Here is a 212,701-nt window from a genome sequence, read left to right on the forward strand (position 1 = left end):
CGGCGGGGGCTGCGGTGGCACCGGAGGCGGCGCCGACGACGCCGATCATGGCGGTGCTGATCGCGACGAGCAGGGAGCGGATGCGCATGGGCTGGACTCCTTGAGGGTGGGGTGCTGCCCGGGGTCGCCGGGCGGGGGCAACCGGCGGCGTGTGATCCTTACCGCCATATCATCGAACTCTGTCGATGTAGACTAGGGGGAGCGGCGCACGTTTTCAAGATTTCCTTTTGGACTCCGCGACATAACGATTCGGCCATAGCGTGAGTCGTATATGCCCTGGTGGGAGTGGTGCCAGGGGTCGCGGAGTGGCCCACGCCACGTGTGTCGTGGAGTTGTCTCGACTGCGGCCCGGCCCGAGCCCGGCCGGTGCGGGCACACCGTCATCTGCCAGGTAGGCTGGCTGCGCTCGCCCCATGTGGGCCGGCACCCAACTGCGTACACAGTCAGGAGTGCCCAGTGCCTCGCGTCGTCGTCGACGTCATGCTCAAGCCCGAGATCCTCGATCCGCAGGGCCAGGCCGTCGCAAACGCGCTGCCGCGGCTCGGCGTCAGCGACGTCGCCTCGGTCCGGATCGGCAGGCGGATCGAGATCGAGTTCACCGGCGAACCGGACCTGGACCGGGCCCGGGAGATCGCCGACAAGCTGCTCGCCAACCCGGTCATCGAGGACTTCACCGTCCGCGTGGTCGAGGCCGACGAGACCGCGGGCGCCCGGTCGTGACCGCGCGGGTCGGAGTTGTCACCTTCCCCGGCTCGCTCGACGACGGGGACGCCGCCCGCGCCGTACGGATCGCCGGCGCCGAGCCGGTCCGCCTCTGGCACGGCGACCCGGCCCTCCACGGGGTCGACGCCGTCGTCCTTCCCGGCGGCTTCTCCTACGGCGACTACCTGCGCTGCGGGGCCATCGCCCGGTTCGCCCCGGTGATGGAGTCGATCGTCGACGCCGCTCGGGGTGGCATGCCGGTGCTCGGCATCTGCAACGGCTTCCAGATCCTCTGCGAGGCGCACCTGCTGCCCGGCGCGCTCACCCGCAACCAGCACCTGCACTTCCGCAACCGGGACCAGGTCCTGCGGATCGAGACGGTGGGCACCGCCTGGACGAACACGTTCCAGCCGGGCCAGGAGGTGCTGATTCCGGTCAAGAACGGCGAGGGCTGCTACGTCGCCGACCCCGCGACGCTGGACCGGCTCGAGGCCGAGGGTCGGGTGGTGGCCCGCTACATCGGCGGCAACCCGAACGGGTCGCAGCGTGACATCGCCGCGATCACCAACGAGGCCGGGAACGTGGTCGGCATCATGCCCCACCCCGAGCACGCCGTGGAGGAGCTCACCGGCCCCTCGCTGGACGGCCTCGGCTTCTTCACCTCGGTCCTCAAGCACCTGGTAGGGGCGCCTGCGTGAGCGCGTGGAGCGAGCCGGGTCTGCGGGCCCCGCAGTCGCGAACGAAGCGCGCAGCAGCGACCAGCAACAGGATCATCGGTCGGCTCAACCGCCCCGCGGGCGGCCACGAGCGCAGCGAGGAGAGGTCATGACCACCCATCCGGATCCGGTACGGGAGACACCGGAGGCCTTCCCGGCCGCTTCGCCGCAGTCGGCGGAGCCGGGCGCGGCCGCCGTCGTCGCGCCGGCCGCTCCGGCCCAGCCGGCCCCCGGCACGTGGACCGAGGGCGTGGACACCGTGCCGCGCGCCGCGGGCACCCCGGGCGAACTCCAGCCGTACACCGAACTCGGCTTGAAGGACGACGAGTACGAGCGGATCCGGCAGATCCTCAGCCGCCGGCCCACCCAGGCCGAGTTGGCCATGTACTCGATCATGTGGAGCGAGCACTGCTCCTACAAGTCCAGCAAGGTGCACCTGCGCCAGTTCGGCGAGAAGGCTCCGCCGAGTGACCGGCTGCTCGCCGGCATCGGTGAGAACGCGGGCGTGGTGCAGGTCTCCGACGAGTTGGCCGTCACCTTCAAGGTCGAGTCGCACAACCACCCGAGCTTCGTCGAGCCCTACCAGGGCGCGGCCACCGGCGTCGGCGGCATCGTCCGGGACATCCTCGCGATGGGAGCCCGTCCGGTCGCGGTGATGGACCCGCTGCGCTTCGGCGCGGCCGACCACCCCGACACCGCCCGGGTGCTGCCCGGCGTGGTCGCCGGTGTCGGCGGCTACGGCAACTGCCTCGGCCTGCCCAACATCGGCGGGGAGGTCGTCTTCGACCCCACCTACCAGGGCAACCCCCTGGTCAACGCGCTCTGCCTCGGCGTGCTGCCGGTCGACCGGCTGCAGAAGAAGGAGGCCGCCGGCGCCGGCAACGTGGTGGTCCTGATGGGCGCCAAGACCGGCCGGGACGGCATCGGCGGTGTGTCGGTGCTGGCCAGCGCCACGTTCGACGAGGGCAGCGAGGAACGTCGTCCGTCCGTCCAGGTCGGCGACCCGTTCATGGAGAAGCTGCTCATCGAGGCCTGCCTGGAGCTGTACGACGCCGAACTGGTGGTCGGTATCCAGGACCTGGGCGGCGCGGGCCTGACCTGCGCGCTCACCGAGACCGCCGCGGCGGCCGGCACCGGCATGCGGGTCTGGCTCGAGCGGGTCCCGCTGCGCGAGCCCTCGATGGAGCCGCACGAGATCCTGGCCAGCGAGTCGCAGGAGCGGATGCTGCTGGTCGTCGAGCCGGAGAAGCTCGACGCGGTGCTCAAGATCGCCGAAAAGTGGGGTGTCTGGGCCACCGCCATCGGTGAGGTCACCGCGCCGTCCCCGGACGGTCAGCCGGGCCGGCTCGTCATCACCTGGCGTGACCAGCTGGTGGTGGACGTGCCGCCGGGCTCGCTCGTCGACGACGGTCCGGTCTACGCCCGCCCGATGCGGGAGCCGGCCGATCTGATCCTGCTCCAGGCCGATCGGGCCGAGACCCTGCCGCGTCCGGCCGACCCCGAGGCGCTGCGGGAGACCGTCCTGCGCATGATCGCCTCGCCGAACCTGGCCGACAAGACCTGGGTCACCGAGCAGTACGACCGGTACGTGCTGGGCAACACGGTGCTGGCCCAGCCGGAGGACTCCGGCGTGATCCGCATCGACGAGCGGACCGGGCTCGGTGTGGCGCTCTCCGTGGACGGCAACGGCCGCTACGCCCGCCTCGACCCGTACCACGGCACCAAGCTCGCGCTGGCCGAGGCGTACCGGAACGTGGCCGTGACCGGCGCGACGCCGATCGCGGTCACCAACTGCCTGAACTTCGGGTCCCCCGAGGACCCGGCGGTGATGTGGCAGTTCGCCGAAGCCGTGCGCGGCCTCGCGGACGGCTGCGCCGAGCTGGGCATCCCGGTCACCGGCGGCAACGTCAGCTTCTACAACCAGACCGGTGCCGCGGCGATCCACCCGACCCCGGTGGTCGGCGTGCTCGGCGTGCTGGAGAACGTCACCGAGCGGGTGCCGATGGGCTTCGTGCCGCGCCCCGACGGTGATCACGACCAGCTCTTCCTGCTCGGTGAGACGCACGTCGAGCTCTCCGGCTCGGAGTGGGCCTGGGTGACCCACGAGCACCTCGGTGGCATCCCGCCGCAGGTCGACCTCGCCCGGGAGAAGGCGCTGGCCGACCTCGTGGCGGCGGCTGCCCGGGTCGGCCACCTGAGCTCGGCGCACGACCTCTCCGACGGCGGGCTCGCGCAGAGCTTGGTCGAGTCCTGCCTGCGTCGCGGAGTCGGTGCCCGGATCGCGGTCCCGGACCAGTTCGCCGGCGGCTCGATGCCGTTCGTCTACCTGTTCAGCGAGTCCGCCGGGCGGGTGCTGGTCTCGGTGCCGCGCGGTCACGAGAAGGCGTTCACCGCGCTCTGCGCGGAGCACGGGGTGCCGGCCGAGCGGATCGGCGTCACCGATCCGACCGGCGGCGCGCTGGAGGTGCACGGCCAGTTCCGGATCGGCCTGGACGAGTTGCGGACCGCCCACACCGGTACCTTGCCGCGGCTCTTCGGCGGTGCCGCGCTGGTCGAGGTTCCGGCTCCGGCGACTGGCGTGGCCGGTGCCGTCGAGGCGGTGCCGCTGCCGGTCACCGACCCGGCCGCCGAGGTGGCGCCGGTGGACCCGGAGAGCGTCGTGTCCGAGCCGATCGCGTCGGCCGGTCCGGTCGCGCCGGTGGCCGAGGTGCCCGTCGGCTCGGCCGAGTCGAGCACGGCGGCCTCGACCGATGACGTCGAGGCATCCGGATCCGACTCCGGTGACACCGAGCAGCCGACGGCGTCCGACGAGCGCTGAGGCGTTGGCCGCGGCCGTCTTCGCCCAACCCGGATCGGGCGCCCGGTTCGACTGGGGCCTGACCGGGGCGGCGGAGCTCGGCCGCGTCTGCGGTGCTCTGGTGGTGGTGGACGTCCTCTCGTTCACCACCGCCGTCGAGGTGGCGGTCAGCCGGGGCATGCGGGTACACCCGTTCCCCTGGGGTGAGCAGGCCGCCGAGTACGCGAGCCGGATCGGCGCCACCGTCGCGGTGGGCCGCCGGCAGACCAACCCGGCGCAGCCGTGGTCGCTCTCACCGGCGGCGTTGAGCACGGCGCCGGTCGTCGCCGACCTGGTGCTGCCGTCGCCGAACGGTTCGGCGATCAGCGCCGCGGCGAGCGCCACCGGCGTACCAGTGGTGGCGGCCTGCCTGCGTAACGCCCGCGCCGTCGGGCGTTGGCTGCGCCGCCAGGGGTACGGCTCGTCAGCCGCGCCGGTCGGCGTGATCGCCGCAGGTGAGCGCTGGCCGGACGGCTCGCTACGCCCCGGTGTGGAGGACCAGCTCGGCGCGGCGAGCGTGCTGGACGCCCTCTCCGGCGTACCGGGTGGGCTCTCCGTCGAGGCGGCCATGGCGCTCGCGGCGCTGGCCAGCACTCCGGACGTACCGGCCGCGGTGCGCGGCTGCGTCTCCGGACGGGAACTCACCGAGGGTGGCTTCGCCGGGGACGTGGAGATCGCGGTGCAGATCGACGTCTCCGACGTGGTGCCGGTGCTCTACCAGGGCGTCTTCTCCGCCGGCTGACCGATCCCCGCCGGTCGTCATCGGCTCGGGCACCACCGTTCGCCGGCTCATCGGGCAGCTGCCAACCGGCACCCACCCCTCGCGGCATTCGGCCCGCTGTGGCGTCCGACCCCACTGCGCCTTCCGTCCGCCGCCATCGGTGTCTCACCGTGACCTGCGTGATGATCCCCGCCGCCACCGGACATGCGAAACGGGCCGCCCGGAGATCCGGGCGGCCCGTTCGACCTGCCTGCTTAGCGGGCCTCGGCGGTCGGTGCAGCCGCAAGCCCTTCGGCTCAGTCGTCCAGCCAGTCCAGTCGGCGACCGCCTCGGTCCCCGTCACGGCCCCGGCCACCCTGCTGGTCGCCGTAATGGCCGCCCTGGTCGTAGCCGCGGTCGTCGTAGCCGCCGCGTTGGGTCGGGGGCTCCTGGCCGTATCCGCCCTGCTGGGTCGGGGGCTCCTGGCCGTACCCGCCCTGCCGGGTCGGCGGCTCCTGGCCGTACCCGCCCTGCTGCGTCGGGGAGTCCTGGCCGTATCCGCCCTGCCGGGTCGGGGAGTCCTGGCCGTACCCGCCCTGCTGGCCGTACCCTCCCTGGCCGTAACCGCCCTGGTCGTAGCCGCGGTCGTCGTAGCCGCCGCGCTGGGTCGGGGGCTCCTGGCCGTAGCCGCTCGGCTGGTTGTATCCGCCGCCCTGGTCGTACCCGCCCGGCTGCTCGTAGCCGCCGCGCTGGTCGTACCCGCCGGTCGGCTCCGCGCCCCGACCGTACGGCCCGGGGTCCGGCTGGCCGTAGCCCTGCGCCTGGCCCTGCTCGTACAGCCCGGTGGCGTACGGGTCGGCGGGTGCCGGGTACTGCGTGCTGTCGCCGGTGTAGCGACCGGTCGGCTCGTCGAAGCGCTGCTCGCCGTAACCGGCGCCGCCCGAGGCGGGGGTGTAGCCCGCACCGCCGGCCGGAGCGCCGTAGTCACGGCTGCCGTAGCCCCCGCCGGATGAGGGGGCGTTGCCGTAGCCACCGTCGCCGGCACCGTAACCCGCGTCGCCGGCACCGGCGCCGTAGCCGCCGGCCGAGCCCGGAGTGCCGCCGTAGCCGGCGTCAGCGCCGTAGCCACCGCCCGAGGCGGGGGAGTTGGCGTAGCCGGGCGTTCCGTAGCCGGCCGGCTCGTCACCGTAGCCGTAGCCGGCACCTGCGGCATTGCCGCCGTACGGCTGCGCGGGCGGTGCGCCGTACGGGTCCGGTGGCACGTCGTCGACGACGGGGCGGTGCATCATCGTCGGCGCCTCGCTCAACGCGGTGCCGCCCGCGACCATCGTCGGGTCCGGGCCGCCGCCGACCCGGTTGACCACCCGGGTCTGGTCGTCGGCGCCACGGAACGCGCCCCGGGCCGCCGGCACCGCACCACCGCCGCCAGCGGCGGCCGGAACGTCGTCGTCAACGTCGTCCGGGTTGTCCTTGCGCTTCATCCAGAGCAGCACGATTGTGCCGACACCGGCGGCGACGAGCAGGCCGCCGAGCAGAATGACCAGCCACTGCCCCATGCCGCCGCCCGAGTCCTCGTTCGAGGCGTTGGCCACCGCACCCTCGGTCGCCTCCGGCGTCTCGTCGGTCGCCTCGTCGCTGGCTTCCTCGGTCGGCTCCTCGGTGGGCTCCGCCGACTCGCTGGCGGACGGGGTGGCGCTCGGCGTCACCTCGACCTTGACCGCCAGGTTGATCCGCTGGCCGGTGATCTCCTGGTTGGGACCGGCGTTGAAGCTGTTGACCTTCTGGACACCGTCGAAGCTGGCGCCGACGTCGACCCGGCCCGGAGTGATCGGCTTGGAACTGGTGCCGGTGAAGCGCCAGTTGCCGTTGCTGTCCGAGGTGGTCTCGTACCGGTGGCCGCCGGTGTCCTGGAGTGCGACGTATGCACCCTTCACCGGCTTGCCGTTCGCCTGGATCACGACCTTGCCGGAGACCGACCGTACCGTCTTCACCTCCGGCGGCGCCGCCGCCTTGACGGTCACGCTGAGGGGCTCGGAATCCGTCCCGCGGCCCTCGACGCGGATCGTCGCGCGCGTCCCGTTCGCCGCGGGGGCGTTGGCAGCCGCCGTCAACGTCAAGGTCACCGTCTTCGCCGTCGGTGCGCCAGGCGGGAAGTCGATCTTGCCGCATCCCCCGCAGTTGACGCCGTCGGGAAGACCGGTGACGTCGATGTTGGCCGAGTCTTCGTTGAAGTCCGGAACGACCTGGACCTGCACGGAGCCCGGGCTACCGCCAGCGTTGATGGTGACGGCATCGGTGGCCGAGTCGATGCTCGCCGCTGAGGCTGGTGTGGCGGGGAGGGCGAGTAGGGCGCCGGTAACCAGCGCTACGACCACACCGGCCCGCTGCTTCCAGGCACGTCGGTGTGTTGACACGTCCACCGCCTTCCGGACTGACTTCCCGCACCGGCGGGTGCCGGGCCGGGGGATCATCACGGTTCGAATACGCCGTCGGCAACTATGCCTTGTCCGACTGTCCCGGCGCGACCCAGGGCCAGCGTCAGCGTCCGCCGGCTGAGGTCGTATCGTCCCGTCGTGTCCTCTCCGCACATTAAGTCCGCCGCGGTAGCGGCGGCGTTGTCGGCGCTCGACGAGGGGCGTGCCGCCGAACGGCCGGTCCTCCGGGAGGCGGTCCGGACCCTGCTGGCCGCCCTTGCGGAGCGCGCCCCCGGCCGATCGGTGGAGGTGCGCGTCCCACCATACGGTGCGATCCAGTGCGTGCCCGGTCCCCGACACACCCGCGGCACCCCGCCGAACGTGGTGGAGATGGATCCGGAGACCTGGCTCGCGGTCGCCACCGGTCGGCTCGACTGGGCGCAGGCCGTCACGGAGGGTCGCGTACGGGTGAGCGGTATCCGGGCTGATCTCGCACCCCATCTGCCGCTCTAGCTGCCCGGACGCTCAGCGTCGGTGACGCTGAGCGTGGCCATCGTGACTTTCTGTATTGACGGTGATTCGCGTACACTGTCAGGCGAAACCAGTGGTCCCGGCCGAGGAGTGCGGATCCCACCCCGTGATCCCGCCAGGCCCGACAGACCCCAGCAAGAGGGAGCGGCAGGTGCCCCGAGGCGACGGCCGGCTGAGCCACGACCTTGATCCCCAGCGACCCGGCCCCCAGGACGCGTGCGGCGTCTTCGGCGTCTGGGCCCCGGGGGAAGAGGTTGCCAACCTGACCTATTTCGGCCTCTACGCGCTCCAGCATCGCGGCCAGGAGGCCGCCGGCATCGCGGTGAGCGACGGATCGGGCGTGGTGGTCTACAAGGACCTCGGCCTGGTCGCGCAGGTGTTCGACGAGCCGACCCTGGCCAGTCTGCGCGGGCACGTGGCCATCGGACACGCCCGCTACTCGACCACCGGCGGCTCGACCTGGGAGAACGCCCAGCCGACCCTCCGCTCGACCAGCGCCGGCACCACCATCGCCTTGGCGCACAACGGCAACCTGGTCAACACCGCGGATCTGCAGCGGGAGGTCACCGACCGAGGGATCGCCAACGACGGTTCGACCAACGACACCTCCCTGGTGACCATGCTGCTGGCCAGCCGACCGGATCTCTCCGTCGAGGCGGCCGCGCTGGAGGTGCTGCCGCAGCTGCGCGGCGCGTTCAGCTTCGTCTTCATGGACGAGTCGACGCTCTACGCCGCCCGCGACCCGCACGGCGTACGCCCGCTGGTCCTCGGCCGGCTCGAGCGTGGCTGGGTGGTGGCCAGCGAGACCGCGGCCCTCGACATCGTCGGCGCGAGCGTGGTCCGCGAGGTCGAGCCCGGCGAGCTGATCGCGATCGACGAGGACGGCCTGCGCTCGACCCGGTTCGCGGTGCCCGAGCCGAAGGGCTGCCTCTTCGAGTACGTCTACATCGCCCGCCCGGACGCGACCATCGCCGGCCGTAACGTGCACTCCGCCCGGGTGCAGATCGGCCGCCAACTGGCCAAGGAGCACCCGGTCGACGCCGATCTGGTCATTCCCGTCCCGGAGTCCGGCACCCCGGCCGCGATCGGCTACGCGGAGGAGTCCGGAATCACCTACGGCCAGGGCCTGATGAAGAACCCGTACGTGGGTCGGACGTTCATCCAGCCGTCGCAGACCCTGCGCCAGCTCGGCATCCGGCTCAAGCTGAACCCGCTGCGCGAGAACGTGCGGGGCAAGCGGATCGTGGTCGTCGACGACTCGATCGTGCGCGGGAACACGCAGCGGGCCATCGTGCGGATGCTGCGCGAGGCGGGCGCGCTCGAGGTGCACGTGCGCATCTCGTCGCCGCCGGTGCGGTGGCCGTGCTTCTACGGCATCGACTTCGCCACCCGCGCCGAGTTGCTGGCCAACGGGCTGGACAACGACGGCATCCGGCGCTCGATCGGTGCCGACACGCTCGGGTACGTCTCGCTGTCCGGTCTGGTCGCGGCGACCGAGCAGCCGAAGACCCGGCTCTGCCGGGCGTGCTTCGATGGGGAGTACCCCATCGAGCTGCCGGCGGGCAACCTGATCGGCAAGCACGTGCTCGAAGGGGTGGGCCGGCGGGTCGCCGCCAGCGCCCCGGATGCCCCGGAGCACACCACCTCTGCGCTCGTCGCCACTCCGGGCGGCGCTTCCGTCAACCGCCCGTAGCACCACGGGGCGTCGCTACCGCAACGGCGACGCCAGAAACACAAAGGGGAGAACCGTGACGCACGTGTCCGAGCGCAGCGGCGCAGGTACCAGCCCGACGGGAGCCGGCGGCGACCGCCAGCCCTGGACGGCGGGTGCCGGCCGGCAGGCGCGCAAACGCTCGGCCTCGTACGCCGACGCGGGCGTGTCGATCGAGGCGGGCGACCGCGCCGTCGAGCTGCTCAAGTCCAAGGTGCGGCAGACCCGGCGGCCCGAGGTGCTGGGCGACCTGGGCGGCTTCGCCGGCCTCTTCCGGCTGGACACGGCGAAGTACAAGAACCCGATCCTCGCCTCGTCGACGGACGGTGTGGGCACCAAGCTGGTGATCGCCCAGCAGATGGACATCCACGACACGGTCGGCATCGACCTGGTCGCGATGGTGGTCGACGACCTGGTCGCCTGCGGGGCGGAGCCGCTGTTCCTGCTCGACTACATCGCCACCGGCGAGGTGGTGCCGGACAAGGTCGCCGAGATCGGCGCCGGCATCGCGGACGGCTGCCGGTACGCGGGCTGCGCGCTGCTCGGCGGCGAGACGGCCGAGCATCCGGGCGTACTGCGCCCCGACGAGTACGACATCTCCGCCACGGGTGTCGGTGTCGTCGAGGAGAGCGAGATCCTCAGCCCGGAGCGGGTCGAGGTGGGCGACGTCGTGATCGCCATGCGCTCCTCGGGCCTGCACTCCAACGGCTACTCGCTGGTCCGGCACGTGCTGCTCGGCGCGGGGCGGATGCGCCTCGACGTCGTGATCGACGACTTCGGCCGCCAGCGCACCCTCGGTGAGGAGCTGCTCACCCCCACCAAGATCTACGCGCAGGACTGCCTCAAGCTGATCGCCGAGGCCGAGGTGCGGGCGCTCGCCCACGTCACCGGCGGCGGAATCCCGGGCAACCTGGTCCGGATCCTGCCGGAGAACGTCGACGCGGTGGTGAACCGCTCCACGTGGCGCCCGCAGCCGGTCTTCGACCTGGTCCAGTCGAAGGGCCGGATCGAGGACTCGGAGATGGAGGCGACGTTCAACATGGGCGTCGGCATGTTCGCGATCGTCTCCGCCGAGGACGCCGACCGCGCCCTGGCCACGCTCACCGGCCGTGGCGTCGAGGCGTGGCAGGCCGGCGAGATCATCGAGGGTTCCGGGAACGTTCAGATGATCGGCCAGCACACCCGCGGTTGATCACGCTCCGCTGATCATACGAGCACCTGATCAGGGGTTCACCCGAGTAGCCATCGCCGCCTAGCCTTGAGGGCACCCTCACGCCAGGCAAGGGAGGGCGATGGCTGCTCGGGGACAGTCGTTCTTCGGGATGCGCGGCGTGGCCGCCGTCCCGTCGTATGTCGTGATGCAGCCGACCACTCTGTGCAACCTTGACTGTGCGTATTGCTACCTGCCGTTACGGGCCGCCGACCGGCGGATGCCGGTGCCGGTGGCGGAGGCGGTGGCCGCCTCGGTCAACTCGTGGTCGACGACCGGCCGGTTCTCGGTGGTGTGGCACGGCGGTGAGCCGCTCGCGGCCGGCCGGGAGCACCTGGCGGCGCTGATGGCCCCGTTCGGGCCCGAGGTCGAGCACCACGTACAGACCAACGCGACGCTCATCGACGACGCCTGGTGCGACTTCTTCGTGGAGCACCAGATGCGGGTGAGCGTGAGCGTGGACGGCCCCCGGTACCGCAACGGCGACCGGGTCACCCGGGGCGGCCGCCCGGCGTACGACCGGATCGTGCGCGGGATCACGGCGCTACGCCGGCGCGGGCTGCCGTTCTCGGCGCTCGCGGTCGTCTCCCGGCCGGTGCCCGGGCTCGCCGCGGAACTGTACGACTACTTCCTCGACCTCGGCTGTGACGTGCTCGGCGTCAACATCGAGGAGACCGAGGGGGTCAACACCCGGGACAACGCCCACGACGTGACCGAGGTGACCGCCTTCTGGGCCGAGTTGGTGGCCGCGTGGCGCCGTGAGCCGCGCATCCACCTGCGCGAGATCGAGTGGTCGCTGCGGTACGCGGCGGCGGTCCTGGACGGTGTGGCGGACGACGTGTTGCCCCGTCAGCTGGATCCGATCCCCACGATCGGGTTCGACGGCTCGGTCACCGTGCTCTCGCCGGAGCTGGCCGGTTTCACCGACCCGAGGTACGGCGACTTCAGCAGCGGCAACGTGCTGGAGACCCCGCTGGCCGAGATCCTGGCCGGCGTGGAGCGGACGCCCTGGGTGGGCGAGTTCCTCGACGGTGTCGAGGCGTGCCGTTCGAGCTGCCCCTACTTCGGCTTCTGTGGTGGCGGCCATGCCGCCAACCGCTACTTCGAGCTGGGGCGGTTCGACGGTACGGAGACCGAGCACTGCCGCAACAGCAAGATCCGCCTACTGGAGGGAGTGTTGGAGCATGCCCGAGACCACCAGTCACCGGCAGCCTGAGCGCGCGGCGGTCGTCGTCCCAGCGGGAGTGGCCGAGCGGGTGCATGATGCCGCCCCGGGGCTCGTCGCTCTGCTCCGCGAGGCCGAGGCCGCGCGGCTCCTCCGGTCGGAGGTGGCGGGCGCGAGTGATGGAGGCGCGGTCTGCGCCTGGAACCACTTCGAGAACATCCCGACCTTCTACAACTGGAACAACCGACCGCGCTGAGGGTGCGGTACCGGGATCAGGGGCCTGTCCGGCGCGCACTGCTCGGCAGGCCCCTGACCGTCGGGGCACACCGCCGCCTCCAGCGGGCACATGCGTGAGCACGCGGAGCTCACCGCGTGCTCAGATGTGACCGGGGGTCAGCGGGTCGGACGGACCCAGGTGTCGGGGTCGTCGTCCGCGTGGTCCTCGTCATCGTCGTCGACATACTCTTTGTAGTCGTCGTCGAAGTTGTGCTCAGACTTCCCACTACCCGCCAGTTCGCGCTGCAAGGCGGTTAGGTCGGTGTTCGGGGAGTGGTACTTCAACTCCCGGGCCACCTTCGTCTGCTTGGCCTTAGCACGGCCGCGCCCCATGGCTCGACCCCCTCGCACAGAATGCGGGGCAGCCCGAAGGCGGGCCCCGATGACGTCAGGCATCTCTCGTGGCTCTTACGGTACATGGGGATGCCACCGTTCGGCACCTCGGGTTACCGTCTACCGGCCCTGCGCGTCGCGGTGGTCCGGCCGTCACCCAGTGTACCCGGTAAGGGGCGGAAACGTGAGCACCCGTGACGCCGGTCAAAATGGTACGAAGTGACTCCAGATTCAGACTAGCCGCCCGTTGTGCGCCGCGGGTGATCCCGGGGACGGACGGATCGCCTCCGTTCCGCCCCCGGGGCGGGGATCAGGGCAGGTGGATCGTGCGCAGGCGGCCGACCTCGGCCATCCGCCGCTCGGCCAGCCGGTCCGCGGCCACCGCCGGCGGTACTCCCTCGGCGTCGGCGAGCTCGAGGATCTCCCGGGTCGTGTCGTAGATCCGGGTGGCCCGGAGCTTGGCCCGCTCGAAGTTGAAGCCCTCGATCTCGTCGGCGACCTGGATCACACCGCCGGCGTTGACCACGTAGTCCGGCGCGTAGAGGATGCCCCGGTCGGCCAGCAGCTTCTCGATCCCGGAGTGGGCGAGCTGGTTGTTCGCCGCGCCGGCGACCACCTTCGCCCGCAGCGCCGGCACGGTCTCGTCGTTCAGCGCGCCACCGAGAGCGCACGGGGCGTACACGTCGATGTCGGAGGAGACCAGCAGGGCCGCGTCGTCCACCAGGGTGACCTGCGGGTGGTTCGTCCGAGCCCATTCGAGCGCGCGCGGGTTGACGTCGCTGGCCACCACCTCGGCGCCGTCGTCGAGCAGGTGCCCGACCAGGTACTTGCCGACCTTGCCCAGGCCGGTCACGCCGACCCGCCTGCCGCGCAGCGTCGGCTCACCCCAGACGTGCTCGGCGGCCGCCCGCATGCCCTGGAAGACGCCCCAGGCCGTGAGGATGGACGAGTCACCGGCACCGCCGTGTTCGACGCTGCGACCCGTCACGTAGCGCGTCTCCCGGGCGATGACGTCCATGTCCGGTACGTAGGTGCCGACGTCGCAGGCGGTGTAGTAGCGGCCGCCCAGCGACTCGACGAAGCGGCCGTACGCCCGCAGCAGCGCCTCGGACTTGATCTTCTCCGGGTCGCCCCAGATGACCGCCTTGCCGCCGCCGAGGTCCAGTCCGGCCAGCGCGTTCTTGTAGGCCATTCCCCTGGACAGGTCCAGCACGTCGGCGAGAGCGGCCTCCTCGCTGTCGTACGGGTAGAAGCGGGTGCCGCCGAGCGCGGGCCCCAGCGCGGTGGAGTAGATCCCGATGATCGCCTTGAGGCCGGTCTGCTTGTCCTGGCAGAAGACGACCTGTTCGTGGCCGGTCGATCCGGGGTCGTCGGTGCTGGTGAATACGCCCATGACTGGCTCCTGGTGTCGGTGCGTCCTTGTGGGACACGGACCTGTTGGACGCCGGCGGGGATATTGCCGGTGCGTCTGAGCCTAATATCGGCCGTCGCAGGCCCGTCGTCCACGGCGTGCTCACGGGCGCTGGCGGCGCTGGAGGCGGTGTTCGTGGGAGGATCGCGCCGTGCCGTCGCTCTTCGCTTCCTATCTGCGTGTGTACGAGCCGCTCAGCGCCTTCGACCGGGACCGCCAGTCGTACTGGCGGCGATACGTGTCCGAGGGGCGGGCGGTTGCCCCGGTCGAGGGGCCGGGCCGGCAGCGGACGGCGGTGATCGAGGCGCTCGGAGCCGGCTGGACGCGCCTGCCGGACCTGCCCGAGGAGGCGTACGTCCTGGAGACGGACGACACCCTGCTGGTCTGCCCGTGGAACCTGCGGATCCGGGTGGCCGAGGCGGCTCTCAGCGCCCGGGACGGCGTTCCTCCGGTGCTCGCCGACGCCTTCGTGCCCCCGGTCCTCGCCGGGCAGGCCAAGGCGGTGGTCGACGACTGGCGCAGCGGCGCCCGGGTGCTGGAACACGGGGTGCCCCGGCTGCACGAGCAGATCGCCACCTGGGGAGTGCCGCTGCGGTGGTTCGTCCTGTTCGACCCGGAGGAGCGGGAGCTGGTCACCGACCCGGGTCGGCGGGTGTTGCGCTACCGGACGGAGATCTCCAATGCTCGGCGGCGGTCGTCGCGGGCGCTGGCGGTGCTGCGCAAGTCCGTCGGCGAGGCGCCGATCACCGAGGCCGTCGAGGAGGCTGCCCGCTGGCTGGAGGAGTTCCACCCGCGGTCGACGGTGGAGCTCGACTACGGCGGCCTGGTCGACCTGCTGCCGGACGAGACGCTCTCCGCCGACGACTCGCCCGAGCTGGTCGCGGCGGGTCTGGCGGGGCTTTCCCGGGGCGAGGCCGAGGAGGCTTCGGCCGCGTACGACAAGCTGGTGGCGCGCTGGCGGGCGGTGCAGTTGTTGGAACGATGCAACTAGGGCATTTCGCCTACGGAGCGCTCCCAAGGCGAGTAGTGCTCGTAGTTGATGCTTCACGAACCGTGATCATGAGTCCGAATAAGGTACTTTCTGCCGCATAAAAGTTGTATAAATCGGGCATGGTTCATCCGTCCGTCTAGGGACGTTCGGCCGTTCGGCCCATGTCGGACATCGGGGACTAGCCGGACCATGGGAGACGCGTCGGCCGGCGGGACCCCGGCCGATGTCTATACATGTGGAGGAGTGACCGATGGCATCGCGAACGCACGAACCAGAGCCGCTACTCACACCGGCCGAGGTGGCGTCGATGTTCCGTGTCGACCCGAAGACGGTGACCCGGTGGGCCAAGGCGGGGAAGCTTTCCGCCATCCGCACCCTCGGCGGGCACCGCCGGTACCGCGAGTCGGAGGTCAGAGCCCTGCTGCAGGGGCAGATTCCCCAGCAGCGCCAGGGGGACTGAGCCCGCACCACGTTCGATGAACCAGGGCGGTGGACTTCGGTCCACCGCCCTGGTTCATGTTCGGCCCTCGTTCAGGGTGATCCGGATGCCGACCGTTCCGCCCGCGCCTCGGCGCAACCGGCTGCCCAGCAGCGTGAGCCGGCCCAGCAGCCGGTACTTGTGCTTCAGCAGGCCCCGGATCCGAAGGCTGCCCGCCTGGTCGTAGAGGGTCGCGTGAGCCGGCACGGACGCGCCTTGTGGTCGACCCCGCACGTCGCAGGGCGCCACGGTCACCGTGCCGTTGTTGCGGATCCGCTTCACCTTGCCGGAGTCGGCGGCGGTCCAGACCGCCAGCCCGTCACCGTCGCGGACCGACCAGACCGGAGTCGGCACCGCCCGACCGTCCCTGCGGAACGTCGTGAGCAGGATGTACTTCTCCGCCGACAGGCGGTCCAGGGTCTCCACGCCGCCAGGATAAGGCCCTGCGACTGACTGACCGACCGGATAGCGCGAACCGCGTGGAGCCGTGTCTCGTACCGCTCGAATGGTCGCTGAGCTGCGGCGGAGCGCCCGAGGGCCGCCCGATGTGGACGAGCGGCCCATCGGGGCCAGCCGTGCGGCTCAGGCCTGAACGGTCGGCGGCAGCGGCTCGGGCGGAAGACCGCCGTCGCCGTCGACCACCTCGTCCGGGGTGCCGTCCTCATCGAGGTCCACCATCGTGATGTCCACCGCGCCGTCGTGGTCGGTGTCGAACTGGAACAGGTCGGCCTTTCCGTCACCGTCGGTGTCCGCCACCCACACGTCGGTCCGTCCGTCGTTGTTGGTGTCCGCGCGCAGCAGGTCGACCCGCTCGTCCCCCCGGGTCTCCACCGTTGCGGTGGTCTCCCCGCCCGCGACGTTCTCGGTTGCCTCACTCATCCGCTGGTCCTTCCGTGACGTTGACGGCTGTCTCGTACCCGATCCGTCGCGCCCCCACTCGGGGCGTCGCCGTCGGGGCTCTTAGGGTCGCACCATGAGGCAGTGGAGCGGACCGTCGGCCGCGGGTGAACCCCGCACCGCCGTCGGGCGCAGCGGGGAGGCGTGGTGAGCGATCGGTTCGTCGTGATCGGAGCCGGCACGATGGGGCTCGGAATCGCGTACGTGGCGGCAGGTGCCGGACACACCGTCGAGCTGGTGGAGGTCGACCCCGATCGGGGTACGGGGGCGGTCGCGCGGCTCGGCGAGCTGTGGGAGCGGGCGGTCGAGCGGGGCAAGCTCACCGCCGAGCAGGCGGAGGCCAACCAGGGGCGGGTGACCCTCCGTGCCGCCCTCGCCGAGGTGGCCGAGGGGCCCGACGTGGTGGTGGAGGCGGTGCCGGAGCGGCTCGACCTCAAACGGGCGGTGCTGCGTGATGCCGAGGCGTTGCGGCCGGCGCTGCTGGGCAGCAACACGTCCAGCATCTCCATCGGCGAGCTCGCCGCCGATCTGGCCCGGCCGGAGAACTTCCTCGGGCTGCACTTCTTCAACCCCGTCTGGGCCATGGCGCTGCTCGAGGTCGTGGTCGGCCCGGGCACCGCCGAGGAGACCACCGCGGCGGCCGTCGCGCTCGCCGGGCGGCTGGGCAAGGATCCCGTTGTCGTACGCGACATGCCGGGCTTCGCCACCTCGCGGCTCGGCGTCACGCTCGGCCTCGAGGCGATCCGGATGGTCGCCGACGAGGTGGCCAGCCCCGCCGACATCGACAAGGCCATGGTGCTCGGCTACCGGCACCCGATCGGGCCGCTGGAGCTGACCGACCTCGTCGGGCTCGACGTCCGGCTGGACATCGCCCGCACCCTCCAGGCCGCGTACGGGGACCGGTTCGCGCCGCCGCCGCTGCTGGAGGAGATGGTCGCCGCCGGCCGGCTGGGCAAGAAGTCCGGCCAGGGCTTCTACACCTGGGAAGGCGGCGTCAAGCGGTGAGCGCGAGGAGTGGGCTGCGCGTCGAGGAGCACCCGGACCGGCTCGTGGTGACCCTGGACCGGCCGGAGAAGCGCAACGCGATCGATGCCGACCTGATCGCCGAGCTGCATGCGGTCTGCGCCGACCTGGAGGCCCGTCCCCGGCTGCTGCTGCTCACCGGTGGTACGGAGGGCATCTTCGCCGGCGGCGCCGACATCGGGCAGCTGCGTGATCGGGGCCGGCTGGACGCCCTCGCCGCGATCAACTCGGCCGCCTTCGCCCGGATCCGGGCGCTGCCCATGCCGACCGTCGCCGCCGTGGACGGGCCTGCGCTGGGCGGCGGCGCCGAGCTGGCGTACGCCTGCGACCTGCGGGTCTGCACGGAGCGTGCGGTCTTCGGCCAGCCGGAGGTGCGGCTGGGCATCCTGGCCGGCGCCGGCGCGACCCACCGGCTTCCCGCGCTGATCGGCGAGGCCCGGGCCAAGGAACTGCTCTTCACCGGTCGGCGGGTCGACGCCGCGGAGGCGCTGCGGATCGGGCTGGTGAACCGGGTGGTGGCCGAGCCGGACGACCTGCTGCCGACCGCGCACGACCTGATCGACGAGATGGCCAAGGGGTCGGCGCTGGCCCTGCGGCTGACGAAGCTCGCGGTGGACGCCCCGGCGGCCGCCCACCCGCAGCTCGACCTGGTCAGTCAGGCGGTGCTCTTCGAGGACGAGGAGAAACACCGCCGCATGACGGAGTTCCTCGAGCGGCGGCGCGCCCGCTGACGCGGGTGCTGTCCGGCGGTGAGGTTCGCCGCACCGCCGGCCGGCGGTCCAGCCGGCAGCCCGTTGCGCCGGTCACCTGGCCCGGCTCGTCGGCGGGCAGGATCGAAAGAGCGGCCGCACCGGTCTCCCGGTGCGGCCGCTCTTTCGTCGGTCCTGCGGTCTGCTCAGCTCCCCATCTCCACGCCGGCATCGGCCAGCGCCCGGATCACCTGGGCCGACTCGCCGAAGCCGATCACCAGCACGGCGTCGGCGCCGAAGTCCTTGACCTCCTTGGCCCCGGTGGTGAAGTCCACCGGCGGGGCGGACTCGCCCTCCTGCGGCTCGTAGGTCAGCAGCTTGATGCGGTCGCCGGCGATGCCGGCCTTCTCCAGCTCCGCCTTCACCACGGACTGGAGGCCCTCGCCGTACGAGTCCTTACGGGCGACGATCGCGATCCGCTGGGAGCCGTCCCGAAGGATCACGTCGGCCAGGGCGCGGCCCTGGAGGCTGTCCGGCGGAGCGGTGCGGAAGAAGAGGCCCTTGTCCTCGGCCGTGGTAAGGCCGTCGTCCGTGCTGGACGGGGAGAAGAGAACCTTGCCGGCCTGGACCGTCTCGGGCAGCACCGCCAGGGAGATACCCGAGCTGGCGGCACCGATGATGACGTCCGCGCCACCTTCGATCAGCTCCGCCACGGTCGCCTTCGCCTTCGTGGCGCTGGCGCCGTCGTCGCCCTCGAGCCAGGTCACCTTCTTGCCGAGCACACCACCCGCGGCGTTGATCTCCTTGATCGCCAGAGTCGCGCCGGCGGCCATCGGCGGATATGCCAGGGCCAGGTCACCGGTCTTGGGGAACAGCCCGGCGATGACCAGCGGAGCCCCGGGTACCGGGTTCTTGCCCTGCTTGCTCGCCTTCGGCGGGGCCTTGGTGCTCGCGGCCGACTCGTCCCCGGCCCCCACGAACTCGGTCTTGCCGTCGTTGAGCCGCTCACCGTCGAAGTGCAGGGTGGCGTAGCTCGTCGTGGCCGGTTCCCCGGCGTCGGTGAAGCCCGAACGGGTCACCGAGACACCGCGGTACTCGATGTCCCGCCCCGCCTGGGCCAGGCTCAGGCAGGCGGCCACGTTCTCGCACCGCTCGCCGCCATTGGTGACGCCGACGATCTGCTGGGCGATCTTGGTGGAGTCCGTGCTGCCCGCCAGCTGCGCGGCGAGCGCGCTGATCACGATCGCGTCGTACGTCTCCGCGGAGTAGAGGTAGTCGCCCAACTTCGGATCGACGGACTGTAGCCGACTCTTGAACTCTTCGGGCAAGGGCGTCGCCGGCGTGGTGCCCTTCATTCCGTTGACGAGGTCGGCGCGGTCCTTCAACTCCGCCGGGAAGGAGTTGAGCATGTTTCCGTCGGTCCCGTAGAGACGCGCCTGTTGGGCCGTCGTCTCCTCGGGCTTGTCACTCCCGCATGCGCTGGTGGCGAGCAGGATCGTGGCGCAGGCGGCCAGTGCGGCCGTCCGGGAGCCGCGCGATACGAGCATGGTCGTCCTTCCATCGGCGAAGGTCCGCTGCGCACATTAGCGTGCCGACGTCGGACGCGGGACCGTGGAGCCTGGTCATTCCGCAGGTCGCCCCCATTGGTCACGGAGAGTAGCAATCGATGAGGGTGCCTGGATCTCCTTGACCCGCCCGCCTACTGTGCCCTGCGTGACGGACCTGCCACAGCAGACGCTCGACGACGCGACCGCCGTGCTCCGCTCGGCGCTGGCCGGGGACGGTGATGCCGTGGTGGGCGCGTTCGACGACGTGGTCGACCGGTCCGGCCTGGCCGGGGCGTACGGGGTGGCCTGGTGCCTCGCGGCCACCATGGTGGGCGACCCCGGGCCGGCCGGTTCCTGCGCACTGGACTTCCCGGGCATCGACGAGGCCGGCTACGACACCCGCTGGGTGGCCCGCTTCGTCAGCGCGTACGCCAACCGCGACGCCGACACCGGTCAGGCGCTCTTCGGCGCGGCGGCCGCCGACGGCCTGCTGCCCGACTGCCTGCTGACCCTCGCCGGCTCGACGGTCGCCACACTGCGCAGCCGCGACCGGTGAGAAGGCGGCTCAGCAGCGGCGTGTGATAGCTCTGATGGCATGTCCGAGGCCATGCTGAGCAAGGTGCGCAAGTTGCTGGCCCAGGCCGAGGACCCGGCCTGCACCCCCGCCGAGTCGGCAGCGTTCATGTCGAAGGCGACCGAGTTGATCGCCCGCTACGGCGTGGACCGGGCCCTGCTCGCGGCCCGGGACCCGGCTAGCGACCCGGTCGGCGACCGCGTGGTCGAGGTGGCCGCGCCGTATGCCCGCGACAAGGCCGGCCTGCTCGCTGCGGTCGCCGATCCACTCCGCTGCCGCTGCGTACGCCGCCGGCACGGCAGCGGCTTCGAGATGCACCTGTTCGGCTTCGCCAGCGACCTGGAACGGGCCGAACTGCTCTACACCTCGCTGTTGGTGCAGGCCGCGCACGGGTTGGCCGGGACGCCCGTACCGCCCGGCGAACAACCCGGCACCTTCCGCCGTTCATGGCTGGCCGGGTTCGCCCAGGTGATCGGGGCACGGTTGCGGGCCGCCGAGACGGCGGCGGCGACCGGGTCGGGTGAGCCCGGCGTGGCGCTCGTCCTGGCCGACCGCTCCGACCGCGTGCAGCGGCGGCTCGCCGAGGTGTATCCACGGCTCCGTACCGCGCCGGCGCGGAGGCTGGCCGGCACCGGGTTCGCCTCGGGCGCCGACGCGGGGCGGCGGGCCGACCTGAGCAGCCCCGAGGTAGGTACGGGCCCGGGCCTCGATCGCCGCCTCGGCCGCTGATCGGCCGTACCGCCGGAACCGCACTCGGGTTCGCGGGCCGCGCGGAGGGGCGATCAGCCGAGGGGCGGGCGGTGGCCGTCGACCGTCGCGACGTAGCGGGAGAGCAGCTCGTGCCAGCCGGCGGTGAGCGCCTGCCGGTAGCCCTCGGCGGCCTCGCCGTGCCGGTCGAAGTGGCGGTGCTCCAGCTCCACCCGGGTCTGCCCCGGTGCCTCGGCGAGAAACAGCACCTCGACCTCGCTTGCCCGGGCCGGGTCCGGAACGGGTGAGCGGTCCGGCCCGATCTGCCAGGTGAAGACGAGTCGACGGGGTGGGTCCCAGATGAGCACCCGCCCCCAGTCGGCTCGGAAGCCGTACGGGCCGATCTCGTAGAGCATCCCGCCTGCTCGAGGTTCCATGCCCAGCTCGGACAGCGCCTCGGGACCGGACCAGGTGTATTCCCTGACCCACCAGTCGGTGAGCGCGCCGGCGAAGACCGCGAAGGCCCGTTCGGTCGGGGCGGAGATGACCAGGTCGCACCTCACTGAGAACTGGTCGACGTCCTGCCGGATGTCGGCCTGGTCCGCCATCTCCTGTCCCATAGGCCCGGACCATACCGGCTGATGCCCGCCTGTGCAGCCGGCCGTTGTCGCCCGGTTCCGGACAGGCGCGCCGGTTGCCGTACCAGGGATGGCAAGGGGGGAAGCGGGTAAGCGCGCCCGGTCGGGGCCGGGCGGACCGGGCCAGCCGAGCCGGGAGCGGGGCGGGATGAGCAGCGGGAGCGAGCGCGGGCAGGTGGGACAGGACCCGAAGCGGCCTGACCAGGATCAGCAGAGCCGCGCCGCTGGCGGGCAGCCGGAGAGCGGACCGGAGCGGCACGTACGGGAGAGGCGCTGGCCCGCTGAGGTCGAGCGAGGGCCGGGGCGGCACGGGGAGCCGGACGTCCTGCTGGACGTGCCGGAGTTGCGGGTCGGTGAGCTGCGCCTGGCCGTGGACGGCCTGGACGCCGACCTCTCCCTCCGGGCGCGGCTGGCGAACCTCCTCGTGCTGGACGCCGGTGTCCGGGTACGCCTGGACGCGGTTGAGCTCGACATCAACGACGTGCGAGCCGAAGTCCTGCTCAAGGTGCGGCTGGAGCGGCTCGTGCAGATCCTCGACCGGGCGCTCGACACTCTCGACCAGAACCCGCAGCTCATCGAGTCGATCAAGAACAGCGCGTACGCCGCGCTCGATGATGCCGGGCGGGCCGCGCAACAGGTGACCGGGCGCGCGGAACACCTCGACCGGGTGGTGGACCGGCTGGGACGGGACATCGGCTCGATCAGCGCCCGCGCCGAGTGGACCGGGGAGGGCACGGTCGCCAAGGAGGTGTCCGAGCCGTCGCAGGCCGAGCGCCCCGGAAAGCCACGTGGGCAGCAGCCGGGTGAGGGCGGTCGGCAGCCGCAGGGCCGACCGGCCGGCGGGGAGGCGCGCGGGCAGCAACCTGGCGGTGGCGAGCCGGGCGGGGAGCCAGGAGCAGGTAAGGCGGCCCGTGGGCCGGAGGGCGGCCGGGGTGGACCGGGCGAGGGTCAGGCGGATGGTGCCGGGCGGCCGGTACCGGGTCCGGGGGATCTCGCCGAGCAGGCCGGTGAGGCGCTGCGTCAGGTGGGCCGGAGCGTCTGGGACGCGATACGGGCCGGCATGGCCCAGCACGGACCCGAATCGAAGAGCTGAGGCCGCCAAGACCCATGCCGCCGAGGCCGCGTGTCTCGGCTTCCTTGAGGTCGGGGTGTCCGCCGGGCAGGAAGGCCCGACTTCAAGGAAGCCGAGTTGATCGAGGTGAACTGGGGATTCCAGCCCGCCGCAGCACCTGACCGCCACCCTTGGCAACCAACCAGTGGGCGGGGATGGCCGGACCATTTGCGGCCTCCGATCTAGTCACTTGGTCCGGCGGGGGTGCCGACAATGAGGAAGTGACAGCGCAGAGGTGCCGGAAGAGGAAACCGGTCGTGGCTCTTCGTCGTGCGCCGAAGAGGAAACGAGCCGGGAAGAGCGGTCCTGCTCCATGGCCACTGATGGCGGGGCTGCTTGTGGTGGTAGCGGCCGGATTCGAGGCGGTACGGCGCCTCAGACGCGCCAGGCGCACCAGACCCGGCGGGACCGGGGAGATGGGCGACGTCTTCCAGCCCAGCCCTGCCGTGGACGCTGCCCGGACCATCGGCTCTGACGAAACCACCCAGCGCTGGCCCCACGGAATGTGAAGCAGAGGCCGCCCGCGGCGGCGCGGCGCGGCTGAGGTTGCGTCATCGTGCGGGCCGAGGCGAGCACCTGGCGGTCCGTGGAACGTGCGTCCTGTGGCGGTGATCACGGGCCGGGAGCGGCAATCACGGGCAAGGGCGACTGCTACGGCAGAGGCGCCAAAAGCAAGATCCCCACCGCGTTTCCGCTGGTGGGGATCTCTGTAGCCCGGCGAAAGGCTATGTGGCCAGGGGCGGGGTCGAACCGCCGACCTTCCGATTTTCAGTCGGACGCTCGTACCAACTGAGCTACCTGGCCGGGTTGCTCGGACCATGCTACCCGGAGGGCGGTTCGACCGCCGGAAGGGCACCCCGATCCGATACACAGAACGCCGCGCAAATTTCGCGCGGCGTTAGCGCTGCGGTCCTGACGGGACTTGAACCCGCGACCTCCGCCTTGACAGGGCGGCGAGCACTCCAACTGCTCCACAGGACCTAGCTTTGTTGCACCGGCTTGCGCCGGCAGTGCCCCCAACGGGATTCGAACCCGTGCTACCGCCTTGAAAGGGCGGCGTCCTAGGCCGCTAGACGATGAGGGCGGCCCCGCCATCATTGCACATTCGCAAGGTCAAGCGGACTTGCTCCCATCCGGCCCCGCCGGAGGCTTGGAAAGCATACGTGATGCCGGGGCGCTCGACCAAACCGGTATGGGTCGATCTCTGGTGACCCGAGAAACCGCAGGTCAGACGGCCTTAGCTGAGCCGAGTCACGCCGTAGTGCCGCTTCAGCTCCCCGATCAGGCCGCTGCAGGCGGCGGTTGTGGCGGCCCGATCTCCGCCCCCGTCGTGCAGCAGGACGATGGAGCCGGGGCGGACGGCGGCCAGCACGCGCTTGCTGATCGTCTTCGCCGGCGGTTTCCGCCAGTCCTGTGGGTCGACGCTCCAGTGCAGCGGGCTCATGCCCAACTGCTTGGCCACCGCGACGACTTCGGGTGTCCAGACCCCGCCGGGCTGTCGGTAAAAGCTGATCTTGGCTTTCGGGACGGCCGCCCGGATCGCCTTGTTCGTACGCTCCAGGTCGGCCCGGATCTCGGCCACCGTCCGCCGGCCGAGGTCGAGGTCGTGTCGCCAGCTGTGGTTGCAGAGCTGGTGCCCCTCCCGGACGATCCGGCGGACCAGCTCCGGGTGGCGCCTCACCTCACTCCCCACCAGGCAGAAGGTGGCGGTCACCTTGGCTGACCGCAGCTGGTCGAGGATCTTCGGCGTCCACGCCGGGCTGGGGCCGTCGTCGAAGGTCAGCGCGACCGGACGTACGCCGGTGGTGCGGCGCAGGCCGGCCGGCATCTTCGTGGGCCGGGGCCGCAGCGGGGGTCTGGTGGGGCTGGTCCGGGTCGGCTTCGGCGACACGGTCGGCTTCGGGCTCGGGGACGGTGGCGTGGTCGCGGTGCTCGGGGTGGGGCCGTCGGCGGCTGTCCGGCGGTCCGTGTCGGCGCAGCCGCCGAGGACCAGGACCAGGCCCAGGGCGCACGCGAGCACGGCTCGGGCGTTCATCTGTTCGCTCCCGCAAGGGGTCGGGGTATGCGGACCACCCGACGCTAGTGGACATCCCCCGCAGGCGACACCGGCGGTCAGCGCCCGGGTGACTGCTGCAACGCGTCCTGCACCGCCCCGACCAGGGCGACCGCCTCGGCGAGCTGGCTGGGGCGTAGCACCCCGGGGGGCAGGGTCGCGGCCGCCCAGCCCGGGCCGGCGGCGAGCACCAGCAGCGGCCGGCGGGGCGCGGCGAGCAGCGCCCCGAGCTGGCCCGGGTCGGCGGTGGCCGGGGTGTGCGACCAGAGGACCACCGCGGCCGGACCCGTCCGGTCGACCGCCTCCAACAGGGCCGGTATCGGTACCCGGGCCCCGAGCATCCGATAGCCCACCCCGGCTTCGGCGAGCGCGGCGGCGAGAGCCTCCAGCGGCAGCGAATGCTGCTCCTCGTCGGCGCAGGAGAGCAGGACCCGCTGGGGCCCGCCCGGCGGGGTGGTGCGGGCGACGGCGGCGAACGCCTCGGAGATGCAGCGGGACAGCACGTGCTCCACGTCGACCAGGGCGGAGGTGGCGGCGTGCCGGTCGCCGATCCCGGTGAGTACCGGCCGGAGCAGCCGGTCCCAGGTGGCGACCACGCCGTGTTCGGTGAGGGCGCGGGCGATCGTGTCCCCGATGGCGACGGAGTCCAGCCGCATGGCTGCGCGGGCGAGCCCCCGGGCGGCCGGTCCGGCGCGACCCACCGGGATGGTCTGGCCGCCACCGTCGCGAGCGGCGCCCGGGCGGGCTCGGGACGCCTCCCCGGCGCGTACCGACTCGGGCGCCTGCCGTGCCCAGCGGGCCGCCTCGGCGGGACTGACCCCGTCGGCGGTGAGCCGCCGCATGACCTCGAGCCGGGCCAGATCGGTGGCGGTGTAACGGCGGTGCTGGCCGGGCGTGTGCTGGCTGGGCCCTAGCCCGTACCGCTGATGCCAGGTGCGCAGCGTGGTCACCGCGACGCCGAGCCTGCGGGCCACCGCCCCCGCGCTCAGCGCCTCAACGGCCACCCGACCGCTCCGGCACCTCATCGCTCGGTGCGCCCGATCCGAACGTGGCGGCGTCCAGCCCGGCCGCAACGCCTGCGGCGCCGGCGGACGGGGTCACGGGAGAGCCCGGCACGGTGGGCCGCAGCAGCCGGTTCACGACGCCGCCGAGCCAGGGGGCGTACGACCGAGGGTCGGCGGCGAGATCGACCTCCAGCGCGGCCGGCTCCACCCAGCGCAACTCGGCGACCTCCGCGGGGTCGGGCGCGAGCGGCGCGCCGGGACGGAACTCGCCCCGGAGGACGTGGTCGTACTCGAACTCGACCCGGCCGGTAATCGGATCCTCGGCCTGGTAGAGGTGGACCCCGACCTCGGTCAGCTCGACCGGGCCGGCCCCCAGTTCCTCGTGGAGCCGCCGGTTCGCGGCGTCGGTGAGCGACTCGCCGGGCAACGGGTGGCCGCAGCACGAGTTGGCCCAGCGCAGCGGGAAGCGGGTCTTGACGGCGGCGCGGCGCTGGAGCAGCACCAGGCCGTCCGGTGCCACGAGCACGACGGAGAAGGCCCGGTGCAGGCGGCCCGGCGGCTGGTGGGCGGCCGCGACGGTCATCTCGCCGTGGGCCTGCCCGGCTTCGTCGACCAGTTCGACGAGGTGCGCCTCACGTTCGCTCATGCCGGCACCTCCCTGCGGTCGGCGCCGTCCTGAGGCTCGGACGCGCTGTGCCTGACGATTCGCTCACTGCGTTCGCTCATTGGATGCCTCCAGTGACACGGCCGGCGGCGAGCTTGCCGGAGATCAGCACCATCGGCACCCCGACGCCGGGCTGGGTGCCCGAGCCGACGAAGACCACGTTGGGGAGCGTCCGGTGGAGGTTGCCGGGGCGGAACGGTCCGGTCTGGAGGAAGCTGTGCGCTGCGGCGAAGGGGGTTCCGGCAGCCATTCCCTGGTCGGCCCACTCGGCGGGGGTCACCGTACGCAGCACCTCGATGCCCGAGCCGAACCCGACGTAGCCGCGCTCCTCCAGCGTGCCGATGAGCTGGTCGGCGTAGCGGCCGGCCAGGCCTCCCCGCCAGTCGAGCGGGGCCCGCTCCAGGTTGGGTACCGGGGCGAGGACGTAGTAGGTGTGCCGGCCCGGGGGCGCCACCGAAGGGTCGGTGCGGCTCGGATTGGTGACCAGCAGGGACGGGTCGGACATCAGCTCACCCCGGCGGATGACCTCATCGAAGGTGCCCCTCCAGGATCGTCCGAAGTGAATGTTGTGGTGGGCGATCCTTCCATATCCCTGGCTCGATCCGACGTGCAACACGACGCAGGACGGCGAGTAGCTGAGCCGGCGCCGGGGGCCGGGCGGCAGGAGGTCGCGGTAGGCGACCGGTAGGTCCGGATTGAGCACGACCACGTCGGCCGGGATCAGCTCGCCGTCGGCGGTCAGCACCCCGGTGGCCCGGCCGTGCGCCGTCTCCACCCGGGTCACCGTGGTGTCGTAGCGGATCTGCACGCCGTGCTTCTCGGCCGCGCCGGCCATCGCGCGGGAGACGCTGTGCATGCCGCCGCGGGGAAACCACACCCCGGCCACCGAGTCCAGGTACGCGATGACCGCGTAGATGGCCAGGGCGTCGTGCGGGGCGAGGCCGGCGTACATGGCCTGGAAGGAGAAGATGCGCTGGGTGCGCGGGTCGCGGAAGAACTGACCGATCTTGGTGTGCAGCCGGCGGAAGGCGCCGCCGGCCAGCAGCCGCAGCAGGTTGCCGGTGAGCAGGTCGGCCGGGCTGTCCAGATTGCGCTCGATGAAGTCGGCCCGTTCGAGTTGCCAGAGGCGCCGGGCGTAGTCCACGAAGCGCAGGTAGCCGTCGGCCTCGCGGGGGCCGCAGACGCGGGAGATCTCGGCGGCCATCCGGGTGGTGTCGGTGATGACGTCGAGGGTCGAGCCGTCCGGGTAGTACGCCCGGTAGGCCGGGTCGAGCGGGGTCAGGTCCAGCCAGTCGCCGAGTTCCTCGCCGACCGCGCCGAGCGCCTCGGCGATCAGCTCCGGCATGGTGAAGACCGTGGGACCGGTGTCGAACTCGTAGCCGTCGACACCGAGCCGGCCCGCCCGGCCGCCGGGCACCGGTTCGCGTTCGAGCACGGTCACCTGCCGGCCGCTCCCAGCCAGGTGCAGCGCGCACGCCAGGCCACCGAGACCGGCGCCGACCACCACCACCCGATCCGTACGTCCGTCCACCGTCCGCATGCCACCACCTCTTCGCGCGAGACCGCCCATCATGCCTGCCGATCGGTGGTGGCGACGGGATCTGCGGGTACATCACGGTGCATCCCCGCTCCGGGGGTGGTGTCCGTCCTGTCCGCATCCTTGGCCATGCGGCCGAGCGTACCCTAGAGTAACGAGTTGCGTCGATTAGTGCGTCGATTACTGGAGGAGGGCCGGTGGACACGGAACTCGCAGCCGCCTACGACCGATGTCGTGAGCTGCACAGACGCCACGGCCGCACCTACTATCTCGCCACCCGCCTGCTCCCCGCGTGGAAACGCCGACACGTTCACGCGCTCTACGGCTTCACCCGGTACGCCGACGAGATCGTCGACCGGACCGACGGACTCTCCGCGGCCGAGCGGGCCAGCCGGCTCGACGACTGGGCGGGCCGCTTCCTCGCCGGCCTGCACGGCGAACAGGTCGACGACCCGCTGCTCCCCGCCGTACTGCACACCATCGCCGTGTTCGACCTCGACCGGAACGACTTCGCCGCGTTCCTCAAGAGCATGGCGATGGATCTGACCGTCAGCTCGTACCCGAGCTATCAGCACCTGCTCGACTACATGGAGGGTTCGGCCGCGGCCATCGGCACGATGATGCTGCCGATCCTCGGCAGCTCCGACCCGGTCGCGGCCCGCGAGCCGGCCCGGCAGCTCGGTTTCGCCTTCCAGCTCACCAACTTCATCCGGGACGTGGGCGAGGACCTGGCTCGGGGGCGGACCTACCTGCCCGACGAGGACCTGGACCGGTTCGGGGTGACCCGGCACGAGCTGGCCGAGGCGTCCGCGCGGGGGCGGGTCACCCCGGCGATCCGGGCGCTCGTCGCCTTCGAGGTGACCCGGGCGCAGGCGCACTACGCCGCGGCGGCACCCGGGATCACTCTGCTCGCGCCGGCCTCGCAGGCCTGCATGCGCACCGCGTACGCCCTCTACGGCGGGATTCTCGACGAGGTCGCCGCGCAGGACTACGACGTCTTCGCCCGGCGGGCGGTGGTACCCGGGCGGCGACGCCTCAGCGTGGCCGCCCGTTCCCTGCTCGCGCCGACCGGCACGCCGGTGGTCGTCCCCGGGCCGCCCACTCGCCCCGCCCTCGACCGCGTTGATCATGAAGTTATTGCGGCGCCACGCCGAACCGATCGGCAATAACTTCATGATCAACCGGGGGTAGCGGTCACCCCGGCGGTTGCGGCCGATCCGGCTGGGGGATGCTGGGTCCGTGGTGGAGTCGGAGCAGGTGGACGTGATCGTGGTGGGCCTCGGCGTCGGCGGCGAGGAGGTGGCCGGGCGACTCGCCGAGGCCGGCCTGAGCGTCGTCGGCATCGAGCGGGACCTGGTCGGCGGCGAGTGCCCGTACTGGGGCTGCATCCCGAGCAAGATGATGATCCGGGCGGCGAACGCCCTCGCCGAGGCCCGTCGGATCGACGGGCTGGCCGGCAGCGCCGAGGTGCGACCGGACTGGGCGCCCGTGGCGAAGCGGATCCGCGAGGAGGCGACCGACACCTGGAACGACCGGGCCGCGGTCGAGCGGTTCGTCGGCCGGGGCGGTCGGTTCGTGCGGGGCAGCGGTCGGTTGGACGGTCCGGGCCGGGTACGGGTCGGCGACCAGGTCTTCGAGTCCCGGTACGGCGTCGTGCTCGGCACCGGCACCCGCCCATCGGTGCCGCCCGTCGAGGGACTGGCCGGAACGCCGTACTGGACGAACCACCAGGCCATCGAGGTGGAGGAGCTGCCCGAATCGCTGCTGGTGCTCGGCGGCGGGGCGATCGGGCTGGAGCTGTCACAGGTCTTCGCCCGGTTCGGCGTACGGGTCACCATCGTCGAAGCGTTGGATCGGGTGCTCGCCGTCGAGGAGCCGGAGTCGTCGGAGGTGGCCGCGTCCGCGCTGCGCGCGGACGGAGTCGAGATCCACACCGGCGTACGGGCCGAGCGGGTCGACCACGACGGTGAGCGGTTCACCCTCCGCGCTCAGGGCGGGGCCGAGTTCACCGCGGAACGGCTGCTGGTGGTCACCGGCCGCCGGGCACACCTGGACGAGCTGGGGCTGGACAGCGTGGGGGTGGACGCCGACCAGCGCTACCTGCCGGTCGACGACCGGATGCGGGTCACCGACGGAATCTGGGCGGTCGGCGACCTGACGGGCGAGGGCGCGTTCACGCACATCGCGATGTACCAGGCGGCGATCGTGATCGCGGACGTGCTCGACCGTGCCCGGCACAGCCGGCCCGGCGCCGACCCCAGTGGCACGGCGAGCGTGGTCGGCGGTGCGATGGGTTCGGCCAGCGCGCTCGGCGCCAGTGGGTCGAGCGGAACGGCCGGCACCGTTCCCCGAGCCGACTACCGGGCGTTGCCCCGGGTCACGTTCACCGATCCGGAGGTCGGCGCGGTCGGCCTCACCGAGGAGCAGGCCCGCTCCCGGGGCATCAACGTCCAGGTCGGTTTCAGCAAGCTCAGCGACTCGACCCGGGGCTGGATCCATCGGGTCGGCGACGAGGGCTTCATCAAGCTGATCGCGGACGCCGACCAGGGCGTACTGATCGGGGCGACCTCGGCCGGTCCGGCCGGTGGCGAGGTGCTCTCCGGGCTGGTCGTCGCCGTGCACGCGGCGGTGCCGCTCAGCCAGCTGCGGCACATGATCTATGCGTACCCGACGTTCCATCGGGCGATCGAGGCCGCGCTGCACGAGCTGCGCTGATCTGACGCGAGACGGCACCGTGCTGTTCATTTCTTGCAATGGTCTGGCATAGGATTACGCCGTGACGAAACGGTTGACCGAGGTGGCCCGGAAGGCTGGCGTCAGCGAGGCCACCGTGAGTCGGGTGCTCAACGGGCGTGGTGGCGTCTCCGAGACGACGCGTACGGCGGTGCTCACCGCGCTCGACGTGCTCGGCTACGAGCGGCCGACCAAGCTGCGCGGTGAGCGCGCCCGGCTGGTGGGGCTGGTCCTTCCCGAGCTGCAGAACCCGATCTTTCCAGCGCTCGCCGAGGTGGTCACCGGGTCGCTGGCGCAGCGCGGATTCACCCCCGCGCTCTGCGCCCGCACCATCGGCGGCGTCTCGGAGGCGGACTACGTCGAGATGCTCCTGGACCACCAGGTCTCCGGCGTGATCTTCGCGGGTGGCTCGTACGCCCTGGCCGACGCGCCACACGACCATTACCGCCGGTTGACCGACCGGGGGCTCCCCGTGGTTCTCGTGAACGCCGGTGTGGACGAACTGGGCTTCCCCCGGGTTTCCACCGACGACGCGGTCGCCGTGGAGCAGGCGTACGGGCATCTGCGCTCGCTCGGGCACGAGCGGATCGGCATGGTGCTCGGGCCGGAGGGGCACGTCCCGTCCCGGCGCAAGCTCGCCGCGGTCGCGCGGATCGCCGGCTGGGCCGACCCGACCGAGTGGGTCGAACGGTCCAGCTTCTCCATGGAGGGCGCCCGGGTGGCCGCGAGCAAGCTGGTCGACCGCGGGGTGACCGGGGTGATCTGTGCCAGCGACGTGCTGGCCCTCGGCGCGATCCGGGCGGTGCGTCGGCTGGGCCGTTCGGTGCCCGGCGACGTGTCGGTGGTGGGCTTCGACGATTCGGCGTTCATGACCTGCACCGACCCGCCGCTCACCACCGTCCGGCAGCCGATCGAGACGATGGGGCAGGCCGCGGTGGACCTGCTGGTCACCCAGATCGAGGGCGCCGGCGTGCTGCACGACGAGCTGCTGTTCGAGCCTGAACTGGTGGTGCGCGGCTCCACCGCTCCGGCCCCCGGCCGCTGAACGGAGCCCTCGCCCCGAGCCCCCGCCCCGGCTGCTGAACGACGTCAAGGCCGCCGGCCGCTGATCGCGGTCGGCGGCCTCTTCGTGCCTACCCAAAGGCGGCAAAGCCCCGGACTTCGACCAGCTTTCAAGACACTGTCATGATCTCTCGTAATCAAGTCGCGTCCTTTCATCGTGGAATCCATACCTTGCCGCTGTGAGTCCACCTCGTTACAGTGACTTCACTCACACCTGACCTCGGCGCACCTACCCGGGGGCGGGTCGCATCGCGCATGCAGATCAATGGCAGGGCATCGCCGCGGTGGCGATCACCGCAGCTCAGCGAAGGTCATGGAGACACCCGTTCCCGAAGGGATGGACAGATGTCCGTACCGCAGTACCGGAAGGCTGCGGCGTTAGCGCTCGTGGCCGGCCTGGGAATCAGCCTCACGGCTTGCTCCACGAAGAGTGACGACACGTCGAACGACGCAGGCGGCAAGGTCACCATCACCGTCGACTGCCAGCCGGTCGGCGCTCAGAAGGAGCTGTTGCAGAACTGGAACGACGACGTCGCCGAGTTCCAGCGGCAGAACCCCGACATCATCATCAAGAGCGTGAGCGTCGGCGAGCAGTGCAACAACCCGCCGGACTTCACCGCCCGGCTGTCCGGCGGCACCGTCACCGACGTGTTCTACGGATACATGACCGACCTCCAGCAGGTGCTCGACTCCGGTCAGGCGATGGACATCACCGAGTTCGCCAACAAGGACACGATCTCCACCTGGGACAGTGTCGACCCGGCGCTCAAGGAGGTCTTCACCGACGGCGGCAAGCTCTACGCCGTCCCGGTGAAGAACTACTCGATGGGTCTGGTCTACAACAAGGTCCTGTTCCAGCGGGCGGGGCTCGACGTGAACAACCCGCCGAAGACGTGGCCCGAGGTCCGCGAGGCGGCCAAGAAGATCGCCGCGCTCGGTGACGGCATCGCCGGCTACGCGGAGTACAGCGCCGGCAACACGGGCGGTTGGCACTTCACCTCCCTGCTCTACTCGCAGGGCGGCCAGGTGCTCACCGAGGACGGCAAGAAGGCCGACTTCAACAACCCGATGGGCAAGCAGGTCCTGCAGAACCTGAAGGACATGCGGTACGGCGACAACAGCATGGGCAGCCGCCAGCTGCTCCAGTGGGGTGACCTGCTGACCAACGCCGCCGCGGGCAAGGTCGGCATGTTCATCGGCGCGCCCGACACCACCCAGGCGATCGTCAGCCAGTTCCAGGGCAAGTTCCAGGACTGGGCGATGGGCCCGCTGCCCGGCCAGGACGGCCCCGCGAAGGGGACGCTCGGCGGTGGCGAGGGCTACTTCTTCAAGAAGGGCCTCACCCCGGAGCAGGTCAAGGCCGGGCTGAAGTGGATCGCGTACCAGAAGCTGACGCCGGGCAAGGGTCAGTTCGACTACGTCCGGGCCAAGCCGCAGAACTATCCGGTGGGGCTGCCGCAGCCGCTGCTCTTCGCCAACGGCAGCGAGGCGCAGAAGCAGGAGTTCGAGCTGCGCAAGGCGAACGCGAACGTCGACACGGCGAACTTCGCGCTCTTCGAGGCGAACCCGATTCCGATCAAGGGTGAGCCGCGCAACGCGCAGGCGATCTACGCGGTGCTCGACGCGGCGATGTCCGGGGTGCTCACGAACCCGAACGCCAACCTCGACGCGCTGCTGAAGACGGCCGAGCAGAAGGTCGATCAGCTCCTCGCCGCGGAGGGCTGATCCGGGTGGGGGCCGGCGCGCCGGCCCCCACGCCACCTTGCCGTACGTCCGGTCACCGACTCACCAGGAGTTGCCTTGGCGATCACCACCGTCCCGGGTACCACCAGACCGGGTCGCCCCTCATCGCCGTACGCGGAACGGCCACGGCGTACGAGCCTGGGCCGCAAGGTACGCGACAACCTCACCGGGCACGCGTTCCTGATCGGTGCGGTCCTCTGCTTCGCCCTCTTCTCCTGGTATCCGATGATCCGCGGCGTCGTGATGAGCTTCCAGCGCACTCGGCGCGGTGTCACCACCTGGGTGGGCTGGGACAACTACACCCGCATCATCGACGACCCCAGCTTCTGGACCGCCTGGAAGAACACCTTCTACTTCACCGTCCTCGCGCTGGTCCTCGGGTACGCGGTGCCGTTCTTCGTGGCGATCCTGCTCAACGAGCTGCGCCACGCCAAGGGGTACCTGCGGGTCCTGGTCTACCTGCCGGTGATGCTGCCGCCGGCCTCGGCGCTCTTCCTCTTCAAGTTCTACGCGTACGACCCCAGCGAGGCGGGACTCTTCAACGCGATTCTCAAGGCCCTGCACCTGCCCACCTCCCAGTGGATGCAGTCCCCGGGGATGACGATGCCGGCGATGGTGATCGCCTCGACCTGGATGAACATGGGCGGCGCCGTACTCATCTATCTGGCGGCGTTGCAGAACATCCCCGGCGAGCTCTACGAGGCGGCCGAACTCGACGGCGCCGGGATCTGGCGCCGGATCTGGAACGTGACCATCCCGCAGACCCGGCTGATCCTCGCCCTCATGGCGATGATGCAGATCGTCGCCACGATGCAACTCTTCATCGAACCGCTGATCCTCGCCAACGGCGCGGGGGCGGAGGACTCGGCGACCTCGGTCGCGTACCTCATCTACCAGCACGGGTTCTTCCAGAACGATCTCAACGGCGCCGCGGCGCTCGGCGTGATCATGCTCGTGGTGCTCGCCGGTTTCTCCGCGGTCTACCTGCGGCTGACGGCGAAACAGGACTAGGACGGACGAGAAATGGCACACGACTCCGGCACCCGGACCCTCATCTCGCACGCCCAGCTTCGGCGCGGGCGCGGCAAGGCGATCTACTGGACGCTGGTCGCCGTCGTGGTCGTGGGCTTCACGCTCGTCTTCCTCGGGCCGCTCTACTGGATGGTCACCGGGGCGCTCAAGTCCGGCCAGGAGATCGCACAGACCCCGCCGTCGCTCTTCCCCCAGGACCCGCAGTGGCAGAACTACGCCGACGCGTGGAACAACCTGGCTCTCGCCAAGCTGCTCTTCAACACGTTCTACTACGCGGCCGGCGCGGTGCTGTTCCAGCTCGTCCTCGACACCGCCGCCGCGTACGCGATGTCGAAGCTCCGCCCGATCTTCGGCAACGCGATCCTCGCCATGATGCTGGCGACGCTGATGATCCCGGCGATGGTCCTCATCGTCCCGCAGTACGTGACGGTGATCGACCTGCCGATCCTGCACATCAACCTGCTCGACTCGCCGTTCGCGATCTGGCTGCCCCTGGTCGCGAACGCGTTCAACATCTTCCTCCTCAAACGGTTCTTCGACTCGATCCCGGAGGACCTGATGGCGGCCGCCCTCATCGACGGGGCGACGGCGCTGCGCACGCTCTGGTCGGTCGTCCTGCCGATGTCGCGTCCCATCCTCGGGGTGGTGTCGATCTTCGCCGTGACCGCGGTGTGGAAGGACTTCCTCTGGCCGAAGCTGGTGATGCCGTCGCCCGAGACGCGCACGGTCAGCGTCGGCATCTACGCCTTCGCGGGTGGTACGCCGATGAACGTGGTGATCGCCGCATCGGTCATCGCCGCGATCCCGACCGTGATCATCTTTTTGATCTTCCAGCGCAACATTATGTCCGGTCTGACCACGGGGAGCCTCAAGGGTTAGCTCTCGATCCCCGGGGTGCTGCGCGTCCTCGGGTGCGGCCGACGAGGCCGGACGCACCGGCGCGACCCCTCCCGCGGCGAACAACGATCGTTCGCCCGGTACAGAACTAGGTCCGGCGAACCCGCCGACGTAACGCAGAAAGCAGGTGCTCGTGTCCACAGCAGACGGTAGTCCGTGGTGGCGTGGAGCGGTGATCTACCAGGTTTACCCGCGTAGCTTCGCCGACGGCAACGGCGACGGGATCGGCGACATCGCCGGGATCAGGTCCCGGCTCAACTACCTGTCCACGCTCGGCGTCGACGCGATCTGGTTCAGCCCCTGGTATCCCTCGCCGATGGCCGACGCCGGCTACGACGTGGCCGACTACCGCGACATCGACCCGGTGTTCGGCACGCTGGCGGAGGCGGAGGCGCTGATCGCGGAGGCACATGCGCTCGGTATCAGGACGATCGTCGACGTCGTGCCGAACCACTGCTCCGACGCACACCCCTGGTTCCAGGCGGCACTCGCCGGCGGACCGGACGCGCCCGAGCGGGATCTGTTCTGGTTCCGTCCCGGCCGGGGCCCGAACGGCGATCAGCGGCCCACCGACTGGGTCGGCGAGTTCGGCGGCGAGACGTGGACCCGCACCACCGATCCGGACGGCACCCCCGGCGACTGGTACCTGCACCTGTTCACCGCCGAACAGCCCGACTTCAACTGGGACCACCCGAGGGTGCGCGCGGAGTTCGAGGACATCCTGCGGTTCTGGTTCGACCGGGGAGTGGACGGTATCCGGATCGACTCGGCCGGGTTGCTGGTCAAGGACGGCTCGCTGCCGGAGACGCTGCCCGGGCGGCCGCACCCGTTCCGCGACCTCGACGGCGTGCACGAGATCTACCGCGCCTGGCGGCGGGTCGCCGACTCCTACCCCGGCGACCGGGCGCTGATCGGCGAGGTGTGGATGCCGGACCGGCAGCGGTTCGCCAACTACCTGCGCCCGGACGAGCTGCACGCGGCGTTCAACTTCGACTTCCTCGGCTGCGCCTGGGACGCCGCCGCGTTGCGCGAGAGCATCGACGGGACGCTGAGCGCCCACGCGCCGGTCGGCGCGCCGGCCACCTGGGTCCTCTCCAATCACGACGTGACCCGGCACGTCACCCGCTACGGCCGGGCCGACACCACGTTCAGCTTCGCCGCGAAGCGCGAAGGGATCCCCACCGACCTGGAGCTGGGCACCCGGCGGGCCCGGGCCGCAGCGCTGCTGTCGCTGTCGCTGCCCGGTGCGGCCTACGTCTACCAGGGCGAGGAGCTGGGCCTCTGGGAGGTCGAGGACATTCCGCGTGAGCTGCGGCAGGACCCGATGCACTTCCGCTCGGGTGGTGTCGACCCGGGCCGTGACGGGTGCCGCGTCCCGCTGCCCTGGTCCGGCGAGACGCCGCCGTTCGACTTCAGCCCGGACGAGGCGACGGGGACGCCGTGGCTTCCCCAACCGGCCGACTGGAAGGACCGGACGGCGCAGGCGCAGGCCGGCGACGAGCGATCGATGCTGGAGTTGTACCGGCGGGCGATCGCCATCCGCCGGGCCGACCCCGCGCTCGGCGACGGCGCGATGACCTGGCTGCCCGCTCCGGAGGGGGTGCTCGCCTACCACCGCTCACCCGGCTTCACCTGCCTGGTCAACATCTCCGCCGGGGCGGTGCCCCTGCCGCCGCACACCGAGCGGCTGCTCGCCAGCGGCCCGCTCGACGACGACCTGCTGCCGCCGGACACCGCCGTCTGGCTGCGCACCGCCGAACCGATTCCCGCCGGTTCCGACCCGGCCTGATCCCGCCGTGCCGGCGGCTCCGTCCCGCCGCCGGCACCGCACCCGCACCACCCGGCGGTGCCCTCCCACCGCCGGCTTTCCGCCAGCCCGCCGGCCCGGCCGGCCGAGACCGACCCGGAGGTAGCTGCCGCACACCGCAACGCATCGGGGGGACCGCAACGCACGGGGGGGACCGCAACGCACGGGGGGACTGCAACGCACGGGGGGATCTGGACCACCGACGAGAGGGAGAGCCCAGCTCATGCCCGATCACGCCACCACCACCCACCCCGAAGAGCCCGCGCCCGACCGGCTACACCTTCGAGCCGGCGCCCGCCACACCCCGCACCACCGCACACGCCTCTCCACGTCCCCCGGGAAGAAGGTGTCCGCAACCATGTCCAGATTCCGTACCCGAGTGATCGCGGTACTGGCCGTGATCGGCCTGGCCGTCACCGCGGCCCCGGCACCACCCGCCGCCGCTGCGGGCGGCCCGAACCTCGCCGCCGGCAGGAGCACCTCCGCGAGCAGCACCAACGCCCCGTACGTCGCCGCGAACCTGATCGACGGCAACCAGGGCAGCTACTGGGAGAGCAGCGGTGCCCTCCCGCAGTGGGCCCAGGTGGACCTCGGCTCCAGCCGGTCGATCGACCAGGTGATCCTCAAGCTGCCCGGCAGCTGGGAGGCGCGTACCCAGACGCTCTCCGTGCAGGGCAGCGCGGACGGCAGCGGCTTCAGCACCATCGTCTCCGCCGCCGGGCGGTCGTTCAGCCCGGCCGGCGGCAACACCGTGACCATCAACTTCCCGGCCACCAGCACCCGGTTCGTCCGCGTCCACGTCACCGCGAACACCGGTTGGCCGGCCGCCCAGCTCGCCGAGCTGGAGGTGTACGGCGCGGCGACCTCGTCGACCAACCTGGCGCTCGGCAAGGCGATGGCGGAGAGCAGCCACGCCGACGTCTACGGCGCGGCCAATGCCAACGACGGCAACGCCGGCACCTACTGGGAGAGCGCCAACAACGCCTTCCCGCAGTGGATCCAGGTGGACCTGGCCGCCACGGTGAACGTCAACCGGCTGGTGCTCAAACTGCCCGGCGGCTGGGGCGCGCGCAGCCAGACGTTGACCGTGCTGGGCAGCACCAACGGGTCGAGCTTCAGCACCCTGGTCGCCTCGGCGTCGTACGCCTTCAACCCCGGCTCCGGCAACTCCGTCACCGTCGACGTGCCCAACGCCGCCACCCGCTACGTCCGCCTGCTGGTCACGGCGAACACCGGTTGGCCCGCCGGGCAGCTCTCCGAGCTGGAGGTCTACGGCCCGGCGACCGGCGACACCCAGCCGCCCTCGGCGCCCGGCAACCTCGCCTTCACCGAACCGGCCGCCGACCAGGTCCGGCTCACCTGGACCGCGTCGAGCGACAACGTGGGCGTGACCGGCTACGACATCTACGCCAACGGGGTGCTGCGCACCAGCGTCGTCGGTTCGACGCTCACGTACACCGACACCCAGCCGGCCTCCGCCACGGTGACCTACCAGGTACGGGCCCGGGACGCCGCCGGCAACGTGTCGGCGAACAGCAACTCGGTGACCCGCACCGGCAACACCGGTGACACCATGGCGCCGACCGCGCCGGGCAACCTGGCCTACACCCAGCCGGCGAGTGGGCAGATCCGGCTGACCTGGACCGCGGCGACCGACAACGTCGGGGTGACCGGCTACGACGTGTACGCCAACGGCACGTTGCGCGGCAGCGTCAACGGTTCCACGCTGACGTATACCGACAGCCAGCCCGCGTCGGCGACCGTCTCCTACTTCGTCCGGGCCCGGGACGCGGCGGGGAACGTGTCGGCGAACAGCAACATCGTCACCCGCCCCGGCAGCACGCCGGGCGGCAGCAACCTCGCCGTCGGCAAGCCGATCACCGCCTCCTCGGTGGTGCACATCTTCAACGCCGTCAACGCCAACGACGACGACGTCACCACCTACTGGGAGGGCGCGCCCGGGGCGTACCCGAGCACGCTGACCGTGGCGCTCGGCGCGAACGCGACGGTCAACTCGCTGGTGGTGAAGCTCAACCCCGATCCGGTCTGGGGACCGCGCACCCAGACGTTCCAGGTGCTCGGCCGGGAGCAGTCGGCCTCCGGGTTCACCACGCTGGTCGGGTCGGCCACCTACTCGTTCAACCCGGCGAGCGGCAACACGGTGACCATCCCGGTCTCGGCGACCGCCGCCGACGTCCGGCTCCAGTTCACCGCGAACTCCGGCTCGTCCAACGGGCAGGTCGCCGAGCTTCAGGTGATCGGCGTACCGGCCCCGAACCCGGACCTCACGGTCACCGGTCTCACCGCGTCACCCGCCGCGCCGGTCGAGACCGACTCGATCACCCTCTCCGCCACGGTCCGCAACGCCGGCACCGCGGGCTCCGCGGCCACGGCCGTCGGCCTCTACCTGGGTACGACGAAGGTCGGCACGGCGAATGTCGGCGCGCTGGCCGCCGGCGCGTCGACCACCGTCTCGGCGAACATCGGCCCGCGCAACGCCGGCAGCTACGAACTCGTGGCGAAGGTCGACGAGGCCAACACGGTGATCGAGCAGAACGAGGCGAACAACAGCTACACCAGCCCCAACGCGCTCACCGTCAGCCCGGTGGCCAGCTCCGACCTGGTGGCCTCGGCGGTGACCTGGTCACCTGGCACACCGAGCGCCGGAGCCACGGTCGACTTCGCGGTGACCATCCGCAACCAGGGCACTGTCGCCTCGGCGGCGGGCGCGCACGGCATCACGCTAACCGTGGTCAACGACTCGGGCACCGTGGTCCGCACGCTGACCGGCTCGTACAGCGGCACCATCGCGGCCGGCGCGACCGCCGGGCCGGTGAGCCTCGGCGGCTGGACGGCGGCCAACGGCCGGTACACCGTCCGGGTGGTGCTCGCCGACGACGCCAACGAGCTGCCGGTGAAGCGGCAGAACAACACCAGCGAGCGGCCGCTCTTCGTCGGGCGCGGGGCGAACCTGCCGTACGACATGTACGAGGCCGAGGAGGGCACGGTCGGTGGCGGGGCGCAGGTGCTCGCGCCGAACCGGACCATCGGTGACCTGGCCGGCGAGGCGTCCGGCCGGCGAGCGGTCACCCTCAACAACAACGGCGCGTACGTCGAGTGGACCACCAAGGCCCCGGCCAACGCGCTGGTGACCCGGTTCTCGATCCCGGACGCGCCGGGCGGCGGTGGCATCGACTCGACGTTGAACATCTACGTCGACGGGGTGCTGCACAAGCCGATCAGCCTCACCTCGAAGCACATCTGGCTGTACGGCGCCGAGGCCGGCCCGAGCGACTCGCCGAGCGCGGGGCCGCCCCGGCACCTCTACGACGAGGCGAACGTCCTGCTGAACTCCACGATCCCGGCCGGCAGCCGGATCCGGCTGCAGAAGGACCCGGCCAACAACACCACGTACGCCATCGACTTCATCAACCTGGAGCAGGTGTCGCCGCGGGCCAACCCGGACCCGGCCCGGTACAAGGTGCCGAACGGGTTCAGCCACTCCGACGTGCAGAACGCCCTGGACGCGGTGCGGATGGACACCTCCGGCACGCTGACCGGTGTCTACCTGCCGGCCGGCACGTACGAGACCTCGCAGAAGTTCCAGGTCTACGGCAAGCCGGTCAAGGTCGTCGGCGCCGGCATGTGGTTCACCCGCTTCCAGACCCCGACGTCGCAGCAGAACACCGACGCCGGTTTCCGGGTGGAACCCTCGGCCAGCGGGTCGTCCTTCGAGCACCTCGCCTTCTTCGGCAACTACACCAACCGGATCGACGGGCCGGGGAAGGTCTGGGGTGAGCTGAAGGACGTCGACGACATGACCCTGGACAACGTCTGGGTCGAGCACACCGTCTGCGCGTACTGGGGGGTCAGCGTCAGCGGCCTCACCATCACGAACAGCCGGTTCCGCAACACCTTCGCCGACGCGGTCAACATGACCAACGGCAGCACCGACAACCGGGTCGCCAACTCGGAGGGCCGGTCCAACGGTGACGACGCGTTCGCGCTCTTCTCCGCCACCGACCAGGGCGCGTCGACCGGCAACCACGGCAACGTGTTCGAGAACCTGACCGCCACGCTGACCTGGCGGGCGGCGGGCATCGCGGTGTACGGCGGCTACGACAACGTGTTCCGCAACCTCTACATCGCCGACCAGTTGACGTACTCCGGCATCACGATCAGTTCGCTGGACTTCGGCTACCCGTTCATCGGGTTCGGAGCCAGCCCACCCACCCGGTTCGAGAACATCTCCCTGATCCGGTCCGGCGGCCACTTCTGGGGCGCGCAGACCTTCCCGGCGATCTGGATCTTCTCGGCGTCGAAGGAGTTCCGCGGTATCCGGGTCACGGACGTGGACATCGTGGACCCGACGTACTCCGGGATCATGTTCCAGACCAAGTACACCGGCAGCCAGCCGGAGAACCCGGTCACCGACACGGTCTTCACCAACGTCTCGATCTCCGGGGCGCGGCGCAGCGGAGACGCCTTCGACGCCAAGTCGGGCTTCGCCATCTGGGCGAACGAGATGCCCGAGCCGGGTCAGGGCCCGGCGGTCGGTTCGGCGACCTTCACCAACCTGCGGCTGACCGACAACGACGTCGACATCAGGAACACCACCTCGACGTTCACCATCATCCGCAACTGACCGTCCACAGCTGGACGCCGCCGGGGGAGGCCATTCTCCCGGCGGCGTCCGCCGTTCCGGTCAGCCGGCCGGAACGCCGTGCCGGCCGGCGCCGGCGGCGAACCGGGCCGCGCCCGCCACCGCGTCCGCGGCCAGCGACTCCATCCCGTACGCCAGCTCGCTCGCCATCGCCGCGGGATCGGGCAGCCCGGCGCCGGCGAGCACCGCCGCCCGGTCGTTGCGCAGGCAGGGCTGCGGGTGCCGCGCCAGCTCGGCGGCCAACCGCTCGGCCTCCGCCCGCGCCGTGCCCGGCGCGACCAGGCGGTTGACCAGACCCATGCCGTACGCCTCCTGCGCCGGCACGGCCCTGCCGGTGAGGATCAGGTCCATCGCGCGGCTCTCGCCGATGAGCCGGGGCAGCCGGACGGTGCCCCCGTCGATCAGTGGGACACCCCAACGTCGGCAGAACACGCCGAGCACCGCGTCGGCCTCGGCGACCCGTAGATCGCACCAGAGCGCCAGCTCCAGACCCCCGGCGACGGCGTACCCGGAGATCGCCGCGATCACCGGCTTGCCCAGGGCCAGCCGGGTGGGGCCCATCGGGCCGTCCCCGTCCGGCTCCACTCGGTTGCCGCTCGGCGTGCCGATCGCCTTCAGGTCGGCGCCGGCGCAGAACGTGCCGCCGGCACCCCAGAGCACCGCGACCGAGGCGTCCGGGTCGGCGTCGAAGGCGCGGAACGCGTCGGCCAGCGCCCGCGCGGTCGGCCCGTCCACGGCGTTGCGCGCCGCCGGCCGGTCCAGGATCACAGTGGTCACCGGTCCGTGACGTTCGACCCGTACACCCATCGACACAGCATGCCCGCGGCGGTGCCGGTACACCAGGGGCTACCATGCCCGCGAACGTGATCATGAGGGGTGCCGTGAACACCGACCTGTACGACGTCATCCACCGCCGCCGGGACGTGCGGGCCCAGTTCACCGGGGCTCCGGTGCCCGACGACACGCTGCACCGGATCCTCGCCGCAGCGCACGCCGCGCCGAGCGTCGGCTACTCGCAACCCTGGGACTTCATCGTCGTCCGCGACCCGGAGACCCGGCACCGCTTCCACGAGCACGTCAGTGCCGAGCGGGACACCTTCGCCGGCACCCTCACCGGGGAGGCCGCCGAGCGGTTCGCCCGGATCAAGATCGACGGGGTACGGGAGTCCACCCTCTCGATCGTGGTCACGTACGACCCGGCCCGGGGCGGCCCGGCCGTGCTCGGCCGGCACGCGATCGCCGACACCGGGCTCTACTCGGCCTGCCTGGCCATCCAGAACCTCTGGCTGGCCGCCACCGCCGAAGGGCTCGGCGTCGGGTGGGTCTCGTTCTACCGGGAGCCCTGGCTCGCCGAGCTGCTCGGCATCCCGGCCGGCATCCGGCCTATCGCCTGGCTCTGCGTCGGGCCCGTGACCCACCTGGAATCGGTGCCCGACCTGGCCCGGCACGGCTGGCGGCAGAAACGTCCGCTGGCCGACGCGATCCACGCGGAGCGCTGGAGGCCGGTGACCGACTGAACGGGCCCGTCGGTCTCACCTGCGGAACCCGTCACGGCGGGATCGTACGGTGGTCACGCTTGGCTACGAATCCGTCCCCGGCGACCGGTTTGCGACGGCGAAGACCGGGAAGTCGCTACCCGTGCGAGCACTCCTGACGAAAATCGAGCAGAACACGCGGCTGGACCGGGTGGGTGATCCGCTGCAGCGCGCGGTCCAGGCGGTCCTGCGACCGCAGCGGATTCGGGACCTGCTGCACGGTGTCCCGCTGGGCCACCCGCTGCACCCGGCGATGGTGCAGGTGCCGGTCGGATCCTGGATCAGCGCGGCGATCCTCGACCTGATGCCCGGGCAGCGCCGGGCCGCCACGACCTTGACCGCGGTCGGCACGGTGAGCGCCCTCCCGGCGATCGTCGCCGGACTCAACGACTGGGCGGCACTGGCACCCGACCAGCGCCGGGTCGGCCTGGTGCACGCCGCCGCCAACAGCGTGGCGCTGGCCTGCTACGCCGGCTCGCTGGCGGCGCGCTTCTCCGGTCAGCACCGGCTCGGCCGCGCGCTCGGCATGGCGGGCCTCGGTGCCGTCAGCCTCGGCGCCTACATCGGTGGGCACCTGGCGTACAAGCAGGGCGCGCAGGTCAGCCAGAGCATCTCCGAGCTGCACCTGATCAGCCAGGGCTGGCATCCGCTGGGTGACATGGCGAGCCTTCCGCAGCGGCAGCTGATCACCCGCGAGATCGACGACGTGTCGGTGATCCTCTACCGGCACGGCGACGACGTGACGGTGATGCTGGAGCGCTGCCCGCACCAGAGCGGCCCGCTGGGCCAGGGCGAGGTGCAGCAGGTGGACGGGCACGACTGCGTGGTCTGCCCGTGGCACGGCAGCACGTTCCGGCTCAACGGCGGCGAGGTGGTGCACGGTCCGTCCGGCAACGACGGGCAGGTGCTGCCCACCCGCATCCGTAACGGCATGATCGAGGCGCGGCTGCCCTGAGCGGCGCGCCGGTGCGGGCGTACGACGCCTCCTGCTGGCGGGCGCCGCCGGGACCGGTTCAGTCGCGACGGTGTCGCCCGACCGGCAGCTCCCCGGCGGCTCGGGCGGGTGCGCCGGCCTGACCGCTGGGCAACGCGCGCACCACGCTGGTCGCCGTCGGACCCGTCCGTCCGTGCGTCGCCGCACTCGTCGCGCCCGTTCGTGTGCCGGCCGTGGCCGGGCGGCGGCGCAGCCCGAGGACGGCACCTATCTGCGCGCCGACGATGCTGGCCACGGCGAGTACGGCGGAGACCGCCAACGGGCGGTTCAGCCGGTCCGGTTCACCGGCGCGGGCCGCGCCCACCGTCATCGCGGGCGCCTCGGCGTCGGGGCGCGCGGAGTCGCCGTGCGAGTTCCCGGCATCCGGGGTGCTCGGCGCCGGCCGGGTCTCGTGTGCCCCGGCGACCCGCCCGGTGGCCGGCGTGGGACGTGGCGAGGGGCGGCCCACGAGACGACCGGTGGCATGCGGTCGCACGCCCCGATCGGTCGCCTGTTCCGGCAGCTTGAGCAGTTGTCCCGGGCGGATCCGGTCGGGGTCGGCGAGCCGGTTGATCCGGGCCAGCTCGCGGTAGTCGACGAACTCGTCGAGGTAGCGCTCGGCGACCGCGCCGAGGTAGTCGCCCCTCGCGACCCGGTACACCGCCGGGCCGCTCGCCCGCTCGTCCCGCGTGTTCGCCGTCGCCGACGCGGTGGGCGCGATCGTTCCTGGATTGGCGGAGAACGCGACCGGCGCCGCACCCGAGGGTGCCGCGTGCACACCGGCTGCGGCCGGTCCGGCGTACGCCTGGGAGGCGACCGTGGCGGCGTTGGCCGCCGGGGCGGCGGCGAGGATCAGCGCGACCGAGCCGACCAGTGCGGCCGCCGCGCGCTGCTGCCGGCTCATGCCCGGCAGCCGGGGCGCCGGTCGGCGCAACGCCTGCGCGCCCAGTTCGACGAGCACCGAGAGGGCGAACGTGGCCCAGCCGAACCAGCCGACGACGGCCAGCGCCCGCAGGAAGAGTTGCCCGTCATCGCGACTGGTCAGCGTGGCGCCGACCTCGGCGAGAGCCGGTACGTGGTCGGGGAGCGGGTTGCCGGCGAGGGCGAGCAGCGCCATCGGGGCGCCCACCAGCACCGCACAGAGCACGATCAGTGCGCCGAACCCGGTGAGGATCCGTCCGGTCCGGCGTAGGGCGGAGCGACCCATGGCTGCCTTCCTTCTACGGTCCGGTGAGGGCACGCGCGGTCGCCTCACCGGTGACGGTGACGGTGTCGTCGAGGCCGAACAGGCCGAGCATCGACCTGCGGTACGTGACGGTGACGCGTACGCGGATCAAGGTCTCGCCGTCCACGACCGGGAAACCGACCGTGTGTCCAGCGCTGCCGGCGGCGGCGAGGTAGTCGGCCACCGCGGCACGGGCCTGCCGTTTGTCGATCTGCTTCGGCCCGCCGGCGATCGCGGTGGCCCGGTCGACGGCCTGCCCGCCGGCGCGGGCCGCCTCGGCGGCCAGGTTGTCGGCGCGTTGCAGGGTACGCAGCTGACCGGCCCCGTCGTAGGAGAGCCCGATGATGGCGAGCACCCCCACCATCGCCACCGCGAGGTAGATGCTCACCCGCCCCGCGTCGCGGCCCGGCCCGGCGGTCATCTGCGACTCCGGTAGCGGTCCAGCGGTGAGGTGAAGCTCGCCGAGACCGCGTTGCCGCTGGGCATACCGGGCAGCACGGAGAGGTGCAGGTCCGCGTAGGACAGGGTGCAGCTCACCTCGACGGTGACCGTGGCCTCGCGGCCGGCCCGGCTGTGGAAGGCCGCGCCGAAGCTGGTGGGACGGCCGGCGACCGAGCCGCTGAACTTGAAGGTCGGGCCGTCGACACAGTTCATGTCCTCCCACCTCAGCTGCTGCCGGGCCGCATTCCGAGCCTCGTCGCGGGCGGTGCCGGCGTCCCGGGAGATGGAGGCGGCCCGGGCCGCGTCGTGGGCGGCGGCCTCGATAGCCTCGGCCGCCACCGCGCTGCGACCGGTCACCCCGGCGAGCACGATCAGCGCGATGAACGCCGGGGCGAGCACCGCCACCTCGATGGAGACCGAACCGCGTCCGTTGTCTCGGGTCACGGCGTGGTCCACCGTTCCTTCGTCCCGTGCGCGGTTTGCACCACCGCAAAACTCACCAGCGGGATCACCGAGAGGGACCGGCCGCGCACGGTGCAGGTCACCTCGGCAGCACCGGTCTGGCAGGACGGACCGGGCCGATCCCAGCCGACCAGCCAGTCACCCGAGGCGCGGAGGAAGCGGGTGGCCCGCCGGGCACCGGCGTCCGCGGGAGCCTGGTGCACCCGCTGCGCGTTCACCGCGCTCTGCGCGGCGTTCAGCGCGGTCGACCGGGCCACGAACCAGACGGCGATCTGCACCGAGGCGAAGAGCAGCACCAGGATCACGGGCATCACCACCGCCAACTCGACCGGGCTGGCGCCGCGGTCCGCGCCGCGGGCGGTCGTCCGTTGCAGCGCCGCGCCGGCCACCCGGTGGACGGCGCGGCGCGCGGAGCGGCCGGTCACGGCCCTACGGGGGCACCGGACGGTGGGTGCCGTCCGGTGTCCCCGGCGCTGAGCGGCTCGGTGCATCGCCGGTTACGGCTTGGTCGGGTTGCTGTGGGCCGGGATGCCGTTCATCCAGTCCTCCGCCTTGGCGAGGGCCAGACCGGTGACGATCGTCGCCACGAACACCAGGCCGAAGATGATGACGGCGGTCGGCACGGGACTGTCCCCGCGTTCGCCGTCGCGGCGCAACTCGGCCAGGCGTGTAGTCAACGCGACGTGCACGTAGGTGAAGAGGGACATGGCGTGCTCCTTCTCGGATCGGGGGTTCACATGCGGGCGATGAACGGGTAGACGACGAAGCCGAGCAGGACGAAGACGAGCAGCGCGCCGGGGATGTCGAGGCGACTGGTCACACCTTCGGCCCGGGCGAGGTTGTCGGTACGGATCTGGTCGCGCAGTGAGTCGGCCCGGCTGCGCAGGGTCTCGTGCACCTGCGCCCCCTCGCTGCCGGACGAGCGCATGATCGCGCCGACGTCGCCGAGTTCGGGGATGCCGATCCGGTCGGCGAGGTCCCGCAGCTCGTCCCACGGTGAGTGCATCTGCATCTGGGCGATCCGCAGCGCCTCCGCGATCCGGTCGAAGACCCAGCCGTCGCAGACCGCCGCAGCCCGCTCCAGCGACTGCACCGGTCCGTGCGCGGCGGAGAGCTGCAACGCCACGAGGTCCAGGTAGGTGCAGACCGCCTGCCGGAACTCCTCCCGGGCCTTGGCGGCCCGGGCCAGGACGGACCGGTGCGCCAGCAGTGCCGCGCCCAGGGCGAGCCCGAGACTGCCCAGCACCGGCACCGCCAGTGGCAGGGAGATGCCGAGTACGAAGCAGGCCACTCCCAGCAGGGTCGGCGCGGCCAGCCCGACCAGTGCGGACAGCAGTAGCGACAGCGCGTACTGCTCGGGGGTCTGGTCGATCAGCGCGAGTTGCCGGTGCGGTGGGCGCACCCACCGCGAGAACCCGCTGAGCCACTCCAGGCGTCGTCCGGCCGGGGCGGTGAGCGGTGTCGTGCCCGCCGGTTGGTGCAGCCGGCGGAGCGCGGGCCCGAGCGCCGGGGAGGCCGGCACCAGCTCGCGTACGACCAGGAACAGGCCGAGCCCGACGGCCGCCCCGCCGCCCACGGCGATCCCGAGTTGCCAGTTCAGGTAGGTGATCACCGGTCCGGCCTCCCGTTCCCGCCCGCGGTTGCCAGGGGTCCGCTCCGCGCGCTCACGCGATCGCCTCCTCCGGATCGGGGGCGGGCAGGAAACGCGCCGGCCGCCGCGGCTGACTCATCGACCGCACCCAGGCCAGCAGGCCGATGAAGGTGGCACCGAGAGCTGTCATCACCAGCTGGCCGATCGGCGTGGCGTACGGGCGGATGTACTCGTCGTTGAGCAACCCGTAGCCGAGCGTTGCGAGGGTCATCCCGGTCAGGAAGCGCACCGCGAACCGGGGCTGGGTGCGTTTCGCCTCGATCTCCCGCCGGGTGGCCACCTCGGCGGCCGCCGCGGCGGCTATCGAGCCGAGCACGTCGCCGAGGCGGTCGCCCCGGTCGGTCACGTGCAGGATCAGCGCGGCCACCACCTGGTCGCAGACCGGGTCGCCGATCTCGTCGGCGAACGCGAGCAGGGCGGAGCGGGCCAGCCAGCCGGCCTGGAGCCGGGCGGCGAGCAGCCGTACCTCCTCCTCGATCTCCTCCGGCGCGGTGCCGACGGTATGGATGATCGACTGTTGCAGCCCCTGCCCGGTGGCGGAGACGTCCTTGAGCCGGCGGGTCCACTCGCCGACCGCCTCGACCCGGGCGATGGCGCGTTGCTCGGCCCGGCCCACGTTGAACAGCCAGGGAGTGCCGGGCACCGCGACCGCGACCAGCAGACCGACCACGGGCAGGCCGGTGAGCAGGAACGCCGCCGCTCCGGCCACCAGCGCGCCGACCAGCAGGGCCTGGTGGTTGCGCTGCTCGCCGGGTGTGCCGCCCGACCCGTACCAGAGGCGGCGCAGGCCGGGCCCGGCGCCGGGGGCAGGTCCGGGCGGTCGCCGGGTGCCGACGAGCGCGACCACGGCCAGGACCAGCCCGGCCACGCAGGCGACGCCGGAGACCATCGCGATCAGTTCGACGTCGTCGCGCACGCCGTCACCGCCGGGCCAGTCGGGTCTGCCGTGGCCGCCGCCAGGCGCCGGTGCCGGCCTCGATCCAGCGGGTCAGCAACCGCGCGTCGTAGCCGACCCGGAGCAGTTGGTCGCGTACGCGTTCCGGCAGGTGCCGGGGGATCGCCCGGCCGTCCGGCCCGGGGCCGAACACCGTGGTCGTGGTGATCCGGCCGGCGTCGCCGGCACCGATCACCTCCTCGACGTGCGAGACGAACCGGTGTTTGCGGCCACCGATCGCGGTCTCGTCCTCGACTGTCACGTAGACGATCAGGTCGAGCGCGTTGCCGGCCATCCGGCGTGCTTGGTCGACGGTCATCTCCCGGCCGTGCGCCAGGGCCAGCTCCACGATCCGTTCGCCGACACCGGCCGGGGTACGGGCGTGGATGGTGCACATCGAGCCCCGGCTGGTCGTCATGGCCTGGAGCATCGGCACGATCTCCCGGGACCGGACCTCGCCGACGATGATCCGCAGTACGCCCATCCGGAGTGAGACCGGGATCAGGTCGGCGATGGTGACCTCGCCGGCCGGACGACCGTCCAGTCCCCGCTCGCCGTGCCCCTCGCGGGCCTCGAAGCTCATCACCGCCCGGTGCCGCGGTTGGCGGCGGGCCGGCAGCAGTTCCCGGCTCTCCTCCAGCAGCACGTACGGCTCGTCCGGCGGGATTTCGTTCATGAGGGCCCGGATCACGGTCGTCTTCCCGGCGCCGGCGAGCCCGGCGACCATGATGTTCAACCCGGCGCGCATGGACGCGCGGAGGAAGTCGCGTAGCAGCGGATCGATCATCTCGTCCAGGTCGGGCCGGGAGCCGGCGATGTCGTCCAGGCTCACGTCCAGCGTGTTGTGCTTGCGGATAACCGCGTACGGGCGGTGGCTGACCAGGAACACCGCGGCGAGCCGGCTGCCGTCGGGAAGTTGCAGGTCGAGGGTGGGCTTCGACGTGGAGAGCGAGCGTTCCGTGGCCCCGGCCCGCCGGGCCGCCGCCTGGAGGATCTCCACGAGCTCGGCGTCGCTGTCGGCGATCGGCTCAGCCCAGTCGGACCCGCCGCCGTGCCGGGTGATGCGCACCTGGTCACAGCCGAGGATGTGCACCTCCTCGATGGTCTCGTCGACCAGCAGCGTCTGCAGCCGGCCCAGGCCGACCAACTCCGCGGTCACCTGGTCGAGCAGGTTCCGTTCCTCGTCGGCGGGCATCGGCGTACCGGCCCGGCGGACCGAGTCGGCGTACTCCGAGACGACCGCCACGGCGAGCCGGGCCCGCTCGGTGTCCTCCTCGTCGGGGGTGAACTCCCGGCCGCGCTGCCACAGGGTGAGTCGTTCGCTGAGCTGCCGGCGCAGTTCCCGGACCACCTGGAAGTCGAGCCGTGGCCGGGACGGGGAGGTGGTGGCCGCCCCGGGGAGCGGCGGTGCATGGTGCCGGCCGTTGGCCGGGGCGAGCGGCGGCGTGACCGAGGTGGCGCTCGGCGGCGCGACCGGGCCGGCGGCCGGCGGCTGCTGCCGCGGGTCGGCCGAGACGGGCTCAAAGCGCATGTGGGACTCCCTGCGGGACGGGCCAGGCCAGCCGGGCTCGACGCCGGTCCAGCAGCGCGCCGACCGGCACCTCCAATGCGGCGGCCGCGCGCATCAGCGGCCGTCCGGCCCGCACGTTTCCGCCGAACGCGAGCACCCGGGCGGTACGCGGGTCGTACGGCAGTCGGGCGATCACCGGCAGGCGCAGCACCCGACTGATCTCGGTGCGCCCGTGCCCGTCACCGACCAGCAGCAGCCGCAGGTTGCCCGGCGGTACCCGGTGCTCGGCGAAGTCCCGCTCGATCGCCTTGACCATGGCCTGCGCGCCGGAGAGGTCGGGCAGTTCGGCGCGGGTCACCACGAGCACCACCGAGGCGGCGCGCAGCAGCGGCCAGGGCGGGTTGGTCACGTGCAGCCGGCCGCAGTCGACCAGCACGTCGTACGGGGGTGTGCCCCGTTCCAGGTCGGTGAGGAAGTCGGCGAACCGCTGCCACAGCGGGGTGACGCTGCCGGACTGGGCCGGGTCGACCACCCCGGGCAGCAGCAGCCGTTCCCGCCGGGGCGCGTCCAGGTCGACCAGTTGTGACCAGAACGCGGTCTCCAGGTTCCCGTCGCGCAACTCGCCGACGGCGAGTTCACCGATGCCGCGGGGCCCGTCGAGCGCGCCGCCGAGGAAGCCGGCGAGGATCGAACCGCCGGCCGGATCACACTCCGCGAGCACGAGCCGCCGGTGCCAGGTGAGTGCGGCGGCCAACGCCGAGGTGGTGACGCCCGGCGAGCCCTTGGCGGAGACCAGCGCGATGATCGCCATGCTCAGGCCGCCCCGGTGAGCACGACCGCGATCCGGTCCTGCGCGTTCAACGCCACCACCGCCGGTACGTCCCGAACGGCCAGCGCCAGGTAGACGACGATGTCGTCGTTCGTGTCGGAGGTGCCCGTGTCGATGACGGTGGCCGGGAAGCGGGTCCCGCCGGCCGCTGCGGAACCGCTGGCGCTGTCGTCCGGGGTGCTGACCAGCAGCAGCTTGTCACCGGGGTGCAGTTGCCGGGCGGGCACCTCGGCCGGGCCCAGGCCGAGCGCGAGCTGCTGCTGGTCGGGGCCGAGCAGCGGGGCGTCGGTCAGCTGCCCCATCGTCAGCAGGCTGCCCGGGGCCAGCGACATCGCGGCCCGTTTGCCGAGCACCTCGTCGATCCGGTCGGCCGGCACGGGGCTGAGCCCCTGACCGCCGGCCACCTGCACCGGCCTGAGGTCGTCGGCGCTGAGCTGCCGGCCCACCTCCACGGGGCGGGCCACCGCCAGGTAGCTACCGGTGGCGCGTACCGAGGTGACCGCGAACGCGGCGCCCAACCCGCCGAGGGCGATCAGCAGTACGGCCAGGCCCAGCAGCCCCGGGCGTATTCGCCGCTGCCGGACCACCCTGGGCGGGGTGACCGGCGCCTCCGCCGGGCTCGTTCCGTCGCGCGTCGCCAGGCTCACCGGGTCACCGCCGTTCCGATCGGCTCGTCTCTCGCGCTCATCGCGTCACCACCTGGAGTTCGTTGATCTGGATCGGGACCGTCCCCGTCCTCCGCTGCACGGGGATCACCCCCGTCTCGCCGCCGCCCTCCCAGGTCACCGTCCAGTACGTGGTGGCGCTGACCTCGTAGGTGTCGGCCTTCGGGTAGCCGCTGTGGTAGCCGCAGGTCGGCGAGCGTTTGCCGGCGTGCGGGCCGGTGACCTTGTACTCGGTGCCGGGGCCGGTGCAGGTGACCTGCTCGCCGTTGTCCATGTCCCAGACGATCCGGTCGAAGACCGCCGTGATCTCGACGGTCAGTCCCCGTTCGGTCTCGTCGTCGGAGATCACCGGACCGAACGTCTGCGCGGCGTTCTCCCCCCACATCCAGACCGGCAGGCCGACCAGTCCGGGGCCGGTGGCGCGGCGCGGTGCGACAGCGATCCGGGGCGGGCGGATGCTGATCCGGGCCAGCGCACGCCGAGCCAGCTCCTCGGGGTCGGGCGGGGCGCCGTAGCCGGGCGGGGGGCCGTCGAGCAGTTCCTCGTGCTGGTCGCCACGGTCACCGCCGTTGCAGGTGACCAGGTACCACTGCTTGCCCTCGGGCGTGTCCGGCGGCTGGGGATCCTCCAGCTTGTAGTAGCAGCCGTCGGCGTTGTTGAACCAGCCGAGCAGGTCGTCGTAGCACTTCACGGTGCGGCCGTTCCACTGGCACTTGCCGCCGCCCCCGCCGCCGGAGTCCCCGCCCCCGCCGCCGCTGTCCCCGCCACCGCCGGGGGTGCCCGGGTCGTCGTCCCAGACGCTGCAGTCGTGTTGCTCCGGCGGGCATGATCCGCCCGGGTCGGCCCGCTTGGCCGCGGTCGCCGGTCCCATGCCGGCCGCGACCAGCGCGACCGCCAGACCGAGACCGGCGACCCGGGCCATCCGGCGTCGGGCGTCGGCGCGGCGGGCTGCCCCGGTCCGTGGGGGCCGGACCGGGGCAACCGTTCCTCCCCAGGTCAACACGGCTGATCCTGATGGGCGGCGCCGGCGCTGATCAACCATCGGCCGTCGGGGTACCGGGTCGCGGTGGCGGTGGCGAGGTACCGTTTCCCGCCGCTGCCGGGGACGACCCGCCGGTCCTTCGTGTAGACCAGCCGGTATCCGGTCGCGTCGAGGCAGTCCTGGATCTCCACGGTGGCCGGTACGGCGCTCAGGCTGACCGCGGTCACGGTGGGGTCGGACTTCAACGTTCCGGTACGCATCGCGCCGTGCTCCTTTGCGTCACGAATTGCCATTCGGACCCGGGTCAACAGCGGATCCGCGAGGAATCTGGACAGTTCCGGCGCGTACGGATCGCTGTGCCGACTCGCCGTACGGGACGCGGTGAGATAGCCGGAATACGCGTCGAGCGCGGCTTTTCTCGCGGCCTGTTCATCGGCGTCCCGGTCCGCGTCGGCTTCGGCGGCCGCGGGTGCCGGCGGCCGGACTACCGCCTCCTCGCCCGCGCCGCACGCCATGATCGACGCCGTCGCCGTGACCGTCATCAGGCAGATTGCCGCTCGGCTGAGCTGCCTTCCTCGCACCGCCGTGCCTCCTCGGTGGTGACCCGGCGGTCACCTCCTGGTCGCCGCCGGGCATGCGGAAGCGCTCCCGAATGGTCGCATCCGGGGTTGTGGATTGCGCTACCGCATTTACCTTCACGGATCTCTTGTAAAAGCGAAGCTCGATGCCGTCCCATCGTCTCGGTGGGGCTTGCGTCGCACCCAAGGGGCGAGCATAGGCTGACGTTCGCCGATGCAACAGAGGAAATTCATTTGAATACGCTGAGTAATGACAGGTGGTGGTGGCGGGTGGCGACCACCCAGCTCGGCCCGGCCGGGTGCCGGCGGGTCGGCCCGCGCTGCGGCGGGCGGCGTGGCTCGACGCCGGGTGGGGTCCGCGCTGGCCGGACGGCGGAGGCGACTCGACCCGCTCGCGGCATCTCGCCCGATCCGTCCCCTCGTCGTCGATCGGTGTCGCCGCGCCGGCTCCGGTTGGTCGCCGCCGCTGCGCTCGCCGTCGCGCGGTGCAGGCACCCGGTCACTTTCCGCGCCATCCGCTACACCCGAGCGATCGTTAAGTTACGTTCCGTGTTCGCCTTCGGCGACTCGGGTGATCAAGCCTGGCGGTGGTCATGGAGCTGAGCGGTAGCTCGCCGCGATCAGATCAGGAGCGCGCGTCGACGTCGGGCGTTGGCCCGCCCAGCGGTGGTGGACGACCCGGCGCCCGACGGGCCGCGCTCGGTTGTCTCACGCTCACCCCGCTGCTGCGGCTGGCGGTGCTGCGGCACGCCGTACCGGCCCGATCCGCTCTCCGCGCCGGATGTCCCACCTGCGGCGAGCCCGTCGACCTGCGGCGCCCGTGGCCGGTGCTCGGCCCGGCGGCGCGCTGCGGGCGCTGCCGGGCCCGAGTGGGGCCGCCGCCAGTCGCTGTCGAGCTGGCCGCGATCGGGGCGGTGGCGGTGCTGGTGCTCCTCGGTCCGCCCACGACCGAGCTGCTCGCCGTCGCCTGGTGGCTCGGCTGGGTTCTGCCGCTGTGCTTCATCGACGTCGCCGTGCACCGTCTGCCGGACCGGCTCACCTGGCCGGCGGCGGCCGGGGTCGGCGCGCTGCTCGGGCTGGCGGCGGCGACCGGCGTCGGAGCAGGCCCCTGGCTGCGAGCCGTGCTGGGCGGCGCCGGGCTCGCGCTCTTCTTCGCCGCGTCCACCCTGCTGCTGGGCGCAAGGGGGTTCGGGCTGGGCGACGCCAAACTGGCCCTCGGCGTCGGGGCGCTGCTCGCCTGGCACGGCTGGCCGGTGCTGGTGGCCGGGCTGCTGCTCGCACTCGGGCTGTCCGCCCTGGTCAGCCTCGGGCTCCTCGCGGCCCGCCGGGTCCGCTGGTCCGGTCATGTGCCGTTCGGTCCGTTCCTCGCCCTCGGCACGATCGCCGCCCTGCTCCTGACGGGATGAGCACGGGGCGGCCGCGACCGGTCAGCGGCGGGTGGAACCACCGATCGGGTCGGCGACCGGCGGTTCGGCGTGCGACCGGCGGCGCAGCAGCGTGGCGACCGGCCGCACCAGCAGCGGGACGAGCAGCAGGACCACGCCCGTGCCGAGCAGCAGACCGGCGACCACGTCGTGCGGGTAGTGCACGCCGACGAAGACGCGGGAGAATGCGGCGAGCGCGGCCACGGGCAGCGCCACGAGGCCGATCCGGCGGGCGAGCAGCAGGGTGGCGACCGCCAGAGCGCCCGCGACAGTCGAGTGGTTGCTCGGGAACGACCAGTCACCGGTCGGTGGGCAGGAGCCGGCGATGATCGCGTGAACGGCCGCGCGACACGGCCGTTCCTCGTCGACCAGAGTCTTCAGTCCTTCGCTGCAGCCGTACGCGAGGACGACCGGGATCGGCGCGACCAGGGCGAGCGCCCGGTCCCGCGGGCCGGCGCCGAGGCGGGTGACCGCGGCGGCCAGCAGCAGCAGGCCGAGCAGCACGATCGCCCCCTCGGTGAAGTGCCCGGCGAACCACTGCACTGGCTGCGGGCTGTCCGCCGCCGCGTCGACGATGTCCCGATACCAGTCGGCGCTGAACTCCGGTACATCGATCGTGCCGGTCCTCACCATGAATCACCTCACCAATCGTTCATACTCCGTTGATCCCGATCAAAGGTACGGATCACCGAGATTCAACGGCAGTGACGAAGGGCAGGAGATTCACCTGACTTCGGTCGCGGCGGCGGCCCGGGCGGGTCCGCCACCATCCGGGGCAGGTGACCGCGGGATCAGGACACTTCGAGCCCGCCGGACATCCGCTCCCGGACCTTCTCCAGGGCCTCGAAGGCGTACGCCCAGTTGTGGCACTTGAAGCTGCGCAGCCCGTCGATGGCCGTGTGGCAGTCGCTGCAGCGGACGTTGGGGATGGCGTCGGGCACCTCGGTGTTGACGTACTTGCGGTCACCGAGGATCACCATGGCGATCATCGTCCGATCGTGTACGCCGTCGAGCGCGGACGAAACGATGTCGTACCAGGTCACCCGCCGGCCGCACTTCGGGCAGTCCGGCTCGTCGCCGCTGACCCAGAGCGGGGCACCGATGCTGCGCGGCGGGATGCCGAGCAGCTTCTCCAACCGCCGTACGTCCGACTCGGGGGTGGTCCAGCGGTGCCGGCCGGGTAGCGCGGCGGGCGAATCGTAGACGGCTCGGAACAGGTCCGGTTCGACCTGGACGGTTTCCCGCTGACTGGTCATCGGCGTCCTCCTCGACGATCGGTGCCCCCACCGTGGTTCGCGCGTGCCGTGGGGTGCAGCCGGATCAACGACACGACCTCCCGCCGGGTCGTCCCGCACCGTGCCGGCCGCCGATCCGGCACGTCCGTCGAGCTACGGCCCGTGCGGCCGGCTCTTTCGTTTCCGGTACGCGAGCGTCCGGCCGGGTGGTAGGACATCAGCGGGAGGCGGGCGGAGGAGCGCGGATGGTGAGCAGGCCCGAGCGGCTGCTGCGGCACCGCGAGGACCCGGCGAGCGCGACCTTCCTGGAGCTCTTCTTCGACCTCGCGTTCGTGTTCGCGCTCAACCAGCTGACCACCGTCCTGCTGGTCGACCTCAGTATCGCCGCGGCGCTGCGGGCCGCGATCCTGCTCGCCGCGCTCTGGTGGCTGTGGGTGGCGACCACCTGGTCGGCCGACTGGTACGCCCCGGGCGCGCTGGTCCTGCGGATGGTGCTGATCGGCGCCGCGCTGGGCGGTCTGCTCATGGGCGCGGCCGCGCCGAACGCTCTGGGCGGGCGGGCCGAACTCTTCGCCGGCGCGCTCGTCGCCACCGAACTGGGTCGCGGCCTGCTGGGCCTCGTGGCGCTGCGCAACCATCCTCGCCAACGACGCTCCCTGCGGATCCTGTGCTGGTCAGTCGTCAGCGGCGTGCTGTGGATGGCCGGGGTTTTCACCCCGGCGGCGCGCGTTCCGCTCTGGCTGCTCGCGCTGACGATCCACTACCTCGGGCCCAGCCTCGGTTGGCCGGTGCCCGGGCTCGGACGGGCCACCCCCGAGGAACTCCAGCTCACCGGACGTCACCTCGCCGAACGCTTCCAGCAGGTCTTCGTCATCTCGCTCGGCGAGCTGGTCCTGACGGCGGGTCTCGGGTACACCCGCGCCGGTACCGGGCTGGCGCACACCGTCGCGTTCGTGCTGGTCTTCGCCACCGCGGTCCTGCTGGGCCTGCTCTACGTGACGCCGGCCGGCCAGCAGCTCGCTCCGGCCATCGAGCGTGCCGACCCGACCCGGTTCGGTGCCGAGTCCGCGTACCTGCACCTCGTCATCGTCGGTGGCGTGGTGGCCACCGCCGCCGGCGCGGAGCTGGTGATCGTCCGCCCGGACGAGGCGGGGGCGGTGGCGTTCGTCGTGACCGGGCCGGCGCTCTTCCTCACCGGGCGGCTGCTGCTCTCCACGGCCATCCACCGCCGCCTCTCCTGGCCCCGGCTGGTCGGGGTGCCCCTGCTGGTCGTGGTCGGTGTGGTCACCGCGGACCTTCCGCTGCTCGTCGCGACCGCGGCCACCACGGTGCTCCTCTCCGTGGTGGCCGTGGTGGAACGGGCGGGTGTCTTCACCGCGCGCCAGGTCGTCTGAGCGTCCGGGGTGCTACGCCTTCGGCCCGCGGAGCGCCTGCTCGACGGCCTCCTGCACGCGGGCGTCCTCGCGCTGCTTGCGGCGCACCCGATTGCGGCGGGTGAGGCGGATCGCCACGACGACGGCGGCGACCACTACGACGACCAGCAGCAACAGGGTCCACGGGACGACCCAGGCGTGCGCGGTGTCGGAGATCTTGTCGAGCGGGGTGATGGAGCCGGACGGGTCGGTGAGCAGCGGCGTGAGGGCGGCGGCCGCGGCGAGCCGGAACGCGGGGCTCACGTCCTCGACCGGCACGGTGACCTGCCAGCTCTCGCCGGGCAGCAGTTCCGGCGTCTTCGGCAGGTCGTGGGCCTTGGTACGCAGCAGCCCGAACGGGCCGGAGACCGAGGCCGCCTGCTCGCTCGACAGGGCGGCGTTGCCGGTGTTGTGGATCTTGTAGGTGATGGTGGCGTCGCCCCGGCCGAACGGGTTCCAGGTGCCCTTGTAGTCGACGCCGAAGTCCTCGATCGCGAGCGCCGGCTTCAGCTCGCCGCCGACCCGCAGCTTGATCCGGATACCGAGCCGCCGGTCCACGTTGATGCCCTCGGCCTGGTCCGGCTGGGTCAGCGAGGTGAGGATGCCGCCGACGTAGTCACCGGGCGTGGCGTTGTCCGGGACGCTGATCTTGATCGGTACGGTCGCGGTCTTCCCCGGCTTGATCGCGACACTGGCGCTGTCGGGGTGCACCCAGGCGCCGATGGCGACCGACTTCTTGTCCCGGGTGAGCAGGTCGAGCTGGCCGGCGTCGGTGGTGAAGCCGTCGGCGGCGTACACGGTGAGGTTCAGCGGGGCCTTGCCGCGGTTGGCCACGACCATCCCGTCCTCGATGGTGCCGCCGGGGTTGACGTTGTAGCTGTAGCTGGACCGGGTCGCACCGTAGCTGTTGGAGGCCGTTCTGACCGTCCAGGTGACGTCGCCGTCGGCTGCCAGGGCGGGACCGGCGCTCATGCCGGCGGCCGCGACGGCGGCGAGCAGGGACAGGACTGTCGTACGGAGGAGCTTGGCGGTCCGGGTCGTCCAGCGCGTTGCGGGCGCGTGCATCTCTGGTCCTTGCTAGGTGTGATCTTGGGGAGGGTCGAAACGGGTGGCGGGGTAGGCCCCGAAGGTGCCTACCCCGCCGGTGGAGCAGGTTCGATCAGCTGCTCAGGGCAGTGATCGTGAGGGTGGCGCGGTAGCTACCCTTGGCGACCTCGTTCGGGAACTTGAGGTCGAGGTCGGCACCGAGCTTGGCGGTACCGCGGGCGTGGCCCTGGTCGGCCGCACCGAGGCCGCGCGAGATCGCGAGACCCTGGCCCTGGTCGTCGTAACCGGAGGCCACCGGAGCACCGGCCGTGGCGCCGGCCCCGGCCGAGATGACCTGCGGCGACCAACCGAGGTACGAGCCGGCGATGGTCTTGTCGCCGTCCTTGAAGTCGCTCACGTTGGCCGAGATCGACCACGGGGCGAGCGAGAAGCGGCTGTCCGACACGAGGATCGGGTTGATCTTGCCGGTCGCCTCGAAGGAGAACGCGTCGCGCTCCTTCGCGGTGCCCAGGTCCACCAGGCCGTTGTAGCCGTCGATCGTCCAGCCGAACTCACCGGTCGCCGTGGGCACGTTGACCTGGATGTCCTGGCCGTCGCCGTGGTACGGGTGGATCGTCACGTTGTCGACGATCGAACCCACCGGCTGGCCCTCGGCGGTGTTGGTGCAGGAGAGGCCCTTCTCGACCGCCGCGTTCGGGGCCGCGCAGGTGCCGCTGCGGATGTTCTCCACAACCAGCTTGTCGGACTTCACGCCCACCTTGACGTAGGTGCGGACGTGCTCCTGGTTCTGCACCGAGTTGAACCAGTAGTTGTTCGGGTTCAGCGGGTCAGGACCGAGGCCGTCGACGCCGGTGCCGGAGTTGTCCGGCTTCTTGATGTCGTAGTACTTCGAGCCCGAAGCCGAGTTCGCCGTCACGTAGATGACGCCGCCCGGGCCCGGGAACACCTCGGCCGCGCCCGGCTGCTCGGCGGGGTTCTCCTTCTGGCCGTTCTTGATCGAGTAGCTGCGGGTGTAGTCGTGGTCGTGGCCCTGCAGCACCAGGTCGACGCCGAGCTCGGAGAAGGCGGTGGTGAAGTCCTTCCGCCGCTGCTTGTTGTCGCCGTCGGTGGAGTGGGTGGCCGCCGAGTAGATGGAGTGGTGGTAGACCAGCACGGTCCACTTCGCCTCGGCACCGTGCTTCTTGACGACGTCGGTGACGTACGCGACGTGCGCCGCGTCGCCGCCGAGCGAGCCGTCAGTGGGGTTGACGTAGCTGTTGCTGTTGATGTCGATGAACAGCGTGTCCTTGTAGACGTACCAGAAGTCACCGCCGGAGCGGGTCGCCGAGTCGCCGTTGTAGTACTGGCTCGAACGGTCCGTGTTCGGGGTGAAGTGGTGCTGCTCCCAGGACTTGCCACCGACGTCGTGGTTACCGATGGTCGCCGCGAGCGGGTACTGCCGCAGCTGGTCGGGCGCGAGGAACGCGTCCCACTGGGCCTCGTTGTTGGCAGACTCGACGTGGTCGCCGCCGGAGACCAGCATCTCGACGTTCGGGTTCGCCGTGGTGGCGTAACGCAGGGTCTCCGCCCAGCCGGCCTGGTCCTTCGCGACGTCGCCGGAGGAGCCGATCTGCGGGTCACCGAAGAACAGGAAGTCGTAGTCGCCCTCGAAGTCCTGCGTCTTGAAGGCGTACGCCGTGGACCAGTTGCCCTCGGAGCCGACACGGTACGAGTACCCCGTGTTCTCCTTCAGGTTCGTGATCGTGGCGTGCCGGTTGAACCCGGTGGTGGAGGTGTTCGCCGCGCCGGTGGCGTCGAAGGTGACGGCATCGGCCGGGAACTCGCCGTTGACGATCGAGGCCGTCGGGGCGACCTGGACCTTCTGCGCGGTGTCACCCGAGGAGTACCAGGTGACGATGCGCTGGGTCTCGTTGGCGCCCACCCCGAGGACGATGCCGCTGTAGGAGGTGGCGTCGGCGGCGCTGGCGGCGGTGGTCAGGCCACCGCTGAGGGCCACGCCGAGGCCGAAGATCGCCGCAGCGGCCCCAGTGGCCACGCGACGGCGCACGAGCCGAGAGGCCCGTGCCGAGGTGCTCAGTCTCATCAATTTCCGTCCTTTTCGGATGAGAGGTGGTGCGAGAGCGTCCTCAACCTGGCGGTGTTCGGTGAACCGATCATGAATGCGGCCCGGCCGGTCGGTATCGCGCCCAGGAAGACCAGCGTTTTCTCAGAATCCGAATACACGCTGCACGAACCAGAAAAGCCCCATACCGGCCACACCCGCGGAAACTGCGCCCGTGGCCCAGAGGCCGACCTTCGGCGAGCGCCGGCGCAGCACCGCCAGCAGCGGAAAGACGACGGCGATGATCGCGAGTTGAACGATTTCGATTCCGACGTTGAACACCAGCAGCGACCACAGCAACTGCCAGGACCAAGCCTCGTCGATGCCCAGCGCACCCGCGAAACCCAGACCGTGTACGAGGCCGAAGCAGAACACCACTGCGAGGCGGAGCCACCCCGCCCGGTCCAAACTGAAGTGTCCGTGGCCCGCCGTTTCCAGATCCGTCGCGTGATTGCCGCGACGCCAGATCCCGAACAGGTGCCAGGCGGCCACCACGGCGATCGACAGGGCGATGACGGGTTCCACGATGCCCGCCGGTGCGTCGACCAGACCGAGCGCCGCGAGCATGAACGTGACCGAGTGCGCCAGCGTGAAGCTGGTGGCTGCGAGCACGATCTCGCGCAACCGCCGTGATCCGGCGATGAGCGCCAGCAGGAACAGGATGTGGTCGAGCCCGGTCAGCAGGTGCTCGGCACCCAGGCGCAGGAACTCCCAGAACCGCTCGTACCAGGTCTGGCCCGTCGAGAAGGACGGGTGCTCGGCGTCGAGGGCGGCACTGCCCGAGCTGCCGTCCACGTCGTACGTGAGGATCGTCTTGGTGCCCTTGACGTACTCCTCGGAGTCGGGAAAGAGGCCGCTGCGCACCTCGTGTGCGGTGCCGCTCTCGGCACACGCCCAGTCGAGCAGCATCCCGGCGTACGGCACACCGTCCCGCACGCCGAGGGTGAAGTCGCCGACCTGTGTCGGAGCGCAGGTCACACCGTTCGAAGCGACCGAGAAGCGCTTCGTGACGTACCCGACCGCCGACTTCCGGTGGGCGTTCAGCGCCGCGACCATGCCTGCGGCGTCGCGGTCTTCGAACGCGGGCTGACCCTGCTTGAACAGCGGGTCGTCCTTCTCGTAGTCGGCGGCCGAGACGAGGAAAAGGTCGTACTCCAGCTCCAGTTTCGTCCGTACGTGGCCTTCGGCCCCGGCTGTGACGTCGCCGTACACGGTCGACGTGAACCCGTGGGCGAGGGCCGGCCCGGCGCTCAGCAGGGTGATCACCGCGGCGGCGAGCCCGACGACGGTGACGGCGAGGCTCCTGCGAATACGTTGCGACATGCTCTTTCCTTCTGTTGGCCAGTGCACGGTGCATGTCGCGGATGAACGGCAACCGGGCGATCGACGAACCGTTGGCAAACAAAGACCCAGGTCAGGCCTGCGACTGTCGGTATCCGGCAGGACCTGGGATAGGAAGGAGCCCGCACTTTCCGTACGCCTCGAGAGGACGACGACCACCTTGCGTCCCCCGCTTCGGGCCGTTGCGACCCTGGCCGCGGTCGCCGCCCTGCTCACCGGCTGTGGCTCCGGCGACGACTGGTCGCAGCCCCGCCCCAAACCCAGCCCCGTCGGCGCCCTCGGCACCGGGTTCGTCGACCCCACCGACCCGCCCAAGCCCGAGGGGACCGTCACGCCGCGGCCCGGCTCGTGGAACTCGGTCCACCCGCCGAAGGGCTACCGGGTGGTGCTGCTCACCACGGGCGACGACGCCCCCACCAAGGCCCTCGTCAAGGCGGTCGAGGAATGGGCCGACGACGAGGACGTCGACCTGCGGACGGTGGTCCCCAAGGACGCGCACGACTTCGTGCCGAGCATCGACCGGGCCGTCAAGATGAGCCCGGACCTCATCGTCAGCGCCGGCAACGACCTGATCGACCCGCTCGCGATGGTCACCGCGAGCCACCTGTCACAGCAGTTCCTCGTCGTCGGCGCGGAGGTCGCCGAGCCCACCGAGAACGTGACGGCGGCCGACTGGTCAGGCGCGTCGTTCCGGGGCGAAGGGCTGGGCATGTCCTCGACGTACGACGCGAACTCCTTCACCGCCGAACGCTGCGCGGCGGCCATCCGGGCGGGCGTGGCGGCCGTGCTCCACGACCTGACCGGCATCGTGATCTGGCTCGACCAGCCCTAGCGGTCGCCGCCCGGTCGGTTTCCGGCGGCCTGCTCCTCGCGCCGCCGGCTCTGCCCGGGCGCCCGCTCGCCTCCGGGCCGTGCGGCCGCGCGCCTGGGCCGCCTCCGGGGCGTGCGGCCGCGTACCTGGGCCGCCTCCGGGGCGTGCGGCCGCGTACCTGGGCCGCCTCCGGGGCGTGCGGCCGCGTACCTGGGCCGCCTCCGGGTCGTGCGGCCGCGCGTCCCGGGCCGGGAAGCACCGGCTTGCCGAGCGAACATCGTCCGGAGACGGCGCTGCCCGGCCGGTGTTGGTCACCGGCCGGGCAGCGTTCGGCTCTGATCAGTTCCCTGCGGTCAGATCCCCCAGGCCCTTCAGCATCTCGGCCAGGTCGGCCGTCTCCGCCGGAGGCGGCGTGTCGATGTTCACCGGCTTGCCGTAGTCGGTGTAGTCGATCGTCATGTCGCTCATCGTGCCCATGACCATGTGCGTCCGGCGCGGCCGGTACTCCTCGTCGACCCAGAGGTCGACCGTGACCTCCTTGACACCCTGCTTCGCCAGCTGCTCCTCGATCTGCGGCCGCGTCTTGGCGTCGACCTGCCCGAGGTACGTCGCCACCGGGGCGGTCACCGTGTAGTGGACCGTACGCGCCCCGTTGACCGTCTCCTCGCCGACGACCTTGACGCCGTCGGTGGCAAGCAGCGTCTTGACCTGCTTGGCCGGGTCGACGTCCTCGAACTGCTTGGAGAAGTCCATCCCCGCCGGGGCGCCGGCGGCGGCCAGGTCGAGCTTCATCCAGCGCTTCCCGTCGGTGTTGGCGCGCTCCGCCTCCGGAACTTCGATGTAGACGGCGGTGCCGATCATCCGGACCGTCACCGGGGTGCCGTCCGGGCCCGTCGTCTTCATCTCGGCCTTGACCGGGTCACCGAGGTCCATCACGCCCTGCATCGAGAGCTTCTGACCGGCGGCCGTGCCCTCCATCGCCACGGTCACCGAGTCGCTCTTGTCGGTGGCGTCGATCGTCTTCTGCAACGAGCCCTTCAGGTCGCTGGCCAGCAGTTCCAGCACGCTGGGCTGCTTCGGCTCCTCCGACGACCCGGGCTTGGAACCACAGGCGCTGACCGCGAGCGCGGTGAGCGCGGAGACGGCCACGACGGTGGTCTTCTTCCAAAGTGACACGCGACAACTTCTTTCCCCGACGGATCCTGGGACCACCCCAGATAGACGGGCGACACGGTATCCCACCCGGGCGACAGGAAGCGGCCCCGCTCGTGTGCGCCGGGTCCACCCAGGCGGCGGCACCCGATCGCCGGAGCTCGGACGGAGCCGATTCCGCGGTGGCCAGGCCCAGCCCGGGGCCGGTTCCGGCTGTTAGGCTCCGGCGACTCCGTGGCCCGAGCGCCGTCCGTACGCCGGTTGGACACCAGCGTCCCGCAGGCGTGCCCGGGCCTTCCCCCACCTTCTCCATCACAGGGAGGACCAGCTTGGCCAGCCGTCTACTCGTGCGCGCCGGGATCGCGGCCGTCGCCGCATTGGCACTCGCCGGGAGCCTCAACCCGCTGGTCGCGGGCCCAGCACAGGCCGAACCGGTCGCGGGGGAGGTGGTGGTTCCCGCCAGTATCTCGCTGCTTCCGCAAACGGAACTGTTGACCGCGGGGCCGTCCGGCTTCCTGCGCCGGGAGCCCGGGCGTGGTCACCTCTGGACGAGCTACACCGGTCTCGACACCGCGGTCGACACGGCCGGCACCGATTCCTCCCGCGTACCGGAGTTCGGCGCGGGCTCGGACGTGGTCGCGCTGTACAAGGCGCCCCGGACGGTCACGCTGCGGGACATGACGGACGGCCGGTCGCGTACGGTCACCCTGCCCGCCGGCCACTCGTACGTCACCTCACTCGGCTGGACGGTCGTGACGCGTACGGAGAGCCCGGCCGTCACCTGGCGGCTGCTCGACACCCACGAAGACGGCACCTTCACCCAGCGGGAAGTGACAGGTGTACCGACCGGCATCGAGGGCTGGTACACCGAAGCCGCCCCGCTCGGTGACCCGCACGGGCAGATCGTGCAGTACCGCATCGGCAGCACGGGGCGGACCGGCTGGCTCGACGCCGATCAAGCGCGGTTCGTGCCGTTGCCGTACGACTGGCCCGGCACCGGGCGGGCCGTACTCACCGCCACGCACCTGCTCTGGTGGCAGGGCGGCACCGTCTACATCCACTCCCGCGACGATCTGACCGCCGCGCCGACGACCGTGCCGCTGACCGGTGAAGCACGGCTGCTGGGCATGGTCGGTGAGACCCTCGTCGTCGCCCGGTACGACGCCACCCTCGGTAGCTTCAGCTACCTGCGGCCGGTCTGGCGGATCGACGCCGTCGCCCTCGACGGCACCACCGTGAAGACGCTGCTGGCCAGGTCGCAGGGACTGGCCATGCCCACCCCGACCGGTGGCCTCCTGGTGCCGGGCGGCCCCACCGTGGAGCAGTGGGGCGTCTTCCTCGTCGAGGAGAGCGGCGGGGCGACGATCCGCAGGATCGCCGACTCGCCGCTCTCAGAGATCAACGCGGTCGAAGGTCTGACCTACACCCAGGGGCGGCTCAACACGCTGGAGTACGACCCAGCGCGGGAGGAACACCGCCTCTACACCCGCGACATCGGGGTCGCCGGCACGCCCACCATCGGGGAACGCGCCGCCCGCGGTGTCGCCGACAATGGCTGCGCCGTCCCGATCTGCGTCGACCTCTACGACACGGGCGACGGCCGTACGGTCGTCGCGGGCACCGGCTCCGGCAGTGCCCAGCAACCGCATCTCCTGGACCCGACCCAGTCCCTGCCCGGCACCCGGATTGTCCCTACCTACACCTACCAGTCGGTCTCCGCCGTCAGTGGTCGGTTCGCCGCGCTGTGGTCGAGCGGCGGCGGCGCCACCTCGGTCATCGACCTCGACACCAGGCAGCTGGTCTACCTGACTCCCGCCCAGGTCGAGGCGATGTGGGGCACCACCGCCTGGCTGCGGGACGGCAACCAAGCAGTGGTGCCTGTCGATGTGCTGACGGGGCAGCGCGGCGCTCCGGTGTGGTTCGGCGACGGATGTCTGCTGCAGGACGTCCAGGCCGTCGGCCGCTGGCTGCTGTGGCTCTGCGTCGGCGCGACCCCGCGCCAGGGCATTTACGACACGGTCAACAAGACCCAGCTGGCGCTCGACTCCGGGCCGGAATGGCTGTACGCGAAGCTCGGTGACGGCTTCGTCGTCGTCCCCGGCGGCGAGGACAACCAGCTGAAGGTCGTCGACTTCCGCAGCGGCTCGCCCACGGTACGGACCGCCGACGACCTCTCGCCGTGGGACCCCTGGGACGTGGACCCGCACACCGGGGTGATCGCTCACCTCGCCGCCGACGGCTCGATCCACCTGGTCCCCAGCGGCGTTCCGGTATCCCCTCTCGTCCAGATCGACGCCACCGTGGCTACCTCGCTGAACGTCAAGAACGGCGGACAGTGGCGCCCGAAATGGCGGCTGTCCAAGCCGGCCGGCTCGTGGACGCTCGAGATCAAGAGGCAGACCACCGGCGTGACCGTGCGTACCCTCACCGGCGGCGAGTCGCGCGGCCTGGTGACCACCGCCTGGTCCGGCACCGACCGCGTCGGCCGGCAGGTGGAGAACGGCACCTACACCTGGACGCTGACCGCGACCCCGGCAGACGGACAGGGGGCCGCGCTCACCCGCTCAGGAACGGTGACCGTCAGCGGCGCGTTCCCGTCCCGGGGCTGATCGGCGGCGCCCACCGGCCAGGCCCTGCTCACGCCCGGCCGCCCTGGCAGCACCTGCTGCCAGGGCGGCCGAGCCGTACTCGGGGAAGTGCCGGAGGCGACCCATAGCCGCCCGGCGTGAGCGACCACGCGTACCCCGCCCTCTTCCGCGCCAGGGACCGGTGCAAGGTCGCCGATTCCGTGGCTGCGGCGCACCCGCCCCGAGAGCCGCGCGCCTCGCCGTGGGGGTCGGGTAGCCTAGGGGGTCGTCGGGCCGCTAGCTCAATGGCAGAGCTGTGGACTTTTAATCCATAGGTTCAGGGTTCGAGTCCCTGGCGGCCCACTCTTCCGCAGGTCAGCAGCCCTTCATGTGGCCGCTGGAGCCGCGATCTTGGCCGGTACAGCAGCGAAATACAGCAGTAGACCGGTCAGCGATCGAGTGAGGGCGGACGATGACGGACGGACTGGTCGTGCGCAACTCGCGGCTACTCGGCTTGTTCACCGAGATCGTCCAAGGCCCGGAGGGGACCCGGCGGGCTGTGGAGGCCGCCGGCCGCGGCATCGCCGCAGAGGCGCGCTGCACGCTCGCGATACTCGCGGACAAGCTGACCATAAGATCCGGAAGCGCGGACGAATTGCTTCAGAGCGCGCTTGCCTCCGCCGATCGACTCATGGAGCTTGGAGCCATCGAGGACGACCTGAGTGAGCTGTGGTCCCGCCGCCGAGAAGGCGATCTTGGCGACGACGCCTTCGAGGCGGGCCTCGAGCAGATAATCATGCGCCTGGATGCCTGGCCCGGATCCTACTCACGCGAGCTCAGCTGAGCGGCGTGCTTCGGTCGAGCGTCTGGCCGAGCCGCTTGAGGGCGTCGCGGGTGGCCGCCGAGGAGACCACCGTGTAGATCTCCATGGTGATGGCGAACTGGGCGTGCCGGAGGATCTGCATCGCCACCCGGGGGTGGACGTCCAGGTCGGCCAGGAGCGAGGCACAGGTCCGCCGGGCGTCCCTGACGGTGATCCGCCGGACTCCGGCAGCCTCGCAGCGCCGGTCCCAGAAGCGGTTGAAGTTCCGTGGCTCGACGGGACGGCCGTAGCGGGTGGTGAAGATCAGGTCGGAGGGGTGCCAGGCTGGTCCGGCGGCGTCCCGGCTGACGATCTGCGCGACGCGGCGGCGGCCGAGGGCCACGGTGCAGATGTCCGGCAGCGGCAGGGTGGCGTCGGAGGTCGCCGTCTTCGTCTCCCGGTGCAGCAGCAGGGTGGCAAACAGCGTGTGGGTGTGCCCGACGCAATAGGGACTGCGTCAGCACCGGCGGTCAGCGAGCATGACGAGGTGCCTGAGCTTGTGTGGGACGACGTCAAGAACTTCTTCGACCCGAACCTGATGGGCGCATTGCCAGACGTGCGTGTCGAAGATGCTTCGGTGGAGGACTGGCAGGCGGTGTTCGACCTGGTCCAGACGCAGGGCTGGAAGTGGGAGTACTCAGTGGGTGATGCCGTCGTTCCGCTTCCGTCAGCAACCGATGTGCTGGCGCGACCTGCTGACGCTGAGCTGCCGATCTTGCGGGTGTGGCCGGTCCCTGGCGTCCTGGTCAACTTCTGGCCATACTCGGCGGTCGAGATCGACTTCGACATCGACCTGCGGGAGCTGCAAGGTCAGCAGCGGCTGGACATGCTGTGCGGGTTTTTTGCGGCGATCGGGCGCAGGCTGGGCAAGCCGGTTTTGATGGCTCCCGAGGGCGACTACCAACATCCGGTGCTCGGCTTTGATGTCGAAACCGACCGTGTCGTGCTGCTGGCCGACCCACGTCTGCCTAGTTAGGCACAGTGCCGCCCGTCGGAGGGTGACTAACTGGGTGACGACCCGGGCGGGCGACGCCGGACCTCCACGGACGCTGACGGACTTTTCAAGGCAGCTCAGCCCAGCTACCCGCGCAGCTCATCGACCGCCGGTAGTTGCTTCAGGACGAAGAGGTCACGCCTGGCCAAACGGCGGTCGCTGGAGCCCACGGGGGTCGTGTTGCTGGCGGGACGGGTAGAAGCGCCGGTAGATCGCAGGGACGAACAGCAGGATCAAGACGATGATCGCCGTACCCACGAGCAGGGCTGGCCCCAGAGCGTCGCCAACGAGGACCCAGGTTGGCGCCGAGGTGTGTCGAGGCGTGATGTTGCTCGGGTCGTCGGGGTTTCCGGCGAAGGAACCTCGCCCTTCAATGAACGCCATGCCGCAGCACAGTGCGAATGGTGTGGTGACGATACAGGTCGTCGCGTGTGCCCACGTCCTGCCGCGCACGAGTCCCACCATCGACAGCAGCAAGCCGGCCATGGCCAAGCCGGACACAACCGTGGCCAGCTGATTCACTACTTCGAGGCCAAGGTCAGCAAGACCATTCCGATCGGCTGCCTCCTCTGGAGGCATGTAGTAGACCACGTCCCAATGCATAAGGTCGTAGATCATCGTTGCGCCGTTGAGCGCCAGGCCGAGCACTAGGAGACCGACCGCGACCGCGGGTGCGAGCACGGGCCATCGGGTTGCCGACGTCACGGCAAACTCCGCCAGTCACGGACATTCTTGAAGATCACTCGACGGACCCTACACAGATCGACGGGGTCGGCCGAGGCGTCCATCCCCGGAGGCGACAGCATCGCCGACAGCAACCGGCACGGATCCGTCGGGACGCGAAACGACGACGGCGGAGGGCCTTTCGAGGTCACGGACATAGACGGATACCTGCGGACCACGTGCACAGAGCTTGTCTGCGAGACCTCGGGCAGCAGCGAGGCATTGAGGAGGCATGAGGAGCCTTGATTCGACTCGGTGCCGGATGGTCAAAAGACGGCGGCCCGCACCTGTTCGCCAGCATGATCCGCTAGGAGGCGGCAATAGCCGACAACTTCGGTCCGCATCCCCTCGGCGGAGGTCGCTGACGGGCGGCGGGAAGCGGTCAGCGGCCTATGCGGATGCGGTCGGCGGCGTACGTCTCGCGGGATCCGTCAGCGCGGAAGATCACGATGACCGGGACACCCTCGCCAATCTCCAGTTCGCGCCGCTCGACTGGGGTGGGCATCCGAGCGGTGGCAGTGTCGCCCTTCAGGAGGGTCACTGTTTCGGTCGGCTCGACGGCGCGGACGAACGTGCCGCGTGGCGGTTCCACGATCACGAGCCCTTCCGACCGGAGTAGCGCTATCGCCTGTCGGACGCTCGTGCGGCTCAGTCCGTGTTCCTGAGCGAGCCGCAGCTCGCTGGGTAGCGACGCCCCGGGCGCAAGGTCGCCGGACGTGATCCGGTCTCGCAGAAGGTCTGCGAGCTGCCGGAACACGGCGCGATCCGCACTGGGGTCGATCACGAAAGTGACGCTACGTGTCCAACAGCTCTACATCTTATTGTATCTACAGTCCTACGTCATTACGGTGATACGAGCTGCGGCGTTAGGTCGAGCGCAGGTAGCGCGACGTTGACCCACCCCTGAGGGAGACCCGATGCCTCGAGTGTCGTATGAGCAGTACTTGGTGGCCGTTGCGCTCACCCTGGCCAGGCGGCACCAGCCGGTCTGGTCATGGGAGCGGTGGCGAAAGGTCTGCCGATGCGGAAGCGAGCTGCCCTGCCGCAAGAGGCATCGGATTCCGATCAGCCGGGGCCACTGGCCGTCGGACCAGGCTCGGCAAGGTGCCCCGCCAGAGGCCCGGTCGGCGGCGCGGGAGACGCCGCGATGACGACACATCTCCCGGTCACACCGGCCTGGACATGCGGCAGATGCGGTGCCGACTGGCCCTGTCAGACGCGACGGCGCGAGCTGCGAGCCGAATACCACCGCGCCCCGGTGTCGCTCGCCCTCTACCTGGCCGCTCAGCTCGTTGACGCCGCACAGGACCTGGCCCACGTCCCCGCTGGCCACCTGCACCACCGATTCCTCGGCTGGACCCGATGAGCATCCTGCGACCCGGCGACGAGAAGTTCCACTACAGCGACGGTTCCCACCGGTGGATCCCGCCGAACCCGGACTACGACCAGGAGGTCTGGGACGAGCAGGTCCGCCAGCACAAGCAAGGCCACGTGAGGAACGACCGTCCGAAGGTCCGCATCCAACGCCTCGTCTGACGCCAGCAGTACAGCAGCGAAGTACAGCAATCGTGCCAGCCGAACCCAGCCGAGAAGCGCGGCAGCAGGCCGGATGACCTCGTACCGCACCCCCATCCGGCCAGCTCGCCGGCAATCCATAGGTTCAGGGTTCGGGTCCCTGGCGGCCCACTTTTCTCCAGTTCAGCGGCCTGTTGTGCGGCCGGTGGAGTCGCGATCATGGGTGGTTCGGCAGCGAAGTGCGCGTTCATCGGTGGCGGAGGCATGTGGCTCTCCGGCAGCCGCCTATCGATCTGATGACGTGAACGAGTCATGAGCAGCCGCTCCGGCGCGCTACCCAGCCGGCTGGGTAGCGTCCACGGCGACTCGCCCGCGCCCGACGCCGTTTCCGGGGGCCCACGCAGGGGCCCGCCCCCGGTTCGTCACGAAGCCGCCCGAGCGCCTACGGCTTCAGCACGATCTTGCCTCGCGCGTGGCGGGACTCGCTCAGCTCGTGGGCGGCGGCCGCCTCGTCGAGTGAGAAGACGGCGGCGACCGGCACCGTGAAGCGACCCTGCTCGGCGAGTTCGACGGCGGCGGCGATTCCTTCGAACGACGGTGCGTCCGCGCCGGGACCGGAGCCGCGCGAAAGGTGCACGCCGTACGTGGCGGCATTGGCATCGGCGATGCTCACCACCCTCTCCGGGCTCGGCACCAGGCCGACAAGGTGGGGCAGCGACCCCGAGCCGGCGCTGTCGAGCACGACATGCACTCCGCCGGGCACCAGAGCCTTTACCCGTTCGGCCAGGCCGGGGCCGTAGGTGGTCGGGATCGCCCCGAGCGAGGCGATGAACTCGTGGTTGCGCTCGCTGGCAGTGCCGATGACGACTGCGCCGCGAGCGACCGCGATTTGGATCGCCGTCGTGCCGACGCCGCCGGCCGCGCCCTCGATCAGCAGGACAGTGCCGTGTTGGACGTCCAGCCGATCGAGCACGCGAGTGGCCGTCTCGATGTTGCCGGCCGCGCCGCCGGCCTGCTCCCAGTTCAACGCGGCCGGCTTCGGTGCCCACGCGGCCAGGACGGCGTATTCGGCGTTCGCGCCGCCCATCTGCGCGTAGTCGGTGATCCCGAAGACCTCGTCACCCACTCGAACCGTGGTCACCCCCTCGCCGACCTCGTCCACCACGCCGGCCGCGTCGACTCCGGGCACGTGCGGCAGGCGGAGCGGAATCCACTCCTGGAACCGGCCTGCACGGACGTACGTGTCGGCCGGATTGACACCCGAGGCCCGGACCGTCACCCGGAGCTGGCCCGGTCCGGCGTGTGGCTCCGGCATCTCGGCGACCTTCAGCACGCTCGCGGGACCGTATTCGGAAAAGTGCAGCGCTCTCATGCCCGCGGACGTTAACGGGCACAACCCTCCGCCTGACTAAAGTGGGAGTGGTGACGGACGGTTTGTCTCACCCCCTGCGCTCCGACGCGCTGGACAATCGCGGGCGCATCCTCGAGGCCGCCCGTGCGGTGTTCGCTGCCGACGGTGTGCACGCTCCGATGCGGGAGATAGCCCGGCGCGCGGGAGTCGCCCCCGCGACCCTGTACCGCCACTTCCCCACGAAGGAGGAGCTGGTCACCGAGGCATTTACGGAGCAGATGCACGCGTGCCACGACATTGTCGACGAGGGGCTCGCCGACCCGGATCCCTGGCGCGGCTTCTGCCTCGTGATCGAAAAAATGTGTGACCTGCACGCGCGGGACCAGGGCTTCACCGCCGCGTTTGTCGCGGCCTTTCCCAAAGCCTTGGATTTTGAGGCGCGTCGCGAATACGCGCTCACGGCGATAGCCGAATTGGCCCGCCGCGCCATGGACGCCGGCCGCCTGCGCTCCGACTTCGTCCTGGACGACGTGCTCCTCGTGTTGATGGCCAACAGCGGTATCCGTGCGACCTCACCGGCCGCCCGGATCACGGCTTCCCGGCGCTTCGCCGCGCTCGCCATCCAGGCGTTCGAGGCCTCCCCGGGCGCCTCGCCGCTCCCACCGCTGGTCGGGTTGACGTCTCCCGCGTCGACGTCACCCTCTCGCTGAGGACAGTCACAGGCGAGCCGAGCTTCCGTTACGCATGTCCCGATATCGAAGGTCACGCAGGTCCCAAGTCTGGTCGAGGCAGGCTGCTGCTTTCGCGCCCTCGGTGTGTGGCTGGTTCCAGCGGGTAATGGCTCCCAGCACGCCGACCGTCGACACAGCGACTAGGGAGCGCGATGGGCACACGACGAGCCTCCGCCGATGACCTCGCCTCTTTGGGCTTCTCGGTCGTGCGCTACGGACTGGCGACGAACATCTTGTGGATCGGTGCGCTCAAGTTCAAGCAGTACGAGGTCCAGAACGACGAGCCCCTGGTGACTTCGAGTCCGCTGTTCTCGCGGCTCCGCCAGAAGTTGGGCGCACAGAAGCTCAACCGACTCATCGGGATCACGGAGATCACCGTGGGCTCCCTGATCGCCGCGAAGCCGTTCGCGCCGAGAGCGTCGGCGATCGGCAGCCTCGGAGCGGTCGGGATGTTCCTCACCACGCTCAGTTTCCTGGTCACGACGCCCGAGGCCCGGCAGGAAGGGCAGGGGAAATTCAGCCTCTCTCAGTTGGGGCAATTCCTATTGAAAGACACGGTGCTTCTCGGTGCCACTCTGCTGACAGCTGCCGAATCGCTCGGTGCGGCCCGCCCTGCTGACCGCCCCCGTACGTTGTCACTCAGGCAGTGGGGCGGCGGCAAGGCGGCCGAGCCTCGGCGCTGGTCGGTCTGGAACGTCGTCCGACGGTGCCCTACATCTGCTCGTTGACGCGGGCCACCACCAGCTGGCAGCAGTCGAGAGCCTGAGCCCGCATTCCCCGGCGGGGTCGCCGACGGGCGGCCGGAAGCAGTCAGTGACCCGTGCCGATGCGGTCGGCGGCGCTCACGCCGGACGACCTGCCAGTGCCTTCAGTGGCACCGGGTCGGCCGTGCCGATCGCGACGATCGGCCGGCACCGAACCAATCGGTGGTGAATCATCTGGCAACCCCGCAGGACACCGTACGACTTGATCGCCGCCAAGCCGTATGCGCTGCACGTCGGCGCGAACCGGCACCGCGCCGCCGTTCGCGACGAGATGCGCTGCCGATATCCCTTGATCAGGCCAATGGCCAGGCGGGAAGGGATGCTCGCGGGCGACGACCAGTTTGTCGACGGGCTCGCCAGCACCCCCCACACCGCATGGACGATCACCCCCGGCAATGACAGCCAGGCAGCCAAGTCCGCCCTCCCGGCGATGCAGGACGAGTAGCAGTCACCGCACTGAGTGTCAGTGAAGGCGTAACAGCAGGCGCCGCATGGTGGCTCCGCAAATGGCATGCCCTACCTCCGTCGTGCCCCGGCGGCCATAGGCGATCATGCGTGGCGGACAGCGTCAAGGGCCTTCGGCCGGGCCCTGGTGGCTCCGCAGACGAAGCTCAGCTCGGACCCTGCTGTTCCCGATGGCAATGGCGTCGCGGCCGGCGATCGAGCGTCACGGCGCAGGCGTCCGGCATCTTCCGTCGACCGCCGGACGAGTGCGACCGTCGACGGAAGAGAGAAGGGACACCCTCCAAGGCCCGTTGACATGTGTTTCCACCAAATGACAACGTTGTCATTGACTGATTTCCTCCATATGAGACGAGGAGCGCACTTTGCTCTATCGGGATCTACGCCGCCGCGGCGCGACAGCAGCCGCCACGGCCGGCATCCTCATCACGGGACTGGCACTCGCTCCGTCCGCGCCGGCCCAGGCCAGCCCCAACAAGGCGAAGGACAACGCCGTTCGGTCGGGTGACGCACGTTTCGAGGTGCTGTCCCCGACCCTGATCCGCACCGAGTACCAGAAGGACGGCAAGTTCACCGACGCCGCCACGTTCAACGCCATCGGGCGCGATGACTTCCCCCGTACGCGTTTCACGAAGCACGTCGAGAACGGCTGGCTCACCATCGACACCGGCGCGATGACGTTGCGTTACCGGGTCGGCTCGGGCGCGTTCAACGCCGACAACCTGACCGTGCAGCTCAAGACCGGCGAGCAGGTCGTGCAGGGCCGTCCCTGGGCCGACCGTGCTGCTCCGGACTGCGCTTTCGGCGTGCTCTGCGAGGCCGAATCGCTGCAGCTCAGCGGCCCCGGGGTGGCCACCGACCACCGGGGATACACCGGACGCGGCTTCGCGGCCGGTTTCGCCTCGTCCGGCGACTCGGTCAAGTTCGCGGTGGATGCTTCGGACAGCGGCACGAAGCAGCTCACCGTCCGCTACGCCAACAGCACCGGTGGCGACGGCCAGAACCAGGCCCGCACCCTGACGGTCCAGGTCGACGGCGAGGCCGGCCCCACGCTGACGCTGCCGCCCACCGCGAACTGGGACACCTGGGGGCTGGCCAGCGTGCCGGTCGACCTCACCGCGGGCCGGCACGAGATCAGTGTCGTGCGGGGTCCCGACGACTCCGGCAACGTGAACATCGACAGTCTCGCGATGGTCAACCCGGGCGACTCGTTCCCGGCGCCGGCCGCGCCCCAGCCGCAGCCCCTGCGGTTCGGCACGCTGGGCGAGGCGGAGACCGGCGCGCTGAGCGGCGGTGCGAGGCCCGCCAACGACCACAACGGCGCTTCCGGTACGGGATTCCTGGCCGGCCTGGAGAACACCACCTCCGCCGTCGCGCTCACCGTGACCGATGTCCCGTCCGCCGGTGACTACCGGGTGCAGATCCGCTACGCCAACGGCCAGGCCGGCTCCCAGCCGGTCCAGTCGCGCACCATGTCGGTCACTGCCGGAACGGCGGCGCCGGTCACGGCGACCCTTCCGCCGACCAGCGGGTGGGACTACTGGAACACGGTTTCCGTCCCGGTCCACCTCGATGGTGGCACCAACACCGTGACGCTGGGCTGCCCCACGGACAGCAGCTGCAACGTCAACGTGGACACGGTCGCCGTCACCAGCGCCGACTCCCCGCTGCTGGCCCCGCACGCGCCGCTCGGCGGCTACCGCCGGGGCCTGGACGGCGTGAACGGTGCCGCGCTCACCAGTGCGGGCCTGCTCTACCAGGACGGCTGGTACCTGCTCGACGACTCGGCCTCGGCCCTGCGCGACACCAAGCCGCGGCCCGCCGCGGAGCAGGATGCCTACGTCTTCGCGTACGGGCAGGACTACACCCGTGGTCTGAAGGAGCTGTCGACCCTGACCGGGCCCACGAAGCTGCTGCCGAAGTGGGCGTACGGGGTGTGGTGGTCCGAGTACTACGACCGCACCGCCAGCGAATTCCAGGACGTCGTGGCCAAGGCCAAGGCCGAGGGTGTGCCGATGGACGTGCTCGTCCTCGACACCGACATCAAGGCGCCGGACAAGTGGAACGGCTGGAGCATCGACTCCACCCGGATCCCGGACCCGAAGGCGTTCTTCCAGTGGGCCAAGAAGGAGGGCCTGCACACCGGCATCAACATCCACCCGAGCATCCTCGGCTCGGATCCGAAGTTCGCGCAGGCGCAGGCCACCGCGAAGGGCAAGCTGCAGCGTGTCGGCTGCAACGGCGGTGCCGACTGCTACGCGTTCGACTTCGGCGACCCGGACCAGCTCAAGGCGTACCTGCAGCTGCACGACCAGATGGTGCCGAAGGGCAGCAAGGGCCCGGACCTCTGGTGGATGGACTGGTGCTGTGACAACTCGAAGTCCTCGCTCGCCGGGGTGACTCCGGACGCCTGGATCAACCAGCAGTACGCCGACAAGACCGGTTTCGCGTTCTCCCGGGCGTACGGGTCGTTGCAGGCCGGTGGCTACAGCAGCCCGACCCCGGTGGCGACCGGACCGTGGGCCGACAAGCGCACCACCCTGCACTTCACCGGCGACACCACTTCCAACTGGCAGACCCTGCAGATGGAGGTCGGCTACACGCCGGGCGAGTCGGCCGCGACCGGGCTGGCCGCGGTCAGCCACGACATCGGCGGGCACACGGGCGGCCTGCAGCAGCCGGGCAGCGAGCCGGGCAGCACGAAGCTGCCGGACGACCTCTACGCCCGGTGGGTCCAGTTCGGCACGTTCCAGCCGATCGACCGCCTGCACTCCAACCACAGCGACCGGCTGCCCTCGCAGTACGGCCCGGAGGCGGAGGCCTCGGCCAAGAAGTTCCTGAACCTGCGGGAGGAACTACTGCCGTACACCTACGCCGCCGCCGAGGAGGCCACCCGCACGGGTACGCCCATCGTCCGCTCGATGTACCTGGCATACCCGAACGAGCAGGCCGCGTACGCCACCGCCGGTTCCGAGTACCTCTACGGCCCGGACTACCTGGTGGCACCGGTGACGACGCCGGGCAACACCGCCACGACGTCGGTGTGGTTCCCGCCGGGCAACGACTGGACCGACATCTTCACCGGGAAGACGTACCAGGGCGGCACCACGCAGAACATCACCACCACGCTGGACACCATGCCGGTGTTCAAGAAGCACTGAGACGGTCGTCCCAGACCGGTACCCGCCGCTGCCAGCCTTCCGGGGCGGGCTTCCATGGCGGGTCCGGACGCCGGCCGGGTGGGGAACCCACCCGGCCGGCGGGCTCGGCCATTGCGGCGGCGTCGTGAACGACTCCGCTCGGCCACGGCCCCGCCGTGAACGACGCCGCTCGGCTACGGCTCGGGCGTGCAGGGGCCAGGCATGGAACCGCCGGCATCGGGAACCGGTCCGTCATGCGTGCGAGCAGCAGACCGGCCGTCGCGGCCTCCGGCGAGGAGGTCGGCCCCGACGGCGTACGGGAGCCGGGCGGCGAGGTGCACGCCTGGCTGCCCGGGCAGAACCAGACGGTCTGCGGGCTCCCGCTGAGCCGGGCCCGGCTGCGGCGCTTTCCGCACGTACCGTTCGGCTACTCCTCGACCGACGTCCTCACCGACGCGGATCCGATCGGTCGGATCTGCCCGCGCTGCCTGGCCGCGACGGAGGGCCGCCGCCGCGACGAGAAGCACGGCTGGGTCCGGCACGCACCGCGCCCCTGACGGGCGTCCACCCAGATGTGGACGTATAGGGGCGGTCTGGGCGGGTACGGTCGGGCATGCGGATCGTGGTGGTCGGGGCCAGTGGTAACGCCGGGACGGCCCTGTTGCGCCGGCTGCGCCGGGAGCGGGACGTGGAGCTGGCCGGAGTCGTCCGCCGGCTGCCGGGGCCGGACTCGGGGGAGCCGTACGACCAGGTGGAGTGGCACTCCTGCGACATCGGCATGCCCGGCGCGGCGGACCAGCTCGCCGAGGTGTTCGCCGGGGCCGGGGCGGTCGTGCACCTGGCCTGGCAGATCCAGCCCAGCCACGACCAGCGGGTGCTGCACCGGACCAACGTCGGCGGCAGCCGGGCGGTGATCGACGCGGTGGTCCGGGCCAAGGTGCCGGCCTTGGTGTTCGCGTCGTCGGTGGGCGTGTACGCGCCCGGCCCGAAGGACCACCCGGTGAGCGAGCGCTGGCCGGCGACGGGAGTACCCGAATCGTCGTACAGCCGGGACAAGGCCGAGGTGGAGGCGCTGCTCGACGACGCCGAACGGGAGCATCCGGAGCTGCGGGTGGTGCGGATGCGACCCGGGTTGAACTTCCAGCGGGACGCGGCCACCGAGATCAGCCGCTACTTCCTCGGTCCCCTGGTGCCGGTCCAACTGCTCCGGTTCAACCGGATCCCGCTCGTACCGACTCACCGCCGGCTGCGGATGCAGGCGGTGCACACCGACGACGTCGCCGAGGCGTACACCCGGGCGGCCCTGGGCGACGCGCGCGGCGCCTTCAACCTGGCCGCGGACCCGGTGCTGACGCCGGAGCTGGTGGCCCGGCACTTTCACGGCTGGACCGTGCCGGTCGCCGCCCCGGTGCTGCTCGCGGCGGCGAAGCTGACCTGGTACGCGCGGCTGCAACCGATCGACGCCGGCTGGGTGCAGTTGGCGCTGAGTTCGCCGCTGATGTCGAGCGAACGCGCCGAGACCGAGCTGGGCTGGCAGCCACGGGTCGACGCGCTCGCCGCACTGAAGGAGCTCTTCACCGGGATGGCCGAGCGCGCCCACACCGCCAGCCCGCCCATGTCCGCCGCACCCGAGCTCCCCGGCCGCCTGGCCGCCCTCCTGAAGGGCAACCCCACCGCCCACCAGAACCCCTACTGACCCACCCCGCAGAGAGGGGTCAGGTCAGGCGGGCGCCGAGGAAGAAGATGCCGGGGTGGCCGGGGGTCTCGAACTGGCCGCTGCGGTTGCGGCGGAGCGTGGAGTCGTCGATCGTCATCGTGCCCGTCCGGTCGTTGCTGACGAAGAAGATCGCGCCGCCACCCTCGTTGGCCTCGTTGTTCTCGATCACCGTGCCGGCGATCCGGACGGTGAAGCGGTTGCCGTCGCAGTAGATCGCGCCGCCGCTCCCGCCGCCCGGCGTACCGGACTTCGCCGGGTTCGCGCCGCTACCGATCGCCTCGTTGCCGGTGAAGACGCTGTTCAGCACGGTCCATGACACGCCGATGCTGCTCAACGCGCCGCCGTTCGAGCAGGAACCGTTCTCGAAGGTGCTGTTCACGACGTACACCGGCTTGTTCTCGTACTGGCTGAGCACCCGCAGCGCGGCGCCGCCCAGGTCCGGCCCGGTACGGTCGCAGCGGTTACGGACGAACCGCGCGTTGACCACCTTCACCCGGCCACCCCGGACTAAGACCGCGCCACCCCCACCGCCCTCGGCCTGCTCGCCCGTGGAGTTGCCCTCGGCGAAGGTGATGTTCTGGATGGTGAGCTGCGGGTGGTCCTGGTTCTGGCAGTGCGAGGTGGTCCAGCCCTGCGCCTCGTCGCACGTGTTCATGTAGAGGATCCGTCGCTTGCCCTGACCGCTCAGGGTGACCTTGCCACCGCCGTCCAGCACCACCTTCGGCCCGTTGGCGTTGCGTACCTTGGCCGTGGCGGTCATCCGGATCGTCACCGGATCCGGTCCGCAGTCGAAGGTGATGACGCCGCCGGCCGCGACGGCCTTCACCACGGCGGCCGACGTGCAGCTCGCCGGGGTTCCGCTGCCGACCGTCCGGGTCGGCTTCGAGGTGTCCACGGCTCGCGCCTCGGCCGGCACCGGCGCGTCCCCCTTCGGGTTCCCGGCCCGGAACGCGATCGGCGGCCGCTTCGACGGGGACGGGCTCGGGCTGCCGAACCCGGTCCGGGCCGCCGGCGCCGCCTGCTGCGCGCCGGTCGGCGACCCGGCGCTGACCGAGGGCGTGACCGGCGGCGCCGTCGGCGCCGGGTCGACCGTGCCGCAGGCGGACAGGGCGAGGAGGCCGGCGGCGAGGAGAGCGAGGGGGGATCCGGTGCGCACGCCACGATGCTAGGGAGCGCGGAGGACCGCCCCGGGCCGGCTTAACCCGTTGCTAAGCCGCCCGCGACCGGATCGATGCGAGCGGCGGTGCCACCTCAGATGTGGCCCAGGGCGTACGCGGTCAGGAAGCCGGCCACGGTGATCAGACCGACCAGGAGGTGAGCGTCCTCGAACGCCTCGGGAACCATGGTGTCGGTGATCATCGCGAGGATCGCCCCGGCGGCGAGTGCGGTGATTCCGGCCAACAGCGCCGGCGACGCACCGCCCAGCAGGACGTTTCCGCCCAGTGCGGCCACCCCGCTGAGCAGCGCGATACCGCTCCAGAGCAGGAAGACGAACCGTCCACTCCGGCCGGCCCGCCGCATCCCGGCGGCGCTGGACAGCCCTTCGGGGACGTTGCTGAGAAAGACCGCGACCACGGTGACCAGGCTGACCGCGCTGCCGGCGAGCAGGCTCGCGCCGATCACCACCGACTCGGGTATGCCGTCGAGTACCGCGCCGACGGCGATGGCTTGACCGGAACCGGGCTTCTCCTTCTCGGAGGGTTGCCGGCCGGAACGTTTCCGATGGCGGGTGCCGCGCCGGGCCAGCTCGACGTTGGCGAGCGTGTAGGCCACGGCGCCGCCGGCCGCCCCGATCGCGGTCGGGAACACCCCACCCCGCTCGTGCGCCTTGTCGATCAGTTCGAACGCGGCGGCGGACAGCAGCACGCCCGCGCCGAACGCCATGATCGACGCATTGATCCACCGGGGTACGTGGGTGTACCACCCGACCGCCGCCCCGATCAGCAGGGCGGACCCGGCCAGCAGCCCCCAACCACCCGCCTGCAACCACTCCGGCACTCCGGGACCGTACCCGTGCCGGTCGCGGCCGGAAACCCGATCGCGACCGGAACTCTCAGAAGTCGGCGAAGAGGTACGGCAGCTGGCGCGGGAAGATCCGGCGCAGTTCGGCGGCGGCGTCGGCCGGCACCTGCCCGAGCCCGCGCAGGTGGACCTCGATCGGGTCGAGCACCCCGTACGCCAGTGCGGAGAGCCCGGCGGCGGTGAGCGTGGCCGTCGGCACGGACGTGGTGGTCGTACCGTCGAGGAGTTCCAGCGAGCCGGTGGTGCCGTCGAGCAGGTGGCTGCCCGCCAGCCAGCGGTCGCCGGTCAACTCGACGCGTACCCGCCCCGGGCCGGCCGGCAACCCGGTCAGGGCGTCCAGTGCGAGCAGCCGCGCCATCGGAGCCGAGGAACCCGGTCGGGCCACCCGCGCCTCCACGTGCACGGCGAGGTCGGTGAGCCACAGCTCCGGCAGCTCGTCTGCGGCCAGCCGGACACTGACCCGCTCCACCTGGTCGACGTGGCGGGCGAAGAACTGCAACAGCAGGGCCCGGGCGTACGGGTCGGCGACGAGCAGATCGTCGGCGGCCAGTTCGCCACCGTGTTCGTCGATCCGGTACGTGACCACGCCGGCCAGCGCGCCGTCGACCCGGGCGGTGAGCAGCCAGCGGTCGTCGTCGTCGCGCAGCCGGACGTCCCGGTAGTCGGGGAAGAGCGCGAAACCGTGCCGGTCGTGCAGGCAGCGTTCGGTGAACTCGCGCCACGCCGGGTAGCCGGTGCCGATCCGCTCCCAACCCACCTCGCCGGGCAGTTCGGCGCGGAGCAGCGGGGACAGGTCGGCCGGGGAGAAGGTGGCCGTACGCGGCTTGGGCAGCCCGACGTAGCCGAACCGCGCGTAGAAACTGGGGCGGAACGGGTAGAGCGCGGTCAGCCGATGACCCTCGTCGCGCATCTCGTCGAGGAGCTGGCGCAGCAGCGTCCGGACGTGCCCCTGCCGGCGGGCCAGCGGGTGGGTCGCCACGCCCGCGACACCGGCCATGGGCAGCACCGCGCCACGCAGGTTCTGTCGCATCGGGATGGCCGAGGCGGCCGCCAGGGTCTCCCCGTCCTCCTCGACGATCAGCGTCCGGTTGCCCTCGTTGTACGGCAGGTAGTTCCGGAACTCCTCGGCCCGGCGCAAGGTACGCGGAGTCGCCTCGAAGGCGTACGCGCTCAGCACGAAGCTGGTGGTCAGGCGCTCCTCGGAACTGATCCGGCGGACGGCCGCCATCAGGCGACCAGGGTGACGTCGGAGACCACCACCGTCACGTTGTCCGGCGCGCCGGCCTGGTGCGCGAGCTTGACCAGCTGCTCACCGCAGAGCTGCCGATCGCCGTACGCGCCGAGGGTCACCGCGATGGCCGCGTCCTCGACGTAGTCGGAGAGGCCGTCGCTGCACAACAGCAGCCGGTCACCGGCCTGGACGGTCAACGTGCCGATCGTCGGCGGACTGTCCGCCCCCTGCACGGCTCGGGTCACGAGAGACCGTTGGGGGTGGTGCCGGGCCTGGTCGGGAGTGAGCGCCCCCTGGTCGACGAGGGCCTGCACGAACGTGTCGTCCCGGGTCAGCTGCGTCAGCTTGTTGTCCCGCAGCAGGTAGCAGCGTGAGTCGCCGACCTGCGCCAGCACCAGAGTCTCGCCGGCGAGCAGGGCGGCCGTCAGCGTCGTACCCATGCCGTCGCGGGCGGGATCGACGGTGATGGCGGCGTGGATGCGTTGGTTGGCGGTGCTCACCACGGCCCGCAGCGCGTCCATGGCGGGCTCCGGCTCGGCCGGCGGAGCCAGCTCGTCCAGGATCCGGATGACGATCTCGCTCGCCACCTCCCCCGCGGGTAGTCCGCCCATGCCGTCTGCGACGGCGACCAGCCGGTCACCGGCGAGGGCGGAGTCCTCGTTGTTGGTCCGGACCAGGCCGATGTCGTTGAGGATGGCCGAGCGGAGGATGAGCGTCATGCGCTTAGCTTGCCAAGAACACCCCACCCGCGTCTCTACGCACTACTGCGTAGGGTTGAGGAATGATGCCGGTGTCGCTGGTGGGGCGCGCCCGTGAGCTGGCCGAGTTCGACCGGGCATGGTCCACCGTGGTTGCCGGGCGACGGGCGGCGCCGACCGTGGCGGTGGTCACCGGCGGCGCGGGAGTGGGCAAGAGCCTGCTCGTCGCCGCGGCCCTGGACGCGTTGACCCCGCGTCCGGCGGTGGTGCTCTCCGGCGCCGCGCGGGTACACAGCCCCGCCCCGTACGACTGGCTGGCCGCTGTGCTCAGCGGACGGGACACCAGCCTCCTCGACCTGCCGCCGGACGCGCTGGCCTGGTTGGCCCAGCATCCGACCTCGCCCCTGGAGCGGTACGCGCCCGGTGCCCTGCTCCGGCTCGCCGTCCGGACGGTGCGGCTGCTCGTCGGCGCCGGCCCGGCCGTGCTGGTGGTCGAGGATCTGCACGCGCTCGACCCGGCGAGCCTCAACCTGATCGGCGAGCTGGCCACCGCCGCCGAACTGCCCGCCCTGCTCGTGGTCGCGACCCGGCCCGCCGAGGAGGCCGTCGCGCCTGACCTGGCGGTCCGTGCGCTCGCCCGGCTCTGCGGCGTACCCGGCGCCGTCCGCCAGCATCTCGGGCCGCTGCGCAGCGCCGAGGTCGCCGAGGTGCTCAGCCAGGTGTACCCGGGTTCGCGCCCGTCCGGGCGGCTGGCGACCGCGGTCTGGCGGCGCACCGGCGGCAACCCGTTCGCGTTGACCGAACTGCTCGCCGCGCACGCCGGTCAACCGATGGCGACGCTGATCGCTACCTCCGGCCCCCGGCAGTCGGCTCGTCCGGCGGGCGCTCCCCGCTCGATGGAGCCGGCGCGGTCCGCGCCCCGTCCCGCCCGCCCGGCGGGAACGTCAGGTGTCGACGAGGCGGAGCTGACCGGCCGGGAGGTCGAGGTGCTCGGCTGTCTGGTCGCCGGGATGTCGAACAAGCAGGTGGCGAAGGCGCTCGGCATCTCGGTGCGTACCGTCACCGTGCACGTGTCCAACCTGCTGCGCAAGACCGGGGCGGCCTCGCGGACGGAGGTCGCGCTCTGGGCCGTACGGCGGCGGCTGCCGGTGCCCACGCCGGTCGAGCGCTGAGCGGGCGCGACCAGGGTCCGCGCCGGTCGGGTCCGGCGCGCACGCCCGTCAGCGCCGCGGGTAGCGCAGCAGCAGGCTGGCGGTGACCTCCTCGTCGCCGACCGCCGCGTAGCTGTGTGGCACATCGGAGTCCCAGCGCAGGTACCCGCCGGCCGCGGCGGTCGACGGCGCGTCCGCCGGACCGGCGCGCAGCACCCCGGAGAAGACCGTGACGTGTTCGGTGACGCCGGGCTGGTGCGCCGGGGAGAGCTGCCCGGTCCCGGGGGAGACCCGCATCCGGTAGAGCTCGTAGGTCGCGTCGGCGTCGGTGAACACCTCGAGCACTGTGGCGTGCACCGCCGCACCGTGCACGGTGGGCGCCGCGGCCGGTTCGGCGAGCACCGCGGTCAGCGGTACGCCGAGCTGGGCGGTGACCGCGTAGAGCGTCTCCAGCGTGGGGTTCCGGGTGCCGTTCTCCAGGCCGGACAGGGTCGCCTTCCCCACGCCGGCGAGCCGGGCCAGGGCGGAGAGCGAGATCCCCTTCTCCTCGCGCAGTCCACGTACCCGGGCGCCGATCACGCTCGGATCGGCGTCGAGGGCACGGTGCCCTGGTGGTGGCTGAGGCACCTCGCTATGGTGCTACAAACCACCGTTCCGTAAACGGAACGCCGTGGGAGGGGAGGGTGGCGTGGCGGTACGACTCCAACCCGTGCTGGCGGGCGTGGTCACCGCGCTGGTCGGCTTCGCCAGCTCGTTCACCGTCGTACTGGCCGGCCTGCGGGCGGTCGGGGCCGACACCGAGCAGGCCGCCTCCGGACTGCTGGCGCTCTGCGTGGCGTCCGGCCTCGCCGCCACCTGGCTCGGCCTGCGCCACCGGATGCCGATGAGTGTCGCCTGGTCCACCCCGGGCGCGGCGTTGCTGGTCGCTACCGGGCCGGTGCCCGGCGGCTGGCCCGCCGCCGCCGGAGCCTTCCTCGTCTCCGGAGCGCTGATCGTGGCGGCCGGGCTGATCCCGCCGCTCGGCCGCGCGGTGGCGGCCATCCCGAAACCGATCGCCGGCGCGATGCTCGCCGGCGTGCTGCTGCCGCTCTGCGTCGCGCCGGTACGCGCCCTGGTCGAGGTGCCCCGGCTGGCCGGCCCGGTGGTCGTCGCCTGGCTGCTGCTGCACCGGTACGCCCGTCCCTGGGCGGTGCCGGGTGCGCTGGTGGCCGCGGTGGCGGCGATCGCCTCCACCTCGTCCGGCGCCGGCCTCGGCGCGGTTGACCTGCGCCCGGTGGTCGAGCTGACTCCGCCGTCCTGGAACGTGCCGGTCCTGATCGGACTCGCGCTACCGCTCTTCCTGGTCACCATGGCCGCGCAGAACGTGCCCGGCACGGCGGTGCTGGTCGGCTACGGCTACCGGCCACCGTTCACCGCCGCACTGCGGACCACCGGTGTCGCCAGCCTGCTGGCCGCCCCGGCCGGCGGTCACGCGGTGAACCTGGCCGCGATCACCGCCGCGCTGGCCGCCGGCCCGGACGCCCACCCCGATCCCGATCGGCGCTGGATCGCCTCGGTGACGGCGGGGATCGGTCTCGCCCTGCTCGGGCTGGGCGCCGGGGCAGCCACCGCGCTGGTGGCGATCGCCCCGCCGGTGCTGATCGAGGCGGTCGCCGGGCTGGCCCTGCTCGGCGCGCTGGCCACCGCGCTGACCTCGGCGGTGACCTCGGCCGTGGCCGAGCCGGAGCGACGCGAGGCCGCGGTGGTGACCTTCGTGGTCACCGCCTCCGGGGTGGCCCTGCTCGGCGTGGGCGGCGCGTTCTGGGGGCTGGTAGCGGGCTGCCTGATGCTCCTGCTCTTCCGTCGCCGCCGACGTGCCCAGCCGGATCCCGTACCGGACGCGGAGCCGGTGCTGAGCCGGCGTTGACCGATCGGTTCGGGTCACTCCTCGGCGGGCAGGTCGGCGGCCGGGACGTCGAGGCGTACCCGGCCGTCGGTGACGGCGCCGATCCAGTCGGCGGGCACGTAGACCGCCCCGGTGCCGGCGAGCTCGGTGCTCACCTTCAGGTAGCCGCCGTGCATCAGGCGGGCGGCCAGGTCCGCCGGCACGTCCGGCTCCCGGACCGCGGTCGACTCGATCAGCTCGTCCAGGCTGCTGCCCGGGTCGGCGGTCGGTGTCTGCACCGTCACCGCATTCGGGTCACCCCGCTGGACGAGATCCACCGTGCCGACCTCGACTCCGTCGGCGTCGATCACCGGCATCCCGGTGGTGATCCGGGAAATGGTCTGCTGGTCGCCCTGCTGCCTCATCCCGACGCGGTTCCCGGGGCGACGCGACGCTAAACGCCACCCGGGGCCGACCCGGAGGGTCAGGTGCTCGGCGGGCCCCAGCCGCCCGGCGGGCGCGGCGACAACTCACGCCAGCCGTCCGTGCCCTCGAGCAGCGCGCGGACCGTCTCCTCGGCCTCGTCGGCACTGTCGTACTCGTAGAAACGGGAGACGCCCTCGGCGCCGCCGGCCCGCTGCTCGACGTGCCACCGGTCGCCGTCCACGCGGAGGAACACGTCCCGCCGCGCCAGCCGCCCCCATTTCCCGTTCCACCAGTGCTTCCGCTGCTCCATGCGCGGACTCTATCGAACATACGTACGAGAATGTGCGGCCCCCACGGGAATCCCGCGGGGGCCGATGTGTCGCTGCCTGGTTCAGCGCGCGGTGGGCGGTTCGTGCCGGCCGAGCATGTCGTCGAGCGCGCCGCGCTGCTGGGCGGGCGTCCGGTGACCGGCCGCGACCAGCGCGTCGCGGATCTCGGTGAGCAGCTTGACCTCCTCGCTGGGCGCGGCGGGCGGCGGCTCCTCGCCCCGCCGCCGCCGCTCGGCCAGCTTGTTCATCGGGTAGACGACCAGGAAGTACAGCGCCGCCGCGGTGAGCAGGAAAGTGATCAGCGCGTTGAGGAACGCGATCCAGTCGAACTCGATGCCGCGGATCTTCGGGGCAGTGCCGGAGATGCCCTTCGTGCTGCCCGTCACGAGCAGCACGAAGACCCGGATCAGCGGGTCGAGGAACGACTTGGTGAGCTGGGTCACCACGCCTGTGAACGCGGCACCGATGACGACACCGACCGCCAGGTCGACGACGTTGCCCCGCATGATGAAGTCTTTGAAGCCCTTGAGCATCCGTACTCCCGCGCTGTCCGGTTTTCCGTCCGGGACAACCTATGCCTTGGGCACCGGCTCCAGGAAAGCACCGGCCTCGCGGGCCGCCCGCTCGGGATCACCGGCCCGGATCGCGTCGACCAGTCGGGCGTGGTCGATGGGATGCTCCGGGGTCATCGTCGCGCCGATCGTCTGCGTGAGGCTGCTGCGCAGCGCGGTGCCGACCGAGGAGTACAGCTCGGCGAGCATCCGGTTGTGCGCCGCGGCGACCACCGCCGTGTGCAGGGCGATGTCGGCCTCCACGAACTCGTCGGCCCGGCCGCCGTGCCATGCGGCCTCGCGGGCCGCGAGCGCGTCGTCGAGGGCGGCCAGGTCCTCGGGTGTACGCCGGAGCGCCGCGAGCCGGGCGGCCTCCACCTCGAAGGCGCGGCGTACCTCGATCACCTCGGTCATCCGGTCGTCGGTGAGCTGACGGGCCACCACGGGAGCGAGTTCGTCGGTCGACACCACGTACGTCCCGGAGCCCTGCCGGCACTCCAGCACCCCGGCGTGCTGGAGCGCCCGGACCGCCTCGCGAACCGTGTTGCGCCCGACCCCGAGCGCCGCGACCAACTGGGGCTCGGTGGGGATGCGGCTGCCGACCGGCCATTCGCCGGCCAGGATCCGCTCCCTGAGCTGGGCGATCGTCTCGCGTATCCGCTGCCCGCGGGGCGGCACCGGCGGGGAATCGACTGATGGTGTCACTGGTTACATCACCGGCCCGGAATTCATCCCATGATTGTAGGTTCAACCGCATGACACCGCCGCCCCCACCGGCCGCCGCCGGTTTCGCGACCGTCGCCGACGTGCCCACCGCTCCGGAGTCGCCGGCGCCCGGGACGCGTCCCGCCGGCCGTCCAGCCACCGGAGGGGCCCTGGTACTCGCCGGCATGCTCCTCGTCGCGCTCAACCTGCGCGCCGCCGTCACCAGCCTCGGAGCCCTGCTCGACGAGGTGCGGGACGGCATCGGGCTCTCCGGCACGACGGCGGGCATCGCCACCACCCTGCCGACGATCGCGTTCGCCGGACTCGGGGCGCTCACCCCGTGGCTGGTCCGCCGGTTCGCGCCCGCCCGGATGCTGGTGGCCGGAATGGTCGTCCTCGTCATCGGTCAGGTGCTGCGGGCGGTCACCGACTCGGCGGTGGTGTTCCTGCTCACCAGCGCACTGGCCCTGGCCGGCATCGCGGTCGCCAACATCCTGCTGCCGATGCTGGTGAAACAGCACTTCCCGCACCGCGCCGGGCTCATCACCGGGGCGTACACCATGACCCTCACCGCGGGGACGGCGGTGGCCGCCGCCACGGCGGTGCCGATCGCGCACGCGTTCGGTTCGTGGCGTGCCGGCCTGGGTGTCTGGGCCGCGCTGGCCGTGCTGGCGGTGCTTCCGTGGGTGCCGTTGGCGCGGCGCGCCCGATCGCCGCGAGCCGCGGCCGTCACGGCGGGGCAGTCTCCGGCCCGGATCCGGCCCGCGCGGACCCGGCTCGGCTGGGCCATGGCGATCTACTTCGGCGCGCAGTCGCTCAGCGGGTACGCGATCATGGGCTGGCTGGCTCAGCTCTTCCGCGACTCCGGCTTCCAGCCTGAGCAGGCCGGCCTGCTGCTCGCCGGGGTGACCGCGCTCGGCGTGCCGATCGCCATGCTCATGCCGACGGTGGCCGGTCGGCTGCGTACTCTGCACCCGCTGGTGCTCGGGCTGACCGTCGCGTCGACCCTGGCGTACGTCGGACTCGCGTTGGCGCCACACGGCGGCGCGCTGCTCTGGGTGGCCCTGCTGGCGATCGGCCAGGGTGCCTTCCCGATGATCCTGGCCGCCATCGGGCTGCGCGCCCGTACGCCAGAGGGAACGGTGGCGCTCTCGGCGTTCGCGCAGAGCGCCGGCTATGTCATCGCGGCGCTCGGCCCGTTCCTCGTCGGCGTGCTCTACGAGCGGACCGGCGGCTGGACCGCGCCGATCGTCCTCCTGCTGGTCGCCCTCGCGGTGCAGACGAGCGCGGGCATAGCGATCGCCCGTCCCCGGCACATCGAGGACGAGCAGTAAGCCGGAAGGGTCAGGAGGAGGCGGGTGTCGGGTCCCCGGCGACCGCCTGTTCGACCGTCGGGTACGTCTGAAGCACCTCGACCAGGCCGCTGACCTCGAGGATGCGCAGCACGCCCCGCTGAGGCGCGGCCAGCCGGACCACGCCACCCACCTCGTCGCAGCTGTTCTTGGCCCGTACGAACACCGACAGCCCGGTGGAGTCGCAGAACGAGACCTCCGCCAGGTCGAACACCAGGCGGCTGCGGCCCTTGTCGAGCAGGTCGGTGATCTGATCCTGCAGCTGCGGTGCGGTCGCCATGTCCAGCTCGCCAGCGACCGACACGACGACCACGTCGCCGCGCTGTTCCGTGTGCACCGTCAGGGACATTCGCCAGACCTCCTGTTATCGGTGGAACGGTATCCCACGACCCCCGCCGTACGCGGAACGGGCGCGGCGATCTGGTGGCCAGCATCATTCCATTGCTGCGCGGCAAGTAGTTGGGCGGGTTCCGGTGATAGAGTCCGCCCGGTCCGGGTCGAGGGGGTTGGTAATGGCGTTGAACGCCGAGGAGAGCGGCCGGCTCGCAGCTCTGCTGAGCGAGCACGTCGACCAGGTCACGCAGCGCTGGACGGAGGCCGTGGCGGTGCAGCTGCGCGGCCGGCTCAGCCAGGCCGAACTGCGTAGGCAGCTCCAGGAACTGCACCGGGCCATCCTCACGACGGCCGAGAACGGGATCGTCGACGTCGACGCCGAGCACGCCGCCGAGCTGCGTGCCGTGCTCGGCGAGCTGTCCCGGGGGCGGGCCCGGCAGGGCTTCTCCGCCACCGAGACGGCGATCAGCGTCTACGCCCTCAAGGAAGTGCTGCTGGAGCTGCTGGAGGCCCGCGGCGGCGAGAGCGTCCTCCGCGATTTCGTGGCGTTCTCCGGCCTTATCGACCAGATGGGGCTGTTCACCTTCGAGAGCTTCGTACGCACCCGGGAGGGTCTGATCGCCGACCAGGCGGAGCAGCTGCTCGAGCTCTCCACCCCGGTCGTCAAGCTCTGGGACGGCGTGGTCGCGGTGCCACTGGTGGGCACGCTGGACTCCGCCCGGGCCCAGGTGGTGATGGAGCGGCTGCTCCAGACCCTGGTCGACACCGGCTCGCCGTACGCGATCATCGACATCACCGGCGTACCGGCGGTGGACACCCAGGTCGCCCAGCACGTCTTGAAGACCGTGGTGGCCGCGCGGCTGATGGGCGCGGAATGCATCATCTCCGGCATCCGGCCGCAGATCGCCCAGACGATCGTGGCGCTCGGCATCGAGTTCGGCGACATCGCCACCAAGGCGAGCCTCGCCGACGCGTTGCGTCACGTGCTGCGCCTGTCCGGCGTGGAGACGTCGCGCCGCTCCCGCCGGGGGGCCTGATGGAGCGGGTACCGATCCTCAAGATCGGCGACATCCTGCTGGTCTCGATCCAGGTCGACATGTCCGACCAGACGGCGCTCCAGTTGCAGGAGGATCTCGCCGAGCGGATCGTGTCGACCGGCAGCCACGGTGTGATCATCGACATCACGGCGCTGGACATCGTCGACTCGTTCGTCGGTCGGATGCTCTCCACCATCGCGTCGATCTCCAAGGTGCTCGACGCCGAGACCGTCGTGGTCGGGATGCGTCCGGCGGTCGCCATCACCCTGGTCGAGCTGGGCCTGTCGCTCAACGGCATCCGGACCGCGCTCAACGTCGAACGCGGCATGGAGTTGATCGCGGCCGCGCGCCCCGACGAGTCGCCGGACGACGACGAGTTCCACGACGAGACCGACGAACCCGAGACGACGGATTCAGCGTGACCACGGGCATCGACCTGAGTCAGCCGCAGGCGCAGGCGATCCGGAGCGACGAGGACGTGGTACGCGTCCGACAGCTGGTGCGTACGGTGGCGGTGGCCGCGAAGCTGTCGCTGGTCGACCAGACCAAGGTGGTCACCGCGGCCAGTGAGCTGGCCCGGAACACGCTGGTCTACGGCGGGGGCGGCAGCGTCGAGGTGACGACCATGGACAACGGGCGGCGTCGCGGGGTGCGGATCGTGTTCGCCGACTCCGGGCCGGGGATCGCCGACCTGGACCTGGCGCTCACCGACGGCTACACCACCGGCGGTGGGCTCGGCCTGGGGCTCAGCGGCGCACGCCGGCTGGTCGACGAGTTCGACATCGACACCGGGGCCGGCAGAGGCACTCGGATCACCGTCACCAAGTGGGCTCGGTGAGCGAGGACACGATCACCGACCACGGGCTCTGGTTCCGGATGGAGCCGGGCAGCACCGGCAGCGTCGTACGGCGGGCTGCCGAGCGCCTCGGCCGCCAGCTCGAGCTGGGGGAAGCTCGTACGGCGGATTTGATCATCGTCGTCGCCGAGCTGACGAGCAACCTGGCCAAGCACGCCGAGGACCCGGCGCTGCTGCTCCGCCCCGTCCGCCGTGCGGACGAGGCGGGTGTGGAGCTGATCGCCGTCGACTCGGGGCCCGGCATGGCGAACCTCGCGACCTCCTCCCGGGACGGCCACTCGACGGTCGGCACCCTCGGCATCGGCCTCGGCGCGATAGTCCGGCAGGCCACCTGGTTCGACGGCTACTCGCTGCCCGGCCGGGGTACCGTCCTCGCCGTCCAGGTCTGGCCGTCGGAGATCGGCGAGACGCCCTGGGTCGGCGGGCTGACCCGCCCGCTCGGCGGCGAGACGATCAGCGGGGACGGTTACGCCGTCCGGGTGATCGAAGGACGCCGCCAGGTGCTGGTCTCCGACGGGCTGGGGCACGGCCCGCTGGCCGCCGCCGCAAGCGACACGGCGATCGCGGCCTTCCACCGCGCCCCGGCCGGGCCGCCGGCAGCGGTGGTGCAGCACCTGCACCGGTCCATGTCGCACACCCGGGGAGCCGCTCTGGCGGTGGCCGAGCTGGGCCCGTCGGCCGGTGTCCTGCGCTACGCCGGCCTGGGCAACATCGCCGGACAGGTGATCGCGTCGGACGGGCGGCGCCGCGGTCTGGTCTCCCTGCCCGGCATCGCCGGGCACCAGCGCCCGGTGGTACGCGAGTACGACTACCCCTTCGACGCGGGCGCCCTGCTCGTGATGCACAGCGACGGTGTGGTGGATCGGTGGCAGCTCGACGACTACCCGGGGCTCGTCGAGCGCTCCCCGCTGGTGGTCGCCGCGACGCTGCTGCGGGAAGCGGGCACCCGGCGGGACGACGCCTGTGTGCTGGTGGCGAGGGCACCCGCATGAGCACCGCACCCGGCCGTCGGCCGCTGCTCCAGATGCCGCTACGCGTCGAGCACGACATCTTCGTGGTGCGCCAACGGGGCCGGGAGGTCGCCGCGGCGGTGGGCCTGGAGCACCAGGACCAGGTGCGGGTGGCCACCGCGCTCAGCGAGGTGGCCCGGGACCTGCTGGGTGTGACCGGCGGCGCGGACGTGACGTTCCACGTCGACGAGGCGCCCGACGGCCGGCAACACCTGCGGGTGGATCTGGTTCCGGTCCGCCCGCTGCCGCACGACCGGTACGAGCCGCAGTCCGCCGCTGTGGTGCGGCTCATGGACAGCCTGGGCGCGATCGGGGCCGGTCGGGATACGGTCGTGAGGATGTCCCGACGTGTCCCGGTCACCGCGCAGGCGCTGACTCCGGCGCGCCTCGAAGAGCTTCGTGCCGAGCTCGTCCAGAGCGCCCCGGGCAGCGCCCTGGACGAGTTGGCGGCGCAGAACCAGCAGTTGATCGCGGCCCTCGACGAGGTGCGTCAACAGCGGGACGAGCTGGCGGTGCTGAACGAGGAGCTTCAGGAGACGAACCGCGGGGTGCTCGCGCTCTACGGTCAGCTCTCGGAGGAGCTGGAGGCGACCAACCGCGGCGTGGTGGCGCTCTACGCCGAGCTGGACGAGAAGTCCGCCCAGCTGCGGGCGGCGAGCGAGTCCAAGAGCAGGTTCCTGGCAAACGTCAGCCATGAGCTGCGGGCGCCGGTGACGGCGATCATCGGGCTCGGCCGGCTGCTCGCCGATTCCGCGTCGGATCCACTGACCGGTGAGCAGTCCCAGCAGGTGGAGCTGATCCGCTCGTCGGCGACCGATCTGCTCACCCTGGTCAACGAGCTGCTCGACCTGGCCAAGGCGGAGTCCGGCCGGATCGAGCTGAACGTGGCCGAGGTGGACCTGCGGCCGGTCTTCGGGCAGCTGCGCGGCACGCTGCGCGCGGTCGCCACCCGTCCAGAGGTGAAGTTGGTGGTGGAGGAGCCGCCCGCCGCCACGCTGCGCACCGACGAGGTGCTGCTCGGTCAGGTGCTGCGCAACCTGCTTCACAACGGGTTGAAGTTCACCGAGCGGGGCGAGGTGCGGCTGCGCGCGCTGCGACGGGACGACCACTGGGCGCTGACGGTCACCGACACGGGTCCCGGTATCGCGCCCGAGCTGCACGAGCGGATCTTCGAGGAGTTCTACCAGGCGCCGGGGACGACACGCGTCGGTGGTACCGGGCTCGGCCTGCCGTACGCCCGGCGGCTAGTGACCCTGCTCGGCGGCACTCTGGAGCTGACCAGCGAGCCGGGCCGGGGAAGTACCTTCACCGTCACCCTGCCCGTGGGCGGAGCCTGACGTGTCCACCCAGCCGACCGTGCTGGTGGTCGACGACAGCCGGACCAAGCGGTACCTGCTGGTCAGCTGGCTGACCCGCGCCGGCTTCCAGGTGATCGAGGCGGAGAGCGGCACCGAGGCGCTGACCCGGGTCGAGACCGACCAGGTGGATCTGGTCGTCCTCGACGTCCGGCTGCCCGACGTGAACGGCTTCGAGGTCTGCGAACGGATCAAGAACTTGCGTCCGTCCACGCCGGTGATCCACGTGTCGGCGCACGCGGTGGACGTGGCGGACCGGGCCCGGGGGCTGACGCGGGGCGCGGACGCCTACCTCGCCGAGCCGATCGAGCCCGACGAGCTGATCGCCACCGCGAACGCGGTGCTGCGTTACTACCAGGCCCGGCAACAGGCCGAACTGCTCGCCGCGCGGATGCTCGCGCTCGCCGACACCACCGTCGCGGTGCACGCCGCGTCGACCTTCAGGCAGCTGCTCGGCGCGGCTGCGGCCGGTGCCGCCGAGATCTTCAGGAGCCCGGCGGCGGTGATCGCCGAGACCGCTGACGGCGAGTACCTCGCCGGGGTGGCCGCAGGCCGGGGCCTGGACGTCACGACCGTGCCGTGGGTGGTCCGCGACGACAGTGTCGTGCCGGTCGGCACGACGGTCCGGGTCAACGATCCGGCCGAGTGGGCGTTGCTGGACTGGCCGGCCGGTGACACGGTGACGGTGGCCGCCGCCCGGCTGCGGGAGGACCGGCCGCCGCTCTACGTCGTGGTCCCCACCAGGACCCAGACCGCCCGTACTCCGGCCCTCGTGCAGCTCGTCCAGGCCCTGGCGGCGGCGGTGGAGGCCCAGCGCTCGTACGACGAGGAGCACCGCATAGCGGTGACGCTTCAGCGCAGCCTGCTCCCGCGACGGCTCCCGGAGATCAACGGTCTCGACCTCGCGGTGCGCTACGAGCCGGCCAGCGCGCGGACCGAGGTGGGCGGCGACTTCTACGAGCTGGTGATGCTCGATGGGCGCCTGCTCCTCGCCGTCGGTGACGTGGCAGGGCACTCGCTGCACGCGGCGACGGTGATGGCCGAGCTCCGGCACGCCGTCCGGGCGTACGCGGTGGAGGGGCACCAGCCGGGCGCGATCCTGCACCGGGTCAACGAGTTGATGCGTACGTTGCTGCCGAACGAGTCGGCGACCCTCTGCCTGCTGTTGCTGGAGCCGGCGACGGGTCGGGTCCGGCTGGCCAGCGCCGGCCACCTGCCGCCGGTGCTCAGCCTCGACGGCAAGGTCGAGTTCGTCCAGCACTCCGCGCCGCTGCTCGGCGTCCGCGCGGATCGCCCGGAGGACCTGGAGTTCGTGCTGCCGGTCGGGGCGACGTTGGTCTTCTACACCGACGGCCTGATCGAGCGCCGGGACGCGACCATCGACGAGGGGTTGGCGGCGTTGGCGGACGTCGCCGCGCAGGTCGACGACGACCTGGACCGGTTCTGCCAGCGGCTGCTGGTGGAACTCGCCCCGCCCGAGATCAACGACGACGTCGCGGTGGTCGTCCTGCGCCGCAGGTGAGAGCGTGGCGCCGTTCGCGCTGCGGTTGCACAGCGTGATCGTGGACGCCCGACACGCAGCGTTGTCGCGAGTCACGGTCGACCACCACCGCCTCGCTCGCTTTGCTCTGCACCCGAATACGCACCACGGCTTTGACCTGCACTCTTTTTAGCTGGGGTCGGCGCGCGGGTTGCTTCGAGGAGTGACTGTGGGTTAGTGGCGCGTATGTGGGTGCAGAGCAAAGTGTTCGAGTGAGAGTGGTCGGGTGAGAGGCCGCGTTGCGCTCCGTGACGCCGGTGTCGACCCGGCATCGACATCGGGATCGGGATCGAGGGGGCCGGCCATCGAGGTCGGAGCCGGCATCGAGGTCGGGTCCGGCGTCGAGGTTGGTGTCTAGGCCGGTGTCGGGCGGGGACCGGAGGTCCGGGCGCGGGGATCGGGCGAGCCGGGTCGGGCCGGGTCAGGCGAGCGAGCGGGTGTACGCGGCTGGGGACATCCCGGTGGCGGCGGTGAACTCCCGCACGAGGTGGGCCTGGTCGCTGTAGCCGAGGTCGGCGGCGAGCCGTGCCCAGTCCGGTGCCGGCCCGTCGGCGGCCTGCTCGATGACCTCCTGGATCCGGTAGCGCCGGATCACCCACTTCGGGCCGACGCCGACCCGGTCCAGGAAGAGGCGTTGCAGCCGGCGGGTGGTGAGCCCGTGCCGCCGGGCGAACGCGTCCACCCGAAGCACCGTGCGGTCGGTGCGGATCTCGTCGACCAGACGGATCACCTCGTCGGTGGCGGGGTCCGCCGTTTGCGGTTTCCAGCCGGTGAGCAGTTCGTCGAGACGGCAGCAGCGATCGGCGTCCGTACCGTCGCAGGCGCCGCCGCTGTGGTCGCGGGCCGGCGGCCAGTGCTCGGCGAGGTCGGCGAGCGGCCGGCGGCGGCCGGTCAGTTCGGCGACCGAGCGCCGCCAGAACGGGTGGAAGCCGCCTGGCCGGAACTGGACGCCGCTGACCCGTCCGGTGCCGGTCAGCGTGATCGAGAAGAGGGTCAGCCCGACGCCGGCCACCTCGCCGGACTCCGGGCCGTCACCGTCGCGGCGGAAGACCACGTTCACCGCGGGATGCGGTACGACCTGCTGCGCGAACGGTTCGGTCAGCTCCCAGTCGACGAGCCAGTAGTGCTCGACCCACGGGCGTAGTGCGGGGGCCGGCAGATGCCGACGGAACCGGACCTGCCGCAGCAGCCGGCCGGGGGCGAGAATTCCCCGGCTGTCGCCACGCGGTCGCTGTCGCATTTTTTCAAGACCACCCTCATACGCTGGGCCTATGGCCACAGAGACTAGCGATCTGCTGACGGCTGCGGCGCCGCCGACGGTCGCGGTGGTGCGGGGCATCGCCGACGACCAGCTCCACTTGTCGACGCCGTGCCGCGACTACTCCGTACGCGACCTGCTCAACCATCTCTTCCAGGTCGTGGTCAACTTCCAGGACCTGGCTGTGAAGCGCGCCGTGACGTGGGCGGAGAAGCCGGACCACCTCACCGACGACTGGCGGAGCCGGTTCGAGGTGGAGGTCGACAGGTTGATCGTCGCCTGGACCGACCCGGCGAGTTCGGAGGGCGTGTCGCCCGGGATGGGCATGCCACAGACCACTGTGGGCGGGATGGTCCTGCTCGACCTGACCGTGCACGGCTGGGACCTGGCCGTCGCGACCGGTCAACCGTATGCCCCGGCTCCCAACGCCACCGCCGCGCTGCAGCAGCTGACCGAACAGCTCGCCCCGACGGCCCGGCAGATGGGTGCCTTCGCCGATCCGGTGCCGACCGACCCGACCGTGCCCGAGCTGGACCGGCTGCTCGGCCTGACCGGCCGCGATCCCCGCTGGAGCGCCGTCGACTGACCGGCACACTCCACCCGCCCGTCGATCGCCCTCCGTGCGGTACCCGTGTCACAAACGGAGGGCGGTCGGCGGGCTCAGTTCATTGACTCTCACTATTCACTGAGTGAATAGTGGACGCATGTCCATGCCGCACGTCCTGCTCGGGCTGCTCGCGACCGGCGACAAGCACGGTTACGAGCTCAAGCGCGCCCACGACGAGCGGCTGCCGCAGGCCCGGCCACTGGCCTTCGGTCAGGTCTATGCCACGCTCAACCGGTTGCAGCGGGACGGGCTGGTGGTGCCCACCGGACAGGAGCGCGACGGCGGGCCCGAGCGCACCACCTATGCGCTGACCGACGACGGGCGGGTCGCGCTGGACCGCTGGCTGACCGAGGTGGAGCCGCCGTTCCCGTACGTGGCCAGCACGCTCCTCGCCAAGGTGGCGGTGGCGCTGCTGGTCGCCGATGTGGACCGGGCCCGTGCCTGCCTGGCCGCCCAGCGTCAGGCGCACACCGCGCGACTGCGCGAGCTGACCGCGCTGAAACACGCCCCGTCCGCCACCCTCGACGACATCGTGGCGGTCGATTTCGCCATTGCTCACCTCGACGCCGACCTGCGATGGCTGCAAACCACGCTGAGCCGCGTCGCCGACTGGCACCGGGAGGTATGGCATGAGCCAGCTACGGGCTCTTGACCTGGTCAGGTCCTACGGGCGGACGCCTGCCTTGCGCGGCGTGACGCTCGACGTCGACGAGGGGGAGATCCTCGCGGTGACCGGGCCGAGTGGGTGCGGCAAGTCCACCCTCCTGCACTGTCTCGCCGGGATCCTGCGGCCCGACGCCGGTCAGGTGCTCTGGCGTGGTGAACGGCTCGACACCTGGTCCGAGGCCGCCCGATCGAAGCTGCGGCGCACCGAGTTCGGGGTGCTGTTCCAGTTCGGCCAGCTCGTGGCCGAACTGACCGCGGCGGAGAACGTCGCACTCCCGTTGCTTCTCGCCGGCACGGGGCGGCGAGAAGCGCGGGAGACGGCGGTGACCTGGCTGCACCGGTTCGGGGTGGCGGAGCTGGCCGACGTCCGGCCGGGCGAGATGTCCGGCGGGCAGCAGCAGCGGTGCGCCACCGCCCGGGCGCTGGTCACCAGCCCACGGGTGCTCTTCGCCGACGAGCCGACCGGTGCGTTGGACTCGCTCACCGGCGAAGAGGTGCTCACCACGCTGGTCCGGGTCGCCCGGGAGCAGCGCACCTCGATCGTGCTCGTGACCCATGAACCGCGCATCGCCGCGTACGCCGACCGGGAGGTGACCCTCCGCGACGGAACGGTCGACCACACCGGCCTCGGCCTGGACGCACCGTTGATCGGCGGCGACCGATGAAGCCACCGGCGTTGCTCCGGCTCGCGCTGGCCGGGACCCGCACCGACACCGCACGTGTGCTGCTCACCGCGTTCAGCGCCGCGCTGGCCGCGCTGGCCGCGTTCGCGGCGCTCAACGTGCTGGCCATCCCCACCCCGGCAGCCACGGACGAAAACGCGGGCCGTTGGTCCGAGCAGTACTCGCACGCACTCCTGCGGGAGCCGGGGCTGCGTGGCGGCACCGCGTTCGCCCTCGTGCTGCTCACGATTCCGGTGCTGGCGCTGGCCGGGCAGTGTGCGCGGCTCGGCGCCCCGGCCCGGGACCGCCGGCTCGCCGCGTTCCGGCTCGCCGGTGCCACCCCGGGGCAGGTCACCCGGCTCGCGATGGTGGAGACCGGGGTCGCCAGTCTCCTCGGCACCCTCACCGGTCTGGCCCTCTACCTGGTCGGTCGCGAGCTGCTCGACCGGCCGGACGAGCGCGGACAGCTGGCCCTCCCCACCGACGTGCTGCCGCACGGCGGGGCGTTCGCCGCTGTGGTGGTCGGCCTACCGCTGGTCGCCGGGCTGTCCAGCGCGCTGATGCTGCGCCCAGTCATCACCACGCCGCTGGGCGTGACCCGGCGGGCGGCCCGGGAGCGCGGCCCCGGCCCCTGGGCGGGAATGCTGATCGTCGCCGGTGTGGCCGGATTCATCGTCGGCTGGCCGGTCATGCTGGGACGGACCGTGGACGGACCGTACGTCGGACTCGCGCTGGTGCTGCTCATCGGAGGCGGGCTCGCCGCCATGTTCGGCATCGTGACGGGCACCGGCTGGATCTCGTACACCACGGGCAGGCTGCTGCGCAGATACGCCCGGCACCCCGCCGCCCTGCTCGCCGCCGGCCGGCTGATGAGCGATCCGTGGGCCGGCAGCCGTGCCTTCGCCGCCCTGCTGGCGGCGGTGACCTTCGGCGCCGGAGCGGCCGCGCTGCGCTCCTACTTCGTCACTCAGGACCGGCTCATGCGGGAGGAGAGCCGAGTCGCCGGCGGCGAGGTGGGTGACAACCCGTTCTACCTCAGCACGATCAGCCTGGTGGACCTCGCAGTGGCGGTGGCGCTGGTGATCGCCGCCACCGGTCTGCTCGTCGCCGTCGTCGAGGGCATCGTCGCGCGGCGCCGCTCGTACACGGCACTGGTGGCGGCCGGTGTGCCGCGAGGCACACTCGGCTGGTCGATCGCCTGGCAGGCGGTGCTCCCCGCCGTTCCGGCGGTCCTGCTGGCGTTGACCGTCGGCACGGTCCTGGGCCGGGCGTTCTTCGGCGATGTCGTCCGGGGTTCCTCGACCTACGCGGTGTGCGAAGCGAGCGAGGCGCTCTGCGCGGACCCGGCGACCCGGGAGCAGTACACCCGGATCACGGAGAGCGCGGCGCTGCGCGCGGTGCCCGACGTACCGCTGGAACAACTGGCGCTGCTCGGCGCCGGCGCCTTGGCCGGCGTGCTCGCCACGGTCGGGATCGGCCTGCTCTTCCTCCGGTCGAGCACCGCGACCGAGGAACTCAGGACGACCTGACGGTGTAACGCCCCGAGCCCGCGGAGCGCTTTGAGTCTCGGGGCCCGGCATGCCGGGCCCCTCTCCGAGGCTCGGACGAGCCTCGGCGGAGTCAGCCGTGGGAGTCCACCAGATGCAGAACCAACCGGGCACCGCGTCGCCGGTGTTCGTCGACCGGACCGGTCGCCGCCGCCGCCTGACGGTGATCGCCGGGACAGCCATGGGCCTGGGCCTGCTTGCCAGCATCGTGCTGATCCTCGCCGGCCTCTTCTTCGATGCCCCCGTGCCGATGCCCGGCTGGCCGGACTCCCGGCCGGCGCAACCCATCGAGGCGGGGCTGGACGGCCGCGCCGACCTCGGGCCCTCTCCCTCCGCGAGCCCCTCTCCGGTCACCCACTCGACCGGATCCGCTCCGACGCCCGCCCAGTCGGTGGCTCCGGACGCCACCGGTCCGGCCTCGCGTACCGCCCAGCCCGCTCGAACCGACCATCCCGGTCAGGGCGACGAGCACCGCAGCACGGCGAAGCCGAACAGGTCTCCGGGCAAGCCGCAGTGACCCCGCCGCCCCGACACGTGGCTCGGCGGGACCCCCGGGCGCACTGGTTCCTCCTCCTGCTCGGCGTGGTGCTGCTGCTCGCCACGCTCACGGTGCACGGTCTGGTGACCGGGCTGGGCGGCGGCTCCGGCCCGGCCGGCCAGGCCGGCACCACCGATGGGACGGCCCCGCCGAAGAGCGTCACGGAAGCCGGACCGGTGCTCCGGTTGGATCGGCCCGAGCCGGTCAGCCGGGCGATGCCGGACCGGACCATCGCGCTGACATTCGACGACGGGCCGGACCCACGCTGGACGCCACAGGTGCTGGACGTGCTGCGGCGGCATCACGCCCACGCCACGTTCTTCGTCGTCGGTGCCCGGGTCAACGAGCACCCCGAGTTGGTGCGGCGGATTCTCGCCGAGGGACACGAGATCGGCTCGCACACCTTCACGCACGCGGATCTCTCCGCCGCGCCCGCTTGGCGCAGAGAGCTGGAACTCTCCCTGACCCGCAAGGCGATCGCCAGCGCCACCGGGCGGGAGGTCACCCTGCTGCGGCCCCCCTACTCCTCGCTTCCGTCCGCGCTGACCGGGGCGGACTACCACGCGCTGCGTACCGCCGCCGGCAGCGGTCATGTCGCCGTGCTCGCCGACCTGGACACCCGTGACTGGCAGCGCCCCGGTGCTGCGCAGATCGTCAAGGCGGCCACCCCGGCCGACGGCCGTGGTGCAGTGGTGCTCATGCACGACGGGGGAGGCGACCGCGACCAGACGGTGGCCGCGCTGGACCGGCTGCTGCCGGAGCTCACCCGGCAGGGCTACCGGTTCACCACTGTCTCGGCGGGAATCGACGCGCCCGAGTCGGCCGTTGCGGCCGGCACCGGCACTCGGATCAGCGGCACACTGGTGCGCTGGACCCAGGCCGCGGCCGGCCGGGTGGCCACCGGGATGAACCTGCTGCTCGGCATCGCGCTGGTGCTCGGCGTGGCCCGGCTCGCCGTACAGGTGTTCTGCGCCCAGCGGCACGTCCGCCGGGTGCGGCGGCGTACCGGTCACCGGCCCGAGGTCCGTGCGCCGGTCTCGGTGATCGTGCCGGCGTACAACGAGGCTGCGAACATCGCCGCGACCGTCCGGTCACTGGTGGCGAGCGACTATCCGGCGCTGGAGGTGATCGTGGTGGACGACGGCTCCACCGACGGTACCGCCGACATCGTGGAGCGGATGCGGCTGCGCGGCGTACGGGTCGTCCGGCAGGCGAACGCCGGCAAGCCCGCGGCTCTGAACACCGGGATCCGGGTCGCGCGGGCCGGGCTGCTGGTGCTGGTCGACGGAGACACCGTGTTCCAGGCGGACACCGTGCGCCGGCTGGTGCAGGGCTTCGCCGACCCGACGGTGGGTGCCATCTCGGGCAACACGAAGGTGGCCAACCGCCGGCGGCTGCTCGGCCGCTGGCAGCACCTGGAGTACGTGATCGGCTTCAACCTCGACCGCCGGATGTACGACGTGCTGGAGTGCATGCCGACGATTCCGGGCGCGATCGGCGCGTTCCGCCGTGAGGTGCTGCTCTCCGTGGGCGGGGTGCCGGGCGACACCCTGGCGGAGGACACGGATCTCACCATGAAGGTGCTGCGGGCGGGCTGGCGGGTGGTCTACGAGGAGGCCGCGATCGCCTGGACCGAGGCGCCGTCCACGCTGCGGCAACTGTGGCGGCAGCGGTACCGCTGGTGTTACGGCACGATGCAGGCGATGTGGAAGCATCGCCACGCGCTGCGCGAGCCGGGGGCGGGCGGCAAGCTGGGCCGGCGGGGCCTGCCGTACCTCACGGTCTTCCAGGTCCTACTGCCGTTGACCGCACCGGCGGTCGACGTCTTCGCCCTCTACGGTCTGCTGTTCCTGCCCTGGTCGACGCTGGCGCTGTCCTGGTTCGGGCTGCTGCTGCTCCAGGCGTTGACCGCCGGCTACGCGCTGCGACTGGACCGCGAACGCCTCGGCCCGCTGTGGGCGCTGCCGTTGCAGCAGATCGTCTACCGCCAGGTGATGTACCTCGTCGTGGTGCAGTCCGTGGTCACTGCGGTGATCGGCAACCGGCTGCGCTGGCAACGCATGGCGCGTACCGGTGAGGCGGCGGCCCTGCTCACCACCGGCCGCTCGGGCTGACCGAACCCGACGGACGGGCTGTCCGGTCGTCGACCCCGGCGCGTCAGGCAGCCGGGTGGAACAGTCCCGCCGACCAGGAGATGAGCAGACCGACCAGTGCCGAGCAGCAGCAGACGAAGATCGCGGCCACGACGACCGCGAGGATGACCAACGCCGGGCGTCGGCCGGCGGGTGCCGTCCCTTCCGGGGGTACGTCGGCCCCGTCCGGCTGCTCGTCGGCCTCGCTCACCGAGGCAGTCTAGGTGGCGCACGACTGCGGCGCGCCGAGGTCGGATGACCGCGCCCGGGTGGTGGATCTGGTAGGCGCTGGGCTGGTCGCGGGCTTTCTCCCGGCCGACCGCGTTCGCGGCGGGCAGCGGACGACCGGCGGTACGGGCAGCATGGTGCGATGGAGCTGATCTCGATCGATGATGTGCGGGCCGCCGCGACGGACATCGCCGGCACCGTGACCCGTACTCCGCTGCTGCCGACACCGTGGGACGCGCAGACGTGGCTCAAGCCGGAGAGCTTGCAACCGGTCGGGTCGTTCAAGCTGCGCGGCGCGACCCACGCGGTCGCCCGGCTCGACCCGGCGGTCCGCGCTCGCGGTGTGGTCACCCACTCGTCCGGGAACCACGGGCAGGCGCTGGCGTACGCGGCCCGGTCCGCGGGCGTGCCCTGCACGGTGGTGGTGCCGGAGGGCGCGCCTGCCGTGAAGGTCGACCGGATCCGAGCCCGCGGCGCCGAGGTGGTGCTCGTCCCGCCGGCGCGGCGGCTGGTCGAGGCGGAGCGGATCGCCACGGAGACCGGCGGCGCGCTGGTGCCGCCCTTCGACGATCCGCACGTCATCGCCGGCCAGGGCACCGTCGGGCTGGAGATCGTCGAGGACCTCCCCGACGTGGACGTGGTGCTGGTGCCGGTGGGCGGCGGTGGTCTCTCGTCGGGCGTGGCCACGGCGGTGAAGGCGCTGCGCCCGTCAGCCGCGGTGATCGGCGTCGAACCACTGCTCGCCGCCGACGCCCGGGAATCGCTCGCCGCGGGTGCGGTGGTGGTCTGGGACGTCGAACGTACCCAGCGGACGAGCGCCGACGGGCTGCGTACGAACCTGTCCGAGCTGACCTTCGCCCACCTGCGGGAACGCCTCGACGGCATCGTGACCGTGACCGAGGAGGAGATCACCGCCGCGATGGGTCGCCTGGTGCGCGACGCCCGGCTCGTGGTGGAGCCGAGCGGCGCGGTAGCCCTTGCCGCCCGGCTGTTCCACAGCCACGAGCTTCCCGAGGGTCGGACGGTCGTCGTGGTCACCGGCGGCAACGCCGACCCGGACGTACTGGCCGGTGTCCTGACCGCCGGGCCGGCCTGACGGGTCTGTGCTCCGCACCGGGAGGGGCCCCGTCGGACCCCTCCCGGCTTGGCAGGCGCGTCTGCGCTTCCCGGCTCGTCAGGCGCGGCCGAGGCGGTCGAGGATCCAGGCGTTGATGAATGCCTCCTCACGCCAGGAGTCGTACCGGCCGCTGGGGCCGCCGTGACCCGCGCCCATCTCGGTCTTCAACAGGTAGTCGCCCTGCGGCGCGGTCGCGCGCAGGCGGGCGATCCACTTCGCCGGCTCGTGGTAGAGCACCCGGGTGTCGTTCAGGCTGGTCACCGCGAGGATCGCCGGGTAGTCGAGGGCCGCCACGTTCTCGTACGGCGTGTACGACTTCATGTACGCGTACACCTCGGGATCGTCGAGCGGGTTGCCCCACTCCTCCCACTCGGTGACGGTCAGCGGCAGCGACGGGTCGAGGATCGAGGTGAGCGCGTCCACGAAGGGCACCTGCGCCACGATCCCGCTGAACGCGTCCGGGGCGATGTTGGCGACCGCACCCATCAGCAGCCCGCCGGCCGACGCGCCCCGGGCCACCAGCCGGTCGTTCGCCGTCCAGCCCGCCTTGACCAGGTGCCGGGCGCAGGCCACGAAGTCGGTGAAGGTGTTCTTCTTGGCCAGCAGCTTGCCCTGCTCGTACCAGCGCCGGCCCAACTCGCCACCGCCCCGGATGTGCGCCACCGCGAAGATCACGCCCCGGTCCAGCAGGGAGAGCCGGGCCACCGTGAACCACGGGTCCATGCTGGCCTCGTACGAGCCGTAGCCGTAGAGCTCGCAGGGCGCGGATCCGTCGCGGGGCGTGCCCTTGCGGAAGACCAGCGAGATCGGTACGCGGGTGCCGTCGTCGGCGAGCGCCCAGTCCCGGTGCTGCTCGTACTCCGCCGGGTCGTACGGCCGCCCGTCGGGGCCGGGCAGCACCGGCTTCTGCTTGCGCAGCACCATCTGCCGGGTCACCAGGTCGTAGTCGTAGACCGAGTCCGGGGTGATCAGTGAGGAGTAGCGCAGCCGGATCTGCCCGGTCCGGTACTCGGGGTTCGCGTCCAGGCCGACGCTGTAGATCGGCTCGGGGAAGTCGATGTCGTACGCGTCGCCGCCACCGATGGGGAGTACCCGCAGCCCGGTCAGCCCGTTGGTGCGAAGCGAGACCACCAGGTGGTTCTCGAACGCGTCCACCGCCTCCAGCCGGGTGCCCGGAGAGTGTTCGATGAGCGGCACCCAGTCGCCCGGCGTGTCCGCCGAGGTGTACGCCAGCGCGAAGTCCTCCGCGCCGTCGTTGTGCAGGATCAGGAAGCGGTGGCCGTGGTGCTCCACCGTGTACTCGACGCCCTGCCGGCGGGGCGCGACGACCGCCGGAAGCCCGGTCGGGTTGCCGGCCGGGATCACCAGCACCTCACTGGTGATCTTGCTGTGGATGTCGATGACGATGAACTTCTCGGAGCGGGTCAGCTCGACGCCGACCCAGAACCGCTCGTCGTCCTCCTGGTGCACCACCGCGTCCTCGGCGGACGACGTCCCGATGGTGTGCCGCCAGACCCGGTGCGGCCGCCAGGCGTCGTCGACGGTGACGTAGAAGAGCACCGACGCGTCGATGGACCAGGCCGTGCCGTAGAAGGTGTCCGGCACCTCGTCCGGGAGCAGCTCGCCGGTGGTCAGGTCCTTCACCCGCAGGGTGAACCGCTCGTCGCCGGAGAAGTCCGTCGAGTACGCGAGCCAGCGTCCGTCCGGGCTCACGTCGAACGCGCCGAGCGCGAAGAAGTCGTGCCCCTCGGCCAGTTGGTTCCCGTCGAGCAGCACCTCCTCGCCGTCGAGCGGGGCTCCGTCGGCGCTCATCGGCGGCTCGGTCTCGCCCTCGCGGACGGCACGCCGGCACTGCACGCCGTACTGCTGTCCCTCGACGGTCCGGGTGTAGTACCAGTAGCCGTCCTTGCGGGTCGGCACCGACAGGTCCGTCTCCTGGGTGCGCCGCCGGGTCTCCTCGAACAGCTGCTCGCGCAGCCCGGCCAGGTGAGCCGTACGCGCCTCGGTGTAGTCGTTCTCGGCCGTCAGGTAGGCGATCGTCTCGGGGTCGTCCTTGGTGGCCAGCCAGGCGTACTCGTCGATGACGGGGTCGCCGTGGTGGTTGCGCTCGGCGGGCAACCGCTTGGCCACGGGCGGGGAAGTCTCGGTGGTCACGGCGCCACGTTACCGGCGGCCACCGCTCGTCGCGGGGTACGCGCGCCGAATCCCCGCCACGTTCTTCGAACACATGTACGATGACCGGCATGGCGGCTGCAGCGAGTTCCATCGACCGGTCCGGAGCCCTCGAGATCACCCAACGGCTCACGGAGATCTGTGGGGCGCCCTTCGCCCGGTTCGCGGGCCCGGCCGATGAGGTGGCCGGGCGCGCTGCCCGGTGGGTCGCCGTGCCGGGTGGCCCGCAGGCGGCGGCCAAGGTGCTCCGGCTGGCGGCCCGGCACGACCTTACGGTGGTTCCACGCGGTGCCGGCACCAAGATCGACTGGGGTGCCGCGCCCGAGCAGGTCGACATCATGCTCGACACCGGCCGGCTCGCCGGGATCGGCCACGAGCCGGTCGGCGCGCCGGTGACCGAGGTGGGCGCCGGCACGCCGCTGCGCGCGGTCCAGGCGACACTCGACCGCACCGGTCAACGGCTCGCCGTCGACGCACCCTCACCCGGGGCGACCCTGGGCGGCGTACTCGCCGCCGGCGAGGCCGGTCCGCTGCGGCACCGGCACGGCACCCCCTGCGACCAGTTGGTCGGGCTGCGCTACCTGACCGCCGACGGAGAGTTGGTCAGCGCCGGTGGCGGAGCGCCCGGGCTGGATCTGGCGCGCCTGCTCTGCGGGTCGCAGGGCGCGCTCGGGGTGCTGGTCTCGGCCACCCTGCGGGTGCAGGCCGTGCCGGCCACCCGTCTCTGGGTCTCCCGTCCGGTCTGGACGCCGCTCGAAGTGCACGACCTGGTGCGCACGGTCCTCGCCGCACGCCTCGACCCGGCCGCGATCGAGTTGGACCTTCCCGCCCTGCCCCGGCCCCGCCGCCCGATCGACCCGGCCGACCCGACAGCCGCGGCCCGCGCGCGGCATCCGTCGATGGCCGGGCGGGCGGACGCCCCGTCGCGGGCCGGCAGCGTCGTGGTGCTGCTCGAAGGCGGCCCGGCGGACGCCGTCGAACGGGCCGAACACCTGGTGTCCCTGATCGACGGTGCTCTGGTCACGCACTCGGCCCCGCCGTGGTGGCGGCGCTACCCGTTCGGGCCGGGCGACACCGCGTTGCGCATCGAGGTGCCGATCACCGACCTGCACGCGGCCGTCTACGCGCTACGCGACGCGGCCGGCGCCCCGGTGCCAGTACGCGGCTCCGCCGGCCTGGGCGTGGTGCACGCGGCACTGCCAGGGTCGCTCCCCGCCGACCGGGTCGCGTCGATCCTGGCCGCCGTCCGTGGGGTGCTGCTGGCCCGCGAGGGCCGGTGTGTGGTCCTGTCGGCACCGGCGCCGGTGCGCCGCGAGGTCGACCTCTGGGGTGAGCTGACCGGCCTGCCCCGGCTGCGCGCCGCCAAGGCGCACCTCGACCCGCACCACCGGCTCGCCCCCGGCCGCCTCCCCGGCGGCGACTGACGCCGTCCTGCCGGGCGGTGGCCGAAGGCACCGAGCGGTGTAGACCAAGGCCCGGGAACTTTCTCGTTCGCGGGCGGGCTCCGGTGGTGGACGGGCGGGCTCCGGTCGTGGATCGGCCCGACGGTCAGTCGAGCCACCAGCTGTGCATGTCGGCGACGGCCGGGGTGAACCGGGCCAGCAGGAGAAATGTCGTGGTGCCCGCGCCGACCAGCAGGAGTGTCCGGATGCGCCGGGAGAGGCGGTCGGTGTCCCGGGCCGCCACCGCCACGGCGTAGACCGCCATCGGCACGGTGAACGCGGTGCCCATCAGGTAGACGACCGAGATGACGGCGTACAGCCAGAAGAACGGGTTCGCGGCGTGCAGGCCGAACGGAACGAGGTCCTTCGGGTCGTACGCCCCGGTCAGCATCTCGGCCGGGCCCACGCCGGCGGTCACCATCCGTCCGACGTAGAGCGCCGCCACCACGACGAACGCGGCGGCCACCGCCAGCTGGGTGACCAGGACGGTACGGACGAGCCGCGGCAGGTCGGCGACGGCATCCACGGCAGTCGACATGAAGGTCAACCTACGGTCTGCTGCCCGCCGGCCGGATCCGCCGTTCAGGCCGGGATGCTGGTCGGCAGGCCGGAGCGAGCCGGGGCGGAAGATCGCTTAGATCACGAGGTCATTGAAGTCGGGGTGTCCGCGGCAGGCGGATGCCGCGACTTCAATGAAGCGAGTCGATCAAGCGATGGCTGGCGGCAGGGTCGGTCCGGTCAGGCCGCTTCGTTGCGTAGGACCAGGATCGCGATGTCGTCGCGGGGGGCCTCGACCGAGAAGCCTAGTGCGGTGGCCCGCAGCCGGGCGGCGACCACGTCGGCCGAGTAGCCGGCCAACGGCATGGCGGCCTCGCGGAGCCGTTCGGTGCCGAAGAGTTCCCGCCCGCGCCGCCGTTCGGTGACCCCGTCGGTGTAGAAGACCAGCGCGTCGCCCGGTGCCAGCGGCACCTCGGCGGTGGGCGTGCTGATCCGGTCGAGCAGGCCGAGTGCCGTGCCGCCAGCACCGACGAAGGCGCCTCCGCCCCCGCCGCGCAGCAGCACCGGCCGGTCGTGGCCCGCCAGGTGCAGGGAGACGTCCAGCCGGTCGCCGTCGACCGGGCCGACCGCCGCCAGCGCCAGCGTGCAGTACCGGCCGCCGCCCCGCTCGACCAGCGTCTCGTTGAGACGGGTGAGCACCTCGGGCAGTGGCTTGCCGTCGCCGACCAGCACCCGGATGACGTCGCGGACCAGCCCGGTGACCGCCGCGGCCTGCACGCCCTTGCCGGAGACGTCCCCGATCACCACCAGCCACCGCCCGTCGGGCAGCGGCACCACGTCGTAGAAGTCGCCGCCGACGTCGGCGTCGCCCCCGGTCGGGACGTACTCGGCGGCGAACCCGATCCCCTCGACCACCGGCAGCACGGGTGGCAGCAGCGACTGCTGCAGTGTCTGCGCGATACGCCGACGTTCGGCGTGAATCCGGGCGTTCTCGATCGCCAACGCGGCCCGGCGGGCGACGTCCTCGAGCACTGCGACCTCGTCCGGGTCGTGCCGGTGCCGCTGGTGCCGGCCGACGGCCAACGTCCCGAGCCGCTGGCCACGGGCGATCAGCGGTACGGCGAAGCCTTCCATCGGCCCGCCGAGTGGCACCTGTGCGGCGCTGCGGGACGCCTCACGCAGTCGGGCCTGGACCGAGTCCGGACCGGTCTCGGCGAGCACCTTGTGCAGTTGTGGCAGGACCGACTCGTCGGCGTGGGTGGCCGCTGCGAGCCGCAACCGCCCCCACTCGTCGGTGGTGTGCACCGCACACCACTGGCCGAGCCGGGGCACCACCAGTTGCGGAATGAGCGCCATGGTCAACTCGACGTCGAGCGACTGGGCGAGCAGTTCGCTCGCCTCGGCGAGGAACGTCAGCCAGGCCTGCCGCCGCACGTCGGCCCGGCGCAGCCGGTCGTTCTCCAGGTGCAGCGCGAGCCGCTCGGCCGCGAGTACGGCCAGCGGTTCGGCGTACGCCGACGGTGCGGCGTCCAGTTCAAGCTCACCGGCGTACGGGCGGTGCACGGTCAGCGGCACGTGGAGCAGCTCGTTGCCGGCCCGGGGCTGCCGGCCGTAGCGGGCCAGCACCTGGGGGCCCGTCCCGTCGCCGCGGTCCAACCGGATCAACCCGCCGGCCGCGCCGACCATCTCGGCGACCCGGGCCAGCAGGCTGGTGGCGAAGTCCGGCAGCGGGTCGTCCGCGTACGTGTCGGGGCTGATCTTCATCAGCTCGCTCACCGCGGCGGCGCTCGGGGCGGAGTTGGCTGTCGGCGTGGCGTCGCCGCTCCGAGCGTTGCCGGGCGGGCCGGAGGCGGCGGCCGTGGCGTCCGGCCGGGCGTCGGCGCTGCCCGACCGGTCGAGCCGGAACCAGACGCCCTTGCCGGTGGGCAGGTAGGTGGTGCCCCACCGGCTGGAGAAGTGATCGACGAGCAGCAGTCCGCGGCCCCGCTCGGCCACCTCGGTGATCTCGTTGGCCTCGTTGCGCACGCCGACGATGAGTTCCTCGACCGGGCCGGACGCGAAATCCGAGACGGTCACGGTCAGCCCGACGTCGTCGGCGTTGACCTCGATGTCCAGGTCCGTGCCGGCATGTTCCACCGCGTTCGTCGTGAGCTCGGTGGTGAGCAGCAGGGCCTCGTTGAGCAGTTCGTCCAGGTGTGCCTCGGCCAGCACGGAGCGGACGAGGGCACGGGCGGCCGCGGGCGTACGCCGGTCGGCGGGCAGGCGGACGCGCCGGAGGTGCCCGTCCGGGCCCCCGGCCGTCGCGGGCCTCGTCTCCGCCGACACTCTCGTATCCTCCACCGCCACCCCGGCGACTGCCAACCCGCTCCCGGATCGGGCGCGCCCGACCCGGTGCCGGGGCGTGGCGAGCGTTCACGCGCCCTGGCAACGGCGCGTCCGCGGGCACAATATGGGATGGCCGGCATCTCGGCACGAGCCGGTGGCCCCCGAGCTGAGACGAGGAAGAATGACCACGGTGAAGCAGTCGGTGGCGGACTCCTCCGCGCCCGACCACGAGGCGCTCCTCGATGAACTGACCGAGGCGCTGCGGCGGGTTCGCCGCGGTGATCTGAAGGTGCGGTTGCCCCGACGCGCCGGGCAGGCCGGGGAGGTCGCGGACGCCTTCAACGAGGTGGTCTCGCTCCAGGAACGGCAGTGTCTCGACCTGCGGCGGATCAGCCGGGTCGTCGGCCGGGACGGCCGGCTCACCGAGCGCCTGGACGAGGAGGGGCTGGACGGTTCCTGGGCCGAGGGCAACCGGGCGGTCAACTCCCTCATCGACGACCTCGGCCGGCCGGCCACCGAGATCGCCCGGGTTATCGTCGCCGTCGCCGACGGCGACCTGTCCCAGCACATGGCCTTGGAGATCGACGGGCGGCCACTGCGCGGTGAGTACCTGCGCATCGGGCGAACGGTGAACACGATGGTCGACCAGCTGTCGTCGTTCGCGGACGAGGTGACCCGGGTGGCCCGTGAGGTGGGCACCGAGGGCAAGCTGGGTGGCCAGGCCGACGTTCGGGGCGTCGCGGGCACCTGGAAGGACCTCACCGACTCGGTGAACACGATGGCGTCGAACCTGACCGGTCAGGTCCGGTCGATCTCCCAGGTGGCGCGGGCGGTGGCGAAGGGCGACCTGTCGCAGAAGATCACGGTCGGGGCGCGTGGCGAGGTCGCCGAGCTGGCCGACACGATGAACTCGCTCACGGACACGCTGCGGCTCTTCGCCGAGCAGGTGACCCGGGTGGCCCGCGAGGTGGGCACCGAGGGCAAGCTCGGCGGCCAGGCGGAGGTGCCGAACGTCGCCGGCACCTGGAAGGACCTGACCGACAGCGTCAACTCGATGGCGTCGAACCTGACGGCGCAGGTGCGCAACATCGCCCAGGTCTCGACGGCGGTGGCGAAGGGCGACCTGTCGCAGAAGATCACGGTCGCGGCGCAGGGCGAGATCCTGGAGCTGAAGAACACCGTGAACACGATGGTGGATCAGCTGTCGTCGTTCGCGGACGAGGTGACCCGGGTGGCCCGTGAGGTGGGCATCGAGGGCAAGCTCGGTGGCCAGGCCCAGGTACGTGGCGTCTCCGGCACCTGGCGGGACCTCACCGAGAACGTGAACCAGCTCGCCGGCAACCTGACGGCGCAGGTGCGGAACATCTCGCAGGTCTCGACGGCGGTGGCGAAGGGTGACCTGTCGCAGAAGATCACGGTCGACGCCCGGGGCGAGATCCTGGAGCTGAAGAACACCGTGAACACGATGGTGGATCAGCTGTCGTCGTTCGCGGACGAGGTGACCCGGGTGGCCCGTGAGGTGGGTACCGAGGGCAAGCTCGGTGGTCAGGCGCAGGTGAAGGGTGTGTCGGGTACCTGGCGGGACCTGACGGACAACGTGAACTCGATGGCGTCGAACCTGACCAGTCAGGTGCGGAACATCGCCTCGGTCACCACCGCCGTGGCGAAGGGTGACCTGTCGCAGAAGATCACCGTGGATGCCCGGGGCGAGATCCTGGAGCTGAAGTCGACGGTGAACACGATGGTGGATCAGCTGTCGTCGTTCGCGGACGAGGTGACCCGGGTCGCGCGTGAGGTGGGTACCGAGGGCAAGCTCGGTGGCCAGGCCCAGGTACGCGGGGTGGCGGGCACCTGGCGCGACCTCACCGACAACGTGAACTCGATGGCGTCGAACCTGACGGCGCAGGTGCGGAACATCGCCCAGGTCTCGACGGCGGTGGCGAAGGGTGACCTGTCGCAGAAGATCACGGTGGACGCGCAGGGTGAGATCCTGGAGCTGAAGTCGACGGTGAACACGATGGTGGATCAGCTGTCGTCGTTCGCGGACGAGGTGACCCGGGTCGCGCGTGAGGTGGGTACCGAGGGCAAGCTCGGTGGTCAGGCGCAGGTGAAGGGTGTGTCGGGTACCTGGCGCGACCTCACCGGCAACGTGAACTCGATGGCGTCGAACCTGACCAGTCAGGTGCGGAACATCGCCTCGGTCACCACCGCGGTCGCCACCGGTGACCTCCGCCAGAAGATCACGGTGGACGCGCAGGGCGAGATCCTGGAGCTGAAAAACACGATCAACACGATGGTGGATCAGCTGTCGTCGTTCGCCGACGAGTTGACCCGGGTCGGCCGTGAGGTGGGCATCGAGGGCAAGCTCGGTGGTCAGGCGCAGGTGAAGGGCGTCTCCGGCACCTGGCGGGACCTCACCGAGAACGTCAACCAGCTCGCCTCCACGCTGACCACCCAGCTGCGGGCGATCGCCGAGGTCTCCACCTCCGTCACCCGGGGTGACCTGACCCAGCGGATCAACGTCCAGGCGCAGGGCGAGGTCGCCGAGCTCAAGGACAACATCAACCAGATGATCGTCACCCTTCGGGAGACGACGAAGAAGAACGCCGAGCAGGGCTGGCTGGACTCCAACCTCGCCCGGATCAGCGGCCTGCTCCAGGGGCAGCGCGACCTCGGCGAGGTCTGCCGCATGATCATGATGGAGGTGACCCCGCTGGTGGACGCGCAACTCGGCGCCTTCTTCCTGGCGGACAACTCCGACGGCAGCATGCGGCTGCGGCTCACCGCTTCCTACGGGTACGTGGCCCGCGGGCACGATGTGACGTTCGGGCCGGGTGAGGGGCTGGTCGGCCAGGCGGCGCTCAGCCGCCGGACCATCCGGGTCAGCGCCGCCCCGGAAGGCGCGCTGACGCTCCGCTCCGGGCTGGCCAGCACGCCGCCGGCGGACCTGGTGGTGCTCCCCGTGCTGTTCGAGGGCGAGCTGCTCGGCGTGATCGAGTTCGCCAGCGTGGTTCCCTTCTCCGAGCTGCACCTGTCGTTCCTCGAGCGGCTGGTGCTCACCATCGGCATCGCGGTCAACACCATCCAGGCCAACCGCCGTACGGAGGAACTGCTGGCCCAGTCGCAACGGCTCGCGCACGAACTCCAGGAGCAGTCGGCCGAGCTCCAGCGGACCAACGCGGAGCTGGAGGAGAAGGCCACGCTGCTCTCCGAGCAGAAGGGCAACATCGAGGTCAAGAACCGGGAGATCGAGCTTGCCCGGTTGGGCCTGGAGGAGAAGGCCCAGCAGCTCACCCGCGCCTCGGCGTACAAGTCGGAGTTCCTGGCGAACATGAGCCACGAGCTGCGTACGCCGTTGAACTCGCTGCTGCTGCTGGCCCGGCTGCTGGCGGAGAACTCGGAGCAGAACCTGACCCCGAAGCAGATCGAGTTCGCCAAGACCATCCACGGCGCGGGCTCCGACCTGCTCTCGCTGATCGACGACATCCTGGACCTGTCCAAGATCGAGGCGGGCCGGATGGACGTGGAGCCGACCGAGGTGCGGTTCGCCGACATCAGGGGCTACGTCGAGCAGGCGTTCGCCCCGCAGGCGGAGGACAAGGGCCTGGACTTCCAGGTACGCATCAGCAAGGACCTGCCGGGGTCGGTCGTCACCGACGCGCAGCGGTTGCAGCAGATCCTCCGCAACCTGCTCTCGAACGCGGTGAAGTTCACCGACAACGGCGCGGTGACCCTGCGGATCGCACCGGCGGCCGAGAGCGCGGTCTTCGACGTACCGACGTTGACCAACGCGCGGCAGGTGATCGCGTTCACCGTGATCGACACCGGCATCGGCATCTCCGACGACAAGCTGTCGATCATTTTCGAGGCGTTCCAGCAGGCGGACGGCACGACCAGCCGCCGGTACGGCGGTACGGGACTGGGCCTGTCGATCAGCCGTGACCTGGCCCGCCTGCTCGGCGGCACGATCACTGTCGCGTCGGCGCCGGGACAGGGCTCGACCTTCACGCTCTTCGTCCCGGACGTGCTGGCGCCGGACGCCGTGGTGGCTCCGCTGCCGCCGTCGCCGACCCGGGCCGGACTGCCGTCGTCGCTGCTCATGCCGCCGCTGGAGGTGCCCGAGCCGGCGGCCGTCCCGACCAGCCGGCAGCTCGACGGGGCGACCGTGTTGATCATCGACGACGACGTCCGGAACGTCTTCGCCCTGACCAGCGCATTGGAACTGCACGGTATGACCGTGTTGTACTCGGACAACGGGGCGGACGGCGTCCGCCTGCTCGCCGAGCACCCGGAGGTGGACATCGTGCTGATGGACGCCATGATGCCCGACCAGGACGGCTACGAGACGACCCGCCAGATCCGCCGTAACCACCGGTTCGCGGACCTGCCGATCGTCTTCCTGACCGCGAAGGCGATGCCGGGCGACCGGGAATCCGCCCTGGCCGCCGGGGGCAGCGACTACATCACCAAGCCGGTCGACCTGGACGAGCTGATCGAGCTCATGTCGTCCTGGATCAGCGGCAGCCAGACGGAGGAGAGCTCGTGACCCAGATGGCCAAGGCGCTGCTCGTGGACGACCGCCGGGAGAACCTGATGGCCCTGGAGGCGATCCTCCAGGGCCTGCCGGTCCAGGCGGTGGCCGTGGAGAGCGGTGAGGCGGCGCTCAAGCAGTTGCTGGTGGACGACTTCGCCGTGATCCTGCTGGACGCCCAGATGCCGGACATGGACGGCTTCGAGACGGCCGGCCACATCAAGCGGCGCGAGCGGACCCGGCACGTACCGATCATCTTCCTCACCGCCGCCGACCGGGACGCCCAGTTGGCGCTGCGTGGCTACCAGGTCGGCGCGGTCGACTACCTGACCAAGCCGTTCGACCCCTGGGTGCTGCGGGCCAAGGTCTCGGTCTTCGTGGAGCTGTGGGTCAAGACCCGCCAGCTCGCCGCGCAGTCCGATCTGGTGCGGGAGCGGGACGCGCAGTGGCGGGTGCTGACCGACGCGGTCGACGAGGCGACCGCCCTGCTCCGCGACGACGACCCGGCCGCCCGTGACCGCGCCATGGAACTGCTCGAACAGGCTCGCTGGGGAACCCCCACCTGACCCACCCCCCACCCCACCCTCGCCCCGGCAGCGTCGGTGATCAAGAGGTTTGCGGGGACAACCCGGACACCGGGTCCCGCAAACCTCTTGATCACCGGGGCGGAACCCCTGGGAGGGCGGTGGGTTGGGGTTAGCTGGCGGGTTGGTCGTTGCGGATCATCAGGGCCGAGCGGAGGCCGGTGATGTCCAGGACGCGGAGCAGGAAATCGCCCACGTGGGTGAGGACCAGGAGGCTCTGGGCGTGACTCGCCTTGCGGCTGAGCACGACCAGTGTGCCCAGGCCCTGCGAGTCGCAGAAGGTCACCCCGGCGAGGTCGAGCACGATGCGAGCCGGCGGATCGGTGAGCACCTCGTTCACGACGGTCGAGAGCTGGGCGGCCGTGAGCATGTCGATCTCTCCGGCGAGACGCAGCACAGCCTCGTCACCCGTCCGGTGTAGCGTGATGGACAGTTCGGCACGATCCACCGGGCCAGCCTAACCCGATCTGATCGACCCGGCCCGCCGAGGAGCCGCCACCCCCCGATCCTTCGCCAGGGGTGAGCCCGGTAACCCCAGGCCGGGGTGCCTGCCAGTTCTCCTGCCGGCGCTGACACAATGGCGGCATCGTGACCGATACCCTGTCCGCCGGATCCGGCCGCTACCCGGCCGACGCGCCGGCCTCCGAGGCCCTCTTCGACCGCGCCCGCGCCATCGTGCCGGGCGGGGTGAACTCCCCCGTACGCGCCTTCCGCGCGGTCGGTGGCACCCCACGCTTCATGGTCCGAGGGGAGGGCCCGTGGCTCTACGACGCCGACGACCGGCGCTACGTCGACCTGGTCTGCTCCTGGGGCCCGCTGATCCTCGGTCATGCCCACCCGGAGGTGGTCGCCGCCGTGCAGGCAGCCGCCGCCCGGGGCACCAGCTTCGGCACTCCCACACCGGCTGAGGTCGAACTGGCCGCCGAGATCGTCGACCGGACACCGGTCGAGCAGGTCCGGCTGGTCAACTCCGGCACCGAGGCCACCATGTCGGCGATCCGGCTGGCCCGAGGATTCACCGGCCGTTCCAAGATCGTGAAGTTCGCCGGCTGCTACCACGGTCACGTGGACGCGCTGCTCGCCGCCGCCGGCTCGGGCGTGGCCACCCTCGGCCTGCCCGACTCGCCCGGCGTCACCGGCGCCGCGGCGAGCGAGACAGTCGTGCTGCCGTACAACGACCTGCGGGCGGTGGAGGAGGCGTTCGCCGCCGAGGGCCAGCACATCGCGGCGATCATCACCGAGGCCGCCGCCGGCAACATGGGCGTGGTCGCCCCGCGCGACGGCTTCAACCAGGAGCTGGCCCGCATCGCACACGCGCACGGCGCGCTGCTCATCGTCGACGAGGTGATGACCGGGTTCCGGGTCTCCCGCGCCGGATGGCACGGCCTCGACCCCACCGACGCGGACCTCTGGACGTACGGCAAGGTCATGGGCGGCGGCCTGCCCGCCGCGGCGTTCGGCGGCCGGGCGGAGATCATGGCCCGGCTCGCCCCGGCCGGCCCGGTCTACCAGGCCGGCACGCTCTCCGGTAACCCGCTGGCCTGCGCCGCCGGCCTGGCCACCCTGCGACTGGCCGACGACGCGCTCTACCGCAAGCTGGACGACACGGCCGCCTTCGTGGGCAAGCTGGCGTCCGACGCCCTGGCCGCCGCGGGTGTCCCGCACCGGCTGTCGTACGCGGGCAGCATGTTCTCGATCTTCTTCACCGACGCCGACGTGGTCGACTACGACAGCGCGCGGACCCAGCAGGTGCCGGCGTTCAAGGCGTTCTTCCACTCCATGCTCGCTGCGGGCGTGTACCTGCCGCCCAGCGCGTTCGAGTCCTGGTTCGTCTCGGCGGCGCTGGATGACGCCGCCCTGGAACAGATCGCGGCGGCGTTGCCGGCGGCGGCGGGGGCAGCGGCAGCGGCGGGTCACGGGGGGTAGGCGCGGTGAGCAGTACGGTCGTTCACGTGCTCCGGCACGGCGAGGTGCACAATCCCGGCAAGATCCTCTACGGGCGGCTGCCCGGTTTCCGCCTGTCCGAGCTCGGTGTGCAGATGGCCAAGGCCGCCGCGCAGGGGCTCGCCGACCGCAACGTGGTGCACGTGGTCGCCAGCCCGCTGGAACGCGCGCAGCAGACCGCCGAGCCGATCGCCGCGCAGTTCGGGCTGCCGATCGGGGTGGACGAGCGGCTGATCGAGAGCGCCAACTGGTTCGAGGGCAAGCGGGTCTCCCCGGGCGACGGATCGTTCCGCGACCCCCGCAACTGGTGGGTGCTGCGCGACCCGATCACCCCGTCGTGGGGTGAGGCGTACCAGGCGATCGCGGAGCGCATGTTCGCGGCGCTGCACGCCGCCCGGATCGCTGCCGAGGGGCGGGAGGCCGTGCTGGTCTCGCACCAGCTGCCGATCTGGACGCTGCGGCGGTACGTCGAACGCAAGCGGCTCTGGCACGACCCGCGCCGGCGGCAGTGCTCCCTGGCCAGCCTGACCTCGTTCCATTTCGACGGGGCGAAGGTGGCCGGTATCGGCTACACCGAGCCCGCCGCGCACCTGGTCGCCATGTCGCCGACCGCCCGGACGGCCAAGGGGGCCTGATGATGCACGTCCGGAGGTGGACCGCCGGCCTGCTCGCCACCGTCGCCGCGGTGGCGCTGGTGGGCTGCACGTCGCAGAGCCAGGAGAAGTCCTGCGGCACCACCCCGGACGGTGTCATCGAGTGCGCGCCCGACGAGCGGTCGGCGCCGCCGAAGGTCGCCGGGGAACTGCTCACCGGCGGCAACTACGACGTCGTCCAGGCCCGCGGCCAGGTGGTCGTACTCAACTTCTGGGGTTCGTGGTGCTCGCCCTGCCGAGCCGAGGCGGACGACCTGGAGGCCACCTACCAGGCGACCAAGGCCTCCGGGGTGACCTTCCTGGGCATCAACGTCCAGGACAACAAGGACAAGGCGCTGGCGTTCGAGCAGAGCTTCGGCATCAGCTACCAGAGCCTCTTCGACCCGGCCAGCCGGATGGCGCTCGCCCTGGACATCCCGCCGAACACCATTCCGGCGACCGTGGTGCTCGACCGTGAGGGCCGGATCGCCGCGGTGATCCGGGCCGCCGTCAAGCAGGAGGGCCTGAAGCCGATCGTCGAGCGGATCGCCGCCGAACAGCCCAGCAGCGGTCCGAACTGATGGGCGAGACGTTCCGGCAGATCGCCCTCTCCGGGCCGCTGCTGCTCGCCATCGGGGCGGCCGCGCTCGCCGGTCTCGTCAGCTTCCTCTCCCCGTGCGTGCTCCCGCTGGTCCCCGGCTACCTCTCGTACGTCACCGGCCTGGCCGGCGCCGACCTCGAAGGGCGGGCGCGGCAGGCGACGCCGGAGGGCGCGGGCGGCGGCGACTCCGGTGGCGGGGTGGCCGTCGCGGTGCGCCGACGTACGACCCGCGGCGCGGTGGCCGCGGTCAAGGGCCGGGTACTCGCCGGGACGCTGCTCTTCATCGCCGGCTTCACCGTCGTGTTCACCGCCACCGCGGTGCTCTTCGCCAGCGTCGGCAAGGTCTTCTTCGCGTACGAGCGGACGCTGGAGATCGTCATCGGCGCGCTGATCATCCTACTGGGGCTGGCCTTCGTCGGCGTCCTCCCCGGCATGGAACGCGAGTTCCGGATCCACCGGCTCCCGGCCGCCGGCCTGCTCGGTGCGCCGGTCTTCGGCGCGGTCTTCGCGCTCAGCTGGGTTCCGTGCGTCGGTCCGACGCTCGCCGCCGTCACCGGGATGGCCACGGTCAGCGGGCAGATCGACCGGGCCGTGGTGCTGGCCGTGGCGTACTGCCTGGGGCTGGGGATACCGTTCGTCGTCTTCGGGTTGGGCTTCCAGCGCCTGCTCGGGGTCTTCCGCGCCATCCGCCGCAACAGCCGCTGGGTCACCCGGGTCGGCGGCGTGCTGCTGATCGTGATCGGCCTCGCGCTGGTCACCGGCGGGTGGACGAACATCGTGATCTGGTTGCAGACCACCGTCGGCGTGGGTGAGGTGAGCATCTGATGACCGTCGTGGACGAGCGGCCCGCCACCCCGGCCGAGGCGCCCCGTCGCCGCCCGAACCGCCTGCTGGCCCTGCTGCGCAATTCGTGGCGGCAGCTCACCAGCATGCGTACGGCTCTCGTACTGCTCTTCCTGCTGGCGGTCGCGGCGATCCCGGGTTCGGTGCTCCCGCAGCGCAACATCAGCCCGGAGAAGGTCAACGAGTACTTCACCGAGCACCCCGACCTGGCCCCCCGGCTGGACAAGATCGGCGGCTTCGAGGTCTTCGGCTCGGTCTGGTTCTCAGCGATCTACCTGCTGCTCTTCACCTCGCTGATCGGCTGCATCACCCCGCGGATGCGCGACCACATCCGGACGCTGCGGTCGAAGCCGCCGGCCGCGCCGAAGCGGCTCGACCGGCTGCCGCAGCATTCGACGCTGGTTCTCCCGGCCGGTGGCGTGCCGGCGATCGCCGAGGTGCTGCGCCGCCGCCGTTGGCGGGTGATGGTACGTGGCAACGAGGTCTCCGCCGAGAAGGGCTACCTCAAGGAGACCGGAAACCTGATCTTCCACACCTCGCTGGTGGTCGTCCTGGCCGGCGTCGCGCTCGGCCACTGGTACGGCTGGAGCGGTAACCGGCTGCTGGTCGCCGGCGAGGACAAGTCCTTCTGCAACACGGCTCAGCAGTACGCCGAGACGAAGCTCGGGCCACGCGTGGACACCGGCAGGCTGCCCGGCTTCTGCCTGACCCTGGACCGGTTCGACGCCCGCTTCCTGGAGTCCGGGCAGCCGTCGTCCTTCAACGCCACCGTGACCGTGGACGAGCCCGGTGCGGCGACCCGGGAGGCCGACTTCTCGGTCAACTCCCCGCTGCGGCTCGACGGCGCGAACGTGTACCTGCTGGGCCACGGATACGCCCCGATCATCCGCTACACCGACCGCTACGGGCGCAGCCAGACCAGCGTCGAGCCGTTCCTCACGACCGGTGACATGGGCCTGACCAGCGAGGGGCTAGCCGCGTTCCCCGACGCCAACGTCAACCCGAAGACCGGAAAGCGGGACTCGAACCTGCAGATGGCCTTCAGCGGCCTCTACCTGCCGACCGCGCCGGACTCCGCGCCGTTCGTGCGCTCGCAGTACCCGACCGAGCGCAACCCGATGCTCAGCCTGGTCGCGTACCAGGGCAACCTCGGCCTGGACGCCGGCATCCCCGGGTCGGTCTACAAGCTGGACGAGCGGCAGATCCGTACGGGCAAGGTGAAGCAGGTCGGCGACAAGCTGCTCAAGCCGGGCGAGACCTGGAAGCTCGACGACGGCAGCAGTGTCGAGTTCCTCGGCACCCGGAAGTACGTCACCCTCTCCGTACGGCACGACCCCGGCTCGGGCATCCTGCTGGTGAGCTGCGGCTTCCTGCTCGCGGGTCTGATGGGATCGCTCTTCGGACGGCGGCGCCGGGTCTTCTTCCGGGTGACGTCCGGTGGATCCGCGGACCCCACAGGCGAAACTCCGACGAGCGGTAGTAGTTTGGTCGAGGCCGGTGGGTTGCCGCGCACCGACTATCCAGGGTTCGCAGACGAGTTCGCGCAGCTCGTCTCCGCGATCAGCGGTGACGGGCGGCCGGACGAGCGGGTCGGCACGGATCGCGACGACAGCGACCGGGCCGGGATGCGGGAAGGGACCAACTGATGTCCGCACTCTCCGACCAACTGGTGACGTTCGCGATCCTGGCGTACCTGGTCGCGATGATCAGCCACGCCGTCGAATTCGCGCTCGGCAACGTCCGGGCCCGGGTCCGGGTCGCTGCCGCGCGTCCCGTCCGGGAACTCGTGGGCGCCGGGGTCGGCGCTCCCGGCGACACGGTCGCCGCGCCGACCGACCCGGCGCCGCCGGTGACGGTCGCCACCGGCCGCTCCGCCGGCCGGGCCCGGCTGGCCGGCCGGATCGCCGTCGTGGCCACCGCGGTCGCCGCTCTGCTGCACCTCGCGGCCCTGGTCACCCGCGGCGTCGCCGCCGACCGGATGCCGTGGGGCAACATGTACGAGTTCGTGCTCACGGTCACCTTCATCGGTGTCGCCGCCTGGCTCGTGGTGCTCGCCAAGCGACCGTCGCTGCGCAAGCTCGGCCTGTTCCTCACGCTGGTGATGGTGCTGCTGGTGGCCACCGCCGAACTGGTGCTCTACGTGCCGGTGGTGCCGCTGGTCCCGGCTCTGAATTCGTACTGGTTCGTCATCCACGTCTCGACCATCGTGTTCAGCTCCGGGATCTTCCTGCTCGGCGTGGTGCCGGCGGTGTCGTTCCTGATGCGCCGGGGGTACGAGGCGGGCAAGCGCAGCTTCCCGTACACCCTGGCGAAGCGGCTGCCGTCGGCGGCCGCGCTGGAGCGGCTGACCTTCGTGCTGCACGCCTTCGCGTTCCCGATCTTCACGTTCGCGGTGATCGCCGGCGCGATCTGGGCCGAGGCGGCCTGGGGCCGCCCGTGGGGCTGGGACCCGAAGGAGACCTGGGCGTTCATCTCCTGGGTGGTGTACGCGGGCTACCTGCACGCCCGGGCCACCCCGAGCGTGAAGCGGAACGTGGCGACCTGGATCGCCGTGCTCGGCTTCTTCACCATGCTGATGAACCTGTTCGGCGTGAACATCTTCTTCACCGGCCTGCACTCCTACGCCGGCCTCAGCTGACCAGCCGCCCCGGGGTCGACGCACGCGATGCCCGGCTGTTGCTGGCCGGCGCGGCGGGCTTCACCGACGAACTGCGGCGACTAGCCGGCCACCGGACGGATGTGATCCTTGCCGACCCGGGCCGCCTCTACGCGGGCGAGTGACGACCGCGGGACGAGACGAGTCCGCTGAGCAGCTCGTCGATCCGTAGCGTGACCTGGTAGGCCGCCTCTGGCACGTCGGCGAGTTCGAGGCGTTCCGCGCGCAGCGCGAGCTGAGCGTGCAGCTCCCGGGCGACCGCGTCGCGCAGCTCGGCCAGGAGGGGCGACAGACCGTCCGGGTCTCCCACGACGTACGCGTCCGACATGCCCTCCAGGTTCCGCCCGGTCGGCGCGGCCCGCCAGAGTCGGTGACATTTCTCCCGACCCGGCGCGAGCACCGGCGACGTCAGACCCCGCACCAGCCGGGTAGGTCAGGCGCCGAACCAGCCGGGCACGTCGAGGCGGAACCAGTTCGCCGGGGTGACGGCCCGCAGGTCGTCCTCGATGGCGGCGACCCGTTCCGCCCCGAGCGTGGCCACCCACCGTTGCCGGAGCTGGTCGAAGACGACCGCCGAGCGGCGTAGCCCGTCGTACCCGCGGTCGGTCATCCGCACCAGCTTGCGCCGGGCATCGCGGGGGTCGTCGGCCCGTTCCAGGTAGCCGAGGGCCACCAGCCGGTCCACCGTCTTGCCGGCCGCCTGCTTCGAGACGCCCAGCCGTTGGCCCAGTTCGCCGGCGGTTGTGCCGTCGGGGCCGACGGCCTGGAGCACGAAGCCGTGCAGCGGCCTCAGCTCGGTGTGCCCCTGTCGGGCCAGCTCGGCGTGCAGATCGTCGATGAGTGCCCGGAAGCCCGCCAGCAGCAGCAGTGGCAGCAGGAAGCCCGGTCGCTCGGCGTCAGTGGTTGCCATACTCGACAACCACGTTTACTATTCCGTCAACCACGTTGACGATCCTAGGTCATCGCTGGTCGGGTCGTGTTCGCCGACCTGGCTCACCCCTCGATGAAAGGTCACCCGTGCCAATCTTCACACCGCACACCGCCGATACCGCCCCCGCCGCCGCCCGGCCGGCCATTGAGGGGGCGCGCCGCAAGCTCGGCCACCTGCCCGCCGCCGTCGGACTCCTGGCCGAGTCCCCGGAACTGCTCAACGGCTTCCTCACCGTCAGCGCCATCTTCGAAAGGTGTGCGCTCGACCCGGTGGAGCGGGAGGTCGTCGTGCTGACCGTCGCCACCAGCAACGAGTGCCACCTCTGCGTCGCCATGCACACCGCGACCCTGACCCAGCACGACGTCGCCCCCGAGCTGATCGCCGCGCTGCGCGCCGGCGTACCGCTACCCGACGACCGGCTCGAGGCGCTCCGGCGCTTCACGCTCGCCGTGCTCGACCGGCGGGGTGCCGTCCCGGAGGACGAGTTGACCGCCTTCCTGGCCGCCGGCTACCTGCCGCGCAACGCCCTGGACGTGGTTCTCGGCGTCGGGACGTACACCATCTCCACCTTCGCCAACCGCCTCGTGGACGCGCCGCTCGACCCGGCACTGGCCGCACACGCCTGGGCACCGTCCTGACCTTCGCCGGTCACCCGGCTTCGGCCGCCACCCGGTCGAGCCACTCGCCGATCAGCGCGTCGAACAGTGCCGGCTGCTCGATCTGCAGGTTGTGGCCGGCCACGTCGAGCACCGCGAACGTCGCCCGTGGGTAGTGCGGCAGCAACGCGAACTGATCGAGGTAACCCACGGCGTGGTCCTGGCGTCCGGTCAGGACCAGGGCCGGGCGGGTGAACGGCGCACCGCCCTCGGGATCCTCGCTGAGCGTCCAGCGCTGCCGGATCCGCGCCATCGCATCGGTGTCGGCGACGTCCAGGCCAGCCAGCACCTCCTCGCGGAACCGGCGGAGCGTCTCCGGGGTCTGCACGACCGCCATGTCCGCGAACTCCTCGGCGGTCCGGGCGTCGACGGCGGCGAGCAGCTCCGGGTCGGGGCGCAGCACCTGCGGCTCCGGCACCCGCCGCTCGGCGTGCTCCACCGCGGTGCCGACGGGGCAGACCAGCGCCAACCCGAGCACCTGCGCGGGCCGGGCCCGGACGAGGGCCCGGGCGAGGTAGCCGCCGTACGACTCGCCGACGAGCAGGAACGGGTGGTCGCCAAGGGTGTCGTCCACGAAGTCCAGCACCGCGGCGAGCACATCGTCGGAGCTGGTGATCGACGGCGGCGCCGGGGAGGCCCCCATGGCCGGCAGATCGGGGTACAGCCGCCGGTAGCCGGGACGCGCGGCGAATACGGGCTCCAGGCAGCCGAGCATCAGGCGGTGGTCCGGCGTCCAGCCGTGCAGCGCGAGCACGGGCGTCCCGACACCTCGCTCGACGACGTTCAGTGATACGGAGGTGCGGCGCGGCATCAGGTTTCCTTTCGTCCCCGGCGGTGGCGCACGCATGGTGCCGACACGCCCCGACAGATTCGGCCCGGATCGGCGCGGTTGTGAGGCAGGGCACACGGCGTGACGCTGCGGACCCGGCTGGGGCGGTGCGGGGGGCGGTGCGGGAGACTGGCAGGTATGGCGGCTCGTGGCTTCCCGTACACCGATCTCAAGGACTTCCTCGCGGCCCTGGAGCGCGCGGGCGAACTGCGGCGGGTGAGCGTCCCGGTCGACCCGACCCTGGAGATCAGCGAGATCGTCACCCGGACGGTGCGCGCGGGTGGTCCGGCGCTGCTCTTCGAGCGCCCGACCCGAGGTGAGATGCCGGTGGCGATCAACCTCTTCGGCACCGAGAAGCGGATGGCGATGGCGCTGGGCGTCGAGTCGCTCGACGAGGTCGGCGCGCGCATCGGCGAGCTGATCAAGCCGGAGCTGCCGGTCGGCTGGTCGGGCATCCGCGAGGGGCTCGGCAAAGTGATGCAGCTCAAGTCGCTGCCGCCGCGCAAGGTGAAGACCGCGCCGTGCCAGCAGGTGGTGTACCGCGGGGACGACGTCGACCTGAACCGGCTCCCCGGCCTGCAGGTGTGGCCCGGCGACGGCGGGATCTTCCACAACTTCGGGCTGACCCACACGAAGCACCCGGAGACCGGCAAGCGCAACCTCGGCCTGTACCGGCTCCAGCAGCACGACCGCAACACCCTCGGCATGCACTGGCAGATCCACAAGGACTCCACCGCGCACCACGCCGTCGCGGAGCGCCTCGGCCAGCGCCTGCCGGTCGCGGTGGCGATCGGCTGCGACCCGGTGGTGTCGTACGCGGCCTCCGCGCCGCTGCCCAGCGACATCGACGAGTACCTGTTCGCCGGGTTCCTGCGGGGCGAGCGGGTGGAGATGGTGGACTGCCTCACCGTGCCGTTGCAGGTGCCGGCGAACGCGCAGGTGGTGCTGGAGGGCTACCTGGAGCCGGGCGAGCGGCTGCCGGAGGGCCCGTTCGGCGACCACACCGGGTTCTACACCCCGGTCGAGCCGTTCCCGGTGCTGCACGTCGAGACGATGACCATGCAGCGTGACCCGGTCTACCACTCGATCATCACGTCGAAGCCGCCGCAGGAGGACCACGGCCTCGGCAAGGCCACCGAACGGATCTTTCAGCCGCTGCTCAAGATGCTGATCCCGGACATCGTCGACTACGACCTGCCGGCCGCCGGTGTCTTCCACAACTGCGCGATCGTGTCGATCCGCAAGCGCTACCCGAAGCACGCGCAGAAGGTGATGAACGCGATCTGGGGCGCGCACCTGATGTCGCTCACCAAGCTCATCGTGATCGTCGACGAGGACTGCGACGTGCACGACTACAACGAGGTGGCGTTCCGCGCGTTCGGCAACGTCGACTACGCCCGGGACCTGCTGCTCACCGAGGGGCCGGTGGACCACCTCGACCACTCGTCGTACCAGCAGTTCTGGGGCGGCAAGGCGGGCGTCGACGCGACCCGCAAGCTGCCCGAGGAGGGCTACAGCCGGGGCTGGCCGGAGGAGATGCGGATGTCGCCCGAGGTGGTCTCCCTGGTCGACAAGCGTTGGAAGGAGTACGAGATCTGATGGCGGTCCTCGACGCGCCGGTGGAACGGCCGGGCAGGGTCAAGTCCTTCCTCCGGCTGGTCACCATCGAGCACTCGGTCTTCGCGCTGCCCTTCGGCTACCTCTCCGCGCTCACCGCGATGCAGGTCAACGGCGGCCACGTGCGCTGGCTCGACCTGCTGCTGATCACGATCGCGATGGTCGGGGCGCGGACGTTCGCGATGGCCGCCAACCGGATCCTCGACCGGCGGATCGACGCGCGGAACCCGCGTACGGCCAAGCGGGAACTGGTCACCGGGGCGGTGAGCGTACGGACGGCCTGGACCGGGGCGCTGGTCGCGATTGTGGTCTTCCTGGCCGCCGCCGCGCTGCTCAACCCGCTCTGCCTGGCACTCGCCCCGCTCGCCGTGGTGCCGCTGGTCGTCTACCCGTACGGCAAGCGGTTCACCAACTGGCCGCACGCGATCCTGGGGATCGCCCAGGCGGTCGGGCCGGTCGGCGCGTGGCTGGCCGTAACCGGCACGTTCGACGGCTCCGGTCCGGCGTGGCTGCTCGGCGCGGCGGTCGGCCTCTGGATCGGCGGCTTCGACCTGATCTACGCCTGCCAGGACATCGAGATCGACCGGCAGATCGGGGTGCACAGCGTCCCCGCCAGGTACGGTGCCCGCTTCGCGCTGCACGCCTCCACCGTCGCGCACGTGGTGACGTTCGCCCTGTTCCTCTGGTTCGGCGCCCTGGTCGGCTTCGGCTGGCTCTGGTGGATCGGCCTGGTGCTGACCGCGGCCGCCTTCGCGTACCAGCACCTGGTGGTCAGCCCGACCGACCTCAGCAAGGTCAACCGGGCGTTCTTCACCGCGAACGGCTTCGTCGGCATCGCGTTGTTCGTGCTCGCCCTGCTCGACCTGGTGGTCCGGCTCGGCCTGCGGGCGTGACCGGGTGAGGCGGGACGGCATGCGTGAGCCTTGGGTGGTCGGCGTCTCCGGTGCGTCCGGTACCCCGTACGCGGCGGCCGTAGTGCGGGGGCTGCTCGACGCGGGGGAGCCGGTCGACCTGATCGTCTCGCGAGCGGCCCGGCTCACGCTGCTCGACGAGACCGGCCGCCCGTTCCGCGACGCGCACTGGGCCGACGACCTCGCCGGCTGGCTCGGCCGGGACCTGGGCGACGCGGATGTGCGGTACTGGCCCGCAGGCGATCTCGCCGCCGGGCCGAGCAGCGGCTCGTACCGCGTGCGTGGCATGACGGTGGTGCCGGCGAGCACCGCGGCCTGCGCGGGCATCGCGATCGGCCTCTCCAAGGACCTGCTGCAACGGGCGGCGGAGGTCAACCTCAAGGAGCGCCGGCCGGTGGTGGTGGTGCCCCGGGAGACCCCGGTGACCCGAAGCCATCTCGAGCACTTGATCGCGTTGCACGACGCCGGTGCGGTGGTGTTGCCCGCCAGCCCCGGCTTCTACGGTGCCGGTGCGTCCGCCTCGGCTCAGCAGCTCGTCGACTTCGTGGCAGGAAAGGTGCTTGACGCGCTGGGCGTGTCGCACACGCTGTTCCGGCGTTGGTCGGGTGAGCTCGGCGCGGCCCGGGACTGACATCGCCGATCACCGGGCCGCAGGGTGGTACGCGAACCGGGCACCGTGGCCCGGCCCACGCGGTAACCTCGCACCAGACTCAATACATGCCGGCGTTGGCCGGACCGGGACCGGTCGAGGCAGCCGGACCGGCATTTCGTGGCCGGCCCGCCTCGTCGGTCTCCTCCAGCATGCCCTCCCCCTCCAGCAGGGCCCGCACCTCGGATTCCCGAAACCGGCGATGCCCGCCTGGAGTCCGGATGCTGCCGATCCGGCCCGCCGCTGCCCATCTCGTCACAGTCTTCGGGTCAACCCGAAACAATGCGGCAACTTCACCCGGTGTCAGCAGGCGATCTCCAGTGTCCACAGCCCCCTCCTCGCATCGACGAAGCCCCCGGCTGAACACACTGCCCCCGGCCGGTGCGAGCCCAGAGCCGTCATGAGGGACGTATGGCAATTACAGCACCAGCGACCTGGCCTGTCCGCCAAACGCGAAAAACGCACTGAGTGGGAAGTTAGTCAATGGTACCGGCGATGCGCTCCTTTGACCGTACGTACGCGAACTGTTACGTCCTGTCATATTCAACGGGTGCCGAAGTCCCTGCGTTACGTGTGACGAGCTAGTCTCACCATCCGTGGACGCCATCGACCTCAACCTCGTGGACCTGCTGCGCAACAACGCCCGCCTCTCGTACGCGGAGCTCGCGCGTCAGGTCGGCCTCTCCGCGCCGGCCGTCCACGAGCGGGTCGGCAAGCTGGAGACCAGCGGTGTGCTGCGGGGCTACCGGGCCGACGTCGAACCGGAGGCCGTCGGGCTCGGGGTGACCGCGCTCATCGGCATCGTGGAGGACTCCGGCGCCGACACGGACGACGTCCTCGCCGCCTTCCGGAACATGCCCGAGATCGAGTCCTGCTACTTCATGGCCGGGGTCGAGTCGTTCCTGCTCAAGGCGCGGGTCGGCACCATCGCCGAGCTGGAGCAGCTGATCGTACGGCTAAACCGGACACCCGGGGTCGCCTCCACCCGGACCAGCATCGCGCTCTCCACCAAGTGGGAGAACCGCCCACAGCCGGTCAGCCCACCCGCCGCCTGATCGCGTCGACGGCGCGCCTGCTCAGACCAGCGGTCGAGTCTCGTCCCCGTCCGGTTCAGCGCGGGTCGATCCGCTCGGCGAGCCCCGGGTAACGCAGCACGTACCCCTCACCGTCCAGGTCGATGTCGGCGCTGTAGGTGTCACTGGCGAACCGCACCCGGCCCGGCCCGAGCGACGTGTAGACCTGCTCGGCGGCCACCACCACCAGGCTGGGCATCAGCACCCAGGCCACGGTGATCCGGTGCGCCCGGTCGGCCGGCGCGCTGCGCAGCCCGAGCCGGTGCACCGGCAGCGTGTTGAACAGCGGGGAGCCGCCGAGGTCGACGTCGAGCGCGTCCGCCAGCCGGTCCGGGTCGTCGGTGCCGGGTAGCCCGGCCGGCGGGTACCCGGCCGCCGCCAGCGCCGCGTCCAGGTCACCCTGCTCGGCGGTGGTCACGCGCCATCGGCCGGCCGCCCGTTCCAGCCGTACGCTGCGCAGCCAGCCCGTGCCCTCCACCTCGATCTCGACGCGGGTGGTCGTCCAGTCCGGATCGGTGTTGACCTGGTAGCGGCCGGTCCACTGGACCGGGTCGACGGCGAGCATGGTGCCGCAGGCCGCCAGCCCCTGCGCGTCGTCGAAGAGGGTGTGCTCGGCGCCGGCCGTGTCCGTCCGGGTCCAGAAGAGCGACTTCGGCATGCTCGGCATGAGCCGACGGTACGCGACCGGACCGTCGCCGGCAGCACATGCGCGAACGCCGTCGCGGAGCGTGAACTCCGCGACGGCGTTGCGACACGTCGATGCCGTTGAACGGATCTTCCTCGACGCCGGCCCACCTCAGTCGCCGGCGACAGCAGGTCGATCAGGATCAGTGGGTACGGGCCGGCGTCCGGTCGCCGTAGCCACGGCGCTCGTCGCGGGGCCGGTCGTCACGACCCCGGCCCTCGGTCCGGTAGCCACCCCGGACGTCCCCGGGACGGTCGTACCGACGCTCGCCGTAGCCACGTTCGCCCTGCGGGCGGTCGCCGTGGCGGCGGTCGCCGTACGTGCGTTCGCCCTGGGGCCGGTCGCCGTGGCGCCGCTCGTCGCGCTCGCCGCCGTACCGGCGTTCGTCGCGGGGACGGTCCGACGCCCGGTACCCGGAACGGTCGTCGCGCCCGGCGGAGACGCGCTCGCCGCGCGGCCGGTCGCCGTACCGGCGCTCGCCGCCGCGCTCGCCGAAGCGGCGCTCCGGGCGGTCACCGATGCGGCGCTGACCACCGGAGCGGGCGCCCGGACGGCGCGGCTCCTCCGGCTCCTCGCGAACCGGGACACCGCTCGGCTCCCGGGCACCGGTCAGCTCGGCGAGGGCGGGGTCGCCGGCCCGGACCCGGGTCTCCGACGGCGCGACCCCGGCCTTCTCCATCATCGCGAGGGTGGTCCGGCGTTGCTTCGGCAGCACGAGCGTGGCGACCGCACCGGACTCGCCCGCTCGGGCGGTCCGACCGGCCCGGTGCAGGTAGTCCTTCGGGTCCTTCGGCGGGTCGACGTGCAGCACCAGGGTGACGCCGTCGACGTGGATGCCGCGTGCGGCCACGTCGGTGGCGACCAGCACGTTCATCCGGCCCTCGCGGAACTCCGCCAGGGTGCGGGTACGCATCCGCTGGGTCTTGCCGCCGTGCAGCCCGCCCGCCCGTACGCCCACTGCGGCGAGCTGGCCGACCAGCCGGTCCACACCGAGCTGGGTGCGGGCGAAGACCATGGTCCGACCCTGGCGGGCGGCGATCGACGCCACCACCGGGAACTTGTCCTGCGGCGGGATGAGCAGCACGTGGTGATCCATGGTGGTCACCGCGGCGGTCGGCGGTGCGGTCGAGTGGGTGACCGGGTCGGTCATGAACCGCTTGACCAGCGTGTCCACGTCGCCGTCGAGGGTGGCCGAGAAGAGCAGTCGCTGTGCGTCCGCCGGAGTCTTCGCCAGCAACTCGGTGACCTCGGGCAGGAAGCCCATGTCGGCCATCTGGTCGGCCTCGTCGAGCACGGTGATCTCGACGTCGTCGAGGTGGCAGACGCCGCGCTCGATCAGGTCGCCGAGTCGTCCGGGGGTGGCGACGACGATCTCCACGCCGCGGCGCAGCGCGTCGATCTGCCGGTCGTACGGCACACCGCCGACGGCGGTCTTGAGGAACACGCCGACCGCCTTGCCCAGCGGCAGGAGGGCGTCGTTGACCTGCATGGCCAGTTCCCGGGTCGGAACCAGGACGAGGGCGCGCGGGCGCAGCGGTCGCGCCCGGTCCCCGGCTGCGACGCGGGCGAGCAGCGGCAGACCGAACGCGAGGGTCTTGCCGGAGCCGGTCTGCCCACGGCCGAGCACGTCCCGGCCGGAGAGGGCGTCCGGGAGGGTGGCGCTCTGGATCTCGAACGGGGTGGTGATGTCCTGCCGGGCGAGCGCGCGGACCAGCGGCTGGGGCAGTCCGAGGGCGGCGAAGTCCCGGGGGGCCTCGGCGACCTGCGTGCTGGCCTGCTCCGCGGAGTCCTCCTGCGCGGGCTGGTCGGCCGGTACGGCATCGAACGCGGACGGGAACGTGCTGGGGTCAGCAAAGGTGGTCAAGAAGTGCCTTTCGAGCGGGGCGCATCTTCGCGATGGCCCGCCGCAGCTCGACGCCGCGCGAATCGCCCGCAAGACCGCCCATGGGCGCGCACGGTGCGCGCCAGGTGAATGATCACGACAAGTGTACGGCGACCACCGCGAGCCGCCACCCACGTGGAACCGCAGTGGGCGGACTCACCGTCGGATCGCCCGGTCGCAGGGCGGGTTGATCAGCTGTTGAGCACGTTGCCGATGAGCCCGTCGACGGCGTCTCCCGCGACCAGTACGAGCAGCACGCTGATCACCACCAGCAGACCGAGGGAGGTGGCGAGCACGATCACCACCCGGGTGGTGCGCGACCGTTCCGTAGGTGTCGGTGTGTCCGCCCAGCCCTGGGCCAGAATGTGCCCGGTCAACGAGCCGGAGTTCTCGACCGCGTTGTTCGGTAGCGCGATGGTGGTGAAGCCCGGCCCGTCGGTGGAGTCGCCGCCGTAGACGGTGCCGGCCAGGTCCGGCCCGCCGTCGTACCGTCCGGCGCGGCCACCGGCCGGCTTGCCGCCGCTGGGCGGAGCGCTGCGGGTACGACTGCCGTCGGCCGGCGTCGAGACCGGTCCGGCGGACGCCGACGGGGACCACGACGTGGCGGGAGGCGGCGGGAACGGCGGTGCCGGGGTGGGGCCGGGCGGCGGCGGTGGCGGTGGAACCGGCGGTCCGGGCGGCGGTGCCGGCGGTCCGGGCATGGGCGGTACCGGCCCGGGCGGTACCGGCCCGGGCGGCGGCTCGGGGCGCGGCCCCGGCGGGTACGGACCCGGGGTCGGCGGGGTAGGCCGCGGCGACGGCGGGGCGGGCGACGGTGGGGTGGGCTCGGGTAGCGGAGGAGTGGGCGCGGGTGCCGGCTCCGGTTCCGGGGTGGGTGGCTTCGGCGGCTGCGCCGGCTCGGGCGGCTGTACCGGCTCGGGGGGTTCGGGGTTGACCGGTCCCGACCGGTACACCGCCGGCGCGCCGGCCCGCGCGTCGTTGGCGGCCTGCGCCTCCGACGCCGTCACCCGGCCGGGTGTCGACACGGTGGCGCTGGCCCGGGCGACCGCGGCCGCCCCGTCGGTCGTCGCCGAGCTGGGCGTGGGCGCACCGGCCCGGGCGGCTGGTGTCGCATCGTCGGCAGTGGCCTTGGTCGTACCCGGGACCGTGGCGCTGGCCCGAGCCGGCCCGACCGAGCCGTCACGCTGGCTCGGCAGGCCCGCTGCCGAACCGACGGAACTCGCCGTCGGTGCGGCCTGGCCGGTCGCCCGGTAGGTCGTGCCGGGGCTCGGACCGTCCTTCGGCGTCTCGGCCGGGCTCGAAGCGGTGGCGGCGGCGACGCTGGCCCGGGCCCGAACCGGGGCTGCCGGGGGTTCCGGTGCCGGCCGCTCGACAGGAGGTGCCGCCGGCGTCGCCGCGGGTTCCGCCACCTCCGCCGGATCCTTCTGCTCGGCCATCTTCGCCCCTCCGCCCACGCCTGCGCCCCCGCACCCGGCCGGAACCGGGTGTCTGGGTGTCACGGTGCCACATTCTCCCCGGGTGGCACACCCGGAGTCGCTGCTTGCGGGCTCAGCTGTCGCGGCTCGGGCTCGCCGAACCGCTCGCGGACGGGCTGCTGCTCGCCTCGGCGCTGCGGCTGGCCGAGGGAGAGCTCGAGGCCGAGGAAGTCGGCGTCGGGCTGGTGGACGGCGTGGAATCCGGCGTCTCGCTCGGGCTCGGCTCCGTGGAGGGCGGCGGGCTCGTCGTCGGCGAACCGGAGGGCGATCCACTGGGCGAACCACTGGGAGAACCGGAAGGCGACCCGCTGGGCGACCCGGTGGGCTTCGGGGTCGTCGTTGGCTTGGGGGTCGTCGTTGGCTTCGGGGTCGTCGTTGGCTTCGGGGTGGTCGGCGGTTTCGGGGTCGTCGTGGGAGCCGGAACGGCGCCGATCACGCGGGTCGCGGCGTAGAGCCGGGACCAGGTGACGGTAGAGATCTTGACGACGTCGCCGGTGGTGGGCGCGTGCACCATCTTGCCGTTGCCGATGTACATGCCGACGTGGTGGATCGTCGTCCAGCTGCTGCCCGAGGCGAAGAAGAGCAGGTCGCCGGGGAGCAGCGCGTCGCGCGCCACGGTGCGGCCCCGGGTCGCGTAGTACTGGTCGCGGGAGACCCGGGGCAGGTCGAAGTAGTCGGCGCCCTTCGACCGGTAGGCCGCCCACATCAGGCCCGAGCAGTCGAACCGGTCCGGCCCCTCCGCGGCCCAGAGGTAAGGGTCGCCGAGCTGAGCGAGCGCGTAGCGAACGGCGGCCAGCGCACGCGGGTTAGCGGCCATCCCGTTGGCGCCCTGGCCCTGCACGTACCCGGCGCCGAGCTGCTGCTCGCTGGCCTCCTGCTGGCGTTCGAGCGCGACGAGTTGGTCGGCGTTGTCCTCGCGCAGCTTGAGGAGCTTCGCCTCCGCGGTGTGCAGAGCCGTCTCGCTGGTGGTGAACTCGGTCCGGACGGCGCCCAGTTGCGCCTCGGCCGTCGTGTAGTTCTGGTAGGCCGTCTGCTCGGCGGCCTGGGCGCGGGCCAGCTCGCCGGTCGCGGCGGTGGTGGAGCCCTCGACCTTCTCGCCGCGAATGATCCGCTGGAGCCGGCTGAGCCCGTCGATCTCCTCGGCGAACTCGGCGGACGGCAGCGCGGCGGCGGCCTTGAACGCGTCGGCGGCCGCCTGGTCGGCCTGCTGCTGGGCCTGGGTCAGCGTGTCGCGGGCGAGCTTCAGCTCCCGGTCGGCGTTGGCGAGCTGGGTCTCCGCGTCGGTGCGTTTCTGCCGTAGCTGCAGCAGTGTGTCGCCGAGCAGGCCGACCTCGGTCTCGGCGGCATAGATCTGGCTGGCCAGCGGCCCGGTGCCGAGGTTGCCGGCCGGTGCGCCCGTCGTCGGGTTCGTCGTGACGGGCGCGCCGCCGGGCAGTTGAAGCGTCCCCGTGATGGTGGGCCGGGCCCCCGAGTCCGGTACGGCGGCGGGTGGCGCCGGCTCGGCGTACACCGGAGCGGCCATCACCGCAGCGGCTATCGCGCCGAGCAGAGCGGCCCAGAGTCGTGGTCGCAACACCGGCGAGATCACCGGGCTCCGCCGTCGCCGTCGTCGCCCGTGCCCGCTGCCGACCATCCCGCTCCCCATCCGCCGAGCAGTCACCGCGCCGGGGTGGACGCGGCCGTGGGGACGCTACCAGTGAACCTTTTTCAACCCGGACCGCGGATCGCCGTGTTCCGACCCGCGCCCGCGGCCACAACGGACCACAAAGCGGGTGAAAAAGGGTTCAGTGTGTCCCTCCCCACCCTGTCTTACCTCAGTCGGCGCAGCCTTGTCGATGTGTGGTCGGGTTACGGATGGCTGAGAATGTGGTTAACGCGGCCGCGGACCGTGCCGGTGGAGTCGCCGGCCGCCCGTCGTACGCTCGATCGGGACCGCGGGTGGAAGGGACGTGCCATGGACGCCGGACTCAAGCGTGAGCTCGAAGCGAAGGTGTACGCCGGGGAGCGGCTCAGCCGGGAGGACGGGATCGCCCTCTACGAGAGCGACGACCTGGCCTGGCTCGGGCGGCTGGCGCACCACCGGCGCACCGAGCTCAACGGCGACCGGGTGATGTTCAACGTCAACCGGCACCTGAACCTGACCAACGTCTGCTCCGCGTCGTGCGCGTACTGCTCGTTCCAGCGCAAGCCGGGCGAGAAGGACGCCTACACGATGCGTATCGACGAGGCGGTCCGCAAGGCGAAGGAGATGGAGGACGAGCAGCTCACCGAGCTGCACATCGTCAACGGCCTGCACCCCACCCTGCCCTGGCGCTACTACCCGAAGGTGCTGCGGGAGCTGAAGGCGGCGCTACCGAACGTCAAGCTCAAGTGCTTCACCGCGACCGAGGTGCAGTGGTTCGAGAAGATCAGTGGGCTGAGCGCCGACGAGATCCTCGACGAGCTGATGGACGCCGGCCTGGAGTCGCTGACCGGCGGTGGCGCGGAGATCTTCGACTGGGAGGTCCGCCAGCACATCGTCGACCACGACTGCCACTGGGAGGACTGGTCGCGGATCCACGCGCTGGCCCACCGCAAGGGCATGAAGACGCCGGCCACGATGCTCTACGGCCACATCGAGGAGCCCCGGCACCGGGTCGACCACGTGCTGCGGCTGCGCGAGTTGCAGGACGAGACCGGGGGCTTCGCGGTCTTCATCCCGCTGCGCTACCAGCACGACTTCGTCGACTCGGCGGACGGCAAGATCCGCAACCGGATCCAGGCGCGTACGACGATGGCCTCGCCGGCCGAGTCGCTGAAGACCTTCGCGGTGTCCCGGCTGCTCTTCGACAACGTGCCGCACGTCAAGTGCTTCTGGGTGATGCACGGCCTGTCGGTCGCCCAGCTCTCGCTCAACTTCGGCGCGGACGACCTGGACGGGTCGGTCGTCGAATACAAGATCACGCACGACGCGGACTCGTACGGCACCCCGAACACCATGCACCGGGAGGACCTGCTCAACCTGATCTGGGAGGCGGGTTTCCGCCCCGTCGAGCGGGACACCCGGTACAACGTGGTGCGCGAGTACGACGCCGCCCCGTCGCTGGCGGAGCGCCGGGCCGAGCCGCAGCGGGTCTGGGCCTGACCGGCACGTACTCTCGTAGGGCGATGACTGAACAGCAGAGCGGTTTCCCCCGGCGCGACGCCGAGGGGCGGATACGTTTCCTCGGCGACCTGCTCGGGATCAGCCTTGCCGGCTGGGTGATCGGGGTGCTCGCCCTGGTCTTGTTCGACTGGGCGTTCTCCTCGTTCGGGGCCGGCGGCTCCGGGCGGGCCAACGGGTGGCTCTCGGTGATCCTTCCGGTCTGGCTCTTCTGGGAGGACTTCCGTGCCTGGGAGTTCGGCGCGGCCCGGGTGATGGCGGGACTGGTCGCCGCCGCTGTCGGGGTGGTCGTCGGGCTGCTGGTGGCCGGTCTGGCCGCGGGCCTGCCGGGGCTGCTCTCCGGCGCGCTGGCGGCGGCTGCCTTCACGGTGGTGTACGCCGTGGTGTGGTTTTCCGGGGTCCGCTGGCTGGCTCGCCGGACGGGCTGAACCGCCCCTCGCGGGCTGAGGCGTCCGCCGGACCGACCGGCGGAGCGGGAACGGAGTGGTGCAGGTGAGCGCGGCGGTCAAGTACACGCTGGGGCGGATAGGGCTGTTCGTCCTCGTGTTGGCGGCCCTCTGGCTGGTCGACATCAACGTCTTCCTGAAGCTGATGCTGGCGTTGGTCTTCTCCGCCGCGCTCTCGTTCTTCCTGCTCAAGGGCTGGCGGGACGAGATGGCCGAGGAGATGGCCGGCGCCGCGCAGCGCCGCCGGGACGAGAAGGAGCGGCTGCGTTCCGCCCTGGCGGGCGAGGACGAGTCGAGCGAGGGCGAGCGGCAGGACGGCCAGCCCCGGTAGCTTTCGCCGGTGCGGGGCGAAGCCGGCGAGAAAACGGGGCAACGCGGCCGGGCCCGTCCCGCTAATCTCTGCCGCCGTGGGGATCTTCAGCAAGATCAGTGACTGGCGGGCCAAGTTCTTCCTCTGGGTCGGCCTTCCGATCATCGCAGTCATCGGATTCGTGGCGGGCACCGGCGACCTCGTGCCGGCCTGGCAGGCGCACGGCGGTGGCGGCGACTCCGGCACCTTCACGGCGGTGCACCAGGAGTGCTCCCGGCGTAGCTGCACCTGGTACGGGGACTTCACGACCGACGCGGGCACCACGCGCGAGGACGTGATCCTCTACGACGCGCCGGACGCGCTCTCGGAAGGTGAGACCGCGCCGGCCCGGGACACGGGCGCGAGCGACGGCGTCTTCTCCGCCACCGGTGGTTCCACCTGGTTGCTCGTCACCGGGCTCACCCTGGCCGGCCTGGTGGCCGCGGTGGCCTGGGTGATCGTCATCCTGCGGGCGGTCCGCCGGCGCCGCGAGCAGAAGGCGGCGGACGAGGCGTTCCTCGCCGCGACCGGACTGAACTGAGCGTAGGGCGAGCCCGGCACGGTCGACCGCGACCGTGCCGGGCTCGTCCGCTGTCACCAGTTGGTCGAGCCGGGCACCTGCGGCCAGGCCTTGTCGACCGGCTTGATGAGGTACGCGACGCCGCCGGAACCGCCGGAGACCCCGCCGCTGGCATTGATCCGCTTGGTACGCAGCCAGATCTGCTCGAACTGCTCTCGCTGGTAGACGTTGCGCACCACCTCGTTGCTGGACGAGGCCGGGTCGTTGACGATGACGTCGCCGTCCGCGGTGAAGCCGACCACCACGAACAGGTGGCCGGAGGTGCCGTAGTTCGCCCCGTCCAGCTCGCTGGCGAGGAAGGACTGGCTGGTCACGACCGGGATTCCGGCGGCGATGAAGCGTTCCACCTCGTCCAGGGAGTGCAGCCGGGTGACGCGTCCCTCCAGCCCAGTGAAGCTGGCGGCGTACGCGGTGTTGAACGGCCAGTTGCCCGCGCCGTCGTACGCGTAGTCGAAGGTCATCCGCGCCGCGTGGTTCACGGTCGGGTCCGGGTAGGTCGGGTCCACCCAGGCGGTGTCCGCCTCGGACGGCTTCCGTCCCCAGTACTCGATCACCATCTCAGTGGAGGTGGGGGAGCACCACGCCTCGCCGCCGCCGTCGTACTCGGGGTAGTGCCCGGCGTGCACGTTCTGCGAGTACCGGGGCACCGGCAGCTCGACGCCCCAGGCGATGTGCCCGGCGCTCGGCGCGACGGTGAACCGGTCCGGGACGTTGGAACTCATCGCTCCGAGCATGTGCACGACCGGCGCGGCGGCCTGCCCGGGCGCCCGGTAGAGGGTCAGCCGGAGCTGGTACGAGCGCAGCAGCACCCCGGCGGACGCGTCGTCGATGCTGAACGTGTCGGTCCAGATCGTCGACCACGGGTCGCCCTGGCCGTTCACGGTGGTCCGCTTGACGTCCGTGTCACCGGAGGCCCAGCGGCCCATCACGTACCACGGGGTCTTGTCGCCGGTGTTGTAACCGCCTTGGAGCTCGACCTGGATCCAGGTGCCGGCGGGGGTCTCGGCGTTCCAGGAGGCGACCAGTTCGGTCGCGTCGAAGCCGACCGCGGTGACCGGGGAGGTCCAGGTGGCGTACTCCCAGGTGCGGGTGACCCCGGTGTGCGGGTCGGTGTAGTCGGTGGTGCCGGCAGGCCGGGCCAGGGTCAGGCCGGGGCGGGCGCCGGGTACGGCACGGGTGCCGGAGTGGCTGCCCTGCCCCCAGTCGGGGTAGCGGGACCAGTCGTGGAAGGTGACCTGCTCGTCGTGGCTGATCGGCTGACCGGCCGCCTGGACGGTCGCGGTGGGGGAGACCGCGTTCGCCGGTGCGGCGGTGCCGAGGAGGGTGAGCGCGGTGACGCCGGCGAGGGCGGCCACGCTCAGGCGTGATCTGACCATGGGTGCTCCGCGGGGGTGTGGTCGGGCATCGTCGCCGGTCAGTCTCCCGCTCGCAGAGAAGTTTCGCCATATCTACATGGATGGAAAATCATTGCCGGGGCGATGATCGGCTTGGCATGGAATAGGCGACGGCCGATATTGATATGACCATGTGACGGGTGGTGGAGTGTGCTCCACCGAGCGGGATCTCCCGCCCCCCGAGGAGGTTGACCATGGCCTTCCGTACACCCCTCCGTCTCCGTCGCGCCCTGGCGCTCGCCGTCGCCGCCGGCCTGGGGCTCGTCACCGTGGCCACCGGGCCGGTCTCGGCGCGGCCGGCCGAGGAACCCGGCGGCTCGGCCGCCGCGGCCTACCGGGTGCTCGGCCCGCGTACCCTCGCCGACCGCAACGCGGTGGCGCGCACCGGAGCCGCCATCGACTACAGCGAGCACGGCGTGCTGCACGTCTCGGCCACCACTGCCGAGGCCACCGCGATCACTCGGCTGGGCTTCCGGCTGGAACCGGACGCCGCGCCGCCCGCACGCGACCATGGCGAGGTCGGCACCCTCGCCTTCCCGCCCGCCGACTCGAACTACCACGACTACGCGGAGCTGACGGCAGTGGTGAACCAGGTCGTCGCGGACCACCCGACGATCGCCCGCAAGCTCAGCATCGGCAGCTCGTACGAGGGCCGTGACCTGATGGCCGTGAAGATCTCCGACAACGTGACCACCGACGAGAACGAGCCGGAGATCCTCTTCAACGCGCAGCAGCACGCCCGCGAGCACCTGACCGTGGAGATGGCGATCTACCTGCTGAACCTCTTCACCGACGGGTACGGCAGCGACTCCCGGATCACGAACATCGTGAACGGCCGGGAGATCTGGATCGTGCCGACGGTGAACCCCGACGGCAGCGAGTACGACATCGCCACCGGCTCCTACCGCTCGTGGCGCAAGAACCGGCAGCCGAACAGCGGCTCCTCGGCGATCGGCACCGATCTCAACCGGAACTGGGGCTACCAGTGGGGCTGCTGCGGCGGCTCGTCCGGCTCGACCTCGTCGGAGACCTACCGGGGCCCGTCGGCGTTCTCCGCCCCGGAGACGCAGGCGCTGCGGAACTTCGTCAACAGCCGGGTGGTCGGCGGGGTGCAGCAGATCAAGGCCAACATCGACTTCCACACGTACTCGCAGCTCGTGCTCTGGCCGTTCGGCTACACGACCGCCAACACGCCGAGCGGAATGACGGCCGACCAGTACAACACCTTCGCCACCATCGGGCAGCAGATGGCGGCCACGAACAGCTACACGCCGGAGCAGTCCAGCGACCTCTACATCGCCGACGGCACCAGCATCGACTGGATGTGGGCGACGCACGGCATCTGGGCGTACACGTTCGAGATGTACCCGGGGTCGGCCGGTGACGGCGGCTTCTACCCGCCCGACGAGGTGATCCCCGCGCAGACCTCCCGCAACCGGGAGGCCGTGCTGATGCTCAGCGAGTACGCCGACTGCCCGTACCGGGCGATCGGCAAGCAGGCGCAGTACTGCGGCGGAGGTGGTGGCGGCACCACGGTCTGGTCGGACACCTTCGAGACCGCCACCGGCTGGACGATCAACCCGAACGGCACGGACACCGCCACCGCGGGCGCCTTCGAGCGGGGCGCCGCGCAGGCCACCACGTCCAGCGGAGCCAAGCAACTCACCCCGTACGCCGGCAGCAACGACCTGGTCACCGGCCGGCTCGCCGGGTCCGCGGCGGGCGACTACGACCTCGACGGCGGCGTGACGAGCGCCCGGTCGCCGGCGGTGGCGCTGCCGTCGAGCGGCACGCTCACCCTCTCGCTGGCCTGGTACCTGGCGCACGGCTCGAACTCCTCGTCGGCCGACTACCTGCGGGTGAGCGTGGTGCACAACGGCGGCACCACCACCCTGTTCAACCAGGCCGGCGCGGCGACCAACCGCAACGGCTCCTGGGCGATGGCGAACCTGAACCTCACCCCGTACGCCGGGCAGAGCGTACGGATCCTGGTCCAAGCGGCGGACGCCTCGGGCGCGAGCCTCGTCGAGGCGGCTGTGGACAACGTCACCATCACCGCCTCCTGATCCGGTGGGGCCCCGTCCCGCCCCCGACGGGGCCCCACCCGCCCACCCGAGGATCGGGGCAATTCGGTAACCAGCGGCCGATCGGCTCGACCTCGGGGCGGTCGGACGATCGAGCTACCTGGATGGGCCCCTTCATCGATGGGGCCTGGTCTGCTGGTGCGCTACGGTCTTACCGACCGTTCCCAGCGAAGCCGGTGTGACTCCGGTGCTGTCCCGCAACTGTGATACCCCTCCCCGCGGAGGGGACGAGCCAGGTCGCCTGCGGATCGGTCGCGACCCGCGCTCTCGAGGAAGGGCGCCTCGCGGACGGGCGCTGTGTCCCTGTCGGCGAAGCACCACGCTCCTCGACCGACAGGAGGACCGATGTCCAGACGTACCCCTCGGCTGTTCGCCGCGACCCTCGCGATCGCCGCACTCGCCCTCGGCGCCTGTGCCGACAAGACCGACGACGCCCCCGAGGCCGGCACCGGCCAGTCGGCCGCCGCCTTCCCGGCCACGGTCGGCAAGGTCACCCTCGACAAGCGTCCCGAGAAGATCGTCTCGCTCACGCCGAGCGCGACCGAGATGCTCTTCGCCATCGGCGCCGGCCCGCAGGTGACCGCGGTCGACAACAACTCGAACTACCCGGCGGACGTGCCGAAGACCGACCTCTCCGGTTTCCAGCCGAACGCGGAGGCTATCGCCGGCCGGAACCCCGACCTGGTGGTGATCTCCGACGACCGGAACAAGATCGTCGACCAGCTCGCCAAGCTCAAGATCCCGGTCTACCTCACGCCGGCGGCGACCACCCTCGACGACACGTACCAGCAGATCACCGAGCTGGGCACGCTCACCGGGCACCCCACCGAGGCGGCCGACCTCACCCAGCGCATGCGCGACGAGATCGCCAAGCTGGTGAAGGACCTGCCGCAGCGCCCGGAGAAGCTCACCTACTACCACGAGCTGGGTACGGAGCTGTACAGCGCGACCAGCAAGACCTTCATCGGCTCGCTCTACGCGATGGCCGGCCTGGAGAACATCGCCGACCCGTCGGACGCCGACGGCAAGAACGGCGGTTACCCGCAGCTCTCCCAGGAGGTCATCGTCAAGGCCGACCCGGACTTCATCTTCCTCGCCGACACGAAGTGCTGCCAGCAGAACGGCGACACGGTCAAGGCGCGCGCCGGCTGGTCCGGGATCACCGCGGTGAAGAACAACCAGGTGGTCGCGCTCGACGACGACATCGCGTCCCGCTGGGGGCCGCGCGTGGTCGACCTGCTCCGGTCGATCGTGGACGCGGTCGCCAAGGTGCCCGCGTGACGGAGCACCGTCGGTGACCAGGGTCGCGCCCGTGACCCCCGAAACGCCGCCCGCCCGGCCGGCCGGGGCGGCGACCCCGTCCCGGCCGGCCGGCCTGCGACCGGGCTGGCTGGCCGCCGGGGTCGTCGCGGTGCTCGTCGCGCTGGTGGCCGGGGTGTCGCTCGGCCCGGTCACCATCCCGCCGGGCAGCGTCGCCGCCGAACTGCTCAACCTGCTGCCCGGGGTGCACCTGGACAGCGGGCTCAACGAGCGGGAGATCGCCATCGTGACCGAGCTGCGGCTGCCCCGCGTGGTGCTCGGCCTGCTCGTCGGCGGGATGCTCGCCCTGGCCGGCGGCTGCTACCAGGGCGTGTTCCGCAACCCGCTGGCCGATCCGTACCTGCTCGGCGTGGCTGCCGGGGCGGGCCTCGCGGTGACCGCGGTGATCGCCCTCGGCGGAGCCGGCACGGAGGGTGCACTCACCGGCCTGCCGCTGACCATCCCGCTCGCCGCGTTCGCCGGCTCGCTGGGCGCGGTGGCGTTGACCTACCTGCTCGGCGCGGCGGGCGGCCGTAACCGGTCCCCCGCCATGCTGATCCTGGCCGGGGTGGCCGTCTCCGCGTTCCTCTCCGCCGGGCAGACCTACCTGCTGCAACGGCACTCCGACAGCATCCAGGCGGTCTACTCCTGGCTGCTCGGCCGGCTCGCCACCGCCGGCTGGCACGACGTGCTGCTGGTCCTGCCGTACGCCGTGCTCACCGCCGTCGTGGTACTGCTGCACGGCCGGGAACTGGACGTCCTGTCGGTCGGTGACGACGAGGCGAGCAGCCTCGGCCTGCACCCGCAGCGCTCCCGCTACCTGCTGATCGCCGCGGCCTCGCTCGGCACCGCCGCGGCGGTCTCCGCCACCGGTCTGATCGGCTTCGTCGGCATCATCGTGCCGCACACCGTGCGGCTGCTCGCCGGATCGAGCTACCGGGTGATCCTGCCGCTCTCCCTGCTCTTCGGCGCCGCGTTCCTGGCGCTCACCGACGTGGCGGCACGTACCGTCGCCGCACCCGCCGAGATCCCGATCGGCGTGGTCACCGCCCTGCTCGGCGGCCCGTTCTTCGTCCTGGTCCTGCGTACCGCCCGGCAGGCGCTGACGTGAGCGCCGCACCCGCGGTCGAGGTGCGTGACCTGCACGTCACCCTGGACCGCACGCCGATCCTCGCCGGCATCGACCTGACCGTCGCCGTCGGCGAGTGGGTCACCGTGATCGGCCCCAACGGCGCCGGCAAGTCGACCCTGTTGCGCGCCGTCGGCGGGCTGCTGGCCGCGCCGGGCGCCGTCGCTCTCTTCGGTACGCCCATCGAGTCGCTGCGCCGGCGGGACCGGGCCCGGGTGGTGGCCACGGTGGCGCAGTCCCCGGTGGTGCCACCTGGCATGTCGGTGCTGGACTACGTGCTGCTCGGCCGCACCCCGTACATCCCGTCGCTGGGGCGGGAGTCGGCCGCCGATCTGGCCGCCGTGCACGAGGTGCTGGCGCGGCTGGACCTGACCGGATTCGTACGGCGCGAGCTGGCGACCCTCTCCGGCGGTGAACGGCAGCGGGTCTTCCTGGCCCGGGCGCTCGCCCAGGGGGCCACGCTGCTGCTGCTCGACGAGCCGACGAGTGCGCTGGACATCGGCCACCAGCAGGAGGTGCTGGACCTCGTCGACCAGCTGCGCCGCGAGAACGGCCTGACCGTCGTCGCCACGATGCACGACCTGTCGATCGCCGGCGAGTACGCCGACCGGATGGTGCTGCTCGCGGCCGGCCGGGTGGCCGCCGCCGGGACTCCCCGCGAGGTGCTCACCGAGCGACTGCTAGCCGAGCACTACAAGGCCAGCGTCCGCGTGATCGACGGAGACCACGGCCCCCTGATTGTCCCCGTCCGCCGCCGCTGACCCCGCCCCCCTCAACGTGCCTCTTCCACTGAAAGAGTGGCCATTCCGCGCGGAATAGCCACTCTTTCAGTGAAAGTGCCGGGGCGAAGGGGTGGGGGGTGGGGGTTAGGGGGGTCCGATGTCGATGACGGAGAAGAGGGCGCCCTGGGGGTCGCGTAGGGCGGCGAAGCGGCCGGTCGGGATGTCCCTGGGCGGCACCAGGATGGTCCCGCCCAGCGTGGCGGCCCGGGCTGCGGCCGCATCGGCGTCGGCGACCGCGAAATAGACCGTCCAGTACGCCGGCAGGTCGTCGGGGAAGTCGTCGGCGAGCGGAGGCATCATCCCGGCCACGATCTGCGCGCCGAGCCGCCAACCGGTGTAGGTCATCGAGCCGACCAGTTGGTCGTCCGGCTGCCAGCCGAAGACCAGCTCGTAGAAGACCTTGGCCCCTTCCGGGTCGGGGGTGACCAACTCGTTCCAGGCCATCGCGCCCGGAACGTTGAAGACCTCGCCGCCGGGCATCGCCATCGGTTGCCAGACGCTGAACGACGCGCCGGCCGGGTCCGCGAAGACCGCCATCCGCCCGCGGTCGAACACCTCGAACGGTGGTACCACCACCTGCCCGCCGGCCCGTTCGACCCGCCCGGCGACCAGGTCGGCGTCGTCGGTGGCCATGTAGGTCGACCAGATCGGCACCTGGTCGGGGATGGCCGGCGGACCGGCCCCGGCGACCGCGCGCCCCTGTAGCTGGAAGACCGTGTAACCGTTCGCCTCCGGCTCCGACGCCACCCGTCCGGTCCAGCCGAACAGCTCCGGATAGAACCGCCGCGCGTCGGCCAGGTCGGGGGTGGCCAGGTCGGCCCAGCAGGGCGTACCCGGCGGGACGGTGTTCACGGCGACCCCTCTCGGCTCGGGGCGACACGACGTCCCCCTTGCCGGAATCCTGGCACCGCCCGACCGGCGTACGAGGTTGAAACGGGCGAATCGTCAGCTGAACCGGCGACCCTCGTCCCGCCGGTACGCCCAGACCGCCAGCATCGCCAGCGCCACCACCCAGACGCCCAGCATGATCAGCGGCAGCGGGCGCGCCGGGTAGTCGCCGACGGTCGCCCACATCAGCTCGACCGCGCCCCGAGTGGGCAGGTACGGCGCGACCACCTCGATGAACCCCGGCGCCTCGTCCGGGGCGGAGAGCAGGCCACCGCCGAAGGCGAGCGGGAAGAAGATGATCTGCGCGACCACGATGGCCGCCTTGCTGGGCAGCGAGTAGCCGATGGCGAGCCCCATCAGCGTGAACGGCACCGACACCACCGCCACGGTGCCGATGGCCAGCAGGAACGCCATCGGCGTGATCTGGGCGGCGGTCAGCGTCGCACCGATCACCACCACCGGGATCAGCGAGAGATAGGTGAGGACCAGCCCGGCGAGCACCCGACCGGCGAGCCGGGGCCCCGGTCCGGCGGGCAGGGTCCGGGTGTACGGATCCCAGGGCTGGGCGCGATCCTCGGCGACGCCGATGCCGTACTGGAAGATGTTGGCGCTCATCACCGCGAAGGTGACCATCGAGGCGGTGGCGTACGTGGCGCCGACCGCGTCCTTGCCGGCGAACGGCACCACGAAGAAGAGCATCGCTGCGGCGGGAAAGAACGCGCTGCCGACGACGGCGATCGGGATCCGGACGGTCTCCAGCAGTTGGTACCGGGTGTGGACCAAGGTGAGTTGCATTGCTTCCCCTCCTCAGGCGGTGGCCGGTCGGCCGCCTGAGGCGGCGGTGGTGGGCTCGTCGTCATCGCCGGCCGGTCGGCTCCCGACGGTCACCGGGCCGTCGCCTGGCCGGGCCCCACGAGTGTCGCCGCTCGGCGGCTCCTCGGCGGTGATGGCGAGGAACGCCTCCTCCAGCGAGGTGGGGCGTACCTCCAGGTCGGTGAAGCCGACCCCGGCGGTGACCAGGTCCCGCACCAACTGGTCGGCGTCGGTGGTGAGCAGGTGGTTGCGGCCGTCGATCAGCTCGGACCGCACCACGCCGGGCAGCGCCGGTAGGTCGTCGGCGACGAAGCTGACCCGACGCACGCCGACCACGGAGCGGACCGCGTCCACACTGTCGTCGGCGAGCACCCGACCGTGCCCGATCACCACCACCCGGCTGGCCAGCGCCTCCACCTCCTCCAGGTAGTGGCTGCTCAACAGCACTGTCCCGCCTTCGGCGTGGAAGGCGCGGATGGCGTCCCAGAGGGTGCGGCGTGCCTCGACGTCGAGGCCGCTGGTCGGCTCGTCGAGCAACACCAGCCGGGGACGGCCGACGAAAGCCAAGGCCACTGCCAGTCGCCGGCGCTGGCCGCCGGAGAGACCACCGGTCTGCCGCCGGACCTGGTCGGTAAGCCCGAAACGGTCGAGCAATTCGTCACGCGGCACGGGATCGGCGTAATGCGCGGCGGCGAAGTCCACCACCTCGCCGACGCGCAACGTGCCGGGCAGGCCGGTCTCCTGCGGCGTCATGCCGAGCTGCCGGCGCGGCGCCGGGTCGCGCGGGTCGCCGCCGAAGAGCTCCACCCGACCGGACGTGGGGCGGCGCAGACCGACGATCAGGTTCATCAGGGTGCTCTTGCCGGCGCCGTTCGGCCCGAGCAGCCCGACCATCTCGCCGGCACGGACGGTCAGGTCGACCCGGTCGAGGGCCAGCACGTCGCCGTAGCGGCGGGAGACCTGGTCGGCACGCGCCAGGATCATGCGGTTCTCCTTCGTGGACACCGTGAATGTCTGCCGACCCTCTGTCTACTCCGCCGGTGCCAGTCCCGCTGTCCCCTGAGCAGGGTTTCGGCGAATCCGCGTGCGCGCCTCGCCCGGTCCTGGCCCGGCTGCGGCCGTTCAGCCGGCCAGTGCGGCGGGCAGCGGGTCCCGGTGCAGCACGGCCAGCCGGGACACCGCCCGGGTCAGCACGACGTAGAGCCGGTGCAGGCCGCGTGGCTCGGCGGCCACGATCGCGGCCGGCTCGACGACCACCACGTGGTCGTACTCCAGACCCTTCACCAGCGTCGCCGGCACCACGGTGACCCGCGCCGCGGTCGACACGTCGTCTGCGGTCGCGGTCTCGACGCCCGCGTCGGCGAGCGCCGCCCGCAGCTGCTCCACCGCGTCGTCGGCGGCGATGACACCGACCGAGCCGTCGTGCGTGAGCGCGGCCCGCACCTCGGCCACCGTCGCTTCGGTCAGATCCGTCACCGTACGCACGTCCAGGCCGCCGTCACGACGCAGCGACTCGGCCGGGGGGACGTTCACGGCGAGTGCCGGGAGCAACCGGTTCGCGAGCGCGACCACTGCGGCCGGCACCCGGAAGCCGACCGTCAACGGAACCACTACCGCGTTCGGCTTGCCCAGGTGGGCGAGGGTCTCGTGCCAGTCGGTGGCGGCCCAGGGGGCGGTGCCCTGGGCCAGGTCGCCGAGGAGGGTGATCGACGCGTGCTCGCTGCGTCGCGCGATGGCCCGGCACTGCATCGGCGAGAGGTCCTGCGCCTCGTCGATGACGACGTGGCCGAAGCCGGCGGGTCGCTCGATCAGTCCCGCGGCCTCGTCGATGAGGACCGCGTCCGCGGCCGTCCACCGGGTCGCCTTCGCGGTGCGCGGGGGCTTCGCCCAGGTCAGCTGTGCCTGCTCGGCCTCGGTGAGCAGACCGTCCGCCGCGGCGGCGAGCGCCGCCGGGTCGGCGAGCAGCGTGTGCACCAGGCCCTCGGGGGTGACCGCCGGCCAGACCGTGTCGAGGAAGGTGGTCACCGGCCGTGACTTCGCCATCCGGCGCAGCCAGGCGTCGCTGGGCGACTCGGCGCGGCGCGCCTCGGACTGCCGTTGCAGCAGGCTTACCACCCGCGCCCGGACCCGCTCGCGGCCGACGCCGTACGGCAGCCCTTCCCGGCGGGTTTCCTCGAGCACCCGGTGCAGCGGCTCCAGCCCGATCCGCCAGCGGAACGAGCCGTCGGACACCATGATCGGCTCGGTCGGCTCGCCGATCTGGATCTCGAGCGCGCGGCGCAGCACCTCCGCCATCCGTACGTCGTGCTTCAGCGTCGCCGTGGCGACGTCCTCGACCGCGCGCACCGGTACGCGCGCCACCAGGTCCTCCACCGTGGACTGCTGGACCTCCACCTCGCCGAGGGCGGGCAGCACCGCCGCGATGTACGACAGGAACGCCCGGTTCGGCCCGACGATCAGCACTCCGGATCGGTTCAGCCGTTCCCGGTGCAGGTAGAGCAGGTAGGCGGCCCGGTGCAGCCCGACGGCGGTCTTCCCGGTGCCCGGCGCCCCCTGCACGCAGATCGAGTCGGCGAGGTCGGCTCGGACCAGTTCGTCCTGCTCCGGCTGGATGGTGGCGACGATGTCCCGCATCGGCCCGACGCGGGGGCGTTCGATCTCGGCGGTCAGGATCCGGCTCGCGGTGCCGAGTTCCTCGCCCCGGTCCAGATGCTCGTCCTCGAAGCTGGTCAGCGCGCCGGTGCTGAACCCGAACCGGCGGCGGACGGTCACCCCCTGCGGGTCCCGGGCGCTGGCGCGGTAGAACGACCGGGAGACCGGGGCCCGCCAGTCGATCACCATCGGCTCGCCCAGCTCGTCGGTGACGTGCCGCCGTCCGACGTGGTACACCCCGACGACCTCGTCGTCGGGGCCGGCGTCGTCGCTGTTCCGGCGGTCGGTCCCGCCGAAGTTCAGCCGGCCGAAGAAGAGCGGGGTGGTCGGGTCGTCCGCCAGCTCCTTCACTCGCCGGGCCATGTGGCGGCCCAGCTGCTCAGCGGTGTACGAGTCGCCGGCGACCTTGTCGCCGGTGGAGAAGAGGGCCTCCGCGCGTTCCCGCATCCGGCGCAGTGCCGCTCGGGAACTCTCGAGGTGGGCTCGCTCCGACGTCAGCTCGTCATCGAGGTCGGCGGGGTCGTTCGACGTGTGGGCAGCAAGGGTCATCCGAGGCGACCTTCCGGTGCGTTCGTGTGATCGGTTGACCTGGGCCGCCCGGCGCTCCGTCGACGCGGTGCCGGCTGTGCCCGTAGGCAGGAGGCGCGCGTCAACGCGCGCGGTCGTCCACCCTACGCCTCGACGCCGCGGCCGCCGAGTGATTTCCCGGACCGATCCGCCGGTCGCCGCCAGCCGCCGCCGGTCGCCGCCGGTCGCCGCCGGTCGCCGCCGGTCGCCGTGCGGTCGCCGCCGGCGCCGGCCGCCTTGATCCGGGCACCCGTCCTGCACGGACACGTCTGCGCGTCCCGCCTGACGGCCATGCCGGTGAGCCTGATACCTCTCAGGCATTTTTATGCCCCAGAGGTATCAACCTCGTGGTGATGTCTGCTGCTCGGGGCAACCGGCCAACCGGCCAACCGGGCAACCGGGCAACCGGGCTGCCGGGCTGCCGGGCCACTGGCGTCAGGCATGATCGTGGACATCGGGTCGGTACCGCAGGTCGACCACGTCCCGCCGCTGCTGGTCGAGGGTCCAGTCCGAGACCTCGGCCAGGTCGACGGTGACCCGGAGCGTGCCCGCCTGGCCGGGCGGCAGCTCGGCGAGCACGTCGCCGCGTGGTGACACGACCATGCTCGGGCAGTGCTGGCGGGGATCGGCGAGGTTCACCGCGAACAAGAACCGTTGGTTCTCGGCCGCTCGGCTGATCAGGTGGCTGCGCCAGACGCCAGGCGTCGCCTCGGGGCTGGCGGCGTTGGTGAGGTAGACGAAGGCCTGCGCGCCCGAACGCGCCAGGTGCTGCCACTGCTCGGGGTAGCGGATCTCCCGGCACAGCTGCACACCGACGGCGAGCTCTCCGTCGGGCTGACGTACCTGCCGCGTGGGCAGCTCGGTACCGGCCCGGAGCGCTGCCGCCCGCTCGTTCACCGCCAGGTTGATCTTCCGGTAGACCCATCGCCCACCGGACGGCGGGAAGTGCAGCGCGACGTTCCACCAGCCGCCCTGCGCCGGCAGGAGGGAGCCGCAGAAGATGTGGACTCCCCGACGTCGTGCCAGTTCGGCGACCCGCTCGATCGCGTCGGCGAGGAGGGCCTGGTCGAGCGTGGCGAGGGGCGACAGGTCCGGTGCGTACCCCGAGATGGCCCCCTCGGGCAGCAGCACGAGGTCGTCCGGTTCGCTCTCGGCCACCACCGCTTCGATGGACGCGAGATTTGTATTGATGTCCCAGGGCGTCGGGATCTGACCGATGGTCGCGCTGATTCGCATCGTCCCTTCCTATCGGGTCGGTGACGAGGCGCGTCGTCGGCGGTGGGTGAGTTGTCGGGCATCGCCGCCGCGCTGGGAGGGGTGGGCGGCGAGGTGGGGCAACGGCCGGGATCATGGGGAGTATGACCGAGCCGTCTGCCGAGCGACGTGGGCTGAGGATCAGCGACCCGCAGGTGATGCGGGCGCTGGCCCATCCCGCCCGACTCGCGATCATGGAACACCTGAGTGCGCTCCAGGAGGGCGCTACGGCCACCGAGTCCGCCGAGGTCGTCGGCCTGTCGCCGAGTGCCACCAGCTACCACCTGCGAGAACTGGCCAAGGCGGGCCTCATCGAGCCGGCACCGAGCCGTGGTGACGCGCGGGAGCGGATCTGGCGGACCGTCAGCCCCAGCTGGACGGTGGACGCCGGTCGGGACGCCGAGCCGGAGGCGGTGGCGGCGCAGACCGCACTCGTCGAGGCGTTCCTCGCCGTCGAGCTGGAGCGCAGCCGGGAGTGGTTGCGGCGCGCATCGGCCGAGCCGCCCGAGTGGTACGACGTCGCCCGGCTATTCGACAGCCAGCTTCTGATCACCGCGGCGGAGCTCGCCGAGCTGAACGATGCGGTGGATCGGCTGCTGGAGCCGTATCGCAAGCGGACGCGTCCCGATCCGCCGTCCGACGCTCGGACCGTCTCGATCCACTACAAGGCGCTGCCGCTGGAGTGAAGAGGGGTTGCCCCGAGCAGTTGTGAAGGATTACTTTCGAAGTATGTCCTTCACAACTGCTCCATCGCGCTGGTCAGACGTCTGGCTCGTCACCGCCGCCCGCGGCATCTCCAGCTGCGGCGACTTCCTCGCCGCGAGCGCGCTCACCCTCACCCTGCAGAGCGCCGGGGCCGGCGGCCTGGCCGTCTCCGGCCTGCTGCTGGCCGCGACCCTGCCGCTGGTGGCGCTGGCCCCGCTGACCGGTCGGCTCGCCGACCGGGTGGACAGCCGCACGCTGCTGGTGCTCGCCGGGCTGGCGCAGGCGGGTATCTGCGTGGCGCTGGCAAACACCGGGGGACCGACGCTGATGATCGTTCTGGTCGGGCTGCTCGCCGTCGGCCTGGCCGTGACCCAGCCGGTGCTGGCCGCCCTGATCCCCGCCATGGTGCGACCGGCGGACCTGGCCCGCGCCAGCGCGCTACAGCAGTCCGCGGGGACACTCGGTGCGCTCGCCGGCCCCGCGCTCGCCGGGGTGCTGGTGGGGAGCTTCGGCACCCGTCTCCCGCTGCTGGTCGACGCGGCCAGCTACCTCGCGTTGGTCGCAGCCGGGCTGCTGATCCGTACCCGGCGGGGTGGCGGGCGGCGTCCAGGGCCGGTGGCGACCGGTGCCGGGATCGAGGCACGCGCCTGGCGGCTACGCCGCGATCCGCTGCTGCTCGCCACGGTGATCGGGGTGGCCGGAGTGGTCGGCGCGGTCGGCGCCATCAACGTGGTGGAGGTCTTCTTCATCCGAGAGACGCTGCACAGCAGCACGACCACGTACGGACTCGTCACCGCCGCCTGGACGCTGGGCATGCTGGCCGGTGCGTGGATCTTCGCGCGGGCCGTCGCGCGGCTCCGCCGCGACGGGGCACTGGCCGGCGCCGCGCTCGCCCTGCTCGGCGGATGCTGCCTGATGGTGCTGGTCTCGGCGGCCGTGCCGTCCGCTCTGCTGCTCGTGCCGATCTGGGTCGTGGGCGGGCTCTGCAACGGTGGCGACAACGTCTTCGGCAACGTGTTGATGGCCCGCCGGGTGCCCGAGCCGGTCCGGGGACGCGCGTTCGCGGTCTACGTCGGAGCGGTGCAGGGCGCGTCCATGGTGGGCTACCTGGCCGGCGGCCTCCTGCTCGAACTGCTCAGCCCCCGGCCCCTGGTGGCCGGCGCCGGGCTCGCCGGGCTGGCCGCGGTCGCCGTGCTGGCCGTACCCCTTCGCCGTGCGGCCCGGGCGGAGCGTGACGTCCGGCCCGTGTCGCGCGACGAACCGGCGAGCGCAGGTGAGGACGCGGAGCCGGGTGCGGGGTTGGCCACTCCGGTGCCGGGTCGCTGAGCCGAACTCCGGGGGCGGGGATACGGTCGGGGCATGGCTGCTGATCGCATCGCCCGCCCTCGGGTCGGGCACATCCAGTTCCTGAACTGCCTCCCGATCTACTGGGGGCTGATGCGATCCGGGGCGCTGATCGACGTGGACCTCTACAAGGACACGCCGGACCGGCTGAACTCCGCACTGGTCGCCGGCGATCTGGACATCGGGCCGATCTCGCAGCTCGAGTACCTGCGGCACGCCGACGAGTTGCTGCTCCTTCCGGGCCTGGCCGTCGGCAGCGACGGCCCGGTGCTCTCGGTCAACATCGTCTCGACCCGGCCGCTCGCCGAGCTGGACGGTGCCCGGGTCGCGCTCGGCTCGACCTCGCGGACCGGTGTGCTGCTCGCGCAACTGCTGCTCGGCGAGCGGTACGGAGTGCGTCCCGAGTACTTCCGTTGCCCGCCGGACCTGACGCAGATGCTGCTGGAGGCGGACGCCGCCGTGGTGATCGGTGACGTGGCACTGCGCGCGCTCTACGAGGCGCCGAAGCTGGGCCTGGAGGTCACCGACCTCGGGCAGGCCTGGCGGGAGTGGACCGGGCTGCCCATGGTCTTCGCGGTCTGGGCGGTACGCCGCGACTTCGCGGCCGCCCATCCCGGCCGGGTCAAGGAGGTGCACGAGGCCTTCCTGCGCTCCCGCGACCTCTCCCTGACGGAACTGGACCAGGTCGCCGAGGCGGGTGCCCGCTGGGAGCCGTTCGACGCGGAGACCCTGGCCACGTACTTCCGGACCCTGGACTTCTCCCTCGGGGAGCGGCAGGTCGCCGGTCTGCGCGAGTTCGCCCGGCGGGCCGCGGCCCTCGGCGAGGCGCCCGCCCTGCCGGCGGACGGCCCCGCCTTCTTCGCCGGCTGACCACTGCGGACGCGGCCGCCGCTCGGCGCGGCCCTCGCCCCTGCAACGAGAGACCGCCCTGGCCATCGCTGTGGCCAGGGCGGTCTCTCGTTCGGTTCGGGATGCTCAGGTGGGGTCTCGGAGCAGGGCTTCGGTGATCTTCTGGCAGTTCTTCATGCCGTAGTCGTAGCCCATGTCGATCGGGTACTTGACCATCACGCCCATCGTCCAGGTGTCGCCGATGGCCAGGCAGTTGATGTGCATCTCCTGCTCCCTGGTCCGGTCGATCCACCCGTTCTTGATGGCGATCTGCTTCCGTTCGGCGGCCGGGAACGCCTTCCGGATGCCGAAGTCGCCAGTGCCGCGGACCTGGCGCATCTCGTTGAGCAGCCAGTCGGTCCACTCGGGCCCGGCGGCCTTGCCCTCGGCGATGCAGTTGGCGAGCCGGGCCACGTCCCGGGGGGAGAGGGCCGTACGGCTCCAGCCGCCGTCCGGGGCGACGCTGCTGTCCGTGAGGCCACACATCGAGATCGCGCGCTTGATCGAGGCGGCCCGTCCGACGCTGTTGTAGAACTGCTCGGCTCGGGTGTTGTCACTGTCCCGGATGATCAGGGTGGCGTCGGCGAGCTTGGCGTCGCTCGGCTTCTCCCCCTTCTCGTCGGCCCGGCGCAGGTAGTCGGAGACGATCCAGGACTTGATCAGCGAGGCGGTGGTGCTGGTCTCGTCCATGGTCTTCGAACCGATGATCTCGCCGGTCCGCCGGTCCAGGACGGCCCAGCCGTACCAACCCTCGATGTCGAGGTCGAGGTCCTTGGCCTCGAACGGCAGCGGCGGCAGGGACGGGCTGGGGCTCGGCTCCGCCGAGGGCCGGTTGCTGCGGTCGCCGGGTTCGTTGGTGGCCCGCGTGCCGTCGCCGGCGCCCGCGCCCCACGTAGCCGCGGCCTGGGACACGAACGGCGAGCCGGGCAGCAGGCGCAGCGACACGAGCACCAGGCCGATGAGGATCACCGCCACGGCGATCAGCCGCAGGGGGGACGCGTCCCGGCTCCGCCGGTCGCCGGCCATCAGAGCTTCCCGACCGGCTGCTGCGGCACCTTGAGCACGGCGCCGGGTTGCGGGGTCACCAACTGGGTGGCCACACTGGCGCAGGTCTTGGCTCCGTAGGAGAGCGGGCTCTTGGCCGGGTAGCGCAACATCACGGCGAGGCTCCACTTGTCGGTGACGGCGAGACAGTTGACGTGCCAGTTGCCGTCGTACGCCAGCTGGGTCCAGCCGTTCTTGATGCTGACCGGCCCCTGCGCCTTGATCGACGCCGGCAGGCCGTCGACGATCCCCCACTTGCCGCCGCCGTACGTGTCGTGCTGGTCGGACACGCTGCCGCGGACCTTGCTCATCTCGTTCAGCACCCACTTGGTCCACTGCGGGCCGGCTGCCTTGCCGTCGGCGATGCAGTCGCCGAGTCGGACCGCGTCGCGCGGGGACATCCGGGTGAAGCTCCAGTAGCCCTGGTATTTGGCCACGTTGCCGCGGCTGGTGTCGGTGAGGCCGCAAATCTTGATCGCCCGCTGGATCACCGGACTCGGCTGGCTGTTCGGCAGGATCCTGTACGAGCCGCCGGCGGCGTAGTAGACCTTGTTGGCCGCGTCGTCGTTGCTGTCCCGGATGGCGAGGCTGGCCGCCTTCAGCATGTCGGCCGGAGGCTTCTTGTCGTCGAGCTGGCGCAGGTAGTCGCTGACGATCCAGGCCTTGATCATCGACTCGGTCGAGCTGGTCGAGGCCATGTTCTTCGACCCGGAGATCTTGCCGGTCTTGCGGTCCATGAGGGCCCAGGAGAAGAACTCACCGTCGAAGTCCACCGAGACCCGGCCGGCGGCCAGGGTCGGCGGTGGCGGTGCGGTGGGTGCGGGCGCCGCGACGCTGGCTCCGCCACCGCCACCGCTGCTGCCGCCGTCGCCGCTGGAAAGGCGGGCGTAGGCGGTCGGAACGATCAGGGCGCTACCGAGGAGGACTGCCGCGACGGCGAGCACCATGGTCACGCGGGAACGCATGAGTCGGTGAACTCCAGATGTAGGGGCCGGGGGGACCGGCTTTCTGTCAGGACGGACCGGTTGATCGCCCAGGCCGGGAAGGGTCCACGGCCCGTGGGGACGGCGATCGTCGCCAGCCGATCGGTGTGACGTCGGAAGTCTACGTCCGCAACTGCGATATGCCAGCGCCTGGCACCTGGCAAGTTGCCGTGAAGGCGGGATATCGAACCGTTATGCGAATTACGGGATAGTTCATCTTTGTTCCGTAAGGCACGTTATCCGGACTGTCCGTAAAAGTTCCGTAAGGGAGGCGGGGGTCAGCCGACGTTCCGATTCGGAAGATGTGCTCGGATTCCTGTTACACCCCCTGGTGTATCCGGTCGTGAGCTGTAACACTTGTCGTCATGTATGGCAACGACTTCGGCGCCCCGGAGGAGGCATCCGGCGGCGGCCTGCTCGGTGAGGTCGAGGCGGCTGAGGCCGCCCTGCGGGAGGCGGCGGCCCGGCAGCGGCGGGGCGCGCCCGCGTCCGACGACGACCTGGCGGGGTTCTTCGCCGAGGTCGTCGAGGCGGACCAGAAGATCGAGCCGCGCGACTGGATGCCGGAGGCGTACCGCAAGACGCTGATCCGGCAGATCGCCCAGCACGCCCACTCCGAGATCATCGGCATGCAGCCGGAAGGAAACTGGATCAGCCGGGCGCCGTCGCTCAAGCGCAAGGCGATCCTGCTCGCCAAGGTCCAGGACGAGGCCGGGCACGGGCTCTACCTCTACGCCGCCGCCGAGACCCTCGGTATCAGCCGCGACGAGCTGGTCGACCTGCTCCTGAACGGCCGGCAGAAGTACAGCTCGATCTTCAACTACCCCACCCTCACCTGGGCGGACGTCGGCGCCATCGGCTGGCTGGTCGACGGCGCCGCGATCGTCAACCAGGTGCCGCTGTGCCGGTGCTCCTACGGGCCGTACGCCCGAGCGATGATCCGCATCTGCAAGGAGGAGTCGTTCCACCAGCGGCAGGGCTACGAGATCCTGCACACACTTTCCCACGGCACCCCTGAGCAGAAGGCGATGGCCCAGGACGCGCTGGACCGCTGGTGGTATCCGTCGCTGGCGATGTTCGGCCCGCCGGACGGCGAGTCGACGCACTCCACGCAGTCGATGGCCTGGAAGATCAAGCGCTTCTCGAACGACGAGCTGCGCCAGCGCTTCGTCGACATGTGCGTGCAGCAGGCCGAGATCCTCGGCCTGACCATTCCCGACCCCGACCTGCGCTGGAACGACGAGCGGCAGGCGTACGACTTCACCCAGCCCGACTACGACGAGCTGATGCGGGTCATCTCCGGCGACGGGCCGTGCAACCGGCAGCGGATGGCCCACCGCCGCCAGGCCCACGCCGACGGCGCCTGGGTACGCGAGGCCGCCACGGCGTACGCCGCCAAGCGGGCGGCGGAGAACAAGGAGAAGGTGGCAGCGTGACCGATCCGTCGCCTCTGTGGGAGGTCTTCGTCCGGGCCCGGCGGGGGCTGTCGCACACCCACGTCGGCAGCCTGCACGCCCCGGACGCGGAGCTGGCCCTGCGTAACGCCCGCGACCTCTACACCAGACGGCAGGAGGGTGTGTCGATCTGGGTGGTGCCGGCGAGCGCGATCACCGCGTCGAGCCCGGACGAGAAGGACGCGTTCTTCGACCCGGCAGCCGACAAGGTCTACCGTCACCCCACCTTCTACGAGGTGCCGGACGGGGTGGCGCACCTGTGAGCGAGCGGACCCCCTTCGAGTTCACCCTCAGCCTCGGCGACGACGCGCTGATCGCCGCGCAGCGGCTCGCCGAGTGGACCACCCGCGCCCCCGAGATGGAAGAGGACATCGCGCTGGCGAACATCGCCCTCGACCAGCTCGGCGCGGCCCGGCTGCTGTTGACGTACGCGGGTGAGCTCGAGGGCGCCGGCCGGGACGAGGACGCGCTCGCCTACCTGCGCGACGACCGCCAGTTCCGCAACTGTCTCCTGGTCGAGCTGCCCAACGGCGACTTCGCGGTCACCATGGCGAAGCTGCTCTTCCTGTCGGCCTACCAACTGCCGCTCTACACCGCGCTCGCGGAGTGTGCCGACGAGCGGCTCGCCGCCATCGGGTCCAAGACGCGCAAGGAGTCGGCGTACCACCTGGACCACGCCTCGCTCTGGGTGAAGCGGCTCGGCGACGGCACCGAGGAGTCGCACCGCCGGATGCAGGCGGCGGTCGACCAGGTCTGGCCGTACGTCGCGGAACTCTTCGCCGCCGACCCCGGCGCGCCGGTCGACCCGGCCACCCTGCGGGCGGAGTTCGACGCGACAGTGGCGGCGGTGCTGACCGAGGCCACGTTGACCCGGCCGGAGACCGGCTGGGCGCCGGCCGGTGGGCGGGACGGCGTGCACACCGAGCACCTGTCGTACCTGCTCGCCGAGATGCAGGTGCTGCACCGGGCCCACCCGGGCGCGCAGTGGTGAACAGCCCAGCGGTCGCGAAGGGAGGGTGGCGCCGGTGAATCCGAGGGAGGCCGCGGCAGCGGTGGTGGACCCGGAGATCCGGGTGCTCACCATCGACGAGCTGGGCATCCTGCGGTCGGTCGACGAGGACCCGGCGACCGGCCGCGTGGTCGTCACCATCACCCCCACCTACACGGGCTGCCCGGCGATGGACGTGATCCGCGCCGACATCCGCCGCGCCCTGACCGCTGCCGGCCACCCGGACGTCGAGGTCCGCACCGTCCACGCCCCGGCGTGGAGCACCGACTGGATCTCGGAGTCCGGCCGGGCGAAGCTGGCCGCCGCCGGCATCGCGCCGCCGCAGCCGGTGCGCCCGGCCGGCGTCGTACCGCTGACCCTCTCGGTGCGCTGCCCCCGCTGCGGCTCGCCGGAGACCGAACAGCTCAGCCACTTCGGCTCCACCGCGTGCAAGGCGCTCTGGCGGTGCCGCTCCTGCTCTGAACCCTTCGACCACCTGAAGGCGCTGTGACAGTCACCATCACCCGGCCGGTCCGTCGCCGGCCCGTCTTCCACCCGCTCCCGGTCGCCGCCGTCGACCGGCTCACCGACGACGCCGTGGCGATCACCTTCGCCGTGCCCGAGGAGCTGCGGGACACGTTCGCGTTCCGTGCCGGGCAGCACCTGACCGTGCGGCGCGCCGCCGAGGACGGCACCGACGTGCGCCGGTCGTACTCGATCTGCTCCACCCCGGACGACCTGGCTCGACACGGCCGGCTACGCATCGGCGTGCGGGAGGTGCCCGGCGGCGCCTTCTCCACATTCGCCTGCGGAGTGCTGCGCGACGGCGAGACCGTCGACGTGCTGCCCCCGCTCGGCCACTTCACGTCCGCGTTCGACCCGGGCCGCGCCCGCCACTACGGGGCGATCGTGGCCGGATCCGGCATCACCCCGGTGCTCGCGCTGGTCTCGACCGCGCTCGCCGTGGAACCGGCCAGCACCTTCACCCTGGTGTACGGCAACCGGCGCACGAACACCGTGATGTTCGCCGAGGAGTTGGCCGACCTGAAGGACCGCTATCCCACCCGGCTGCACCTGGTGCACGTGCTCTCCCGGGAACAGGGTGAATCGCCGCTGCTCTCCGGGCGGATCGACGCAGACCGGATGGTTCGCCTGCTGGAGACGATCGTGCCGGGTGAGCGCATCGAGGAGTGGTTCCTCTGCGGCCCGTACGGCATGGTGGTCGACGTCCGGGAGACGCTAGCCGCGCGTGGCGTTCCGGAGCCGGCGGTGCACACGGAGCTGTTCCACGTCGACGCCCCGCCGGAGCCGCCGCGCCGGCCCGTGGACGAGGCCGGGGCCGGCACGGAGGTGACGATCGTGCTGGACGGCCGATCGTCGAGCCTCACCATGCGTCGTGACGAGCGGGTGCTGGACGCGGCGCTGAAGGTCCGCGGCGAGCTGCCGTACGCCTGCAAGGGCGGGGTCTGCTCGACCTGCAAGGCGAAGGTTGTGGAGGGCGAGGTCGAGATGGCCCGCAACTACGCCCTGGAACCTGACGAGATCGCCGCCGGCTACGTGCTGACCTGCCAGTCGAGTCCGGTCACCGACAAACTGGTCGTCGACTACGACGCGTGACAGTCATCTCTGAAGCGGGTTGTTGGTCACTGTGACGGAAGGTAGGCTGTAAGCGCCAAGAGCAGTAGCACTTGGAAGTGGACCCGGCAGCCTTCCGGACGGTGGGTGGGCCGGGTTTCGCGCTTCACAGCTGATGTGATTCGACTACCGTCCGTTGGACGGCAGCCCTCCACCGGCCTCGTTTGGCCCAGCACCACGCGAGTGCGTCAGGGATCGCGAGCAGGCACTCTTCGTGTGCCCGCAGATGGTCGTACCGCAGCGTGTCGGACAGCCCGGCTCGCTGAACCTCATCGAACAAGAGTCGGCGATCTGCCTTGAGCGTCGAGTCGTCTCGCTCAATGACCAGCCGAGCCGCGTTGATCTTGGCAGCATACGCGACGAGGCTTACCAGGCACGCGTCCCGCGCGACCTTCATGTTCGGGTGATTGCTCGCATCCAGGATCACCGCCTGTACGCCGAGCCCGTTGATCGCACCGACGATTTGCCGCCGTCTGTCGTCACGTTCCTTATGGAAGTGAATTCGGCGCTGACTGGGCAGGACCAGGCTGCGCATCACTTTGCGGGCGGATGAGAGATTCGGCGTGAGGACGACCGCAGCGGCGATGAGTAGTCCCCGCTCCTTGGTCTCGTCCACGAACACGTGGGCACTCATCATCCGCCTCCTTCCCTCGGCCGTGTCGGTCGCCTACGCGTTGACGATCTCGCGAATGCGGCTAAGACGTTCGGCAGGGCTGAGAGCCGCCAGGTTGCCAGCCCCGATCCCGTCCAGCACGCCTCGCACGTCGCATTCGTCAGGCTGGAGAACGGCGTCGATCACGCGCGCTCGTGACCCGCCGTCACGTTGGTAGATCCAGACCGTCTGCCACTGGCGTGGCTCACTGTTCAATTCGGCGTTGAGCCGCTCGGGGGGGAAGAATCCGAGTCCCGCCGCTCTCAGCGTGTCCGCGATCTCGGCCAGCACCCAACGGCCGAGCTTCTTGTAGCCGAGTTCGTCGCGCAGTTCGCCGAGAGTTGCCTCAGTGAGCCCGCCGTCCTGCCGGCATCGAGCGCTGATGCTCAGTACCGTGTCGTCATCGCCCAACTTCTGCCTCCGAGGGGTGAGCGGAGTTCGTAAATATGATGGTGATGGATGTCGTCCAAGTTGTCAACGACACGAAAATATTTTATTTTTGATCTTGAAATTTGATTTGGTGAACGCGTTGGGCCCGGGACTACCTCACGGGACGAAACGCCCGTCCATGGCCGTCTGCGCCGGTCGGCGTAGGCTCGGGGTGTGATGGTGAGGGAGATCGACGACATCCTGCAGCGCGGCGCGGACGGCGGGCGGATCACGCCCGAGGAGGCTCTGCTTCTCTACACCGACGCGCCCTTCCACGCCCTCGGCGAGGCGGCCGACGCGGTGCGCCGCCGGCGCTACCCGGACAACATCGTCACGTATCTGATCGATCGCAACATCAACTACACGAACGTCTGCGTGACGGCGTGCAAGTTCTGCGCCTTCTACCGGGCGCCGAAGCACAGCGAGGGCTGGACCCACTCGACCGAGGAGATCCTGCGTCGCTGCGGCGAGGCGGTCGACCTGGGCGCCACCCAGGTGATGCTCCAGGGCGGGCACCACCCGGAGTACGGCGTGGAGTACTACGAGGAGCTTTTCTCCGCGGTCAAGCAGGCGTACCCCCAGCTGGCGATCCACTCGATCGGTCCGAGCGAGATCCTGCACATGGCCAAGGTCTCCGGAGTGAGCCTGGATGAGGCGATCGCCCGGATCAAGGCGGCGGGGCTCGACTCGATCGCGGGCGCCGGCGCGGAGATGCTGCCCGAGCGGCCGCGTAAGGCCATCGCCCCGCTGAAGGAGTCCGGCGAGCGCTGGCTGGAGGTCATGGAGCTGGCGCACCGGCAGGGCCTCGAGTCCACCGCGACGATGATGATGGGCACCGGCGAGACCAACGCGGAGCGGATCGAGCACCTGCGGATGATCCGCGACGTGCAGGACCGCACCGGCGGCTTCCGCGCGTTCATCCCGTGGACGTACCAGCCGGAGAACAACCACCTGAAGGGGCGCACCCAGGCGACCACGCTGGAGTACCTGCGCCTGATCGCGGTGGCCCGGCTCTTCTTCGAGACCGTGCCGCACCTGCAGGCGTCCTGGCTGACCACCGGCAAGGACGTCGGCCAGCTCGCGCTGCACATGGGAGTGGACGACCTCGGCTCGATCATGCTGGAGGAGAACGTCATCTCCTCGGCCGGGGCCCGGCACCGGTCCAACCTGCACGAGCTGATCTCGATGATCCGTACGGCCGGCCGGATCCCGGCCCAGCGGGACACTCTCTACCACCGGCTCGCCGTGCACTGGACCCCGGAGGACGACCCGACCGACGACCGGGTGGTGTCGCACTTCTCCTCGATCGCCATCCCGGGTGGGGGCGTCGGGAAGTCCCTGCCGCTGGTCCAGGCCAACTGACTTGAAGAGCCCGCGCCGGAGTGTGGGCGGATGACGGATCGCCGGGCGACCGGGGGGCGTTCGGCTGACGCCAGCGGCGCGGGCGGGATGGGCGACCATCCCGCCCGCACCGTTCATCCGACCCCGGACGAGTCCGCACCGCCGGCGCTGGCGCGACACATCGGCGTTCGATAACGTCCGCTCGGGTTCGTGAAGCCACTTCTTTTCCTCATCCCCCGGGGGACCGATGAAACCGTTCCACCGATCCGCCCTCGCGCGCATCGGCACCGTGGCTCTGGTCGTGGCCGGCGGCCTGGCCGCCGTGGCCGCCCCGGCACACGCCGCCGCCAAGCCGGAGATCAACGTCATTCCGATCAGCACCGAGCTGGCCAAAGGCGTGAAGGCGGCTACGGCCAAACCGTTCAAATTCACCGTGACGAACAGCGGGAACGCTGCGGCGAAGTCAGTCGTCTTTCGGGTGAACACCGGCTCTCTCAACGCGAAGCGGGTCGGCTTCGTAGTGCCCGACGGCTGCAGGATCTTCTCGGCGTGGCTCTACGAGTGCCGCCTGCCCGACCTGCCCCCGGGCGCCAGCGAGGACTTCGGAGTGCCGCTGTTCAGCACGGGGGGCAGGGGCGACGGCGGGGTGATGTACGTCGGTGCGTACTCGAGGGACCCCGAAGGCCAGGACGACGGCGAGGTCCTCACCGTGCCGGTCCGGGTGTCGAAGCCCGGGTACGACCTGACCTCCTGGGTACAGGACGTCCAGGCGAACGTCGTGGTCAACGGCGCGGTCCAGGACGAGCCGGACCTGAAGCCGGTGCCGCGCGGCGAGACGGTGCCGCTGGACTGGGCGGTCTACAACGGCGGCAGCCGCAAGGCGACGGGCATCTCGTACGGGTTGACCGTGCCGGCGGGCGTCAGCTTCGTGCAGAAGCCGGAGGGCTGCATCGAGCAGGAGATCGTCGGCAAGGCTCAGCTGCTCTGCGACGACCCCGGTGTGATCCTCAAGCCGGGGGAGTACTACACCGCCGACGTCCGGGTGAAGGTCGGCGAGGATGTGACCGAGCCGGTGCTCAAGGAGGGCGACCTCTTCGCGATCAGCCTGGACGCGGCCGAGGGGCCGGCGGCCGAGCAGCCGCGGGTCGCCACGGCGCAGCAGCGCAAAGCCTTCACCGAGGTTGACATTCTCGACAACCACACCACCTTCGAGGCGTTCGTGGAGCTGTCCGCGCAGCCCACGCCGACCCCGACGCCCACCGTCACGCCGACCGGCGAGCCGACGGCGACCCCCACTCCGAGCAGCTCGGCCACCACCACTCCGGCACCGGGCGGTGGCGGTGGTGGTGACGGCGGCCTGCCGGTGACCGGTGTGCAGGTCAGCCTGATCGGTGGCATCGGCGGGGCGATCCTGCTGGCCGGCGGCGCGCTGCTGCTGATGTCCCGGCGGCGCCGGGTCGTGCTGGTGGCGCCGGGCGACGAGAAGCCGACCGACTGACGCGTATCGCTGGAAAGGGGGCAGGGTGACGTACGTCACCCCGCCCCCTCTGCGTACACCGAACCCACCGGTGCTCCGGTACGGGGCGGCTGGCAGAGTGGAGGGGTGAGTCGCACCCCCTACGGCCAGCGCGCCAGCCTGGACAAGCAGCCGCACGAGGTCGCCGCGATGTTCGACGGTGTGGCGGCGCGTTACGACCTGACGAACACGGTCCTCTCCTTCGGGCAGGACCGGTCCTGGCGGCGGGCCACCCGGGCCGCGCTCGGGTTGCGTCCCGGCGAGCGGGTGCTCGACGTGGGTGCCGGCACCGGGGTCTCGACCGAGGAACTGGCCCAGTCCGGGGCGTACGCGGTCGGTGCGGACCTCTCCCTCGGCATGCTGTACGCCGGCAAGCACAGCCGGCCGAGTGTGCCGCTGCTGGCCGGGGACGCGCTGCGGCTGCCGTTCGCCGACGCGAGCTTCGACGCGGTGACCATCTCCTTCGCGTTGCGCAACGTCGCCGACGCCGATGCCGCGCTGCGTGAACTGGCCCGGGTCACCCGGCCCGGTGGTCGGCTGGTGGTGTGCGAGTTCAGCACCCCGGTCAACCCGGCGTTCCGTACCGTCTACCTCTCCTACCTGATGCGCTCGCTGCCGGCGGTCGCCCGCGCGGTCTCCAGCAACCCCGACGCGTACGTCTATCTCGCCGAGTCGATCCGCGCCTGGCCTGATCAGCCGGCGCTCGCCGCGCGGGTCGGTGCGGCCGGCTGGCGGAAGGTGGCCTGGCGCAATCTGACCGGCGGGATCGTCGCTCTGCACCGGGCCGTCCGCGAGTAGTCGGATAGCCGCTGCCACCCAGTCGCTTTTCTGCGAATATCCGTTTTTAGTCCACTTTGCGTCGTAAGCTCGCCCCCATGACGGGACCAGAGCCGGCGGACCGGGTGGACGCCACCGACGACGACGCGGCCGAACTCATCGCGCAGCTGCGGGAGCTGGCCGGCGCCGATCCGGCCGACGTCCGTCAGGTGGTGGCCGAGGTGCTCGCCGCGTTGGACCGCGCGGCCGGCGGTGCGCTGCGCGACCATCTCCCCGAAACGATCCGCGTCGACGCGGGCCTCGACGCCCCCAGCCGGGCCTGAGGGCGCGGCGAGTAAACCTGACACCGACCGCTCTCGATGTGCTCGAAGGTGTCACATCGGTAACTTAGGCCCCCCTGGTCAAGCGCGGATGAGACGTCGGTCATAGACTCCCAGCGGTTGGCTTGTGAAGCATTTCACGAGCAGGCGGGAGGAGGCGCGGATGTCCGCGGTGGAGCATGACGCCGATGTGATCGTCGTGGGCGCCGGTCCCGGTGGCTCGGCTACGGCATACCACCTGGCCCAGCACGGGGTACGGGTGCTGTTGCTGGAGAAGACCGAGTTCCCGCGGGAGAAGGTCTGTGGCGACGGGTTGACCCCCCGCGCGGTGCGCCAGCTGATCCGGATGGGTGTGGACACCTCGCCCGAGGCGGGGTGGCTGCACAACCGGGGGCTGCGGGTGATCGGCGGTGGCGTCCGGCTGGAACTGGACTGGCCCGACCTCGCGAGCTTCCCCAACTACGGCCTGGTCCGTACCCGGATGGACTTCGACCAACTGCTCTCCGAGCGAGCCGTCGCCGCCGGTGCCACGCTGCGCACGAACACCAACGTCGTCGGCCCGGTGCTCGACGCCGACGGTCGCGTGATCGGTGTTCAGGCCGAGGTCGGGCCGGACAAGGCCCCCGAAACCTTCCACGCCCCGCTGGTGGTCGCGGCCGACGGCGTCTCCGGCCGCTTCCCGCTCGCGCTCGGGCTGGCCAAGCGCGAGGACCGGCCGATCGGGGTGGCCGTGCGCCGCTACTACCGCTCCCCGGCGAAGCACGACGACGACTACCTGGAGTCCTGGCTCGAACTGCGTAGCAAGGAGAGCGGCGACAACCTGCTGCCCGGCTACGGCTGGATCTTCGGCCTCGGTGACGGTCGGGTCAACGTGGGACTCGGGGTACTCAACTCGTCCTCCGCGTTCGGGAAGACCAACTACCGCCGGCTGCTCACCGACTGGCTGGCGAACACCCCAGAGGACTGGGGGATGACCGACGAGACCAATGCGGACGGTCCGATCCTCGGCGCCGCGCTGCCGATGGGCTTCAACCGCGTCCCGCACTACACCCGCGGGGTGCTGCTGGTCGGTGACTCCGGCGGCATGGTGAACCCGTTCAACGGCGAGGGCATCGCGTACGCCATGGAGTCCGGCGAGCTGGCCGCGGAGATCGTCGTGCAGGCGTTGGCCCGACCGGCCGGCGTGGAGCGCGAGCGGGCTTTGCAGGCGTACCCGGCCGAGCTCAAGGCCCGGTTCGGCGGCTACTACCGGCTCGGCGGCGTGTTCGTGAAGCTCATCGGCCGCCCCGAGGTGATGCGGATGGCGACGAAGCACGGCATGCCGCACCCGACGCTGATGCGCTTCGTGCTGAAGCTGTTGGCCAACCTGACCGACCCGCGCGGCGGGGACGCGATGGACCGGGTCATCAATGCGATGACCCGGGTTGCGCCGGCGGTATGACATAGACCCCCGGTGACCTGCGAAGGGACCGGACCGGTCGGACAGACCCGCCCCCCGGCGGCGAACACTTCGGGGGACGTGAATAGTGTGATTCTCGTCAACGAGGGCAGGGAAGGACGAGCAGGAGAAGAAGATGTCGCTCTCGCCTTACGCACCCATCATCGGGCTGTTCGCCCTCGCCGCGGCGTTCGCGCTGTTCTCCGTGGCCGCCGCCCGCTTCGCCGGCCCCCGGCGATACAACAAGGCCAAACTCGAGGCGTACGAGTGCGGCATCGAGCCCAGCCCGCAGCCGGTGGGCGGCGGGCGTTTCCCGATCAAGTTCTACCTGACGGCGATGCTCTTCATCGTCTTCGACATCGAGATCATCTTCCTCTACCCGTGGGCGGTCTCGTTCGACGCCCTGCCGATCTTCGGCTTCGTGGAGATGGTCCTGTTCATCGTCGCGGTCTTCGTCGCGTACGCCTACGTGTGGCGGCGCGGCGGCCTGGACTGGGACTGAGGAAGGAACGTCAGATGGGCATCGAGGAGAAGCTCCCCGCCGGCATCCTGCTGACCTCGGTGGAGAAGCTCGTCAACTGGTCCCGGAAGTCGTCCGTGTGGGGCGCCACGTTCGGTCTGGCGTGCTGCGCCATCGAGATGATGGCGGCCGGCGGCCCGCACTACGACATGGGTCGCTGGGGCATGGAGGTGTTCCGCGCCTCGCCCCGGCAGGCGGATCTGATGATCGTGGCCGGTCGGGTCAGCCAGAAGATGGCCCCGGTGCTGCGCCAGATCTACGACCAGATGGCGGAGCCGCGCTGGGTGCTGTCGATGGGCGTCTGCGCCAGCAGCGGCGGCATGTTCAACAACTACGCGATCGTGCAGGGCGTCGACCACGTGGTGCCCGTCGACATGTACCTGCCCGGCTGCCCGCCCCGGCCGGAGATGCTCATCGACGCGATCCTCAAGCTCCGCGAGAAGATCATGCACGAGCCGCTCGGCCCGACCGGACGCAAGATGCTCGAGGCGCGCAAGGAGCGCGGCGACGTCCCGGTCGTCCCCTACGGCTCGATGCCGTCGTCGTACCGCAGCGACAAGGACCGCCGTGCCGAGTGGACGAAGGCGGTCCGCGAAGGCCGCGAGGAGCAGCTGCGGATCGAGAACTGGATGAAGGCCCAGAACCATCTTCAGCAGTACGGGGGCATGAAGAAGTGACTTCACCTCACGACAAGCCGAACGACGGCGGGGTGCCCGTACCGGTGACCCCGGCCGGGGCCAGCAGCGGCGCTCCCGCCGAGCACCCGCCGTCCAGCCCGGCCGGTCGCGGCATGTTCGGCAACCAGGGCTCCGGCGACGTCTCCGGCTTCGGCGGCCTGGTCCGGCCGCGCCGGCCGATCGCCGGCGCATCGCGGCCGTTCGGGAGCTACTTCGACGAGGTCTACGACGCGCTGGAGGAGGCGTACCCGGGCTTCGCGGACGCGATCGAGAAGGTCGTGGTCGACCGGGGCGAGCTGACCCTGCACATCCGGCCCGAGCGGATCGCCGAGGTCTGCCAGGTGATGCGCGACGACCTGGCGCTCCGCTTCGAACTCTGCTCCTCGGTGTCCGGGGTGGACTATCTCGGTGCGGACGAGCGCCGGCTGCACGTGGTCTACCAGCTCACCTCGATGACGTACCGCCGCCGGGTGCGGCTGGAGACCGCCGTCCCCGCCGAGGACCCGCATCTGCCCAGCGTCACCTCGGTCTACCCGACGGCGGACTGGCAGGAGCGCGAGGCGTACGACATGTTCGGGATCGTCTTCGACGGTCACCCCAACCTGACCCGGATCCTGATGCCGGACGACTGGGAGGGGCACCCGCAGCGCAAGGACTACCCGCTCGGCGGTGTTCCGGTCGAGTACAAGGGCGCAGAGATTCCACCGCCGGACAAGCGGAGGTCGTACCAGTGACCACTTCGAACTACGCGACCGAGCGGGAGACCACCGAGGGCAGGGTCTTCACCGTCACCGGTGGGGACTGGGACTCGGTCGTCTCCGGCACCGACCCGATCAACGACGAGCGGATCGTCGTCAACATGGGCCCGCAGCACCCGTCGACGCACGGCGTACTGCGGCTGATCCTGGAGCTGGAGGGCGAGACGGTCCGGGAGGCCCGCTCGGTCATCGGCTACCTGCACACCGGGATCGAGAAGAACCTCGAGTACCGCACCTGGGTCCAGGGCAGCACCTTCGTGACCCGGATGGACTACCTCTCCCCACTGTTCAACGAGACGGCGTACTCGCTCGCGGTGGAGAAGCTGCTCGGCATCACCGACGAGGTGACCGAGCGGGCCAACACCATCCGGGTGCTCATGATGGAGCTCAACCGGATCTCCTCGCACCTGGTCTGGCTGGCCACCACGGGCATGGAGCTCGGCGCGATCTCGATCATGCTGTACGGCTTCCGGGAGCGGGAGTACATCCTCGAGATTTTCGAGCTCATCACCGGCCTGCGGATGAACCACGCGTACGTCCGCCCCGGCGGTGTGGCGCAGGACGTGCCGGACGACGCGATCATCAAGATCCGCGAGTTCCTCAAGCTGCTGCCCAAGCGGCTCAAGGAGTACGAGGACCTCCTCTCCGGACAGCCGATCTGGACCGAGCGCACGAAGAACGTGGCAGTGCTCGACGCGACAGGCTGCCTGGCGCTCGGCGTGACCGGGCCGGTGCTGCGCTCCGCCGGTCTCGCCTGGGACCTGCGCAAGACGATGCCGTACTGCGGCTACGAGACGTACGAGTTCGGTGTCCCGACGCACACCGACGGTGACGTGTGGGGCCGTTACCAGGTCCGCCTCGCGGAGATCCGCGAGTCGCTGAAGATCGTCGAGCAGGCGGTGGACCGGCTGGCCAAGCCGGGGCCGGTGATGGTCGCCGACCGGAAGATCGCCTGGCCCGCCCAACTGGCCATCGGCGTCGACGGCATGGGCAACTCGCTCGAGCACGTCGCCAAGATCATGGGTCAGTCGATGGAGTCGCTGATCCACCACTTCAAGCTGGTCACCGAGGGCTTCCGCGTCCCACCCGGCCAGGTGTACGTCGGCATCGAATCGCCCCGCGGCGAGCTGGGCGTACACGCCGTCTCCGACGGTGGTACCCGGCCGTACCGGGTGCACTACCGGGAGCCGAGCTTCGTCAACCTGCAGGCACTCCCGGCGATGGCCGAGGGCGGCCTGATCGCCGACGTGATCGCCGGTGGCGCCTCGCTGGACCCGGTGATGGGAGGTTGTGACCGGTGACTGTCTTCACCGAACAGACCCGCGAGCGGGCACGGGAGATCATCTCCCGCTATCCGGCGGACCGGTCCCGCTCGGCGCTGCTGCCGCTGCTGCACCTGGTGCAGGCCGAGGAGGGTTACGTCTCCCGGGCCGGTGTGGAGTTCTGCGCCGAGGTGCTGGGCCTCAACAAGGCCCAGGTCGGCGCCGTGGCCACCTTCTACACCATGTACAAGCGCAAGCCCACCGGTGACTACCTGGTCAGCGTCTGCACCAACACCATGTGCAACGTGCTCGGCGGCCAGGAGGTCTACGACACCCTCGCCGAACACCTCGGCGTCGGGCACGACGAGACCACCGCCGACGGAAAGATCACCCTCGAACACGCCGAGTGCCTGGCCGCCTGCGACTACGGCCCGGTCATGACGGTCAACTACGACTTCTTCGACAACGTCGACCCGCAGGCCGCGGTCGGTGTGGTGGACGAGTTGCGGGCCGGTGGTCGGCCGATGCCGACCCGGGGCGCCCGGCTCTGCACGCTCAAGGAGATGGCCGTCCAGCTCGCCGGGTTCGCCGACGAGCGGGAGGGCGCGGTCGCCGACGGCGGCCCGGGCGAATCGAGCCTGCGCGGGCTGCGCCTCGCCCAGCAGCACGGCATCTCGGTTCCGGGCTTCGACCCGAACACGCCGATCCGGAGCAAGGCGGAGGCCGACCGGGCCGCCGCGGAGGCGAAGGCGAAGGCGGAAGCCGCGGAGAAGGCCAAGGCCGACGCCGCCGCGAAGTCGGCTCCCGCCGCCCCCGTCAAGGGTGGCGACGGCGCGTCCGCCCCGACCGGCACGCCGGCCGGGGTCGAGGCGGCGGAGCCGGAGCAGGCGACCGGCAGTACCGCGCCGGACGTTCCGGCGCCGGACGACAAGTCGCCGCAGGTGCGTACCGCCGAGACTCGGCAGCCGGACGCGGGCACCGCCGTCCCGGGCGCGCCCGGCACCAAGGTCCCGTCGGACCCGGTGCCGCCGGCACCACGCGACGCGCAGGAGGCGGAGGCCGCCGGTGTGGCGGCCAACCCGCCGGCCGGTGACGGCAAGCCCGCCGGCGACGACGCCGGTGCGCAGGAGCGCAATCTCAACGAAGCGGAGGCCGGGGCGGGCGGCGACGGCGCGGGCCCGGCGGTCGCGAGCGAAACGGGGGTCCAGAAGTGACCACTCCTCGGCCGGAGACGCTGGCCAAGCTCACCCCGGTCCTCACCAAGCGCTGGCTGTCGCCGGACGCCTGGCGGATCGGCACCTACGAGAAGCTGGACGGGTACGCGGCGCTGCGCAAGGCGCTCAAGGCCCACCCGGACGACCTCATCCAGCTGGTCAAGGACTCCGGGCTGCGGGGGCGCGGTGGAGCCGGCTTCCCCACCGGCCTCAAGTGGGGCTTCATCCCGCAGGGCGACGGCAAGCCCCACTACCTGGTGGTCAACGCCGACGAGGGCGAGCCGGGCACCTGCAAGGACCTGCCGCTGATGACGCACGACCCGCACTCGCTGGTCGAGGGCGTCATCATCGCCTCGTACGCGATCCGCGCCAACCGCGCGTACATCTACATCCGGGGTGAGGCGGTGCACGCCGCGCGGCGGCTGCGCAACGCGGTGCAGGAGGCGTACGCCAAGGGCTACCTCGGCCGGAACATCCTCGGCTCCGGCTTCGACCTGGAACTGGTGGTGCACTCCGGTGCCGGCGCGTACATCTGCGGTGAGGAGACCGCGCTGCTGGACTCGCTGGAGGGCTTCCGGGGCCAGCCCCGGCTCCGCCCGCCGTTCCCGGCGACCCACGGCCTGTACGCGAGCCCGACCGTCGTCAACAACGTGGGCACCATCGCGAGCGTGCCGTACATCGTGCTGGGCGGCGCCGCCTGGTGGAAGACGATGGGCACGGAGAAGTCCTCTGGACCGATGATCTACTCGCTCTCCGGCCGGATCGCCAACCCGGGCCAGTTCGAGTGCTCGATGGGCGTCACGCTGCGGGAGCTGATCGAGTTGGCCGGCGGCATGCAGCCCGGGCACAACCTGAAGTTCTGGACCCCGGGGGGCTCGTCGACGCCGCTGCTCACGGCCGAGCACCTGGACGTGCCGCTCGATTTCGAGGGGGTGGCGGCGGCCGGCTCGATCCTGGGCACCACGGCCACGCAGATCTTCTCCGACCAGGACTGCCCGGTCTACGCGACCTACCGGTGGCTGGAGTTCTACCACCACGAGTCGTGCGGCAAGTGCACCCCCTGCCGGGAGGGCAACTACTGGATGGTCCGGGTGTACCGGCGGATCCTCTCCGGCCAGGGCACCCACGAGGACCTGGACACCCTGCTCGACACCTGCGACAACGTCCTGGGCCGGTCGTTCTGCGGCCTGGGTGACGGCGCGACCAGCCCGGTGACCTCCTCGCTGCAGTACTTCAAGCAGGACTACCTCGACTACATCGAGGGACGCACCGCGCCGAAGCTGTCCGACAAGCAGCTGGTTGGGGCCCACTGATGCGAGCGCGAGGAGTGGGCGGAGCGAGCCCCGCAGTCGCGAGTGAAAGGCCGACACATGACTGACGTCGTCAAGGCCCCGGAAACCGTCACGCTCACCATCGACGGGGTCGAGGTCACCGCTCCCAAGGGGGCGCTGCTGATCCGGGTCGCCGAACAGATGGGCACGGAGATCCCCCGGTTCTGCGACCACCCGCTGCTGGCCCCGGCCGGCGCGTGCCGGCAGTGCCTGGTCGAGGTGGAGGGCCAGCGCAAGCCGGTCGCCTCCTGCACCCAGACCGTCGCCGACGGGATGGTGGTGCGGACGCAGCTCAGCTCCCCGGTCGCCAAGAAGGCGCAGGAGGGGGTCATGGAGCTGCTGCTGCTCAACCACCCGCTCGACTGCCCGATGTGCGACAAGGGCGGCGAGTGCCCGCTGCAGAACCAGGCGATGTCCACCGGCCGGACGGACTCGCGGTTCCACGAGCACAAGCGGGAGTACCCGAAGCCGCTGCCGATCAGCAGCCAGGTGCTGCTCGACCGGGAGCGTTGCGTGCTCTGCCAGCGGTGCACCCGGTTCTCCGAGGAGATCGCCGGCGACAAGTTCATCGACCTGATGAACCGGTCGTCCGCGGAGGAGATCAACATCTACCGGGACGACGCGTACGGCGCGGAGGGCGACGCGGGCGACGTCCCGTTCAACTCCTACTTCTCCGGCAACACGGTGCAGATCTGCCCGGTCGGCGCGCTGACCGGCACGCAGTACCGGTTCCGCGCCCGCCCGTTCGACCTGGTCTCCAGCCCGAGCGTGTGCGAGCACTGCTCGGCGGGCTGCGCGCAGCGTACGGACTGGCGACGGGGCCGGGTGCTGCGCCGGCTGGCCGGCGACGACCCGGCGGTGAACGAGGAGTGGAACTGCGACAAGGGCCGGTGGGGCTTCCAGTACACCCGCGCGCACGACCGGCTCACCAACCCGCTGGTCCGCGACGGGCGCACCGGTGAGCTGCGGGAGGCGTCCTGGAGCGAGGCGCTCACCGTGGCCGCCGAAGGGCTGCGGGCCGCCCGGGACTCCGGGCAGGGTGCCGGGGTGCTCACCGGCGGTCGGCTGACCGTCGAGGACGCCTACGCGTACGCGAAGTTCGCCCGGGTCGCCCTGAACACCAACGACATCGACTTCCGGGCCCGGCCGGTCTCCCGCGAGGAGGCCGACTTCCTGGCCAGCTCGGTCGCCGGCGTCACCGACGTGACGTACGCCGACGTGGAGAAGGCGCCGGCGGTGGTGCTGGTCGGGATCGAGCCGGAGGAGGAGTGCCCGATCCTCTTCCTGCGGTTGCGCAAGGCGTACACCAAGGGCGGCCTCCGGGTGTACGCGATCGCCCCGTTCGCCACCCGTGGCCTGGAGAAGCTCGGTGCGAAGCTGGCCCGGGTGGTGCCGGGTGAGGAGGCGAGCGTCCTCGCCGAGCACGCCACGGTCACCGAGGCGCTGAGCACCGAGGGCGCCATCCTGATCGTCGGTGAGCGGCTCGCCGAGGTGCCCGGTGGACTCTCCGCCGCCGCGGACGTGGCCCGGCGTACCGGTGCCAAGCTGGCCTGGGTGCCGCGGCGCGCGGGTGACCGCGGCGCGGTCGACGCCGGTTGCCTGCCGAACCTGCTTCCCGGCGGCCGCCTGGTCACCGAGCCGGCCGCCCGCGCCGAACTGGGCGAGGCCTGGGACATCGCGGCCGGGGTGATCCCGAGTCAGGCCGGCCGGGACACCGACGGCATCCTCGCGGCGGCCGCCAACGGTCAGCTCGGTGCCCTGGTCGTGGCCGGGGTCGACCCGGCCGACCTGGCCGACCCGCGCCTGGCCGAGCAGGCCCTGGAGAACGTGCCGTTCCTGGTGAGCCTGGAGCTTCGCAACAGCGCGGTGACCCGCCGGGCCGACGTGGTCTTCCCCGTCGCCCCGGTGGACGAGAAAGCGGGCAGCTTCGTCGACTGGGAGGGCCGCCTGCGCACCTTCGAGGCGGTGCTCCAGACGGCGGCGATGACCGACGGCCGGGTGCTGGACGCGCTCGCCGCGCAGCTCGACGTGCGGCTGGGCACCGGCGACGTGCCCAGCATCCGCCGCGAGCTGGGCTCACTGCCGCCCACCCGGACCAGCCGTCCCGCCGCCCCGTCGGTGGACCCGGCGGCCGTGCCTCAGCCGGGCGCCGGGGAGGCGGTGCTCGCCACCTGGCACCAGCTGATCGACCTGGGCAGCCTCCTCGACGGCGACGAGCACCTCGCCGGCACCGCCCGCCCGCCGGTGGTGCGGGTCGGCAAGGGCACCGCCGAGGCGCTGGGCGTCGCGGACGGTGACGCGGTGACGGTCGGGACCGACCGGGGCGCCGTGACGCTGCCGGCCGCCATCACCGAGATGCCGGACGGTGTGGTCTGGCTGCCCACCAACTCGCCCGGCGCGACCGTCCGGCGCAGCCTCGGTGCGACCTCCGGCACGGTCGTCCGGATCTCCGTCCCCGCCCCGAGCACGCCCGTTCCGGCCGGCCGGGTGGCGGCGGACGAGGCCGGCCTTCCGGGCCCACTGCTCAACTCCGGGGGTGCGTCCCAGTGAGCGCGAGGAGTGAGCGAGTGAGCCCCGCAGTCGTGAACGAGAGGTGGGCACGATGAACGCGGTCTACCTGGCCCAGGACCCGACCCTGGCCGACTTCGGCAAGGACCCGTGGTGGCTGGTCCTCATCAAGGTCGCCTTCGCCTTCGTCTTCGCGGTCCTGGCCACCCTGCTCGGCGTCTGGTTCGAGCGGCGCGTGGTGGGTTACATGCAGGTGCGGCCCGGCCCCAACCAGGTCGGGCCGATGGGCCTGCTGCAGACCCTGGCCGACGGGCTGAAGATGGCCTTCAAGGAGGACATCCTCCCGCGGGCGGCCGACAAGGTCGTCTACTTCTTCGCCCCGACCATCTCGGTGATCTGCGCGGTCACCGCGCTGTCGGTGGTGCCGTTCGGTCCGATGGTGAGCATCTTCGGCCACTGGACTCCGTTGCAGGTCACCGACGTCTCGGTGGCGGTGCTGGTGCTGCTGGCCTGCTCGTCGATGGGCATCTACGGCATCGTGCTCGGCGGTTGGGCCTCCGGGTCCACCTACCCGCTGCTCGGCGGGCTGCGCTCCAGCGCCCAGATGATCTCGTACGAGGTCGCGATGGGGCTGAGCATCGTGGCGGTCTTCATGACGGCCGGCACCATGAGCACCAGCGGGATCGTCGCGAAGCAGGGTGACGCCACCCAGCTCAGCCTCTTCGGCACCCAGATCCCGGCCCCCGGCTGGTACGCGATCCTGCTGCTGCCGAGCTTCGTCATCTTCTTCATCGCCACCGTCGGTGAGACCAACCGGGCGCCGTTCGACCTGCCCGAGGCGGAGTCCGAGCTGGTGGCGGGCTTCATGACCGAGTACAGCTCGCTGAAGTTCGCGCTCTTCATGCTCTCCGAGTACGTCTCGATGGTGACGATGTCCGCGGTCACCACGACGCTCTTCCTCGGCGGCTGGCGAGCCCCCTGGCCGATCACCCTCTGGGAGGGCGCCAACTCCGGTTGGTGGCCGATGATCTGGTTCTTCGGCAAGGTCATCGCCCTGGTCTTCGTCTTCGTGTGGCTCCGCGGCACGCTGCCCCGGCTGCGCTACGACCAGTTCATGCGGTTCGGCTGGAAGGTGCTGCTGCCGATCAACCTGGTCTGGATCCTGGTGCTCAGCGGCCTGCGGTCGATCGAGGACTGGGACACCCAGGGCAAGCTGATCGCGGTCGGCGTCCCGGCCGGGGCGCTGCTGCTGCTCACCCTCCTCTGGCCGAGCCGCAAGCCGCAGCCGAAGGAGACCGTCCAGGAGCAGGTCAACAACCGTCCGCACGGCAGCTTCCCGCTGCCGCCGATGGACCTTCAGGTCCCACCGAGCCCGCGCACCAGGCGCGTGGTCGCCGAGCGGGAGCCGGCCAACGTCACCGCCGGCTCGGAGTCCAGGGAGGTGTGACGTGGGCGCGATCACCGGAACGTTCAAGGGCTTCGGGGTCACCTTTTCGCACATGTTCAGGAAGGTGGTCACGACCGACTACCCGTTCAAGCCGCCGGTCTCGGCGCCGCGCTACCACGGGCGGCACATCCTCAACCGGCACCCGGACGGGCTGGAGAAGTGCATCGGGTGTGAGCTGTGCGCCTGGGCCTGCCCGGCCGACGCGATCTACGTGGAGGGTGGCGACAACACCGAGGAGCAGCGCTTCTCCCCGGGTGAGCGGTACGCCAGCATCTACCAGATCAACTACGCGCGGTGCATCTTCTGCGGGCTCTGCATCGAGGCCTGCCCGACCCGCTCGCTGACCATGAGCAACGAGTACGAGCTGGCCCGGGACAGCCGGCAGGATCTGATCTTCACGAAGGAGCAGTTGCTCGCGCCGCTGCTGCCGGGCATGGAGCAGCCGCCGCACCCGATGCGGCTCGGCGACAGCGAGAAGGACTACTACGTCGGCGGGTTGACCAACCCGGGTACCTCGGCCGGCGCTGAGCACGCGGCCAACAGCCCGGGCCGGTACCAGGTGGAGGAGCACCCCGGTGTCACCTTCCCGGGCGCCGAGCAGCACGCCCAGCGGGCCGCCGCGGGCAAGGGGGGCAAGGCATGACCACGCAGACGGTGCTCGCCGCCGCGGGCGGGGTGTCCGGCGGTGAGGAGGTCACCTTCTGGATCCTCGCCCCGCTCGCGCTGATCGGCGCGATCGGGACGGTGGCCGCCCGCAACGCGGTGCACTCCGCGCTTTGGCTGGTGCTGTCCATGCTCTGCCTGGGCGTGTTCTATGTGCTCCAGGCCGGGCCGTTCATCGGCATGGTGCAGATCATCGTCTACACCGGCGCGATCATGATGCTCTTCCTGTTCGTGCTCATGCTGGTCGGACGGGACGCGTCCGACTCGCTGATCGAGACGCTGCGCGGGCAGCGGACCGCCGCGATCCTGCTCGGCCTCGGATTCGCCGGCCTGGTCGGCGGTGGCATCTACCGGGCGCTGGAGGGCACCACGGCGGCGGGCCTGACGCAGGCGAACGCCGAGGGCAACGTCCAGGGCATCGCGCGGCTGCTCTTCACCAAGTACGTCTTCGCCTTCGAGTTGACCTCGGCGCTGCTGATCACGGCGGCGGTCGGCGCGATGGTGCTGGCGCACATCGAGCGGCGCAAGCAGGACAAGATGGACCAGATCGCCACCATGAAGGCCCGCTTCCGGCCCGGCAACTACCCCGGCCCGAAGCCCGGCCCGGGTGTCTTCGCCACCTCCAGCTCGGTCGCCACGCCCGCCCGGCTGCCGGACGGCCGACTCACCGAGCGGAGCACGCCGGACATCCTGCCGGTCCGCGAGCTGACCGCGCAGGAGACCTCGCTGAAGGGCACAGAAAAGTGACTCCTGACTACTACCTCGTGCTCGCGGCGATCCTCTTCACCATCGGCGCCGCCGGGGTGCTCATCCGCCGCAACGCGATCGTGCTGTTCATGTGCGTCGAGCTGATGCTCAACGCGGCCAACCTGACGCTGGTCACCTTCAGCCGGATCAACGGTGACCTCAACGGCCAGATCATGGCGTTCTTCGTGATGGTGGTGGCCGCGGCGGAGGTCGTGGTCGGCCTCGCGATCATCATGGCGATCTTCCGGACCCGGCGCTCGGCGAGCGTCGACGACGCCAACCTGCTCAAGTACTAGAGGGGCCTGCGGTGGGAGAGATTCTGACGAACGCCCCGGCGGAGCCGGCGGGGGCCGTCACCTACGCGACGGCGGACGGCCTGCTCGGCGGCGTCTGGCTGCTGGTGGCGATCCCGCTGGTCAGCGCGGCGATCCTGCTGCTGCTCGGCCGGCGCGCCGACCGGTGGGGGCACTGGCTCGGGGTGACCGCCATCGGCGCGTCGTTCGTGCTCGGCCTCACCTCGTTCTTCCAGCTGCGTGGTCTGGAGAACAAGTCCGTCGAGCTGAGCCTCTGGGACTTCATCTCGGTCGGCGGCCTGCACGTGGACTTCGGCCTGCTCTTCGACCCGCTGGCCGCGGTCTTCGTACTGCTGATCACCGGGGTGGGTTTCCTGATCCACCTCTACGCGGTCGAGTACATGGCGCACGACGAGGGCCGGCGGCGGTTCTTCGCGTACTTCAACCTCTTCGTCGCGGCCATGCTGCTGCTGGTGCTCGGCAACAACTACGTGATGCTCTACTTCGGCTGGGAGGGCGTCGGTCTGGCGTCGTACCTGCTGATCTCCTTCTGGTACGGGCGGCCGAGCGCGGCCACGGCCGGCAAGAAGGCGTTCCTGATGAACCGGGTCGGTGACGCCGGCCTGGCGATCGGCATCTTCATCATGTTCGCGACCCTCGGCACCACCCAGTACGACGAGGTCTTCTCGAACGTCGGCGCGCTGACCGGCGGCACCGTGCTCGTGCTCGGTCTGCTGCTCCTGCTCGGCGCGACCGGCAAGTCCGGCCAGTTCCCGCTCCAGGCATGGCTGCCGGACGCGATGGAGGGCCCGACCCCGGTGTCGGCGCTCATCCACGCGGCCACCATGGTCACGGCGGGTGTCTACCTGATCGCCCGGTCCAACCCGGTCTTCTCGGCCAACACGACGCTCCAGCTCGTGGTGGTGAGCGTCGGCGCGCTGACCCTGCTGCTGGGCTGCATCATCGGTGCGGCCAAGGACGACATCAAGCGGGTGCTGGCCTGGTCCACGGTGAGCCAGATCGGCTACATGTTCCTCGGTGTCGGCCTCGGCGGCGGCGCGTACGCGCTGGCCATCATCCACCTGCTGGCGCACGGTTTCTTCAAGGCCAACATGTTCCTCGGGGCCGGGTCCGTGATGCACGGGATGAACGACCAGGTGGACATCCGCCGATTCGGCGGGCTGGCCAAGCACATGAGGATCACCTGGATCACGTTCATGATGGGCTGGCTGGCCATCATCGGCATCCCGCCGCTGTCGGGCTACTTCTCGAAGGAGCCGATCATCGTGGCCGCCTTCGAGCGGGAGGACTGGACGGCCTGGCTCTTCGGCGGGGCGGCGCTGGTCGGCGCCGGGCTGACCGCGTTCTACATGACCCGGCTCTTCGTGCTGACCTTCCACGGGCCGAAGCGCTGGACCGAGGAGATCGAACACCCGCACGAGTCGCCGAAGCTGATGACCGTTCCGCTGATCCTGCTGGCGATCGGCTCGATCGGCGCGGGTTTCCTGCTCTCCACCTCGGTGCCCGACTGGCTGACCGCGACTGCGGGCCTCGGCGGGGAGCACGCGGAGCACGACCCGGTCCTGCCGCATCTAGTGATCACCATCCTCTCGCTGGTGGTGACCGTGCTGGGCGCGGGGCTGGCCTGGTCCCTGTTCCGTAACGGCACGGCCACCGCGCCGCAGCCGGCCGGGGTGCTGGTCACCGCCGCCCGCCGCAACCTCTACACGGACGCCTTCAACGAGGCGGTCTTCGAGAAGCCGGGCATCTTCCTCACCCGGGCGCTGGTCTTCCTCGACAACCGGGGCGTGGACGGGTTGGTCAACGGCCTCGCCGCCGCCGTCGGCGGAGGATCGGGCCGGCTCCGGCGGCTGCAGACCGGCTTCGTCCGGTCGTACGCGACCTCGATCCTGACCGGCGCGCTGCTGGTGGTGGCGGCGTTCCTGGCCGTACAGGCGGGGTGGCTGGCGTGATCGACCTCTTCCCGGCCGCCCCCGCCGGCGGACCACGCAGTGACGACGGAGGTAAGGCCGCATAATGTCCAACTTCCCGTTCCTCTCGGTGCTGACCGTGGCGCCGCTGGTGGGTGCCCTGGTGGTGGCTCTCCTGCCGCGGCGGCGGCCGGAGCTGGCCAAGCAGGTGGCGTTCGTCTGGTCGCTGCTCGTGCTGGTGCTCTCGGTCCTGATGTGGATCGCCTTCAAGATCGACGGTGACCGCTTCCAGTTCCGCGAGTCGTACCCGTGGATCCCGAACTGGGGGGTCCACTTCACGTTCGCCGCCGACGGCATCGCGCTTGTCATGCTGATGCTGATCGCCGTGCTGGTGCCGCTGGTGATCCTGGCGTCGTGGCACGACGCTGATTCCTCTCGGCGGTCGGTACCGGCCTACTTCGCGCTGCTGCTCGTCCTCGAGTGCACGATGATCGGCGTCTTCGCGGCCGCCGACGTCTTCCTCTTCTACGTGTTCTTCGAGGTCATGCTGGTGCCGATGTACTTCCTCATCGGCAGCTACGGCGGCCACCAGCGGCAGTACGCAGCCGTCAAGTTCTTCCTCTACTCGCTGGTCGGCGGCCTGTTCATGCTCGCCGCGGTGATCGGCCTCTGGGTGGTCGGCGGTAAGACCTTCGACTGGCAGGCGCTGTCGCAGGTGGACATCTCAACCGGCACCGAGCGCTGGCTCTTCCTCGGCTTCTTCCTCGCGTTCGCGATCAAGGCGCCGTTCTTCCCGTTCCACACCTGGCTGCCGGACGCCGGTGGCGCTGCGCCGGCCGGTGCGGCGGCGCTGCTGGTCGGCGTGCTCGACAAGGTCGGCACCTTCGGCATCCTGCGGTACTGCCTGCCGCTCTTCCCGGACGCGGCCAAGTGGTTCGCGCCGTGGGCGCTCGCGCTCGCGCTGATCGGCATCATCTACGCCGCGCTCCTCGCGGTCGGGCAGAACGATCTGAAGCGGCTGGTGTCCTACACCTCGATCGCGCACTTCGGCTTCATCGGCGTGGGCATCTTCGCCTTCACCACCCAGGCCGGCACCGGCGCGGTGCTCTACATGGTCAACCACGGCCTCGCCACCGGTCTGCTCTTCCTGGTGGTGGGCATGCTGATCGCGCGCCGCGGCTCGGCGCTGATCAGCGACTTCGGTGGTGCCGGCAAGCTGGTCCCGGTGCTGGCCGGCGTGCTCTTCTTCGCCGGTCTGGCCTCGCTCGCGCTGCCCGGCACCGCGCCCTTCGTCTCCGAGTTCCTGGTGCTGATCGGCTCGTTCACGGTGAACAAGCCGGTCGCGGTGATCGCCACCCTCGGCATCATCCTGGCGGCGGCGTACGTGCTGTGGATGGTGCAGCGCACCACGCAGGGCACCCTCAACCCGGCGTTGACCGAGATCGACGGGATGCGGCGTGACCTCAACCTGCGCGAGAAGGTCGTGATCGCGCCGCTGGTCGCGCTGATCGTGCTGCTGGGCTTCTACCCGAAGCCGGTCACCGATGTGATCAACCCCGCCGTGCAGGCGACCATGAACGACATCGGCAAGACCGATCCCGCCCCGGCACCGGGCACCAGCGTCCAGGAGGCGAGCCGGTGAGCGCGAGGAGTGAACGAGCAACCGTGAGCGAGCCCGGGCACGGGCACGCGGAGCGCGCGGAGCGAGCCCCGCAGTCGCGAGCAAACAGCGACCCAGTCGCGAACGGAAGGTTGGCCCAGTGAGTGAACTGAAGCTGCCGTCGATCGACTACGCGGCGCTCGCCCCGATCCTGATCATGTTGGGGGCCGCACTGGTCGGTGTCCTGGTCGAGGCGTTCGTGCCGCGGCACAGGCGGCACCTGGTGCAGCTGTCGGTGTCGCTGCTCGCGGTGCTCGCCGCGTTGACCATGGTGGTGCTCAACGCCGACGACCGGCTGATCACGGCCGGCTCGGCGATCGCCGTGGACGGGCCCACCCTCTTCCTCCAGGGCGCGATCCTGGTGCTCGCCGCGATGGCGCTGCTGCTGACCGGTGAGCGCGCGGTGGAGCGCGGCGGAGCGTTCGTCGCGCACGCCGCGATCACCGCCGAGTCGGCCGAGGACCGGCGGCAGGCCGAGAGCGCTGGCGGTACCACCGAGGTGTACCCGCTCGCCACGTTCGCCATCGGCGGCATGCTGATCTTCGTGGCGGCGAACGACCTGCTGACCATGTTCATCGCGCTCGAGGTCTTCTCGCTGCCGCTCTACCTGCTCTGCGCGCTGGCCCGTCGTCGGCGGCTGCTGAGCCAGGAGGCGGCGCTGAAGTACTTCATGCTCGGCGCGTACGCCTCGGCGTTCTTCCTCTTCGGCGTCGCGCTGATCTACGGCTTCACCTCCGGCATCCCGGGCCGGTCGGCCGGGGTCGACTTCGCCACCATCAACGCGGCGGTGAACGAGTCGCCGGCCAGCCGGGTGCTGCTCTTCGCCGGGATGGCGCTGCTCGCCATCGGCCTGCTGTTCAAGGCGGCCGCGGCGCCGTTCCACGTCTGGACGCCGGACGTCTACCAGGGCGCGCCGACGCCGGTCACCGCGTTCATGGCCGCCTGCACGAAGGTCGCCGCGTTCGGCGCCCTGCTGCGGGTGTTCCACGTGGCGTTCGCCAGCGCCAGCTGGGACTTCACCCCGGTGCTCGGGGTCGTGGCGGTGCTGACCATGCTGGTCGGCGCGGTGCTCGCGGTGACCCAGACCGACATCAAGCGGCTGCTGGCGTACTCCTCGATCGCCAACGCCGGCTACCTGCTGGTGGGGGTGCTCGCGCCGTCGAAGGACGGGCTCTCCGGCACCATGTTCTACCTGGTCGCGTACGGCTTCTCGGTGCTCGCCGCGTTCGCCGTGGTGACCCTGGTACGCGACGGTGACGGGGAGGCCACCCACCTGTCCCGCTGGGCCGGGCTGGGGCGCCGCTCGCCGTTCTTCGCCAGCGTATTCACGTTCATCCTGCTCGCCTTCGCCGGTATCCCGCTGACGAGCGGCTTCACCAGCAAGTTCGCGGTCTTCGGGCCGGCGTTGGCCGAAGGCCGGGCGTGGCTCGTGGTCGCCGGTGTGCTGACCAGCATGGTGCTGGCGTTCCCGTACCTGCGGGTCGTGGTGATGATGTGGCTCTCCGAGCCGGGTGAATCCACGCCGACCGTCGCGGTGCCGGGCGGGCTCACCTCGGCGGCACTGATGATCGGTGTGGTGGCCACCCTGGTTCTCGGTGTCGCTCCGGCACCGCTGCTCGATCTGGCCACAGGGGCCGCCGAATTCGTCAGATGACGATCCGCTCCGCCCGAAGGCCGGTACGCCAACGCGTGCCGGCCTTCGGGTGTCCGCACGGTCTCTCGCGAGTACGATCGCTGCCGCCGTCGCCCGCATCCCCCGTCCGGGGCTGGTCGAACGCGTGTGGCATGGTTGAGGCGTGGTGAAACCGGCTGGCGAGGATACAGGTGCCACCGGCTCCGGCGGCCGCCGGAGCTGGCATGGCGCGGGTCAGTTCGGGGCGCTCGGCCTCTATCTCGCCGATCCCCGCCTCGAGGAGTCCGTGCTGGCCGTCCTGGACGCCGTCGAGGTCGAGCTGCGGGCGAGTGTCGCCAGCGCCGACCCGTTCGTCACGGAGGCCGCCCGGCATCTGGTCGAGGCCGGTGGCAAGCGGTTCCGGCCGCTGCTGGTCGCGCTCGGCGCTCAGTTCGGTGACCCGTGCGCCGCGACGGTCGTACCGGCTGCGGTGGTGATGGAGCTCACCCATCTGGCGACGCTCTACCACGACGACGTGATGGACGAGGCGGTCGTTCGCCGGGGCGCGCCCAGCGCCAACTCCCGGTGGACCAACTCGGTGGCGATCCTGGTCGGTGACTACCTCTTCGCCCGGGCGGCCGACGTCGCCGCCGACCTGGGCACCGAGGCGGTACGCCTGCAGGCGCGTACCTTCTCGCAACTGGTGCACGGCCAGATCGCCGAGACCGTCGGGCCCCGCTCCGGTGACGACCCGGTCGCGCACTACCTCGAGGTGATCGCCGGGAAGACCGGTTCGCTGATCGCCACCTCGGCCCGGTTCGGCGGCCTGTTCGGCGGTGCGTCGCCGGAGCACGTCGAGGCGCTGGCCGGCTACGGCGAGACGATCGGTGTCGCCTTCCAGCTCTCCGACGACCTGCTCGACATCGCGTCCGAGTCGGTCCAGTCGGGTAAGACCCCCGGCACCGACCTGCGTGAGGGCGTACCGACCCTGCCGGTGCTGTACGCCCGGTCGGGCGACGACTCCGACGCCGCCTCCGTCCGGCTGCGCGAGATCCTCTCCGCCGGTGCGGTGACCGACGACGATCTGCACGCCGAGGCGCTCGGTCTGCTGCGGGAGAGCCCCGCGTTGAAGCGGGCTCGGGAGACCGTCCGCAGCTACGCGGAGGACGCCCGCTCGAAGCTCGCCCCGCTGCCCGACAACCCGGCCCGCCGCGCCCTGGAGTCCCTCTGCGACTTCGTAGCCGACCGCACCAGCTGACTCGCACCCCTTCCCTTCCGCCATCAAGCGCGGTGATCAAGAGGATTGCGTCAGAGATCGGGCTGATGATGACGCAACCCTCTTGATCACCTGGTGGTACACGCCGCGGACAGGGTCCGCGCCGGCGGACCTGGGGCCGCCGGGGTCAGGGGCGGGTGAGGAGGCGGCTGCCGGTGAGCATGAGGGCGGCGGCGGCGAGCATCGACAGCGCGGCCGTGCCCCACATGGCGGAATAGCCGACCCGGGCGGCCACCGCACCGAGGCCGAGCGGGCCGAGGCAGCCGCCCGCGTACACCCCGGTCTGCGTGATCGAAGTGGCGGCGGCCGGTGCCTGCGGGTGCAGCCGGACCACCGCGAAGTTCATCAGCCCGGGCCAGGCCCAGCCGAGCCCGAAGCCGAGCACGACGCCCGCCACCAACGGCACTGCGCCGCCCGTGGCGAGCAGACCGAGCCCGCCCGCGCCCACCAGCAGCATGGCGGCGATGACGACGACGTGCCCACCGGACCGGCGGTCGGCCAGCCACCCGGAGCCGATCCGGGCGACGACGCAGACCGCGCTGCCGAGCGTGAGCGTCAGCCCGGCCAGTCCCGGCGCCAGTCCGCGTGCGGCTGCGGAGTCGACCACGAAGGTGCCCAGAGCGTTGGCGGCCGCCGCGGCGAGCGTCGCGGCGACCCCGATGACCACGAGGGCGCCGGTGCCTCGACCGGCCCGTGCACGGCCCGTGCGCCGCGCCGCCCGGCCCTCCCGGGCGGGTACGGCCGCCAGGGCGGCCAGCGCGGCGACGCCCGCGGCGACGAACGCCCACCGCCAGCCGGCGGTGAGCGCGATCGTCGGCACCGCCGCCCCGGCCAGCAGTGTGGAGACCGGGATGGCCGCCTGCTTGACTCCGAACGAGAGCCCCTGCCGGTGGGGCGGGACGTGCCGGGCGAGCGCGACGTTGCTGGCGAGCTGACCGAGCGCGTTGGCGACACCGCTGACCGCCAGCAGCCCAAGCAGGACCGCGTACGAGTGGGCCAGCGCCGCCACGGCCAGCAGGCAGGCGGCCGAGAGCAGGATGCCGCTGCGGGCGACCACCGCCGGTCCGTACCGCTCGGCGAGAGCGCCGGACGGCACCGACGCGAGCGCGCCCACCCCGAAGTACACGGAGACCACGAGGCCGAGCCCGGCCGGGGAGAAGTTCAGGTCCTCGCCCAGCTGTACGGCGAGACCGCCGACCAGGAAGACAGGCAGGACACAGGCGATGGTGACGGCGATGGCACTCGCGCTGGCCCGGACAGGGCGGGCCGGAGCGGTGCCGGTGAGCGGGGTGGTGGCGGTCTCGGTCATCGTCTGGCAAACCTACGCCAGGCCTTCATGGACCACGGATCGTGTCCGTGAGTACACAGGCCGTTGATGACGATCTGGCATCCTCGACCCGAACGGGCGTTTCGCGGCGGCCCGGAATTTCATATGGTGTAAGTCCCCGGCGGCGGAGGTGGTTGTGCGCGACCCCCTGGCGGAACCTTCGGATCTCATCCGCAGCGTCTCCCGCGCGCTACGAGTGCTCGAGTCGGTCGGTCGTGCGCCCAGAGGACTGACCGTCAAGCAGATCGCCCGGCGGTGCGAGCTGACCGTCGCCACGACGTACCACCTTGTCCGCACACTGGCGTACGAGGGTTACGTCATCCGTCGCGAGGACGGCACGTACATCGTGGGGCTGGAGGTCGCCGACCGTTACCGGGAACTGGTGGCGGCGTTCCGCGGGCCGCCGGCGGTCGGCGAGACCCTCCGCCGCGCCGCGACGGAGACCGGGTACAGCCATTACCTCGGCCGGTTCGTCGGCGGTCAGGTGGCGGTCACCGCGGTCGCCGAGGGGCCCCGCTCCCCGTACCTGGAGGACCTGGTCCCCGGCTTCGACGAGGGAGCGCACGCCACCGCGCTCGGCAAGGCGCTGCTCGCCACGCTCACCGCCGAGCAGCGGTTCCGCTACCTACGCGAGTACGGCATGCGTCCGTTCACCAGCGCCACGCTCACCACCTCGGAGACGTTCGAGGCCGATCTCGCCGCCGGCGACCGGCGCGGCATGCAGCTGGAACTCGGGCAGTTCCGCCAAGGAGTGGCCTGCGCCGCAGTGCTGGTCAGCCCCGACAAGGACATGGAACGGCGGGTCGTGCTCGCCTGCGCGCTGCCGGCGAACGAGATGATGACCTCCGCCCGGATGGTCCGGGCGAAGCTGCTCACCGCGGCCCGGACGGTCGCCGACAGCATCGCGGCCGACCAGCACTGACCCGGCATCCGACCAGGCCCCCTCCCCGGGCTGGGAGAGGGCCCCGCGGTGCGACCTGGCGCGCGGCCTCGGGCTGAACCGTTCCGGGCAACCGCCCGTATTTCGAAGCGAACGCATCGCCGTGCTCGCGACAAGAGCGAGGAGACCGCCATCAGCGACCACGATGCCCACTTGCTTCGCGCGCTGCACGACGAGCATGCGGAGGCGCTCTACGCGCACGCCGTGCGGCTGGTCAACGGCGATCGGCAGCGCGCCGAGGACCTGGTCCAGGAGACCCTGCTGCGGGCCTGGCGGCATCCCGAGGCCCTGGACCCGCGCCGCGGCTCGGTCCGTGCCTGGCTCTTCACCACCGCCCGCAACCTGGCCATCGACGCCTGGCGGCGACGGGGCACCCGGGTCGGGGAGGTCTACACGGACGAACTGCCCGAACCGCCGGAGGCGGTGGACGAGGCCGAGCGCGCGGTGGAGGCGTGGACCGTCGCCGAGGCGTTGAACCGGCTCAGCCCGACCCATCGGGAGGTGCTCGTCGAGTGCTTCTACCAGGGACGGTCGGTGGCGGAGGCGGCGGCACGGCTGGGGGTGCCGCCGGGCACGATCAAGTCGCGCACCCACTACGCGCTGCGCTCACTACGGTTGGTCCTGGCCGAGATGGGGGTGACCGAATGAGCCGCTGCGAGTTCACGCAGGACGACGGCGCATACGTGCTGGGTGCCCTCGCCCCCGCCGAGCGGGCCGCGTACGAGCGACACCTGGCCGGGTGCGCCGAGTGTCGCGGGGCGGTCGCCGAACTCGCCGTACTGCCCGGGCTGCTCGGCCGGCTCGACCCGGCTGGACTGGAGCAGTTCCTGCAGCCCACGTCGGGTCCGTCGCTGCCGGCACTGCTCGACGAGGCCCGGAACCGTAGACGCCGCGAGCGGGCGGCCGGCCGGCGGCGGTACGCGTTGACCGCGCTGGTGGCGACGGCGCTGGCCCTGATCGTCGGGGTCGGCGCGGCCCTCGTGCTGCCGCGGCGGGCCGCCCCGCCCGCCGAGGAACTGCGGATGGTGGCCATGCAGCCGGTGGCCGGCAGCGTGCCGGTGCACGCCGAGCTCGCCCTGACCACCACCGGATGGGGCACCGAGGTGACCATGCGCTGCGGGTACGACCCGCGTCCCGGCTACGGCAAGGCGTACACCTTCCGGCTGGTCGCGCGCGGGCCGGACGGGGCGACCGAGCAGGTCGGGTCCTGGCTGGCCGCGCCCGGCGACAGCGTACGGTTCACCGGCGTCACCCGGTTCACCGGCGCGGAGCTGGTACGGCTGGAGCTGCTACGCGCTGACGACACCCCGGTGCTCGGCTACGACGTCCGCTGATCGCCGGCCGTCGACGTCCCGCGTCAGCGGTGCCCGCCCGGCGGCCCTGACGTCGGCAAGGGCCACGCGTCCGGGCGGCCGTACGTCCTCAGCGGGCGGCGGTGGCGGCGGCAGTGGGCGCGCTGGTACGAGTGGCGGCCCGAGTGCGCCGGGCGTTGCGCACCGCGTCGGCCGTGAACACGATCAACGCGAGCCAGACCAGCGCGAAACCGGCCAGCCGGGCCGGCGGCATCGGCTCGTGGAAGATCAGCACACCGCAGGCCAGCTGAAGGATCGGGGCGAGGTACTGGATCATGCCGAGGCTGGTGAGCGGCAGTCGGTTGGCAGCGCCGGCGAAGAGCAGCAGCGGGATCGCGGTGGCCGCGCCGGCCAGCACCAGCAGCACGGTGTGCGCTGCCGAGACGTGGCCGAAGGTGACATCGCCGGTCGAGGCGAGCCAGCCGAGGTAGCCCAGCGCGGGCAGCGCCAGCACCGCCGACTCGACGAAGAGCCCCTCCGCCGCGGGCAGCCCGAGCTGCTTCTTGACCAGGCTGTACCCGCCGAAGCTGAGGGCGAGGGTGAGCGCGAGGTACGGCACGTGGCCGTAGTCGACTGTCAACACGGCGACGGCCACGCCGCCGACGCCCAGTGCCACCCACTGCGCCCGGCGGAGCTGTTCGCGCAGCACGGCCACGCCGAGCAGCACGACCACCAGCGGGTTGATGAAGTAGCCGAGCGCGGTCTCCACCACCCGGTCGGAGTTCACGCCGTAGATGTAGGTGCCCCAGTTGACCGCGATCAGCGCCGCGGCGACACCGATCGCCACGAGCGCTCGCGGGCGACGCGCGAGCGCCCGCAGGAACGCGATGTTGCGCAGCGCGGCGAGCAGCAGCGCCACGAACGCCACCGACCAGACGATCCGGTGCGCCAGGATCTCGAGCGGCCCGGTCGGCCGCAGCAGCTTCAGGTAGAGCGGGAAGAAACCCCAGAGCAGGTACGCGCCGAAGCCGTAGAGGTAACCCAGTCGCAGCGGTGTCACGCCTCAACCGTAAGGGGTGGCGGGCCTTCGGGTTCCTTTCGGGTGGTCGGGGCCACCAGCGCGTCGCCGACAGCGGTCATCGTGGCCGCGCCGTCCGGCGTCACCGGCCGGCCGCGCTGGTCGAGCTGCATGAAGTGGTCCGGGTCGACCGGTGCGAAGCCGACCTTCGCGTACACCCCGTGCGCGTCCAGCGTGGCCAGCAGGATCCGCCGTACGCCGAGCTCGGTCAGGTGGTCCCGGACCGCGCCGGCCAGCCAGGTGCCCAACCCGTGCCCCCGCTCACCGGGGTCCACGTAGACGTCGCAGAGCCAGGCGAACGTGGCCCCGTCGGTGACCGCCCGGGCCACGGCCACCTGGCGACCGTCGCCCGGACGGTAGACGCCGAACCCGATCGAGCCGGCGAAGGCCCGCCCCACGGTCTCGCGGTCGCGGTCGAGCGCCCAGTACGCGTCGGTGCTGAGCCAGCGGTGCACCCGATCCAGGTCGAGTCGACCGGAATCGGTGCTGAGCAGGTAACCGTCATCGCGGACCAGGGTGAACATCCTGGGACGCTAACCCCCGCCATCCCGTCGTGGCACCTGCCAATTTCCGCAATCTGGCCGCTCCCGGCGGCCCCGACCTGGATCAGTCGCGGTCCAGGATGGCGCCCAGCACCCAGGTCACGATGCCGACGAAGAGAGCGCCCAGCACCGCCGAGGGCCAGAACCCGTCGACGTGGAACGGCAGCCCGGCCTCACCGGCGATCCAGCTGGTGAGCAGGAAGAGCAAGCCGTTGACCACGAGCGCGATCAGCCCGAGGGTCAGCAGGTAGAACCCACAGCCGACGGTCTTGATGATCGGCTGGAGAACCGCGTTGACCACGCCGAAGATCGCCGCCACCAGGATCAGCGTGGTGACCGTGGTGACCGCCGAATCCGAGTCGAGCGAGATGCCGGGAATGAACAGAGTGGCCAGCCAGAAGGCGAACGCCGTAGTGACCAGCCGGATCAGCAGGCCCTTCAGAAAACTCATGGCGGCGATGGTGCCACGCGTCGACCAGCGGCGGAACCCGTGCCCGTCCACCATCCGTCGGCAGCCGTCCCTCGGTTGTGGTCCCGGCGACCCGGTCGCCGGCCCACCTCAGCCGCGCGATGGACGGCCGATGAGGTGCGCCTCGACGGGAGTGATCGAGACCTGCGCCCAGCGCAACGCGCGCCGGTTGATGACGGCCACCATGTCGTCGCGCATCCGGGTCAGCGACTGCGCGGAATCGCCGAGCCCCAGCGCCGCGCCGGCCAGGGCGGCCTCGCCGGTGTCGAGAGGTTGGAGCACCACCAGGTCGGCGCGGTTGAGCATGTCCACGTCCGCCACGGTCAGCTCTTCGCGTACGACCAGGGTGGACCGCCACGGTGGGCCGGGCTGCGGATCGGCCGGCACCGCACCGCCCTCCGTCACCAGCAGCACGGGGCGGAGCGGGGTGCCTGCCCCGGTGGGGAGCGGCCGGCCGGGCGGAAGCAGCGGTATCGTCCCGCCCGGAGCGCCGACGCCGCGGACGAATGCTTCCCACTCGCGCGGACGGCTGGTCTGCACCATCGCCTGCGCGCCGAGCGCCAGGGCGCGCAGCACCACGAGCTGAGCCGCGCGTACGCCGCCGACCAGCAGCACCCGGGTGCTCTCCGGCCGGAAGAGCCGGACGGTCAGCGCCTGCCCCTGCCGGTTGGTGCCGAGCACCAGTCCCGCGTCGGCGAGGGGCAGTTCCGGCAGTTCCGGCGCCGCCGCGGATCGGCGGGCCGGCTCGGCCAGCGCCAACGGCAGCGTGCCGGCCAGCCCGCGGGCGTGCGTGCCGTCCAGCCGGTGGACCTGCCCACCCAGGTCGGCCAGCAGCCGGTGCAGGGCCTGCGCGGCCAGCGACAACGCCCCGGGCGTACCCGCCGCGAGGCGGACGATCGTTGCGTTCGTCGCGTCGGCACCATTGCCTGGGCCGGCGCAGAGCGCGACAGTCGTGGCGACGGCCGGCAGGGCGAGCAGCCGGGTCACCAGTTGTCGACAGGCGTCGCCGTCCAGATCCGGCCACCGGTCCAGCCGGAAGGTGGCCTGGCGCAGCCCGCCCGCGTGCAGCGCCGTCCAGTGTTCGCGCACCGGTGTGCCGTCGAGGTGGGCGAGGTCGGCGAGCACCCGCAGCGCCGGGGTCACGCCGAGCGGACGTACGTCCAGTGGTCGCAGTCGCCGGACGATCCGTCGTACCACGCCGGTGAGGGCGGCCCGCAGTTCGTCCGCCGACCACCCGTCGACCCGCAGCACCCGTACGGCGACGACCGCCCGCTCGCGCCCGGCCAGCCGCCCGTCCGTCAGCTGCCGGTACGACGTGCCCGCCGCGCCTTCCACCGCCGGGGCCGGGGTCGCCGCGAGCACCAGTTGGATCCGGATCGGCGGACCGTCCGACGTGGGCGGTGGCAGCAGCGCGGAGGGCGCGGGTAGCGTGCGCGGTCCACCTCCGATCAGCTCGTCCGGATCGCCGAGCTCCAGCAGCGCCACCATGCCGGCCGTGTCGTCGAGCGCGGCGGCCCGCCCGCCGAGCAGGTCGATGGGGCGGACGACGGCACCCGGATCCACGAGGTCGAGCAGCGCCAGCGGGCCCGCCTGAGCCGGCAGCCCCCTGCGGCGGGTGAGGTGATCGAGGCCCGTGCCCGCCCATTCGTAGAGCCACCGGCCCCGGATCCGCAGCCAGGCCAGTGGCAGCAGCAGCGCGGCGATGAGCAGAGCACCCGCCAGGGGCCCGGCGCCGCGGCCCAGTGCGGCGAGGAGCAGTGCCATCGCGACCTGCGCGGCGACGATCTGGCCGGCCCGGACACCCGGCGACTCGCGGAACCGCGCCGACGACTGCGCGGGTGCGGATGAGGGCGAGCGGCCGGTCACCCGTCTGCCCGAGTGACGCCGCCCGGCGGTGCTGGTAGTCGTCACCGCCCCTCCCGCCCGTCACTCGCCGCTACCTCGCTGCGGCACATGGTAAGCGAACTGATCGGCGCGCGTTGTCCACAGGGGAGCCGAGCGGGGTAGCAGAAGAGCTACCGGGCGACTACCGTCAGCCACGAATTCCGCTGACCCCGTGCCTGCCGTCCGCGACTCTCCCGGGTGCGAGAGGTGCGCTTCTGTGCGCACCCATGGCCGGCCGAGGCCGATGAGACGAGGTGAGGTCCGAAAGTGTCCCAGACCCAGGCGGAAGCCGCGGTGATGCAGCAGACCGCGGCCAGGTTCGAGCAGGTGGACCAGTCCCTGCAATCGATGCTCAGCAACCTACTGGCCGAGCTCGACGTGTTGCAGCAGGCCTGGCGAGGCGCCGGTGGGCGGTCGTTCGAGCAGGTGAAGCAGCAGTGGGCGCAGGATCAGGCCGCGTTGCAGCGGGCCCTGCGAGAGACGGCCGGTGCGATCCGTACGGCCGGGCAGCAGTACGACGTCTCGGACACCGAGGCCGCCGGCCGTATCGCCGGCACCAACCGCGGCGGCATCCAGCTGCCGCTCTGACAGGTTCCGATCCAGGGGGAGGGATTTAGATGGACAACGGCATACTCGTCGTCAACTTCGCCGCGCTGCAACAGGCCAGCGCGGACATCCAGAAGGCGTTGAACACGCTCGACTCGCAGCTCGGCCAGCTCGAGCGGGACGCCGCTCCGTTGGTGTCCGGCTGGACGGGTGAGGCCCAACAGGCGTACGAGCAGCGGCAGGCCCGTTGGCGTGCCGCCTCGCAGGACCTCCAGGCCATGCTGCGCGACATCAAACTCGCGGTGGACGATTCCGCCACCGACTATCTGGACACCGAGAAGAAGAACGTCGGCCTGTTCCAGTGACTCCGGCGCCGGGAGGTGCCCCGGGCCCTCCCGGCGCAACGGTTCGCCGCATCGACGGTGGTGCCGGCCCTGCTCCGGGCCGCGCCACCGCTCGCTCAGGCGCGGTCGGCCGGGCGCCAGCGGCGGCGAGCACCACGCGGCAGCAGGTACGCGAGCAGGGCGACGACGGCGGCCGCCACGCCGAGGACGGCCGCCACCGCCAGCGCTCGGTCCCGGGCAAAGTCCCGCCGGGCCTGCTGCGCCTGTCGTGCCGGGTCGGTCCGGTCGTCGGCCAGGGCGGCCACCGGCCGGGGTTCACCCGCCGGGCCCCCGGTGGTCTCGGTGACCGCCCGGTACGGGTTGAGCACTCCGGCCCCGTATCCGCCGTCCGGCGCCGGGTCGGCGCTGGCGACGATCCGCTCGGCCACCTGAGCGGCGCTCAGCCGGGGCTGGTACTCGCGCAGCAGTGCCGCGGTCGCGGCGACGAACGGGGTCGCGTAACTGGTGCCCTCGGCCCGGTGGTGGCCGCGACCGGGCGCGGCCGTCAGCACGTCGCTGCCGGGCGCGACCAGGTCGACGTACGGCCCGGTCTGGGAGAACGGCGCGCGTGAGCCGTCCGCTCCGATCGCGCCAACCCCGAGCACCCCGTCGTAGGCCGCCGGGTAGGGCCGGGGATCGCCGGCCTCGTGAAGGTTTCCGGCGGCGGCGACCACGACCACGTCACGGCTCAGCGCGTAGTCGATTGCGGCACGTACGGCCGGATCGTCCGTGTAGAGCACGACCGAGAGGTTCAGCACGTCCGCGCCGTGGTCGACCGCCCATCGGATCGCCCGGGCGAACTCGCCGGCGCCGACCGTACGCCCCGACTCTCGCCCCTCCACCACCTGCTGCTCGCTGACCCGCACCGGGAGGATCCGGGCACCCGGCGCCAGGCCGCGGAACGCCACGCCGGTGCGGGGTGCGGCGGCGATGAGGCTCGCCACGCCGGTGCCGTGGCCGGCGCAGTCACGGGTACCGTCGCCGCCGCCGTCGAGCAGGTCGGTGCCGTCGAGCACCCGGCCGGTGAGCTGGTGATGCCCCCGATCCACCCCGGAGTCGACGACCGCCACCGTCACCCCCGCCCCGGTGGCGAACGGGGCCAGCCGTTCGGGGACGTACCGCTGCTGTGGCCAGGGTGTGGCGGTGACCGTCCCGGCGGGAGCCAGCGGTGTGGCGCAACGCGGCGCGGCTCGGCGGCTCTCCGTGACCGCGGCTGGACGGAGTACCGCCTGGGCCGGGCGGCGAAGCCGAGCCGGTTGAGCCGCCGCCGAATCCGGCATCCTGGCCACCGAATCGGTCGCCCCGGCGGGCGGGACCGGACTCGAAGCGGCGGCCGGCCGGGCGGGAGCGACGGCCGGAACACCGGCCAGCAGCGCGGCGGCCAGTGCCGCCATGGCCGGGCGCCCCATCGACCGGGACATCGGGTCGCCTCCGCATCGTGTCGGCTCCGGTACGGGATGTTATCGCCTCTGCGGCATCGCCGCGCACCACCGGCGGGCTGGCATTGTGATCTTGTTACCACCTTGTAGGTTGTAGGCGATGCCTATGGCCTGTTCTCGGGAGGAGAGGTGGCCGTGACCGAATGGGAACCGGCCACGGAGGCCGAGGCGGCGTTGCGGGACGCGTTACGCGCCAACGACCAGGAGCGCTACTTCCGGATCCTGGCCCGGACCGATCTCCTCCTTCCGACGACGCAGGCGACGGCCGGCCAGACCCAGCCGGGGTGGGGCACCTGGACCAGCGGCGGCCGCACGCACGTGCTCGCGTTCACCTCCGCCACCGCCCTGCGGTCGTGCCTCGGCGACAACGCGGGCGCCAGCCGCCGCACCGCGTTCGCGGACCTCGCCGCCGGATGGCCCAACCCCGAATGGTGGCTGGCCATCAACCCCGGCCTGCCCGTCGAGGGATACCTGCCCGCGTGGTACGTCGCCCAGCTCGCCCGCGGCGAGGTACGGCTCCCCGGTCGTACCCTCGGCGCCCGGGCGCGGCTCGAACGGGCCGAGTCGCTGGCTCGCGCCCGTGCCGCCGAGGCCGGTCGGGACGCCTCGACGGCACCGGCCGCCGGCGCCCCGGCGGGGCGAACCCCGTTCCGGGCCGCCGCGCCCGCCGCCGGGCTGGCGGTGGGCACCGAAACCGCCGCAACGGCCGGTCGGGTGCCGCCGGCCCCCGTGGCGCTGCCGCGACGGTCGGCCGAGTCGGCGCCGGGCGCCGATGCGGATCCGGCCCGTTCAAGGGGTGGGGAGCAGGGCGCGGGCGGACGGGCCGCGCCGTTCATTCCGCCCGCCGCCGACTGGTCCACCTCTCTCGGCAGCCGAACTCCGCCGGCGCGTTCCGGACCCGACGAGACAGCGGCGGGCAACGCGCGGACCGCCTCGACCGGCGGCACCGAGGCACCGCGTCGGTCCTTCTTCGAGCCGGCGTCGGGGCGCGGGTCGGCGCCTCGCGAACCCCTCCGGCCCGGAGACCGGGCAGCGCCACCCTCCCGGTTCGGCCGCAGCGACCAGCCGTTTCCCCGACGCGGCCCGATCGACGGGCCGAGGGACGCGGAGGCGACCCAGGCCTTCTTCGCCGCCGCCCAGGAAACGACCCCGCCCCCGCGCCCGTCGAAGGACACGGACTGGACGGCCGGAGCCCCGGCCACCGGGACGGAGGCTACGCAGCCCCTGCCGCCCCGCGGGCCGGACCCGCAGGCCGAGGAGCCCACCCGGGCCTTCGGTGTGTTCGGCGCACCGATCCGACCGCCTGCCGCGACCGGCCGGCCCGGCTCCGACCCGGGTGGCGAACGGACTCAGCCGCTGCCGCCGCGCCCCCGCTCCGAGCCCGGCGACCCGAGGCCCGTGGAGGAACTGCCACCGTCCACGGCGGAGCCGGTCTCCGGCCCACCGGCGCCCCGCCGGGGCTTCACGCCCATCGTCATCGAGGGCACCATCATCGAATCCCGCGACCTCGACCCACCGGGGAGAGGCCCGACCGGTCCGGTGGACCCGACCGGCGTTCCGGCCACCGGATGGGTGGCTCCGGGCACCACCGCCCCGAACGGTGCCGGCTCGCGGGGGCCTCGACCGGGTGCCGGTGGTGAGGACCTCTGGTCCCCGTCCCGGCCCGGTAGCACGCGGCGAGACGCACAGCGCGCCGAGCCGCACCAACCCTCGGTCGGTGCGGGGGCGGGTGGCGACCCGTGGACTCCCCGCTCGGGCAGCGCCTGGATGCACCCGAAGGCGACCGGTAGCCCGCGTCTCGGCGACGTGCCGGCCGACTACTCGGCCGACCCGACGCTCGACCTGCGCGGCGCCGGCTCCTCGGCCCCGGCCCATCGCGTCGAGGACGCTCCCGTGGACCTCTGGACGCCACGTTCGGACCGGCTGGCCGCCGCCGGTGCGGCACCTCCGGTTGGGGCAACCGAAGACACCGCGCCGACGACGGGCGGGGAACGTGCCACGGACACCGCCTCGGCGCCGGATGGCGAAGCAACCACCGCGTTCACCGCAGCGTCCGAGGCGGACGCCGACGACCCGACCACGGGCGTCGACGAGCCGGCGGTCGAGTTCCAGCCGGCCAACGCGGTCGAGGAGGAACTGCTCGGCGCGGCCGGGGCGGGCAGCACCGACACCTTCCTCTCCACCCTGCTGCTCGCGCGGGTGCTCCTGCCGGTGGCGGCCGATTCGGCGCCCGGTAGTCGGCCCGGTGAACCCGGCTTCGTGTGGCGTACGGAGGAGTTGGACGCGGAGACCTTCGTCGTGGTGTACACCTCGCCGGAGCGACTGGCCGAGCGCGTCGGCGGCGACGTGGAGACCGCCCAGGTCAAGTTCGTCCAGCTCATCCGGCGCTGGCCGAACGAGGCGTGGTCGTTCGCGGTCAACCCGGGCACACCGGTCGGGGCGAAGTTGCCCGGTGAGCAGATCATCGCGCTGGCCAGCTGGGCCGCCGAGGTCGGCCTCGGCGACGACGTGGATTCGGAGGAGTCCGCCGTGCCGGCCGAGCCGGCCACCGGAGCACGTACGACGCCGAAGCCGGCCGACCCGTCCCGGCCGGTCATGATGCAGAAGGCGGTCGCTCCCAGCCAGGTCGCCTACTACCTGGAGCGTGGCTACGACCGGGTGTCCGGCTTCGTGCACCGGGCCAACGAACTGGCCCACCTGAACACCCCCGCGCAGCTGTACGACGCGCTAGGGCTCAACTACGCCGAGTCGCCGTTCTCCCGCGACGCCGAGGAGATCTACGTGCTGCGCTGGCCGGCGTACCGCCCGAGCCTCTACCGGATCCCCTACGGCGGTCAGAACGAGGCGGCCATGCGTGCCATGGAGGGCTGGGTGATCGAGCGGCCGCCGTTCCGGGGCAACGGGTTCGCGCCCGGCGAGAGCAGTGACGTGGTGGCGGAGTTCAAGGTGGACAGCGCCCGGCTGCCGCACGGCGCTCAGCTCTGGCGGGTCGGGTCGGACGGCAATGAACGGGTCGTCGCGATTCTGGACAGCGACGCGCTGCGCTGGCGGGAGGTCGATGCGGCGTGATCAGGGACGGCTACGTGGCCCGCTGGCGGGGCCGCGAGTACCAGGCCAGCCCCGATGGCGACGACGTGCGCCTCTACCAGCCGGAGGCGGGGGAGGGCTTCGAAGAGGTCCGGTCCGGCCGGTACGTGCGGGTGCTCCCGGCGACCGAGGTCGAGGATCTGGCGTACGTGCGTACCACCTGCCGGTGGCAGGGGCAGCCGTTCATCGTGCTCGGCGAACACGACGGCTGGCTGCGGGTCGAGTACACCGGCGGGCGGTGGCCGGTGGCGCAGGCGATGCGGCTCGAGGTCTTCGAGTTCGGCGTCTACCAGGGCTGGGCGCCCGCCGCCGAGGTGACCGACCTGCGTGAGCAGCGGATCTGACCGCCGGTCGCTTCAGGACTTGGTCCAGCGCAGGATCTCGCCGAGCACCACGTCGGGTGCCTCCAGGTGCGGGAAGTGCCCCACCCCGTCGAGGAGCCGCCACTCGTACGGGGCGACCACGTAGCGGCCCGAGCCCTGAGCGGTACGCGGCAGAGCGGCGACGTCGGCCGCGCCGTGCAGTTGCAGGGTCGGGGTGACCAGCGGCCGCTGCATCAGCTTGACGAAGCGGTAGCCGTGCAGCCGCAGCACCGAGCGGAACGCCCACCGGTAGCCCTCCATGGCGCAGAACGCGGCCTGCGGGATCCGCATCGCCTCCCGGTAGCGCTCGGCGTACGCGGCGAAGCCCGGGCCGGCCACCCACTGCGGCCCGCCCCACCGGCGCAGCAGCTCCTCCACGGGCGCCCCGCCGTCGCGGGTCAGCACGTGCTCGTAGCGGGGTAGCTGGAACTTCAGGGCCGGTGTGGAGGCGGCGAACTGCCCGCGTGGATCGGCGAAGATGGCGGCGCGCAGCCGCAGCGGGTGTGGCGCGCCGAGAACCACGAGCCGGCGTACCAGTGCCGGGTGGAACGAGGCGGCGGTCCAGGCGACCATGCCTCCCGCACCGGTGCCGACCAAGGTGGCGGAACGCTCACCCAGGGCCCGGATCAGCCCGGCGGTGTCGGCGGCGAGCGTGTAGCCGTCGTACCCCCGGGGCGGTTTGTCGCTGGCACCGTAGCCGCGCAGGTCCACGGCGACCGCCCGGAACCCGGCGTCGGCGACGGCCGGGAGCATCTCGTGCCAGGCCCACCAGTGTTCGGGGAAGCCGTGCAGGAAGAGCACCATCGGCCCGGTGCCCGCCTCGACCACGTGGAACCGGCTGCCGTTCGCGCCGACGAATCGGTGTGTCCAGGGACCCTCGGTGAGGACGCAGGACTCGTCGATGGGCCCGCCGTACTGGTCGGTCATGAGCCCAGCCTAGGCCGTGTCCTGTCGATCATGTCGAGCCGAGGCGGGATCCAGGTGGCGGCCCGGCAAGGCGGAGGTTCGTCCGGATACCGGTGTTGTATCCGGACGAAGTGACAGCGCAGCCGGTCGTCGACTGGACCCGACGCAGGCCGGCAACGATCGGCAGGACAGGGCATGGGTGCCCGGGACCGGGCGTTGCCCCCCGTGCCCGGCCGCCGGATGGACGGGGCCGGTGTCGCGTGCGGCGCATCGTCGACCTCTGCGGCTGTGCGTCGCCGGCGGAAGAAGGACGCTGGCCGACCTCGTCGGCTTCGCGTCGCGGTCCGGAGAAAGGGCGATGCCCGGGCAGGTGACCTGCCCGGGCATCGCGTGGTGGTGCGGGGATCAGCGGATCAGGAGATCCGGATCTTCATCGAGGTGCCGTCCTGCTCCAGCACCTTGATCTTGACACCAGCGGCGGGGAGCTTGACGCCGTGGTTCGGCAGCTCCTCGTAGAAGTACTTCTTGGTGTCGTCGAACAGCGGCTCCGGGGCCTGGCCGCGGATGTACTGGGGCTGGCTGTTCAGGTGCAGCGTGAACGAGTCCGCCTTCTTCAGGCCGAACGTCGCGTCGTACACCTGGACCCGGGCCCGCCACGCCTGGCCGGTCAGGTTGTAGATCGGCCGCGGGTGAGCGTCGATGATCATGTTCCGACCCTCGCCCGGGTGCTCCAGGGTGTCGTTGTCCTCGTACCGGGTGTTCCAGTACGAGATCAGCAGACCCTCCTGGTACGCGTAGTGGTCCACCCAGTCCGGCCGGGTGTTCATGTACCCGAAGAAGTACGGGCCGGTCTTCAGGTACTTGTCGTACGAGACGTACGACCGGTTGCCGGCGATGTAGAAGTTGTCGAACAGGCGGGTGTACGACGCCTCGGCGATCTCGAAGCCCCCGGCGAGCGTCCAGCCGGTGGCACCGGCCTCGGCACCGTCGCTGAGCAGGGTCTGCCCGTCGGCGGTCACGGTGATGGCGTCACCGTAGAAGCCGCCCTCGGACACACCGCCGTCGGTCTGGTAGCGCAGCCGGAACTGCACGTTCTGACCGGCGTAGGCGTCCAGCGGGATGTTGATGTCCACCCACTGCCCGTTGCTGGAGCCGTCCAGGGCGTACCGTCCGGTCGAGATCTCCTTCAGCGGCTCACCGTTGACGGTGCCCGGCAGCGGCGTCCAGGACTGGCCGTCGGTCGACGCCTCGAAGAAGAGGTAGTCGAAGTCCGCCTCGATGCTGTAGCGACCCTTCATGCTGAACGCGGCACTGGTCTTGCCGGTGAGGTCCAGCGTCCGAGTCATCGTGCTGTTCAGGTCGTCCCGGTTGCCCGAGAAGAACTGCTTCGCGCCGGCGAACGGCGCTCCGTGATCGAAGGTGTACTCCCGCTGTGGGAGGACCACCACGGCACCCTGCGCCTTGTCGGAGTTGTACTCCTGCGGGCCCAGTTCGAGGGTCCGCTTCTGCCCGGCCACGACCACCTCGTAGTCGAGCCAGCCGAGCTGGAGCTTGTTCCAGGCGCCCAGGTCGCCACCGCGGTCGCCGATGCCCTCGTCGTTCTTGGCGCCGAGCCGGCTCTGGGCCATCAGGGTCCAGTGCTCGTTGTTGTTGTCGCCGCCGTTGATGCTGTTGTAGTCGTCCGGCAGACCGAGGTCGTGGCCGTACTCGTGGTAGAAGACGCTCCGGCCACCGTTCTCCGGCTGGATGGTGTAGTCACCGATCCAGACGCCGGTGTTGCCGATCTGCGCGCCACCGGCCGGGAAGTTCGGCGGACCGGTGCGGCCCTGGTCGGACGCGAAGGCGTACCAGCGGTGGCTCCAGACGGCGTCCTCGCCCTGGTGCGGGTCACCGTCGGCCTCGTCACCGCCGGAGTGGACGATCTGGAAGTGGTCGATGTAGCCGTCCGGCTCGTTGAAGTTGCCGTCGCCGTCGTGGTCGTACCGGTCCCACTGGTCCATGGACTTGACGTCCGCGGCGATCTCCGCGTCGGTCTTGCCCGCGGCCCTCTGGTCGGCGACCCACTGGTTGGCGGCGTCGGCGACCAGGTTCCAGGTGTTGTTGCAGACGGTCGAGGCGCAGACGGCGGGGTCGTCGCCGTTGGCGTCGGTCGGGTCGTCGCCCGAGCGGCCGTAACGGGCCTCGTTGTACGGCACCTTGACCCAGTCGGTGACCTCGCCCTCGACGCTGTAGCGGCCCGAGGACTGCGCCTCGTAGTACTGCTTCAGCGACTCGTCGCCCGGGTTGGTGCCGAAGTAGATCTGGCGGAAGTGGTCGGCGCTGAAGTCCGGCTGCCAGATCGTCGAGTTGTCCACCGCCCGGTTCGGCTGCGGGATCTCGTTGTGCAGCGGCCCGTCGAAGCGGGCCGGGCCCGCCGTGTCCGGGTCGGTGTCCTTGTCCGGGAAGTCCGGGTGCCGCTGGTTGCCGAACTCGGCGAGGATCACGAAGATCTTGTCCGTCGTCTCGCGGCCGAGCTCGATGTACTGGTCCTTGGTCGCGCCCTTGCCGCCCTTGGTGGCCTTGGCGGTCCGGGCGGCCGCACCGCCGGTGGCTGCGGTCTCGCCGACCTTGACGACGGTGCTGCCGTTGATCTTCTGGGGCTTGGCCCGGCCAGTGAGGACGTCGCTCAGACCCTCCTGGCGCATCGCCCGCCGCTTGTCCTCCAGCGGGTTGGGCAGGTCGTGGTCCACCTGGGCGGGTTCGGCCACCGACGGAGCGGCGGTCGGCAGCTTCGGCGCCGCACTGGCAGAGGTGCCAGCCACCAGTCCCGTCGCTGTCAGCGAAAGCCCGAGTAGACCCACTGCGACTTTGCGCACGTGGTACCTCCGATGTGAGGGAACCGGCCCCCCGGGGTTGCGGGCCGGCTGTGACGGCCCCCACAGGGGGCCACTGGTGAACATAGACACTGCTGCGTCGAGTGGGAAGACAGGCACGTCGATTTGTTGCAAAGTTTTGTTGGCTCTGCCTTCGGCCGTCATACTCCTGCGGGTCGATCAATGGACATGAGCAGGTCGGATCCAGCGCGAGACGCAGCCAGCGGCGTATTTCGATCAACCCGATCGAAGGTACGAAAAAGGGGCCGGTGGCGTTTCCGCCACCGGCCCCGCAGATGATCGATGGATCAGTTGCTAACGCGCACGACCATGTTGTCGGTCGGCTTGTTGCCCTGCTTCACGATCTCGATGCGGGTGCCCGTTCCGGCCACCTTCACCGAGTTCTGCTCGTTCTGCGCCGACCAGTAACGGTCCACCATGCTGTCGTCGAAGACCGGGTTGGCCTTCAGCTTCGGCAGGGTGACCGGCACCCCGTTGAGGTGGAAGGTCTGCGCCGGCTTCTGCTTGAGGCTGAAGGCCGCGTCGAAGCCGTTGCGCCGGTTGGTGATGGTGCCCTGGCCCGGGACCGTGATGGGACCCGGCCGCACGTCGACCGGCAGGTCCAGGCCGTAGCCGGGGTGCTCCGACGTGTTGTTGTCACCGTAGGCGTAGTTCACGTACCAGACCATCATGCCGGGCTGGTTGGCGTACCGCTCGACCCAGTTGGGACGGGTGTTGCTGAAGCCGTAGTTGTAGCCGCCGGTCTCCAGGGTCGCGTCGTAACCGAAGTAGGTCCGGTTCTCGGCGATGTAGAAGCGGGGGTACTCGGCGGTCACCTCGCCGTTCATCCGGGTGAAGCCCCGGGCGGTCCACTCGGCGGCCAGCGTCTCGGCGTCGTCGGTCCAGGCGGCGGCGCCGTCCTTGACCAGCGAGACGTTGTCCAGGAACGCGCCGGCGAGGTGCAGGCCGCCGTCGCTCTGGTAGCGGTAGCGGAACTGGACGACCTTGCCGGCGTACGCCGACAGGTCGTAGTTCAGGTCCACCCAGTCACCGTTGGACGAGCCGTCGACCCCGGTCTCCGCGTCGTCGACCAGCGAGTTGGTCAGCTGCGTCCAGCTCGCGCCGTTGTCGGTCGACACCTCGGCGTAGAGGTAGTCGTAGTCCTCCTCGATCTCGTACCAGGCCTTGGCGTTGATCGAGGCGGACGAGGCGCCGGTCAGGTCGAGCTGCCGGGTCAGCGTCGTGTTCAGGTCGTCGGCGCTGCCGCCCCACCACTCGTACGACCCGCCGAACGGCGTGTTGTAGGCGGTGGTCTGCTCCTGCGGCGGCAGGTTCACGACGACGGCCTGGGCGCGCGGGCCATCGCTGTCGCCGGCCGGGCCGAGCGTGACCTCGCTGGTGCCCTTGCCGTACTCGACGGTGGAGTAGTTCAGCCAGCCGAGGTAGAGCTTCGACCACGGGTCCATGTAACCCGGGGTCGAGCCGATGTCCTGCTTGCCGTGGCTCAGCCACGAGCCGGACGACATGAGGCTCCAGAAGCCGACGCCGTTGTCGCCGCCGACGGTGTCGTAGAGGTCGGGCAGACCGAGGTCGTGGCCGTACTCGTGGGCGAAGACACCGAGGCCGCCGTTCTCCGGCTCCGTGGTGTAGTCGCGGATCCACATGCCGGTGTCGCCGATCTGCACGCCACCGGCCTTGTTGCCCTCCGGACCGGCGGTGCCGGCCAGGTTGGTGAAGGCGCCCCAGCGGTGCGACCAGATGGCGTCCTCGCCCTCGGCGCCGCCGCCGGCCTCCTCACCGATACCGGCGTGCACGGCCTGGAAGTGGTCGATGTAGCCGTCGGGCTCGTTGAAGTTGCCGTCCTGGTCGAAGTCGTACCGGTCCCAGATGTCGAACTGGGCCAGGTAGTCCTTGATCTGCTCCGGCGTCTTGCCGGCGGCGACCTGGGAGTCGTACCAGGAGGTGGCGGTGTCCTTGATGAAGTTCCAGGATCCGTCCGACTCGGGGATGGCGTTGCTGCCGTACCGAGCCTCGTTGTAAGGGACGGTGACCCAGTCGCTGACGTCGCCGCCGACGGTGTACCGGCCACCGGACTGCGCCAGGTAGAAGTCGCGCATCGACTCGCCGCTACCGTAGAACATGTCGAGGTAGTGCTGGCGGTCGTAGTTCGCCGACCACGTGGTGCTGTTGTCGTCGGTCGCGCCGCCGTCGTAGTTCCGGTCGGGCTCCGGGATCTGGTTCACCACCGGGCCGGCCGCGCCGCCGGTCCGCGGGTCGACCTTGTCGCCGAAGTTGACCAGCATGGTGAAGATCGGGTCGACCTTCGGCGGCTGCTGGTACTCGACGAACTTGTCGTTGATCTTGATGACCTTCGAACCGTGCCGGGTTTCCAGCTTGGCCTTGCCGCTGAGCAGGTCGCCGATGGCCTGCTTGCGGAGCTCGCGCTGCTGGTCCGCCTTCGGATCGGGCAGGTTGTCCGGGCCGTGCTCGGTCCGGTCGGATGAGGGGGTCGGGCTCGCCGCGGGGGCGCCGGATGCCGGCGTCGCCACGACTCCCGCCGCCAGCAGCGCGGCCGCGGCAGTCGCCAGGCCGGCTGTGACTCGTCTCCTCAAAGGGTCCTCCTTTGTGGATCTGTTACATGGCAGCGCGCGCCAAAGCGGCGACTGTCATGAGTTGCGGCAATCACCCTTACAGAGGAGCGAGGGCGTGTCACCAGCTTCCCGAAATGGATGATCTTCCACTTTGTTCGGGTTTGTCAGGGACAAATTCGCCCAAGGTATCCGTAGCCCTAAGCAACTTTTAACATCACGTTTGAATCACGAGCGTCCTGCGCAGCCGTGATTATGCGGTCCTCGATGGAGAGCGTCGGCCCCGCGGAACTGCCACCCACGTGCTCTGTCGATGGCCGGGCGACGAACGGATCGACGGCCGGCGACGAAGCGGCCCGCCCGGAGCCGAGCTCCGGACGGGCCGCGACGAGAACGGTCAGGTCACTGCTTGGCCGGAGTCACGTGGACCCGGGCACTCGAGTTGTCCTTCGCGCTCTTCTCGATGGTGATCGAGACGCCATAGTTCACGCGCAGGTCACCGGGGTTGCCGGTGCCCAGCGTGATGGCACCTCCGCCCAGGGTCATGCCGTAGAACTCAGGCGCCGGCTTCCCGTCCGGGTAGGTCACCCGGGTGGTGTACGGGGCGTTGTCCCGCGACGGTAGGACCACCGAGGCGTCGCTGTCCCGGGCGTACGCCGCGCCGTCGCGCATCTCGATGCCCGGGTACCAGCCCTTGGCGTCGGTGAACGCCTTGACCGGCGGCTGCGCGCCGAACTTCGTGCAGTACTCGCTGTACGGCTCGCCCGCCGCCTCCAGGCACTCCTGGAACGGGTACGTCGGCTTCAACGAGAACGCCGCGTTCGACGACTGCGGACGGCTGGGCAGGTTGTCCGTCACCGACGGGTCCTTGACGGCTGCCGCTCCCTTGCGGCGCAGCGGGTCGAAGTGCGAGTCGACGATGAGCAACCCGCCCTTCGCGCCGTAGCTGGGCAGCGCGGTGAGCTGCCCGGTGACGTGGTTGACGTCGCCGAGCGCGGTGTCCCGGTACCAGACCAGCATGCCCGGGGCGTTGTACGAGATCCGGTCGACCTTCCACGCGTCGCGCGAGTAGACCGTGTCGTAGGTGTACTTCAGGCCCTCGTCGAAGCCGTCGAAGTTGCGCCACTCGGCCAGGTAGTAGTGCGCCTGGACCATGGTGCCGCTGTCGATGTTCCAGCCCTCGCCGGTGGTGTCGACCCAGGTGCCGACGGTCGGCGTCCAGCCGTTGGCGCCACTCTCGACGTCGTCACTCCAGGTGGTGGCCCCGCCGCCGGTGACCGAGAAGTCGTCGGCGAACCAGCCCCGCTCCTCGAAGGCCTCGTCGGTGGCTTGGCGCAGCCGCAGCTGGATGGTCGTGCCCGCGTACGACGACAGGTCGACGTAGTCGTGCCGCCAGCCCTCGGTGCTCCCGGTCAGGCCGTACTTCTTGCCGCCGAAGTCGTTCATCCGGCCGTTCGGGTCCGGGTAGTTGTCCGGCGTGGTGACCACGTTGCCGGCCTCGTCGTACACCTTCTGCTCGGTCCAGGTGGCGCCGCCGTCGGTCGAGACCTCGACGAAGCCGTAGTCCCAGTCCGCCTCGATGACGTAGTTGTTCCACATCCAGAACTTCGCGTCGGCCGCCGCCGGGACCGCGACCGAACGGGTCAGCCTGACGTCGGCCCACTCCTGGTCGTTGCCGCTGTGCCACATGTTCGCGCCGCTGTGCGGCTCGGCCATCGTGATGACCTTGTCCGGCAGGTCGATCTTGATGCCGTCCTCGGTGCCCACCGGGGTACGTGAGGTCTGCCCGAGCTCGACGTCACGCGGCCGGGAGCCGGGCGCGACGGTGAGCGGATCGGCCCAGCCGAGCACCCACTTGTCCCAGATGCCCATGTGGGTGGGGAGCGCCTGGAAGATCTCGCCGGAGTGCGAACCCGAGGCCATCAGGTCCCAGAAGTCGACGTCCGAGTCGGCGTTGCCGGAGGTGTCGTAGAGGTCCGGCAGGCCGAGGTCGTGGCCGAACTCGTGGGCGAAGACGCCCACGCCGGCGTCCTCCGGCTGGACGATGTAGTTCGACACCTGGAGGTTGGTGCCCGGAATGGTGTAGCCGCCCGGCACCGAGGAGGAGTGTGCCCAGACCGCGTAGACGCCCTGCGCGCCACCGCCGGAGGACTTGCCCTTGCCGGCGTGCACCAGCACCAGGTGGTCGATCACGCCGTCGGGCTCGAAGAAGTTGCCGTCACCGTCCCGGTCGGCCTGGTCCTCGATGTCGTAGTCGGCCCACGGGAAGTCCGGGTCCTGCGTCGCGAGCGTGGAGATCGCATCGGTGGCGAGCCGACCGGCGCCGGCCGGGTTGTCCGGGTGACCGTTCATCGACTGCTCACGCCCGGCGACCCAGTTGCCGTTCTCGTCCTGGAAGCAGCGGTTCGCGGCGTACCAGGCCTCCGAGTGCGGCACGGTGATCCACGGGCTGGCCTGCCCGTCCACCGTGTACGCGCCCTTCGACATCTCCAGGTACATGTTGTGCATGGTGCGGCCGGACAGGTCGATGCCGGGCTTGCCGTCCGGGCCCTTCAGGTCCTTGCGCACCCGCTCGGTGATGCCGTTCTTGGTGTACAGCATCTTGTCGAAGTGCTCGGGCGAGAAGTCCGGCACCCACATCGAGTTGTTGTCCTTGTACGGCAACTCGGCCGGGTCCGGGATGTTGTTGTGCTTCGGCCCGTTCTGCACCGTGCCGGGAACGCAGGTACGGTCCTCGAACACCGTCTGCGGCACCATGACGTCGGTGAAGTCGTCGTTGGCCTGGTCGTTGAACTCCACGAGCAGCGTCAGCAGCTTCGCCGTCTGGGTGCTCGGCGCCTGCTTGATCTGGCGCGGGTTCTTGCCGGTCTTGATCGACTTGGCTTCGACCTTGGCCAACTCCCGCGCGGTGACCGGGTTGCCGCGAGCGTGCTTACGGTCGAACTCGCGGATCTTCTCGTGGGCCGGGGCGTACACGCCGTCCTTGCCCTTGACCTCGCGGCCGGCCGTGTCCGGCTGAACCTCCGGCTCGGCGTAGTTGATGTAGTACTCGTCCGTCCCGATCACCGCGTGCGGCGCCGAGGTGGTCCCGGCCGCCGCGCTGCTGGTCACCGTCAGTGACGTGGCCGCGAGGGCGATGGCGGGCAGCGCGACGAGTAGTCGTCGACGCCCGCTGGACTGGGGTCTTTTGTTCATGCCGCTCCGATCTCGGGCATGGGATGGCAGGACTTCGGCCGGCCCCTCGTCGATGTGACGATCGTCGAAGTTGTGCGGCCCGCGTGAACCTAAATCACCGGGGCACCGGAGCGACAGGGGTCGGAGCCTGCCTGTGTCCGTTCAGCTTTCTCCGGTTCACCCGACCGACCGATGTGACACCTCGTATCAGGAAGTGCTGCCTCCAGTAAGAAATGACGGAGGGTGGCGGCCCGCGCGGGCCGCCACCCTCCATCAGGTACGTCGGTCGTCAGTCCTCGTCGGACTTCCCGCCGCTCATGCCGGCGGCGATGAGTTCCATCACCGAGGAATCCTGGAGCGTGGTGACGTCACCCAGGGACCGGTGCTCTGCCACGTCCCGCAGCAGCCGGCGCATGATCTTGCCGGAGCGGGTCTTCGGCAGCTCCGGCACCAGCATGATCTGCCGCGGCTTGGCGATCGGGCCGAGCGTCTTCGCGACATGGTTGCGCAGGTCGGCGATGAGCTGCTCGCCCGCTTCGCCCCCCGTCTCCACACTGCCCCGCGGGATCGCGAACGCCACGATCGCCTGCCCCGTGGTCGGATCGGTGGCGCCGACCACCGCCGCCTCGGCCACCGACGGGTGGGAGACCAGCGCCGACTCCACCTCGGTGGTCGAGATGTTGTGCCCCGACACCAGCATCACGTCGTCGACCCGGCCGAGCAGCCAGACGTGCCCGTCGTCGTCCTTCTTCGCGCCGTCACCGGCGAAGTAGACCCAGTCGCCGCCCGACCCGCTGCCCGCGCCGGCCCCGAACCGGGACCAGTACGTCTCCAGGAAGCGGTTGTCGTCGCCCCAGATGGTGCGCAGCATCGACGGCCAGGGCTCGGTGAGCACCAGGTAGCCGCCACCACCGTTGGGCACCGACTGGCCCTGGTCGTCGACCACGTCGGCGGCGATGCCCGGCAGCGGACTCATGGCGCTGCCCGGCTTCGCCGCGGTCACCCCGGGCAGCGGGGAGATCATGATGGCTCCGGTCTCGGTCTGCCACCAGGTGTCCACGACCGGCAGCTCACCGTGGCCGACATGCTGCCGGTACCAGATCCACGCCTCCGGGTTGATCGGCTCACCGACGCTGCCGAGCACCCGGAGCGAGGAGAGGTCGTACCCGGCCGGGATGTCCTCGCCCCACTTCATCATGGTGCGGATCAGCGTCGGCGCGGTGTAGAGGACCGTCACCTTGTACTTGTCGACGATCTCCCAGAACCGGCCCTTGTGCGGGGTGTCCGGCGTGCCCTCGTACATCACCTGGGTGGCGCCGTTGGAGAGCGGCCCGTACACGATGTACGAGTGCCCGGTGACCCAGCCGATGTCGGCCGTGCACCAGTAGACGTCCGTCTCCGGCTTCAGGTCGAAGACCGCGTGCGTGGTGTACGACGCCTGGGTCAGGTAGCCGCCGGTGGTGTGCAGGATGCCCTTCGGCCGGGCCGTGGTGCCGCTGGTGTAGAGGATGAACAGCGGGTGCTCGGCGTCGAACGGCTGCGCGGTGTGCTCCGGCGAGGCGGTCTCCACCGTCTCGTGCCACCAGTGGTCCTTCTCCGACCAGGCGACGTCCCCGCCGGTGCGGCGCACCACCAGCACATGCTCCACCGACGGGCACTTCGCCACCGCCTCGTCCACTGTCGGCTTGAGCGCCGACGGCTTGCCCCGCCGGTAGCCGCCGTCCGCGGTGATGACCACCTTGGCGCTGGCGTCCTGGATCCGGTTCGTCAGCGCGTCCGCGGAGAAGCCGCCGAAGACCACGCTGTGCGTGGCGCCGATCCGGGCACAGGCGAGCATCGCGGCAGCCGCCTCCGGAATCATCGGCAGGTAGATCGCCACCCGGTCGCCGGCCGTCACACCCAGGTCGGTCAGCGCGTTCGCCGCCTGGCAGGTGAGCTTGTGCAGATCGGCGTACGTCAGGGTGCGGGTGTCACCGGGCTCGCCCTCCCAGTGGATTGCCACCTTGTCGCCCAGACCGGCCTCCACGTGCCGGTCCAGGCAGTTGTACGCCACATTGAGCTGACCGCCCACGAACCACTTCGCGAACGGTGGGTTCGACCAGTCGAGCGTCTGCTCCCACTGCTTCGACCAGGCCAGCCGCCCGGCCTGCCGCTCCCAGAAAGCCAACCGGTCGGTCGCCGCCTCGTCGTACGCGTCGGCCTTCACGTTGGCGTTCGCGGCGAGTTCGGCCGGCGGCGGGAACTGGCGCGTCTCATTCAGCAAGTTGGCCAATGCCTCGCTCATCCGTGCTCCTCGTCGCTCGGGGTGACCTGCGCCTCGTCTGGGGGAGAGGTTAGTCCGGCCGGCCATGCGAGGCGACCGCCGGTCGCCCGCCCCCGCGCCCAGCGGCCCACGCCACGCGCCCAACTGCAAGCGGGAGCCCCGACGCCGCCGCTACCGCCGGAAGCGGCCATGGTGGTTGGTCGGCGTGGGCCCCGCACCGGTCGCTAGCGTGACGGGATGACCACCGACCCGCTCGCCCCGCTGCTCGAACTCGCCGACGTCGCCCCTGCCGCCCAGCAGGCCCGGGAACGGTTCGACGAGGCGCTGGGACACCGCGCGCTGCGCCGGCACGGAGGACAGGTCGCCGCCGAGGTGAGCCTCCGGTCCGCGGTGGCCAGCGCCGCGCTCGAGGGGTACGCCTACGACCGCGAGGCGGTCCGGGCCGGCACCGTCACCGATCCGGTGCTCCAAGGCGCGCTGCGGGTCGCCGGGGCGCTGCCCGGGCTGATCGAGCTCTGGCCGAAGGCACCCCGGCAGGCACTCGCCAGACTGCACGTGCTCGCCGCCCGGGACGTCGTACCCGAGTCGGAGCTCGGGCGGCCGATCACCGAGCGCGTCCACCAGGTCGACGTCGTCGCGTCCGCCGCCGCCGGCCTCGGCGCCCGGCTGGACAACCTCGCCGCGCTCGTGGCCGGCGGTACCCGGGTGTCACCGCTGGTGCTCGCGGCCGTGGTGCACGGCGAGTTGCTGGCGCTGCGGCCGTTCGCCGGTCCGTCCGGCGTGGTGGCCCGCGGCGCGGCCCGGCTGGTGCTGCTGGCCAGCGGCACCGACCCGCGCGGCCTGCTCCCGGTGGACGTCGGCCACCACGAGCGGGAGCCCGAGTACGTCGGCTCGGCCGGCGCCTTCGCCACCGGCACCCCGGACGGGCTCCGCTCCTGGCTGCGGCACTACATGCGCGCGGTCGAGGTGGGCGCGGACGAACTCACCCGGATCGGCGACGAGGTGCTGGCCGCGTCCTGACCCGGATCACCTCCGGCCGGTATGCCCGGCCGTCGGGATCAGCGAGCAGCCGAATGTGATCAAGCGGGGGTGGAGGTCGTCCGGGTACGCCGGTGCCGGCCGTACCAGGCGATGCCGATCGCCACGCCGACGCCGACGCCGAGCGCAGCCGCCGCCACCGGTACAGCCGGCCGCTCGCGCAGCCGCCGGCCAAGCGGGATCGGGTGGCGGAACTCCAGCACCGGCCAGGCGTTCTCGGCGGCGAGCTTGCGCAGCTGCCGGTCCGGGTTCACCACCGTGGGATGGCCGACGCACTCCAGCAGCGGGCGGTCGCTGTACGAGTCGGAGTAGGCGTACGAGTCGGCGAGGTCGTACCCGCGCTCCTCGGCGAGCCGGGTCACCGCCTCGACCTTGCTCGGGCCGGCCGCGTAGAACTCGACCTCGCCGCTGTACCGGCCGTCCTCGACGGTCATCCGGGTGGCGATCACATCGGTGATCCCGAGCAGCTCGCCGATCGGACGGACCATCTCCTCGCCGGAGGCGGAGACCAGCACCACGTCCCGACCGGCCGCCTGGTGCTCCTCGATGAGCGCGGCGGCCTCGGCGTACACGTACGGATTGATCAGCTCGTGCAGTGTCTCCGCGACGATCTGACGGACCTGCTCCACCTGCCAGCCCTTGCACAGCGTCGCCAGGTAGTCCCGTGTGCGGGCCATGGTCTGCTCGTCGGTGCCGCCCAGCCGGAACATCAGCTGCGCGTACGCCGACTTGACCACGTCACGACGTGTGATCAGCCCGTCCCGGTAGAACGGCCGGCCGAACGCCAGGGCGCTCGACTTGGCGATGACGGTCTTGTCCAGATCGAAAAAAGCGGCACCTCGGCCCACGGCGCGAAAGTCTAGCCCGATGGTCTATGGTCGGCGGGTGCCCGGGGTCCGATGATCTCCAGATCGGCGGCCGGACGCCCTCACCTCAGCGCACAGTGATCGCGATCACACTCTGCGAAACAAATTCGCAGGGAGTGGAGTGAACACCACTCGACGTAACAGGTCCGCTCAGGCAGACTTGTCCGCACGACGAGTGCTCATATCCGACAGTAGGCAGACCCTCAGCGGTTGCACCCCCCGTGACCGCTGAGTTGGTTCGGCTCGACCCCCCCGGAGCCGAACCTCCCGACGACCCCCGTCTCCCCCCGACGGGGGTCGTCCCTTTGCGCATCGAGCACTGCGGCGCAGGTCACAGTCCCCCTCGTCTTCGTCAAGGGAGCCCTCCGAGGGTGTTTCCCTGGCAGGAGTCAGCAGATCGTCAGCAGGCAGCGTGAAGGCATTCAGGACCCGAGCCGCGTAGTCATCCGGGGTGTGCGTGTAACGGTTGAACGTCGTTGACGCCTGCTCGTGGCCCATGACCCGCTGCACGAGGTTGATCGGGACGCGGTCGGTGACCAGCCAGGTGGCGTAGGCGTGCCGCAGGTCGTGGAACGCATCCCGCCGACCGCCTTCGCCGCCACGCAGGCGACCGCCTCCCGCTCGGTGGTGAACTTCGCCGAACACTCGACGCCCTCCCGGTCGGGCCAAATCGCTCGGTATCGATGCGGGCCGGTGTTCATCACCTGACCGAGCAGACCGGCCCGGACCAGCGACGGCAACCACACCCGCCGCCGGAAAATCGACCGACGCGGCGGCCGACCGACCCGATCGTGCTTGACGTGGCGGGCCGGGCGGCGGCCCGCTCCCAGGAGGGCGGGTCGATGGCAGAGGGGATGGCAACACTCCTCGGGGCTGCCGCCGCCGGCTAAAGCAGGGCGGCTGCGCGGTCGAACATGAGGCTTTTCTGGTGGCCGGCGCAACGCCTCAACAACCGGCCCCGCAAGATCCTCGGCTGGCGCACCCCAACTCACGTCTTCCACACGGCTCCGGCACCCTAACGATCGTCACCGTTGCGACGAGCGCTCGAATCCGCCTGATCCACTGGAGGTCTCCGTGCGGTGCCGAGGGCGAGTGCTACCCGCCGATCCCGATTGGCGACTCGACACGAGTGCGGTCGCCGCGCGTGGACGGTGCGCTGACGACCAGGAATTGAAGATCAAGGTCCGAGTCGTTGGCAATCTGGTGCGGGACGCCGTGTGGGATCTCTAGGCCGGCACCGGCATGGAGGTTGACGTCCCCTTCGCGTGTGCGCATCGTGGCCTGGCCCGCGAGAACGTAGAAGAACTGCCTGGCGCGGTCGTGTACATGCCACTCTTCCTCAGTGCCCGGTGGCATGCGTTCCTCGATGACGGACAAGTCGGCCCTATCAACAAGCCGCCATCCGTCGCACCGGTCTCCCCACGAAAAGTGCTGAACATTCTCAGCGGAAACCATGCCGCTTGCCTCGATCGCGCTCACAATGTCATCCTCCAGTGCTGCCCCGCCTGATGATAAGTGCGAGCGGGCGCTCCAATCCTGCCTCGGTGGCCGCAGGGCCGAGAAGCGAGGTGCGCCGGAGCGCCAGCACCGGCGGTCGTTTCGTGACGGAGACGGCCTCGGAGCTGCACGAGTCCACTACCGAGAATCAGCACCTCCGACGGGTCGCAGGAGGTCGAGAAGCCGGGCGGTCGAGCGGATCGCGGTCACAGGTCTTTGGCCATGTTGCGGGCGGTTTCGGTGAAGCCCAGCTGCT

At 71.3% G+C, this 212,701-nt stretch carries 197 protein-coding genes, 4 tRNA genes, 1 pseudogene and 1 riboswitch (1 of these 203 running past the window's edge); of the genes and pseudogenes, 115 read left to right on the forward strand and 87 right to left on the reverse strand.

Going from position 1 to position 212,701, the window contains the following annotated elements:
- Positions 1–88, reverse strand: the beginning of a protein-coding gene (locus BXA10_RS06985; RefSeq protein WP_076468779.1) for a S1 family peptidase. 596 nt of this gene lie to the left of the window's left edge; only the first 88 of its 684 coding nucleotides appear in the window; it begins with the start codon at positions 86–88; its stop codon lies beyond the left edge, outside the window.
- 368 nt (positions 89–456) lie between these two features.
- Here BXA10_RS06985 and purS point away from each other — a divergent pair, with 368 nt between their 5' ends.
- From purS to BXA10_RS07005, 4 genes are all read left to right on the forward strand, one after another.
- Positions 457–720, forward strand: a complete 264-nt coding sequence (purS, locus tag BXA10_RS06990) for a phosphoribosylformylglycinamidine synthase subunit PurS (protein ID WP_076468782.1) — start codon at positions 457–459, stop codon at positions 718–720.
- Positions 717–1,400 carry a phosphoribosylformylglycinamidine synthase subunit PurQ gene (purQ, locus tag BXA10_RS06995; RefSeq protein ID WP_076468785.1) on the forward strand — a complete coding sequence of 228 codons (684 nt, stop codon included), beginning with the start codon at positions 717–719 and terminating at the stop codon, positions 1,398–1,400. Before purS ends, purQ begins: the two co-directional genes overlap by 4 nt.
- A 127-nt stretch (positions 1,401–1,527) precedes the next feature.
- Complete coding sequence (gene purL / locus BXA10_RS07000; protein WP_076468787.1) at positions 1,528–4,236, forward strand: phosphoribosylformylglycinamidine synthase subunit PurL; 2,709 nt, start codon at positions 1,528–1,530, stop codon at positions 4,234–4,236.
- A 4-nt stretch (positions 4,237–4,240) separates the two neighbouring features.
- Entirely contained in the window at positions 4,241–4,996 is a 756-nt protein-coding gene (locus BXA10_RS07005) for a 2-phosphosulfolactate phosphatase (protein WP_076468790.1), read from the forward strand.
- A 275-nt stretch (positions 4,997–5,271) separates the two neighbouring features.
- Here BXA10_RS07005 and BXA10_RS07010 read toward each other — a convergent pair whose 3' ends face one another.
- Entirely contained in the window at positions 5,272–7,425 is a 2,154-nt protein-coding gene (locus BXA10_RS07010) for a carboxypeptidase-like regulatory domain-containing protein (RefSeq protein WP_076468793.1), read from the reverse strand.
- Positions 7,426–7,527: 102 nt separating this feature from the next.
- On the opposite strand from BXA10_RS07010, the gene BXA10_RS31370 reads away from it, so the two are divergent.
- From BXA10_RS31370 to amcA, 5 genes are all read left to right on the forward strand, one after another.
- On the forward strand, positions 7,528–7,881 hold the full coding sequence (locus tag BXA10_RS31370) for a sterol carrier family protein (protein ID WP_076468796.1): 354 nt from the start codon (positions 7,528–7,530) through the stop codon (positions 7,879–7,881).
- 169 nt (positions 7,882–8,050) lie between these two features.
- On the forward strand, positions 8,051–9,592 hold the full coding sequence (gene purF / locus BXA10_RS07020) for an amidophosphoribosyltransferase (RefSeq protein ID WP_076468799.1): 1,542 nt from the start codon (positions 8,051–8,053) through the stop codon (positions 9,590–9,592).
- 55 nt (positions 9,593–9,647) lie between these two features.
- Positions 9,648–10,802, forward strand: coding sequence for a phosphoribosylformylglycinamidine cyclo-ligase (gene purM / locus BXA10_RS07025; RefSeq protein WP_076468802.1), 1,155 nt, complete (start codon positions 9,648–9,650; stop codon positions 10,800–10,802).
- A 130-nt stretch (positions 10,803–10,932) separates the two neighbouring features.
- Positions 10,933–12,036, forward strand: coding sequence for a cyclophane-forming radical SAM peptide maturase AmcB (gene amcB, locus BXA10_RS07030; protein WP_342742869.1), 1,104 nt, complete (start codon positions 10,933–10,935; stop codon positions 12,034–12,036).
- Positions 12,005–12,241: a multiple cyclophane-containing RiPP AmcA gene (gene amcA, locus BXA10_RS07035; RefSeq protein WP_076468808.1), complete on the forward strand. Its 237-nt coding sequence runs from the start codon at positions 12,005–12,007 to the stop codon at positions 12,239–12,241. The genes amcB and amcA overlap by 32 nt, the downstream gene beginning before the upstream one ends.
- A 137-nt stretch (positions 12,242–12,378) precedes the next feature.
- Here the strand turns inward: amcA and BXA10_RS07040 are convergent, their stop codons facing one another.
- The gene (locus BXA10_RS07040) at positions 12,379–12,594 is read right to left on the reverse strand and encodes a DUF3073 domain-containing protein (protein ID WP_073826739.1); all 216 of its coding nucleotides are present in this window, start codon (positions 12,592–12,594) and stop codon (positions 12,379–12,381) included.
- Between the two features lie 310 nt (positions 12,595–12,904).
- On the reverse strand, positions 12,905–13,987 hold the full coding sequence (locus BXA10_RS07045) for a Glu/Leu/Phe/Val family dehydrogenase (RefSeq protein ID WP_076468810.1): 1,083 nt from the start codon (positions 13,985–13,987) through the stop codon (positions 12,905–12,907).
- Positions 13,988–14,156: 169 nt separating this feature from the next.
- Here BXA10_RS07045 and BXA10_RS07050 point away from each other — a divergent pair, with 169 nt between their 5' ends.
- Both BXA10_RS07050 and BXA10_RS07055 read left to right on the forward strand, forming a co-directional pair.
- The gene (locus tag BXA10_RS07050) at positions 14,157–14,996 is read left to right on the forward strand and encodes a DUF8083 family protein (RefSeq protein ID WP_076468813.1); all 840 of its coding nucleotides are present in this window, start codon (positions 14,157–14,159) and stop codon (positions 14,994–14,996) included.
- A gap of 250 nt (positions 14,997–15,246) precedes the next feature.
- Entirely contained in the window at positions 15,247–15,456 is a 210-nt protein-coding gene (locus BXA10_RS07055; protein ID WP_007073996.1) for a BldC family transcriptional regulator, read from the forward strand.
- Between the two features lie 54 nt (positions 15,457–15,510).
- Here BXA10_RS07055 and BXA10_RS07060 read toward each other — a convergent pair whose 3' ends face one another.
- Together BXA10_RS07060 and BXA10_RS07065 are read right to left on the reverse strand one after the other, a co-directional pair.
- Complete coding sequence (locus BXA10_RS07060) at positions 15,511–15,900, reverse strand: PPOX class F420-dependent oxidoreductase (RefSeq protein WP_076468815.1); 390 nt, start codon at positions 15,898–15,900, stop codon at positions 15,511–15,513.
- A gap of 156 nt (positions 15,901–16,056) precedes the next feature.
- A complete protein-coding gene (locus tag BXA10_RS07065; protein WP_076468818.1) occupies positions 16,057–16,353 on the reverse strand; it encodes a hypothetical protein in 297 nt (98 codons plus the stop codon).
- 165 nt (positions 16,354–16,518) lie between these two features.
- Between BXA10_RS07065 and BXA10_RS07070 the strand changes: the two genes are divergently transcribed.
- On the forward strand, positions 16,519–17,376 hold the full coding sequence (locus BXA10_RS07070) for a 3-hydroxyacyl-CoA dehydrogenase family protein (RefSeq protein ID WP_076469259.1): 858 nt from the start codon (positions 16,519–16,521) through the stop codon (positions 17,374–17,376).
- Positions 17,373–18,125 carry an enoyl-CoA hydratase/isomerase family protein gene (locus BXA10_RS07075; protein WP_076468821.1) on the forward strand — a complete coding sequence of 251 codons (753 nt, stop codon included), beginning with the start codon at positions 17,373–17,375 and terminating at the stop codon, positions 18,123–18,125. The genes BXA10_RS07070 and BXA10_RS07075 overlap by 4 nt, the downstream gene beginning before the upstream one ends.
- 164 nt (positions 18,126–18,289) lie before the next feature.
- Here BXA10_RS07075 and BXA10_RS07080 read toward each other — a convergent pair whose 3' ends face one another.
- Positions 18,290–19,630: an ABC transporter substrate-binding protein gene (locus tag BXA10_RS07080; protein WP_076468824.1), complete on the reverse strand. Its 1,341-nt coding sequence runs from the start codon at positions 19,628–19,630 to the stop codon at positions 18,290–18,292.
- A 166-nt stretch (positions 19,631–19,796) separates the two neighbouring features.
- On the opposite strand from BXA10_RS07080, the gene BXA10_RS07085 reads away from it, so the two are divergent.
- Together BXA10_RS07085 and BXA10_RS07090 are read left to right on the forward strand one after the other, a co-directional pair.
- Positions 19,797–20,186 carry a hypothetical protein gene (locus tag BXA10_RS07085; protein ID WP_076468827.1) on the forward strand — a complete coding sequence of 130 codons (390 nt, stop codon included), beginning with the start codon at positions 19,797–19,799 and terminating at the stop codon, positions 20,184–20,186.
- A gap of 39 nt (positions 20,187–20,225) precedes the next feature.
- Positions 20,226–20,933 (forward strand): DUF2786 domain-containing protein, encoded by a 708-nt coding sequence (locus BXA10_RS07090; protein WP_076468830.1) that lies wholly within the window; start codon positions 20,226–20,228, stop codon positions 20,931–20,933.
- Positions 20,934–20,986: 53 nt separating this feature from the next.
- Here BXA10_RS07090 and BXA10_RS07095 read toward each other — a convergent pair whose 3' ends face one another.
- A complete protein-coding gene (locus tag BXA10_RS07095; protein ID WP_076468833.1) occupies positions 20,987–21,511 on the reverse strand; it encodes an SRPBCC family protein in 525 nt (174 codons plus the stop codon).
- 166 nt (positions 21,512–21,677) lie between these two features.
- Between BXA10_RS07095 and BXA10_RS07100 the strand changes: the two genes are divergently transcribed.
- Positions 21,678–22,622: a hypothetical protein gene (locus BXA10_RS07100; protein WP_076468835.1), complete on the forward strand. Its 945-nt coding sequence runs from the start codon at positions 21,678–21,680 to the stop codon at positions 22,620–22,622.
- Positions 22,623–23,370: 748 nt separating this feature from the next.
- On the opposite strand, the gene BXA10_RS07110 is transcribed toward BXA10_RS07100, so the two are convergent.
- The 7 genes from BXA10_RS07110 to crtI form a co-directional block, all read right to left on the reverse strand.
- A tRNA-Phe gene (locus BXA10_RS07110) sits at positions 23,371–23,444 on the reverse strand.
- Positions 23,445–23,547: 103 nt separating this feature from the next.
- A tRNA-Asp gene (locus BXA10_RS07115) sits at positions 23,548–23,621 on the reverse strand.
- Positions 23,622–23,651: 30 nt separating this feature from the next.
- Positions 23,652–23,724 (reverse strand) — tRNA-Glu (locus BXA10_RS07120).
- A gap of 153 nt (positions 23,725–23,877) precedes the next feature.
- Entirely contained in the window at positions 23,878–24,675 is a 798-nt protein-coding gene (locus tag BXA10_RS07125) for a polysaccharide deacetylase family protein (protein WP_076468841.1), read from the reverse strand.
- A gap of 77 nt (positions 24,676–24,752) precedes the next feature.
- On the reverse strand, positions 24,753–25,697 hold the full coding sequence (locus BXA10_RS07130; protein ID WP_076468844.1) for a MerR family transcriptional regulator: 945 nt from the start codon (positions 25,695–25,697) through the stop codon (positions 24,753–24,755).
- Positions 25,687–26,343 (reverse strand): isopentenyl-diphosphate Delta-isomerase, encoded by a 657-nt coding sequence (gene idi / locus BXA10_RS07135; protein ID WP_076468846.1) that lies wholly within the window; start codon positions 26,341–26,343, stop codon positions 25,687–25,689. Before idi ends, BXA10_RS07130 begins: the two co-directional genes overlap by 11 nt.
- 76 nt (positions 26,344–26,419) lie before the next feature.
- Positions 26,420–27,901 carry a phytoene desaturase family protein gene (gene crtI / locus BXA10_RS07140; protein WP_076468849.1) on the reverse strand — a complete coding sequence of 494 codons (1,482 nt, stop codon included), beginning with the start codon at positions 27,899–27,901 and terminating at the stop codon, positions 26,420–26,422.
- A gap of 194 nt (positions 27,902–28,095) precedes the next feature.
- Between crtI and BXA10_RS07145 the strand changes: the two genes are divergently transcribed.
- The 8 genes from BXA10_RS07145 to BXA10_RS07180 all read left to right on the forward strand — a co-directional run bounded on the left by BXA10_RS07145 (position 28,096) and on the right by BXA10_RS07180 (position 41,817).
- Positions 28,096–29,067: a phytoene/squalene synthase family protein gene (locus BXA10_RS07145; protein WP_076468851.1), complete on the forward strand. Its 972-nt coding sequence runs from the start codon at positions 28,096–28,098 to the stop codon at positions 29,065–29,067.
- 73 nt (positions 29,068–29,140) lie between these two features.
- A complete protein-coding gene (locus BXA10_RS07150) occupies positions 29,141–30,613 on the forward strand; it encodes a dihydrolipoyl dehydrogenase family protein (protein WP_076468853.1) in 1,473 nt (490 codons plus the stop codon).
- Positions 30,614–30,674: 61 nt separating this feature from the next.
- Positions 30,675–31,676 (forward strand): LacI family DNA-binding transcriptional regulator, encoded by a 1,002-nt coding sequence (locus tag BXA10_RS07155; RefSeq protein WP_076468855.1) that lies wholly within the window; start codon positions 30,675–30,677, stop codon positions 31,674–31,676.
- A 362-nt stretch (positions 31,677–32,038) separates the two neighbouring features.
- Positions 32,039–33,418, forward strand: coding sequence for an ABC transporter substrate-binding protein (locus BXA10_RS07160; RefSeq protein ID WP_076468858.1), 1,380 nt, complete (start codon positions 32,039–32,041; stop codon positions 33,416–33,418).
- 75 nt (positions 33,419–33,493) lie between these two features.
- Positions 33,494–34,447: a carbohydrate ABC transporter permease gene (locus tag BXA10_RS07165; RefSeq protein WP_076468861.1), complete on the forward strand. Its 954-nt coding sequence runs from the start codon at positions 33,494–33,496 to the stop codon at positions 34,445–34,447.
- 12 nt (positions 34,448–34,459) lie between these two features.
- Entirely contained in the window at positions 34,460–35,347 is an 888-nt protein-coding gene (locus BXA10_RS07170) for a carbohydrate ABC transporter permease (RefSeq protein WP_076468863.1), read from the forward strand.
- A gap of 190 nt (positions 35,348–35,537) precedes the next feature.
- On the forward strand, positions 35,538–37,154 hold the full coding sequence (locus BXA10_RS07175; RefSeq protein WP_175649136.1) for a glycoside hydrolase family 13 protein: 1,617 nt from the start codon (positions 35,538–35,540) through the stop codon (positions 37,152–37,154).
- Between the two features lie 376 nt (positions 37,155–37,530).
- Positions 37,531–41,817 (forward strand): galactose-binding domain-containing protein, encoded by a 4,287-nt coding sequence (locus BXA10_RS07180; protein ID WP_076468865.1) that lies wholly within the window; start codon positions 37,531–37,533, stop codon positions 41,815–41,817.
- 60 nt (positions 41,818–41,877) lie between these two features.
- Here BXA10_RS07180 and BXA10_RS07185 read toward each other — a convergent pair whose 3' ends face one another.
- Positions 41,878–42,642 carry a crotonase/enoyl-CoA hydratase family protein gene (locus BXA10_RS07185; RefSeq protein ID WP_076469265.1) on the reverse strand — a complete coding sequence of 255 codons (765 nt, stop codon included), beginning with the start codon at positions 42,640–42,642 and terminating at the stop codon, positions 41,878–41,880.
- Between the two features lie 74 nt (positions 42,643–42,716).
- Here BXA10_RS07185 and bluB point away from each other — a divergent pair, with 74 nt between their 5' ends.
- Complete coding sequence (gene bluB / locus BXA10_RS07190) at positions 42,717–43,352, forward strand: 5,6-dimethylbenzimidazole synthase (protein WP_245828154.1); 636 nt, start codon at positions 42,717–42,719, stop codon at positions 43,350–43,352.
- Positions 43,353–43,473: 121 nt separating this feature from the next.
- Positions 43,474–44,325 (forward strand): Rieske (2Fe-2S) protein, encoded by an 852-nt coding sequence (locus BXA10_RS07195; protein ID WP_076469269.1) that lies wholly within the window; start codon positions 43,474–43,476, stop codon positions 44,323–44,325.
- Between the two features lie 58 nt (positions 44,326–44,383).
- Here BXA10_RS07195 and BXA10_RS07200 read toward each other — a convergent pair whose 3' ends face one another.
- The 12 genes from BXA10_RS07200 to BXA10_RS07255 form a co-directional block, all read right to left on the reverse strand.
- Positions 44,384–45,550 (reverse strand): LysM peptidoglycan-binding domain-containing protein, encoded by a 1,167-nt coding sequence (locus BXA10_RS07200; RefSeq protein WP_076468868.1) that lies wholly within the window; start codon positions 45,548–45,550, stop codon positions 44,384–44,386.
- 13 nt (positions 45,551–45,563) lie between these two features.
- Positions 45,564–45,989: a pilus assembly protein TadG-related protein gene (locus BXA10_RS07205; RefSeq protein WP_076468871.1), complete on the reverse strand. Its 426-nt coding sequence runs from the start codon at positions 45,987–45,989 to the stop codon at positions 45,564–45,566.
- A complete protein-coding gene (locus tag BXA10_RS07210; RefSeq protein WP_076468874.1) occupies positions 45,986–46,465 on the reverse strand; it encodes a TadE/TadG family type IV pilus assembly protein in 480 nt (159 codons plus the stop codon). The genes BXA10_RS07205 and BXA10_RS07210 overlap by 4 nt, the downstream gene beginning before the upstream one ends.
- Positions 46,450–46,962, reverse strand: a complete 513-nt coding sequence (locus BXA10_RS07215; RefSeq protein ID WP_084752290.1) for a TadE/TadG family type IV pilus assembly protein — start codon at positions 46,960–46,962, stop codon at positions 46,450–46,452. Before BXA10_RS07215 ends, BXA10_RS07210 begins: the two co-directional genes overlap by 16 nt.
- 6 nt (positions 46,963–46,968) lie before the next feature.
- Positions 46,969–47,178 (reverse strand): hypothetical protein, encoded by a 210-nt coding sequence (locus BXA10_RS07220; protein WP_076468877.1) that lies wholly within the window; start codon positions 47,176–47,178, stop codon positions 46,969–46,971.
- A gap of 26 nt (positions 47,179–47,204) precedes the next feature.
- Positions 47,205–48,080, reverse strand: coding sequence for a type II secretion system F family protein (locus BXA10_RS07225; protein ID WP_425436042.1), 876 nt, complete (start codon positions 48,078–48,080; stop codon positions 47,205–47,207).
- Positions 48,081–48,135: 55 nt separating this feature from the next.
- Entirely contained in the window at positions 48,136–49,011 is an 876-nt protein-coding gene (locus BXA10_RS07230) for a type II secretion system F family protein (protein WP_076469278.1), read from the reverse strand.
- 31 nt (positions 49,012–49,042) lie between these two features.
- Entirely contained in the window at positions 49,043–50,587 is a 1,545-nt protein-coding gene (locus BXA10_RS07235) for a TadA family conjugal transfer-associated ATPase (RefSeq protein ID WP_076468880.1), read from the reverse strand.
- A complete protein-coding gene (locus BXA10_RS07240) occupies positions 50,577–51,377 on the reverse strand; it encodes a CpaE/TadZ family protein (protein ID WP_076468883.1) in 801 nt (266 codons plus the stop codon). The genes BXA10_RS07235 and BXA10_RS07240 overlap by 11 nt, the downstream gene beginning before the upstream one ends.
- A 2-nt stretch (positions 51,378–51,379) precedes the next feature.
- A complete protein-coding gene (locus tag BXA10_RS07245; RefSeq protein ID WP_076468886.1) occupies positions 51,380–52,042 on the reverse strand; it encodes an SAF domain-containing protein in 663 nt (220 codons plus the stop codon).
- 37 nt (positions 52,043–52,079) lie between these two features.
- Complete coding sequence (locus tag BXA10_RS07250) at positions 52,080–52,982, reverse strand: hypothetical protein (RefSeq protein ID WP_139337913.1); 903 nt, start codon at positions 52,980–52,982, stop codon at positions 52,080–52,082.
- Positions 52,983–53,056: 74 nt separating this feature from the next.
- On the reverse strand, positions 53,057–53,557 hold the full coding sequence (locus BXA10_RS07255) for a hypothetical protein (protein ID WP_245828162.1): 501 nt from the start codon (positions 53,555–53,557) through the stop codon (positions 53,057–53,059).
- 656 nt (positions 53,558–54,213) lie between these two features.
- Between BXA10_RS07255 and BXA10_RS07260 the strand changes: the two genes are divergently transcribed.
- Positions 54,214–55,026 (forward strand): prepilin peptidase, encoded by an 813-nt coding sequence (locus BXA10_RS07260; protein WP_084752293.1) that lies wholly within the window; start codon positions 54,214–54,216, stop codon positions 55,024–55,026.
- Positions 55,027–55,047: 21 nt separating this feature from the next.
- Here BXA10_RS07260 and BXA10_RS07265 read toward each other — a convergent pair whose 3' ends face one another.
- Positions 55,048–55,677: a phosphatase PAP2 family protein gene (locus tag BXA10_RS07265; protein ID WP_076468894.1), complete on the reverse strand. Its 630-nt coding sequence runs from the start codon at positions 55,675–55,677 to the stop codon at positions 55,048–55,050.
- A 158-nt stretch (positions 55,678–55,835) separates the two neighbouring features.
- On the reverse strand, positions 55,836–56,300 hold the full coding sequence (locus BXA10_RS07270; protein WP_076468897.1) for a hypothetical protein: 465 nt from the start codon (positions 56,298–56,300) through the stop codon (positions 55,836–55,838).
- A 224-nt stretch (positions 56,301–56,524) separates the two neighbouring features.
- Here BXA10_RS07270 and BXA10_RS07275 point away from each other — a divergent pair, with 224 nt between their 5' ends.
- A complete protein-coding gene (locus BXA10_RS07275; RefSeq protein ID WP_076468900.1) occupies positions 56,525–57,673 on the forward strand; it encodes a low temperature requirement protein A in 1,149 nt (382 codons plus the stop codon).
- Between the two features lie 12 nt (positions 57,674–57,685).
- On the opposite strand, the gene BXA10_RS07280 is transcribed toward BXA10_RS07275, so the two are convergent.
- The 3 genes from BXA10_RS07280 to BXA10_RS07290 form a co-directional block, all read right to left on the reverse strand.
- Positions 57,686–58,756 carry a WxL protein peptidoglycan domain-containing protein gene (locus BXA10_RS07280; protein WP_076468902.1) on the reverse strand — a complete coding sequence of 357 codons (1,071 nt, stop codon included), beginning with the start codon at positions 58,754–58,756 and terminating at the stop codon, positions 57,686–57,688.
- A 94-nt stretch (positions 58,757–58,850) separates the two neighbouring features.
- The gene (locus BXA10_RS07285; RefSeq protein WP_076468905.1) at positions 58,851–60,821 is read right to left on the reverse strand and encodes a purple acid phosphatase family protein; all 1,971 of its coding nucleotides are present in this window, start codon (positions 60,819–60,821) and stop codon (positions 58,851–58,853) included.
- A gap of 123 nt (positions 60,822–60,944) precedes the next feature.
- On the reverse strand, positions 60,945–62,339 hold the full coding sequence (locus BXA10_RS07290) for a HupE/UreJ family protein (RefSeq protein WP_245828155.1): 1,395 nt from the start codon (positions 62,337–62,339) through the stop codon (positions 60,945–60,947).
- Position 62,340: 1 nt separating this feature from the next.
- Here BXA10_RS07290 and BXA10_RS07295 point away from each other — a divergent pair, with 1 nt between their 5' ends.
- Positions 62,341–63,012 (forward strand): type 1 periplasmic-binding domain-containing protein, encoded by a 672-nt coding sequence (locus BXA10_RS07295; RefSeq protein ID WP_076468910.1) that lies wholly within the window; start codon positions 62,341–62,343, stop codon positions 63,010–63,012.
- Between the two features lie 318 nt (positions 63,013–63,330).
- Here the strand turns inward: BXA10_RS07295 and BXA10_RS07300 are convergent, their stop codons facing one another.
- Complete coding sequence (locus BXA10_RS07300; protein ID WP_076468912.1) at positions 63,331–64,167, reverse strand: SCO4651 family lipoprotein; 837 nt, start codon at positions 64,165–64,167, stop codon at positions 63,331–63,333.
- A gap of 305 nt (positions 64,168–64,472) precedes the next feature.
- On the opposite strand from BXA10_RS07300, the gene BXA10_RS07305 reads away from it, so the two are divergent.
- From BXA10_RS07305 to BXA10_RS07315, 3 genes are all read left to right on the forward strand, one after another.
- Positions 64,473–66,752 (forward strand): FlgD immunoglobulin-like domain containing protein, encoded by a 2,280-nt coding sequence (locus BXA10_RS07305; RefSeq protein WP_139337904.1) that lies wholly within the window; start codon positions 64,473–64,475, stop codon positions 66,750–66,752.
- Between the two features lie 249 nt (positions 66,753–67,001).
- Positions 67,002–67,073: transfer RNA gene (locus tag BXA10_RS07310), tRNA-Lys, on the forward strand.
- A gap of 109 nt (positions 67,074–67,182) precedes the next feature.
- On the forward strand, positions 67,183–67,554 hold the full coding sequence (locus tag BXA10_RS07315) for a hypothetical protein (protein ID WP_076468917.1): 372 nt from the start codon (positions 67,183–67,185) through the stop codon (positions 67,552–67,554).
- Here BXA10_RS07315 and BXA10_RS07320 read toward each other — a convergent pair.
- A pseudogene (locus BXA10_RS07320) lies at positions 67,547–67,981 on the reverse strand (tyrosine-type recombinase/integrase); the annotation flags it as partial. The gene BXA10_RS07315 and the pseudogene BXA10_RS07320 sit on opposite strands and share 8 nt — an antisense overlap.
- A gap of 78 nt (positions 67,982–68,059) precedes the next feature.
- On the opposite strand from BXA10_RS07320, the gene BXA10_RS07325 reads away from it, so the two are divergent.
- Positions 68,060–68,548, forward strand: a complete 489-nt coding sequence (locus tag BXA10_RS07325) for a hypothetical protein (protein WP_076468921.1) — start codon at positions 68,060–68,062, stop codon at positions 68,546–68,548.
- 153 nt (positions 68,549–68,701) lie between these two features.
- Here the strand turns inward: BXA10_RS07325 and BXA10_RS07330 are convergent, their stop codons facing one another.
- Together BXA10_RS07330 and BXA10_RS07335 are read right to left on the reverse strand one after the other, a co-directional pair.
- On the reverse strand, positions 68,702–69,271 hold the full coding sequence (locus BXA10_RS07330; protein WP_139337905.1) for a hypothetical protein: 570 nt from the start codon (positions 69,269–69,271) through the stop codon (positions 68,702–68,704).
- Positions 69,272–69,671: 400 nt separating this feature from the next.
- On the reverse strand, positions 69,672–70,073 hold the full coding sequence (locus BXA10_RS07335; protein ID WP_076468925.1) for a GntR family transcriptional regulator: 402 nt from the start codon (positions 70,071–70,073) through the stop codon (positions 69,672–69,674).
- A gap of 578 nt (positions 70,074–70,651) precedes the next feature.
- On the opposite strand from BXA10_RS07335, the gene BXA10_RS31375 reads away from it, so the two are divergent.
- Positions 70,652–70,825 carry a hypothetical protein gene (locus BXA10_RS31375; protein WP_175649137.1) on the forward strand — a complete coding sequence of 58 codons (174 nt, stop codon included), beginning with the start codon at positions 70,652–70,654 and terminating at the stop codon, positions 70,823–70,825.
- A gap of 421 nt (positions 70,826–71,246) precedes the next feature.
- Here BXA10_RS31375 and BXA10_RS07350 read toward each other — a convergent pair whose 3' ends face one another.
- Positions 71,247–72,176, reverse strand: coding sequence for an NADP-dependent oxidoreductase (locus BXA10_RS07350; RefSeq protein ID WP_076468932.1), 930 nt, complete (start codon positions 72,174–72,176; stop codon positions 71,247–71,249).
- A 50-nt stretch (positions 72,177–72,226) separates the two neighbouring features.
- On the opposite strand from BXA10_RS07350, the gene BXA10_RS07355 reads away from it, so the two are divergent.
- Positions 72,227–72,865, forward strand: a complete 639-nt coding sequence (locus BXA10_RS07355) for a TetR/AcrR family transcriptional regulator (protein ID WP_076469284.1) — start codon at positions 72,227–72,229, stop codon at positions 72,863–72,865.
- 173 nt (positions 72,866–73,038) lie between these two features.
- On the forward strand, positions 73,039–73,614 hold the full coding sequence (locus BXA10_RS07360) for a YkgB family protein (protein ID WP_076468934.1): 576 nt from the start codon (positions 73,039–73,041) through the stop codon (positions 73,612–73,614).
- 114 nt (positions 73,615–73,728) lie between these two features.
- Here the strand turns inward: BXA10_RS07360 and yidD are convergent, their stop codons facing one another.
- Positions 73,729–73,971, reverse strand: coding sequence for a membrane protein insertion efficiency factor YidD (yidD, locus tag BXA10_RS32060; protein WP_245828163.1), 243 nt, complete (start codon positions 73,969–73,971; stop codon positions 73,729–73,731).
- Here yidD and BXA10_RS32065 point away from each other — a divergent pair.
- From BXA10_RS32065 to BXA10_RS07380, 4 genes are all read left to right on the forward strand, one after another.
- Positions 73,853–74,095, forward strand: coding sequence for a hypothetical protein (locus BXA10_RS32065; protein ID WP_245828167.1), 243 nt, complete (start codon positions 73,853–73,855; stop codon positions 74,093–74,095). The genes yidD and BXA10_RS32065 overlap by 119 nt on opposite strands.
- A gap of 382 nt (positions 74,096–74,477) precedes the next feature.
- Complete coding sequence (locus BXA10_RS07370) at positions 74,478–77,273, forward strand: TIM-barrel domain-containing protein (RefSeq protein ID WP_076468936.1); 2,796 nt, start codon at positions 74,478–74,480, stop codon at positions 77,271–77,273.
- Positions 77,274–77,506: 233 nt separating this feature from the next.
- Entirely contained in the window at positions 77,507–77,809 is a 303-nt protein-coding gene (locus BXA10_RS07375; protein ID WP_076468937.1) for a hypothetical protein, read from the forward strand.
- Positions 77,810–77,865: 56 nt separating this feature from the next.
- Positions 77,866–78,948: an NAD-dependent epimerase/dehydratase family protein gene (locus BXA10_RS07380; protein ID WP_076468939.1), complete on the forward strand. Its 1,083-nt coding sequence runs from the start codon at positions 77,866–77,868 to the stop codon at positions 78,946–78,948.
- Positions 78,949–78,967: 19 nt separating this feature from the next.
- Here the strand turns inward: BXA10_RS07380 and BXA10_RS07385 are convergent, their stop codons facing one another.
- From BXA10_RS07385 to BXA10_RS07400, 4 genes are all read right to left on the reverse strand, one after another.
- The gene (locus tag BXA10_RS07385; RefSeq protein ID WP_076468940.1) at positions 78,968–80,125 is read right to left on the reverse strand and encodes a hypothetical protein; all 1,158 of its coding nucleotides are present in this window, start codon (positions 80,123–80,125) and stop codon (positions 78,968–78,970) included.
- A 95-nt stretch (positions 80,126–80,220) separates the two neighbouring features.
- Positions 80,221–80,967, reverse strand: coding sequence for a ZIP family metal transporter (locus tag BXA10_RS07390; protein ID WP_076468942.1), 747 nt, complete (start codon positions 80,965–80,967; stop codon positions 80,221–80,223).
- Between the two features lie 55 nt (positions 80,968–81,022).
- Positions 81,023–82,219 (reverse strand): GNAT family N-acetyltransferase, encoded by a 1,197-nt coding sequence (locus BXA10_RS07395; protein ID WP_076468944.1) that lies wholly within the window; start codon positions 82,217–82,219, stop codon positions 81,023–81,025.
- Complete coding sequence (locus BXA10_RS07400; protein ID WP_076468946.1) at positions 82,219–82,941, reverse strand: PP2C family protein-serine/threonine phosphatase; 723 nt, start codon at positions 82,939–82,941, stop codon at positions 82,219–82,221. The genes BXA10_RS07395 and BXA10_RS07400 overlap by 1 nt, the downstream gene beginning before the upstream one ends.
- A 62-nt stretch (positions 82,942–83,003) precedes the next feature.
- On the opposite strand from BXA10_RS07400, the gene BXA10_RS07405 reads away from it, so the two are divergent.
- A complete protein-coding gene (locus tag BXA10_RS07405) occupies positions 83,004–84,092 on the forward strand; it encodes a response regulator transcription factor (protein ID WP_076468948.1) in 1,089 nt (362 codons plus the stop codon).
- Between the two features lie 48 nt (positions 84,093–84,140).
- Here the strand turns inward: BXA10_RS07405 and BXA10_RS07410 are convergent, their stop codons facing one another.
- On the reverse strand, positions 84,141–84,698 hold the full coding sequence (locus BXA10_RS07410) for a helix-turn-helix domain-containing protein (protein WP_175649138.1): 558 nt from the start codon (positions 84,696–84,698) through the stop codon (positions 84,141–84,143).
- A gap of 61 nt (positions 84,699–84,759) precedes the next feature.
- On the opposite strand from BXA10_RS07410, the gene BXA10_RS07415 reads away from it, so the two are divergent.
- On the forward strand, positions 84,760–85,977 hold the full coding sequence (locus tag BXA10_RS07415; protein WP_076468952.1) for a benzoate/H(+) symporter BenE family transporter: 1,218 nt from the start codon (positions 84,760–84,762) through the stop codon (positions 85,975–85,977).
- A 14-nt stretch (positions 85,978–85,991) separates the two neighbouring features.
- On the opposite strand, the gene BXA10_RS07420 is transcribed toward BXA10_RS07415, so the two are convergent.
- The 4 genes from BXA10_RS07420 to BXA10_RS07435 form a co-directional block, all read right to left on the reverse strand.
- Positions 85,992–86,360, reverse strand: coding sequence for a hypothetical protein (locus BXA10_RS07420; protein ID WP_076468955.1), 369 nt, complete (start codon positions 86,358–86,360; stop codon positions 85,992–85,994).
- 59 nt (positions 86,361–86,419) lie between these two features.
- On the reverse strand, positions 86,420–86,671 hold the full coding sequence (locus BXA10_RS07425; RefSeq protein ID WP_076468958.1) for a hypothetical protein: 252 nt from the start codon (positions 86,669–86,671) through the stop codon (positions 86,420–86,422).
- Positions 86,672–86,752: 81 nt separating this feature from the next.
- Positions 86,753–87,223 (reverse strand): large conductance mechanosensitive channel protein MscL, encoded by a 471-nt coding sequence (gene mscL / locus BXA10_RS07430; protein WP_076468961.1) that lies wholly within the window; start codon positions 87,221–87,223, stop codon positions 86,753–86,755.
- Positions 87,224–87,262: 39 nt separating this feature from the next.
- Positions 87,263–87,946, reverse strand: a complete 684-nt coding sequence (locus BXA10_RS07435) for a FadR/GntR family transcriptional regulator (protein WP_076468963.1) — start codon at positions 87,944–87,946, stop codon at positions 87,263–87,265.
- A 50-nt stretch (positions 87,947–87,996) separates the two neighbouring features.
- On the opposite strand from BXA10_RS07435, the gene BXA10_RS07440 reads away from it, so the two are divergent.
- Complete coding sequence (locus BXA10_RS07440) at positions 87,997–89,280, forward strand: MFS transporter (RefSeq protein ID WP_076468965.1); 1,284 nt, start codon at positions 87,997–87,999, stop codon at positions 89,278–89,280.
- A 10-nt stretch (positions 89,281–89,290) separates the two neighbouring features.
- Here the strand turns inward: BXA10_RS07440 and BXA10_RS07445 are convergent, their stop codons facing one another.
- Positions 89,291–89,647: an STAS domain-containing protein gene (locus BXA10_RS07445; RefSeq protein ID WP_076468967.1), complete on the reverse strand. Its 357-nt coding sequence runs from the start codon at positions 89,645–89,647 to the stop codon at positions 89,291–89,293.
- A 163-nt stretch (positions 89,648–89,810) separates the two neighbouring features.
- On the opposite strand from BXA10_RS07445, the gene BXA10_RS07450 reads away from it, so the two are divergent.
- Genes BXA10_RS07450 through BXA10_RS07475 form a run of 6 tightly spaced genes read left to right on the forward strand, consistent with a single transcriptional unit; the run spans position 89,811 to position 95,411 of the window.
- Complete coding sequence (locus tag BXA10_RS07450) at positions 89,811–90,668, forward strand: STAS domain-containing protein (RefSeq protein WP_076468970.1); 858 nt, start codon at positions 89,811–89,813, stop codon at positions 90,666–90,668.
- Positions 90,668–91,090 (forward strand): STAS domain-containing protein, encoded by a 423-nt coding sequence (locus tag BXA10_RS07455; RefSeq protein WP_076468972.1) that lies wholly within the window; start codon positions 90,668–90,670, stop codon positions 91,088–91,090. The genes BXA10_RS07450 and BXA10_RS07455 overlap by 1 nt, the downstream gene beginning before the upstream one ends.
- A complete protein-coding gene (locus BXA10_RS07460) occupies positions 91,087–91,506 on the forward strand; it encodes an ATP-binding protein (RefSeq protein WP_076468974.1) in 420 nt (139 codons plus the stop codon). Before BXA10_RS07455 ends, BXA10_RS07460 begins: the two co-directional genes overlap by 4 nt.
- A gap of 38 nt (positions 91,507–91,544) precedes the next feature.
- Positions 91,545–92,516: a SpoIIE family protein phosphatase gene (locus BXA10_RS07465; protein ID WP_076469289.1), complete on the forward strand. Its 972-nt coding sequence runs from the start codon at positions 91,545–91,547 to the stop codon at positions 92,514–92,516.
- Positions 92,513–93,871, forward strand: a complete 1,359-nt coding sequence (locus tag BXA10_RS07470) for a sensor histidine kinase (protein ID WP_076468976.1) — start codon at positions 92,513–92,515, stop codon at positions 93,869–93,871. The genes BXA10_RS07465 and BXA10_RS07470 overlap by 4 nt, the downstream gene beginning before the upstream one ends.
- 1 nt (position 93,872) lies before the next feature.
- Entirely contained in the window at positions 93,873–95,411 is a 1,539-nt protein-coding gene (locus BXA10_RS07475; RefSeq protein ID WP_076468978.1) for a SpoIIE family protein phosphatase, read from the forward strand.
- A gap of 439 nt (positions 95,412–95,850) precedes the next feature.
- On the opposite strand, the gene BXA10_RS07480 is transcribed toward BXA10_RS07475, so the two are convergent.
- Positions 95,851–96,669, reverse strand: a complete 819-nt coding sequence (locus tag BXA10_RS07480) for a helix-turn-helix domain-containing protein (protein WP_076468980.1) — start codon at positions 96,667–96,669, stop codon at positions 95,851–95,853.
- A 31-nt stretch (positions 96,670–96,700) separates the two neighbouring features.
- Between BXA10_RS07480 and BXA10_RS07485 the strand changes: the two genes are divergently transcribed.
- The 6 genes from BXA10_RS07485 to BXA10_RS07510 all read left to right on the forward strand — a co-directional run bounded on the left by BXA10_RS07485 (position 96,701) and on the right by BXA10_RS07510 (position 102,821).
- On the forward strand, positions 96,701–97,273 hold the full coding sequence (locus tag BXA10_RS07485) for a TIGR03086 family metal-binding protein (RefSeq protein WP_076468982.1): 573 nt from the start codon (positions 96,701–96,703) through the stop codon (positions 97,271–97,273).
- A gap of 118 nt (positions 97,274–97,391) precedes the next feature.
- A complete protein-coding gene (locus BXA10_RS07490; protein WP_076468984.1) occupies positions 97,392–97,946 on the forward strand; it encodes a PadR family transcriptional regulator in 555 nt (184 codons plus the stop codon).
- Positions 97,924–98,625 carry an ABC transporter ATP-binding protein gene (locus BXA10_RS07495; protein WP_076468986.1) on the forward strand — a complete coding sequence of 234 codons (702 nt, stop codon included), beginning with the start codon at positions 97,924–97,926 and terminating at the stop codon, positions 98,623–98,625. Before BXA10_RS07490 ends, BXA10_RS07495 begins: the two co-directional genes overlap by 23 nt.
- Positions 98,622–100,151: an FtsX-like permease family protein gene (locus BXA10_RS07500; protein ID WP_076468988.1), complete on the forward strand. Its 1,530-nt coding sequence runs from the start codon at positions 98,622–98,624 to the stop codon at positions 100,149–100,151. The genes BXA10_RS07495 and BXA10_RS07500 overlap by 4 nt, the downstream gene beginning before the upstream one ends.
- A 112-nt stretch (positions 100,152–100,263) precedes the next feature.
- Positions 100,264–100,686 (forward strand): hypothetical protein, encoded by a 423-nt coding sequence (locus BXA10_RS07505; RefSeq protein WP_076468990.1) that lies wholly within the window; start codon positions 100,264–100,266, stop codon positions 100,684–100,686.
- A gap of 17 nt (positions 100,687–100,703) precedes the next feature.
- The gene (locus BXA10_RS07510; protein ID WP_245828156.1) at positions 100,704–102,821 is read left to right on the forward strand and encodes a bifunctional polysaccharide deacetylase/glycosyltransferase family 2 protein; all 2,118 of its coding nucleotides are present in this window, start codon (positions 100,704–100,706) and stop codon (positions 102,819–102,821) included.
- Between the two features lie 43 nt (positions 102,822–102,864).
- Here the strand turns inward: BXA10_RS07510 and BXA10_RS07515 are convergent, their stop codons facing one another.
- Positions 102,865–103,050, reverse strand: coding sequence for a hypothetical protein (locus BXA10_RS07515; protein WP_076468992.1), 186 nt, complete (start codon positions 103,048–103,050; stop codon positions 102,865–102,867).
- Positions 103,051–103,209: 159 nt separating this feature from the next.
- Here BXA10_RS07515 and BXA10_RS07520 point away from each other — a divergent pair, with 159 nt between their 5' ends.
- Positions 103,210–104,163, forward strand: a complete 954-nt coding sequence (locus tag BXA10_RS07520) for a threonine ammonia-lyase (protein ID WP_076468994.1) — start codon at positions 103,210–103,212, stop codon at positions 104,161–104,163.
- Between the two features lie 78 nt (positions 104,164–104,241).
- On the opposite strand, the gene BXA10_RS07525 is transcribed toward BXA10_RS07520, so the two are convergent.
- Complete coding sequence (locus BXA10_RS07525; RefSeq protein WP_076468996.1) at positions 104,242–106,338, reverse strand: S9 family peptidase; 2,097 nt, start codon at positions 106,336–106,338, stop codon at positions 104,242–104,244.
- Positions 106,339–106,427: 89 nt separating this feature from the next.
- On the opposite strand from BXA10_RS07525, the gene BXA10_RS07530 reads away from it, so the two are divergent.
- Positions 106,428–107,780, forward strand: a complete 1,353-nt coding sequence (locus tag BXA10_RS07530) for an FAD-binding oxidoreductase (protein ID WP_076469295.1) — start codon at positions 106,428–106,430, stop codon at positions 107,778–107,780.
- Between the two features lie 124 nt (positions 107,781–107,904).
- Here BXA10_RS07530 and BXA10_RS07535 read toward each other — a convergent pair whose 3' ends face one another.
- A complete protein-coding gene (locus BXA10_RS07535) occupies positions 107,905–108,336 on the reverse strand; it encodes a hypothetical protein (protein ID WP_139337907.1) in 432 nt (143 codons plus the stop codon).
- A gap of 200 nt (positions 108,337–108,536) precedes the next feature.
- Positions 108,537–110,621 carry a SpoIIE family protein phosphatase gene (locus tag BXA10_RS07540; RefSeq protein ID WP_076469000.1) on the reverse strand — a complete coding sequence of 695 codons (2,085 nt, stop codon included), beginning with the start codon at positions 110,619–110,621 and terminating at the stop codon, positions 108,537–108,539.
- Between the two features lie 181 nt (positions 110,622–110,802).
- Between BXA10_RS07540 and BXA10_RS07545 the strand changes: the two genes are divergently transcribed.
- Both BXA10_RS07545 and BXA10_RS07550 read left to right on the forward strand, forming a co-directional pair.
- Entirely contained in the window at positions 110,803–115,167 is a 4,365-nt protein-coding gene (locus BXA10_RS07545) for a HAMP domain-containing protein (RefSeq protein ID WP_076469003.1), read from the forward strand.
- Positions 115,164–115,718, forward strand: coding sequence for a response regulator (locus tag BXA10_RS07550; protein WP_076469006.1), 555 nt, complete (start codon positions 115,164–115,166; stop codon positions 115,716–115,718). Before BXA10_RS07545 ends, BXA10_RS07550 begins: the two co-directional genes overlap by 4 nt.
- A 130-nt stretch (positions 115,719–115,848) precedes the next feature.
- On the opposite strand, the gene BXA10_RS07555 is transcribed toward BXA10_RS07550, so the two are convergent.
- Complete coding sequence (locus tag BXA10_RS07555; RefSeq protein ID WP_076469009.1) at positions 115,849–116,184, reverse strand: STAS domain-containing protein; 336 nt, start codon at positions 116,182–116,184, stop codon at positions 115,849–115,851.
- Positions 116,185–116,324: 140 nt separating this feature from the next.
- Here BXA10_RS07555 and hemL point away from each other — a divergent pair, with 140 nt between their 5' ends.
- From hemL to ccsB, 6 genes are read left to right on the forward strand one after another with little or no spacing between them, the layout of a single operon-like run.
- A complete protein-coding gene (gene hemL / locus BXA10_RS07560) occupies positions 116,325–117,662 on the forward strand; it encodes a glutamate-1-semialdehyde 2,1-aminomutase (protein ID WP_076469011.1) in 1,338 nt (445 codons plus the stop codon).
- Positions 117,663–117,667: 5 nt separating this feature from the next.
- Positions 117,668–118,315, forward strand: coding sequence for a histidine phosphatase family protein (locus tag BXA10_RS07565; RefSeq protein WP_076469014.1), 648 nt, complete (start codon positions 117,668–117,670; stop codon positions 118,313–118,315).
- A 2-nt stretch (positions 118,316–118,317) separates the two neighbouring features.
- On the forward strand, positions 118,318–118,893 hold the full coding sequence (locus tag BXA10_RS07570) for a TlpA family protein disulfide reductase (RefSeq protein ID WP_076469298.1): 576 nt from the start codon (positions 118,318–118,320) through the stop codon (positions 118,891–118,893).
- Positions 118,893–119,738: a cytochrome c biogenesis CcdA family protein gene (locus tag BXA10_RS07575; protein ID WP_076469016.1), complete on the forward strand. Its 846-nt coding sequence runs from the start codon at positions 118,893–118,895 to the stop codon at positions 119,736–119,738. Before BXA10_RS07570 ends, BXA10_RS07575 begins: the two co-directional genes overlap by 1 nt.
- Complete coding sequence (gene resB / locus BXA10_RS07580; protein WP_076469018.1) at positions 119,738–121,402, forward strand: cytochrome c biogenesis protein ResB; 1,665 nt, start codon at positions 119,738–119,740, stop codon at positions 121,400–121,402. The genes BXA10_RS07575 and resB overlap by 1 nt, the downstream gene beginning before the upstream one ends.
- A complete protein-coding gene (gene ccsB / locus BXA10_RS07585; RefSeq protein WP_076469021.1) occupies positions 121,402–122,394 on the forward strand; it encodes a c-type cytochrome biogenesis protein CcsB in 993 nt (330 codons plus the stop codon). The genes resB and ccsB overlap by 1 nt, the downstream gene beginning before the upstream one ends.
- 127 nt (positions 122,395–122,521) lie before the next feature.
- On the opposite strand, the gene BXA10_RS07590 is transcribed toward ccsB, so the two are convergent.
- Together BXA10_RS07590 and BXA10_RS07595 are read right to left on the reverse strand one after the other, a co-directional pair.
- Entirely contained in the window at positions 122,522–122,740 is a 219-nt protein-coding gene (locus BXA10_RS07590; RefSeq protein ID WP_076469023.1) for a hypothetical protein, read from the reverse strand.
- Between the two features lie 105 nt (positions 122,741–122,845).
- Positions 122,846–123,322 (reverse strand): MarR family winged helix-turn-helix transcriptional regulator, encoded by a 477-nt coding sequence (locus tag BXA10_RS07595; protein ID WP_076469026.1) that lies wholly within the window; start codon positions 123,320–123,322, stop codon positions 122,846–122,848.
- A 107-nt stretch (positions 123,323–123,429) separates the two neighbouring features.
- Here BXA10_RS07595 and BXA10_RS07600 point away from each other — a divergent pair, with 107 nt between their 5' ends.
- Positions 123,430–123,981, forward strand: a complete 552-nt coding sequence (locus BXA10_RS07600) for a carboxymuconolactone decarboxylase family protein (protein WP_139337908.1) — start codon at positions 123,430–123,432, stop codon at positions 123,979–123,981.
- A 10-nt stretch (positions 123,982–123,991) separates the two neighbouring features.
- Here BXA10_RS07600 and BXA10_RS07605 read toward each other — a convergent pair whose 3' ends face one another.
- On the reverse strand, positions 123,992–124,810 hold the full coding sequence (locus BXA10_RS07605) for an alpha/beta fold hydrolase (RefSeq protein WP_076469029.1): 819 nt from the start codon (positions 124,808–124,810) through the stop codon (positions 123,992–123,994).
- Between the two features lie 156 nt (positions 124,811–124,966).
- On the opposite strand from BXA10_RS07605, the gene BXA10_RS07610 reads away from it, so the two are divergent.
- From BXA10_RS07610 to BXA10_RS07620, 3 genes are read left to right on the forward strand one after another with little or no spacing between them, the layout of a single operon-like run.
- Positions 124,967–126,427: a menaquinone biosynthesis decarboxylase gene (locus BXA10_RS07610; RefSeq protein ID WP_076469032.1), complete on the forward strand. Its 1,461-nt coding sequence runs from the start codon at positions 124,967–124,969 to the stop codon at positions 126,425–126,427.
- Positions 126,427–127,338 carry a menaquinone biosynthesis prenyltransferase MqnP gene (gene mqnP / locus BXA10_RS07615; RefSeq protein WP_076469035.1) on the forward strand — a complete coding sequence of 304 codons (912 nt, stop codon included), beginning with the start codon at positions 126,427–126,429 and terminating at the stop codon, positions 127,336–127,338. The genes BXA10_RS07610 and mqnP overlap by 1 nt, the downstream gene beginning before the upstream one ends.
- 19 nt (positions 127,339–127,357) lie before the next feature.
- Positions 127,358–127,987 (forward strand): UbiX family flavin prenyltransferase, encoded by a 630-nt coding sequence (locus BXA10_RS07620; RefSeq protein WP_076469038.1) that lies wholly within the window; start codon positions 127,358–127,360, stop codon positions 127,985–127,987.
- A gap of 79 nt (positions 127,988–128,066) precedes the next feature.
- Here BXA10_RS07620 and BXA10_RS07625 read toward each other — a convergent pair whose 3' ends face one another.
- The gene (locus BXA10_RS07625; protein ID WP_076469042.1) at positions 128,067–128,333 is read right to left on the reverse strand and encodes a BldC family transcriptional regulator; all 267 of its coding nucleotides are present in this window, start codon (positions 128,331–128,333) and stop codon (positions 128,067–128,069) included.
- 268 nt (positions 128,334–128,601) lie between these two features.
- Between BXA10_RS07625 and BXA10_RS07630 the strand changes: the two genes are divergently transcribed.
- Positions 128,602–129,060, forward strand: a complete 459-nt coding sequence (locus tag BXA10_RS07630; RefSeq protein WP_076469045.1) for an Lrp/AsnC family transcriptional regulator — start codon at positions 128,602–128,604, stop codon at positions 129,058–129,060.
- A gap of 55 nt (positions 129,061–129,115) precedes the next feature.
- Here the strand turns inward: BXA10_RS07630 and BXA10_RS07635 are convergent, their stop codons facing one another.
- From BXA10_RS07635 to BXA10_RS32390, 3 genes are all read right to left on the reverse strand, one after another.
- Positions 129,116–129,745, reverse strand: a complete 630-nt coding sequence (locus BXA10_RS07635) for a putative glycolipid-binding domain-containing protein (protein WP_245828157.1) — start codon at positions 129,743–129,745, stop codon at positions 129,116–129,118.
- A gap of 160 nt (positions 129,746–129,905) precedes the next feature.
- Complete coding sequence (locus BXA10_RS07640; protein WP_076469047.1) at positions 129,906–131,627, reverse strand: DEAD/DEAH box helicase; 1,722 nt, start codon at positions 131,625–131,627, stop codon at positions 129,906–129,908.
- A gap of 209 nt (positions 131,628–131,836) precedes the next feature.
- Positions 131,837–132,346, reverse strand: a complete 510-nt coding sequence (locus tag BXA10_RS32390) for a hypothetical protein (RefSeq protein ID WP_139337909.1) — start codon at positions 132,344–132,346, stop codon at positions 131,837–131,839.
- A 229-nt stretch (positions 132,347–132,575) separates the two neighbouring features.
- Between BXA10_RS32390 and BXA10_RS30735 the strand changes: the two genes are divergently transcribed.
- Positions 132,576–132,899 (forward strand): hypothetical protein, encoded by a 324-nt coding sequence (locus BXA10_RS30735; protein ID WP_139337910.1) that lies wholly within the window; start codon positions 132,576–132,578, stop codon positions 132,897–132,899.
- 294 nt (positions 132,900–133,193) lie between these two features.
- Here the strand turns inward: BXA10_RS30735 and BXA10_RS07650 are convergent, their stop codons facing one another.
- The gene (locus tag BXA10_RS07650; protein WP_076469050.1) at positions 133,194–134,753 is read right to left on the reverse strand and encodes a C40 family peptidase; all 1,560 of its coding nucleotides are present in this window, start codon (positions 134,751–134,753) and stop codon (positions 133,194–133,196) included.
- Between the two features lie 321 nt (positions 134,754–135,074).
- Here BXA10_RS07650 and mqnE point away from each other — a divergent pair, with 321 nt between their 5' ends.
- The 4 genes from mqnE to BXA10_RS07670 all read left to right on the forward strand — a co-directional run bounded on the left by mqnE (position 135,075) and on the right by BXA10_RS07670 (position 137,598).
- On the forward strand, positions 135,075–136,244 hold the full coding sequence (gene mqnE, locus BXA10_RS07655; protein ID WP_076469053.1) for an aminofutalosine synthase MqnE: 1,170 nt from the start codon (positions 135,075–135,077) through the stop codon (positions 136,242–136,244).
- A 23-nt stretch (positions 136,245–136,267) separates the two neighbouring features.
- Entirely contained in the window at positions 136,268–136,690 is a 423-nt protein-coding gene (locus BXA10_RS07660; protein ID WP_076469056.1) for a hypothetical protein, read from the forward strand.
- Between the two features lie 64 nt (positions 136,691–136,754).
- Positions 136,755–137,039: a DUF4229 domain-containing protein gene (locus BXA10_RS07665; protein WP_076469308.1), complete on the forward strand. Its 285-nt coding sequence runs from the start codon at positions 136,755–136,757 to the stop codon at positions 137,037–137,039.
- 76 nt (positions 137,040–137,115) lie between these two features.
- Positions 137,116–137,598 (forward strand): hypothetical protein, encoded by a 483-nt coding sequence (locus BXA10_RS07670; RefSeq protein WP_076469059.1) that lies wholly within the window; start codon positions 137,116–137,118, stop codon positions 137,596–137,598.
- A 53-nt stretch (positions 137,599–137,651) separates the two neighbouring features.
- Here the strand turns inward: BXA10_RS07670 and BXA10_RS07675 are convergent, their stop codons facing one another.
- The gene (locus BXA10_RS07675) at positions 137,652–139,013 is read right to left on the reverse strand and encodes a C39 family peptidase (protein ID WP_076469061.1); all 1,362 of its coding nucleotides are present in this window, start codon (positions 139,011–139,013) and stop codon (positions 137,652–137,654) included.
- A 212-nt stretch (positions 139,014–139,225) separates the two neighbouring features.
- Here BXA10_RS07675 and BXA10_RS07680 point away from each other — a divergent pair, with 212 nt between their 5' ends.
- The 4 genes from BXA10_RS07680 to BXA10_RS07695 all read left to right on the forward strand — a co-directional run bounded on the left by BXA10_RS07680 (position 139,226) and on the right by BXA10_RS07695 (position 144,304).
- Positions 139,226–141,097 carry a M14 family metallopeptidase gene (locus BXA10_RS07680; RefSeq protein WP_076469063.1) on the forward strand — a complete coding sequence of 624 codons (1,872 nt, stop codon included), beginning with the start codon at positions 139,226–139,228 and terminating at the stop codon, positions 141,095–141,097.
- Positions 141,098–141,234: 137 nt separating this feature from the next.
- Positions 141,235–141,374: riboswitch (cobalamin riboswitch) on the forward strand.
- Positions 141,375–141,460: 86 nt separating this feature from the next.
- Positions 141,461–142,396 carry an ABC transporter substrate-binding protein gene (locus BXA10_RS07685; RefSeq protein WP_076469066.1) on the forward strand — a complete coding sequence of 312 codons (936 nt, stop codon included), beginning with the start codon at positions 141,461–141,463 and terminating at the stop codon, positions 142,394–142,396.
- 31 nt (positions 142,397–142,427) lie between these two features.
- Entirely contained in the window at positions 142,428–143,525 is a 1,098-nt protein-coding gene (locus BXA10_RS07690; protein ID WP_076469068.1) for a FecCD family ABC transporter permease, read from the forward strand.
- Entirely contained in the window at positions 143,522–144,304 is a 783-nt protein-coding gene (locus BXA10_RS07695) for an ABC transporter ATP-binding protein (RefSeq protein WP_076469071.1), read from the forward strand. Before BXA10_RS07690 ends, BXA10_RS07695 begins: the two co-directional genes overlap by 4 nt.
- A gap of 105 nt (positions 144,305–144,409) precedes the next feature.
- Here BXA10_RS07695 and BXA10_RS07700 read toward each other — a convergent pair whose 3' ends face one another.
- From BXA10_RS07700 to BXA10_RS07725, 5 genes are all read right to left on the reverse strand, one after another.
- Positions 144,410–145,177 (reverse strand): VOC family protein, encoded by a 768-nt coding sequence (locus BXA10_RS07700; protein ID WP_076469073.1) that lies wholly within the window; start codon positions 145,175–145,177, stop codon positions 144,410–144,412.
- 93 nt (positions 145,178–145,270) lie between these two features.
- Entirely contained in the window at positions 145,271–146,008 is a 738-nt protein-coding gene (locus tag BXA10_RS07705) for an ABC transporter permease (protein WP_076469076.1), read from the reverse strand.
- A gap of 12 nt (positions 146,009–146,020) precedes the next feature.
- Complete coding sequence (locus tag BXA10_RS07710; RefSeq protein WP_076469078.1) at positions 146,021–147,010, reverse strand: ABC transporter ATP-binding protein; 990 nt, start codon at positions 147,008–147,010, stop codon at positions 146,021–146,023.
- A gap of 138 nt (positions 147,011–147,148) precedes the next feature.
- Positions 147,149–149,227, reverse strand: coding sequence for a HelD family protein (locus tag BXA10_RS07715; protein ID WP_076469081.1), 2,079 nt, complete (start codon positions 149,225–149,227; stop codon positions 147,149–147,151).
- 453 nt (positions 149,228–149,680) lie between these two features.
- Entirely contained in the window at positions 149,681–150,481 is an 801-nt protein-coding gene (locus tag BXA10_RS07725; protein ID WP_076469086.1) for a carbon-nitrogen hydrolase family protein, read from the reverse strand.
- 122 nt (positions 150,482–150,603) lie between these two features.
- Between BXA10_RS07725 and BXA10_RS07730 the strand changes: the two genes are divergently transcribed.
- The 3 genes from BXA10_RS07730 to BXA10_RS07740 are packed head-to-tail and all read left to right on the forward strand — an operon-like array spanning position 150,604 to position 153,418.
- Positions 150,604–151,185 carry an ArsR/SmtB family transcription factor gene (locus BXA10_RS07730; RefSeq protein WP_076469089.1) on the forward strand — a complete coding sequence of 194 codons (582 nt, stop codon included), beginning with the start codon at positions 150,604–150,606 and terminating at the stop codon, positions 151,183–151,185.
- Positions 151,186–151,228: 43 nt separating this feature from the next.
- A complete protein-coding gene (locus BXA10_RS07735) occupies positions 151,229–152,530 on the forward strand; it encodes an MFS transporter (RefSeq protein ID WP_076469092.1) in 1,302 nt (433 codons plus the stop codon).
- Between the two features lie 33 nt (positions 152,531–152,563).
- Complete coding sequence (locus tag BXA10_RS07740) at positions 152,564–153,418, forward strand: menaquinone biosynthetic enzyme MqnA/MqnD family protein (RefSeq protein ID WP_076469095.1); 855 nt, start codon at positions 152,564–152,566, stop codon at positions 153,416–153,418.
- 105 nt (positions 153,419–153,523) lie between these two features.
- Here BXA10_RS07740 and BXA10_RS07745 read toward each other — a convergent pair whose 3' ends face one another.
- Together BXA10_RS07745 and BXA10_RS07750 are read right to left on the reverse strand one after the other, a co-directional pair.
- Positions 153,524–154,462: a serine hydrolase gene (locus BXA10_RS07745; RefSeq protein WP_076469097.1), complete on the reverse strand. Its 939-nt coding sequence runs from the start codon at positions 154,460–154,462 to the stop codon at positions 153,524–153,526.
- Entirely contained in the window at positions 154,462–155,445 is a 984-nt protein-coding gene (locus tag BXA10_RS07750; RefSeq protein WP_076469100.1) for a hypothetical protein, read from the reverse strand. Before BXA10_RS07750 ends, BXA10_RS07745 begins: the two co-directional genes overlap by 1 nt.
- Before the next feature lie 383 nt (positions 155,446–155,828).
- Between BXA10_RS07750 and paaA the strand changes: the two genes are divergently transcribed.
- The 5 genes from paaA to paaE are packed head-to-tail and all read left to right on the forward strand — an operon-like array spanning position 155,829 to position 159,522.
- Complete coding sequence (gene paaA / locus BXA10_RS07755) at positions 155,829–156,899, forward strand: 1,2-phenylacetyl-CoA epoxidase subunit PaaA (protein WP_076469103.1); 1,071 nt, start codon at positions 155,829–155,831, stop codon at positions 156,897–156,899.
- Positions 156,896–157,180, forward strand: coding sequence for a 1,2-phenylacetyl-CoA epoxidase subunit PaaB (gene paaB, locus BXA10_RS07760; RefSeq protein ID WP_076469106.1), 285 nt, complete (start codon positions 156,896–156,898; stop codon positions 157,178–157,180). Before paaA ends, paaB begins: the two co-directional genes overlap by 4 nt.
- Complete coding sequence (gene paaC, locus BXA10_RS07765; RefSeq protein ID WP_076469108.1) at positions 157,177–157,908, forward strand: 1,2-phenylacetyl-CoA epoxidase subunit PaaC; 732 nt, start codon at positions 157,177–157,179, stop codon at positions 157,906–157,908. The genes paaB and paaC overlap by 4 nt, the downstream gene beginning before the upstream one ends.
- A gap of 34 nt (positions 157,909–157,942) precedes the next feature.
- Positions 157,943–158,416 (forward strand): 1,2-phenylacetyl-CoA epoxidase subunit PaaD, encoded by a 474-nt coding sequence (gene paaD, locus BXA10_RS07770; RefSeq protein ID WP_076469310.1) that lies wholly within the window; start codon positions 157,943–157,945, stop codon positions 158,414–158,416.
- The gene (paaE, locus tag BXA10_RS07775; protein ID WP_076469111.1) at positions 158,413–159,522 is read left to right on the forward strand and encodes a 1,2-phenylacetyl-CoA epoxidase subunit PaaE; all 1,110 of its coding nucleotides are present in this window, start codon (positions 158,413–158,415) and stop codon (positions 159,520–159,522) included. Before paaD ends, paaE begins: the two co-directional genes overlap by 4 nt.
- Before the next feature lie 124 nt (positions 159,523–159,646).
- On the opposite strand, the gene BXA10_RS07780 is transcribed toward paaE, so the two are convergent.
- Together BXA10_RS07780 and BXA10_RS07785 are read right to left on the reverse strand one after the other, a co-directional pair.
- Positions 159,647–160,174 carry a hypothetical protein gene (locus BXA10_RS07780; RefSeq protein ID WP_084752326.1) on the reverse strand — a complete coding sequence of 176 codons (528 nt, stop codon included), beginning with the start codon at positions 160,172–160,174 and terminating at the stop codon, positions 159,647–159,649.
- A gap of 33 nt (positions 160,175–160,207) precedes the next feature.
- Positions 160,208–160,603: a hypothetical protein gene (locus BXA10_RS07785; RefSeq protein ID WP_217696736.1), complete on the reverse strand. Its 396-nt coding sequence runs from the start codon at positions 160,601–160,603 to the stop codon at positions 160,208–160,210.
- Between the two features lie 195 nt (positions 160,604–160,798).
- On the opposite strand from BXA10_RS07785, the gene mqnC reads away from it, so the two are divergent.
- From mqnC to BXA10_RS07885, 20 genes are all read left to right on the forward strand, one after another.
- Complete coding sequence (gene mqnC, locus BXA10_RS07790) at positions 160,799–161,983, forward strand: cyclic dehypoxanthinyl futalosine synthase (protein ID WP_076469116.1); 1,185 nt, start codon at positions 160,799–160,801, stop codon at positions 161,981–161,983.
- Positions 161,984–162,209: 226 nt separating this feature from the next.
- Positions 162,210–163,460 carry an LPXTG cell wall anchor domain-containing protein gene (locus tag BXA10_RS07795; protein WP_076469119.1) on the forward strand — a complete coding sequence of 417 codons (1,251 nt, stop codon included), beginning with the start codon at positions 162,210–162,212 and terminating at the stop codon, positions 163,458–163,460.
- Between the two features lie 105 nt (positions 163,461–163,565).
- A complete protein-coding gene (locus BXA10_RS07800) occupies positions 163,566–164,276 on the forward strand; it encodes a demethylmenaquinone methyltransferase (protein ID WP_076469122.1) in 711 nt (236 codons plus the stop codon).
- Positions 164,277–164,353: 77 nt separating this feature from the next.
- Positions 164,354–164,578 (forward strand): hypothetical protein, encoded by a 225-nt coding sequence (locus BXA10_RS07805; RefSeq protein WP_076469124.1) that lies wholly within the window; start codon positions 164,354–164,356, stop codon positions 164,576–164,578.
- Between the two features lie 160 nt (positions 164,579–164,738).
- The gene (locus BXA10_RS07810; protein ID WP_076469127.1) at positions 164,739–166,016 is read left to right on the forward strand and encodes a geranylgeranyl reductase family protein; all 1,278 of its coding nucleotides are present in this window, start codon (positions 164,739–164,741) and stop codon (positions 166,014–166,016) included.
- A gap of 133 nt (positions 166,017–166,149) precedes the next feature.
- A complete protein-coding gene (locus BXA10_RS07815; RefSeq protein WP_076469129.1) occupies positions 166,150–166,515 on the forward strand; it encodes an NADH-quinone oxidoreductase subunit A in 366 nt (121 codons plus the stop codon).
- A gap of 14 nt (positions 166,516–166,529) precedes the next feature.
- On the forward strand, positions 166,530–167,210 hold the full coding sequence (locus tag BXA10_RS07820; protein ID WP_076469131.1) for a NuoB/complex I 20 kDa subunit family protein: 681 nt from the start codon (positions 166,530–166,532) through the stop codon (positions 167,208–167,210).
- Entirely contained in the window at positions 167,207–167,944 is a 738-nt protein-coding gene (locus BXA10_RS07825) for an NADH-quinone oxidoreductase subunit C (RefSeq protein ID WP_076469133.1), read from the forward strand. Before BXA10_RS07820 ends, BXA10_RS07825 begins: the two co-directional genes overlap by 4 nt.
- Positions 167,941–169,269, forward strand: a complete 1,329-nt coding sequence (locus BXA10_RS07830; RefSeq protein ID WP_076469135.1) for an NADH-quinone oxidoreductase subunit D — start codon at positions 167,941–167,943, stop codon at positions 169,267–169,269. The genes BXA10_RS07825 and BXA10_RS07830 overlap by 4 nt, the downstream gene beginning before the upstream one ends.
- On the forward strand, positions 169,266–170,444 hold the full coding sequence (gene nuoE / locus BXA10_RS07835) for an NADH-quinone oxidoreductase subunit NuoE (protein ID WP_076469137.1): 1,179 nt from the start codon (positions 169,266–169,268) through the stop codon (positions 170,442–170,444). The genes BXA10_RS07830 and nuoE overlap by 4 nt, the downstream gene beginning before the upstream one ends.
- Positions 170,441–171,757, forward strand: coding sequence for an NADH-quinone oxidoreductase subunit NuoF (gene nuoF / locus BXA10_RS07840; RefSeq protein ID WP_076469140.1), 1,317 nt, complete (start codon positions 170,441–170,443; stop codon positions 171,755–171,757). The genes nuoE and nuoF overlap by 4 nt, the downstream gene beginning before the upstream one ends.
- A gap of 57 nt (positions 171,758–171,814) precedes the next feature.
- Entirely contained in the window at positions 171,815–174,325 is a 2,511-nt protein-coding gene (locus tag BXA10_RS07845) for an NADH-quinone oxidoreductase subunit G (RefSeq protein ID WP_076469142.1), read from the forward strand.
- A gap of 52 nt (positions 174,326–174,377) precedes the next feature.
- The gene (nuoH, locus tag BXA10_RS07850; RefSeq protein WP_076469315.1) at positions 174,378–175,730 is read left to right on the forward strand and encodes an NADH-quinone oxidoreductase subunit NuoH; all 1,353 of its coding nucleotides are present in this window, start codon (positions 174,378–174,380) and stop codon (positions 175,728–175,730) included.
- A 1-nt stretch (position 175,731) separates the two neighbouring features.
- On the forward strand, positions 175,732–176,373 hold the full coding sequence (nuoI, locus tag BXA10_RS07855; RefSeq protein ID WP_076469145.1) for an NADH-quinone oxidoreductase subunit NuoI: 642 nt from the start codon (positions 175,732–175,734) through the stop codon (positions 176,371–176,373).
- The gene (locus BXA10_RS07860; RefSeq protein WP_076469147.1) at positions 176,370–177,140 is read left to right on the forward strand and encodes an NADH-quinone oxidoreductase subunit J; all 771 of its coding nucleotides are present in this window, start codon (positions 176,370–176,372) and stop codon (positions 177,138–177,140) included. Before nuoI ends, BXA10_RS07860 begins: the two co-directional genes overlap by 4 nt.
- A complete protein-coding gene (gene nuoK, locus BXA10_RS07865; protein WP_076469149.1) occupies positions 177,137–177,436 on the forward strand; it encodes an NADH-quinone oxidoreductase subunit NuoK in 300 nt (99 codons plus the stop codon). The genes BXA10_RS07860 and nuoK overlap by 4 nt, the downstream gene beginning before the upstream one ends.
- 11 nt (positions 177,437–177,447) lie before the next feature.
- Positions 177,448–179,406 carry an NADH-quinone oxidoreductase subunit L gene (gene nuoL, locus BXA10_RS07870; protein ID WP_076469151.1) on the forward strand — a complete coding sequence of 653 codons (1,959 nt, stop codon included), beginning with the start codon at positions 177,448–177,450 and terminating at the stop codon, positions 179,404–179,406.
- 64 nt (positions 179,407–179,470) lie between these two features.
- Positions 179,471–181,006: an NADH-quinone oxidoreductase subunit M gene (locus BXA10_RS07875; protein WP_076469153.1), complete on the forward strand. Its 1,536-nt coding sequence runs from the start codon at positions 179,471–179,473 to the stop codon at positions 181,004–181,006.
- Between the two features lie 118 nt (positions 181,007–181,124).
- The gene (gene nuoN, locus BXA10_RS07880) at positions 181,125–182,678 is read left to right on the forward strand and encodes an NADH-quinone oxidoreductase subunit NuoN (protein WP_076469155.1); all 1,554 of its coding nucleotides are present in this window, start codon (positions 181,125–181,127) and stop codon (positions 182,676–182,678) included.
- A 142-nt stretch (positions 182,679–182,820) separates the two neighbouring features.
- A complete protein-coding gene (locus tag BXA10_RS07885) occupies positions 182,821–183,894 on the forward strand; it encodes a polyprenyl synthetase family protein (RefSeq protein WP_076469157.1) in 1,074 nt (357 codons plus the stop codon).
- Between the two features lie 145 nt (positions 183,895–184,039).
- Here the strand turns inward: BXA10_RS07885 and BXA10_RS07890 are convergent, their stop codons facing one another.
- Entirely contained in the window at positions 184,040–185,221 is a 1,182-nt protein-coding gene (locus BXA10_RS07890; RefSeq protein ID WP_076469159.1) for an MFS transporter, read from the reverse strand.
- A 154-nt stretch (positions 185,222–185,375) separates the two neighbouring features.
- On the opposite strand from BXA10_RS07890, the gene BXA10_RS07895 reads away from it, so the two are divergent.
- The 3 genes from BXA10_RS07895 to BXA10_RS07905 all read left to right on the forward strand — a co-directional run bounded on the left by BXA10_RS07895 (position 185,376) and on the right by BXA10_RS07905 (position 187,513).
- Positions 185,376–186,161 (forward strand): IclR family transcriptional regulator, encoded by a 786-nt coding sequence (locus tag BXA10_RS07895; protein WP_076469161.1) that lies wholly within the window; start codon positions 185,376–185,378, stop codon positions 186,159–186,161.
- 150 nt (positions 186,162–186,311) lie between these two features.
- A complete protein-coding gene (locus tag BXA10_RS07900; RefSeq protein WP_076469317.1) occupies positions 186,312–186,827 on the forward strand; it encodes a sigma-70 family RNA polymerase sigma factor in 516 nt (171 codons plus the stop codon).
- Positions 186,824–187,513 carry an anti-sigma factor family protein gene (locus tag BXA10_RS07905; protein ID WP_076469163.1) on the forward strand — a complete coding sequence of 230 codons (690 nt, stop codon included), beginning with the start codon at positions 186,824–186,826 and terminating at the stop codon, positions 187,511–187,513. The genes BXA10_RS07900 and BXA10_RS07905 overlap by 4 nt, the downstream gene beginning before the upstream one ends.
- Before the next feature lie 88 nt (positions 187,514–187,601).
- Here the strand turns inward: BXA10_RS07905 and rarD are convergent, their stop codons facing one another.
- The 4 genes from rarD to eccE form a co-directional block, all read right to left on the reverse strand.
- Positions 187,602–188,531 (reverse strand): EamA family transporter RarD, encoded by a 930-nt coding sequence (rarD, locus tag BXA10_RS07910; RefSeq protein WP_076469165.1) that lies wholly within the window; start codon positions 188,529–188,531, stop codon positions 187,602–187,604.
- Positions 188,528–189,073, reverse strand: a complete 546-nt coding sequence (locus tag BXA10_RS07915) for a GNAT family N-acetyltransferase (protein WP_076469167.1) — start codon at positions 189,071–189,073, stop codon at positions 188,528–188,530. The genes rarD and BXA10_RS07915 overlap by 4 nt, the downstream gene beginning before the upstream one ends.
- 82 nt (positions 189,074–189,155) lie before the next feature.
- Positions 189,156–189,542: a phage holin family protein gene (locus BXA10_RS07920; protein ID WP_076469320.1), complete on the reverse strand. Its 387-nt coding sequence runs from the start codon at positions 189,540–189,542 to the stop codon at positions 189,156–189,158.
- A gap of 108 nt (positions 189,543–189,650) precedes the next feature.
- Positions 189,651–191,471, reverse strand: coding sequence for a type VII secretion protein EccE (gene eccE / locus BXA10_RS07925; RefSeq protein ID WP_076469169.1), 1,821 nt, complete (start codon positions 191,469–191,471; stop codon positions 189,651–189,653).
- 240 nt (positions 191,472–191,711) lie between these two features.
- On the opposite strand from eccE, the gene BXA10_RS07930 reads away from it, so the two are divergent.
- The gene (locus BXA10_RS07930) at positions 191,712–192,032 is read left to right on the forward strand and encodes a WXG100 family type VII secretion target (RefSeq protein WP_076469171.1); all 321 of its coding nucleotides are present in this window, start codon (positions 191,712–191,714) and stop codon (positions 192,030–192,032) included.
- Between the two features lie 29 nt (positions 192,033–192,061).
- The gene (locus tag BXA10_RS07935; RefSeq protein ID WP_076469173.1) at positions 192,062–192,355 is read left to right on the forward strand and encodes a WXG100 family type VII secretion target; all 294 of its coding nucleotides are present in this window, start codon (positions 192,062–192,064) and stop codon (positions 192,353–192,355) included.
- A gap of 95 nt (positions 192,356–192,450) precedes the next feature.
- Here BXA10_RS07935 and mycP read toward each other — a convergent pair whose 3' ends face one another.
- Complete coding sequence (gene mycP, locus BXA10_RS07940; protein WP_342742867.1) at positions 192,451–193,794, reverse strand: type VII secretion-associated serine protease mycosin; 1,344 nt, start codon at positions 193,792–193,794, stop codon at positions 192,451–192,453.
- A 153-nt stretch (positions 193,795–193,947) separates the two neighbouring features.
- Here mycP and BXA10_RS31385 point away from each other — a divergent pair, with 153 nt between their 5' ends.
- On the forward strand, positions 193,948–196,881 hold the full coding sequence (locus tag BXA10_RS31385; RefSeq protein ID WP_076469323.1) for an SseB family protein: 2,934 nt from the start codon (positions 193,948–193,950) through the stop codon (positions 196,879–196,881).
- Complete coding sequence (locus BXA10_RS07950) at positions 196,878–197,243, forward strand: hypothetical protein (RefSeq protein WP_076469175.1); 366 nt, start codon at positions 196,878–196,880, stop codon at positions 197,241–197,243. The genes BXA10_RS31385 and BXA10_RS07950 overlap by 4 nt, the downstream gene beginning before the upstream one ends.
- A gap of 12 nt (positions 197,244–197,255) precedes the next feature.
- Here BXA10_RS07950 and BXA10_RS07955 read toward each other — a convergent pair whose 3' ends face one another.
- The 5 genes from BXA10_RS07955 to acs form a co-directional block, all read right to left on the reverse strand.
- A complete protein-coding gene (locus BXA10_RS07955; RefSeq protein WP_076469177.1) occupies positions 197,256–198,188 on the reverse strand; it encodes an alpha/beta fold hydrolase in 933 nt (310 codons plus the stop codon).
- A gap of 392 nt (positions 198,189–198,580) precedes the next feature.
- Entirely contained in the window at positions 198,581–201,007 is a 2,427-nt protein-coding gene (locus tag BXA10_RS07960) for an immune inhibitor A domain-containing protein (RefSeq protein WP_076469179.1), read from the reverse strand.
- 320 nt (positions 201,008–201,327) lie between these two features.
- Entirely contained in the window at positions 201,328–203,631 is a 2,304-nt protein-coding gene (locus BXA10_RS07965) for an immune inhibitor A domain-containing protein (protein WP_076469181.1), read from the reverse strand.
- Between the two features lie 378 nt (positions 203,632–204,009).
- Entirely contained in the window at positions 204,010–206,802 is a 2,793-nt protein-coding gene (locus tag BXA10_RS07970) for an immune inhibitor A domain-containing protein (RefSeq protein ID WP_076469184.1), read from the reverse strand.
- Positions 206,803–207,070: 268 nt separating this feature from the next.
- Complete coding sequence (gene acs, locus BXA10_RS07975; RefSeq protein ID WP_076469187.1) at positions 207,071–209,065, reverse strand: acetate--CoA ligase; 1,995 nt, start codon at positions 209,063–209,065, stop codon at positions 207,071–207,073.
- A 216-nt stretch (positions 209,066–209,281) separates the two neighbouring features.
- Here acs and BXA10_RS07980 point away from each other — a divergent pair, with 216 nt between their 5' ends.
- On the forward strand, positions 209,282–210,064 hold the full coding sequence (locus BXA10_RS07980; protein WP_076469189.1) for a Fic family protein: 783 nt from the start codon (positions 209,282–209,284) through the stop codon (positions 210,062–210,064).
- A gap of 59 nt (positions 210,065–210,123) precedes the next feature.
- Here the strand turns inward: BXA10_RS07980 and BXA10_RS07985 are convergent, their stop codons facing one another.
- The 3 genes from BXA10_RS07985 to BXA10_RS07995 all read right to left on the reverse strand — a co-directional run bounded on the left by BXA10_RS07985 (position 210,124) and on the right by BXA10_RS07995 (position 212,427).
- A complete protein-coding gene (locus BXA10_RS07985; protein ID WP_076469191.1) occupies positions 210,124–210,930 on the reverse strand; it encodes an HAD family hydrolase in 807 nt (268 codons plus the stop codon).
- A gap of 168 nt (positions 210,931–211,098) precedes the next feature.
- A complete protein-coding gene (locus tag BXA10_RS07990; RefSeq protein ID WP_342742868.1) occupies positions 211,099–211,812 on the reverse strand; it encodes a tyrosine-type recombinase/integrase in 714 nt (237 codons plus the stop codon).
- Positions 211,813–212,043: 231 nt separating this feature from the next.
- Positions 212,044–212,427 (reverse strand): cupin domain-containing protein, encoded by a 384-nt coding sequence (locus BXA10_RS07995; RefSeq protein ID WP_217696737.1) that lies wholly within the window; start codon positions 212,425–212,427, stop codon positions 212,044–212,046.
- Between the last annotated feature and the right edge of the window lie 274 nt (positions 212,428–212,701).

The organism is Micromonospora avicenniae (assembly GCF_900156065.1).
Classification (GTDB): domain Bacteria; phylum Actinomycetota; class Actinomycetes; order Mycobacteriales; family Micromonosporaceae; genus Micromonospora; species Micromonospora avicenniae.

What these genes read in the sequence shown, in the direction of transcription:
- purL (WP_076468787.1), top strand. Translation starts at nt 1,528, where the DNA reads ATGACCACCCATCCGGATCCGGTACGGGAGACACCGGAGGCCTTCCCG.
- BXA10_RS07010 (WP_076468793.1), bottom strand. Translation starts at nt 7,425, where the DNA reads ATGATCCCCCGGCCCGGCACCCGCCGGTGCGGGAAGTCAGTCCGGAAG.
- amcB (WP_342742869.1), top strand. Translation starts at nt 10,933, where the DNA reads ATGCGCGGCGTGGCCGCCGTCCCGTCGTATGTCGTGATGCAGCCGACC.
- amcA (WP_076468808.1), top strand. Translation starts at nt 12,005, where the DNA reads ATGCCCGAGACCACCAGTCACCGGCAGCCTGAGCGCGCGGCGGTCGTC.
- BXA10_RS07040 (WP_073826739.1), bottom strand. Translation starts at nt 12,594, where the DNA reads ATGGGGCGCGGCCGTGCTAAGGCCAAGCAGACGAAGGTGGCCCGGGAG.
- BXA10_RS07045 (WP_076468810.1), bottom strand. Translation starts at nt 13,987, where the DNA reads ATGGGCGTATTCACCAGCACCGACGACCCCGGATCGACCGGCCACGAA.
- BXA10_RS07055 (WP_007073996.1), top strand. Translation starts at nt 15,247, where the DNA reads ATGGCATCGCGAACGCACGAACCAGAGCCGCTACTCACACCGGCCGAG.
- BXA10_RS07065 (WP_076468818.1), bottom strand. Translation starts at nt 16,353, where the DNA reads ATGAGTGAGGCAACCGAGAACGTCGCGGGCGGGGAGACCACCGCAACG.
- BXA10_RS07080 (WP_076468824.1), bottom strand. Translation starts at nt 19,630, where the DNA reads ATGCTCGTATCGCGCGGCTCCCGGACGGCCGCACTGGCCGCCTGCGCC.
- BXA10_RS07090 (WP_076468830.1), top strand. Translation starts at nt 20,226, where the DNA reads ATGTCCGAGGCCATGCTGAGCAAGGTGCGCAAGTTGCTGGCCCAGGCC.
- BXA10_RS07095 (WP_076468833.1), bottom strand. Translation starts at nt 21,511, where the DNA reads ATGGGACAGGAGATGGCGGACCAGGCCGACATCCGGCAGGACGTCGAC.
- BXA10_RS07100 (WP_076468835.1), top strand. Translation starts at nt 21,678, where the DNA reads ATGAGCAGCGGGAGCGAGCGCGGGCAGGTGGGACAGGACCCGAAGCGG.
- BXA10_RS07125 (WP_076468841.1), bottom strand. Translation starts at nt 24,675, where the DNA reads ATGAACGCCCGAGCCGTGCTCGCGTGCGCCCTGGGCCTGGTCCTGGTC.
- idi (WP_076468846.1), bottom strand. Translation starts at nt 26,343, where the DNA reads ATGAGCGAACGTGAGGCGCACCTCGTCGAACTGGTCGACGAAGCCGGG.
- crtI (WP_076468849.1), bottom strand. Translation starts at nt 27,901, where the DNA reads ATGCGGACGGTGGACGGACGTACGGATCGGGTGGTGGTGGTCGGCGCC.
- BXA10_RS07160 (WP_076468858.1), top strand. Translation starts at nt 32,039, where the DNA reads ATGTCCGTACCGCAGTACCGGAAGGCTGCGGCGTTAGCGCTCGTGGCC.
- BXA10_RS07170 (WP_076468863.1), top strand. Translation starts at nt 34,460, where the DNA reads ATGGCACACGACTCCGGCACCCGGACCCTCATCTCGCACGCCCAGCTT.
- BXA10_RS07180 (WP_076468865.1), top strand. Translation starts at nt 37,531, where the DNA reads ATGTCCAGATTCCGTACCCGAGTGATCGCGGTACTGGCCGTGATCGGC.
- BXA10_RS07185 (WP_076469265.1), bottom strand. Translation starts at nt 42,642, where the DNA reads ATGGGTGTACGGGTCGAACGTCACGGACCGGTGACCACTGTGATCCTG.
- BXA10_RS07200 (WP_076468868.1), bottom strand. Translation starts at nt 45,550, where the DNA reads ATGGGTCGCTCCGCCCTACGCCGGACCGGACGGATCCTCACCGGGTTC.
- BXA10_RS07205 (WP_076468871.1), bottom strand. Translation starts at nt 45,989, where the DNA reads ATGACCGCCGGGCCGGGCCGCGACGCGGGGCGGGTGAGCATCTACCTC.
- BXA10_RS07215 (WP_084752290.1), bottom strand. Translation starts at nt 46,962, where the DNA reads ATGCACCGAGCCGCTCAGCGCCGGGGACACCGGACGGCACCCACCGTC.
- BXA10_RS07220 (WP_076468877.1), bottom strand. Translation starts at nt 47,178, where the DNA reads ATGTCCCTCTTCACCTACGTGCACGTCGCGTTGACTACACGCCTGGCC.
- BXA10_RS07230 (WP_076469278.1), bottom strand. Translation starts at nt 49,011, where the DNA reads ATGGTCTCCGGCGTCGCCTGCGTGGCCGGGCTGGTCCTGGCCGTGGTC.
- BXA10_RS07235 (WP_076468880.1), bottom strand. Translation starts at nt 50,587, where the DNA reads ATGCGCTTTGAGCCCGTCTCGGCCGACCCGCGGCAGCAGCCGCCGGCC.
- BXA10_RS07240 (WP_076468883.1), bottom strand. Translation starts at nt 51,377, where the DNA reads ATGGCGATCATCGCGCTGGTCTCCGCCAAGGGCTCGCCGGGCGTCACC.
- BXA10_RS07250 (WP_139337913.1), bottom strand. Translation starts at nt 52,982, where the DNA reads ATGGCCCGGGTCGCCGGTCTCGGTCTGGCGGTCGCGCTGGTCGCGGCC.
- BXA10_RS07255 (WP_245828162.1), bottom strand. Translation starts at nt 53,557, where the DNA reads ATGGCGTGCGGCGCGGGCGAGGAGGCGGTAGTCCGGCCGCCGGCACCC.
- BXA10_RS07260 (WP_084752293.1), top strand. Translation starts at nt 54,214, where the DNA reads ATGGAGCTGAGCGGTAGCTCGCCGCGATCAGATCAGGAGCGCGCGTCG.
- BXA10_RS07265 (WP_076468894.1), bottom strand. Translation starts at nt 55,677, where the DNA reads ATGGTGAGGACCGGCACGATCGATGTACCGGAGTTCAGCGCCGACTGG.
- BXA10_RS07270 (WP_076468897.1), bottom strand. Translation starts at nt 56,300, where the DNA reads ATGACCAGTCAGCGGGAAACCGTCCAGGTCGAACCGGACCTGTTCCGA.
- BXA10_RS07275 (WP_076468900.1), top strand. Translation starts at nt 56,525, where the DNA reads ATGGTGAGCAGGCCCGAGCGGCTGCTGCGGCACCGCGAGGACCCGGCG.
- BXA10_RS07280 (WP_076468902.1), bottom strand. Translation starts at nt 58,756, where the DNA reads ATGCACGCGCCCGCAACGCGCTGGACGACCCGGACCGCCAAGCTCCTC.
- BXA10_RS07285 (WP_076468905.1), bottom strand. Translation starts at nt 60,821, where the DNA reads ATGAGACTGAGCACCTCGGCACGGGCCTCTCGGCTCGTGCGCCGTCGC.
- BXA10_RS07315 (WP_076468917.1), top strand. Translation starts at nt 67,183, where the DNA reads ATGACGGACGGACTGGTCGTGCGCAACTCGCGGCTACTCGGCTTGTTC.
- BXA10_RS31375 (WP_175649137.1), top strand. Translation starts at nt 70,652, where the DNA reads ATGAGCATCCTGCGACCCGGCGACGAGAAGTTCCACTACAGCGACGGT.
- BXA10_RS07350 (WP_076468932.1), bottom strand. Translation starts at nt 72,176, where the DNA reads ATGAGAGCGCTGCACTTTTCCGAATACGGTCCCGCGAGCGTGCTGAAG.
- BXA10_RS07360 (WP_076468934.1), top strand. Translation starts at nt 73,039, where the DNA reads ATGGGCACACGACGAGCCTCCGCCGATGACCTCGCCTCTTTGGGCTTC.
- BXA10_RS07375 (WP_076468937.1), top strand. Translation starts at nt 77,507, where the DNA reads ATGCGTGCGAGCAGCAGACCGGCCGTCGCGGCCTCCGGCGAGGAGGTC.
- BXA10_RS07380 (WP_076468939.1), top strand. Translation starts at nt 77,866, where the DNA reads ATGCGGATCGTGGTGGTCGGGGCCAGTGGTAACGCCGGGACGGCCCTG.
- BXA10_RS07395 (WP_076468944.1), bottom strand. Translation starts at nt 82,219, where the DNA reads ATGGCGGCCGTCCGCCGGATCAGTTCCGAGGAGCGCCTGACCACCAGC.
- BXA10_RS07400 (WP_076468946.1), bottom strand. Translation starts at nt 82,941, where the DNA reads ATGACGCTCATCCTCCGCTCGGCCATCCTCAACGACATCGGCCTGGTC.
- BXA10_RS07405 (WP_076468948.1), top strand. Translation starts at nt 83,004, where the DNA reads ATGATGCCGGTGTCGCTGGTGGGGCGCGCCCGTGAGCTGGCCGAGTTC.
- BXA10_RS07420 (WP_076468955.1), bottom strand. Translation starts at nt 86,360, where the DNA reads ATGAGGCAGCAGGGCGACCAGCAGACCATTTCCCGGATCACCACCGGG.
- BXA10_RS07425 (WP_076468958.1), bottom strand. Translation starts at nt 86,671, where the DNA reads ATGGAGCAGCGGAAGCACTGGTGGAACGGGAAATGGGGGCGGCTGGCG.
- mscL (WP_076468961.1), bottom strand. Translation starts at nt 87,223, where the DNA reads ATGCTCAAGGGCTTCAAAGACTTCATCATGCGGGGCAACGTCGTCGAC.
- BXA10_RS07440 (WP_076468965.1), top strand. Translation starts at nt 87,997, where the DNA reads ATGACACCGCCGCCCCCACCGGCCGCCGCCGGTTTCGCGACCGTCGCC.
- BXA10_RS07445 (WP_076468967.1), bottom strand. Translation starts at nt 89,647, where the DNA reads ATGTCCCTGACGGTGCACACGGAACAGCGCGGCGACGTGGTCGTCGTG.
- BXA10_RS07450 (WP_076468970.1), top strand. Translation starts at nt 89,811, where the DNA reads ATGGCGTTGAACGCCGAGGAGAGCGGCCGGCTCGCAGCTCTGCTGAGC.
- BXA10_RS07455 (WP_076468972.1), top strand. Translation starts at nt 90,668, where the DNA reads ATGGAGCGGGTACCGATCCTCAAGATCGGCGACATCCTGCTGGTCTCG.
- BXA10_RS07465 (WP_076469289.1), top strand. Translation starts at nt 91,545, where the DNA reads ATGGAGCCGGGCAGCACCGGCAGCGTCGTACGGCGGGCTGCCGAGCGC.
- BXA10_RS07470 (WP_076468976.1), top strand. Translation starts at nt 92,513, where the DNA reads ATGAGCACCGCACCCGGCCGTCGGCCGCTGCTCCAGATGCCGCTACGC.
- BXA10_RS07480 (WP_076468980.1), bottom strand. Translation starts at nt 96,669, where the DNA reads ATGCGACAGCGACCGCGTGGCGACAGCCGGGGAATTCTCGCCCCCGGC.
- BXA10_RS07485 (WP_076468982.1), top strand. Translation starts at nt 96,701, where the DNA reads ATGGCCACAGAGACTAGCGATCTGCTGACGGCTGCGGCGCCGCCGACG.
- BXA10_RS07490 (WP_076468984.1), top strand. Translation starts at nt 97,392, where the DNA reads ATGTCCATGCCGCACGTCCTGCTCGGGCTGCTCGCGACCGGCGACAAG.
- BXA10_RS07495 (WP_076468986.1), top strand. Translation starts at nt 97,924, where the DNA reads ATGAGCCAGCTACGGGCTCTTGACCTGGTCAGGTCCTACGGGCGGACG.
- BXA10_RS07500 (WP_076468988.1), top strand. Translation starts at nt 98,622, where the DNA reads ATGAAGCCACCGGCGTTGCTCCGGCTCGCGCTGGCCGGGACCCGCACC.
- BXA10_RS07505 (WP_076468990.1), top strand. Translation starts at nt 100,264, where the DNA reads ATGCAGAACCAACCGGGCACCGCGTCGCCGGTGTTCGTCGACCGGACC.
- BXA10_RS07520 (WP_076468994.1), top strand. Translation starts at nt 103,210, where the DNA reads ATGGAGCTGATCTCGATCGATGATGTGCGGGCCGCCGCGACGGACATC.
- BXA10_RS07530 (WP_076469295.1), top strand. Translation starts at nt 106,428, where the DNA reads ATGGCGGCTGCAGCGAGTTCCATCGACCGGTCCGGAGCCCTCGAGATC.
- BXA10_RS07535 (WP_139337907.1), bottom strand. Translation starts at nt 108,336, where the DNA reads ATGTCGACTGCCGTGGATGCCGTCGCCGACCTGCCGCGGCTCGTCCGT.
- BXA10_RS07545 (WP_076469003.1), top strand. Translation starts at nt 110,803, where the DNA reads ATGACCACGGTGAAGCAGTCGGTGGCGGACTCCTCCGCGCCCGACCAC.
- BXA10_RS07570 (WP_076469298.1), top strand. Translation starts at nt 118,318, where the DNA reads ATGCACGTCCGGAGGTGGACCGCCGGCCTGCTCGCCACCGTCGCCGCG.
- BXA10_RS07575 (WP_076469016.1), top strand. Translation starts at nt 118,893, where the DNA reads ATGGGCGAGACGTTCCGGCAGATCGCCCTCTCCGGGCCGCTGCTGCTC.
- resB (WP_076469018.1), top strand. Translation starts at nt 119,738, where the DNA reads ATGACCGTCGTGGACGAGCGGCCCGCCACCCCGGCCGAGGCGCCCCGT.
- ccsB (WP_076469021.1), top strand. Translation starts at nt 121,402, where the DNA reads ATGTCCGCACTCTCCGACCAACTGGTGACGTTCGCGATCCTGGCGTAC.
- BXA10_RS07590 (WP_076469023.1), bottom strand. Translation starts at nt 122,740, where the DNA reads ATGTCGGACGCGTACGTCGTGGGAGACCCGGACGGTCTGTCGCCCCTC.
- BXA10_RS07595 (WP_076469026.1), bottom strand. Translation starts at nt 123,322, where the DNA reads ATGGCAACCACTGACGCCGAGCGACCGGGCTTCCTGCTGCCACTGCTG.
- BXA10_RS07605 (WP_076469029.1), bottom strand. Translation starts at nt 124,810, where the DNA reads ATGCCGCGCCGCACCTCCGTATCACTGAACGTCGTCGAGCGAGGTGTC.
- BXA10_RS07610 (WP_076469032.1), top strand. Translation starts at nt 124,967, where the DNA reads ATGGCGGCTCGTGGCTTCCCGTACACCGATCTCAAGGACTTCCTCGCG.
- mqnP (WP_076469035.1), top strand. Translation starts at nt 126,427, where the DNA reads ATGGCGGTCCTCGACGCGCCGGTGGAACGGCCGGGCAGGGTCAAGTCC.
- BXA10_RS07620 (WP_076469038.1), top strand. Translation starts at nt 127,358, where the DNA reads ATGCGTGAGCCTTGGGTGGTCGGCGTCTCCGGTGCGTCCGGTACCCCG.
- BXA10_RS07635 (WP_245828157.1), bottom strand. Translation starts at nt 129,745, where the DNA reads ATGCCGAGCATGCCGAAGTCGCTCTTCTGGACCCGGACGGACACGGCC.
- BXA10_RS32390 (WP_139337909.1), bottom strand. Translation starts at nt 132,346, where the DNA reads ATGCCCGGACCGCCGGCACCGCCGCCCGGACCGCCGGTTCCACCGCCA.
- BXA10_RS07650 (WP_076469050.1), bottom strand. Translation starts at nt 134,753, where the DNA reads ATGGTCGGCAGCGGGCACGGGCGACGACGGCGACGGCGGAGCCCGGTG.
- mqnE (WP_076469053.1), top strand. Translation starts at nt 135,075, where the DNA reads ATGGACGCCGGACTCAAGCGTGAGCTCGAAGCGAAGGTGTACGCCGGG.
- BXA10_RS07660 (WP_076469056.1), top strand. Translation starts at nt 136,268, where the DNA reads ATGACTGAACAGCAGAGCGGTTTCCCCCGGCGCGACGCCGAGGGGCGG.
- BXA10_RS07675 (WP_076469061.1), bottom strand. Translation starts at nt 139,013, where the DNA reads ATGGTCAGATCACGCCTGAGCGTGGCCGCCCTCGCCGGCGTCACCGCG.
- BXA10_RS07680 (WP_076469063.1), top strand. Translation starts at nt 139,226, where the DNA reads ATGGCCTTCCGTACACCCCTCCGTCTCCGTCGCGCCCTGGCGCTCGCC.
- BXA10_RS07685 (WP_076469066.1), top strand. Translation starts at nt 141,461, where the DNA reads ATGTCCAGACGTACCCCTCGGCTGTTCGCCGCGACCCTCGCGATCGCC.
- BXA10_RS07705 (WP_076469076.1), bottom strand. Translation starts at nt 146,008, where the DNA reads ATGCAACTCACCTTGGTCCACACCCGGTACCAACTGCTGGAGACCGTC.
- BXA10_RS07710 (WP_076469078.1), bottom strand. Translation starts at nt 147,010, where the DNA reads ATGATCCTGGCGCGTGCCGACCAGGTCTCCCGCCGCTACGGCGACGTG.
- BXA10_RS07715 (WP_076469081.1), bottom strand. Translation starts at nt 149,227, where the DNA reads ATGACCCTTGCTGCCCACACGTCGAACGACCCCGCCGACCTCGATGAC.
- BXA10_RS07725 (WP_076469086.1), bottom strand. Translation starts at nt 150,481, where the DNA reads ATGCGAATCAGCGCGACCATCGGTCAGATCCCGACGCCCTGGGACATC.
- BXA10_RS07730 (WP_076469089.1), top strand. Translation starts at nt 150,604, where the DNA reads ATGACCGAGCCGTCTGCCGAGCGACGTGGGCTGAGGATCAGCGACCCG.
- BXA10_RS07735 (WP_076469092.1), top strand. Translation starts at nt 151,229, where the DNA reads ATGTCCTTCACAACTGCTCCATCGCGCTGGTCAGACGTCTGGCTCGTC.
- BXA10_RS07740 (WP_076469095.1), top strand. Translation starts at nt 152,564, where the DNA reads ATGGCTGCTGATCGCATCGCCCGCCCTCGGGTCGGGCACATCCAGTTC.
- BXA10_RS07745 (WP_076469097.1), bottom strand. Translation starts at nt 154,462, where the DNA reads ATGGCCGGCGACCGGCGGAGCCGGGACGCGTCCCCCCTGCGGCTGATC.
- BXA10_RS07750 (WP_076469100.1), bottom strand. Translation starts at nt 155,445, where the DNA reads ATGCGTTCCCGCGTGACCATGGTGCTCGCCGTCGCGGCAGTCCTCCTC.
- paaA (WP_076469103.1), top strand. Translation starts at nt 155,829, where the DNA reads ATGTATGGCAACGACTTCGGCGCCCCGGAGGAGGCATCCGGCGGCGGC.
- BXA10_RS07780 (WP_084752326.1), bottom strand. Translation starts at nt 160,174, where the DNA reads ATGAGTGCCCACGTGTTCGTGGACGAGACCAAGGAGCGGGGACTACTC.
- mqnC (WP_076469116.1), top strand. Translation starts at nt 160,799, where the DNA reads ATGGTGAGGGAGATCGACGACATCCTGCAGCGCGGCGCGGACGGCGGG.
- BXA10_RS07795 (WP_076469119.1), top strand. Translation starts at nt 162,210, where the DNA reads ATGAAACCGTTCCACCGATCCGCCCTCGCGCGCATCGGCACCGTGGCT.
- BXA10_RS07805 (WP_076469124.1), top strand. Translation starts at nt 164,354, where the DNA reads ATGACGGGACCAGAGCCGGCGGACCGGGTGGACGCCACCGACGACGAC.
- BXA10_RS07810 (WP_076469127.1), top strand. Translation starts at nt 164,739, where the DNA reads ATGTCCGCGGTGGAGCATGACGCCGATGTGATCGTCGTGGGCGCCGGT.
- BXA10_RS07815 (WP_076469129.1), top strand. Translation starts at nt 166,150, where the DNA reads ATGTCGCTCTCGCCTTACGCACCCATCATCGGGCTGTTCGCCCTCGCC.
- BXA10_RS07820 (WP_076469131.1), top strand. Translation starts at nt 166,530, where the DNA reads ATGGGCATCGAGGAGAAGCTCCCCGCCGGCATCCTGCTGACCTCGGTG.
- BXA10_RS07845 (WP_076469142.1), top strand. Translation starts at nt 171,815, where the DNA reads ATGACTGACGTCGTCAAGGCCCCGGAAACCGTCACGCTCACCATCGAC.
- nuoH (WP_076469315.1), top strand. Translation starts at nt 174,378, where the DNA reads ATGAACGCGGTCTACCTGGCCCAGGACCCGACCCTGGCCGACTTCGGC.
- BXA10_RS07860 (WP_076469147.1), top strand. Translation starts at nt 176,370, where the DNA reads ATGACCACGCAGACGGTGCTCGCCGCCGCGGGCGGGGTGTCCGGCGGT.
- BXA10_RS07875 (WP_076469153.1), top strand. Translation starts at nt 179,471, where the DNA reads ATGTCCAACTTCCCGTTCCTCTCGGTGCTGACCGTGGCGCCGCTGGTG.
- BXA10_RS07890 (WP_076469159.1), bottom strand. Translation starts at nt 185,221, where the DNA reads ATGACCGAGACCGCCACCACCCCGCTCACCGGCACCGCTCCGGCCCGC.
- BXA10_RS07905 (WP_076469163.1), top strand. Translation starts at nt 186,824, where the DNA reads ATGAGCCGCTGCGAGTTCACGCAGGACGACGGCGCATACGTGCTGGGT.
- BXA10_RS07915 (WP_076469167.1), bottom strand. Translation starts at nt 189,073, where the DNA reads ATGTTCACCCTGGTCCGCGATGACGGTTACCTGCTCAGCACCGATTCC.
- BXA10_RS07920 (WP_076469320.1), bottom strand. Translation starts at nt 189,542, where the DNA reads ATGAGTTTTCTGAAGGGCCTGCTGATCCGGCTGGTCACTACGGCGTTC.
- BXA10_RS07935 (WP_076469173.1), top strand. Translation starts at nt 192,062, where the DNA reads ATGGACAACGGCATACTCGTCGTCAACTTCGCCGCGCTGCAACAGGCC.
- mycP (WP_342742867.1), bottom strand. Translation starts at nt 193,794, where the DNA reads ATGTCCCGGTCGATGGGGCGCCCGGCCATGGCGGCACTGGCCGCCGCG.
- BXA10_RS07955 (WP_076469177.1), bottom strand. Translation starts at nt 198,188, where the DNA reads ATGACCGACCAGTACGGCGGGCCCATCGACGAGTCCTGCGTCCTCACC.
- BXA10_RS07970 (WP_076469184.1), bottom strand. Translation starts at nt 206,802, where the DNA reads ATGAACAAAAGACCCCAGTCCAGCGGGCGTCGACGACTACTCGTCGCG.
- acs (WP_076469187.1), bottom strand. Translation starts at nt 209,065, where the DNA reads ATGAGCGAGGCATTGGCCAACTTGCTGAATGAGACGCGCCAGTTCCCG.
- BXA10_RS07980 (WP_076469189.1), top strand. Translation starts at nt 209,282, where the DNA reads ATGACCACCGACCCGCTCGCCCCGCTGCTCGAACTCGCCGACGTCGCC.